This is a genomic window from Methylicorpusculum oleiharenae (assembly GCF_009828925.2).
Lineage (GTDB): Bacteria > Pseudomonadota > Gammaproteobacteria > Methylococcales > Methylomonadaceae > Methylicorpusculum > Methylicorpusculum oleiharenae.
Genome location: NZ_WUTY02000001.1, coordinates 2,882,095 through 3,112,780, shown reverse-complemented (window position 1 = coordinate 3,112,780; position 230,686 = coordinate 2,882,095). Strand labels below are relative to the sequence as shown.

The 230,686-nt window shown below is 45.8% G+C and carries 205 protein-coding genes, 1 tRNA gene and 1 other RNA gene (2 of these 207 running past the window's edge); 91 read left to right on the top strand and 116 right to left on the bottom strand.

Features of this window, described 5'->3' with window-relative positions; translation table 11 throughout:
• Both GO003_RS14050 and GO003_RS14045 read right to left on the bottom strand, forming a co-directional pair.
• A protein-coding gene (locus tag GO003_RS14050) for a hypothetical protein (RefSeq protein WP_231088995.1) crosses the window boundary here: on the bottom strand, window positions 1-297 show its start. It extends 2,883 nt beyond the left edge of the window; the window shows 297 of its 3,180 coding nt (coding positions 1-297); the start codon lies at window positions 295-297; its stop codon lies beyond the left edge, outside the window.
• Window positions 298-479: 182 nt separating this feature from the next.
• Entirely contained in the window at window positions 480-1,583 is a 1,104-nt protein-coding gene (locus GO003_RS14045) for a L,D-transpeptidase family protein (protein WP_159652786.1), read from the bottom strand.
• Between the two features lie 814 nt (window positions 1,584-2,397).
• On the opposite strand from GO003_RS14045, the gene GO003_RS14040 reads away from it, so the two are divergent.
• The 3 genes from GO003_RS14040 to ppdK all read left to right on the top strand — a co-directional run bounded on the left by GO003_RS14040 (window position 2,398) and on the right by ppdK (window position 7,433).
• A complete protein-coding gene (locus tag GO003_RS14040; RefSeq protein ID WP_231088994.1) occupies window positions 2,398-3,474 on the top strand; it encodes an alpha/beta hydrolase in 1,077 nt (358 codons plus the stop codon).
• Window positions 3,475-3,575: 101 nt separating this feature from the next.
• Window positions 3,576-4,508, top strand: coding sequence for a histone deacetylase family protein (locus GO003_RS14035; RefSeq protein ID WP_159652782.1), 933 nt, complete (start codon window positions 3,576-3,578; stop codon window positions 4,506-4,508).
• A gap of 177 nt (window positions 4,509-4,685) precedes the next feature.
• A complete protein-coding gene (gene ppdK, locus GO003_RS14030; protein WP_159652780.1) occupies window positions 4,686-7,433 on the top strand; it encodes a pyruvate, phosphate dikinase in 2,748 nt (915 codons plus the stop codon).
• A gap of 112 nt (window positions 7,434-7,545) precedes the next feature.
• Here ppdK and ureG read toward each other — a convergent pair whose 3' ends face one another.
• The 15 genes from ureG to GO003_RS13955 all read right to left on the bottom strand — a co-directional run bounded on the left by ureG (window position 7,546) and on the right by GO003_RS13955 (window position 23,022).
• Complete coding sequence (ureG, locus tag GO003_RS14025) at window positions 7,546-8,157, bottom strand: urease accessory protein UreG (protein WP_159652778.1); 612 nt, start codon at window positions 8,155-8,157, stop codon at window positions 7,546-7,548.
• A 37-nt stretch (window positions 8,158-8,194) separates the two neighbouring features.
• Entirely contained in the window at window positions 8,195-8,869 is a 675-nt protein-coding gene (locus GO003_RS14020) for an urease accessory protein UreF (RefSeq protein ID WP_159652796.1), read from the bottom strand.
• Complete coding sequence (ureE, locus tag GO003_RS14015; protein ID WP_159652776.1) at window positions 8,859-9,290, bottom strand: urease accessory protein UreE; 432 nt, start codon at window positions 9,288-9,290, stop codon at window positions 8,859-8,861. Before ureE ends, GO003_RS14020 begins: the two co-directional genes overlap by 11 nt.
• A gap of 412 nt (window positions 9,291-9,702) precedes the next feature.
• On the bottom strand, window positions 9,703-11,103 hold the full coding sequence (locus GO003_RS14010) for a KAP family P-loop NTPase fold protein (protein ID WP_159652774.1): 1,401 nt from the start codon (window positions 11,101-11,103) through the stop codon (window positions 9,703-9,705).
• A gap of 549 nt (window positions 11,104-11,652) precedes the next feature.
• Window positions 11,653-13,356 (bottom strand): urease subunit alpha, encoded by a 1,704-nt coding sequence (gene ureC, locus GO003_RS14005; protein WP_159652772.1) that lies wholly within the window; start codon window positions 13,354-13,356, stop codon window positions 11,653-11,655.
• The gene (locus GO003_RS14000; RefSeq protein ID WP_159652770.1) at window positions 13,349-13,669 is read right to left on the bottom strand and encodes an urease subunit beta; all 321 of its coding nucleotides are present in this window, start codon (window positions 13,667-13,669) and stop codon (window positions 13,349-13,351) included. Before GO003_RS14000 ends, ureC begins: the two co-directional genes overlap by 8 nt.
• Window positions 13,670-13,681: 12 nt before the next feature.
• Window positions 13,682-13,984, bottom strand: a complete 303-nt coding sequence (ureA, locus tag GO003_RS13995) for an urease subunit gamma (protein ID WP_159652768.1) — start codon at window positions 13,982-13,984, stop codon at window positions 13,682-13,684.
• Between the two features lie 106 nt (window positions 13,985-14,090).
• Window positions 14,091-14,933, bottom strand: a complete 843-nt coding sequence (locus tag GO003_RS13990) for an urease accessory protein UreD (protein ID WP_159652765.1) — start codon at window positions 14,931-14,933, stop codon at window positions 14,091-14,093.
• A complete protein-coding gene (locus GO003_RS13985; protein ID WP_159652763.1) occupies window positions 14,926-15,513 on the bottom strand; it encodes a HupE/UreJ family protein in 588 nt (195 codons plus the stop codon). Before GO003_RS13985 ends, GO003_RS13990 begins: the two co-directional genes overlap by 8 nt.
• Before the next feature lie 264 nt (window positions 15,514-15,777).
• On the bottom strand, window positions 15,778-16,560 hold the full coding sequence (locus GO003_RS13980) for an ABC transporter ATP-binding protein (RefSeq protein WP_159652794.1): 783 nt from the start codon (window positions 16,558-16,560) through the stop codon (window positions 15,778-15,780).
• Window positions 16,560-17,381, bottom strand: coding sequence for an urea ABC transporter ATP-binding protein UrtD (gene urtD / locus GO003_RS13975; protein ID WP_159652761.1), 822 nt, complete (start codon window positions 17,379-17,381; stop codon window positions 16,560-16,562). The genes GO003_RS13980 and urtD overlap by 1 nt, the downstream gene beginning before the upstream one ends.
• Window positions 17,378-18,466, bottom strand: coding sequence for an urea ABC transporter permease subunit UrtC (gene urtC / locus GO003_RS13970; RefSeq protein WP_159652759.1), 1,089 nt, complete (start codon window positions 18,464-18,466; stop codon window positions 17,378-17,380). Before urtC ends, urtD begins: the two co-directional genes overlap by 4 nt.
• On the bottom strand, window positions 18,463-20,118 hold the full coding sequence (gene urtB / locus GO003_RS13965; protein ID WP_159652757.1) for an urea ABC transporter permease subunit UrtB: 1,656 nt from the start codon (window positions 20,116-20,118) through the stop codon (window positions 18,463-18,465). The genes urtC and urtB overlap by 4 nt, the downstream gene beginning before the upstream one ends.
• A 320-nt stretch (window positions 20,119-20,438) precedes the next feature.
• Window positions 20,439-21,698, bottom strand: coding sequence for an urea ABC transporter substrate-binding protein (gene urtA / locus GO003_RS13960; protein WP_231089199.1), 1,260 nt, complete (start codon window positions 21,696-21,698; stop codon window positions 20,439-20,441).
• Window positions 21,699-21,795: 97 nt separating this feature from the next.
• Window positions 21,796-23,022, bottom strand: coding sequence for a hypothetical protein (locus tag GO003_RS13955; protein ID WP_159652753.1), 1,227 nt, complete (start codon window positions 23,020-23,022; stop codon window positions 21,796-21,798).
• A 659-nt stretch (window positions 23,023-23,681) separates the two neighbouring features.
• On the opposite strand from GO003_RS13955, the gene GO003_RS13950 reads away from it, so the two are divergent.
• On the top strand, window positions 23,682-23,840 hold the full coding sequence (locus GO003_RS13950; RefSeq protein ID WP_206444584.1) for a hypothetical protein: 159 nt from the start codon (window positions 23,682-23,684) through the stop codon (window positions 23,838-23,840).
• A gap of 329 nt (window positions 23,841-24,169) precedes the next feature.
• Here the strand turns inward: GO003_RS13950 and nifS are convergent, their stop codons facing one another.
• Genes nifS through GO003_RS13935 form a run of 3 tightly spaced genes read right to left on the bottom strand, consistent with a single transcriptional unit; the run spans window position 24,170 to window position 26,655 of the window.
• Window positions 24,170-25,378: a cysteine desulfurase NifS gene (gene nifS / locus GO003_RS13945; RefSeq protein WP_159652751.1), complete on the bottom strand. Its 1,209-nt coding sequence runs from the start codon at window positions 25,376-25,378 to the stop codon at window positions 24,170-24,172.
• On the bottom strand, window positions 25,371-26,279 hold the full coding sequence (gene nifU, locus GO003_RS13940; RefSeq protein WP_159652749.1) for a Fe-S cluster assembly protein NifU: 909 nt from the start codon (window positions 26,277-26,279) through the stop codon (window positions 25,371-25,373). Before nifU ends, nifS begins: the two co-directional genes overlap by 8 nt.
• A 19-nt stretch (window positions 26,280-26,298) precedes the next feature.
• The gene (locus GO003_RS13935) at window positions 26,299-26,655 is read right to left on the bottom strand and encodes a HesB/IscA family protein (protein ID WP_159652747.1); all 357 of its coding nucleotides are present in this window, start codon (window positions 26,653-26,655) and stop codon (window positions 26,299-26,301) included.
• A 193-nt stretch (window positions 26,656-26,848) separates the two neighbouring features.
• On the opposite strand from GO003_RS13935, the gene GO003_RS13930 reads away from it, so the two are divergent.
• Complete coding sequence (locus GO003_RS13930) at window positions 26,849-27,103, top strand: nitrogen fixation protein NifZ (RefSeq protein WP_159652745.1); 255 nt, start codon at window positions 26,849-26,851, stop codon at window positions 27,101-27,103.
• A gap of 102 nt (window positions 27,104-27,205) precedes the next feature.
• Here GO003_RS13930 and GO003_RS13925 read toward each other — a convergent pair whose 3' ends face one another.
• The 3 genes from GO003_RS13925 to GO003_RS13915 all read right to left on the bottom strand — a co-directional run bounded on the left by GO003_RS13925 (window position 27,206) and on the right by GO003_RS13915 (window position 30,011).
• Window positions 27,206-28,057 carry an SIR2 family protein gene (locus GO003_RS13925; RefSeq protein ID WP_159652743.1) on the bottom strand — a complete coding sequence of 284 codons (852 nt, stop codon included), beginning with the start codon at window positions 28,055-28,057 and terminating at the stop codon, window positions 27,206-27,208.
• Window positions 28,058-28,301: 244 nt separating this feature from the next.
• Entirely contained in the window at window positions 28,302-29,192 is an 891-nt protein-coding gene (gene draG, locus GO003_RS13920) for an ADP-ribosyl-[dinitrogen reductase] hydrolase (RefSeq protein ID WP_159652741.1), read from the bottom strand.
• Between the two features lie 12 nt (window positions 29,193-29,204).
• Window positions 29,205-30,011 carry an NAD(+)--dinitrogen-reductase ADP-D-ribosyltransferase gene (locus tag GO003_RS13915; protein ID WP_159652739.1) on the bottom strand — a complete coding sequence of 269 codons (807 nt, stop codon included), beginning with the start codon at window positions 30,009-30,011 and terminating at the stop codon, window positions 29,205-29,207.
• A gap of 1,463 nt (window positions 30,012-31,474) precedes the next feature.
• Here GO003_RS13915 and GO003_RS13910 point away from each other — a divergent pair.
• A complete protein-coding gene (locus GO003_RS13910; RefSeq protein WP_159652737.1) occupies window positions 31,475-31,657 on the top strand; it encodes a PLDc N-terminal domain-containing protein in 183 nt (60 codons plus the stop codon).
• A gap of 611 nt (window positions 31,658-32,268) precedes the next feature.
• Here GO003_RS13910 and GO003_RS13905 read toward each other — a convergent pair.
• The 6 genes from GO003_RS13905 to GO003_RS13880 all read right to left on the bottom strand — a co-directional run bounded on the left by GO003_RS13905 (window position 32,269) and on the right by GO003_RS13880 (window position 39,073).
• Window positions 32,269-33,108 carry a TOBE domain-containing protein gene (locus GO003_RS13905; protein ID WP_159652735.1) on the bottom strand — a complete coding sequence of 280 codons (840 nt, stop codon included), beginning with the start codon at window positions 33,106-33,108 and terminating at the stop codon, window positions 32,269-32,271.
• 79 nt (window positions 33,109-33,187) lie between these two features.
• Window positions 33,188-34,513, bottom strand: coding sequence for a di-heme oxidoreductase family protein (locus tag GO003_RS13900; protein WP_231088993.1), 1,326 nt, complete (start codon window positions 34,511-34,513; stop codon window positions 33,188-33,190).
• 23 nt (window positions 34,514-34,536) lie between these two features.
• The gene (locus tag GO003_RS13895) at window positions 34,537-35,826 is read right to left on the bottom strand and encodes an ABC transporter substrate-binding protein (protein WP_159652731.1); all 1,290 of its coding nucleotides are present in this window, start codon (window positions 35,824-35,826) and stop codon (window positions 34,537-34,539) included.
• A 17-nt stretch (window positions 35,827-35,843) separates the two neighbouring features.
• Entirely contained in the window at window positions 35,844-37,850 is a 2,007-nt protein-coding gene (locus GO003_RS13890; RefSeq protein WP_159652729.1) for a TonB-dependent receptor plug domain-containing protein, read from the bottom strand.
• A gap of 311 nt (window positions 37,851-38,161) precedes the next feature.
• Window positions 38,162-38,581, bottom strand: a complete 420-nt coding sequence (locus GO003_RS13885; RefSeq protein ID WP_269144395.1) for a LysR family transcriptional regulator substrate-binding protein — start codon at window positions 38,579-38,581, stop codon at window positions 38,162-38,164.
• A gap of 3 nt (window positions 38,582-38,584) precedes the next feature.
• On the bottom strand, window positions 38,585-39,073 hold the full coding sequence (locus GO003_RS13880; RefSeq protein ID WP_231088991.1) for a LysR family transcriptional regulator: 489 nt from the start codon (window positions 39,071-39,073) through the stop codon (window positions 38,585-38,587).
• An 85-nt stretch (window positions 39,074-39,158) separates the two neighbouring features.
• On the opposite strand from GO003_RS13880, the gene GO003_RS13875 reads away from it, so the two are divergent.
• The 7 genes from GO003_RS13875 to GO003_RS13845 all read left to right on the top strand — a co-directional run bounded on the left by GO003_RS13875 (window position 39,159) and on the right by GO003_RS13845 (window position 44,821).
• Entirely contained in the window at window positions 39,159-39,620 is a 462-nt protein-coding gene (locus GO003_RS13875; protein WP_206444583.1) for an ATP-binding cassette domain-containing protein, read from the top strand.
• A gap of 397 nt (window positions 39,621-40,017) precedes the next feature.
• Complete coding sequence (locus GO003_RS13870) at window positions 40,018-40,326, top strand: winged helix-turn-helix domain-containing protein (protein ID WP_231088990.1); 309 nt, start codon at window positions 40,018-40,020, stop codon at window positions 40,324-40,326.
• 120 nt (window positions 40,327-40,446) lie between these two features.
• Window positions 40,447-41,193, top strand: coding sequence for a molybdate ABC transporter substrate-binding protein (gene modA, locus GO003_RS13865; RefSeq protein WP_159652727.1), 747 nt, complete (start codon window positions 40,447-40,449; stop codon window positions 41,191-41,193).
• A 23-nt stretch (window positions 41,194-41,216) separates the two neighbouring features.
• Window positions 41,217-41,978 carry a molybdate ABC transporter substrate-binding protein gene (gene modA, locus GO003_RS13860; RefSeq protein ID WP_159652725.1) on the top strand — a complete coding sequence of 254 codons (762 nt, stop codon included), beginning with the start codon at window positions 41,217-41,219 and terminating at the stop codon, window positions 41,976-41,978.
• Complete coding sequence (gene modB / locus GO003_RS13855) at window positions 41,978-42,655, top strand: molybdate ABC transporter permease subunit (RefSeq protein ID WP_159652790.1); 678 nt, start codon at window positions 41,978-41,980, stop codon at window positions 42,653-42,655. The genes modA (GO003_RS13860) and modB overlap by 1 nt, the downstream gene beginning before the upstream one ends.
• A 4-nt stretch (window positions 42,656-42,659) precedes the next feature.
• The gene (modC, locus tag GO003_RS13850; protein ID WP_331001640.1) at window positions 42,660-43,736 is read left to right on the top strand and encodes a molybdenum ABC transporter ATP-binding protein; all 1,077 of its coding nucleotides are present in this window, start codon (window positions 42,660-42,662) and stop codon (window positions 43,734-43,736) included.
• An 884-nt stretch (window positions 43,737-44,620) separates the two neighbouring features.
• Window positions 44,621-44,821, top strand: a complete 201-nt coding sequence (locus GO003_RS13845) for a hypothetical protein (RefSeq protein ID WP_231088989.1) — start codon at window positions 44,621-44,623, stop codon at window positions 44,819-44,821.
• Here the strand turns inward: GO003_RS13845 and GO003_RS13840 are convergent.
• The 3 genes from GO003_RS13840 to GO003_RS13830 all read right to left on the bottom strand — a co-directional run bounded on the left by GO003_RS13840 (window position 44,818) and on the right by GO003_RS13830 (window position 47,435).
• A complete protein-coding gene (locus GO003_RS13840) occupies window positions 44,818-45,720 on the bottom strand; it encodes a cation diffusion facilitator family transporter (RefSeq protein ID WP_159652720.1) in 903 nt (300 codons plus the stop codon). The genes GO003_RS13845 and GO003_RS13840 overlap by 4 nt on opposite strands.
• 423 nt (window positions 45,721-46,143) lie before the next feature.
• Window positions 46,144-46,755, bottom strand: coding sequence for a DUF502 domain-containing protein (locus tag GO003_RS13835; protein ID WP_159652718.1), 612 nt, complete (start codon window positions 46,753-46,755; stop codon window positions 46,144-46,146).
• Between the two features lie 431 nt (window positions 46,756-47,186).
• Window positions 47,187-47,435, bottom strand: a complete 249-nt coding sequence (locus GO003_RS13830; protein ID WP_159652716.1) for a DUF2171 domain-containing protein — start codon at window positions 47,433-47,435, stop codon at window positions 47,187-47,189.
• A gap of 1,142 nt (window positions 47,436-48,577) precedes the next feature.
• Between GO003_RS13830 and GO003_RS13825 the strand changes: the two genes are divergently transcribed.
• The 23 genes from GO003_RS13825 (at window position 48,578) to GO003_RS26185 (ending at window position 68,171) form a co-directional block, all read left to right on the top strand.
• Complete coding sequence (locus GO003_RS13825) at window positions 48,578-49,309, top strand: 2-oxoacid:acceptor oxidoreductase family protein (RefSeq protein ID WP_159652714.1); 732 nt, start codon at window positions 48,578-48,580, stop codon at window positions 49,307-49,309.
• Window positions 49,306-50,241, top strand: a complete 936-nt coding sequence (locus GO003_RS13820) for an acyltransferase domain-containing protein (RefSeq protein ID WP_159652712.1) — start codon at window positions 49,306-49,308, stop codon at window positions 50,239-50,241. The genes GO003_RS13825 and GO003_RS13820 overlap by 4 nt, the downstream gene beginning before the upstream one ends.
• Window positions 50,238-52,196 carry a thiamine pyrophosphate-dependent enzyme gene (locus GO003_RS13815; RefSeq protein ID WP_159652710.1) on the top strand — a complete coding sequence of 653 codons (1,959 nt, stop codon included), beginning with the start codon at window positions 50,238-50,240 and terminating at the stop codon, window positions 52,194-52,196. The genes GO003_RS13820 and GO003_RS13815 overlap by 4 nt, the downstream gene beginning before the upstream one ends.
• A gap of 44 nt (window positions 52,197-52,240) precedes the next feature.
• The gene (locus tag GO003_RS13810; RefSeq protein WP_159652708.1) at window positions 52,241-52,510 is read left to right on the top strand and encodes an acyl carrier protein; all 270 of its coding nucleotides are present in this window, start codon (window positions 52,241-52,243) and stop codon (window positions 52,508-52,510) included.
• 50 nt (window positions 52,511-52,560) lie between these two features.
• The gene (locus tag GO003_RS13805) at window positions 52,561-53,769 is read left to right on the top strand and encodes a beta-ketoacyl-[acyl-carrier-protein] synthase family protein (RefSeq protein WP_159652706.1); all 1,209 of its coding nucleotides are present in this window, start codon (window positions 52,561-52,563) and stop codon (window positions 53,767-53,769) included.
• Window positions 53,770-54,516, top strand: coding sequence for a 3-oxoacyl-[acyl-carrier-protein] reductase (gene fabG, locus GO003_RS13800; protein WP_159652704.1), 747 nt, complete (start codon window positions 53,770-53,772; stop codon window positions 54,514-54,516). It begins immediately after the preceding gene.
• Window positions 54,509-55,261, top strand: a complete 753-nt coding sequence (locus GO003_RS13795) for an MBL fold metallo-hydrolase (RefSeq protein WP_159652702.1) — start codon at window positions 54,509-54,511, stop codon at window positions 55,259-55,261. The genes fabG and GO003_RS13795 overlap by 8 nt, the downstream gene beginning before the upstream one ends.
• Window positions 55,258-56,460 (top strand): beta-ketoacyl-[acyl-carrier-protein] synthase family protein, encoded by a 1,203-nt coding sequence (locus GO003_RS13790; protein WP_159652700.1) that lies wholly within the window; start codon window positions 55,258-55,260, stop codon window positions 56,458-56,460. The genes GO003_RS13795 and GO003_RS13790 overlap by 4 nt, the downstream gene beginning before the upstream one ends.
• 10 nt (window positions 56,461-56,470) lie before the next feature.
• Window positions 56,471-56,905 (top strand): hotdog family protein, encoded by a 435-nt coding sequence (locus tag GO003_RS13785; RefSeq protein WP_159652698.1) that lies wholly within the window; start codon window positions 56,471-56,473, stop codon window positions 56,903-56,905.
• Window positions 56,906-56,907: 2 nt separating this feature from the next.
• Entirely contained in the window at window positions 56,908-57,219 is a 312-nt protein-coding gene (locus GO003_RS13780; RefSeq protein ID WP_159652696.1) for a hypothetical protein, read from the top strand.
• On the top strand, window positions 57,216-58,757 hold the full coding sequence (locus tag GO003_RS13775; protein ID WP_159652694.1) for an FAD-dependent oxidoreductase: 1,542 nt from the start codon (window positions 57,216-57,218) through the stop codon (window positions 58,755-58,757). The genes GO003_RS13780 and GO003_RS13775 overlap by 4 nt, the downstream gene beginning before the upstream one ends.
• Before the next feature lie 58 nt (window positions 58,758-58,815).
• Window positions 58,816-59,397: a tetratricopeptide repeat protein gene (locus GO003_RS13770; RefSeq protein WP_159652692.1), complete on the top strand. Its 582-nt coding sequence runs from the start codon at window positions 58,816-58,818 to the stop codon at window positions 59,395-59,397.
• 14 nt (window positions 59,398-59,411) lie between these two features.
• Entirely contained in the window at window positions 59,412-60,227 is an 816-nt protein-coding gene (locus tag GO003_RS13765; RefSeq protein ID WP_159652690.1) for an SDR family NAD(P)-dependent oxidoreductase, read from the top strand.
• Complete coding sequence (locus GO003_RS13760; protein ID WP_159652688.1) at window positions 60,221-60,901, top strand: SDR family oxidoreductase; 681 nt, start codon at window positions 60,221-60,223, stop codon at window positions 60,899-60,901. The genes GO003_RS13765 and GO003_RS13760 overlap by 7 nt, the downstream gene beginning before the upstream one ends.
• Window positions 60,902-60,964: 63 nt before the next feature.
• A complete protein-coding gene (locus GO003_RS13755; protein ID WP_159652686.1) occupies window positions 60,965-61,684 on the top strand; it encodes an ABC transporter ATP-binding protein in 720 nt (239 codons plus the stop codon).
• Window positions 61,671-62,897: an ABC transporter permease gene (locus GO003_RS13750; RefSeq protein ID WP_159652684.1), complete on the top strand. Its 1,227-nt coding sequence runs from the start codon at window positions 61,671-61,673 to the stop codon at window positions 62,895-62,897. Before GO003_RS13755 ends, GO003_RS13750 begins: the two co-directional genes overlap by 14 nt.
• Window positions 62,898-62,923: 26 nt before the next feature.
• The gene (locus GO003_RS13745) at window positions 62,924-63,700 is read left to right on the top strand and encodes an outer membrane lipoprotein-sorting protein (RefSeq protein WP_159652682.1); all 777 of its coding nucleotides are present in this window, start codon (window positions 62,924-62,926) and stop codon (window positions 63,698-63,700) included.
• A gap of 26 nt (window positions 63,701-63,726) precedes the next feature.
• Window positions 63,727-64,998 (top strand): hypothetical protein, encoded by a 1,272-nt coding sequence (locus GO003_RS13740; RefSeq protein WP_159652680.1) that lies wholly within the window; start codon window positions 63,727-63,729, stop codon window positions 64,996-64,998.
• Between the two features lie 15 nt (window positions 64,999-65,013).
• Window positions 65,014-65,682, top strand: coding sequence for a hypothetical protein (locus GO003_RS13735; RefSeq protein WP_159652678.1), 669 nt, complete (start codon window positions 65,014-65,016; stop codon window positions 65,680-65,682).
• A 212-nt stretch (window positions 65,683-65,894) separates the two neighbouring features.
• Window positions 65,895-66,092 (top strand): hypothetical protein, encoded by a 198-nt coding sequence (locus GO003_RS13730; RefSeq protein ID WP_159652675.1) that lies wholly within the window; start codon window positions 65,895-65,897, stop codon window positions 66,090-66,092.
• 4 nt (window positions 66,093-66,096) lie between these two features.
• On the top strand, window positions 66,097-66,681 hold the full coding sequence (locus GO003_RS13725; RefSeq protein WP_159652673.1) for a hypothetical protein: 585 nt from the start codon (window positions 66,097-66,099) through the stop codon (window positions 66,679-66,681).
• Between the two features lie 80 nt (window positions 66,682-66,761).
• Window positions 66,762-67,721, top strand: coding sequence for an alcohol dehydrogenase catalytic domain-containing protein (locus tag GO003_RS13720; RefSeq protein WP_159652671.1), 960 nt, complete (start codon window positions 66,762-66,764; stop codon window positions 67,719-67,721).
• Between the two features lie 327 nt (window positions 67,722-68,048).
• Window positions 68,049-68,171, top strand: a complete 123-nt coding sequence (locus GO003_RS26185; RefSeq protein ID WP_269144394.1) for a hypothetical protein — start codon at window positions 68,049-68,051, stop codon at window positions 68,169-68,171.
• A gap of 421 nt (window positions 68,172-68,592) precedes the next feature.
• Here the strand turns inward: GO003_RS26185 and GO003_RS13715 are convergent, their stop codons facing one another.
• Window positions 68,593-68,955: a hypothetical protein gene (locus GO003_RS13715; protein WP_159652669.1), complete on the bottom strand. Its 363-nt coding sequence runs from the start codon at window positions 68,953-68,955 to the stop codon at window positions 68,593-68,595.
• Between the two features lie 143 nt (window positions 68,956-69,098).
• Entirely contained in the window at window positions 69,099-69,635 is a 537-nt protein-coding gene (gene cobO, locus GO003_RS13710; RefSeq protein ID WP_159652667.1) for a cob(I)yrinic acid a,c-diamide adenosyltransferase, read from the bottom strand.
• Between the two features lie 198 nt (window positions 69,636-69,833).
• Here cobO and GO003_RS13705 point away from each other — a divergent pair, with 198 nt between their 5' ends.
• Both GO003_RS13705 and GO003_RS13700 read left to right on the top strand, forming a co-directional pair.
• Complete coding sequence (locus GO003_RS13705; RefSeq protein ID WP_159652665.1) at window positions 69,834-72,113, top strand: Tex family protein; 2,280 nt, start codon at window positions 69,834-69,836, stop codon at window positions 72,111-72,113.
• A 55-nt stretch (window positions 72,114-72,168) separates the two neighbouring features.
• The gene (locus GO003_RS13700; protein WP_159652663.1) at window positions 72,169-72,720 is read left to right on the top strand and encodes an exosortase system-associated protein, TIGR04073 family; all 552 of its coding nucleotides are present in this window, start codon (window positions 72,169-72,171) and stop codon (window positions 72,718-72,720) included.
• A gap of 262 nt (window positions 72,721-72,982) precedes the next feature.
• Here GO003_RS13700 and GO003_RS13695 read toward each other — a convergent pair whose 3' ends face one another.
• Window positions 72,983-73,210, bottom strand: coding sequence for a PA3496 family putative envelope integrity protein (locus tag GO003_RS13695; protein ID WP_159652661.1), 228 nt, complete (start codon window positions 73,208-73,210; stop codon window positions 72,983-72,985).
• Window positions 73,211-73,514: 304 nt separating this feature from the next.
• On the opposite strand from GO003_RS13695, the gene GO003_RS13690 reads away from it, so the two are divergent.
• From GO003_RS13690 to gloB, 4 genes are all read left to right on the top strand, one after another.
• Window positions 73,515-73,910, top strand: a complete 396-nt coding sequence (locus GO003_RS13690; RefSeq protein WP_159652659.1) for a DUF4398 domain-containing protein — start codon at window positions 73,515-73,517, stop codon at window positions 73,908-73,910.
• 48 nt (window positions 73,911-73,958) lie between these two features.
• A complete protein-coding gene (locus tag GO003_RS13685) occupies window positions 73,959-74,819 on the top strand; it encodes an OmpA family protein (protein WP_159652657.1) in 861 nt (286 codons plus the stop codon).
• 120 nt (window positions 74,820-74,939) lie between these two features.
• On the top strand, window positions 74,940-75,623 hold the full coding sequence (gene mtgA / locus GO003_RS13680) for a monofunctional biosynthetic peptidoglycan transglycosylase (RefSeq protein ID WP_231088988.1): 684 nt from the start codon (window positions 74,940-74,942) through the stop codon (window positions 75,621-75,623).
• Between the two features lie 203 nt (window positions 75,624-75,826).
• The gene (gloB, locus tag GO003_RS13675; protein WP_159652655.1) at window positions 75,827-76,591 is read left to right on the top strand and encodes a hydroxyacylglutathione hydrolase; all 765 of its coding nucleotides are present in this window, start codon (window positions 75,827-75,829) and stop codon (window positions 76,589-76,591) included.
• 47 nt (window positions 76,592-76,638) lie between these two features.
• On the opposite strand, the gene GO003_RS13670 is transcribed toward gloB, so the two are convergent.
• Together GO003_RS13670 and GO003_RS13665 are read right to left on the bottom strand one after the other, a co-directional pair.
• Window positions 76,639-77,421, bottom strand: a complete 783-nt coding sequence (locus tag GO003_RS13670; protein WP_159652653.1) for a hypothetical protein — start codon at window positions 77,419-77,421, stop codon at window positions 76,639-76,641.
• A gap of 348 nt (window positions 77,422-77,769) precedes the next feature.
• A complete protein-coding gene (locus GO003_RS13665; protein ID WP_159652651.1) occupies window positions 77,770-79,515 on the bottom strand; it encodes an SPOR domain-containing protein in 1,746 nt (581 codons plus the stop codon).
• A gap of 177 nt (window positions 79,516-79,692) precedes the next feature.
• Between GO003_RS13665 and GO003_RS13660 the strand changes: the two genes are divergently transcribed.
• Genes GO003_RS13660 through GO003_RS13650 form a run of 3 tightly spaced genes read left to right on the top strand, consistent with a single transcriptional unit; the run spans window position 79,693 to window position 82,122 of the window.
• Complete coding sequence (locus GO003_RS13660; RefSeq protein WP_159652649.1) at window positions 79,693-80,217, top strand: glycine cleavage system protein R; 525 nt, start codon at window positions 79,693-79,695, stop codon at window positions 80,215-80,217.
• 9 nt (window positions 80,218-80,226) lie between these two features.
• On the top strand, window positions 80,227-80,700 hold the full coding sequence (locus GO003_RS13655) for a peroxiredoxin (protein WP_159652647.1): 474 nt from the start codon (window positions 80,227-80,229) through the stop codon (window positions 80,698-80,700).
• Between the two features lie 6 nt (window positions 80,701-80,706).
• On the top strand, window positions 80,707-82,122 hold the full coding sequence (locus tag GO003_RS13650; protein WP_159652645.1) for a PhoH family protein: 1,416 nt from the start codon (window positions 80,707-80,709) through the stop codon (window positions 82,120-82,122).
• A 27-nt stretch (window positions 82,123-82,149) separates the two neighbouring features.
• Here GO003_RS13650 and GO003_RS13645 read toward each other — a convergent pair whose 3' ends face one another.
• The 3 genes from GO003_RS13645 to queA form a co-directional block, all read right to left on the bottom strand.
• Window positions 82,150-83,250 (bottom strand): AI-2E family transporter, encoded by a 1,101-nt coding sequence (locus GO003_RS13645; protein ID WP_159652643.1) that lies wholly within the window; start codon window positions 83,248-83,250, stop codon window positions 82,150-82,152.
• A gap of 163 nt (window positions 83,251-83,413) precedes the next feature.
• Entirely contained in the window at window positions 83,414-86,878 is a 3,465-nt protein-coding gene (mfd, locus tag GO003_RS13640) for a transcription-repair coupling factor (protein ID WP_159652641.1), read from the bottom strand.
• A gap of 66 nt (window positions 86,879-86,944) precedes the next feature.
• Window positions 86,945-87,967 (bottom strand): tRNA preQ1(34) S-adenosylmethionine ribosyltransferase-isomerase QueA, encoded by a 1,023-nt coding sequence (gene queA / locus GO003_RS13635; protein WP_159652639.1) that lies wholly within the window; start codon window positions 87,965-87,967, stop codon window positions 86,945-86,947.
• A gap of 91 nt (window positions 87,968-88,058) precedes the next feature.
• Between queA and GO003_RS13630 the strand changes: the two genes are divergently transcribed.
• Window positions 88,059-88,145, top strand: a tRNA-Leu gene (locus GO003_RS13630).
• 225 nt (window positions 88,146-88,370) lie between these two features.
• Here GO003_RS13630 and GO003_RS13625 read toward each other — a convergent pair.
• A protein-coding gene (locus tag GO003_RS13625) for an IS5 family transposase (RefSeq protein ID WP_407942102.1) occupies window positions 88,371-89,188 on the bottom strand; the annotation gives its coding sequence in 2 pieces (ribosomal slippage) (window positions 88,371-89,089 and window positions 89,089-89,188; 819 coding nt in all).
• Window positions 89,189-89,456: 268 nt separating this feature from the next.
• Between GO003_RS13625 and GO003_RS13620 the strand changes: the two genes are divergently transcribed.
• A complete protein-coding gene (locus tag GO003_RS13620) occupies window positions 89,457-90,056 on the top strand; it encodes a LexA family protein (protein WP_159656154.1) in 600 nt (199 codons plus the stop codon).
• A 5-nt stretch (window positions 90,057-90,061) separates the two neighbouring features.
• Window positions 90,062-91,351, top strand: a complete 1,290-nt coding sequence (locus GO003_RS13615; protein ID WP_159656152.1) for a Y-family DNA polymerase — start codon at window positions 90,062-90,064, stop codon at window positions 91,349-91,351.
• Between the two features lie 7 nt (window positions 91,352-91,358).
• Here GO003_RS13615 and GO003_RS13610 read toward each other — a convergent pair whose 3' ends face one another.
• Entirely contained in the window at window positions 91,359-92,678 is a 1,320-nt protein-coding gene (locus tag GO003_RS13610; RefSeq protein ID WP_407942124.1) for an L-serine ammonia-lyase, read from the bottom strand.
• Window positions 92,679-93,235: 557 nt separating this feature from the next.
• Here GO003_RS13610 and GO003_RS13605 point away from each other — a divergent pair.
• Both GO003_RS13605 and GO003_RS13600 read left to right on the top strand, forming a co-directional pair.
• A complete protein-coding gene (locus GO003_RS13605; RefSeq protein WP_159656148.1) occupies window positions 93,236-93,997 on the top strand; it encodes a glycerophosphodiester phosphodiesterase in 762 nt (253 codons plus the stop codon).
• A gap of 445 nt (window positions 93,998-94,442) precedes the next feature.
• Complete coding sequence (locus GO003_RS13600) at window positions 94,443-95,201, top strand: retropepsin-like aspartic protease family protein (RefSeq protein ID WP_159656146.1); 759 nt, start codon at window positions 94,443-94,445, stop codon at window positions 95,199-95,201.
• A gap of 143 nt (window positions 95,202-95,344) precedes the next feature.
• Here GO003_RS13600 and GO003_RS13595 read toward each other — a convergent pair whose 3' ends face one another.
• Together GO003_RS13595 and GO003_RS13590 are read right to left on the bottom strand one after the other, a co-directional pair.
• Window positions 95,345-95,869, bottom strand: a complete 525-nt coding sequence (locus GO003_RS13595; protein ID WP_159656144.1) for a PepSY domain-containing protein — start codon at window positions 95,867-95,869, stop codon at window positions 95,345-95,347.
• 72 nt (window positions 95,870-95,941) lie between these two features.
• On the bottom strand, window positions 95,942-96,568 hold the full coding sequence (locus tag GO003_RS13590; RefSeq protein WP_159656142.1) for a LuxR C-terminal-related transcriptional regulator: 627 nt from the start codon (window positions 96,566-96,568) through the stop codon (window positions 95,942-95,944).
• 434 nt (window positions 96,569-97,002) lie between these two features.
• On the opposite strand from GO003_RS13590, the gene mutS reads away from it, so the two are divergent.
• Window positions 97,003-99,528: a DNA mismatch repair protein MutS gene (mutS, locus tag GO003_RS13585; RefSeq protein WP_159656156.1), complete on the top strand. Its 2,526-nt coding sequence runs from the start codon at window positions 97,003-97,005 to the stop codon at window positions 99,526-99,528.
• A gap of 239 nt (window positions 99,529-99,767) precedes the next feature.
• Here the strand turns inward: mutS and GO003_RS13580 are convergent, their stop codons facing one another.
• From GO003_RS13580 to rpsB, 9 genes are all read right to left on the bottom strand, one after another.
• A complete protein-coding gene (locus GO003_RS13580; protein WP_159656140.1) occupies window positions 99,768-100,487 on the bottom strand; it encodes a disulfide isomerase DsbC N-terminal domain-containing protein in 720 nt (239 codons plus the stop codon).
• A gap of 83 nt (window positions 100,488-100,570) precedes the next feature.
• Entirely contained in the window at window positions 100,571-101,926 is a 1,356-nt protein-coding gene (gene rseP, locus GO003_RS13575) for an RIP metalloprotease RseP (protein ID WP_159656138.1), read from the bottom strand.
• An 8-nt stretch (window positions 101,927-101,934) separates the two neighbouring features.
• Entirely contained in the window at window positions 101,935-103,119 is a 1,185-nt protein-coding gene (ispC, locus tag GO003_RS13570) for a 1-deoxy-D-xylulose-5-phosphate reductoisomerase (RefSeq protein ID WP_159656136.1), read from the bottom strand.
• Window positions 103,119-103,988 carry a phosphatidate cytidylyltransferase gene (locus GO003_RS13565; protein ID WP_159656134.1) on the bottom strand — a complete coding sequence of 290 codons (870 nt, stop codon included), beginning with the start codon at window positions 103,986-103,988 and terminating at the stop codon, window positions 103,119-103,121. Before GO003_RS13565 ends, ispC begins: the two co-directional genes overlap by 1 nt.
• Before the next feature lie 17 nt (window positions 103,989-104,005).
• A complete protein-coding gene (locus tag GO003_RS13560) occupies window positions 104,006-104,770 on the bottom strand; it encodes an isoprenyl transferase (RefSeq protein ID WP_159656132.1) in 765 nt (254 codons plus the stop codon).
• A 12-nt stretch (window positions 104,771-104,782) separates the two neighbouring features.
• Window positions 104,783-105,340: a ribosome recycling factor gene (frr, locus tag GO003_RS13555; protein ID WP_159656130.1), complete on the bottom strand. Its 558-nt coding sequence runs from the start codon at window positions 105,338-105,340 to the stop codon at window positions 104,783-104,785.
• 14 nt (window positions 105,341-105,354) lie between these two features.
• On the bottom strand, window positions 105,355-106,071 hold the full coding sequence (pyrH, locus tag GO003_RS13550; protein ID WP_159656128.1) for a UMP kinase: 717 nt from the start codon (window positions 106,069-106,071) through the stop codon (window positions 105,355-105,357).
• Window positions 106,072-106,133: 62 nt separating this feature from the next.
• On the bottom strand, window positions 106,134-107,015 hold the full coding sequence (gene tsf, locus GO003_RS13545; RefSeq protein WP_159656126.1) for a translation elongation factor Ts: 882 nt from the start codon (window positions 107,013-107,015) through the stop codon (window positions 106,134-106,136).
• Between the two features lie 277 nt (window positions 107,016-107,292).
• Complete coding sequence (gene rpsB / locus GO003_RS13540; RefSeq protein ID WP_159656124.1) at window positions 107,293-108,042, bottom strand: 30S ribosomal protein S2; 750 nt, start codon at window positions 108,040-108,042, stop codon at window positions 107,293-107,295.
• Window positions 108,043-108,358: 316 nt separating this feature from the next.
• Here rpsB and map point away from each other — a divergent pair, with 316 nt between their 5' ends.
• Window positions 108,359-109,123, top strand: coding sequence for a type I methionyl aminopeptidase (gene map, locus GO003_RS13535; protein ID WP_159656122.1), 765 nt, complete (start codon window positions 108,359-108,361; stop codon window positions 109,121-109,123).
• The gene (glnD, locus tag GO003_RS13530) at window positions 109,120-111,756 is read left to right on the top strand and encodes a [protein-PII] uridylyltransferase (protein ID WP_159656120.1); all 2,637 of its coding nucleotides are present in this window, start codon (window positions 109,120-109,122) and stop codon (window positions 111,754-111,756) included. The genes map and glnD overlap by 4 nt, the downstream gene beginning before the upstream one ends.
• Before the next feature lie 61 nt (window positions 111,757-111,817).
• Here glnD and GO003_RS13525 read toward each other — a convergent pair whose 3' ends face one another.
• Complete coding sequence (locus GO003_RS13525) at window positions 111,818-112,267, bottom strand: PilZ domain-containing protein (protein ID WP_159656118.1); 450 nt, start codon at window positions 112,265-112,267, stop codon at window positions 111,818-111,820.
• A gap of 402 nt (window positions 112,268-112,669) precedes the next feature.
• Here GO003_RS13525 and GO003_RS13520 point away from each other — a divergent pair, with 402 nt between their 5' ends.
• A complete protein-coding gene (locus GO003_RS13520; protein ID WP_159656116.1) occupies window positions 112,670-114,418 on the top strand; it encodes a multicopper oxidase domain-containing protein in 1,749 nt (582 codons plus the stop codon).
• Window positions 114,419-114,562: 144 nt separating this feature from the next.
• Here GO003_RS13520 and GO003_RS13515 read toward each other — a convergent pair whose 3' ends face one another.
• The 9 genes from GO003_RS13515 to GO003_RS13475 all read right to left on the bottom strand — a co-directional run bounded on the left by GO003_RS13515 (window position 114,563) and on the right by GO003_RS13475 (window position 122,571).
• Window positions 114,563-115,795, bottom strand: coding sequence for a UbiH/UbiF/VisC/COQ6 family ubiquinone biosynthesis hydroxylase (locus GO003_RS13515; protein ID WP_159656114.1), 1,233 nt, complete (start codon window positions 115,793-115,795; stop codon window positions 114,563-114,565).
• Between the two features lie 249 nt (window positions 115,796-116,044).
• On the bottom strand, window positions 116,045-117,085 hold the full coding sequence (locus tag GO003_RS13510; RefSeq protein ID WP_159656112.1) for a hypothetical protein: 1,041 nt from the start codon (window positions 117,083-117,085) through the stop codon (window positions 116,045-116,047).
• Window positions 117,082-117,816 (bottom strand): type III pantothenate kinase, encoded by a 735-nt coding sequence (locus tag GO003_RS13505; RefSeq protein WP_159656110.1) that lies wholly within the window; start codon window positions 117,814-117,816, stop codon window positions 117,082-117,084. The genes GO003_RS13510 and GO003_RS13505 overlap by 4 nt, the downstream gene beginning before the upstream one ends.
• The gene (birA, locus tag GO003_RS13500) at window positions 117,816-118,805 is read right to left on the bottom strand and encodes a bifunctional biotin--[acetyl-CoA-carboxylase] ligase/biotin operon repressor BirA (RefSeq protein WP_159656108.1); all 990 of its coding nucleotides are present in this window, start codon (window positions 118,803-118,805) and stop codon (window positions 117,816-117,818) included. Before birA ends, GO003_RS13505 begins: the two co-directional genes overlap by 1 nt.
• Window positions 118,806-118,836: 31 nt before the next feature.
• Window positions 118,837-119,427, bottom strand: a complete 591-nt coding sequence (locus GO003_RS13495; protein ID WP_159656106.1) for a PilZ domain-containing protein — start codon at window positions 119,425-119,427, stop codon at window positions 118,837-118,839.
• A 46-nt stretch (window positions 119,428-119,473) separates the two neighbouring features.
• Window positions 119,474-120,331 (bottom strand): MotB family protein, encoded by an 858-nt coding sequence (locus GO003_RS13490; RefSeq protein WP_159656104.1) that lies wholly within the window; start codon window positions 120,329-120,331, stop codon window positions 119,474-119,476.
• A gap of 10 nt (window positions 120,332-120,341) precedes the next feature.
• Window positions 120,342-121,097, bottom strand: a complete 756-nt coding sequence (locus tag GO003_RS13485; protein ID WP_159656102.1) for a MotA/TolQ/ExbB proton channel family protein — start codon at window positions 121,095-121,097, stop codon at window positions 120,342-120,344.
• Between the two features lie 480 nt (window positions 121,098-121,577).
• Window positions 121,578-121,925: a Rieske (2Fe-2S) protein gene (locus GO003_RS13480; protein WP_159656100.1), complete on the bottom strand. Its 348-nt coding sequence runs from the start codon at window positions 121,923-121,925 to the stop codon at window positions 121,578-121,580.
• 250 nt (window positions 121,926-122,175) lie between these two features.
• Window positions 122,176-122,571 (bottom strand): cupin domain-containing protein, encoded by a 396-nt coding sequence (locus GO003_RS13475; RefSeq protein WP_159656098.1) that lies wholly within the window; start codon window positions 122,569-122,571, stop codon window positions 122,176-122,178.
• A 587-nt stretch (window positions 122,572-123,158) separates the two neighbouring features.
• Here GO003_RS13475 and GO003_RS13470 point away from each other — a divergent pair.
• From GO003_RS13470 to GO003_RS13460, 3 genes are all read left to right on the top strand, one after another.
• Window positions 123,159-124,247: an MBL fold metallo-hydrolase gene (locus GO003_RS13470; protein ID WP_159656096.1), complete on the top strand. Its 1,089-nt coding sequence runs from the start codon at window positions 123,159-123,161 to the stop codon at window positions 124,245-124,247.
• A gap of 141 nt (window positions 124,248-124,388) precedes the next feature.
• Entirely contained in the window at window positions 124,389-125,642 is a 1,254-nt protein-coding gene (locus GO003_RS13465) for an NAD(P)/FAD-dependent oxidoreductase (RefSeq protein ID WP_231088987.1), read from the top strand.
• Window positions 125,643-125,980: 338 nt separating this feature from the next.
• A complete protein-coding gene (locus GO003_RS13460; protein WP_159654655.1) occupies window positions 125,981-127,705 on the top strand; it encodes a SulP family inorganic anion transporter in 1,725 nt (574 codons plus the stop codon).
• Window positions 127,706-127,790: 85 nt separating this feature from the next.
• On the opposite strand, the gene GO003_RS13455 is transcribed toward GO003_RS13460, so the two are convergent.
• The 14 genes from GO003_RS13455 to GO003_RS13390 form a co-directional block, all read right to left on the bottom strand.
• The gene (locus tag GO003_RS13455) at window positions 127,791-128,228 is read right to left on the bottom strand and encodes a type II toxin-antitoxin system RatA family toxin (RefSeq protein WP_159654657.1); all 438 of its coding nucleotides are present in this window, start codon (window positions 128,226-128,228) and stop codon (window positions 127,791-127,793) included.
• Window positions 128,229-128,238: 10 nt separating this feature from the next.
• Entirely contained in the window at window positions 128,239-128,685 is a 447-nt protein-coding gene (locus tag GO003_RS13450) for a PAS domain-containing protein (RefSeq protein WP_159654659.1), read from the bottom strand.
• Window positions 128,686-128,752: 67 nt separating this feature from the next.
• Entirely contained in the window at window positions 128,753-129,214 is a 462-nt protein-coding gene (locus GO003_RS13445; protein ID WP_159654661.1) for an SRPBCC family protein, read from the bottom strand.
• Window positions 129,215-129,364: 150 nt separating this feature from the next.
• Window positions 129,365-130,816 (bottom strand): exodeoxyribonuclease I, encoded by a 1,452-nt coding sequence (gene sbcB / locus GO003_RS13440; protein ID WP_159654663.1) that lies wholly within the window; start codon window positions 130,814-130,816, stop codon window positions 129,365-129,367.
• 13 nt (window positions 130,817-130,829) lie between these two features.
• Window positions 130,830-131,225 carry a CBS domain-containing protein gene (locus GO003_RS13435; RefSeq protein WP_159654665.1) on the bottom strand — a complete coding sequence of 132 codons (396 nt, stop codon included), beginning with the start codon at window positions 131,223-131,225 and terminating at the stop codon, window positions 130,830-130,832.
• A 223-nt stretch (window positions 131,226-131,448) separates the two neighbouring features.
• Window positions 131,449-131,643 (bottom strand): (Na+)-NQR maturation NqrM, encoded by a 195-nt coding sequence (gene nqrM, locus GO003_RS13430; RefSeq protein WP_159654667.1) that lies wholly within the window; start codon window positions 131,641-131,643, stop codon window positions 131,449-131,451.
• A gap of 338 nt (window positions 131,644-131,981) precedes the next feature.
• The gene (nqrF, locus tag GO003_RS13425; RefSeq protein ID WP_159654669.1) at window positions 131,982-133,202 is read right to left on the bottom strand and encodes an NADH:ubiquinone reductase (Na(+)-transporting) subunit F; all 1,221 of its coding nucleotides are present in this window, start codon (window positions 133,200-133,202) and stop codon (window positions 131,982-131,984) included.
• Between the two features lie 12 nt (window positions 133,203-133,214).
• A complete protein-coding gene (gene nqrE / locus GO003_RS13420; protein WP_159654671.1) occupies window positions 133,215-133,823 on the bottom strand; it encodes an NADH:ubiquinone reductase (Na(+)-transporting) subunit E in 609 nt (202 codons plus the stop codon).
• A complete protein-coding gene (locus tag GO003_RS13415) occupies window positions 133,823-134,503 on the bottom strand; it encodes an NADH:ubiquinone reductase (Na(+)-transporting) subunit D (RefSeq protein WP_159654673.1) in 681 nt (226 codons plus the stop codon). Before GO003_RS13415 ends, nqrE begins: the two co-directional genes overlap by 1 nt.
• Window positions 134,504-134,513: 10 nt before the next feature.
• Complete coding sequence (locus GO003_RS13410; RefSeq protein ID WP_159654675.1) at window positions 134,514-135,350, bottom strand: Na(+)-translocating NADH-quinone reductase subunit C; 837 nt, start codon at window positions 135,348-135,350, stop codon at window positions 134,514-134,516.
• Entirely contained in the window at window positions 135,343-136,545 is a 1,203-nt protein-coding gene (locus GO003_RS13405; RefSeq protein ID WP_159654677.1) for an NADH:ubiquinone reductase (Na(+)-transporting) subunit B, read from the bottom strand. Before GO003_RS13405 ends, GO003_RS13410 begins: the two co-directional genes overlap by 8 nt.
• 3 nt (window positions 136,546-136,548) lie before the next feature.
• On the bottom strand, window positions 136,549-137,895 hold the full coding sequence (locus GO003_RS13400) for a Na(+)-translocating NADH-quinone reductase subunit A (RefSeq protein ID WP_159654679.1): 1,347 nt from the start codon (window positions 137,893-137,895) through the stop codon (window positions 136,549-136,551).
• A 282-nt stretch (window positions 137,896-138,177) separates the two neighbouring features.
• A complete protein-coding gene (gene parC, locus GO003_RS13395) occupies window positions 138,178-140,418 on the bottom strand; it encodes a DNA topoisomerase IV subunit A (RefSeq protein WP_159654681.1) in 2,241 nt (746 codons plus the stop codon).
• Window positions 140,419-140,421: 3 nt separating this feature from the next.
• Window positions 140,422-140,946 (bottom strand): acyl-CoA thioesterase, encoded by a 525-nt coding sequence (locus GO003_RS13390; RefSeq protein ID WP_159654683.1) that lies wholly within the window; start codon window positions 140,944-140,946, stop codon window positions 140,422-140,424.
• 338 nt (window positions 140,947-141,284) lie between these two features.
• Between GO003_RS13390 and ppk1 the strand changes: the two genes are divergently transcribed.
• Window positions 141,285-143,462 carry a polyphosphate kinase 1 gene (gene ppk1 / locus GO003_RS13385; protein WP_159654685.1) on the top strand — a complete coding sequence of 726 codons (2,178 nt, stop codon included), beginning with the start codon at window positions 141,285-141,287 and terminating at the stop codon, window positions 143,460-143,462.
• Between the two features lie 65 nt (window positions 143,463-143,527).
• Window positions 143,528-145,072, top strand: a complete 1,545-nt coding sequence (locus GO003_RS13380) for a tetratricopeptide repeat-containing sulfotransferase family protein (protein ID WP_231088986.1) — start codon at window positions 143,528-143,530, stop codon at window positions 145,070-145,072.
• A 78-nt stretch (window positions 145,073-145,150) separates the two neighbouring features.
• Here the strand turns inward: GO003_RS13380 and parE are convergent, their stop codons facing one another.
• Window positions 145,151-147,040 carry a DNA topoisomerase IV subunit B gene (gene parE / locus GO003_RS13375; protein WP_159654687.1) on the bottom strand — a complete coding sequence of 630 codons (1,890 nt, stop codon included), beginning with the start codon at window positions 147,038-147,040 and terminating at the stop codon, window positions 145,151-145,153.
• Between the two features lie 83 nt (window positions 147,041-147,123).
• On the opposite strand from parE, the gene xseB reads away from it, so the two are divergent.
• The 4 genes from xseB to GO003_RS13355 all read left to right on the top strand — a co-directional run bounded on the left by xseB (window position 147,124) and on the right by GO003_RS13355 (window position 151,527).
• On the top strand, window positions 147,124-147,357 hold the full coding sequence (gene xseB, locus GO003_RS13370) for an exodeoxyribonuclease VII small subunit (protein ID WP_159654689.1): 234 nt from the start codon (window positions 147,124-147,126) through the stop codon (window positions 147,355-147,357).
• On the top strand, window positions 147,350-148,246 hold the full coding sequence (gene ispA, locus GO003_RS13365) for a (2E,6E)-farnesyl diphosphate synthase (RefSeq protein WP_159654691.1): 897 nt from the start codon (window positions 147,350-147,352) through the stop codon (window positions 148,244-148,246). The genes xseB and ispA overlap by 8 nt, the downstream gene beginning before the upstream one ends.
• 385 nt (window positions 148,247-148,631) lie before the next feature.
• On the top strand, window positions 148,632-150,494 hold the full coding sequence (gene dxs / locus GO003_RS13360) for a 1-deoxy-D-xylulose-5-phosphate synthase (protein WP_231088985.1): 1,863 nt from the start codon (window positions 148,632-148,634) through the stop codon (window positions 150,492-150,494).
• A gap of 85 nt (window positions 150,495-150,579) precedes the next feature.
• On the top strand, window positions 150,580-151,527 hold the full coding sequence (locus GO003_RS13355) for a 1-phosphofructokinase family hexose kinase (protein WP_159656754.1): 948 nt from the start codon (window positions 150,580-150,582) through the stop codon (window positions 151,525-151,527).
• Window positions 151,528-151,670: 143 nt separating this feature from the next.
• Here the strand turns inward: GO003_RS13355 and mtnC are convergent, their stop codons facing one another.
• From mtnC to GO003_RS13340, 3 genes are read right to left on the bottom strand one after another with little or no spacing between them, the layout of a single operon-like run.
• Window positions 151,671-152,378 (bottom strand): acireductone synthase, encoded by a 708-nt coding sequence (gene mtnC, locus GO003_RS13350; RefSeq protein WP_159656752.1) that lies wholly within the window; start codon window positions 152,376-152,378, stop codon window positions 151,671-151,673.
• Window positions 152,375-152,935 carry a 1,2-dihydroxy-3-keto-5-methylthiopentene dioxygenase gene (locus tag GO003_RS13345; protein WP_159656750.1) on the bottom strand — a complete coding sequence of 187 codons (561 nt, stop codon included), beginning with the start codon at window positions 152,933-152,935 and terminating at the stop codon, window positions 152,375-152,377. Before GO003_RS13345 ends, mtnC begins: the two co-directional genes overlap by 4 nt.
• Entirely contained in the window at window positions 152,932-153,552 is a 621-nt protein-coding gene (locus GO003_RS13340) for a methylthioribulose 1-phosphate dehydratase (RefSeq protein WP_159656748.1), read from the bottom strand. Before GO003_RS13340 ends, GO003_RS13345 begins: the two co-directional genes overlap by 4 nt.
• 212 nt (window positions 153,553-153,764) lie before the next feature.
• Between GO003_RS13340 and GO003_RS13335 the strand changes: the two genes are divergently transcribed.
• Window positions 153,765-157,229, top strand: a complete 3,465-nt coding sequence (locus GO003_RS13335) for a mechanosensitive ion channel domain-containing protein (RefSeq protein ID WP_159656746.1) — start codon at window positions 153,765-153,767, stop codon at window positions 157,227-157,229.
• On the top strand, window positions 157,222-157,437 hold the full coding sequence (locus GO003_RS13330) for a (2Fe-2S)-binding protein (RefSeq protein ID WP_159656744.1): 216 nt from the start codon (window positions 157,222-157,224) through the stop codon (window positions 157,435-157,437). The genes GO003_RS13335 and GO003_RS13330 overlap by 8 nt, the downstream gene beginning before the upstream one ends.
• A 367-nt stretch (window positions 157,438-157,804) precedes the next feature.
• Here the strand turns inward: GO003_RS13330 and GO003_RS13325 are convergent, their stop codons facing one another.
• Entirely contained in the window at window positions 157,805-158,230 is a 426-nt protein-coding gene (locus tag GO003_RS13325) for a hypothetical protein (protein WP_159656742.1), read from the bottom strand.
• Window positions 158,231-158,542: 312 nt separating this feature from the next.
• Between GO003_RS13325 and GO003_RS13320 the strand changes: the two genes are divergently transcribed.
• The 6 genes from GO003_RS13320 to GO003_RS13295 all read left to right on the top strand — a co-directional run bounded on the left by GO003_RS13320 (window position 158,543) and on the right by GO003_RS13295 (window position 165,941).
• Window positions 158,543-160,282, top strand: coding sequence for a GTPase domain-containing protein (locus GO003_RS13320; RefSeq protein ID WP_159656740.1), 1,740 nt, complete (start codon window positions 158,543-158,545; stop codon window positions 160,280-160,282).
• Window positions 160,263-161,846 carry a GTPase gene (locus tag GO003_RS13315; protein ID WP_159656738.1) on the top strand — a complete coding sequence of 528 codons (1,584 nt, stop codon included), beginning with the start codon at window positions 160,263-160,265 and terminating at the stop codon, window positions 161,844-161,846. The genes GO003_RS13320 and GO003_RS13315 overlap by 20 nt, the downstream gene beginning before the upstream one ends.
• Before the next feature lie 353 nt (window positions 161,847-162,199).
• Window positions 162,200-162,592, top strand: a transfer-messenger RNA (tmRNA) gene (gene ssrA, locus GO003_RS13310).
• Window positions 162,593-163,310: 718 nt separating this feature from the next.
• Window positions 163,311-163,673: an IS66 family transposase gene (locus GO003_RS13305; RefSeq protein WP_269144392.1), complete on the top strand. Its 363-nt coding sequence runs from the start codon at window positions 163,311-163,313 to the stop codon at window positions 163,671-163,673.
• Window positions 163,674-163,841: 168 nt separating this feature from the next.
• On the top strand, window positions 163,842-165,485 hold the full coding sequence (locus GO003_RS13300; protein ID WP_159656734.1) for a putative bifunctional diguanylate cyclase/phosphodiesterase: 1,644 nt from the start codon (window positions 163,842-163,844) through the stop codon (window positions 165,483-165,485).
• A gap of 12 nt (window positions 165,486-165,497) precedes the next feature.
• Window positions 165,498-165,941 carry a BLUF domain-containing protein gene (locus GO003_RS13295; RefSeq protein WP_159656732.1) on the top strand — a complete coding sequence of 148 codons (444 nt, stop codon included), beginning with the start codon at window positions 165,498-165,500 and terminating at the stop codon, window positions 165,939-165,941.
• Window positions 165,942-166,526: 585 nt separating this feature from the next.
• On the opposite strand, the gene GO003_RS13290 is transcribed toward GO003_RS13295, so the two are convergent.
• Complete coding sequence (locus tag GO003_RS13290; RefSeq protein ID WP_159656730.1) at window positions 166,527-167,000, bottom strand: YbhB/YbcL family Raf kinase inhibitor-like protein; 474 nt, start codon at window positions 166,998-167,000, stop codon at window positions 166,527-166,529.
• A gap of 230 nt (window positions 167,001-167,230) precedes the next feature.
• Between GO003_RS13290 and ppgK the strand changes: the two genes are divergently transcribed.
• A complete protein-coding gene (ppgK, locus tag GO003_RS13285) occupies window positions 167,231-167,974 on the top strand; it encodes a polyphosphate--glucose phosphotransferase (RefSeq protein ID WP_159656728.1) in 744 nt (247 codons plus the stop codon).
• Between the two features lie 1,011 nt (window positions 167,975-168,985).
• A complete protein-coding gene (locus GO003_RS13280; RefSeq protein WP_159656726.1) occupies window positions 168,986-171,865 on the top strand; it encodes an esterase/lipase family protein in 2,880 nt (959 codons plus the stop codon).
• 634 nt (window positions 171,866-172,499) lie between these two features.
• Here GO003_RS13280 and GO003_RS13275 read toward each other — a convergent pair.
• The 12 genes from GO003_RS13275 to leuC all read right to left on the bottom strand — a co-directional run bounded on the left by GO003_RS13275 (window position 172,500) and on the right by leuC (window position 180,927).
• The gene (locus GO003_RS13275) at window positions 172,500-172,946 is read right to left on the bottom strand and encodes a thiol-disulfide oxidoreductase DCC family protein (protein ID WP_231088983.1); all 447 of its coding nucleotides are present in this window, start codon (window positions 172,944-172,946) and stop codon (window positions 172,500-172,502) included.
• Entirely contained in the window at window positions 172,939-173,661 is a 723-nt protein-coding gene (locus tag GO003_RS13270) for a transposase (RefSeq protein ID WP_269144391.1), read from the bottom strand. Before GO003_RS13270 ends, GO003_RS13275 begins: the two co-directional genes overlap by 8 nt.
• The gene (locus tag GO003_RS13265; protein ID WP_231088982.1) at window positions 173,651-174,166 is read right to left on the bottom strand and encodes a helix-turn-helix domain-containing protein; all 516 of its coding nucleotides are present in this window, start codon (window positions 174,164-174,166) and stop codon (window positions 173,651-173,653) included. The genes GO003_RS13270 and GO003_RS13265 overlap by 11 nt, the downstream gene beginning before the upstream one ends.
• Before the next feature lie 64 nt (window positions 174,167-174,230).
• Window positions 174,231-174,401: a hypothetical protein gene (locus tag GO003_RS13260; protein WP_159652540.1), complete on the bottom strand. Its 171-nt coding sequence runs from the start codon at window positions 174,399-174,401 to the stop codon at window positions 174,231-174,233.
• 572 nt (window positions 174,402-174,973) lie between these two features.
• The gene (leuB, locus tag GO003_RS13255) at window positions 174,974-176,080 is read right to left on the bottom strand and encodes a 3-isopropylmalate dehydrogenase (RefSeq protein WP_159652542.1); all 1,107 of its coding nucleotides are present in this window, start codon (window positions 176,078-176,080) and stop codon (window positions 174,974-174,976) included.
• Window positions 176,081-176,121: 41 nt separating this feature from the next.
• Window positions 176,122-177,654: an alpha-isopropylmalate synthase regulatory domain-containing protein gene (locus tag GO003_RS13250; RefSeq protein WP_231088981.1), complete on the bottom strand. Its 1,533-nt coding sequence runs from the start codon at window positions 177,652-177,654 to the stop codon at window positions 176,122-176,124.
• Window positions 177,655-177,758: 104 nt separating this feature from the next.
• Window positions 177,759-177,956, bottom strand: coding sequence for a DUF2283 domain-containing protein (locus GO003_RS13245; RefSeq protein ID WP_159652546.1), 198 nt, complete (start codon window positions 177,954-177,956; stop codon window positions 177,759-177,761).
• Window positions 177,953-178,189, bottom strand: a complete 237-nt coding sequence (locus GO003_RS13240) for a hypothetical protein (protein WP_159652548.1) — start codon at window positions 178,187-178,189, stop codon at window positions 177,953-177,955. The genes GO003_RS13245 and GO003_RS13240 overlap by 4 nt, the downstream gene beginning before the upstream one ends.
• A 94-nt stretch (window positions 178,190-178,283) precedes the next feature.
• Complete coding sequence (locus tag GO003_RS13235; protein ID WP_159652550.1) at window positions 178,284-178,499, bottom strand: YgiT-type zinc finger protein; 216 nt, start codon at window positions 178,497-178,499, stop codon at window positions 178,284-178,286.
• A 1-nt stretch (window position 178,500) separates the two neighbouring features.
• Entirely contained in the window at window positions 178,501-178,674 is a 174-nt protein-coding gene (locus GO003_RS26595) for a DUF4258 domain-containing protein (protein ID WP_407942101.1), read from the bottom strand.
• Between the two features lie 228 nt (window positions 178,675-178,902).
• Window positions 178,903-179,514 (bottom strand): 3-isopropylmalate dehydratase small subunit, encoded by a 612-nt coding sequence (gene leuD / locus GO003_RS13230; RefSeq protein WP_159652552.1) that lies wholly within the window; start codon window positions 179,512-179,514, stop codon window positions 178,903-178,905.
• A 15-nt stretch (window positions 179,515-179,529) separates the two neighbouring features.
• Window positions 179,530-180,927, bottom strand: coding sequence for a 3-isopropylmalate dehydratase large subunit (leuC, locus tag GO003_RS13225; protein WP_159652554.1), 1,398 nt, complete (start codon window positions 180,925-180,927; stop codon window positions 179,530-179,532).
• A gap of 356 nt (window positions 180,928-181,283) precedes the next feature.
• Between leuC and GO003_RS13220 the strand changes: the two genes are divergently transcribed.
• Entirely contained in the window at window positions 181,284-184,889 is a 3,606-nt protein-coding gene (locus GO003_RS13220; protein ID WP_159652556.1) for a hydantoinase B/oxoprolinase family protein, read from the top strand.
• A gap of 348 nt (window positions 184,890-185,237) precedes the next feature.
• Complete coding sequence (locus GO003_RS13215; protein ID WP_159652558.1) at window positions 185,238-186,881, top strand: OFA family MFS transporter; 1,644 nt, start codon at window positions 185,238-185,240, stop codon at window positions 186,879-186,881.
• A gap of 61 nt (window positions 186,882-186,942) precedes the next feature.
• Here GO003_RS13215 and GO003_RS13210 read toward each other — a convergent pair whose 3' ends face one another.
• The 6 genes from GO003_RS13210 to dapA form a co-directional block, all read right to left on the bottom strand.
• Entirely contained in the window at window positions 186,943-187,587 is a 645-nt protein-coding gene (locus GO003_RS13210; protein ID WP_159652560.1) for a response regulator transcription factor, read from the bottom strand.
• Window positions 187,584-188,909 (bottom strand): histidine kinase, encoded by a 1,326-nt coding sequence (locus GO003_RS13205; protein ID WP_159652562.1) that lies wholly within the window; start codon window positions 188,907-188,909, stop codon window positions 187,584-187,586. The genes GO003_RS13210 and GO003_RS13205 overlap by 4 nt, the downstream gene beginning before the upstream one ends.
• A 369-nt stretch (window positions 188,910-189,278) precedes the next feature.
• Window positions 189,279-189,719, bottom strand: coding sequence for an Hsp20/alpha crystallin family protein (locus tag GO003_RS13200; protein ID WP_159652564.1), 441 nt, complete (start codon window positions 189,717-189,719; stop codon window positions 189,279-189,281).
• 200 nt (window positions 189,720-189,919) lie between these two features.
• The gene (gene purL / locus GO003_RS13195; protein ID WP_159652566.1) at window positions 189,920-193,807 is read right to left on the bottom strand and encodes a phosphoribosylformylglycinamidine synthase; all 3,888 of its coding nucleotides are present in this window, start codon (window positions 193,805-193,807) and stop codon (window positions 189,920-189,922) included.
• Window positions 193,808-193,936: 129 nt separating this feature from the next.
• Window positions 193,937-194,602 (bottom strand): outer membrane protein assembly factor BamC, encoded by a 666-nt coding sequence (bamC, locus tag GO003_RS13190; protein ID WP_159652568.1) that lies wholly within the window; start codon window positions 194,600-194,602, stop codon window positions 193,937-193,939.
• Window positions 194,603-194,605: 3 nt separating this feature from the next.
• Window positions 194,606-195,484, bottom strand: a complete 879-nt coding sequence (gene dapA, locus GO003_RS13185; RefSeq protein WP_159652570.1) for a 4-hydroxy-tetrahydrodipicolinate synthase — start codon at window positions 195,482-195,484, stop codon at window positions 194,606-194,608.
• A gap of 491 nt (window positions 195,485-195,975) precedes the next feature.
• Here dapA and GO003_RS13180 point away from each other — a divergent pair, with 491 nt between their 5' ends.
• Complete coding sequence (locus GO003_RS13180) at window positions 195,976-197,724, top strand: DEAD/DEAH box helicase (RefSeq protein ID WP_159652572.1); 1,749 nt, start codon at window positions 195,976-195,978, stop codon at window positions 197,722-197,724.
• 114 nt (window positions 197,725-197,838) lie between these two features.
• On the opposite strand, the gene GO003_RS13175 is transcribed toward GO003_RS13180, so the two are convergent.
• From GO003_RS13175 to GO003_RS13155, 5 genes are all read right to left on the bottom strand, one after another.
• Window positions 197,839-198,282 (bottom strand): hypothetical protein, encoded by a 444-nt coding sequence (locus GO003_RS13175; RefSeq protein ID WP_159652574.1) that lies wholly within the window; start codon window positions 198,280-198,282, stop codon window positions 197,839-197,841.
• 102 nt (window positions 198,283-198,384) lie between these two features.
• Window positions 198,385-198,681: a hypothetical protein gene (locus tag GO003_RS13170; protein ID WP_206444581.1), complete on the bottom strand. Its 297-nt coding sequence runs from the start codon at window positions 198,679-198,681 to the stop codon at window positions 198,385-198,387.
• 15 nt (window positions 198,682-198,696) lie between these two features.
• The gene (locus GO003_RS13165) at window positions 198,697-198,840 is read right to left on the bottom strand and encodes a hypothetical protein (RefSeq protein ID WP_206444582.1); all 144 of its coding nucleotides are present in this window, start codon (window positions 198,838-198,840) and stop codon (window positions 198,697-198,699) included.
• A gap of 102 nt (window positions 198,841-198,942) precedes the next feature.
• Window positions 198,943-199,419 (bottom strand): hypothetical protein, encoded by a 477-nt coding sequence (locus tag GO003_RS13160; RefSeq protein ID WP_159652576.1) that lies wholly within the window; start codon window positions 199,417-199,419, stop codon window positions 198,943-198,945.
• Window positions 199,420-199,781: 362 nt separating this feature from the next.
• Window positions 199,782-200,489, bottom strand: a complete 708-nt coding sequence (locus tag GO003_RS13155) for a PEP-CTERM/exosortase system-associated acyltransferase (RefSeq protein WP_159652579.1) — start codon at window positions 200,487-200,489, stop codon at window positions 199,782-199,784.
• A gap of 318 nt (window positions 200,490-200,807) precedes the next feature.
• Here GO003_RS13155 and GO003_RS13150 point away from each other — a divergent pair, with 318 nt between their 5' ends.
• From GO003_RS13150 to GO003_RS13135, 4 genes are all read left to right on the top strand, one after another.
• Entirely contained in the window at window positions 200,808-201,692 is an 885-nt protein-coding gene (locus tag GO003_RS13150) for a ThiF family adenylyltransferase (RefSeq protein ID WP_159652581.1), read from the top strand.
• 11 nt (window positions 201,693-201,703) lie between these two features.
• Window positions 201,704-202,771 (top strand): nitroreductase family protein, encoded by a 1,068-nt coding sequence (locus GO003_RS13145; RefSeq protein ID WP_159652583.1) that lies wholly within the window; start codon window positions 201,704-201,706, stop codon window positions 202,769-202,771.
• Window positions 202,772-203,141: 370 nt separating this feature from the next.
• Window positions 203,142-203,798 (top strand): DapH/DapD/GlmU-related protein, encoded by a 657-nt coding sequence (locus GO003_RS26405; RefSeq protein ID WP_159652585.1) that lies wholly within the window; start codon window positions 203,142-203,144, stop codon window positions 203,796-203,798.
• A gap of 355 nt (window positions 203,799-204,153) precedes the next feature.
• Window positions 204,154-205,167, top strand: coding sequence for an EDSAP-1 family PEP-CTERM protein (locus GO003_RS13135; RefSeq protein WP_159652587.1), 1,014 nt, complete (start codon window positions 204,154-204,156; stop codon window positions 205,165-205,167).
• A gap of 52 nt (window positions 205,168-205,219) precedes the next feature.
• On the opposite strand, the gene GO003_RS13130 is transcribed toward GO003_RS13135, so the two are convergent.
• Together GO003_RS13130 and prsT are read right to left on the bottom strand one after the other, a co-directional pair.
• Window positions 205,220-206,419 (bottom strand): glycosyltransferase, encoded by a 1,200-nt coding sequence (locus tag GO003_RS13130; RefSeq protein WP_159652589.1) that lies wholly within the window; start codon window positions 206,417-206,419, stop codon window positions 205,220-205,222.
• Window positions 206,420-206,436: 17 nt separating this feature from the next.
• Window positions 206,437-208,263, bottom strand: a complete 1,827-nt coding sequence (prsT, locus tag GO003_RS13125; RefSeq protein ID WP_159652591.1) for an XrtA/PEP-CTERM system TPR-repeat protein PrsT — start codon at window positions 208,261-208,263, stop codon at window positions 206,437-206,439.
• A gap of 110 nt (window positions 208,264-208,373) precedes the next feature.
• Between prsT and GO003_RS13120 the strand changes: the two genes are divergently transcribed.
• The 4 genes from GO003_RS13120 (at window position 208,374) to GO003_RS13105 (ending at window position 215,408) form a co-directional block, all read left to right on the top strand.
• Window positions 208,374-209,558, top strand: coding sequence for a glycosyltransferase (locus GO003_RS13120; protein WP_159652593.1), 1,185 nt, complete (start codon window positions 208,374-208,376; stop codon window positions 209,556-209,558).
• A 164-nt stretch (window positions 209,559-209,722) separates the two neighbouring features.
• Entirely contained in the window at window positions 209,723-210,745 is a 1,023-nt protein-coding gene (locus tag GO003_RS13115) for an efflux RND transporter periplasmic adaptor subunit (RefSeq protein WP_231088980.1), read from the top strand.
• Between the two features lie 5 nt (window positions 210,746-210,750).
• Window positions 210,751-213,879 (top strand): efflux RND transporter permease subunit, encoded by a 3,129-nt coding sequence (locus GO003_RS13110; protein ID WP_159652597.1) that lies wholly within the window; start codon window positions 210,751-210,753, stop codon window positions 213,877-213,879.
• A complete protein-coding gene (locus GO003_RS13105) occupies window positions 213,879-215,408 on the top strand; it encodes a metallophosphoesterase family protein (protein WP_159652599.1) in 1,530 nt (509 codons plus the stop codon). Before GO003_RS13110 ends, GO003_RS13105 begins: the two co-directional genes overlap by 1 nt.
• 133 nt (window positions 215,409-215,541) lie before the next feature.
• Here GO003_RS13105 and GO003_RS13100 read toward each other — a convergent pair whose 3' ends face one another.
• From GO003_RS13100 to rpiA, 5 genes are all read right to left on the bottom strand, one after another.
• A complete protein-coding gene (locus tag GO003_RS13100; protein WP_159652601.1) occupies window positions 215,542-216,294 on the bottom strand; it encodes a PEP-CTERM/exosortase system-associated acyltransferase in 753 nt (250 codons plus the stop codon).
• 190 nt (window positions 216,295-216,484) lie between these two features.
• Window positions 216,485-217,396: a hypothetical protein gene (locus tag GO003_RS13095; RefSeq protein ID WP_159652603.1), complete on the bottom strand. Its 912-nt coding sequence runs from the start codon at window positions 217,394-217,396 to the stop codon at window positions 216,485-216,487.
• Between the two features lie 6 nt (window positions 217,397-217,402).
• Window positions 217,403-218,431 (bottom strand): Gfo/Idh/MocA family protein, encoded by a 1,029-nt coding sequence (locus tag GO003_RS13090; protein ID WP_159652605.1) that lies wholly within the window; start codon window positions 218,429-218,431, stop codon window positions 217,403-217,405.
• 15 nt (window positions 218,432-218,446) lie between these two features.
• The gene (locus tag GO003_RS13085) at window positions 218,447-218,929 is read right to left on the bottom strand and encodes a peroxiredoxin (RefSeq protein ID WP_159652607.1); all 483 of its coding nucleotides are present in this window, start codon (window positions 218,927-218,929) and stop codon (window positions 218,447-218,449) included.
• A 142-nt stretch (window positions 218,930-219,071) separates the two neighbouring features.
• Window positions 219,072-219,764 (bottom strand): ribose-5-phosphate isomerase RpiA, encoded by a 693-nt coding sequence (gene rpiA / locus GO003_RS13080; RefSeq protein WP_159652609.1) that lies wholly within the window; start codon window positions 219,762-219,764, stop codon window positions 219,072-219,074.
• 522 nt (window positions 219,765-220,286) lie between these two features.
• Here rpiA and GO003_RS13075 point away from each other — a divergent pair.
• Together GO003_RS13075 and GO003_RS13070 are read left to right on the top strand one after the other, a co-directional pair.
• A complete protein-coding gene (locus tag GO003_RS13075; RefSeq protein ID WP_159652634.1) occupies window positions 220,287-220,661 on the top strand; it encodes a VOC family protein in 375 nt (124 codons plus the stop codon).
• A 60-nt stretch (window positions 220,662-220,721) separates the two neighbouring features.
• A complete protein-coding gene (locus tag GO003_RS13070) occupies window positions 220,722-221,237 on the top strand; it encodes an adenine phosphoribosyltransferase (protein WP_159652611.1) in 516 nt (171 codons plus the stop codon).
• Window positions 221,238-221,295: 58 nt separating this feature from the next.
• Here the strand turns inward: GO003_RS13070 and GO003_RS13065 are convergent, their stop codons facing one another.
• The 3 genes from GO003_RS13065 to hpnH form a co-directional block, all read right to left on the bottom strand.
• A complete protein-coding gene (locus GO003_RS13065) occupies window positions 221,296-222,210 on the bottom strand; it encodes an MlaA family lipoprotein (RefSeq protein WP_159652613.1) in 915 nt (304 codons plus the stop codon).
• 8 nt (window positions 222,211-222,218) lie between these two features.
• Window positions 222,219-222,860 (bottom strand): ABC transporter substrate-binding protein, encoded by a 642-nt coding sequence (locus tag GO003_RS13060; RefSeq protein WP_231088979.1) that lies wholly within the window; start codon window positions 222,858-222,860, stop codon window positions 222,219-222,221.
• A gap of 134 nt (window positions 222,861-222,994) precedes the next feature.
• A complete protein-coding gene (gene hpnH / locus GO003_RS13055) occupies window positions 222,995-224,101 on the bottom strand; it encodes an adenosyl-hopene transferase HpnH (RefSeq protein WP_159652617.1) in 1,107 nt (368 codons plus the stop codon).
• A gap of 263 nt (window positions 224,102-224,364) precedes the next feature.
• Here hpnH and GO003_RS13050 point away from each other — a divergent pair, with 263 nt between their 5' ends.
• The 5 genes in view from GO003_RS13050 to GO003_RS13030 are tightly spaced (at most 23 nt apart) and all read left to right on the top strand, a layout consistent with a single transcriptional unit that may run on beyond the window.
• Window positions 224,365-224,556 carry a hypothetical protein gene (locus tag GO003_RS13050; protein ID WP_159652619.1) on the top strand — a complete coding sequence of 64 codons (192 nt, stop codon included), beginning with the start codon at window positions 224,365-224,367 and terminating at the stop codon, window positions 224,554-224,556.
• 23 nt (window positions 224,557-224,579) lie between these two features.
• On the top strand, window positions 224,580-225,680 hold the full coding sequence (locus GO003_RS13045; RefSeq protein WP_231088978.1) for a phytoene/squalene synthase family protein: 1,101 nt from the start codon (window positions 224,580-224,582) through the stop codon (window positions 225,678-225,680).
• 9 nt (window positions 225,681-225,689) lie between these two features.
• On the top strand, window positions 225,690-227,645 hold the full coding sequence (gene shc / locus GO003_RS13040) for a squalene--hopene cyclase (RefSeq protein ID WP_159652621.1): 1,956 nt from the start codon (window positions 225,690-225,692) through the stop codon (window positions 227,643-227,645).
• On the top strand, window positions 227,642-228,358 hold the full coding sequence (locus GO003_RS13035; protein WP_159652623.1) for a phosphorylase family protein: 717 nt from the start codon (window positions 227,642-227,644) through the stop codon (window positions 228,356-228,358). The genes shc and GO003_RS13035 overlap by 4 nt, the downstream gene beginning before the upstream one ends.
• A 23-nt stretch (window positions 228,359-228,381) precedes the next feature.
• Window positions 228,382-230,686 carry the 5' portion of an MMPL family transporter gene (locus tag GO003_RS13030; protein WP_159652625.1) on the top strand. 326 nt of this gene lie beyond the right edge of the window, so 2,305 of the gene's 2,631 nt are visible here — the first part of the coding sequence; its start codon is at window positions 228,382-228,384; its stop codon lies beyond the right edge, outside the window.

The window sequence follows — 230,686 nt, the reverse complement described above, 5'->3', positions numbered from 1 at the left end:
GAAAGGTTCGTGGGTCAGGATCTGATCAGAATCAATAATCTTGAGGAAGGTCCGAAAACCTCGGGATGGCGTAAGTTGATACGCCTTGTCGGCTGGGAAAAATTCCAGGAAGGCCCCATCCTTATTACGCACCCCAAAACTGGCCACGGCCTGGCCCCGGTTGGCATAAAAAACCCAGGCAGGACGCCCCATGACTCCGGCGATGCCTGGCAAAAAACTGGCGAATGGCGGACAGTCATTGTATTGATCAATTATGAAACAATTATCGCCGCTGCAGGCATCGTTGTGCTGGATCATGGAGGAGCACCATTTGAGTTGGGTATTGAATCGGCGGTTTTAAGCGTAGAGCAAAGTCATTAACTCTTTTGGAATTTTACTACTTTCATACTGAAAAAATCGCTCGTTGGCAGATCGCCGAAATTCATAATTTGCAGACACAAAAAAGCCGCTCATCCGGCAAAAAGAAGAGCGGCTTTTGATCAGAATGAGCCGGAAGTTTTTCGTGCTACCGGCGGCCCTTGATAGTAGCCTGAAGAAGATGCTTTGGGTAAAGGTGAAGCCGGAGGCGTTTTTTGCACAGGTGCTGCTGGGGCCGCCGCTTCTTTCAATCCTATGTCTTCTTCAAACTCAGGCATTGGTGGTAATCTTTCATAGATAGCTACCGGATCGCCGTCCTGATCGGTCAGCGCTTTTTTCAAAACGTCCTTATTGAACTCGGGAGGTACTTGCCCGTTGTTCGCGTTGGCAATTACCGTCATCGCCGATTCATAGCGTTGATTATAAGTTGTTTCCCCACCCTCCAGATCGGGGTGAACTTCAATAAAAAGCCGATTGTCCAGCCAACCTGCCTTGATCTGTTGTTGCACAATTCTCACGGGCGTACCTACTGGTACCAGGTTATACAGTTGTTCGATATCCTCAGGATACATACGAACACATCCGTGCGTAATCTGCATGCCAATCCCAAAGATTTTATCGATATCGGTACCGTGAATACGGTATTCACCTGGGAGAGCAAGGTGCAAGGCGTAGGCCCCTAGAGGGTTGTGAGGCCCAGGAGGAACGACTTCAGGCAATGGATCTCCCATTGCGGCATGTTCTCTGCGGATCGATTCTGGTGGATGCCAGGAAGGGTCTTTTACTTTCTTTGCAACTTTGGTTAAACCCAACGGCGTTTTCCAGTCTTGCCTTCCGACCCCATGGGCGAAGGACATCACTTGTCGCGGCATCCCGGATTGGGCAGGAGGATAAAAATACATTCTGTATTCCGAGATATTCAGCACGATGCCTTCATGCGGAGTATCAGGTAAAACTCTCCGGTTAGGCAGACGCACAACTTCATCTTTTTTCACTAACCAGCGATCCAGATCCTGATTGAGTCTGACGATTTCCGTTTGTCCCAATGAAAAACGCCGGGCAATATCCAAAAGCGTTTCGTCGCTTTCTGCACGCGTTAAAGGAAAGCCGTCCGGATGTTCGACGACGACGGTATCACCTGGAATTTCAGGCCATGGATAGGTTGCTGCAATACTGCTATCGGCAAAACCTAAAACCAACAGGGCTAACAAAAGATGCGATTTCATTGCTATAAACTTCTCAAATACAAAAAACAAATGGGCGGTAATCTTATTGACCGTGACTTTAATGAGTTAAACAAATTGTAACTATTTATCGGCGCCTTAGTTGTTGAGTTGCGAAAAGCATGCAACCCAACCTAAACTAAATATTTTCAACAAATTAACCTTGAATCCGTCACTGATCAGCTCTTTAAACAGACTTGCTGTAACAAATTCATGTTAGCAGGTTTTATTAACATTATTACTGATGTGGACGGTTATAGTTTAACCCTACGATTCCAGTAAATAACTGAATGCTAACTGAACAAAACTATCTATAGGATAAATGGTCGAACACTTTAAAAAATAGGTCAATAAAAACTATTCAGACTTAGCTTAAATCAACATTAAGCTACGAAATATTTTAGTTAACATTTTAACAACAAAATGTAACTTTCAAACAACGAATATTACTTAAATCATTAAAACTTTTAAAATTTTTCCTGATTACGTATAAGCTTCAGCCAAAACTGAAATAATGTGATCCTATGAGTTCTAAAGGTGGCGTCGCCCCGGCATGGATTGCCGGGGTCCAAACTGCATGGATGCGAGCAGGGAATCACTCCACTCACAAAAGGATCGGTACATCCGTGTACACTGGATACCGGCAATCCATGCCGGTATGACGGCTGTTTGAAGGGCCATCCATTCCGCTGAAAGTCATACGTAATTAGGAAATTTTTTAATTGCCGATTAAATTTTGACTATCAATGATATATTTTTTTAACAGCTCATCGCGTCAGTATGACCCCACTTTATCAAGAAAGATCCTGCAACTGATATGCCCGACACCATGCATAACCGGAAAATTGAAACACCTAGAATAAGCCCCTGGTTAAAATATTTTTACGCGCGCTTTTTAAAGTTAAGGTTTGACTGCAATTTCCGCTTATTCCCGCGATGGATATTGATGGGCTTGGCACTGAATGCTTCATCAGGTTGCGCTCCGGTTAACTATACAACTCATCCAAACGTTTTACCGGCACAGCTGATCAATGACTGGTTTATAACACCCGACGGCGCCTCGCTGCCAGTCAGGCAATGGCAACCTAAAACGGGGAATGCAGATGCGATTCTCATCGCCGTTCATGGTTTTAACGATTACAGTCATTTTTTTGAAGATGCCGGTACTTATCTCAGTGCACAAGGCATAGCCTGTTATGCCTATGATCAAAGAGGTTTTGGTGCAAGCCCAAGACGCGGCCTCTGGGGTGGCGTCAGTGAATATACCCAAGATCTGGCCCTTTTTATTGATCTTATCAAGCAAAAGCACCCTCACCTGCCCGTATATTTACTGGGCGAAAGCATGGGCGGAGCAATTGTCATCGCTACGGTCACGCGAACTACTGCCAGCGTGGACGGCATAATCTTATCCGCACCGGCAGTATGGGCACGTTCAACTATGCCCTGGTATCAAACTGCCCTGCTGTCGACTTTATCTCGCACGATGCCCTGGCTGACGCTAACAGGAGAAGGCCTGGAAATCAAACCCTCAGATAATGTTGAAATGCTGAGAGCCTTAGGCCGGGATCCTTTAGTTATTAAAAAAACCCGCGTCGATGCCTTACACGGCTTAGCCGATTTAATGGATATAGCATTTTTAAGTGCACGTCATATTGATGCGCATACGCTGGTATTGTATGGACAAAAAGACGAAGTTATTCCCCAGGAACCTACTTTCAAATTTCTTAAAGCGCTGCACACACTGCACCCGCAAAATAAGACGGTTAAAATCTATCAAAACGGCTATCACATGTTGCTGAGAGATTTACAGGCGCCCACCGTTTGGCAGGATATAGCCAGCTGGATCCATTTACCCGGGTCCCTGTCTTCAACAGAAAAATGGTCTTGCTGCTGATAGGCCCGGCAAAATCGGCAAAGAATTCAACGTAGGTTGAGGTTGGCGATAGCCAACCCAACGCTGAATAATCAAGTACCTTTAACTTTTTAAGGACTTTTATGACCACACTGTATTACAGTCATCCTGACTTTTTGGCGCACGATTCAGGTCCAGGGCATCCCGAATGTGCGGACCGTATCCGGGCTATTGAAAATGCCCTGGCTGCACCCTCATTTGATGCATTAATTCGGACAGAGCCCCCGTTATTGGCTGACATCAAAGATAAAATTGCGTTAATTCACAGTCAAAAATTGATAGCCTCAGTATTTAATGCATTATCTCAACCCGGTCGAAACAACCTGGACCCTGACACCGCTGTTTCGCCGTCATCTACTAACGCCGTATTAAGAGCGGTAGGAGCTGTTTGCGACGCAATTGATAAGGTCTGCACCGATAAAGCCAACAATGCTTTTTGCGCCATCAGACCTCCCGGCCACCATGCCGAACCGGATGAAGCCATGGGCTTTTGTTTATTTAATAACATAGCCATCGCCGCTGAATACGCCCGGACTTTTTATCAGTTGGAACGCATCGCAATTGTTGATTTCGACGTACATCACGGAAACGGCACACAAACGGCCTTTTTAAAACAACCCGCCGTTCTCTATGCGTCCAGTCATCAAATGCCGCACTATCCGGGCACCGGACATCCGTCAGAAACCGGGGTAGGCAATATTGTCAATGTCCCACTGGATTCTGGCACAACGGGCGCCGTGTTCAGAGAAAAATACAAGCGTATTATTTTTCCGGCCCTGCACCATTTCAAGCCGCAGCTTTTAATGATATCCGCCGGATTCGATGCCCATAAAGACGACCCCCTGGCATCGATAGAACTGGTTGAAGACGACTATCGCTGGGTAACCCAGGAATTGATCGGCATAGCCAAACACTATGCCGGCGGTAAAATCGTGTCCGCACTGGAAGGCGGTTACAATTTGAATGCCTTGGCTGCCAGTGTCGCAATCCATGTCAAGACCCTGCTGGAAGCTTAAGATTGGCAATAGACAAACCTACAGACAACCGCAACCTGGAGTCTAGAAAACAGTATCCGTCTATTTCACGACACGCTGACACAAATAATGACTAAAACAGCACCTTGTAGCGAGAGACTTTAATTACCCATAAGACTATAATGGTTTCATTTTTATCCGCTCTTATTGGGAACTATCATGACTGCACAATACATATACGCCTTTCAAAAAGGCGACGGTAAAAACAAGGTGCTTCTGGGCGGCAAGGGTGCAAATCTTTGCGAAATGACGCAAATTGGTCTTAATGTACCCCCCGGCTTTGTAATCACTACAGATGCCTGCCTGGACTATCTGCAAAATCATCAATTACCTGAAGGGTTAATGGATGAAGTACGCACCAATATTGCTGAAATTGAAAAGCTAAGCGATAAAAAGTTTGGCGACAGCGAAAATCCATTACTGGTATCGGTCCGATCCGGGTCAGCGATTTCCATGCCCGGCATGATGGATACCATCTTGAACCTGGGACTGAACAAACAAACCTTAAACGGCTTGATCGAGCACACCGGCGACACCCGTTTTGCCTATGACGCCTATCGCCGTTTCATTCAATTATTCGGCAAGGTTGCATTAGGAATAGACGATGAAAAATTCGATCATCATTTTGCCGAAATCAAAAGACAAGCCGGCATCAAAGCCGATGTCGGCCTGGACGCTGAACATTTACGCCAGATCAGTGAATTATTTTTACAGGTTGTGCTAGAAGAAACCGGCAGACCTTTTCCTGAAGATGTTTACGAACAGCTGGAACTGTCTATCAAAGCCGTATTCAACTCCTGGATGGGTAAACGTGCTGTCGATTACCGCCGCGAGTTCCATATCACGCCTAAAATGGCCAACGGTACCGCTGTCAATGTCGTGACCATGGTGTTCGGCAACATGGGTAACGATTGCGCGACCGGCGTCGGATTTACGCGCAACCCCGGCACAGGCGTCAATGAAATGTACGGCGAGTACCTGGTAAACGCCCAAGGCGAAGACGTTGTTGCCGGCATTCGCACACCCAAGCCGGTGCAAGAATTATCTAATGAGATGCCGGAGATCTTCCGCCAGTTGGTGGATCTGCGCAACAAACTTGAATCACATTACAAAGAGGTTCAGGATTACGAATACACTATCGAACGCGGCGTTTTATATTGCCTGCAGACCCGTAACGGCAAAATGAATGCTGCGGCAATGGTCAAAACATCCGTCGATATGGTAGCGGAAGGTCTGATCAGCAAAGAAAAAGCGTTACTGCGGATCAACCCTGAGTTGCTGGAGCAATTGCTTCACCCTCAGCTGGACCCCAACAACAAAATTCCTTCGGTAGCTCAAGGCTTACCTGCTTCACCCGGCGCGGCTTGCGGCAAATGCGTATTCGATGCTGACTCGGCGGAAATTTTAGGTCGCTCAGGACAAGCCGTTATTTTGCTCAGAGAAGAAACAAAACCGGAAGACATCCACGGCTTTTTTGCTTCACAAGGCATATTGACCAGCCGTGGCGGTAAAACGTCACACGCCGCAGTAGTCGCCAGAGGCATGGGCAAGGCCTGTGTAGCGGGCGCTGAAGATATTAAAATTGATGTGCGCGCCCGTCTCGCCGTCATTGGTGACATCCATATTCGCGAAGGCGACACAATCACTATTGACGGAAGTTCCGGTCTGATTTATCTGGGACGCATTGACACCATTGAACCCAAATTCTCTGAAGACCTGAAAACCCTGTTAGCGTGGGCCGATGAATATGCTGTCATAAAAGTCCATGCTAACGTCGATACACCGGAACGTGCCCAGTTAGCAGCCAGTTACGGCGCAACCGGCATTGGCTTGTGCCGGACTGAACGGATGTTCAATGCCTCCGACCGACTGCCGCTGGTGATTGACATGATCCTCGCCAACACGAAAGAGGAACGTCAGGAAGCACTGGAAAAACTATTCCCGATTCAAAGAGATGATTTCCGGGAATTGTTCGAGGCCATGTCACCCTACCCGGTTACTGTTCGCTTGTTGGATCCGCCCATGCATGAATTTTTGCCGGGCGAACATCAACTCGAAGAGGAAATCCAGGCGCTTAACACTTATAAAACCATGATCAGGGGCCAACAAGTTACTCTTGATACACTGGGTGAAGGCAGCTTGTTACCCGCGCCGTTTAATCAACTGAATGAAGAACTCATCAATAAGGCGATTGCCAAAAAAGAATTGATGCTGAAAAAAGTCAGGGAACTGTATGAGGTAAACCCGATGCTGGGTCATCGCGGTGTTCGTCTGGGCATGTCGTATCCGGAAATTTACCAAATGCAGATCCGCTCGATTTTGGAAGCGGCCGCAATCTGCACCAAGCAACGCAAGTCCATCTTGCCGCAAATCATGGTGCCTCAGGTCATCACCGTTCAGGAATTGATTCAAGTCAAGAAATACGTAGACCAGATTCAACAGGAAGTGGAAAGCCAATACGGTATATCACTGGATTTCAAATTCGGCACAATGATAGAAACGGTCAGAGCCTGCACCCGTGCAGGGCAACTGGCTGATGTTGCCGAGTTTTTCTCGTTTGGCACCAATGACTTGACCCAGGCTACCTTTTCGTTCTCGCGGGAAGATGCTGAAAACAAATTTTTGCCACTCTACAACGAAACAGGATTACTGGAAGACAATCCTTTCGAAGTACTCGATGCAAAAGGTGTGGGTCAATTGATGCAAATGACGGCATTAGCAGGCCGTAAAACGCGTCCTGATATGAAAATCGGCATTTGTGGTGAACAAGGCGGACATCCTGAATCCATCCGTTTCTGCCATCACATCAAACTGGATTACGTTTCCTGCTCGGCACCTCGTATACCCATTGCTCGATTGGCTGCAGCACACGCCAAGCTTTTGGAAAATGAATACACTATTGGTTAATCACCGATAGCATCTATCCACTTATAACAGGGCGAGCATCGACTCGCCCTGCCTCTTTGAATCTCATAACGCTAACTTCGACAGGCCAAGTTAGAGCTCTCTCACTCTCAAATCAGCTCAACATGCCCGCTTTGATAATAAAGGCTTCCACATCGGCAAGGCCATGGCCGGTTTTCAGATTGGTAAATATGAAAGGTCGTTCGCCGCGCATTTTTTTGGCATCCCGGTCCATAACTTCGAGCGACGCTCCGACATAAGGCGCGAGATCGATTTTGTTGATCACCAGTAAATCGGAACGGGTAATGCCCGGCCCGCCTTTCCGGGGAATTTTGTCGCCTGCCGACACATCAATCACATAAAGTGTCAGATCAGCCAGCTCGGGACTGAATGTCGCACTCAGATTATCGCCGCCACTCTCGACCATAACAAAATCAAGGTTGCCCCAGCGTTCGCATAATTCTTCAACAGCAGCAAGATTCATGGAGGCGTCTTCGCGGATTGCCGTATGAGGACAACCGCCGGTTTCCACGCCCATGATCCGGTCTTCCGGCAAGGCCTGACTGCGAATTAAAAATTGCTGATCTTCACGCGTGTAAATATCGTTTGTCACGACACCGATCTCAAAGTTGTCGCGCATTTTTTTACACAACGCATCAACCAACGCCGTTTTACCGGAACCCACCGGGCCGCCTATGCCTACTCTTAATACTTGTTTGTCATTCATTTTATGTCTCTCGGTAAAACGTTGGATTTAAATAATTTCAGGAACGGAATAATCGCGAATATTGCATTTCATGACGACTACTGGCCAACGCTAACCCAAACACGCTACCGCCTATTTCGTCATCGTGGATGGTGATTGCCTGCTGCACCAACTCAGGAAGTTGAGCGGCCAATTGCATCAGTAATTTTTGACCCGACACTTGGCCTAGCGGCACCAATTTCACCGCGCACAGTACCTGGTTTTCCAGCCAGCCCCACAGATAGCCGGCAATCGCATCGGTTTTGGTAATTTGCCAACGTACTGCCGCCAAACTGAATAATGTCGCAAGCGTCGCATCAGGACGCCGCAACCAGGCTTGCGCTTCGACGATTTCCAGCTTGTCCAACAAACGGGCCAAAGCTTGGCCGGTTTGGCGATCTTCACTGCGCAACTCGGCCGTTTCCCGGCAAGCAATCAGCGCCTGGCTCCAGTGGTCGACGGCATGACGGTCATCGTGTTGCCAGGCATCGTATAAACGCGCCAAAATGGGTGCATCGACGCGGGCTAAGCCCTCAACAAGCAGACCCGTTAACCAGGCAGCCGCGTCAACATCAGTGACTACCCAACCGTCGGTCACAGCACTTTCCATCCCCTGCGAATAGCTGTACATGCCGATGGGCAAGCCCGGACTGACCAATTGCAGCAATCTTAGCAGCGCAATATCAGTGCCCATGACCATGATAAGCGCCGGCTTCAGGTTCAAAAGGGAGGGTTTGGTGTTCAACGGCCAAACCCAAGCCGACCAGCATTTGATCGAGTACATGATCGGCCAAAAAACGCAATTCATTTGGCAGGATTTGCAACGCAATATGACGGTTACCGAGGTGGTAGCAGGCTCTTGCCAACAACAAAGGATCTTCGCATTTAACGACCGACAGCTCTTCCGGAGCCGCGTCCACTCGCACTTTAAAGCCCTGACTGTTGGTCAATATCGCGCCGTGGCGCAGGGTGTGTCCGCGTGGCAAAAATACGCCGACGTGTCTTCCACCTTGAGTGACCGCAGGCTGTCTCGATTTTTGGCGGGCATCGTAGGGGAGAGTCAGGGTATCGTCGGGTTGTTCATTTGTTGTAGTGGTTTCGGTGAGTTTTAACATTGTTTCTTTGATTGTTGTGTTTGTTGGGTTGGGCGATAGCCGTAACCGAACATTAATGACTCAGACTAAATATTCGCCTTCGCTGTTATCGTGTCGCTATCGCGACGATTCTTTTAATGTCGGTTCTCGGACCGACAGCCGAGGTACTTTCTTTTGCGTCGCCAAAAGAAAGTACCCAAAGAAAAGGCGACCCGGATTCCTCCTTAATCCTGCGCTTCTCGCTTTTGACGAGGGTTTTCAGAAGGGGCTTCCCAGCCCCTCTGAAAACGAGCGGCATCCCTGCCGCTCCCCTAACGGGCTGATCCCGCCAAAAACTGAGATGCTCGGGGCGGAATAACGGGAAACCCACTCTCACTCAATCGAAAACAATTTTAGTTGAGTAATAATAAAAACCAGCCTATAACCTCTTGAGTTATTCAAGAGCATTAGCCATTTTCACAATGTTTTGATATTGCAGGATGGATTTAAAGTTGGTAATAAGACTGGAAATTAAATTAATTTTAAATTCATTAGAATCATAATCAAGAGAGTTTAAATAATTTCTAACTTCTTCATGAGATATAAATAAATTTTGAATATAAATATTAATCAATTCAGCTGCTGTATAGTAGTTTGTGTAAACTCTTATGTTGTATTTTGCGCTTCCTATTTCGTTTAAAATATCTTGATTATTTCTATCAGAAAAGAATTTTTCAAAATGGGATGGATATTTTGCATCAAGCATTATTAGAAATATAAGAAAGTCAAAATGTACATCAACAGTTTTATCAAGAAATGAACTTTCAATAGCTTTAAATCTTTCAAAGCATTGCTTGCATGTTCGTAAATCAAGACCAAAGGAATTGGAAAATAAAGAAAAAATTAAAATTTTCTCAGAATTAGTATTTTGGAGGCAAACAAGAGTTTTTGTATTTTTACCATGATGGTGAGAGCCGCCACTAGCATTAACTCTATACTGAAAATAATTGGCAATTTGTTTGTAGTCAGAAAAAAGCATGGTTATAAAACTTACACTATCCGGTTTTGGTAGTGTATAAATTTGATCAAAGAATCTTCTTAAATAAATTTCGCCATTAAATTCATGACCATATATGGCTTTAACAGAGTGACTTAGTTGAGTAGTATCAGTTGCAATTACAAAAATAACATTATCTATATCGAAAATGTGTTTAATTTTTTCTAATAGATCAATTGCAAAAATAGGCCTGCATCTATCAAGTTCGTCAATGAATATAAATAAGGGTTTCTTTAAATTCTTGGATTTAGTTAATTCATCTAAAAGTGATGAAATCGATTTTTTGAAATCCTCAATTACTGCTGTGGTTTGTTCATGGCTTTTTATGAGAGCCTCGGTCAACTCACTGGATAGATCAGTTAATGTATCTTCGGTCTCTTCCCCAATTTTAGAAAGCTCGCTTAGTCCGTTCTCGCCAATATATTTCTTAAGTATCCCTTTTACAATTGTTGGGGATAGTTTTCTTATAATATCGCCTGATTTTTTTAGGAAGTTCTTACTTGCTTGTTTGTGCTTGATATTGTCATCTAATGAAATCAAATGGCTAATTAAACAAGAAATAAGGGAAATTAAGGGTTCGTTACTGTAGTCATTTTGCCACGCATTGAAATAGACAGCAGGATGGGTTTCCTTAATATCGTCAAACCATTTTTGTAAAAAAAATGTCTTACCAGAACCCCAAGGGCCGTTGATATTTATAACTTCAGAAGTATTTTTGTTTTCAAGATAATTTGTAAGAAACAAAGCGTATTTTCTTCTTTGTAGAAAATCCCCGTCCCATTCAATCAAGTTATTCATGGCTTTAATTAATAATGTGTAAATAGACCAGTTCGTAGGATGTGCTGAACATAGTGAAGCGCATCGATCGCGAACGATGCGCCTCATGTCGTCGGCAGCATCGTACAACATATTCACGTAATCTAACTCGCAAAATCACTAACAGATTTTCAGCCTGCGACGGGGTTATTCCCATGATGCCGCCCCGAGCATCGCAGCTTTTGGCGAGAATAGCCCGTTAGGGGAGCGGCAGGGATGCCGCTCGTTTTCAGAGGGGCAAGGAAGCCCCTTCTGAAAACCCTCAGCAAAAGTAAGAAGCGCAGGATTAAGGCGGAATCCGGGTCGCCTTTTCTTTGGGTACTTTCTTTTGGCGACGCAAAAGAAAGTACCTCGGTTGTCGGTCCGAGAACCGACATTAAAACAGCCGTCACAATAGTGACACCTTCTCACAAGTCAACAACTACCCTTCAACACGAACGATGCGCCTCCTAGCGTCGGCAGCATCCTACAACTTATTCATTTTGATCTCTACCAATTCCCAGCAACGGGTTTACTCCCGTTATTCCGCAATCAAAACAAAAAATACCGTTGTGCCATGGGTAGAATATCAACAGGTTCACAAGTCAACAGCATTCCGTCAGCCCGAACGGAATAGGTTTGGGGATCGACTTCCATCACAGGTTGATAATGATTGTGGATTAAATCCTTTTTGCCGATCGTCCGGGTGCCCGATACGATCCCAATGATTTTTTTCAGCTTTAAGGCACTGGCCACATCCGCATCAACGGCAGCTTCAGGCAAGAAGATCATTGATGTAGCTGCCGCAGCATCCCCTAAAGATCCGAACATGGGGCGGTAATGAACCGGCTGCGGTGTCGGGATTGAGGCATTGGGGTCACCCATGGGCGCCGCCGCAATGAATCCGCCTTTTAAAATCAGACTGGGTTTGACACCGAAAAATGCCGGTTGCCAAAGCACCAAATCAGCCAGCTTTCCCACTTCGATTGAGCCGACTTCATGAGCAATGCCATGACTGATCGCCGGGTTGATCGTATATTTGGCGATATAACGTTTGATACGAAAATTATCATTTTTCCCGTTATCTTCCGCCAGACTGCCGCGCTGAGCTTTCATTTTATGTGCAGTCTGCCAGGTGCGAATAACCACTTCACCGACCCGGCCCATGGCTTGAGAATCGGATGAAATCATCGAAAATGCGCCCAAATCATGCAGAATATCCTCAGCAGCAATAGTTTCGCGGCGAATGCGCGACTCGGCGAATGCTACATCTTCGGGAATGCCCGGATCAAGATGGTGACAGACCATCAGCATATCCAAATGCTCATCCACGGTATTAATGGTATAAGGCCGGGTCGGATTGGTCGAAGACGGCAACACATTGCCCTGACCGCAAGCTCTAATGATATCCGGAGCATGGCCGCCACCGGCCCCTTCGGTATGATAAGTATGGATAGTCCGGCCTTTGAACGCGGCGAACGTATCCTCGACAAAACCGGATTCGTTTAAGGTGTCGGTGTGAATGGCCACCTGAACATCGAAGCGTTCAGCCACCGATAAACAGCAATCGATGGCCGCAGGCGTGGTACCCCAATCCTCATGAAGTTTCAAGCCCATCACGCCGGCTCGGATCTGTTCTTCCAGCGCGCCGGGCAAGCTGGCATTACCTTTGCCGAGCAAGCCGAAATTCATCGGCAAACCGTCAAGCGACTGCAGCATGCGGTGAATGTTCCAGGGACCCGGCGTGCAGGTTGTCGCGTTGGTGCCGGTCGCAGGCCCGGTGCCGCCGCCTATCATTGTGGTCACGCCGGACATCAGTGCTTCCTCTATTTGTTGCGGACAAATAAAATGGATATGTGCATCGATACCACCCGCCGTTAGTATCTGCCCTTCTCCGGCGATTATTTCGGTACCGGGTCCGATGATGATATCGACACCATCCTGCACATCGGGATTGCCTGCTTTGCCTATCCCCGCGATACGGCCGTTTTTGACGCCGACATCCGCTTTTATGATGCCCCAATAATCGACAATCAAGGCATTGGTAATCACCAGATCCATCGCTATCGATGAATCAACCTGACTTTGCCCCATGCCGTCTCGTATGACTTTGCCGCCGCCGAATTTGACTTCATCCCCATAAATCGTGCGGTCGTCTTCAACTTCCAAAAACAGCCCGGTATCGGCCAGACGAACTTTGTCTCCGGTAGTCGGCCCAAACATATCGGCATAGGCCTGACGGCTTATTTTACTCATGACTGTCCTCCAATATGCCCATGACTTCCTGACGAAATCCGTAGATTCTGCGCAAACCGCCAAAAGCAGTGAGTTGAACCTCACGCTCTTGACCGGGCTCAAAACGGACTGCAGTGCCGGCCGGAATATCCAGACGAAACCCCAGTGCTTTGGCTCTATCAAAAGTCAAAGCCGGATTGGTTTCGTAAAAATGATAATGCGAACCGACCTGTATTGGCCGGTCCCCGGTATTGGAGATGATTAAACGGATGGTTTTTCGTCCGGCGTTCAGTTCGATATCGCCGTCAGCTGTGATGATTTCACCGGGAATCATGGCGTAACCTATTTATTCAATGGGATTATGAACGGTAACTAATTTGGTTCCGTCCGGAAACGTGGCTTCAACCTGAACATCGGGCAGCATCTCGCAAACCCCTTCCATGACATCATCACGGTTCAGCAGCGTTCTGCCGAATTCCATCAGTTCCGCGACAGTCCGGCCATCTCGCGCACCTTCCATAATGGCGGCAGAAATAAAAGCGACCGTTTCCGGATAATTGAGTTTCAAGCCCCGCGCCTTTCGGCGTTCAGCTAATAAGGCTGCAGTAAAAATGAGCAGCTTGTCTTTTTCGCGTGGTGTTAATTGCATAGTGATACCTGTCGCTATGGCCTGGATTAATGGTGATAATTGAAGTTAGATAACGGATGAGGACTGTCAACTGATGCTCTTGAACCGGTTAGATTTAAATCATAACTCAGGTCGCCCAGATGCGTGGAGAGCACACCGGTTTTCCGGTAACGTCAGGACGAATCAATGCCCAAACCCGGTTAAAAAACAATCGTAACAAATCCGCTCGGGCGTCTATGGCTCTGCAAATCAGCATATCATCAATTCGGGTAACGCCCCGGTCAGGATCATCTCCTATTAACGCCTGCACGCCTGCCAGTGCTTGCGCTGAGGCAGGACCGGCAACCATAATACCGCAGGCAGACTGGCCGTTGAGCCCCCATCGGGCTGCAAATGCCTTTGCATCCAGGCGTGAACGTTCCAGAAAAAAAGGCTGGTGATCACGAAAAATACGCCACTGTAAATCGGCTTCACCGCTGGTAAAAGCCTCTCTGGCAGCGGGCCGGCCCAATACATTGATTTCCCAGGCAATCATTTTCGAACCGGGTTCCAGATTGATCGCAATCCCGGAAGACAGACGCGCGCCTTCATAGATAATGGTTTCCTGCGGTAGCCATTCCAGACAGGCGCCTTTGGCGACTGACAAATTAAACGACTGCCGTGCAAAATCACCCTCACTGCGGTAGAACTTTCCAGCTGCCGGTGTCGTGATCAGAGCATGGCTGCCTGCCTTAACGTCAACATCGATAGTCAGCCTGTCTCCTGCAACGACGCCGCCCGGAGGGTGCAGCACGTAAACATGGCACGCATCACCTTCAGGATAAAAAGGTCGTTGTACCGTTAAAGGGCCTTTGTATTTGCGGCCGGACAACACCGTTCTGTCCTTCGTCCGTTCAAAAACCAGTGCTAACTCGGCCTGCCAGCCAGAACCGGAAGGCTGGCTGGCTGAAACATAGCCCGAATCAAACACCCGCCACCAATAACGTGACGCCGACCACTGTGTACATCAAACCCAAACCTGTTCTGGCAAATTTCAACAAACCGGGGCTTAACAGACAGGTCAGTAATCCCAAGCCATGTAAAACGGCCGTTGCGATTAAGAAACCTGCCGCATAGCCTATTTTGTCGGCGTCAGCACTGATCTCTGCGGCATGAACATAGCCATGACTCAAAGCAAAAAGCCCTGTCAAAGCAGCCGCCCAAACCAGTTTTGTCTGCCAATTGCGCCAGACGATCACACCACAAGCCAATACTGACAGAGCAATCCAGATTTCCGGAACCATCAAAGGCATACCCGAAAAAGCAAGCAAGGCACCTGCTGCCATCACCGACAGGAAGACCAGCGGCAAAACCCATATTGAACGGCCATGCTGGGAAGTTGCCCAGAGTCCAATCGCAAACATCACCAAAAGATGATCCGCACCGGAAAATGGATGCCCGAATCCCTGTTCAAAATCATGAACCACACTCAAGCCGGTATGCGCAGATACGGATAATGGTAAAAGAAACAGCACGGCGAGCGCCGAAGTTTCAGTCAATTTCAATTTCATAGATTCACCTCGTGGATCAAAAACAGGTTAAACACAGGATGTCGCATCTGAAAGTCCGGATGATAAAAACATCCGGCACACCTGTTATGGTATATCAATTCGCTGTCAGATCATCATTTCAACAAGATAAAATCTTAACTGATGAGTCATAACCTGCTTTCAGAAAAGCAACAAAGCAAAGGTAATGCTCCGTGCAGATTATGGTTGGCGATAGCCAGCCCAACATTTGCTGAATAATTACAAAACCTTAACCAAACACACCGTTCAAACCGTCAAATACCGCTTGACCATGGTTTCATTGAGTTCTTCCATTGCGCCGGTTGCAACTGACCGACCGCGTTCCATGATGCAAAAACGGTCGGCTACTTTTCGGGCGAATGGTAGTTTTTGTTCAACCAGCAACACAGTCACCCCCAGCTCCTTGTTGATTTTTGCGATGGCCTGATGCACTTCATCCTTGGGCTTGACGTCAGCCGCAGTTAAAGGGGATGCAATCCCTTTAGATTTGTTTAAACGCATAATCACATCGCCGATTTCACTGACAATGTTAGGTTGTATGCCTTCGGTCGGTTCATCCAGAATCAACAAGCGAGGATTGAGCACCAAGGCCCGGCCAATCGCCAGTTGCTGCTGCTGACCGCCTGATAAATCGCCACCACGGCGGTTCAACATTTGTTTCAGCACCGGGAATATCTCGAAAATATGTTCAGGTATCGACTTGATGCCCAATTTACGCGCAGCACGCAGTCCAGTCTTCAGATTTTCTTCAACCGTCAACAGCGGAAAAATCTCCCGGCCCTGAGGCACGAAACCGATTCCCATTGCGGCACGGTGTTCCGCTTTTGCCGACACCAGCGGCTGGCCTTCAAACATAATCTGACCGGCTTTGACCGGCGTCAGGCCCATGATGCATTTAAGCAGTGTGGTCTTACCGACACCGTTGCGCCCCATCAAGCAGACACAGGCGCCTTGCGGCACATCCAGATTCAGATCCCATAATGTATGACTTTCGCCATAGTATTGATCTAACGAAGTAATTGTCAGCATCATTCCCCCAAATAAACCTGAATCACACGCGGATCATTTTGCACTTCATCCATCGTGCCTTCCGTCAACACAGAGCCTTCGTGCAATACCGTGACTTTATTGGCAATTGACCGGACAAATTCCATATCATGTTCTACGACCACAATCGAGCGCTCCCCTTTCAGTGACAATAACAGCTCAGCCGTTCTGTCGATTTCCTGATGCGTCATACCGGCCACCGGCTCATCAACCAGCATGACTTTAGGTTCCTGCATCAACAACATGCCGATTTCCAGCCATTGTTTCTGTCCGTGTGAAAGCGCTCCGGCCCGCTGCCGGTTAAGTTCCGACAAGCCTATCGTTTTAAGGACATGGTCAATTTTATCCAGCTCTTCCGAATTGAGGCGATAAAGCAGCGTTGACCACACTTTTTTATTGGCTTTCAGCGCTAATTCGAGATTTTCGAACACACTGAGCTGTTCAAAGACACTGGGTTTTTGAAATTTACGGCAAATGCCCGCTTCAGCAATAGACGCCTCATCCATTTTCAACAAATCGATCGTTTGCCCAAAAAAGACGGCGCCGGTATCCGGCCGGGTCTTACCGGTAATGACATCCATCAAGGTCGTCTTTCCGGCTCCGTTCGGTCCGATCAGACAACGAAGCTCACCATCATCAATATACAAGGACAGTTTGTTCAGCGCTCTGAAACCATCGAAACTGACGCTGACATCTTCCAGATACAGAATGGGACCGTGCGTAGTATCGATTTCGCCTTCATAGAAAGGGCGACCGACTTTGACGGACTCGTCATTAGCCGGTTCAAGAGTAATATCAATCATGCCTCAGCCTCCCGCCGTTTGCGCAATAACCCGGCAATGCCATCGGGTAACAATACGGTCACCAGAATAAATGCCGCCCCCAAACTGAACAGCCAGATTTCCGGCATCAACCCGGTCAACACGGTTTTGCTGAAATTCACCAATACCGCACCGATAATGGCACCGTACAATGAACCCCGACCACCCATTGCAACCCAGACAACAATCTCCAACGAATTTAACGGTGAAAACTCACTGGGGTTGATGATGCCGACCTGAGGTACATACAAAGCACCGGCAATTCCGGCCAGCATGGCAGAAAATACGAATAGCCACAGTTTGAACATTTCGACTCGATAGCCCAAAAAGCGAACCCTGGACTCCTGATCACGAATCGCTGTCACGACTCGTCCCAGCTTGGTATTGACCAGCCAGCGGCTGAACAGAAACGCGGCGATCAGAATCGATCCGGATAGAAACAACAAGGTGAGCCTGACCGCTTCCGATTGAATATTAAAACCCAAAATGTCCTTGAAATCGGTCAGTCCATTGTTGCCGCCGAAGCCCATTTCATTGCGGAAAAAAGCCAGCATCAGTGCGTAAGTCAAAGCCTGGGTGATAATGGAGAGATAAACGCCGGTGACCCGCGAGCGAAAAGCCAGCCAACCGAAGACAAAAGCCAGCAAACCCGGCACCAGCATGACCATCAGCATGGCAAACCAGAAGTGATCAAAGCCGAACCAGTACCAGGGTAATTCCTTCCAATTCAAAAACACCATAAAATCGGGCAACAGCGGATCTGCATAAACGCCCCGAGTACCGATTTGACGCATCAAATACATACCCATTGCATAACCGCCCAACGCGAAAAATGCGCCCTGCCCCAATACCAAAATACCGCAATAGCCCCAGACCAGATCCAGCGATAAACCCACCAGCGCAAAAGTCAGGTATTTGCCCAGCAATGAGACGGTATAAGCTGAAAAATGCAGCGCCGAATCGACCGGAAAAATCAAATTAAATAACGGTACGATTAGAGTCACACCGGCAATCAGCGCAAGGACCACCGCACCTGTTTTGTCATTACTGAATAACAGCGATTTCATTTGGCCTCCACTGCGCGACCATTTTGCGGGAATAATCCGCTGGGACGTTTTTGTATGAACAGAATGATAAAGACCAGCACCAAAATTTTGGCCAATACGGCCCCTGCGTAAGGCTCGAGAATTTTATTGGCAATTCCTAGCGAAAAACCGGCAACCAGTGTGCCCCATAGATTACCGACCCCACCAAACACCACGACCATAAAAGAGTCAACAATATACGCCTGACCCAGATTTGGCCCGACATTGGTAATCTGGCTCAGTGCAACGCCGGCGACACCGGCAATTCCGGAACCCAGACCAAACGTCATCGCATCGACCTTATCGGTAGGTATCCCCATTACCTTGGCCATACCCCGATTCTGCGCAACCGCACGCACTTCCAGACCCAGCCGGGTGCGTTTGAGAATCTGCAGCAACAGGACGAAAACCATCAAACAAAACACCAAAATATAAAACCGGTTCCAGGTCAGTGACAGAAAATCATTAATTTGTAATGACCCGCTCATCCACTCGGGCGTCGTAACACTGCGATTCAAAGGCGAAAATATCGAGCGTACCGTTTGTTGTAAAAATAAGCTGACGCCAAACGTTGCAAGCAGCGTCTCCAGCGGACGGCCGTATAAAAACCGGATAATCCCACGCTCAATCGCAATGCCTACCAAACCAGATATCAAAAAGGCAGCGGGAATCGCCATGACAATCGATAAACCCAAATGATCGGGCATCATTTGTTGAATGACATAGGTGGTGTAAGCACCTAGCATCATCAACTCGCCGTGTGCCATATTGATGACGCCCATAACCCCAAAAGTAATCGCCAATCCGATGGCCGCCAACACCAGCACCGCGCCGAGACTCAAGCCAAAAAACAGCGTTTCCAGGATGCTGTAGAATTGAATTCGGGCATTGATTTCAGACAAGATCAGTTTTGCCTGTTTTCTGACATCGGCATCAGTTTCCTGGTATTGACCGGAGCTGTCTTTTTCCATCAATACATTCAGGCGATTGACGACTTCCTGATTGTTAAAATTCTTCAGCGTGACTAAAGCGGTCAAACGAACGGCTTTGTCTTCGCTCTTTAAATCCTTCAACGCAAAAATCATTTGCATCGCTTCCAGAACCGTTTCATCGCGTTCTGTTGTTTCCATTTGCCTGAGTAAAGCCAGCGTATTGTCATCGGTCGCCTTGATCAAGCCATTGACCGCTGCCAGTCTTACTGAGGTATCTTCAGACTTCAATTCAAGCTGTCCAATCAATTTACGGAGTTTGACCCGAATCGTGTTGGTCAGATTTATCTTGTTCACTTCGGAACGGGGTTTATTGCCCAGATCTTCTCCAGTTATCGCATCAATAAGTTGAAAACCCTCACTGACCTCGCTGGCAATGACCAGTTGCTCATTACTGGCAACCTGATATAACTTTCCGTTGAGGAGGGCCTGCAAAACAGTCAAGGTTCTAGGATGATTCACCTCACCCAGTTGCTCCAAAGCCTGTTCTCTGTCTTGCATAGCCCCTTGTTTCAAGCGATTTAAACTATCCAGTAAGGTAACCTGAGGGTTCATTTCCTGGCTATTAGCCTGTCCCACCCATAAACAAACAAGCAGTGTCAGAGCTAACCACCCATTAAATCGTTTCGGTGAATTCGCTTTCATAATTTCTCCAAAATTTCTTACCGGCATGTGTGTGAGATAACGCCTATTGAGCTCTACTGCTAGTTCGCGTTAACTCCCTTTAAGATTGCGGTATTTCCGCCATCCCAGGCGATCAAGGTGAAGGTTGGGTTTTGCGTTAAAGCCGTAACCCAACCTTTCGAAGACATGACAGGTCAGGTTTAACCTTTTCAACTATTCAGTATTTTTGTTGGATGGGCGCAGACTCTTGATTTCCAGGAGTCTTGAAGTCATTCCTGTAAATCTTAAGTCTGCGCCCTGTAAGAGCCTTGCTGAACAGCGAATAACCTTTTAAAGATCGATCAATAATTCTGACCGGAGCATTTCTTGGTTTCAGTGTTGAAATTTCCGCAACTGATAGGCGGGGTCCAGTCGGCAATAATCGGTTTGCTTTCCGGCAGGAAATCAGACCAGGCGTCCCCTTCTACAACCTTGTTGGTCTGCCATACGGTCAAAAATTGTCCGTCTTCCTGAATTTCGCCGATCAATACCGGTTTGCTGATGTGATGATTTGGCAGCATTTTGGACATACCGCCAGTAAGGTTAGGGTATTCAACGCCGATAATGGCTTTTTGTACGGCATCAGGATCGGTGGTACCGGCTTTCTCTACCGCTTTCACCCACATGTTGAAACCGATGTAATGCGCTTCCATAGGATCATTGGTCACCCGTTTTGGATTTTTGATGTAGTCTTTCCATTGTTGGATAAACGCCGCGTTCTTGGTGGTATCAACACTCATAAAGTAGTTCCATGCCGCCAAATGACCGACCAATGGCTTGGTATCAATCCCTGACAGTTCTTCTTCTCCTACTGAAAATGCAACCACCGGAATATCTTCAGCAGAGATGCCCTGGTTTCCCAATTCTTTGTAAAAAGGAATGTTGGCATCGCCATTGATGGTTGAAACGACAGCAGTCTTTTTGCCGGCAGATCCGAATTTTTTGATATCGGCCACAATGCTTTGCCAATCCGAATGACCGAACGGCGTGTAGTTGATCATGATGTCCTTTTCATCAACGCCTTTGGCTTTCAGATACGCTTCCAGAATCTTGTTCGTGGTGCGCGGATAAACGTAATCGGTTCCAGCGAGCACCCAACGCTGGGCTTTTAGATCATTCATCAAATAATCGACAGCTGGAATCGCTTGCTGGTTAGGCGCGGCGCCAGTGTAAAACACGTTTTTCGATGACTCTTCACCTTCATACTGAACCGGATAGAACAACACACCGTTTAACTCTTCGATAACCGGCAATACCGATTTGCGAGAAACCGATGTCCAGCAGCCGAAAATGGCAGCAACCTTATCCTTGGTCAATAACTCTCTGGCTTTTTCAGCAAACAAAGGCCAGTTGGAAGCAGGGTCGACGACGACCGGCTCCAGCTTTTTACCCAGCAAACCACCCTTTTTGTTTTGTTCTTCAATCAGCATCAGCATAGTGTCTTTCAGTGTGGTCTCGCTGATGGCCATCGTGCCGGATAAGGAATGTAAAACACCGACCTTGATGGTTTCTTCAGCAACCGCTGCCCCGGCACCGGTCAATAAAGTGACCACAATGCTCATTTGAGTCAATGTGCGTAAAGATATATCAATTATCTTCATAAAAAGCTCCGATTATGAATGCAGGAAAATAAGAAATGCAGCAGAGTCAGCAACTCGCTTAAATTTGATATTGGAAATTAAGAGAAACCGCATTGACGCTATCGCCATCGGCATCAGTGGAATAATCAAGACCTTTTTCCATTCTGTCTCCATAGAGCCAACTGAGACCAACCCGGGCATTGTGACCGTCGATGACATAATTGACGCCCAACTCATACACATTTCTATCCGTGCTGTTGTTCGGCATCGTGTTGACATAACGGACGAACGGCTGAATCAGGCCGATACCGACTTTTTGCGGGAACAGATACATGGCACTTACATCGTAGGCATCACCTTCGAACATTGTGAAACCACCACCTGCATCGCGCGATGTCAGGCTATAACCGTCAGAAATCTCGTAATTTTTATACTCACCGTTCAAGGTAATAACACCACCGTTACCCAATACTTTTTCCATTAAAACGTCAACGGAAGTTGCGCGCATATTGCCGGCGTCGGACGAAGTACCCGCACCATCTTCTTGGTACTGATTCGATACTGCCAAGGTCAGAATGTCTCCGCCTTTTCCGTAATACGTGCCTGAAGTGTAATAACCCGGATTTTTTTCAACTTCCCAGAAGTTATAGGCAACCCGTTGGGCATAAAGCAGATTGTCATCCTTGTTTGCGCCGCCTCTCAAGCCCTGAAAGACCCCTAAGGCGTATTGAAAACGACCGCTAAAAAAGGCACCCCAAACGGTAGCACCGTCATCCCGGCCAAACGATCCGGCCGAAGTCCCGTTATCCCGGATAGTTGTATTGAAATCGGAAGGTTCAAAGGGTGTTCCGACACTGTAAATGTTATAAACACTGCTGTAGAAAGGACCGTTCATTTCACGGCGTTCGGCAGGAACCAGCATACGGCCTACCCAAAGGTTATACATCGGATCGATCTCAAACTTGCCGATCGCATCCAGCAATCGAACTTCGCCGCCATCGTTACAGGTTTGACATTCCGTGTTGATCTCCAGCTTGATATACTCATGGATCTGAGCGTTTAAATACAAACGCAAATTGTCCACAGTAAAATCATTAGACCATTTACTGCCGTCCGCCTTGGACTCTTGAGCAAAAAAACTGGTTCGCAAACCGGCACCCAGACTCAGCCATTTGGTATCATCAATTTTGAACGTCGCACCCGCTAGGGATACGGACGAATATCCTGCAACAGCAGCAGTTAGTAACACGGACGGCCAATAACTGCGAAAAGGTTTGTGTGCTTTATGCTCGTATAAACCACTCATGGTAAGCCCCCAAAATAATAAGCTCGGTTGTTGAATCCACATCGAAACGATGCAAACAAAGCCATAAACGCTCGGCTGATGAGGATTATTTGAGGACAGGGAAATTTACACAATGCGTCAAATAACTCATCAGTTAAATGACGTATTGGCTAAAAATGCGTTTGATTTTAAATTGGAAAGATTTAAAGAAATCTATGACCCCTGGATAAAGCACCGCATCATCCGGGAGTAAAATGGAAAGAGGCTTTCTTCGCGTTAGTGTTGAAAGGACTTCAATGCCGTCATTCCGGCATGGATTTCCGGAGCCGTTAGACCGCCTAAGCGAATCCAGGTCACAAGATGGTGAAAATTCTTACTCACGTCTACACACAGTGGTCTATGTTGGACGTCCCATCAACCACCCATTGGGTAAACGGCTTTACGAACACAGGCTTGATAGATTAAGCAGCCGATGGAAACGATTTTCATGGTTTGGGCTTCTTGATGTGACGGAGGATGGCAATCTACGCGAATCAGCTCTCAATATACCCTCGTAGATCGAAATTCGGCACCGTGGTGCCCATCAAAAGACGCCGTAAATACATCCATGCTGGCAAAGTCTTTGCCGAACAACCCGTTGCCTCCTTAGGCACTGCCGAAACTTGAAGTGCGAAAGGTATATGTCGTTAGCGGCGCTTGTTGCAACACTTGAATCATTGTTGATAGAAGCGCTTGAGCCGCCGCAAAACAGAAAACGCGGAGATGATTTTGCTATTGAATACATTCAGGGCATTGATCCTGAATTAAAAGAAAGAGAAATACAAAATACCCTTCGTTAAATAGAACAAAAAATGCGCGGTGGATCGTGATTAACTTTTAAAGCCAATGCAAAACACCGGTTATCCCTGATTTGAGTTTTACGTCATTTCGCCGGAATAGCCTGGTAAGTTTGGCTTGGTGATTAACAAGCGTATTACGTAGAAGAGATCAATGCCCGTGATTGAAGCACCTTTGAATAATCGTAACTGTTCAGCGGAGCATCAAAACAACAGTGATGCACCCTGTAGGTTGCGGTTGGCGATAGCCAACCCAACATTTCAAGGCCAGGGAGTTAATTGTTGGGTTGCGAAAAGCAGCAACCCAACCTGCACTGAAAAATCACTATAAATCAAGCATAAACCGGTTGAAAGGCCTGTTCGGGATTGGCGACCGGTCCGTTGCCGTCCCAATAAGGCGACAGTTTTCTTAATGTTGCAGCAATACCTGGCATGACTTTCAAGACTTCGTCGACTTCGCTCATCGTGTTATAACGGGAAAACGAGAACCTGATCGTTCCATGGGCCGCTGTATAAGGAATCTGCATGGCCCGCATCACATGCGAGGGTTCCAAAGAACCCGAAGTACAGGCAGAACCACTGGATGCGGCGATACCTGCTTTATTCAGCAGCATCAATATCGATTCACCTTCTATATATTCAAACGCAATATCGGTGGTGTTAGGCAAACGGTTGTCCAAATCACCGGTAATAAAGCAATGCGGAATCTGCTCAACGATGCCCTGCTCCAGGCGATCGCGCATCGCTTTAACCTGGATGTTTTCATATTCCATAAATTCCATCGCCAGTTCGCAGGCTTTTCCCAAACCGACGATAGACGCCGAGTTTTCGGTGCCCGCACGGCGTCCTCGTTCCTGATGCCCGCCGCGAAGCATTGGGCGATAACGTGTACCTCTGCGTAAATACAGCACGCCAATGCCTTTGGGGGCATGCAATTTATGCCCGGAGATCGACAACATGTCAATTTTGGTATCTTGCAGCATCATCGGTATTTTGCCCACTGCCTGCACGGCATCGGTATGAAACATCACGCCGGCTTCATGCGCCATTTCAGCCATTTCAACCACCGGAAAAATCGTTCCGGTTTCGTTGTTTGCCCACATCACTGAGACAATCGCGACCTGATCGGACAGTAATTTTTTGTAAGCTTCAAGATTGAGACGACCGCATTTATCCACCGGTAAACGATGAATCGTATAACCTTCTTTTTCCAGATGTTCACACAGATTCAAAATCGCCGGATGCTCAACCATCGTGGTGATGATCTCTTTTTTATTCGGCTGGGCTTTGATTGCCGAGAGAATGGCCGTGGAGTCTGATTCGGTTCCGCAAGAAGTGAATATAATTTCCGAATCGTGTTCAGCGCCTATCAGTTGCTGAACCTGACTGCGGGCATGTTTTATGCCTCTGGCAACGCCATCGGCAAATTTATGGATGGACGAAGGATTACCGAATTGCTCGGTAAAATACGGAATCATCACATCGACCACAGCACTGTCCACTTTGGTCGTGGCATTGTTATCCAGATAGATATCAGGCATGACTGGCCTCCTGTATCGTCACTAATTTGGGCATTTGCGAGGCAGGCACTACCTTGATGAATTCACCCAGGACTTCCATCAAACGCTGCTGAATACCGGCAATCGTCATAGCAGCCATCTGGCAACCGTTGCAGGCCCCGGTCATATTGACGTAGGCCGTGTTTTCGACCACTTCGACCAGCTCCACGTCGCCACCGTCCGCCATCAATTGCGGCCTTAATGAATCCAGCACCGCTTCAATTTTTTTGATCCGCTGCAAGTTGGTCAATGGTTTTTTCTCGGCGATAACCGGTGTCTCTATGGGCGCCGCATCCGGATTGAAACTTTCACCGCGTTCTTTCAATACCCGCTCAAGAATATTTTCTATATCTTCATGACACGCCGCGCAACCGCCGCCCGCCTTGGTGAAATTGGTAACATCCTCTACCGTTCTAAGTTTATTGGCCCAGACCATTTCTTCAATCATGACGGCATCAATCGCAAAACATTTACAGATCAATGCGCCCTCTTCATGATCGTCTTTCCATTCTTCTCCGCGATAATTGGCAACAGCGGCCTGCAATGCTTCGCGGCCCATTACCGAACAATGCATTTTTTCAGGCGGTAGGCCATCCAGTTCCTGCGCGATATCCTGATTGCTGACTTTAAGCGCATCATCCAGGGTCATGCCTTTAATGATTTCGGTCAATACCGATGAAGAAGCAATCGCTGATCCGCAACCGAATGTTTGAAATCCCGCTTCCTCGATGACTTCAGTATCTTCATTGACTTTCAGTGTCAATCTCAATGCATCGCCGCAACTGATGGAGCCCACTTCCCCGATGGCATTCGCCCCGACAACCGCACCTGCATTTTTTGGATTAAAAAAATGATCTTTAACTTTGTCTGAATAATCCCACATGGCTATTTCCTCGGTATCTTTAAGAACAGGTTTTAGTGGGTGCGCCGTTATCGGTGGTCGTAAACGACGAGCCGCACGCACAGCTTTTCACCGCGTTGGGATTGGTAAATTTGAAACCGGAGCCATCAAGACTGTCGATAAAATCGATAGACATGCCATCCAGCATGGGCAAGCTGATGGGATCGATCAAAACTTTAACTTCCCCGCAATCGATTTCGGTATCGCCTTCATTTTTTTGTGATTCCAGTTTCAGACCGTATTGCATCCCCGAACAGCCACCATCGCTGACCTCAATACGCAGTCCTGCCGAGGGTTTATCGGAACTAGTAATAAACCGGCCGACTGCCTTAATGGCGTTTTCAGTTAATGTAATCATCGTAAATCTCCAGGAAAGTTTGGCATTGATTTTGTAGTTATCCTAAGCAACGCCCATGCCAGACAGTTAAGTCACTCGTAAGTCACTGATAGTAGCCATTAAGTGCTAAATCCTAGTGATGTCAGGCGGGGCTGTTTAACAACAATCGAAACAATATGTAGCATCTGCTACAAAATCCAACCGGGAGACCAACGTGAACATAAATGACCTGGATATAGGCGATGTCGTCTACGCAGCAAAAGACATTACCGACGACGGCTCCATGCCGGAAAGCACTGAAGGCGAAACGCTGGCCCAAGCCGGTGCCAGAGGCGTTATCGTCATGAAAGGCCATATTGAAGAAACACCCGAAAGCCATGTGTTTTTGGTACGTTTTGAGGATGAAACCCTGACTTTGGGCAGGCCTATCGGCTGTTGGGAGGAAGATTTAATGAGTGAGGCGGGATAAGTTGTGAATGCCGCGTAACGCTGTAGTTGTCTTAGCTTGAGAAATTAACATTACATAGGTTGGGTTAGCTCGCGTCTAACCCAACCTGCAATGATCAAGACATCAGGCCGCTTTTTCGGCCAGGGTATATTCCAGAAAATCAGCGCAATCGGCGGCTATGATTTCAAACCCTAAGCGTTTGCAATAGCGTATTTCCTTGTCTGTGGGATTTTTGCGTAAAACCCAACCTTTGGGTTCTGCGGCGGAATAAACGATATCGCTCATCACCATCCGTTCGGAATCCCGATTCAACGGCAGGCCCATCAATAAATATTTTTTACCGATGCGGTATTCCTTTAAAAAATCAGGAATCGCAAATCCTCCCATCAGTTCGGTAATGTAATCGACATAATCGGCATCTGAGGCAATGTAATTGGAAATTGGCCGGGGCGTCCCCATCGGTTTGAATAAAACCGGCAGATTTTTATTGACGGCGGTTTGTTCGATTTCCGCATACTCACTGCCGTTATAATGAAAAATCTTGAAGCGGTATTGAGCTGCCGTGATGCGAGCCACACCCACGATCAAGGTATGCTCTGTGTCCGCATAGCTATCCTGCAATTGAGTATCCCGATTGACATCGACCACATATTGAGGGCGCCAGCTTGCAAGCCAGTCGTGCACTGAAGCTCTTCCCCACTGCCCTTCTGCATAAAGTTTATCCAGAAAACCGGTAACGTAATTACGGCCGCGTTTCAACTCGCGGTTCATCGCCGCTCTGGGAAACTCATACATCAACTTGGGCGCCATCGGCTGCCCGTCATTCATTGCCAGAATCAGACTGTTACTGTCGGCTGGAATCGGTTCACCGGTGATTTTATGCTTGGAATCATATAAAACGCCAGGCCCTAAATAGGGCACGACTTTATTCTCGTAAAGACCGTTTAAAATTTCTGCAAATACATCGCTAGTCATGGTGAGCTCCCGCTTGAATGGTTATTTATCAGCACTGAGCAATTTTTAAACCAATCCTGATAGATCAGCCTGAACAGGCTATTAAACGGGGCGTTTGAAATAAAAGGAACAGTATCTAAACATCACCTTTACGACATAACAGCAAGGAATGTGTGGTTTAGTACAAACATGACTCAAGTGCGGGACTGGGTATACAGCGCGCTTTGACACGCCAACACCCAAGTCTCAAAATACAGAATGTCAGTTATGACGGCTGAGACTCCGCAAACTTAAGAAGTTCATGGGTTTGCGAGCGAATTTGTGCTGCAACCAGGGGAGACAGTTGTGCTAGCCAGCGCGCGGGTATGCCTTGCACACCGTATCTCGCACCTGCCAGCATACCGGCCAGCGCGCCAGTCGTATCGGCATCACCGCCCTGATTGACGGTAGCAATGAGGCAGGATTCGAAGCTGTCCGAATTGAAAAAATAATGCAGAATAGTCTGTACAGTTTCGACAATATAACCCGAGGCGTTGCCCGAATAAGGGCTGTAGGCAAAGTCGCCGTGCTGATTGATCAACCATTCGGCCTCTTGATAACACGCGTCCTTATCCTGTCCATGAATCAAGCGATTGACCATGCGACCCAGCGCCAAAGTCGCCGCATCAGACAAGGGGTTGTGGTGAGTAATGTGACATTGCTGCAGGCTCCATTTCTCGAAATAATCAGGCCTGTTCAGGGTAGCCAAGACCACCGGCAGATTGCGCATACACGCGCCGTTTCCTGCTTCATCATCACGCGGTAAACCGGATAACTCGCCCGTATCCCGGTAGCGCACTATACCGCGTCTGCAAGTAATACCTATATCCGGCGGATCGCTTTCCAGCCAGCTGACAAAATTGTCCGCAGCAGCACTGAGGTTCCAAGACTGATGGTCGATAATCGCCTGCCCCAACGCCAGCGACATTTGCGTATCATCGGTCACTTCGCCGGCAGGTAAGGCCAACCAGCCGCCGCCGGTTATTTCTTTATGAATGCCGTAGCGATTTTGAATTTGTTTCGGCGATAAAAACTCTACCGTCGCGCCCAACGCGTCACCGCAGGCAAAACCCAGATAAGCGCCCAATGCTCTATCTATTAGTTCTTGTTCAGCCATTTTTTCCTCGCTTTACCGTTGCAAGTTGACCCGGTAATCACCGCCGATGACCAAGTACTCGGATTCACCTCGTAAGGCATGATGAGGTAACAGTTCATTAAAAAAAATCAGCTTAACCATAGGCACTTCAACCTTCAGAATATAGGAGCCGAATTCGCTGGCGATACTGCGACGGTCGGTAAAGGAAACAACGTTATTGAAACGTATGATTTTTTGATGCTTGTTTTCGTCTTCTATAATCCAGTCATCCAAATCATTGACGCCACGATAAAGGGTTTTGTGGGTTGTTGCCGGAATTCGGAAGCGTTCGACAACCCACTGACAAAATTCATAGAGAAGATCCAGCTGCATATAGATGCAATTATTATGATAACGGCTGTTCATCTTTTCCTCGATATAACTTAGCCAAGGTTTGCCGATGAAACTGGCTATAGGCTGTTTATGATAGGTTGGAAACAGCCCGAAGCGACTTTCTACCCAGCCTTTGAGTACAGCACCCTGCGCATTATTGGAATCCAGCCCCCAATCCTGAATCAGTCTGAGATAACTATTACGATAGCGCCGCCTGCCGGAGGCATCATCGCCCAACCGTTGCTCCGTTTCAAAACCAAATACGACACACATGTAATCCTGAAACAGCTGGCCGCAGTCATCGGGCGTAGTTTGTCCAATTAATTGCTCAAATAAACCCGAAGCCGACTCGCGAGTTCCGGCAATATGTAGTGGCTTGGGATTTTCATTAAAGAGTGTGCTGGCGATACATGCTGTTGCAACACCAATCAAGTTGGTGCTGTGACAATATTCAGAAATATTATGCATCGGGCCGATGGTTAACTGTTCGGGGAAAATGTGCGACCTATCATACACTAGCAGTGGATCTTAGGGCGAACGGGCACAGGTTGAAAATAAACCCAGCCCTATTATTTCCCATTTCCAAAAAAGGCTACGAATCCAGACCTGAACCTGTTCACTTAGTCACTATGCGTTCTGTAGTTGCTAAAGCCTGATTTAAGCCGTGCCGTGAAGCGGCGTCGGCTTGGACGAACTGTTAGACGGACTCTAGTTGCTTCAAGGTCTTGCCGCTAGGGAGATTAGCAAGACAAGAGGCCATTTTATGCGCTAAAAGGTGCGAAATTCCGACATAAAATACGAATATTCGAATACTCTAATGAATATTCAAAAAATAGGGCTTCTCGCTATGCTATTCTCGGACAGGTTCCTAGTTAGCTTCGCCTGCCCTCCCTCTTCAAACCGTGCATGCGCTATTAACGCACACGGCTTTCCGATGCTCTTCATACCAAAGCATGCGCACTTCCCCGACTCATGTTTCCCAGCTCGTCTGAGGATATCGCGCCTGCGCACTCAACCTTCGATTGCGCAACATGACCGGTTTCTTGCTTGGCTTTGGCATACAGCTTCCTCTGAAGCGTCCTGATCGTATCAGGGGTGTCTAGCAACATGGTAATCCCCCAATCCTCCGCTCTTCGGTTGCGCGAACAAAGCAGGATCCCTTCCCTCGGTCTGGTTTATGTTGTCCCAAGGCCTCAAACGGTACTATGAACCGCTACGACCTATTGCGCTTTCGTTTCCTTATACGCAATAGTCGATGGCCTCCCCACCACCGCAACGGGTCTCCAGCACTGGGCAATAAATCTTCAAGAACATGCCGACCCTGCTACCACAGGAGTCGATGAATGCCACTTCCGTTATTTCAGCATTCATCCATCGGCCTTCCCCTTCTGACCACAGGGTCGGCTCCTCCAATTCGTTTACGAGGCTACGTGTAGGTTCACTTGCGTTACGGCCTGCACTCTTGCTGTTTGGAAACTTACGACACCGTGTTACCACGGCTGCCGCTTCCTCATACTACCAAGGCGTACGGACAATTCCTTGGACGGGACTTTAACCCGCTAGATTTACTGCTGTTATTGCGAACGGTCAAGCCATGGAAGCACTCAATTGCGAGCAGAGTCGTGTGGGGAAGTAGTAGACAGCGTCCCTGCAGCCCACTACTTCTCCACACTCTCGGACCTCGCGACCCGAAACTCAACGGTTCTATAACAGGTTGAAGAGAATGATTCGCAAGACAGAGAAATCAAAAAATGCCAAAATTTGCTTGAGGGATTGGTTTGGCATTGACTACGACAGGTAATGGTGACCCCGCTCTCTGTGATGAGCAATGTACGTTACCGTACAGAACTCATCCATTTGTTAAGCGTAAAGTTTGAAGCTGATGAGGCAAATTAATTTATTCATTAAACACAAACCTGTTAGGGGGAGTTATGGGTATTGAAGTAGGCGGTTTTCTGGGTCTTGTTGTGCTTGTACTGGACATCTGGGCCATAATTAGCATTGTAAAAAGTGGTGCTTCAACTGGATCGCAAGTTTTATGGGTGATTTTGATTTTATTGCTGCCCGTTGTCGGTCTGATACTTTGGTGGTTTGCGGGACCGAAAGGGAGTTAACCGTCTTGTCGAATGAAGATAGAAGCTGTCAATGTCAACGCAGTAAGCCGCAATTCAGAAAAACAAGCCTTTATCGGTTTGTAGTTTTCGGCTCGAACATTGGGTAAATCCAGGGCAAAATGTGGATTCACTTTATGGGATGATAGGCAACAAATGAACAAGTTAGCACCCATTTAGAATGCTTGCCCAATCCAATTTATTTATTCCTTATGCGACCTATTCTTCAAAATGGGTTGGTATACGAACAAAAGAAGGGTGTTATGTTGCGGATTTTTGACGAGATGGTTTGTTGTCTCGATATGCCGATCAGGCGGGGGTATCATGGAGACGGCATGCTGAGCCATATCGTTCGGGGCCACTCAGTAGATCAGCACGAATAGGGGCACACGAATAGGGCCAAGTCGAATTAAAAATAAAACCCAGCCCTTTTATTTCCCATTTCCCAAAAAGGCTATGAATCTAGACCTGAACCTGTTGCCTTCCCATAGTCACTCCCGTACGTTGAATAAAGTCGAACGATTTTTCAGACAGCAATGAATTTACAACGGATTCCGTTCACCTGAGTCAGGCAAGCTGGCTATCCCCTATCCCCGTCATAAGAATGTTTTAGATTAATGCTGAGACAACACCGCTAAAAAAACCGCATTCGATTTGAATGCAGCTAGCACGTCGATACCCTCGTCCAGACCCAATTCATCAACACTGTCATTGGTAACTGTTGCATAGACCGAATTCCCCCCGGGCAGTTGGACCACCACTTCCGTATTGACCACGCCTTTCTGCAGTCGGGAAATCTTACCGGATAATTGATTTCGGGCACTGAGCCGATAAGGACCTAAGTCAGTAACGATCAATACTTGCGGGGCTTTGATTAAAGCAACCACCTCCATGCCTCTGGTAATAGCGAGTGATTTCATGGATTCTCGCGTAATTGCCGCGACCAGATGATCGCTGCCTTTAAGTTCTATGATGATTTCAACATTGATGCCACCCTCGTGAATATCGACGACGGTACCAAAAAACTGGTTGCGGGCACTGGCTTTCATAAACGTTCTCCTGATTAAGTAATTGAATTCGGAATTGGCTTCCATTTCGCGGTTGATGCGGTCCAGAAATTGATCATGTTCCTTTCGAAGTTTTGCTAACAGTTTCAGCAGGCTTTTCCCTGAGTCAGTCAAAACACTGCCGCCGCCATGCTTTCCACCGATTGCCGTTGCGACCAGTAAATTAGGCGATAGATTATTAGCGCGTTCCAGAATTTCCCAGGCGCCTTTATAACTAAGCCCAACCTGTTTCGCAGCGCGATTGAGAGACCCGGTCGATTCGATTGCGGCCAGCAAATTACAAAGTTTCCAGGTATATGCACCGGCGATACGCAATTCGCCTTCGACAAGCCGCTCAGTCGGTTTTTTGTCGTTGATCGACTGCTGTGGTTGTTCTGCTTCGCTCATTAGTGTGATCCAGGATCTGTTTCAGATGAGTTGCATTTTATCTGAAATGACTCAACAGTTCGGAAAGTTACGAAAAAGATCATAACGATCCCAAAAAATGGATAATGTTTTGGCGATCTGCTGAAGTCAGTCGTTCAAAGACCTTTCGGGCTAATTGAGCTTCGCCTCCGTGCCATAAAATCGCCTCCATCAGATTACGCGCCCGTCCGTCATGCAAAAAAGTGCTGTGTCCATTGATTCTCTTGACCAAGCCGATACCCCATAACGGCGGGGTTCGCCAATCGCTGGCGCTTGCATCGAAATCGGGCCGGCCATCAGCCAATTCCCCACCCATATCGTGCAGCAATAAATCGGTGTAAGGATGAAGAGTCTGCTGCGATAACGCCGGTAATTCCGGAAATTCGCCGGTTTGCAAAGAGGGCGTATGGCAGACGGCGCAACCAGTCGAAACGAACAACCGTTCTCCCCGCTGCACCTTCGAATCATCTGCAGCGCGCTTTGCCGGCACTTGTAACAAACGCAGATAGGTCAGTATTGCCTTGAGTTGACGATCGTCTAATTCAGGCTGACGGGCCGATGGCGCTTGTTGGCAGACAGTTTGGAAAAGACCGCAATTCTCAGTCGGATGCAGCGACGAAGTGATACTCATATCGCCAATAAACGCACCGGCTATTTGCTGTTTCAATGTCGCAACATTGGCTTTCAGCCCAAAGCGGCCAATCGTTTTGTGCTGTTTCTCACCATCCCAAACCCAATTCGGCCGCCCGTTAACCCCTTGTTGCCGCCCGCGCTCAGCCAATTGCAAGATTGCTGAGTCAGACACCGCTTCCAACAGGCCCAATCCGAATACCGGCGGTCCGATTCGCGGCGAATAAAGTATTTCCGGTTCTAAGGGGCCGTATTGCAAATCGGTGAATGTGTAGATCGGGCGGCGCAAATGGAACGTTTCCCCATCCGGCAACGATCTGACAATTTCCTGATAACTGACCCGAACGCGGCCTTCACCCGGGATGTCGGGAATGCCTTGTTCATTCAATTGATCGCCGTAAACAGGATGTGGGCGCGGTCCTCCGTGCTCGTTGCTGCCGGGCAGGCTCAACCTTACCAACATAGAGCGCATCATCTGATCAGGTGTCTCCGGAGGCATGCCGCGTCCGTTTTTCGGATGGCATCCGAGACAGGACAATTGGTTATAAAGCGGTCCGAGGCCGGCACTATCGATATCTAATGCAGGCGGTATGACCCAGCTTTGCCTGAATATATTTCGCCCCTGCAAGGCAAGGTCGGATAGCTCTTTGCCAACACCCGTGTAAATTTGAGCAAAGGCTTCCCTGCTTACGTCATCCGTCACCCAAGCGTTATCAGACTTTGCAGTCTGGGCGAACAGGCAAATTAACAGCGACATCAGCAGTTTTCCAGCGCACATGGTCAATGTCCCCAGGCTGCCAGCAATTGCTCGGCGCGTTGATAGTTTCGACTGATATCACTACGCCAGGTATTCTCCAGGCTTTTGGCCTGCATGTCGGCATCCGCGTCTTTTATGCGCTTTTCGAAGTTTTGTTGTACAGAGATGTCACTTGCCAAGTCGAGGCTGATCGGAGCAGCCGTCAGTAAATGCCTGACTTCAGCCAACATCTCGTCCGATCGGCCATTCTGCGTCTCCAACTCATGTAAGCGCTGCCATACCGGTTTTAATTGGTCGTGCCGCTCGGTCAGAAACAGATCAAACAATGCATTCTGCACAGCCAACCTGGGTAAGGCCGTGGATGGGTCATAAACCGGTGAATGCAACACTGCCGCTTCAAATGGATCGAATTGGCCTTCGGGTTTATCGGCGTAAACAGCCGGTCGAACCGGTAATTTGCGAATATCAGGATGAAACAATAGGCGTTGCCCTTTCGCTGATAGAATGAATTCAACGAACTGCCGGGCGGCTTGCGGCTGCCGGGTCGAGGCGGTTACTGCAATGTGCGCAGGCGAATAAGCGACCGGCTCGGGATATAGCAATTGCAACGGCGCGCCGTTTGCCCGCGCCGAGTTGGCGAAAAAGTCCAGACTGGGCGCGATACCCAGTTCGCCGGAACCGACGACATCGGTTATAAAACTCCGGTTGTGTTCGAGTAATTGTGCGTTCCCAGCCAATTCGGACAACAACGCCCAACCTCGCTCCCAACCGTATTGCTGCAATATGCTGTCGATCATCAGCGGCGCAAAGCCGAATCGGGATGGCACCGGTAAAGCGATATGGCCGCTGTAACGCGTATCGATCAAATCCTGCCAGGTTTTTGGTTCCGGCAGACGGTGATTTTTCAAATAACCGGGATTCACCACAAACCCGTATCCGGCCATTTCAGTTGCACAGTAAAAACCGTCAGGATCGATCAGCGGCATTACCCCAAGCATTTCCGGTAGTCCGTCACGGTCTAATTTCATTTTTTGCCAGGCACCTTCCTGTTTCAATTGTAAATAATTGTGCAGTGAGGCCGACCAATAGACGTCTACACCGCCTTGATTGCGCTGTTGCATATAGGGAAGTGCATCGTGAGGCATACGCCAGATGATCTTGACGTCGATGTCGGGATGGTCTCGCTCGAACGTGGTTTCAAACTGCGCGACGACTTCCTCATGATAGGCCGTCAACACTGTCAACGTTTGTTTGGCCGCCGCATCGCAGGCAGTCAAGCTTGCAATCAGAATAAATAGGCAACGAAATGTCATGATTGACCCCCTTGGTTTCAATAGCGCAAATTCAGGTTCGCGAAATAATTACGCCCCTGTTCCGGAAAACCTTCCTGATAGGCAAAGTTTTCATCGGTGACGTTGTTGACGCCGAATTCAGCACTGAAGTTGTCATGAACCGGAAAAGTCGCTTTCAGATTAGCGATGACAAATTCATCGGCAACTCTTACACCAAGCGTGTCACTGAACCGATCCGAGTTGTATTCGGCACTGGCCAACAGGCGCAAATACTTAAACGGCTCGTATTCAACGCTGGCGAACACCTTGTGTTTGATCGTGTCCAGCGGCTTGATATCGGGGTTCGTAATATTGTTGCGGTCCAGCCAAGTGTAATTGGCATGAAAGCGCCACTCGTCGTTGATGTTTACGGTAGTGTAAAGTTCGATACCGAGATTTTCCTGTTCGCCGATGTTTTGTTGCTGGAAGCAGCGTGGATTAAGCCCTTGAGCAATACAAAAACTTCTGTCTAGCGTGACTTCCTCAATGGCGCTGTCAATTTGATTGAAAAAAATGGCCGCACCATAATCGAGCATGCCAATCGCCTTACCGTCGACACCGAACTCGTAATTCAATGCTTTTTCGGATTGCAGATCGGGACTCGGCAAGGCGTTGCCAAGCCGGAACGAATAACGATCCTTTATCGTCGGAAAACGGGTTTTATGCGCCAGACTGGCATGGACGATGAAATCCTTGAACAGTTCATAAAAGGCCGCGCCCTGAGCATTGTAAGCATCCTTATTGCTAAGAGGAAATGACTGCATCTCGGTATTCGCCCAATTTTGTGCCTGCAAGCGATGTTGCCGGTCGTAACTCGCTCCGAACACGAATCGCCAGGCATCGACAGGCGTATAAACGTCTTCTATCGCATAAGAAAAATATTCATCCGCCGAGCGTTCTTCAGGGGTTTTGGGTCGGGTATTGACGTGGGTTGAAGTATCGAGATTGTCGATTTCGCGATGAACGTCCTGTTTGTAATTGAACCCTAATTTGATCTCGTGATGATTAAACCAGGTGTTGACATATTCAATCCCACTGCCGAACGTGTAGTCATTGTATTGACTATCAAAGGCAAAGGGCCGGGTTATCCGGCTGTAACTTGAGTCGTCAAATGACATCAAGCTATTTTTGAAGGTATCGTGATAAGCACGAAGTTTGATTGTATGAACATCGGCGAATTGCGTACGTGACATGAAAAAAATACTTTCCTTGTCCCAATAAGGCCAGCGCCAATACCGCGTTTGCACTGAAGAGTCGGTGCCAGCGTAAGGCGGCGTATCCTTACGACCATTTTGTTTATTAAAACCGACCGCGTATTCGTCGGTCTCGTTCGGCGTCAATGCCACTTTGACACTGCCCTTGTAATCGGTATTACCGGAATTTTCGCGGATGCCACCATCCTCGGAAGCCGTCGAATTGAAATCATCGGACAAACGCCACGATTGCCGATCCAGAAACGAAAATCCCCCTTGAATGTAGCCCCAACCCTGATTCGAACCGACGTTCAACGCCGTTTGATAAGTGTTGTCATCGAACTGCGAATCCATGCCCATGCCAAGTGTTAGATTACCTTCCAGTTCTTTGGTCGGTCGCCGACTAATCAAATTAATGCTACCGCCCAGTGTATTCGGTCCGTACATAACCGATGCGTTACCCTTGCTGACATCGATTTGGCCAATATCGAAGGTCGTAAAACGATTCAAATCGACGTTTCCGTCATAGGGAACATAGACCGGGATACCGTCCATGAACAAAGGCACCTGCCGCGAATTAAAGCCGCGAATGAAAATCAGGCGCTCGTTGCGCTGACCCAAATTCTGTATCGATACGCCAGGCAACAGATTCAATGCCGATGCGACATCGTTGCGGTTATACCGGTCGATATCCTCAGCCGTGATTGTTTCCTTATCGCTGAATTTTTCCTCCCCGGACTCGGCGGTTACTTCGATCACGCCCAATTTGAAAATATCGGAATTTGCAGTAACCGCCTGAGATAAAAACGACATTGACGCACATAAGATAAACTTTCGCATAAGCCACCCAATTAATAAAATTATTTATGTATCCATGTATATAACGATTGTCAGCATCCGGTCGACTCGTGTCCGTTTCGTTACAACCCTCAAAGGCTTTGTAGTAATTGCTACAAACAATCTGAGGCAAAAATCGCACTTTACATTATATACTTTACTACATATCGTATGGCAGCAGGATACATGCCAAATAAGAATGCGCTTTGCTTAGGGTGAAGAGTTTCTTGAGCCAGAGTATTTTCGACCATTAGCGGTACAGCGGGCCAATTGATTATGCGAATCGGTCAATAAGTACTACTTATCAAAGCGTCGAAACGCTCTTGCAGATCAAGCGTTTCAGCAATATTCCAAGCCGACTTTAGTAGTTGCGGAGTATACGTTTGTTGCGGCTTGACCAGGCCAATTTGACGATGCAGTGGTGGATGCAAAGGTATCGCAGTCAGTTCATGCCTCATTTCGATTAAACTCAAGAGGCTGTGAGGCGCGATCGTAAACAAGCCGGCACTTAGAACATGAGCATACAACGCCAGCACCGAATCGGTCTCAACAACAATGTTCGGAGACGTCCCGGCTTCGCGAAACACTGAATCGAGCAGTTGTCGGTTTTGCATGTTTGGCGTCAGAAGACATAACGGCAGCTTAGACGCTTCAAGCCAAGAAATCGAAGACTCTATGCTCCGGATCCCGGATCGGCGCGCCAGCAAGACTTAATTTTCCCGGTACAAGGGCAGCACGTTGAACCCTTGCAGACGAGGATCTTCCAGGTAAGTTAAGCCGAAATCGAGCTCAAACGCATCTAATTTACTAATGATGAGCTCTGCAGAAAGCGAATATAGCTTAAAGCCCATGCAGGGGTAGTCGCTTAGACAGGCTTCAGTTAATAAGGGGGAAACTGCCACCCCTGTCGGGATGACGCCGACACGCAAACTACCGGACAATTGTCCCGCTGAGGTCGCAGCTTCCTGCTTCAGACTTTCCCAATCTGCCGCCAGTCGCTGTGCGCGTTGCAGGATTCTTTCACCAGCCGGAGTCAGACCCATAAAGCGCTGGCCACGCAGTACCAGGGTTACGCCCAATTCTTCTTCCAAATTCTGAATAGCCGAGCTGAAAGCCGGCTGGGATATATGACAGGCTTCCGCCGCCCGACCGAAATGACCGATCCTGGCCAGCGCAATTAAATAGTTGAGTTTTTTCATACTCACATTTCCTGATACGGTTTTAAATGGCTCAATTTATGCTTTTCCATTATATACACAACAACATAACGATGGGAGCAAAGGCATGATTCAAAAAGACGTGTTTCAACAAACCAGTTTGAATCAAATAGAAAATTTGATGGTCGCGAAAATCATCGCTCACGATATTCCGAACGGTTGTACTATGGCGGAGAGCTTCGGCACTGAACTCATATTGCCGTTAAACAAAGAATTGGCAACGGGCGCCTTAACAACTATTGCCGTTTCGTCGAACGAAATTGCTCTGTCGCTTGGATTCGTGCAGGGTATTTCAATACAAAATCAGATCCGGGGCCGGATTTGCACGCTCATTTCTGGCGAAAACGGTGTATTGGTTCAAATAGACTGTGGCAACATCTGGGTGGCGGGTGTTTCATTGAAAGCATCCCGGGACATGAATCTGCGAGAAGGCATCAGTGTTTATTGCCTGGCTAAAACCGTCGCTTTCTCATACCGGCCTGAAATTGTTTTAAGTAAAGCACTTATAAGGTGTTTAACTATCGACTAGGAAATGGATTCCGATACTTCATCATATCGAAAACACATCTTTCAGCATTTCAAAGGCCATTGATAATTTAAATTTATAACGAACTTCCAACGCCTACTTCTTTATGTCGCAATCAATACCATAGTTGGTTCATTTTGTTGGAAATTCGACATTAAATAGCTACTTTTAGACCTTTTCGATATAACACTATGTACACTACGAGAATTTTTACTTATGGAAAACAGCGCCGCCAAAAAAGGCCATAACGGTTTCAGGCAATTCAAGCGAACAGTATCTTGAAGTACTGAACTAACACCTTTTTTGGCAGGCTATTCGGCATGACTACGACAAATCAATTCAGTGCGCCCACGCATTTTATAGTGGCGATACGATTGCGCTGGGACCCGGCAAAATCGATTTGCTGCGTTTGATCGATCAAACACACTCGATAGCCGCCGCTGCAAGAATGCTCAACATGCCCTACAAACGCGCCTGGCTATTGATTGATAGCCTGAACCTGGGCTTTGGCCGGCCGGTCGTCAGTACTGCCAGCGGCGGTAAAGGCGGAGGTGGAACGGTTCTGACGCCATTAGGTCAGGATTTAGTGGCCCGTTATACGGCGTTGGATGAAAGCATCAACTCTGCGTCCCATGAGGAAATCAAGGCCCTGCTGGCATTGGCAAGTCAGCATGAACCTTTGGTTTCAGGAAAAGAGGTCCACGGTTAAGCCCACTGATAATGCTCTATTTGATTTGGCGTTTATTTTGCTTGGCTTTCATCGTTATGACCTTTTTGACCTAACGATGTATGAAGTGCGACAATCCAACTGTCTTTTAGGAGCCTTGTCATGCGTATTAAGCTGTTCATGTTGCTGGTTTTATATTTTTTCTATAATACCAGCCACGCTGCCGGCGTCAATGTAGCCGTTGCTGCCAATTTCTCCGGCCCGATGCAGAAAATCGCCTCGGCTTTTGAACAAACAACCGGTCACAAAACCGTCATTGCGTTCGGCACAGTCGGCAAGTTTTATGCGCAAATCAAAAGCGGCGCACCCTTCGATTTATTGATTTCAGCGGATCAGGAAACGCCGGAACAGTTGGAAAAAGACAATCTGGCTGTTGCCGAAAGCCGTTTTACCTACGCGATCGGCAAACTGGTGCTCTGGAGCTCCCGCCCCGGTTTTGTCGATGACCACGGAGATATACTAAAGAAAGAAGCTTTCAAACATATTGCGATCGCTAATCCCAAATTAGCCGTCTACGGTGAAGCGGCTATCGAGGCGCTGAATAATCTGGGTTTGATAGAGCGGCTGCAAACGCGGTTCGTCACGGGAGATAACATCACCCAAGCTTATCAATTTGTCTCATCCGGAAATGCAGAACTGGGTTTTATCGCGTGGTCCCAAATTTATGAAGAAGGCCGTGCTATTGCCGGTTCCTATTGGCTAGTGCCTCAGGATCTTTACCCCAGGCTGCGCCAAGACGCCGTATTGCTGACCCGCGGCAAAGACAATGTTGCCGCTCAAGACTTGTTGGATTTTATTCGTAGCGAGACCGCAAAGAACATCATACGCAGTTACGGCTATGACAATTAATTCAGAGACCCGGTGAAACTTCAATGAAAGCGTTAAAATCACTATTATTGTCAGCTCTTTTACTCAATACTCCGAATGCCTTTGCCGATAAAATACTGATCGCAGCGGCATCCGATCTTAAATTTGCATTGGATGAAATTGCCGCCGCATTCAAAAAAGCCAATCCTCTCGATACGATTGAAATCGTCTATGGCTCATCGGGCAAATTTTTTACCCAGATACAGCAGAACGCCCCATACGACCTCTATTTTTCAGCCGATATCGCTTTTCCGGAAAAACTGGCAAAAGACGGTTTCGCCTCATCCGACGTCGTAACCTATGGCTATGGCCGCATTGTGCTTTGGAGCACATCCGTGGATGCCTCAAAGCTGACCTTGCAAGATCTGACCGATTCTTCTTTCAGCCGCATCGCAATCGCCAATCCTCAGCATGCGCCTTACGGAAAGCGGGCTGAAGAAGCGCTTCGATCAACCGGAACATGGCATTTGGTAGAACCGAAGCTGGTTTACGGTGAAAATATCGCTCATACAGCCCAATTCGTGCAAACCAAAAACGCGCAAGCCGGCATTATTGCCTTATCGCTGGCGCTAACGCCTGAACTAGCCCAGCAAGGCGGTTATTATTTGATTCCGGACTCGCTGCATGAACCATTAGAACAAGGCTACATCATCACGAAACGCGCCTCCGATAATTTACTGGCGAAACATTTTGTCTCTTATTTCGAAACAGCGCCGGTTCGTGCTCTGATGATCCGTTACGGTTTTACGCTGCCCAAGGAAAAATGATGGTTCTGAGCGATAACGATCTTCAAGCCATAGTTCTCACCGTCAAACTGGCCAGCCTTGTCACCGTTATTCTGTTTATCACCGGTACACCGATTGCCTGGTGGCTGGCGCGAACGCAATCTCGCTGGAAAGGAATACTGGGCGCGGTCGTGGCTCTACCCTTGGTGTTGCCGCCATCGGTATTGGGATTTTATTTATTGCTGGCCATGGGCCCGGATGGACCGCTGGGGCATTTCACCCAAGCTATAGGGATAGAGCCATTACCGTTCTCATTTGAGGGCCTGGTGTTTGCCTCGGTATTCTATTCCCTGCCCTTCATGGTGCAACCGGTACAAAACGCTTTTGAGGCCATAGGCGACCGTCCTTTGGAAGTGGCGGCAACACTTCGCGCATCACCCCTCAATGCCTTTTTCACCGTAGCGTTACCATTAGCTCTCCCCGGATTTATGACTGCCGGAATTCTAACTTTTGCGCATACGGTCGGCGAATTCGGCGTCGTTTTGATGATAGGCGGTAACATCCCCGGCACTACCCGCGTCGCTTCAGTACAAATTTACGATCATGTTGAAGCGATGGAATACAGTGAAGCTCACCGTCTGGCCGCCATTATGCTGATTTTTTCTTTTCTGGTATTACTGGCTGTTTATGCCTGGCGCCCTGGATCAAAGAGGAAATGAGCGAGTGACTCAAGATAAAATCAAAGCTAGCTTCAAAGTTAATTGGCCGGGTTTTTCGTTAGCGATAGACATGGCCATATCGAGTCGGGGCGTCACTGCATTATTTGGCCAATCGGGTTCCGGAAAAACCACGTTGCTGCGCTGCATTGCCGGTTTGGAACGCGCAGAGCAAGGTTTTTTGTCCTTCAAAGGTGAAATCTGGCAAAACGGAAGAACCTGGCTTCCTCCCCACAAACGCCCGCTGGGTTATGTCTTTCAGGAAGCCAGTCTGTTTTCTCACCTGACAGTATTGGGTAACCTCCACTATGGCAGAAAACGGATTTCTGAAGCGCAACAAACCAGTCTGGACCCCATTATCGAACTGTTCGGCATCGGTCATTTACTGGATCGCAAACCTGACCGGCTTTCCGGAGGAGAACGCCAGAGAGTGGGCATTGCTCGGGCACTGGCTGTTAATCCGCAGATACTGCTGATGGATGAACCGCTGGCAGCACTGGATCTGGCCCGTAAACTGGAAATCCTGCCTTATCTGGAACAACTTCGGGATCAATTCGATATTCCTATTATTTACGTCAGCCACTCGCCGGACGAAGTTGCCCGGCTGGCCGATTACATTGTTGCTTTGGATGGCGGCTCCATTGTTGCAGAAGGTGTTTTGACCGATCTATTAAGCCGTCTTGACTTTCCGGTCAGGCTTGGCGAGGACGCAGGGGTTGTTCTGGAAGCCAAGGTTATCGAGCGCGACGAGCGCTGGCATCTGGCCAAAGTCGGGTTTCCGGGAGGCAGCTTATGGACCCGGGATAAGGGCATCCCTGTTGGACGCAAGGTGCGTGTGCGGGTTTTAGCGCGCGATATCAGTGTCTCAAACGATGACAGAGACCGGTCCAGCATTCTGAATGTACTGCCCGGACAGGTTGATGCTATCGCCGATGACGAACATCCCGGCCTTGCGCTGGTCCGGGTAAAATTAGGTCCGACTCTTTTAATTGCCCGGGTTACCAAACGCTCGGCTTTCTCTTTGGGATTAACCCAGGGACAGCCGGTATGGCTACAAATCAAGTCAGTCGCTTTGCTGGAATAAAGAATCCTCACATCGCTATATCCGCATTGAAACTACCTTGCTGAAATTTATCCTGATCATGCATCTGGCCTTGCCATGCGGGAAACACAAGCGGCCGGACACTTACTGAAAGCGCCCTCTATCCATATCGATGAAACTTCGCTGTGAGTCGATCGGAAAAATCAGTGGATACATGTCTATTCGGCGGGCGGCATCATTATTCATGATTGCTGGTCATCGTACTTCGCCTATCAATACTGCGGGCATGGCCTGTGCGGTTTACAATAACTGCGCGAGCTGACCTTTAGGGTGGATATCCATGACTATTGTTGGGCTAAACAGATGAAACCCCTTGTCGCAGAAAACCTATAACACTGTCTCTAAAAGCGCCGACAAGAAACTGAGCGAGTCAACCTGCAAAAACGTTACCGGGCCATCCTGACACACGGCCAAAATTAATTGCCTTCCATTTACGCATGGCCAAAGTCAAACAAACGGTCTCGGTCTGCTTTCGTGCCAAAGAGCTTGCTCATGCCTACTGCCGAATATCCAGCTATCTGCAAACTATGGCTAATCGAGGCTGTAATATGCTCTTCGCGATTCAAATGGCTCTCGCAGAGAACGCCCTGACTGAAGGGCGTAAGTGGATACGTTTTATCTTTATTACCTATAGGTAGCACGCTAATTAGGGCCCCGCTGCGGTAATTTTATTGTTACAAGGTAAAACGTTAAATGCGATTATCGTTTTGGCGGTCGGTATTTTATACCCATCGTAGATCTAAATTCGGCACCGGGTTGCCCGTCAAAGGACGCCGTAAAACCGTCCATGTAGGCTCTATGCCGAACAACCCGTTGCCTACTTAGGCACTGCCGAAATTTGAAGTGCGAAAGGTATAGTCATTTGTATGATTCATAATTTTCTGCGACCACGGCTGATAGGTAAAGACAGTAAAATGTCGGATTATCTGGTACTGGTCTCCGCTTGGAGTGGATTAACCTGGTTTTCCTTAACAGGGTTTGTACTAGGCCCCATTATTGCCGCTTTATTCAATACCTGTTGGGACATCATGGGACAAGAAAGCCAGACCAGTAAACGTAAAACCTAATCAGCGTTATCAATTTCAAAGAAAATCCATTTAACACGCGCATGCGTTTGCTTTATTTGCCGTTCCATCGCATTAATTTCATTCACTGCATTGACAACGGCCATATCGGGTTGGAGCTCGGCTTTAATAGTAACCATGACATTATTGCCATGATTGATCGCCCACACATTTAGCACCTGCAGCACACAGGGCTGACTTTCCAGATAATGCTGTACGTTATCGCTGATATCCACAGCCGCCTCACCGAGCAGCAAAGAATGCACTTCTGTTCCCACCACGACGGCAACAGTAATCAATAAAACCCCAATTAAAATCGAGCCTGCTGCGTCATAGGCGGTATTACCGGTAATCATTGTCAGAACAAGCATTAGCAGCGCAATCCCAAGTCCTGCCAAGGCAGCCAGGTCTTCACCGGTAACCACCATCAATTCGCTGGACGGGGTCTCCTTAAACCATTGCCACAGGGAGCGGACGCCTTGCTCAGGTTGGATTACCGCTAGCGCCTTTTGTAAAGAAAAATATTCCAGACCCAAGGCAATCAGCAAAACGAGCAATGCAACACCTTCATTTTCTACAGTATGCGGGTGCATATATCGCAACCATCCTTCATAAATGGAAAAGACGCCACCCACGGAAAACAAGATAAAAGCCACCATCATGGACCAGATATAAGATTCTCGTCCGAACCCCATGGGATGTTTGCGGGTCGCTTCTTTTTCGGACCGTTTCATACCGATTAGCAGTAATACCTGGTTTCCTGAATCGGCAAACGAGTGAATCGCTTCGGCTAATAGGGAGCCTGAACCTGTCCAGAAAGCGGCGAAGGTTTTTGCTGCCGCAATACCCAAATTAGCAGCAAATGCATAAAAAATAGCGATTGTTGAGTTGGGAGATGACATGGATGATTTTTACTCAGTTAAGTTGGAATTTAATTTGCTTTGGACAAGTTCAAAGCAAATAGGGAATCAGCGAATTTTTAAGGTGAACACTATTTACCCGTTTAATATACTCTCATCAAACCAGTTAATTCACCCACCCGCTCGCGCACTTATCCGAATCCACTTCTATCACTTCAGCCCGAAATACGGACTGTGGTTCGTTCCAAAACCTGCCTCAGACAAGGCAATATTACTGAGTAACGGGCTGTACTTTACAACAAAAGCAATAATCTCTTCCTGGTCGTCTGCTCAACTTAATTGAGAAATTACGTCTGCATCATATGTATTGAAGCACCGCTTTGAATCAAAGAAAACTAACAAAGCTTTACGTAAAGACCGGATTCAACCTTGGCGTTTTTTTCATTTTAGTTAAATTCAAACTCTTCAACGATTATTTTTGTCATCATTAACATTACCAACAACTCCAGATGTTGCGATAAAACGCAGGGCATCCTCAACAGACATATCTATTTCTGTTACATTTTCCCGTGACATAATAACGGTGATGCCGCCACCTACCTGATAACTGAATGGCAAATAGACGGCAATCTGGTCATTGGCGATAAAAGTAGGTAAAACATTTTCAAAATCTGAAACAGTTATAAAACCTATTTGTTGAACAGTGCCGGGAGGTGCTTTAACCAGAACTACCTGTTTAAATTTTCCTTTGTTTTTGCTGGAAAAAAGAGAACTTATATCGCGTATAGTCGTATAGACGCTCTTAACCCCAGGAATTTGGATAACAAGTTCTTCCAAGTTATTAAACAGGCGGCGGAAATTTCTAGACTCCAGGAAGACGCCGAAAAAAAACACCAGAGGAAGACCCAACAAAAGCCCCAAACCGTTTATATACCAACTGTCAGGAAAGAAAAACTTGAATATATTTCCGAGTACCAATTCTGCCGTGCCGGCAAACCACAATAGCAAATAAAGCGTGACTGTAAGGGGAATAATAGCGAGTAGCCCCTTGAAAAAAATTTTACTGATCGGTTTCATATTTAACGCCCTATTATCGTAATTCATACGCTAGCTAATAATTAAAATAAAAAAGAATTATGCTTTGTATAACAAATCTGAAGTTTCCCAATAATTTCAAAAACAGACTGCCAATATGCTTGGACCGCGCGAAGTATATCGATGGGATTTTGCGTAAACAGTTGCAAATCCATTAAATAATACCCCTACAAGCCTGGATACCTATAACGACTGGGAAACTTCAGTAACAAATTTAACCCGAAAGCGATTCCGCAATACTTTCATAAAAACTAGTGTGTTTTATGTACCCTTTTGTATCCGCAATAAAAACCATAAAATCTCTGTTCAACATAATGAGCGTTGCCAATTATGTTGTCCCTGTGATTTATAAATACTCGCTTATCAACAGAGCAAATAGCCACACCGTCTTTTATCTGTTTTATGGCGCAAAGTCATTTGTCTAAGTAATTTGGCGAAATTGTCGACCACTCCGCCATCGCTTCGTCACCAGGACGATCAACTTTAACCTTGCCATCCCCGGTTGAGGTTACCCAACTTACCGGAATGTAATGGTGCTTACCGGTTTCATCTTTCTTAAGCTTGATCGTACCCGGTCCTTCCATATGGTCGACTGTCGCAAACTGACCGTCTTGGGAGCAGACAACGGGCATATCAGGCTTAATTTGGTCGGTATTAATCATGGTTTTTTCTCCGGTTGGCTCAGTCTGAAAGACTGAGCGAGTTCAATTAATAATGCGAAAGTCGTTAACACAGGCAAGGTTTGAGAACATTACCTATTTTTCGGACTTTAACTGGGTGATTCGATTTATTATTAATAATGAGCGAATCGCCATTAAATCCCTTTACCAGTTTTTTAAATATATACACAAGACTTTAATCGGTCTGTACGACTGCGGACATAGCAAATCACTCAAAAATTATAAGTCATCAATAATTTATACCGGTTTTTCGGGCACAGGTAATTAACATGACTAGAGTTCACGTCACCGTGCCAGACTTCAACTATATCGCATACAGCATGCATCCCGCTTTTCTATAAAGTCCCCGGCTTATATAGAGACTCATCATTTAATGAAAGATACGTTTTCACACTCGATGCCATCAACAGAGATCACGATTGCAGCAATATATCTGGCCTTTTGATTGCGGTTTTATTACTTCAGGACTACTGATCAGTCTATCCGCGCACTTTTCTCTTAACGAGCCTAAGGTCGGCTGGTTGATTTAAACCGAATCCTCGCCAAACCGAGCACTGTTTAAGAATGAATCACCCTCCTCCTACCTGATCGAAAAAACGTCTAATTTAGAGGCGGTGAGTTTGGCGAGGATGACGAGTGCAGGACGACTTTCGTCAAGCCTCCTCCCTATAGGGGTTAACGGCGTCCATCGCCAGACTTACCTTGCCCCAAACTAAGCAAAAATCTCAAACTGAGAATTGCTGCGAAAAGATGACCGCGAAAGGTATAAGTTCCTATTCCGAAGGGATAACACTGCCAGAATGCGGCAATCAATTTGTTCTTGTGCAATTTTTTGATTTCATTCTGGCTCACACTGTTTCCTTGGGTCGTTTATCGGAAAAAAGACGCTATTTCCTTTTTTATCAAAGCCCTCCCATCATGCAGAAAAAACTTTAAAGCTGAATCCGCGAATACTGAATAGCCCTGCATTTAAGTAAAGTCTCAAGGTATTTTTTCACCTTTTTAGTTGTACTTGTTCACTGATCATGCCTTCAGTAAATCGGTAGACTAAACCCATCTTGAAAACGGCCGGAGATTTGGACGGTTTTCTAAATTCAATCATTTTTGAACCCGACTGCATCGATATGTACTCAAATTTTGATAATTCGCTGAACATCCCCAATGGGGTCAATTTAACAACCGAACTGAAATCAAACAGTTTAAATGTAATGGTCGTAGGCTTGGGTGGACTGGGTGTTGTAAGTCTTGCCCAAAAACTACGCAACTTGATAGCTCAACGCTATCCGCATGTACACACGATAGAACAACGCGGTATTGCACAAAGGCGCTCCTCAACTTCGGCCGTGGTATCAGCGGCCAATTTTTTTGTTTCCCCTTCCTTATCCGAAACAAAAGTAAACCTGTTGATTGCTTTGGAGCCATTGGAAGCACTGCGCTTCAGTCATTTACTTAAACCCAACGGAATGTGTTTCATTTCCGACTCTCGGATCGAAACTATCTGCGGCAGTCATCCTAAATATGCTTACCCCGATACTGAGGAAATTATCAAATCAATTGAACGGTGCGGCGCTTACTGTTTAACACTACCTACCGCTGAGTGGCTGAAAACCGAAGAATTGTTACCGTTCCATGTATCCAGCGCCATGCTAGGCATGTTTTGCGCCGCGTTCAATTTTGATTATCCCAAATATAAAAAGACGATTTGCGATCAAAAAAATTTGGCGGCCTGTCAATGGGGCTTCAAGCAATTTAACAACCTGTATAAACCCCACGAATATTCAAACCCGGTCATGCGTCAATTCAGACCCGTTTCGCACTTCTCTCAACCTGAATTGAAAGTCGAGTACGCAGTATGAGCTCTCAGCATTTATCAGGAAATACCGTCTATATGTTTCCAGGCCTAGGGGCGGAGTATCCCGGTATGCTGACAGGGTTCTGCCAGCATTATCCATGGGCGGAATCCTGCATTAAGACCTGGGAAAGCTGCATTGGCTTCCCTTTATTAAATTACGAGCCGGAGAGTGCCAGGGATAAAGAATATGCACGGCAGCTGCAGATTCATTGCCTGAATCTTTTATGGTGGCGGCTTGCCAAGCCAGAAGCCGGCGGCAAAATCATCTGCTGCGGACACAGTCTCGGTTTTTATGCATCCCTGGTCGCTGCAGGTGCGCTTTCCGAAGAAGACTCTTGGTACTGGCTTAAAAGTATATTCAATGAGGCCTGGCAGGAATTTTACAACAACGCCAATCGAATAGCGGTGTTGACCACAACGGTGGCGATTGATCCGCACCGATTGGCCAAGCAGTTTAGCGTGGAAGTGATTGCTCGCAACAGCGGACAGCAGGTTGTCATCTGCGGACAACCGGAAAACATCAAAAAAATGTGTAATGCACTGGAATGGGCATCGTTGCGAAACAGTGATTTGGGGACCATTATCCCGTTTCATTCCATTGTCATGACCCGTGTTTGCGACCGGCTGCTGGAATTTGGTAATGATCACCGGAGCCACTTTTGCTTTCCCCGTTATGAATTATGGTCGCATTTGACGGGAGAGCCGTTGGAGTCGACAGAGGCCATTTACCAGACATTGCTGGAGCAACCGATGAGAGCAGTCAATTGGCATCGGCTGATTATGAATCTGAGTAATCGCTATCAACCGGAATTTATCGAAATCGGTCCCAACCGAATTCTCAACCAGTTGGTTCGCTGGACAAATCCTAAAGCCAGGGTCAGTCATATCGACCATATCCGCAAACATAATCACCCGCGCACAGGAGAACCTGCATGACCTTTTTAAGCGGCTGTGAAGCAATTGCGCGTGGTGCTTGGGAAGGCGGCGCTAGCTTCTCATGTTCCTATCCCGGGTCGCCGGTGACCGGCATCATAGACGGATTGAAACAATATCCGGAAATCAAAACCCAATGGGTGGCTAATGAAAAAGTCGGCATGGAAGTCGCTATAGGAGTGGCCCACGCAGGAATGAGGTCATTGGTCATCATGAAGCATGTAGGCTTGAATGTTGCAGCCGACCCTTTTTTTAATGTTGCCTATACCGGAGTCCGCGGCGCCCTGGTCGTGGTTGTCGGCGATGACCCGGGTGCAAAGTCCTCGCAAAATGAGCAGGATACGCGCTTGCTGGCTGTGGCCGCCAAAATTCCGGTTTTAGAGCCGTCCAGCATCGAAGAGGCTTTGATTTTTACCCGTTTGGCATTTGAAATAAGCAACAGATTCGATATTCCCGTCGTTGTCCGGGTCACAACTCAACTCTGTTACGGCACCAGCAAAGTAGTTACCGGGGCAAGAAAAACGGTAACCGCCGATCTTGATTTTGCAAAACCGATACAGAAATATCTTTTGTTGCCGAGATACGTAACCGCTCTTCATAAAGATTTGAATCAAAGGATTCGACAACTGGCATTATCGCATTGGAGTCGCTGGTTTATACATTCACTGCCAACTGATAACAGCAACGAAAAATATCCGTTCGGCATTGTCGTTGCGGGATTTCCCAGTTCATTTGTATTTGAAACGTTCCGCCATAAGGTACCTATCTTGAAAATAGGGATGAGTTTTCCGCTAAATGAAATGGAGATTAGAAATTTTGCCGAACGCTGCGAACAGATCCTCGTCGTGGAAGAATCCAGCCGCTTTATCGAGCAGCAATTGCGCGCCCTAAATCTATCCGTTGCCGACCGGCCCAATTTTGATGGCGTAGGAGAATTCCACCCAAGACAACTGCTCAGTTCGGACATTCCCGAAATGGAACACCGGCTGCAAAAATTTCTCAAGCCGACTGCAAGCCCGAACAAACTTTTCGAATTAGTGCCTCAGCTCAACTATAGGCCCGATTCGGCGCCGGATACTGTATTTGCTCTCGATGTACCGCCGAGGCCGCCGGGATTTTGCGCAGGCTGCTCGCACAGAGGTATTTTCTATGAATTAAGTAAACGCGACCTTTATGTAGTCGGCGACATAGGATGCTACACCCTGGGAGCGCTGGATCCCTATGGTGCCTTGCATACCAACCTTTGCATGGGCGCAAGTATCGGCCTGCTTCAAGGCTATCTCTCTGCCATAGGTAAGCAAGCAGCCAGATCAGCTATCGCGGTCATCGGCGATTCAACTTTTTTTCATTCCGGCATTCCTCCGTTAATGACGGCAATCGCGAGCGGTATTCCCGCGACCCTATTGATTCTCGATAACAGCGGCGCCGCCATGACAGGCCACCAGACAACCAGCATGTCCTTTAACAAAGTCGATTGGGAAGCTTTCCTGCGCGCGTTGAAAGTGCCGGAATTTGCCGTCGTCGATGCGCTGAATATGCAACAGCTTGAAAGCACTTTAGACCGGTTTTTACATTCCGACACATTATCGGTAATGGTGCTGAAAGGCGATTGCGTTCAGGGCATTACGATAAAAAAACCGACCAATTACCGCTATACGATACGCGAGGATATGTGCACACAGTGCGGAGATTGTCTGAAAGTCGATTGCCCGGCAATTTTACCGGTATGGGAAAACAATCGGATTCAACACATGGCGATTTCCAACGAATGCATAGGCTGCGGGTTGTGTTCTCAAACCTGCTCCGAACATGCCATCGTGCCAAGGACTGTCAACACCCTGTTTCCCGGCCTGACACCCCTGCTGTCCGGTCTGCCCTGGCATGCAATTATCCGCAAGGCGCACAGTATAAAGCCGTTAAAGAAATTATTGGCGCGCTTTGAACGGGAAACATTTTGAACATTGCAAGAACACTCATTTATCAACAAACCTGGAGAAATTCCATGCAACTTGAAGAAATTAAAGAAGAAATTAAAAACATATTTGCCGACAGACTGAATATGGACCTTTCCAGCGTGACCGCCGGCGACGATGACGGTTTATTTGATGACGGATGGGGTATCGATTCGATTGACGTTATCGATATTGTACTCGGCGTCGAAAAAAAGTTCGGCGTCAAATTAGGGCAGGATGAGGAAATCCAAGGCCACTTCCGCAGCTTGAATACCCTTGCCGCTTATGTAAAGTCATTGACCGAAACTGCAAAGGCATGATGGGTTGTCCGATCAACATTCCCGGTACTTGAAAGAATCAGGAGACCGCCATGAAACGAATAGTGATTACCGGTGTGGGCATTGTCAGCCCGTGCGGTAACAATGCAGAACAATTTGAAGCTTCGCTACGTCTGGGGCGCAGCGGCATTAAAGTCAATGAATGGTATGACACCGAGGGGTTTGTATCTAAAGAGATAGGCAAGATCGTCGGCTTTGAGATACCCAATGGATTGAGCGAACGTGAACGCAGGCATTGTTCGCAAGTCGACTTTTACGCCCTTTCCGCAGCACAAGAGGCTCTGGCTTCTGCTGAGCTGAAAGTTACGGCCGGGAATTGCACCACGATGGGAATTGTCTTGGGCAGCGGTGGTGCCGTGGCGGATACTGAAACCTATGTCCGCAACATGCTGCTGAAGCAAAATGCCAATCCTTCAAAATTACTGGCATCTAATCCCGATAAGGCCGGCAATACAGTGGCTGCGCACTTCGATCTGCATGGCCCCCGCAGCAGCATCATGACGGCCTGCTCTTCGGGTGCGACTGCGATCGGTTACGCGGCCGATTTTATCAAGGAAGGTTATGCCGAGATCATGCTTGCCGGCGGCGTTGAAAGCACATCGTATGTTACGTTAAGCGGTTTTAACGCTTTAGGTGCCATGTGTGCCGGAAAAAACCGTCCTTTCGATCGCAACCGTGACGGTATCGTGCTGGGTGAAGCCGGAGCAATATTGGTTCTCGAATCTTTGGAGCACGCCCTACGGCGCGGAGCTCCGATTATCGCCGAATTTGTGGCTTACGGTTTAAGTTCCGATGCGCATCATATTACCGCGCCGCACCCTGAAGGCGAGGGCATGGTAAGAGCGATGCAGCAGGCGTTGAAGTTGGGCAAAATAGGTGTTGAACAAATCTGCTATATCAATGCTCACGGTACTGGAACTCTTTTAAACGACAAATCCGAAAGCGCTGCAATAAGAAATGTGTTCGGCGCTCATGCCGATGCGTTGTGCGTCAGTACCATAAAACCTATGACCGGCCATACGCTGTCCGCTGCCGGCGCAGTGGAAGCCTTGGCCACCGTACTTAGCCTGAATGGACAATTTGTACCGCCGACGCTGAATTACCAAACCCCTGATCCCGATTGTAATCTTGACTGTGTACCCAATTTTGCCCGCAATCTGGAAATGGACTACGCCATGTCCAATTCGCTGGCTTTCGGTGGCAATAATACCTCTTTAATATTCAAACATTACCAGGACTGAATGATGAACTCTACACCACGAGTCGTGTTGGTTACCGGCGCATCCAGAGGCATAGGCAGGGCCATCGCAAAACAGTTTGGACTGGGCGGCGATAAAGTAGCCGTCAACTATTGCAATAGTGCCGACAAGTCGGAAGCACTTTGCCGGGAAATTCAGTCCGAAAACGGCGAAGCACGCGCCTACGCAGCCAATGTTGCCAATGCCGGTGAAGTTGAAGCGATGATCGATGCAATCGAAAACGAGCTGGGACCTATCGATGTATTGATCAACAATGCCGGCATTCTCAAAGACAATTATCTGGTCATGATGTCGGAAAAAGCTTGGGACGACGTGATCGATATCAACCTTAAAGGCACTTTTTTATGCTGCCGCAGCGTTGCCAAAAAAATGATGACCCGCCGCCACGGAAAAATTATCAATATGGTGTCGATCAGCGGCCTTATCGGTACACCCGGACAGGCTAATTACGCTGCATCCAAAGGTGGCGTCATCGCAATTACGCGCTCCATGGCTAAAGAACTGGGCCGTTACGGCATTACCGTCAACGCTGTGGCACCAGGATTTATCGAAACCGAAATGCTGGCGGGCATGAACCAGAAACAGCTGAACGCCCATTTGCAGGCGATACCGTTGGGCCGAGTGGGTACAACCGATGAGGTCGCAAAAATAACCTCGTTTATCGCTTCGCCAAGCAACAGCTACATGACCGGACAAGTCATTGTCATTGATGGAGGCTTAAGTGTGTGAACTTGCATCGGTTTTCCGCCTGAATAAACCATCTCGCTGGACTTTGCATGCCGGCGCCACGCTGATCATAGACGGCGATCGGCGTATTTTGGTGGATTCCGGCTATTTCGAAACGGCAGCCGAACTCGATTCCGTTTTACAAAAAACGGTCCGCCTGACTCGCGAAGACCTGACCGACGTGTATTACACCCATCTTCATTACGATCATTACCGGCCATTGATTCTGGGCAACCCTGACCTGCGGTTTCATATGCCGCAAGTTGAATTTCAATTCATCGGCGAATTAATGCAATTCCGTCGTGATGAAAAGCGTTTCAGCGCATTTCTGCAAGAGACGCATGAGCTGATCGCACCGGTATTTTTACGGCAGTTTTTAAGTTTTGCCAACGATCCCCGTTACGAGTTGGACGTAATCGCCGACAAAAACGAAATTCACTTATGCCAACCGTCGGAGCAATTGACGGCTCATGTGAAAACGGTTGACCTGTCCGGGCACTGTCCGGGCCAGTTGGGACTGGAAATTGAAACCGGACATGGCACCGGAATTGTCGCCGGTGATGCGGTCATTTGCATCAACGATTTCCTGGCCCAAGACACCCATCATCATCTGATTGTTCACAACCGTGAAAAACTGCTGTCTTCACGACAAAGAGTGGCACAAGCCGATTTTGTGATACCCGGACATGGCGACTGGTTTGATCCTAGTAACAACTCACTTGTCACTTTCCAGGAGAAAATTTTATGACTGAAGCAATTGTAGTAAGCGGCATCGGCATCATCAGCCCGTTAGGTTCAAACTGCAGCAGCGCTGTTCAGGCGTTACAGACCCGGAAAACCGGCATTGAAAAAATCCACGACTTCGAATCCGGGCAATTTCACGGCTCAGTAAAGGATTTTAACGTTGAGGACTATATCAACCCGCGTGAAGCCCGCAAAATGGATCCCATCAGTTGCTATACCATCGCGGCCGGCAATCAGGCATTGGAACAGGCCGGACTGACCATAGAGGATCGAAAAGACTGCGGTTTGCTGGTAGGTACTGGTTTTTCCGGTCTTAAAAGCGTGGTCGAGCATCAGAAAAAATTTCTGCGCGACGGCATTACAACTTTGAGTCCGTTCCATTTTCCGAACACCGTTTACAACGCCAGCGCGGGTCTTGCCGCGATAAAACTAGGTATTGCCGGACCCAATTCGACGGTTACCGGCGTCGACGTCAGCGGCGAACAAGCCATACAGTATGCGGTGATGATGCTGCACCAAGGCATGGCTGAACGGGTGCTGGTCATCGGAGTTGATGAACTGAGCACCGCGCTGATCAAAGGCTTTAGCGATATGCGATTACTGGATCAAAACGCAGATGCGCCGGCCTGTCCGTTTTCCCGCTCGCGTTCCGGTTTTAACTTGAGTGAAGGTTGCGCCGCGTTATTACTGGAAACCGAAGCATCGGCACGTTCGCGTTCGGCCAAATCGTTGGCGAAGATTGAAGGTATTGGCTTATGCGCTGCGGCATCCGACAGCTATGAATTCGACCGCTCAGGCCACTATGCCCGTACCGCGATTGAACAGGCATTACAGCGGGCAGAGCAGCCGTTGTCTGCTATTGACTGGATTTCCAGCGCAGCAAACGGCAGTAAGGCTTTGGATGCCGCAGATATGAATTTATGGCCGGCGCTGCTGGCGGATTCATCGGCCAAAATTACTGCACTTAAAGCCTTTACCGGAGAATTTGCAGGATCAGGCGTATTGCGACTGGCGTTAGGAATTGCTTCGATGCTGCAGGGATTTATCCCGGCGATGGCCCCGGACAAGGATTATGATGAAAACATTGCTCCCTATTTGAATTTTGACGTGTCTGCAGCACCAGCCCAACGCTTTTTGCATCAAGGCTCCGGCATTGGCGGCAGTCAGGTTGCGATGATCGTCAATTGTCGGCCGGCAGCTTAAGGATAACAAGATGAAAATCGACCACACCGCCATTCAAGCAATTCTGCCGCATCGTGACCCTATCCTGTTGCTGGATACCATAGAAATTACAAACCCCGGCATCAGCGGCAAAAGCATTTTGAAGTTTTCGCAGAGTCTTGCTTTATGGGACACATTGACTGCGGCTGCGCTTAAAGATGAACTGATTCTGGAAGGAGCCGCCCAGCTGTTAGGGGTGGTATTGTCCAGCAGTAATTCGCCCGACCGCAAGCCGGATGAAGGCGGCGAACGCTTGCTGCTCAGCTTCGATCAGGTCGACTTTGATGACCCGGCCGATTCAGACCTGCCTGTTACGGTTTCAGTTACTGTCGTGTCTCGCTTCGGCAGTTTGAGCGCAGGAAACTTCAAGGCAGAACAACAGCAACGCAAACTCGCTAGCGGCAAAATTGTGGTCTTGGGAGGATAACAATGAAAATCTTCAATAAAAATTACTTTATCAGTCCGGATCAACCTGTGTTGCACGGCCATTTTCCCGGCCGTCCGATATTGCCGGGCGTCATGCTGCTCAATTTCGTAAAGGATACGCTATCGCAGGAACCGGGCCGCCGCTGCCGAATTAAAAATATTGTCCGGCATAAATTTATCCGGCCGGTTTTGCCAGAGTTCAGCGTTCGTGTCGAATGCCAATTAAAACAAACGGATGTCGAGTGCCGGATTTTCGATCAGGATGGCAATCTGGTCGCGAGCGGACAGTACACCGTTGAGTTTTTGCCGTTATGAATCGCAGACAAGCATTACAAACGATGATGGCTTTAGGCGCACTGGGCCTGAGCTCTTGTGCCGGCATCAATTTTCGCGTTGATCCCGACGGTAAAATCAGCGCGGTTGATCTGCCTGCCGAATTTGATGAAATCGATCATTTCCAAATAACGCACACGCTCCGCGACGGCCGGCAATTTTCTGTCCCGGCTCCTTCGCTAAACAAGGATGTGGTCATTGTCGGAGGTGGCATTTCCGGTTTGACGACCTTGAAAAATTTAGCCGGCTACGATGCTCTGCTGGTGGAAAAAGAAAACGACATCGGTGGAAACTCAAGACGCAGAAAAGCCAACGGCATTCACTATCCGTTGGGCGCTATAGTCAACCAAGGATCGATTGCGCCGTTTACCGATTTCTTTACCGATCTTGACATCCCTTTTGAACCGCTTGAAGGGGATCATCTGTCCTATCACATAAATGGCTGCTCCGTTGCGAACCCACTGCAGGAGGGTTCGCAGCGTTTACCGGTAACAGATGAAGAGCGTATATCGTTTCGACAGCTCGGACTTGATCTGGCGGCATTGTCTGATCCAGTCAACGGCATCTTTTTTCCCCGCACTGAAAACAAACCGGGCATCAAGGAACTGGATCGTTTGACCTTCGGGCAGTATCTGGCACAGCAAAACTATACCTCCGCGGCACGGCATTTCATGAAGTTGATATTAAGCTCGCGACTGGGCGAAAACGGAGACAAGGTATCGGCCTGGGCTGCGTTGTACATTCTTTCCACACTGCGGCAGCCTGCTTTTACGCTGCCCGGCGGACACGGTGTAATTGCCGAGAAATTACACGCTCGTTGTCTTGATAAAAATGCGAATGCAATATTGACCGGCTTTACCGTGATCAATATTGAAAATAAAAGCAACGGCAAAGTCTGGGTTACCGGTGTTCATAAAGATGAATCACTGCAAACGATAGCCGCCGATTGTGTCGTCGTGGCGGCGCCAAAAATGTATGCCAAATACGCGGTGCGGGGACTGGCCGAAGGCCGACCCAAGCTCTATGACCGCTTCAATTACAATGCCTATTTAGTCGCTCAGGTCGAACTAACCCGGCCAGTCGCACAGGCTTTTGAAACAGTCAGCGCTTCTCATTTCAGCCGCTTTATCATTGCAGCGGACTGGTTAAAAAATAATCGCAGCCCGAAAGACAAAAGCCATTTGACGGTTTATGTTCCCTATCCCGGAAAGCCCGGCCGCATTTCACTCTACAGTGAAACTGCCGGCAGCCTTGCCAAGATGATTATTGGCGATCTGCACGAAATCATGCCGCAAAGTCGGGGGGCGGTCCAATCGATATATTTACATCGATGGGGCCATCCCATGGTTTCTTGTGCGCCCGGCATGGATCAACTTTGTGCCGCCGCCAAACAGCCATTCGGCCGTGTCGTCTTTGCTCACAGTGATTCGTTCGGCATTTCCGGATTGTATTCGGCCGTCTGGTCCGGCATGGAAGCCGGCATAGACGCGCAACTGATAATGGAGGAGCAGGCTGTTTAATTTTTCTTTATTCAATTACTTACTGACTGACTAAAAAGGCATCACAATGAAAACAAAAATGGCAACACTCTATCTTTTGTTATTTTCCTCAACGTCTGCATTTGCAATTGCGGTACAGGATCTACGTGGCGAAGAAGCTCAAACGGCATTGCATCAATTCGAAGCGAAAATAAAGGAAAATCCTAATGATTTCGAAGCATTAAAATCCGCCGGCATTATTTTGCATCAATTAAGCCGAACTCATGCCGACAAGCAACAGATCAGCACATCTGAAAATTACCTGAAATCAGCCAAAGCTTTACAGGAAAATGATCCGGAAACCAGCGCCTGGCTGGGAAGCGTAACAACCATGAAAGCGCTGTTTGAATCCGACCCCGGTAAAAAGACGTTTTTTGTAAAACTGGGAACGCGCCTTTTGGACAAGGCCGTGCAAACTGCTCCGGACAATACCGTGGTTCGCTTAACCCGAGCCTACAACAGCCTGGAACTGCCGGCATTTTTGATGCGCACCAAATTTGCCGTTGAGGATTTCAAGCATTATCTGAAACAGTGCGAATCACAAGGTTGCCCACAGGAATACATTGCCGATGCAAACGCCAAATTGGCGGAAGCGGAAAAAATTCTTGTTGATAATTTCTAGCCCCATTCACCGACATGGAAACGATAACTGAGCAACATCCTGCAGACAACACTGCCCCAAGGCGTGCCCTCCCACACCTGCCGCTATCGGGACGCCGGGTTTTGATTTCCGGCGCCAGCGGCAACATAGGCAGTGTATTGGCTGAACGCTTGGCAATAGAAGGCGCTTCGGTTGCGCTGCATTACCAGAACAATGCCGAAGCGGTAAACAGGCTGCTTGAGCTTGTTAACACCGCCAGCACCGGTCAGGTTCGTGCTGTTGCGGTACGTGGAAAACTGGATGATTATTACGAAGCCGAAAGGGTTTTTGCAGAAGCGGAATCAGAGCTGGGCGGAATAGACGTTCTGATCAATTGCGTTGGGATGTCACGCGATAATTCGCTGTTGATGCTGACCGAAGAGGATGTCGCCGCTGTCATTCAGGGCAATCTGGCCCCGGTTGTCTATTTATCGCAATTCATGACCCAGCAGCAGTCTATTGAACACGGGCGCATCATCAACATTACCTCGATTACCGGTTTGGTCGGCCAACCCATGCGTTCATTATATGGCGCAGCCAAAGGCGCCGTCATCGCTTATACCAAAAGTGTTGCAAGACAGATTGCGAATAAAGGCTGGACAGCCAACTGTATTGCGCCACAAGTTGTACAAGGTGGTCTGGCCAGTCACATGAAGTCGCATGCACAAACGCTCATATCCAGTGTTACGCCGATAAAAAAAACCTGCACACCGGATGATTTAACGGGGCTGGCTGCTTTTTTGGCGGCGCCGGAATCCGGCTTCGTAACAGGCACCGTCTTAAACGTTACAGGAGGTTTGATAACATGGTAGTCAATCCGCACATATTGCTCGTTGGAGAAATCGGCTATCTGGAGCCATTGTTGCTTTTGTTATCCAACGCAGGTGCCAAAATCCTGAATAGCGATGAAATCCTTCTTCAAGAGGATGGCAAAACACCGCTTTTGCCGGCAATGACGAACCTCATAGAGTGTGCATATAACTCCATGGGCCATATCGATACCTTGCTGTTTTGCGACCGGGTACGTACCGACGAAACAGAATGTCCCGATGCCGGTGAGATAGTGCGACAAACACTGGACTCCGTAAGCCGTTTACTCGTTTCGGTCCGCTGCTTGGCGCTCAAGATGATTGAAAGCGAATCACCGGGGCAGATCATCATTGTCTGCGATACCTCGGCCGTAGCAGGAAGACACAACTGTTTGATCAGTTCGACGGTAGGCGGTGCATTGATAGGTATGAGCAAAAGCTTGGCCAAGGAATTGGGCCGCTACCGTATCGCCGTCAACATCATCTGCTTGGGTGTAATGGAAGAAATTGATCCTCAAAACGAATATACCCCTGCCGAAGCCATGATGTTAAAAGTCAGCGGTTTAGGCAAAATAGGAAGCCTGAAACACCTGGCGAATAACATCATGCATTTGGCCGGCAATGAACATTGGCTGAACGGCCAGATACTGCATATTAACGATGGTTTGGTTATGTAGTCCGCCTTAAATCAGCTAACCCACATGCATTTTCGATGACAATTAATTCGACCTCAAAAAACTATGAGCTTTATACAAGTTAATAATCTAACTAAACACTACCGGCTGGGCGACAACACGGTGCATGCACTGAGAGGCGTATCTCTCAACGTTAAAAAAGGCGAACGGCTATTTTTGGGGGGACCTTCCGGCAGCGGCAAGTCAACCTTATTGCACATCATTGGCTGCCTGGATAAATATGACAACGGCAACGTCACGATCGGAGGCAAAGATATCACGTTAACCAACGACCGGGAAATGTCCGATTTCCGGGCACGTAATATCGGTTTTGTCTTTCAAAATTTTAATTTGATGCCGGTCTTGAATGTATTTGAAAACGTGCAGTATCCGCTGCTGCTGAACCGTTCCATTCCCTACGGTCAGCGCCGCAAACAAGTGCAGACGATCCTTGAGGCAGTCGGTCTCATTGCTCATGCCGGCCATTTTCCGAATGAGTTGTCGGGTGGTCAACGTCAGCGTGTTGCCATTGCCCGTGCGCTGGTGCATGAACCACAGCTGCTGATTGCAGATGAACCCACTGCAAACCTGGATTCAACCACCGGCACTGCGATTATGGAACTGATGCTTAATCTCTCACTCAGTCATGGCTCTACCGTGATTATCTGCACGCATAATCCGGAACTGCTGGCAGGTGCGGAACGCTGCATCATGCTACGTGACGGACTGGTCACAAACGATTCGACTACACAAACTAAGCGAGGGAATGTTTATGCTTGTATTTAAAATAGCTTGGCGCAATATTCTGCGTTACAAACGCCGTTCACTATTTGCAATGATGACGATACTCGTGGGCGTTGCCGGTATTGTTCTGTTCGGGGGCTTTGTTGAAGCCAACTATATCGGTTTACGCGAGTCGATTATTCGCAGCCAGTATGGCCATCTGCAAATCCATCAAAAAGGCTACGAACTCAATTACCGCAGGGAACCGAACCCATACCGCATGACGCCGGATCTGACCCGTCAGGCGCAAGCTTTATTAGAATCTATTCCGAACGTGCTGATCACATCCCGCCGACTGGAGTTTACGGGTTTGCTGGGCAACCAACAAAACAGCCGCGCAGCCATTGTTCGCGGGGTAGACCCGGACAGTGAGGCGTTGATCAACTCGGCGCTGACGATAACCGACGGAACTGATTTGGACTCGGCCAAACCGGAAGGCGTATTGTTGGGCGAAGGCTTGGCTCAAGGCATAGATGCCAAGGTAGGCGATACGCTGACGTTGCTGGGAACTACCGTGAACGGCGTGATGAATGCCGTCGACGTTGAGGTCGTCGGCATTTTTCAGAGTTTCGCCAAAGAATACGATGATGCGGCGATGATGATGGTGCTCGAAAATGCGCAAAACCTGTTGAATACTCAGTCTATCGACACCCTCGTAGTGCTGCTGGACGATACCTTGGCGCTACCGGAAGCCGTCGCGTCTATTGTTGACAAAACGCAGCAGCAACAACTGGATATTGAATGGATTGAATGGTTCAAAATGGCCAGTTTTTACCAAAAAGTCGTCGATCTCTATAGCGGTTTTTTCCTTTTTATCAATCTGGTCATTTACATTGTTGTTCTATTCGGCGTCAGCAACACCATGATCGTCACGGTGATGGAACGCACATCCGAAATAGGCACACTGCGCGCCATGGGCATGCGCAGAGGCGGAATAATCAGACAATTCTTGGCGGAGGGACTGATGCTCGCGTTGCTTGGGGCGTTGCTGGGCGTAGCATCAGGCATCGCCATCACCTGGCTGATCAACAGCCTTGAAATCATGATGCCGCCGCCGCCCGGTTCATCTAAAGGCTACCCCTTGCATCTGCAGTACGTAGAGGAAATCTGGTTCAGTACGGTGTTTGTGGTTGGCGTTATTGCCTTTTTTGCGACCTTTATTCCGGCGCTGCAAGCATCCCGAAAAGCCATTGTGGATGCCTTGCGGCACGTGTGACGTAAACACTTATTCAGGAGATTACAATGTTTTTAAGACTTCAATTATTACTTGCACTTATAGTGGCTCAACCCTTAATAACCACTCCGGTATCGGCAGAGGGAGCAAATTCCCCCAAACCGGACGCCACAGAATTACTGGCTAAAGCCGATGGATATAGAAATTTTAAAGGACAGTCCTTTACTTTCGATCTGAAGCTGAACAGCATCGAGCCGGGCAAAGACGATCAAATTTTTACTCTCAAGGTGGAAATTTTAAACCCGCATACCTCGCTGGTCATCTACAACGAACCGGTGAGTGAACGCGGCAAAGCCCTGCTTATGGCTGAAAAAAATTTATGGTTTCATTCTCCGTCAAGCCATAAACCGATACGGATCACACCGCAACAAAGATTATTGGGCGAAGCGGCTAACGGCGACGTTGCCAGCACCGATTTTTCAGGGGATTACGATCCTGAATACTTAGGCGCAGAAACTGTAGACGCTATACCTTGCCATGTGCTGGAATTAAAAGCTAAAGCTGACAGTTTGGCCACTTACGATAAATTGAAATTATGGCTGCGTGCTGACGATTTCAAACCGTATAAAGCGGATTTTTTTGCCGCCTCCGGCAAACTGCTGAAAACTGCTTACTACAAGCGTTATGAAAAACAGCCTGGCCAGGGCAACAAAGAGCAATTGACCAGCATTCAGATTATCAATCCGCTGGCCGAGGGTAAACAAACTTTGATGGAATATTCCAATTTTAAAGTGGTCGAATTGCCTGCTTCCCGCTTCAGCGCTAATGCTTTGAAACGTTTGTAGTAAAGCCTTTTTATTACGCTCAGGCAATGAAAGCTTATTCACAATTTATTCCATTGCTGCTTTTAAGCATGACCTCTCCCGCCTTATCGGCATTTCAGGTGGGAGAACTCGATGTTCGAGGGCAATCGGAGTTGTCCTGGCAATACACGCCGGGGCGATCCGATACGGTATTCAATCCCGGCGGCGGGATTGTTGACAATCCCGAAAACACCGGATTTTTGGGTCTGCGCCTGACGCCTAAATTCAATTACAGCCAGGTCACGCTGCGCGGCGATTATTGGCTGCAAAGCCAGGTGACCGGAGACGAAACAGAGGAAAAGTTTTTTATTCAAGGCAGCGCTTTTGACTGGAATGTCACTGACAGTATCGTCGTCAGCGGCGGCATCGATATTCAGCATTGGGGCCCCGGTTATATCTGGAACCCCAGCAATCCCTTTCAGGACCGGGAAATCAATTTTGAAGACAGGGCGATTGCCTACAAACGCCACGGCAACCTCTTTGCGTCCGCAGACTGGACAGGCGATAACAACTGGGCCGCCACTGCTTATTTTGTCCGTCATAAACCACGGGAAAAGCTATATGGAACTCAAGGGACATATCAAAACGCGTTTGCGCTGAAACTTAACAAGCAATTCGACAACAGCGATGCCAGTCTGACTTATGCTCGGCTGGATGATATGAATTTTATTGGCAGTTCTTATTCCATCACTGTCGGCAGCCAGCTTGAGCTGCATGGAGAATTCAGTCTACGAGATAAGCGCCGTACCGTTTTGCCCCAGCGTATCACGGTAAACAGTCGAGACAGTTTTTTTATATTTCAAGAGGACTCACAGACGGAGTGGCGTCCGCAATTTCTAATCGGCAGCCAGTACACTACCGACAGTCAAATCAATTTAATCTTTGAATACTTTTACAACGGCGAAGCTTATAGCGAAGACGAATATGAAAGCCTAGTACAAGACGCGGACCAGTCCGCCGCACTGCTCAACAGCCAGTTCGCAGCCCCGGCTGCTGGCTTTCTGGGCGGATCAAACAGCTTGCTGGGCTCGATGAAGCGGCATTATTTATTCGCCCGTGTCGCTGACAGTCGTTTAATCGGCGACGTGGAAGCCAAAGCATTTGTGCGCTACGGCATTCAGGATTCCAGCGTCATAGCGGGCGGCTTGTTATCTTATCCTATTACAGACGGACTTGACTTGATGCTGGGCGGGCAATATTACGGCGACATTTCAGGCTCTGAGACCGCCGATATTCCGTTCCGGTTTGTACTTTATTCAGGCTTAACTCTACTTTTTTAATCCAGGAGAATCTTCATGCGCTTTACACCTTGGACGGCACTATTCGGCATCACTTTGTTAACCGGCTGCAGCCAGGAATTTCCTCAAGAACCTTGGTCCAAGAGTGACATGGAATATCTCCAATCATTAGAAGGCGAACAAGATTTCGATAGCCGTTTGGAAATCGCCAGGCAGAATTTTACCCATAATTATATTGACGAAGCCAATGCCTTATTATCAGAACTGGTCACGGAAAATCCGGACGATATGGAAACAAAAGCCTGGTATGCTGCCAACAACTGCAAAATTGCGGGTCGGAAAGGGCCTTGGCTGATGGGTTTAGACAAACTGTCCGGTGTTTGGGCATGCTTAACCGATATTCAAAGAGCCTCGGAAACAGCGCCTGACAATTTTACAGTGCAACTGATTCAAATAAATACCTATGCCGAAGTGGATATGTTCGGTTCTCGTGACAAAGCCACTGGATCATTGGAAAAATTGCTTGCAAAAATAGAAAAGCAATCGGATTTATATGCACCGTCGGCTCAGGTGGCTGCCTATGAAACAGCTGTCAGGCTGGAAGCGCTTAAGAGCACCGATCCTCAGCAATCACGCATTTATTTAAAAAGAATCATCCAACTTAATGCCGACCCTCAAAGCGTGGACCGGGCAAATAAAACACTCGCCAAACTGTCGAAAAAATGAAAATCGGCAATTGTCCACTTGACCGTGGCTTGACTGAGCTCCATTGCCTCCGATAAACACCTCACTATTGGGCTATCCGGTGCAATTTTACAAGTCAATCAAGCGAAACTGACAACCGTCACTGTCGCAGCTCCCCGAAAAAAATCACCTATCAAAAAAACCGGGTCTTAAATTTGATAAAATCTTAGTCTTTCAATGAGCTGCAATACTTCATGAAAAACATTGAGGCTTTTTTACTCCTGATCTTTTTCGCTGGCTCTAAGGATTCAAATCTGGACATTGTAGTAGTGTCGATCATCAATTGGGCGAAGGATGCCGACGGAAAGCAACAATTAGTTGCTGCCATGTGGGGGTGTCTAGCTGCGATAGCTCGTGGTCATAAGATGCAATTTAGGGGTATCACTCGCTAATAAAATGACAGGCACAAAACAAAGCAAGCCCAAAACGCCAACCCTTAACTATTCGATTGAAGCGCGTGCTTACGCTATTGTGGGCGTGGCCGCCCATGATTTTTGGGTTTTACGCGATGAAAGGAACACGGTGTTAGGTCAATTGCATGGGCTGGCAACGAATCTTAAAAACGAAATTCTGCCTATCGGAAGGTTTGGCGATCAATTGAAGTTCTATCACTTTGGACCACGGGCTATCTTATTCGGCTTAAATCCGGATGATGATTTGAATTTCATCAAGGCTCATCAAAAAGCCATGTCGGTTTTTGCAGGAAACGCTGATGATGTTTTAAGCCGATGGGATAATGCAGTCAGGGCTATTCCTTATCTGAATAGCCTTGACGTAGCGTATACGCCTTTTGGAATAGTGGGTTTAGTCTCGGTCAACAGCAACACTGCTTTTACGCTATTAGGCCGACTCATGGACCTGGCCGTGCAGCCCTTTCCGGGCTACTGGCAGCCGGGATGGCGAAACGTCAATAAAATTCTGACCGCTGCGGAACTGGCGTCGATGCGATATCATCCGCGAGATGCCATGCCTGTTGTCTAATGCGCACTGTTGACGTATAAGCCATTTAACTATCGACCGCTTATTGTGGCAAGCCACCCCGTTTCATTGAGAATATCGCTATGCAAGCACTTGTATTAAACAACGGTTTATCGTACCGGCAGGATGTCCCCAAGCCTGTAGCCGGTGTCAATGAAGCATTAATCAGCCTGAAACTCGCCGGTATTTGTGCCACTGATCTGGAGTTGGTAAAAGGATATGCCGGTTTCTCCGGCATCATCGGTCATGAATTTGTGGGGGTTGTGGACGCGGTGAATCACCCCGAACATCGCCACTGGCTTAACCGCCGCGTGGTGGGTTCGATCAATATCGGCTGTCAACACTGTTATAATTGTCTGCACGAGGGGCCTGAGCATTGCCAACGTCGAACTGTGTTGGGCATCCGCGGCAAAGACGGTGTTTTCGCCGACTACTTTACGCTACCGGTCAGTCAACTTTATATCGTGCCTGATGAGGTTTCGGATCAAGCGGCTGTGTTTACCGAGCCCTTGGCCGCCGCCCTTAGGGTGGTAAAGCAACTGGAACCTTTGACCGTTACGACAGTGGCAGTAGTCGGTCCGGGACGATTGGGCCTGCTGATTGCCAAGGTGTTAGCTTTGGCGGGTTATGATATTGAAGTACTGGGGCGTTCGGAAGCGTCCCTGGCATTACCGAGACAGTGGCAGCTCAAGACGGCCTTAATCGAGGAGGTGGCGGATCATCAGTTTGCTTGTGTGATCGATGCCAGCGGCCAGGCCAGCGGTTTCAGGCAATCGTTGCGAATCCTCAAGCCGCGAGGCACCTTGGTCCTTAAGAGTACGTTTTCGTCAACAGAACCCCTCGACTTAAGCAAAATAGTGATTTATGAATTAACTGTTCTCGGTTCTCGCTGCGGGCCTTTTGCCGACGCTTTGGCCCTGCTCCAACAGCAAACTGTCCCGGTTGAAACACTGATTGACGGGTATTATCATTTAAATGAAGGCTTAACCGCGTTAACTCATGCCGCCCAAGCCGGCGTTAGAAAAATACTGTTGCAGGGCTAACCCCTTGATCCGCTGGGTCAGTCCCTCTGGGTGACCAATAACTCAACAGAAAACCCGCGCAGTCGCCATGAAAGCCGGGCTACTGACTCGAAATTTCGTTTAAATAATCAATTGCCCCAGTGTGTCGGCTACGCGGATCGTCGCCCGGGTGCCGGAATTGAACGCGACATAATCGGCTTCAATGCCATCGGAAAAGATCACACCATTTTCCGGCATGTGCGATTCTAAGGTCAGTGGCGTCTCGGGCGTTACTGCCCCAAACACCTGACTGGTGCCCGTGGTTCGGCTTGGAAACGGTTCGCGAACGGTGAACTGAAGACGCTGTTCATGCCAGGCAAAACTGCCGCTCAGGAAGTGAGACGGGGTGCCGCAAACACCTTGGGCCCCGGCCTGCAGGGATTGAAACCAGCCGGTCGAACCAAAGCCAGTGGAGATGATGACACCCGATGACGATTGGCTTTCCTGCTGTCCGTTCCAGGTTAACGTATAGCGGGCGGACGAAGGTCAACAAAATCAGAGCCTAATAGAACGCCGCAAGCATTCAGCATGTCATATGACAAACTCCCTTTCCAATTTAATAGCTTTTCCTACTTCAGTGTTAATGGCCAATTAAACTGAGGTATCGATAAGCGATCGGGATTCGGGTCGGTGAGGAGGGCGATTAAGGTTCGACAGATCACGCACATGACCAGGACGGCCAACAGTTCTAGTTTTATGCCGTTTTCGCTGAGGCTGTGAAAAGTTTCGATGAGGAGATGCATTTTTTCATGGCGATATTAATCTTCGATACACCAGCGACGTACAAGCCATAGGCCGTCTATAAACAAATATAGAAAACCTATGGCTATGGGCAATAGCAAAAAGGACGGCTTTATTTAACCTGTTTTTTTATGACAACCTTGTCATCAATAATTAATTCGGAAATTCCTCCGAGAGTCAAATGCAGCGTGCAGGAGGCGTTTTTGAATTTTTCGGTTTCACCTTTATACATTAGAGTGATGAAAGTGGATTTATCGGATTTTGTCTCGGAAGGAAAATAGACCTGCTCTCCGGTCTCTTTCAATACCGCAGCCGGACATTTCTGGCCAGCCATAGTCTGCATCGAGCTGTACGAAAGCATCATCGATGATGCTTCCATTTCTTCCGGGGTCTTCTCCTTACTGGTGCCCACAATCAGAAAACCAATAATGATGACCCCCAAGACGGCTCCGATTATTTTTTGTGTTTCAGACATAAAATGTCCTCATAAAGTTTGATTAAGAATGAAGTTAAAACATAACTTTCTTTGCCAAGTTCAAACCTGGCAGAAAATTCTATGTTATTACGGTTGACTCAGCAATGCCGCCAGACAATAAACCTATAAATTATCCGGATTAATCAAAATTCAACACCCTGCTCCGCTTTAATCCCTTTAGAAAAAGCATGCTTGACCGGCATCATTTCAGTAACGGTATCGGCAATGTCTATGACTTCAGGGGGTGCATTACGCCCAGTTAACACCAGATGCAGCCATTTGGGTTTATCGTTGGCGATAAAATCGGCAATTTCCTGTCCGGAAATCCAGTTATAACCGCAGCAATAATTGATCTCATCCAGCAAAACAAAATCAAACTCTTCGGAAAGAATTTTCTGCTTACTGAATTCCCAAATCTCCCGGCTGGTTTTAATATCCTGCTCGGGATTTTTGGTATCCCAGGTAAACCCATCCCCAAGCGCATGCCACTCGATATTATCAAACCGCTCGGCCGCTCTCTGTTCGCCGGTTTGCCATTGGCCTTTGATAAACTGAATGACACAGACTTTCATGCCCCATCCTGCTGCACGAAACACCATGCCTAATGCGCTTGAGGATTTACCCTTGCCTTCACCGGTATTGACCAGAACAATGCCATGTCGTCTTTCTTTTACTTTCATAAATTCTCCTTGAATAATACGGTGTATTGTAATCTCCGAAAGCGTCATCGATTAAATCATTTCATACCCTTTCAATTGGTGAAGATCACGAATTTTTTGTTTTGATTCCAGCAGTGTTACCCCTCAATAAAGAAATGTTTTTTAGATACCCTGCTCTTGTTAAAATGGCACTCTTCAAAAACACATTTATTGAGATCCATGGACGTCATAAAACGCATCGCAGAAGAATTAGCTGTTTCTTTCCATCAGGTTAATGCCGCCGTTTCACTGTTGGATGAGGGCTCCACTGTCCCTTTCATCGCCAGGTATCGTAAAGAAGCAACGGGAGGACTGGATGATACCCAATTAAGAAATCTGGAAGAGCGGCTTATTTATCTGCGTGAGTTAAATGATCGTCGAGCCACCATTCTGGACAGTATTGGCATCCAAGGCAAACTCACTCCCGATTTGGAACAAGCCCTCCTGAATGCGGACACTAAAACACTTTTGGAAGATTTATACTTACCGTTCAAACCCAAAAGGCGCACAAAAGCGCAAATTGCCCGCGAAGCGGGACTGGAACCTCTTGCAGACGCGCTTCTGGAAAATCGCAACCTGATCCCCGATGAAGCGGCGCTCGATTATCTCAATACCGAGATGGGTATCAACGACAGTGCTAACGCATTGGAAGGTGCGAGACAAATAATCATGGAACGCATTTCAGAAGACGCCGCGTTGCTGTCAGAACTCAGGGAACGTGTCTGGCAAAAAGGCGTCATGCATGCCACGCTCGTTCCTAATAAAGAGCAGGAAGCTGCAAAATTCAAAGACTATTTCGATTACCAGGAAGCCATCGACAAAATCCCCTCTCATCGTGCACTCGCTCTTTTCCGGGGACGCAATGAAGATTTGCTAAATCTCTCGCTCAAACCGGGCACCGATGAAAAAGAAGAGCATCAACGCTGTGAACAATGGGTTGCAAGACATCTGAATATCACGGACATCAGTAAACCTGCCGAGGCCTGGCTGGCCGAAACCGCGCGTTATGCCTGGAAAATCAAGCTTTACACGCGGATTGATCTGGACTTGAAACTCAGACTAAGGGAAGCCGCCGAACTAGAGGCAATACGCGTATTTGCCAACAACTTGCGTGATTTATTACTGGCTGCGCCGGCCGGCCCAAAAGCAACGATGGGATTGGACCCCGGCATACGAACCGGGGTAAAAGTCGCGATTGTCGACCCTACCGGTAAAGTCCTGGCAACTGATACCATTTACCCCCACCAGCCAAAGAATCAATGGGATGAATCGATAGCCAAGCTGGCGCGACACATCAAATACTATCAAGTCGATCTGGTCAGCATCGGTAACGGCACGGCATCTCGCGAAACAGACCAACTGGTTGCTGATGTGATGAAGCGGCATCCCGAGCTTACATTCAGCAAATTAACAGTATCAGAAGCAGGCGCATCCGTTTATTCGGCATCTGAACTGGCCGCTAAAGAATTCCCCGATCTGGACGTATCGCTCAGAGGAGCCGTGTCAATCGCCAGACGTCTTCAAGATCCTCTGGCTGAACTGGTTAAAATTGATCCCAAGTCGATTGGTGTGGGCCAGTATCAGCATGACGTCAATCAGGCGCAATTGGCTAGAATGCTGGATACTGTTGTTGAGGACTGCGTCAATGCGGTAGGCGTTGATGTCAACACGGCCTCGGTCGCTTTGTTGAAACAGGTCTCTGGTTTATCTGCCGGAGTCAGTGAAAATATCGTCGCTTTTCGCGATCAAAATGGGCCTTTCAAAAATCGCGCACAACTTAAAAAAGTACCTCGTTTGGGAGAAAAGGCTTTTGAACAGGCGGCTGGATTTTTGCGCATCATGAATGGCACCAATCCTCTGGATGCATCTGCCGTCCATCCGGAGGCTTATCCGGTTGTTGAAGCGATTATCGGAAAAACCGGAAAATCCATCCGTGATCTGCTGGGCCAAAGCAGTTTTTTAAGAACGCTGGAACCCGCAAATTTTACCAATGAAAAATTCGGCCTGCCTACCGTTACCGATATTATTAAAGAGCTTGAAAAGCCGGGCCGTGACCCGCGCCCTGAATTCAAGAGCGTCAAATATAAAGAAGGCGTTGAAAAAATTACCGATTTAAAACCGGGCATGATCCTGGAAGGTGTTGTCACCAATGTCGCCAATTTCGGAGCGTTTGTCGACATCGGCGTCCACCAGGACGGCCTGGTCCACATATCCCATCTGGCCGATGAATTTGTCAAAGACCCGCGTACCGTTGTAAAAACAGGTGATATGGTATCGGTCAAAGTACTGGAAGTTGATGTCAGCAGGCAAAGAATCGCTTTGACGATGAGAAAAGATTCACTAATAGAAGCGGTTAAGTCAACGCCTCAACCTCAACACAATCACAAAGCCAAACAGTCATCCGAAAAACCGCTTCAGGGCACCATGGCTAATGCTTTTGCCAAGGCGCTGAAAAAATAAAACGTCGATGCTCTGCTATACTCTCCCTAAATTAATCTGACCGGCAGGATTTGACATGACAAAATATCGACGCGTTATTGTGGGACTCTCAACCCTTGGGTTCTGCTCTTTATTAAATTCCTCAGTACTCGCTGATACGTCTTTCCGCCCGGGCGGCAGCTATGGTGAAAAAATCGGTCATAAAGCACTCTCTGGCTTTACCAATATAGTGTCCAGCCCCCTTGAAATTCCGAAAAACGTTATTAACACGACCAATCAAAGCAATATTTTCTATGGCTTGGTCGGTGGAACATTCAAGGGAATTGTAAACATGGGAGGCCGAATCGGCGTAGGAGTTGCCGACTTAATTACATTTCCACTCCCAACCCAGCCTATTGCTCAACCGGTTTATATCTGGGACGATTTCGACGCGGATACCACCTACGGTGAAACTTATAGACTGGACGAGTCAGAACAGGTGAGAAAATCCAAACCTGCCGCAATTGCCGAAAAGGTTTATGCACCGGCGCCTGTGCCATCACCACCGGTTCAATATAACGAACCTTACCTGAATAATGATAATACTCAAAAACTGGATGTGATTTTCCAAGACAAGATGATGAAATAACCGTTTTTATTGACTTTTAATACCGCTAAAAAGCAAGCTTTGTAAAAAATATTAGTGGTTAAAGTGCTGATGTATTGATCTAACACGCACTGTAACTGATTTTAAATCGTGATCTTTTGGAATTTAAGTCTAGAGTGGGCGGGGTGTATCAAAACAAACTGTCAAACCTGCGTCCATGCCGGTATGACAATTAAGAGGAATAAAGTCTGTTAGCTTGATATGCTAATCACTTATAAATCAAATAGGTTCAGGTAAAACAGCTTTAAAAGTCCAAGTCGAAATCCTCAATATCGCCAAATTCCTCTTTAAGTCTCCGTTTCTCCCAATACAATTCAATTTTTCTGCGCGCGTCCACTTTGTCATAATTTGATCCTGCTTTTGCCTGGATTGAGTCCTCTGATTCGTCTGATTCGTCGACCGCGATAACAACAGCATCTTCGTCGTCATAATCCATATCTTCGGACAATACATCTGACGTAGAACCGGCCATAATTTTGCCTCCGTAATTAAAAAATGCTTTTTATCGCGATAATTTTACAAAGTAAAGCGTTTTTTATTGATCAACGCTTAATTTCTCTGGATCGAAAACACTTCTTCTTCTGGATTCAACTGCCCGTTATCTCTTAGTTTATTCTGAGACTATAGCCCATGATCTTGACCCTGGAGATAGCAAATGATGCTGTAACCTGTAATTGATTCAAATTAACTTGAAAATTTGCTCATAAACAGCGATTATCAAGACCGTGTTTTAATGACCCAGAACCATCATCCAACCTATGCGGAGGAAATTTTTAATGCTCATCCGTCGAATTTTTCGGCCTACCCTGCTTAATCGCTTCTTTCTTTTTCCCGTTTATTCACTGGTTGTCTCTTGCACAGGCACACCACCCCCTTACGAAGAAATTACCCGCAGTTCTTATGTGATAGAAGAAGCCCAGGAAGATGGGGCCCAAATCCATGCCCCTCTGGAGTTGAGACAAGCTCATCAAACCCTTGAAAAAGCACAACAGGCACTAAAAGATGAGCGTTATGAAGAAGCCAGAAATTTAGCATCCGTCGCAGAGATTGAAGCGGAATTAGCCAAATCCAAGACAGAGGCCATTAAAAACAAGCAAGCGGCCGAAGATATTCAGGAGAGCATCCTGGTATTAAAACAAGAGTCTCTGCGATATCAATCTATTAAACAATAATCAGCCCAAACCCCTTATTTTATTTTTTAACGTTTTATGAAACCGATCATGAAGACCGCGAAGCTGACTTTTGTTTGTTCTTTGATTTTTTTACTCTCTGCCTGTGTCACTCAGCCTCATCCGGACATAGTTAAAGCAGAAATTCTGGTAAGAAGCGTACAGAACGACCCCATCATTGCTGAAAAAGCCCCTGTCGCATTAAGAGAGGCAGAGGAATCTCTCACTGCTTTAAAAGCGCTTGAGAGTGAAGGCGGCGATGATGCTGCGCTTCAGAGTCTGGCTTACAAAACCCAGCTTAGAACTCAAATTGCTCAACACAAAGCCGACAGTGCGGTTGCCAAAGAGATTATTACAAAAGCCCAATTGGAACGAAAACAGATTCAACTTGAAGCGAGGACACTGGAAGCTGATTTAAGAGCCCGGCAAGCTCAAGAAGCACAGAAAAAAGCCGAACAGGCCTTGAGAGAATCTGAAGAAGCCAGACAAAAAGCCGAAGATCTGGCCAGACAGTTAACTGAGTTGCAAGCACAGGCAACCGACAGAGGTATGGTGCTTACCTTGGGTGATGTGTTATTCGATTACAACAAAGCGGACATAAACGAGGGCGGACTGCGTATTCTCACCAAATTGGTTGAGTTTCTTGAAAAATATCCGGAACGCAATGTGCTTATTGAAGGTCATACGGACAGTACCGGCTCTGATATTTATAATCAGACTTTATCGGAAAAAAGAGCCGAAGCGGTTAAAGTTGCTTTAAATCACCAAGGCATTCACCCAAGCAGAATCAATGCCGTGGGTTACGGCAAAACCTACCCGATAGCATCCAACGACACTGAATTGGGAAAACAACAAAATCGCCGGGTAGAGATCATTCTTTCAGATGAACACGGTGTCATCAAAAGCCGATAAACTCGCTGGATTTTTCATACTGCAGCCGGATTTAATCCATTTTTGACTTAGTATTCCATTCGCCTCCATTAATTTGAGGTGGCTTCTTTTCAGCTTAAGGTCTAAGGTCAGTAATCAATCTTGTCAAAAATTCTACTAGCTATCAGACGCTTCGTAATTGCTGCTAGCCTCCTATTTCTTGTTTTATCATTGGCCGCAATCGGTACACTGAAATATTTGCCACCTCCGACAACTGCCTTTATGCTCGTTCGTCATTTAGAGGAATTTGAACAAGGCAAGAACTTTCGCCCTATCAAATATCAATGGATAAACCGGTCAGCTATTTCAAACCATGCCCGACAAGCGGTTATTGCTTCCGAAGATCAGCGCTTTTATTCGCATCGTGGATTTGATACCGAAGCGATTTCTCAAGCACTGACTCACTATCAAAAAGGCGGAAAACTCCGGGGCGCCAGTACAATCAGCCAACAAGTGGCGAAAAACCTGTTTTTAACGCCCGCTCGCAATATGGGAAGGAAAGCCCTGGAGTTTTGGTTTACTGCCCTGATTGAGCTTGTATGGGACAAGCAGCGCATTCTTGAGGTGTATCTCAATATCGCGGAGTTTGGTGATCATGTTTTTGGCATCGGCGCAGCCAGCCGTTATTATTTTGGAGTGCCTGCAGATCAGCTGACTGCGAAACATGCAGCATTACTTGCCGCAATTTTGCCTAATCCGAGGCGCTACAGCCCGGTCAATCCCAGCCCTTATTTGATCAAACGCCAAGCCTGGATTCTCAAACAAATGCATAATCTTAGGCATTGATAGCAGCAATTTTCAGTTTGATGATTAAGAGGGAGAGGCGTAAGCTTTTCAGGGATATCGGCAGCAGGAATGCTGCCGTCAAGCCCCTATAGATGGGTCTAAGGCGCACCTCGCAAGGCTTACGCCAACCCTTAATGCCACATAAAAGTTCAAACTGGAAATTGCTACATTAAGAGTGTCTTTACTTATTCAAGGTTTAATTTATGTTGGATATCATACAAATACCCGTTCTGAACGATAACTATATTTATCTTTTGCATGATCCTGCATCCAAAGAAACTGCGGTGGTAGATCCTGCAATCGCCTCTCCGGTACTGGAACGACTGGATGCGCAAGGCTGGACACTTAACTGTATTTTTAATACCCATCATCATCAGGATCATGTAGGTGGAAATCTTGAACTGAAAGCTCAAACCGGTTGCCGGATTATCGGCGCCTATCAGGACAGGCGGCGCATTCCGGGAATCGATGAAACGGTGATTGAGGGTGACTGGGTAAAGTTGGGAGACGTCCGACTGCAGGTAATGGAGACGCCCGGTCATACCTCCGGCCATATTGTTTATCATGCGATTGAGGACGGGCTTTTGTTTTGCGGTGATACTTTGTTTGCCATGGGTTGCGGCAGACTTTTCGAGGGAACGGCCGAACAAATGTGGAACTCGTTAAAGTCATTGAGAGACTTGCCGGATGAAACAAAAGTGTATTGTGCGCACGAATATACACTTAATAATGGTCGTTTTGCTTTGACTGTAGAACCTGGCAATCCTGACTTGATTCAAAGAGTGCTCAACGTAGAAGCAATGCGCAAAGTAAACACACCAACCCTACCGTCAACAATTGGGTTAGAAAAAAAAACCAATCCTTTTTTTAGAGCGGACAAGCCTTCGTTGCAAACTGCTTTCGATAGAGAGGGTGAATCTTCGTTAAGCGTTTTTACCCGGCTGAGAGCGATGAAAGATAAGTTCTGACTTTAGCCGGGAAACTGGCCATCACCAGTGAACAGAGCGGACAACCGTCAAAGACGGATAACGATGAAGCGAAAAATACGCCAGGCCACACTCAAAAAGAACATGACACCTAAAACACCAAGGATATTTGTTAGTGTGAGCAATTTTGGCAAGTCGTATAAAAAAGCAAAAAAGCCTGGGACCTCTGTTGTATGAGAAAGCCCGGCTGATTGAAGATTTTCTCTAAAAAACTCATCTCGCTTTAACGCCTCGTCAAATCGAGTGCTCTCGCGGCCAAACGAATAGTCACTTCCAAGGTAACCCATAGTCTGATACAGCTTATAGGTCAGTAAATCATCAAGATCATTCAGTGCTGATTTTAATGTATTCATTTTTTTAATTGTCACTTCGGTAATATCGCCCAACTGTCCCAAGTCAAGTTCATATAAACCGGTTAAAGACCATTCAGTAGCTGGCAATAAATGAGTCAATTCACTGAAATAATTTGGCGAAGTCGCGGAAGGCTTTTTGCTGGTTAAAGCTTTTCCCCAGAAAGATGCAAAGTTTTGACTTACTTGTGGATCGGGTTTATTCGTTTGATTTGCTGGAACAGTTTTCTTTTTATCCGGTTTATCAGAATTATTTGTAGACTCTGTAATCAAAGCCGCTGACTCCGAATTAATAAAAACCTGATCAGATGCATCGGTTGATAGGCTATTTTCTTTAGACAATACTGAATAGATCGGATCTTCCAGTAAATCCGGCTCGACGCTCTTTTGCATGTCAACATGCGAGGCATAGAGATCAAATGAGCTTAATAGAAAAGTGATTGTTATTATTGTTAATTTCACTGAAACAGCTAAGGATTGATTTCAGGGCAACTTTCCCAGTTAGAAAAATATAATATCCAAAATAGTAAGGGCATCTTAATTTAAACTTAAGATAAACCCTAATTTATATTTGACCCTCTGGCTATTTTAATGCTGGCTGCAGGTAGTTAAGATAAAAGTAAAGGATAACTGTTCGCCCACTTGGAATAGAGGGTGTAGGTGATTGATTGAAAAGGCTTCTGCAACAGGGATGTTGCAGAGAGCACCACGAATGGTTTCATGCGTCCTTTGAAATCAAGCACCTACATCCAAAAAAAATGGGATGGGTGAGCAGATACAGTAAAGGCTTACTTTTGCGAATCTAATTCCTTATTCCCGGCCCACCCACACAGAATCCAAATTTAAAGCTTTTTTCAATCGAGCCGCATAAACCTGCGCTTCACTTTTTTCCGCGAAGCCGGGCACAGCAAGTCTATACCACATTTCACCTTGCTTCTCTACAGGCACGACTCGAACAGGTATCCCTTGACGCGTGAATTCAGCCGCTTTTCTTTCCGCGTACCAATCCTGACGAAATGCGACTAAATTTACCGCCCATACTCGTGAACTGGCAACATTAGCTTTCCTGACGACCGGTTTCGGGGCGGGTTTCTTTACTGCCTGCCGAACCGCTTTTTTAGGGCTTTGTTGATCCGCTGGCTTTGCTTGCGGTTTGTTTGCCTCTGGAGGTTTTTCAGCAGGTAATGGACCCGCCTCATTGGTTTTTAACGCTTCATTTTCTTTAATTTGCACTGTTGACTCAGGCGCCGCTGTTTCGATAACACTGACTTTCTCATTTGAATCACCCGGTGTTTTACCTGCCGGTTCAGACGCATTTCCAGTCGTTATAACCGGGACAGGTTCTGCTGGTTTTTGGGCATCAGCTACCAACTGAGCGACCGGCACTTCGGGCGGTGTTTTAGCCGAAGTCAAATTCGCAACCTGTTCTGATAATTGCTCAACGGTTGCCTTTAACTCATCCATTTCTTTTTGGCCGGTTTTGACAACAAGTGCACTCATGTCATCTTCCAACGTTGATATCGATTCAGTGGCCGCGGTTAAATCGGATTGTGAACTGACAACCATAAAGGTTGATACCGACCCCAAAATCAAACCGAGCACGCCTACACCTAAGGCTGAATAACTGATCGTTGGCAGTTTTACAATTTTTTCATCTACGTGTGATTTTAAGGTTTTCTGAGCTTTTTTGAGTTGTTCGATATCTTCCGAATTATCGGTAACGGCCGGTTCAGGCAGAACTGCCTGCTTATGCTTGATAGCTTCTAGCTCACTGAATAACTGACTGATCTGAGCACTTACCGCAGCATTGAATACAGATTCATCATCTTTACTGTCAGCAGTTTCAGAAAATTCATCGACGGAGTCATCTGCAAAAGCTGCTGGAACCGTTTCTTCCGGACTGGCAAACTCATCATCCGCAAACTCATCAATTTCAAGATCGAAATCATCTAACTCGGACTCAGCACTTGCGATTACGCCTTGTGTTTCATCCTCAAAAATATCAGGTTCCTGTCCTTCTTCGTCATCATCTCCGATATCAAAGCTGGCTAAAGTAAAATCTTCATCAAGAGCATTCATTGACGACTCATCGATTTCAATGGGTTCTACAGCCACTTTAGCCTCAGGAAGTTCAAGCAAATTATCCGATAGAACATCATCAAATTCATCAATTTCAGCCATTATCGAAGCCTCTTCAAAAGAGTCATCAAGCGCATAGGAAATCAGACCATTTAATTGATCATCATCCGATTCAGTTACGGCATTTTCCAAGCGATTGACCTCACTGTCTTCAAGCTCCAGATCATCGTCATCAAATAATGCATCTAAATCTTCGTCAATTTCCAGCTCATCATTGGCCTCATTGGTCGCCAGGGAATTTTCCATCAATAACTTGTCTATTGCGTCCTCGTCATCCATGAGTTCGCCAACTTCGTCGAATGATGAAGCCGCATCATCCAGCATTGAATCCAGATCTTCAGCAAAACTGGGGGGCTTGCCTGCCGTTCTTTTTGGGGTTGAAGAAGCATTCGGTTTGACTTCTTTTGAATCGGCCATAGGTTTTCTCTTAAACTTTTCTTTAAAAACAATAGGGGAATTATAGTAATTTCTCAGACTAATGTTGAAATTAAAGGACTTAAAGACATCGATCCCATTGAGTATAAAACACCACTAATTTTCTGAAACGGTTCTATTTAGTGGTACACTTTGCCCAAAAACCATGGAAAAGAGACTATGCAATTAGCCCTCACCGTCTTAGGAAAAAGCCGTACCGCTTACATCGAACAACTGCTTATGGCCATCAACCAGTGCAAGTGTGCCGTCCTTGAGATCAGAGCCACTGATCTGTCAGGAATGACCGCCGGGTATCTGCTGGTAGAAGGCAACTGGAATCATATTGCCAAACTCGAAAATGTTTTCGAGAATCTCGAGAAACAATTAAAAATCCAAATCTATAAATCACGGCAAGACAAGAAAGGTGAAAATCCAGCCGGTTTACCCTACATGATTGAAGCCATGACAATTGATCAAAGCGACATCATGCTCAGTCTAATTGTTTTCTTATCAACGCATAACATCAATATTATCGAAATTAAAAGCAGCCGGTATCTGGATTCATATACACAAATGCCTCTTCTGTCGACCAAATTAATTGTCACCATTCCCTCCGATCAACGATTACTGCAATTGCGGGAAGAATTTTTAGATTTTTGCGATAACCTAAACCTTGACGCTATTCTTGAGCCCATTAAACGTTAGGAGTTTGATATGACAATTGCAATACCAGGTGAACTCGTTCCTCCCTTTGAAGGCGCGGCAACCGGAAACACTACAATTAAATCAACGGACCTGTTGGGAAAATATGTTGTGCTCTATTTTTACCCTAAAGACAACACGCCAGGTTGCACGCTGGAAGGCCAGGCATTTCGTGATCACATCAGCGATTTTGATAAGCTGAACACGGTTATTTTAGGCGTATCTCGCGACAGCGTTAAAATGCATGAAGGTTTTAAGTACAAACAGGCGTTTCCATTTGAATTGATTTCGGATCCCGACGAAACGCTGTGCAGCGTATTCGATGTCATAAAGATGAAATCCATGTATGGCAAACAGGTAAGAGGCATAGAACGCAGCACGTTCCTTTTGGATAAGGAAGGCCGGTTGGTCAGGGAATGGCGTAAGGTCAAAGTTAAAGGCCATGTAGAAGAAGTCTTGGACGCCATTACTCAACTGAAGGCATAAACATACATGAACCTGCCGTTAGACCCCAAAAAGAAACTGTTCGTATTGGATACCAATGTTTTAATGCATGACCCAACGGCTATTTTCCGTTTTCAGGAACATAACCTGTTCATTCCCATGATTGTTCTGGAAGAACTCGATCATGGCAAGAAAGGTCTGTCTGAAGTTGCGCGAAACGTTCGGCAGGTTAGCCGTTTTCTTGATGAATTGATCCAGGGCGCTACCTTTCAGACCCTATCCGAGGGCCTGCCTCTATCACGCATCGAACATACACCGGACAATGAGAACAAGACAGCAGGACGGCTGTTTTTTCAAACCAGTCAATTGTCGTCGATGTTACCTGAGTCAATGCCGGGGCATCTGGCTGACAATTCGATTTTGGCAATTGTTCTGGCGCTCAGCAAACAGCACCCGGATATCAGAGTATGCCTGGTCTCCAAGGACATTAACCTGAGGATTAAAGCGGCCACCCTGGCGCTTCATGCTGAAGATTATCATAATGACCAAACCCTGGATGACATTAATCTGTTATACAGCGGCTCTTCAGCGCTGGATGACGATTTCTGGGAAAAACACGGCAGTCAAATGGAATCCTGGCAGCAATTGGGTAGGACTTTTTATAAGCTTCAAGGTCCCCTAGTCGTCGGATGGTATCCCAATCAATACCTTTTCATAGAAAACGAGTCCAATTTTGAAGCCATTGTTCGCTCCTGCGATGGCAAAACAGCAGTTCTGGAACTAGCCAGGGATTTTCGAAACTCTCATAACAATGTTTGGGGAATCACGGCTAAAAATAGAGAGCAGAATTTTGCCCTCAATGTACTGCTTGATCCGGAAATCGACTTTGTCACGCTGTTAGGAACAGCGGGCACAGGAAAGACCTTGCTGGCACTGGCGGCGGGCTTGACACTGACGCTGGAAAACAAAATCTACAACGAGATTATCATGACTCGCGAGACCATGCCGGTAGGGGAAGATATCGGTTTTCTTCCGGGTACGGAAGAGGAAAAAATGGCTCCCTGGATGGGCGCATTAATGGATAATCTGGAATTGCTTGGGAGTCAGTCAGGACAAACCGACTGGCAACAGGGCGTGAGCAATAACCTGATCATGAATAGAATTAAAATCAGGTCGCTTAATTTCATGCGTGGCCGCACCTTTCTCAATCGATACCTGATTATTGACGAGGCTCAAAACCTGACATCCAAGCAAATGAAGACGCTGATAACGCGGGCCGGACCGGGAACAAAAATAATCTGTATCGGTAACTTGAGCCAGATTGACACACCTTATTTAACAGCAACGACATCAGGCCTGACCTACATTGTTGATCGCTTTAAGACATGGCCCCATGGCGCGCACATCACTTTAAAACAGGGCGAAAGATCGCGATTGGCTGACTATGCCTCCGAAATTCTATAAACCCAATAAATGATTATCACCCTTCAATTACACTTGAATGGTGTCATTGGCATCGCTAATGCGAGGCCAGGCCGTTAGCACCGCTTTAACAACGGTAGCTAGCGGAATCGCAAAAAACACCCCCCAAACCCCCCATAAGCCACCAAAAAACAAAATCGCTACAATAATGGCAATGGGATGAAGATTGACCGCTTCCGAAAACAACAAAGGCACTAATACGACACCATCCAAAGCCTGTATGACACTGTAGGCAATGACAATATACATAAAATTGTCACTGATCATACCCCATTGGAAATAGGCTATTCCAAGCACAGGGAATGTCACCAAAGTAGCGCCGACGTAGGGAATAACGACCGATAGCCCCATCAATACGGATAATAAAATAGAGTAATTCAAACCCATTGCCGAAAAAGTCACGTAACTGATAGACATCAGTATGATCACCTCGGCAAATTTACCTCGAACATAATTTCCGATTTGCATATCCACTTCACGCCAGACGCTTTGTGTTAACACTCTGTCTCTAGGCAAAAACTGAACAAACCACGCCAACAAAACCCGTTTATCTTTTAAAAAAAAGAACACCATCATCGGCACTAAAAACAGATAAATCATCGCAGTGACCAATCCAACCACTGAAGCGGCGGAGAACGATATGGCACCTTGTCCGTAAGTTAAAATTTCTCTTTGCACTGTGTACATAAAATCCTGGATTCTTTCCAGGGAAATGAATTGAGGATACATTTCAGGAAGCCGCAGAATTTCAAATTGGACAAGCTTGACAATCTCAGGAATGTGATGAACCAATTCTATCGCCTGTCCGGAAAGCATGGGCATCAGAATAAAAATAAAGAACCCAAGCAAAGCTAAAAAACATGAAAAAACCAGATAGACAGCAGGTAATCTTGGCATTTTGTTTTTTATCAGTTTTTCTACCAACCCATCCAGCAAATAAGCCAGAACAACGGAGGCAAACACAGGCATCAGCAAATCAGATAAGGTTAATATAAGCCCTAAGCTGATCAGTATAATGAGTAACAGGGCAACCGCCTGAGAATTTGGTAAAACCCGTTTGATGTAATTTTTGATGAGGCGAAAATCGGGAGAATCTGATTGTGTTATCATTTTTTATAATAATTATTATTTTCCGTACATTCTACCTGAATAGAGCTTGCAAACCGAAGTTTTGAAGGCCTAACAAGATCAAATCAAAGTTTCAGCCGCATCTAAAATAGTCCATTTCAATTGCCAGCTTATTTTAACCGACTCCAGGACTGATCAGATCTGCCTAGCCGTCTAGCGGGGTAAGCTGGCTAAGCAATTCGGTGATAAATGCCAATTTTTCAGTGACCTCGGCAAACGGCTTGATAAACCGCAGTTTGTCGGCACCGTCGAATTTATAAATCTGCGCTTGGGTTTGTATGAGCCGGATGAGTTGATCGGTATTAACTTTCGGTTCTGATGAGAACACAAAGCGGCCGCCGGCAGCATTAGCCTCAATTTTTTTAATGCCGAGTTCGCTTGCCTGCTGTTTCAGTTCCGCAACGCTGAATAACGTTTTAACCGGTTCAGGCAAGAGTCCGAACCGATCGATCATTTCAACTTGCAATTCGCGCAGATCCTCATCAGATTCAGCATTGGCGATACGTTTGTAAAGTACCAGACGGGAATGAATATCCGGAAGATAATCTTCCGGAATCAAAGCCGGGGCTTGTAAGTCAACTTCGGGACCGATATCCAGCGGCGCATCGAGTTCCGGTTGTTTACCGGATTTCATGGCGTTAACGGCACGCTCCAGCAATTCAGTGTAAAGGGTAAAGCCGATTTCCTGGATTTGACCGCTTTGTTCATCACCCAGTAACTCTCCCGCGCCTCGAATTTCCAAGTCATGAGAAGACAGCATGAAACCTGCACCTAAATCTCCGGAGGCTTCCAGAGCTTCCAGCCGTTTTATTGCATCTTTACTGATTGCGGCTTTGGGCGGCACAATAAAATAGGCATAGGCGCGGTGATGCGAGCGCCCTACCCGGCCACGCAACTGATGCAACTGGGCGAGGCCCAGTTTGTCGGCTCGATTGATTACAATGGTGTTGGCGCTGGGGATATCGATACCGCTTTCTATAATCGTGGAACACAGCAGCAGGTTAAAACGCTGATGGTAAAAATCCAGCATGATTTTTTCCAGTTCGCGCTCCGGCATTTGACCATGCGCAATTTCAATGCGCGCTTCGGGTAACAATGATTCCAGTTCACGGGCCATTTTCTCCATGGTCTTGACATCATTGTGCAGAAAAAATACCTGGCCGCCACGCTTGATCTCGCGTTGACAAGCTTCTTTAATCTGCGAGTCTATCCATTCGCTGATGAATGTTTTAATCGCATGCCGGTTGGGCGGCGGACTGGCTATGATAGAAATATCCCGCAGGCCCGACATGGCCATATTCAAAGTCCTGGGAATGGGTGTGGCCGTCATAGTCAAGATGTCCAGCTCATTGCGCAGTTTCTTGAAATACTCTTTCTGGCGCACACCGAAGCGGTGCTCCTCATCAATAACCACCAGACCCAAGGCTTTGTATCTGATGTCTTTGGACAGTAATTTATGAGTCCCGATAATAATATCGACTTTGCCTTCCTCCAGATCGCTGATGATGACTTGCTGCTGCTTGGGCGATACGAAACGCGACATGACTTCAATACGTACCGGCCAGTCGGCAAACCGATCGCGAAAATTTTGATAATGCTGTTGTGCCAGCAAGGTCGTCGGCACCAGAACAGACACCTGTTTGCCGCCCTGAACGGCAATAAATGCAGCACGCATCGATACCTCGGTCTTACCGAAGCCGACGTCGCCGCAAATCACCCGATCCATAGGCCTTGAACTGAGCATGTCATCCAAAATTGCTTCAATGGCGGTTTGCTGATCCGGTGTTTCTTCGAACGGAAATGCGTCCGCAAAAGCCTGATAATCAGCTTCATCAATCGCAAATGCATGGCCTTTTTTGAGCGCACGCTTGGCAACGATATCCAGCAATTCGGCGGCCACGTCGCGAATCCGCTCCATGGCTTTCTTCTTGGCTTTACCCCATTGATCGCCCCCTAATCTGTGCAGAGGGGCATTCTCAGGACTGACCCCGGTATAACGGCCAATGACATTCAATGACGACACCGGCACATAGAGTTTGTCGTTGCCGGCATACTCCAGCATCAAAAACTCCTGGGTCACACCGCCCAGTTCCAGCGTCTGCAGACCCAGATAACGGCCTACTCCGTGTTCCTGATGCACGACCGGGTCACCGATAGTCAACTCAGTGAGATTATTGACGATGTTTTCCAGCTCACGAGCCGCCGACTTTTTCCTGCGCCGACGCTGTTCGACCTTCTCGCCGGTCAGTTGGCTTTGCGTGATAATGGCAAGTGCCGGATTATCCAGCCAGAGCCCATGGTCCATAGGCGCAACCAACAAACAAGGCGATTGTTCGGACTTGAGAAAGGCGTCCCAACTCTCTACCGGCTTGACACGGATACCGTTTTTAGCCAGTTTGTCCTGAACCCCCTCCCTGTGTCCTGCCGTTTCGGCGACAAACAGCACTTTGCCAGGGAATGCATCCATGAAGCTGCGTAATGCCTGGGCCGGTTCTTTTTGCTTGGCATCGATCGTAAGATCAGGCAATAGCCTGCATTTAAAGTCGACCGCACTTTCGCTTGCCTGCAGCGTTTGTCTTAACGTAATCCGCGTAAAGCCACCACTACGATCCAGCAACTCTTCGGCGGATAGAAACAGCAAGTCGGGCGATAACAAAGGCCTTTCAACATCGTATTTACGTTGCTGATAACGCTCTTGCGCTTCCGCATAAAAACCCTGGGCATGGGTCTCGAAGGCATCATTGGCAACCAGAACCGTGGACTTGGGCAGGTAATCAAACAGTGTGGCAGTCGCTTCCACAAAAAGCGGCAGATAGTATTCAATCCCCCCGGGGGTTATGCCTTTGCTGACATCCAGATACAAGGTGTTTTTGGGCGAACTTTCGGGAAAATGAATACGGAACGATTGCCTGAAATGCTTGATCGCCTCATCGGTAAAGGGAAACTCTCTAGCCGGAAACAAATGAATCGCCTCGACCTTACCTACCGAAAGCTGCGTTTCCGGATCAAAGGTTCTGATTGACTCGATATCCTCATCAAATAACTCGATGCGATAAGGAACTTTGCTGCCCATCGGAAATAAATCGACAATCGAGCCCCTGACCGCAAATTCGCCATGCTGATAAACCTGCGAAACACATTGGTAACCAACGCTTTCCAGCTTGATCCGATTCAATTCAAGGTTAAACAGATCACCCAATTTGATAGAAAAACTGTTGGCCAGCACATGTTCGCGAGGCGCCAAACGGTGCATCAGCGTTGCCACCGACACAACCAACGCGCCATGCGAAACCTGAGGTAACAAAGCCAGGGTTTTCAGGCGTTCAGAAACGATATCGGGTAACGGAGAAAAAACGTCGTACGGCAAGGTTTCCCAATCGGGAAAATGCAGAATCGGCAGCTGATTTTGCAGAAAAAACGCCAGCTCATGCTCAAGGCGCAAAGCCGTTTGATTATCCGGAGTCGCAATCAAAAACAGGCGGTTTTCACGTTTGATCGCGGTAGCCAGCGCCAGCGAATCGCCGCATCCGTTTAATCCTGTCCAGATCAAGGGTAGCGTGGGAGATTTAGGAAGTTGAGCGGAATGAAATAAATCGGGATTTTCGGGCATATCCGGGCGCGCTTGAAACGGTTATTCAAAAAGGCGGTAGTATAACCTTAAACCCTTCGCAGCGGGTCAGTGCGTCAGCAACATCGCATCACCGTAACTGAAAAACCGGTATTGCTGCTCAATTGCATGCTGATAGGCTTTCATGATGTTTTCGTATCCGGAAAAGGCAGAAACCAACATTAACAGGGTAGATTCCGGCAGGTGAAAATTGGTCAACAGGGCATCCACCGATTTAAACTGATAGCCAGGCGTTATAAAGAGTTCGGTATCACCAAAACCCGCCGACAAACAGCCCGATTGTGACGCCGATTCCAAAGCCCGCACTGCCGTAGTTCCTATCGCAATGACACGCCCTCCCCTGGCACGAGCCTGTTCAACCGCCTTAACAGTTTCTTCGCGTACGGCGAAATATTCTTTATGCATGATATGCTGCGATAGGTCTTCAACGCGCACAGGCTGAAAAGTACCGCTACCCACATGTAAGGTCACAAACGCCGAATGAACCCCTTTCGCGCTCAGTGCTTCAAGTACCTCTTCAGAAAAATGCAAACCCGCAGTGGGCGCAGCAACAGCACCTTCCTCCTGCGCAAAGACGGTTTGATAACGGGTAATGTCGGTTTGATCGTCGGCTCTATCGATATAAGGCGGCAACGGAATATGGCCGATTTGCGTCAGCATCTCCAGCAGACTTTTATCGCCTTGAAATGACAAATGAAACAGATCGTTATCACGACCTAGAACCCGGCAAAAATAGCCTTGCTCCAGGATAATTAACGAATCAGGCTTGGGAGCTTTACTCGCTCTGATATGAGTTAATGCCTGATCGCTGCCCAGAATCCGTTCAATCAGAATTTCAACTTTGCCGCCCGTTGCTTTTTGACCAAACAACCGGGCAGGAATCACTTTGGTGTTATTAAATACCAATAGATCATCAGGATTGACCAAATCAATAAAATCGGAAAAATGCTTGTCACTGATTTGGGACTGCGCAGAATCAAGACATAATAGCCGGCTCGCGCTGCGTTCAGGTAGAGGTCTCTGGGCTATCAGATGTTCCGGTAACAGGTAGTAATAATCGCTTTTTTTCATGGCGTGCGATGTTACCAGTTTATTAAACAGAAAAATACATCAAATATACGCTTGCAATGCACCCGGTCTTTGATTATATTATGCTCTCTTTGCCGGGGTGGCGGAACTGGTAGACGCGCCGGATTCAAAATCCGGTGATGGCAACATCGTGCCGGTTCGATTCCGGCCCTCGGTACCAAAGATAAAACAAGGACTTAGGCTTTTTTGGCCCAGTCCTTTTTTTATGCCTGAAAGTTTTATCCCCTTTATAAAAAAGCCCCTCAACAACCACTGAATTTCATCCAAAAAACGGAACGGTATTGTCCGGCTCTTTTCATCATGAACGAGATTTAAGCTTTAGTCCGAATCATTTCCGTTAGAAAGTTCAACACTCCTTCAGACTCATTTAACATTAGTACGTGTCTCAAAAGTTGGCAGGAGAGCCTTTGGTTAGTCTATTGAGCATCAAATTGATCATGGCAATATGGACAAATGCTCGACTGGATTCAATACTGACTTCATAATCCTTACTCAACCGGCGGTAGCGATAAAGCCATGCAAAGGTTCGCTCCACGACCCAGCGACGTGGCAACAATTCAAAGCCTTTTGCCTTATCGGATCGAAGAACAACGGCCCAGGCAATACGAAAACGCTCCGCTATCCACGCGCTAAATTCTTGGCCACGGTAGCCACCGTCGACCCAAATGCGCCGCAGTTTTTTACAGCTGCCCGTCAGTGACGCCAGGATTAATTTCGCCCCTTCTCGTTCCGGCACATTCGCAGTGGTCACGACGACCACCAGCAACAGACCCAAGGTATCCACCAGAATATGGCGTTTACGACCTTGGATGCATTTGGCCGCATCGTACCCTTTGATAACGGCCAAGGCAGTGGTTTTAACGCTTTGGCTATCAATACTGCCCGCCGTAGGATGTTTATGACGCCCGGCTTTTCGCCTGACCTGAGCCCTCAGCGTGTCGTGAATACGTTCCCATGTTCCGTCTTTAATCCAGCGCCGGTAATATCCGTATACCGTTTGATAGGGCGGAAAGTCATTGAGAGGCAGGAGTCGCCAGGCGCAACCGCTACGAGCCATATACAAAATAGCATTAACAATTTTGCGTAAATTCACTTGTCTAGGCGCCCACCTGGCAAGGCGGCCGAAAATAAATCTTGGATCAACTTCCATTTTCTATCGTTTAAATCGGTTGGGTAGCGTTTAATCTGTCTCTTCTTAGCCACGGCAAAAAATTAGATTTTTGCAGATTTAGGCAGCATTGGCGACTTTTAAAACACGTACTTAGAAGAGGCTCTGGAAAGGGCTTATGAGAAAGATGACCAGCAATGGGCGCAGCAACTGCAAAGACTGCTGTTACTTTTTGAGGTTAAGCTGCCTGACTTTACGCGGTAATAGGCTCCAGATATCCGGCGCACTATAAAATACGCTGAAAAGTTAAAATCAGTGCTAATATGTCACTTTGAAAAGTGTACATTATTATAGTAGCTCATTATGACTCTTCCCACTCACAAAGATACACGCGGCGGGGCCAGATCCGGCGCAGGTCGTAAAAAAGGCTCGTCGGTTTACGGTGAAACGACACAAGCAATCCGGGTACCGGAAAGCATGATTCCGGAATTGAAAAATCTGCTGCAACAGCGTCAACAGCAAAGTCAGCAAACCCGGGTTTCATTCGAAACTTTCCAGCCTGACAGAGACGCACCCAAGACAGCCTTACCTTTATTCAGTGGCAAAGTGGCGGCGGGTTTTCCCTCTCCGGCCGACGATTATATTGAAAAAACGCTGGATCTGAATGAGTTGCTGGTACAAAGACCGGCGGCGACTTTTTTCGTGCGTGCGGAAGGCGAATCAATGCTCGGTGCGGGCATTCATCCCAACGACATTCTGGTCGTAGACCGATCGCTGGAACCCGTCACCGGTAAAATCATTATTTGCGCACTAAACGGCGAATTGACGGTAAAACGTTTAAAAAGTGAGCGTGACGTCATCGTGCTGGGTGCCGAGAATCCGGCTTATCCCGATATTGTCGTTCAGGACGGAATGGATATGGTCATCTGGGGCGTGGTCACCAACGTGATTCATTCGGTCTAACGGTTATGCCAGCTCAGCCACGTATCGCTTTAGTGGATTGCAATAATTTCTATGTCAGTTGCGAACGCGTATTCAGACCCGACTTGTCCATCAAACCGGTTGCCGTACTGAGCAACAACGACGGCTGCATTGTCGCCAGGAGCCCTGAAGTCAAGGCGCTTGGCATAAAAATGGGCACTCCTGTCTATCAGATCAGCCGCTTGATAAAACAACACCACATCACGCTGTTTTCATCCAATTACACGCTGTACGCCGATATGTCCGCACGCGTCATGACGCTGCTGGAAAACTTCTCGCCAACGCTGGAAGTCTACTCTATCGATGAATCGTTCCTGGATTTGACAGGCATTTGCGATAAGGATCCTCTCGCATACGGTCAGAACATCCGGCGCACCATTGCTCAAAATACCGGCATCCCGGTCTGTGTCGGTATGGGACCGACCAAAACATTGGCGAAACTTGCCAATTATGCGGCTAAAAAATGGCCGAAAACCGCAGGTGTCGTCGATCTCGCCGACGCTGAGCGCAGGGCAAAACTGATGCGTCAGGTGCCGGTCAAGGAAATCTGGGGTATAGGCGCGCGTCTGGCCCAACGCTTGAATACACTGAACATACTAACTGCCTGGGATTTGGCTAACCAACCGGTTGACCGGATTCAAGCACAATTTAATATTGTCCTGGCACGCACGGTGATGGAACTGAACGGTATCGCTTGCTTGATGATGGATGAGGTTGTTGCGGACAAACAGCAAATTGTCTGCTCGCGCAGTTTTAAAAGACGTCTGACCGAAGAAGATGAACTGGCCGAAGCATTGGCCGAATTCTGCAGCCGCGCCGCAGAAAAACTCAGAAATCAGCACTCTGTAACAGGAGCAATCAGCGTGTTTATCCGCACCAACCCGCATAACGCCCAGGAGCCCTATTACCAGCGTTCGGCCAGCATGATTCTGCCGCAAGCGACACAAGACACCCGGCTCCTTGTCCGTGCCGCCAAACAGCTATTGAAATCACTCTTCAAGACCGGTTACCGCTATCAAAAATGCGGCGTACAATTGTCGGACATCCGTCCTGCAACCCAGCCTGGGCAGGACGATTTATTTTTATATGACGATCAAAACCACACGAACAATGCTGCCGTCCTGATGGATACTGTCGATCAGATCAACCGACGCTTTCATAAAGCCATCACCGTTGCTGCGACGGGCCTAGGGCAGCGCTGGCAAGTCAGTATCAACAACAAATCCAGCCGGTACACCACCGAATGGAGCGAGTTGGCCAAAGTCAAATGCTGTTAGGTGACGGTTAGCATTCAATCAAATTAACCGCCAAACCGCCGCGTGAAGTTTCCTTGTATTTCGTCTTCATATCCGCACCGGTCTCGCGCATCGTTTTGATCACTTTGTCCAGCGATACAAAATGCGTGCCGTCGCCCCGTAAAGCAATGCGTGCGGCATTAATCGCTTTGACCGAACCCATGGCGTTGCGCTCGATACAGGGCACTTGAACCAAGCCGCCGACCGGATCGCAGGTCAAACCCAGATTATGTTCCATGCCTATCTCGGCGGCATTTTCAACCTGTTCGGGCGTTCCGCCCAATACTTCGGCCAACGCGCCGGCAGCCATTGAGCAGGCGACACCGACCTCGCCCTGACAACCGACTTCGGCACCGGAAATCGACGCATTTTCCTTATATAAAATACCGATGGCGGCAGCGGTTAATAAAAACCGGATAACGCCTTCTTCATTAGCCCCTTCGCAGAATTTCCAGTAATAATGCAACACAGAGGGAATGATGCCCGCTGCACCATTGGTCGGCGCGGTCACAACCCGACCGCCCGCGGCATTTTCTTCGCTGACCGCCAAGGCAAAAAGGTTAACCCAGTCCAGCGTTCCGACAGGAACTCCCGGCGTCTGATGAGGAATCTGATGTGTCATCTGTTGATAGAGGTGCGCCGCCCGGCGTTTGACTTTCATGCCTCCGGGCAAAACACCTTCGGCATGCATACCTCGCTCGACACAGGCTTGCATGACCTGCCAGATGGCCAGCAAATGGCTTCTGATTTCTTTCTCACTCAACCATGCTTTTTCATTTTCCCACATCAGCTGACTGATGGATTTTTTATGCCGGGCACACAGTTTAAGCAGCGCGTCGGCAGATTTAAACGGATAAGGCAGGCAGGTATCATCATCGACTAAGCGGTCACTGGCGGCATTTTCACCGGTGACGACGAATCCGCCGCCAACCGAATAATAATCCTTTTGCAAAAGTTCGTTGCCTCCAGCATCGATTGCCGTAAAGCGCATACCGTTGGAATGGAAAGGCAGCAGTTTTCGATGAAAAACCAGTTGTGCTTTTTCGTTGAACGTAATTGACCGGCGCTTGAGTAAATTAAGACGGCAGGTATGCCGGATCTCTTCCAGTCTGCCGGGAATAATCGATGGATCGATCAAATCCGGGGACTCTCCTTCCAGCCCCATCATGACGGCCTTGTCGGTACCGTGGCCTTTACCGGTCGCTCCCAATGACCCATAAAGCGCAATATGGATAGTCTCAACCTGCTCGATAAGGCCGGACTCTTCTAGTTTTCGCGCAAACTGCAACGCCGCCCGCATTGGCCCCACCGTATGAGAACTGGAGGGGCCAATTCCGATTTTAAACATATCAAATACGCTGATTGCCATGACTAGCCTTAAGTGTGATGCAACAAAACTTGAAATTAAACAATAGACCAACTTCTTTAGCCTGTGTTTTTCAGAAACCTGGATAAATCAAGCAAAATTTAAACCAGCCAGAGTGTGTCCACTGATTCCAGTCTGGTAATGACGATCAGAGCAAGCAATTTCAGTCGCGCGCATTTACCTTTGCCCTCTGTTTAGTGATCAGAAAAAATCACCAATGTTCATTTTTAGTTCACAGGGTAAGTACTCTCTTGCATTAAATTGCAGGCGTAGGTGAGCAGGCATCCCAATTGAACACTCACACAGAGGCCTAATCCTATAGAATGCATTATCATGGTGCGTTAATTTTGACCATCGCCGACATTTGGCCGGAATCCGGTCATTTTACTGGTCTATTGAAAAAACGAGATTCTGTGAGAGCCGCTAAACAGGCACACTGATTATGAAGGCGCATTTTTAAAACTCAGTCAGGAAACATCGGGTAGCTCAAGTATTTACTAATGAACACGCTTTTTAATTGCAAAATATTCGCCCATCGCGGCGCCAACCGACAAGCACCAGAAAACACAGTGGCCGCGTTTGATCGAGCGCTGAACCATGCCATCGACGGGATAGAAACTGACGTTCAGTTAAGCCGGGACGCCATTCCCGTTCTGTACCATGACCAATTTCTGGATAAACTCGGCCTGCCCGGCAAGCCCATCGACGATTTTGATTTCAAGCAACTTCAGGCAATGCGTTTTACCCAAACTCCGGATTATGAGGGATTGATCAGTCTGGAGGCTTTTATCCGCAAATACAGGGGGCGTTGCACTCTGAATCTTGAAGTCAAACACCAGGAAGGAGAGTCGGTCAGTAGGCAACAGCAAAAAATGCAGCTAACGCTGGACATCATCGGTGAGTCGCAAGCCGACGATGTCTTTGTATCGTCATTCAATCTGCAAAGTCTGGAAATTGCTTATCAATATTCGAGGAAAACACCTCTTTTTTACATTTTGGAAGCCCCTCATACGGACCATGATGTTGACCTTGCATTAAGTAGACAGCTTTTTCTAACCGGTTTTTGTCTACCGATTACCGGCATCACCTCGTCGCTGGTCGAACACTTACAGGCACTTGGCAAAACGGTCGTGACCTATACCTGCAACAGCGAGGCGGAAATTCAGAGGGCATTGGATCTCAACGTGGCGATGATGATCACCGACGATCCTCAACTTGCCTTGAAACTAAGATCATCAAGACACGCGATGCGTACGGGCTAAATACATAGACGCAATCTATGGTTATTTGATCAAAACCTTGCTGATAAAAATACTTTCCTTGCCTTTCTCAAGAAAATAATTGAAACCGTATTTATCCACAAAATCTGTGGATAACCCTGTCTTTAAACTGTTTCAACACCTCTCAAACCCTTGTAAACACTGAAGCTGAATTAATCTGATCATAATCTTACCGTTTTTTAAATAATGCTATTCACAGAACAAAATTGTTTCTGAAGCTAGACTTGTTGTCATCGTCCAAGGCACTTGCGAGAAGTAGTTCAACTGCTATTTTCTTAAACACTGCATAGCCCACGAAAAGCGCGAAAGACACAAAATACAATCTGTTGCAAAAAACTTTTCAATCAACCACCTGCACCCAATAACATTGAAGGGGTGAGCAGATACTGAAAATTATTTAATTGGTTATTGATTTTTCGGAGTACTAATGGGATTACAGGACCGCGATTATTACAAATCAAGAGACAAGAAAGTCTACTCGACAAACACATCCGGAAAAATAAGCTCATCACTTAAATTCCTCTTATCCCCCTTTTTGACGCTTGCCATTCTCTGGTATGGCGCTGATCGTCTTCTGGACAAAGTAAAAAACGTAAAAACCATTCAACCGGTTTCTGTGATAACACGTCATAAATCTCCTGATTTAATTCCAGGAGGCCTTATTTTGAAGACGGATCGACAAGGACATTTCAGAGGAACCGTGCTGATAAACAATGTCGCCATGCCCTTTTTGATCGACACCGGAGCGACTACCACCTCGATTCCTGCCAACATGGCAAAAATAGCCGGACTGCCTTTAGGAGGCCTGGTTCCTACTCATACAGCGGGCGGACAGGTTCTTGATCATCAAACTCGAATAGATACCCTGAAAATGGGTAACGCGGAAATAAGCAATCTTGATGCTCATATTAATCAGCATCTGACCGAGGTATTGATTGGCATGAATACATTGAAGTATTTTCATATCACTCAAAATGGAAATACGCTGACCTTGGTTGCCTATAACAGAACAGAAGAAATTGCTGAAATTGAAAGCGAATTAGCCTCGGCTTTGCCGGAAAATACTGACTTACCGGCTCTACCTCAAGAAGCCATAGCAGTTGAGAAGAAAGTCAAACCGACTTGGAAAAAAACAGTGATTTGTGATGAACAAAATCATTGTAAAACGACTTACAGTGATCATTGATCCTTTGACTGCCCAGCGTTTGGAATTTGAAACCTGAAGAAAAAGCGATTATTCAACCCATCTTAACTGTTCTGTTACCGGCGCTCTCAAGGAGAAAAAGTACCGTTAACAGGAACTTACCATTGCTTTAATTAATAAACCGCTCATCTTTTTTCATCGGACTCTTCACCGATTTCCCATTCTTCAATGGAGACTTCAATAATTTTTCCAGTTGCGGCATCGACTTCCACTTTAGTTTCCACGCCCTTATCGTTGACTATGTCGAATTCGAATGAGGCGCTCCCATCCTTTTCAATTTCATATTCGACTTCTTCAATTTTGCCCGGATAAGCTTTTAAAGCTACCGCTGCAGCATCTTCTTCAGTAATTTTAGCTTTTTGATTGAATGCCTGGCTTTTTGGATCAGCAACCTCACTTTCAGTTTCTGTTATTTTGCCGGTTGAGGCATCGCACATAAATTCCCATTCAAACCCGTTAGCGTCTTTAACTTCAACTTCGTAAAAGGGTTTACCGGACACATTCAGCTTTTCCAGTTTTAACACGGTTCCGATTTTGTCTTTCTTTACCGCTGCCAGACACTCTTCCAGAGCCTGATCACCTGCCGCCGAGACAGGCATTGCAGCGTTAAAACTCAGCAACATGGCAACACTGATTAGTTGTTTTTTCATTTTGGACTCCAGGCGATTTAGAATGAGGTATCAGGAATTATTCCCGATTTTCGGGAATTCTAACCGTGACACTTAAATCAGTCCATTGTTTTTAGCGATAAGCTTGAATTGCTCATTATGTTGTACATTTAATTTGCGCCGAATAGCCGTTTGACAATTAAATACAGTTTTTAAAGAAATAGTCAGTTGATTAGCGATGTAGGTTATCGGGAAATCCTCGGCAATCAGGCAAAACACATCAAATTCCCTGGAACTTAGCGTATCAAAGGGTTCCAAAATCTTCTTGATATGCCGCATGGCCAATTTCTGAGCCACGTCGTTATCGATATAAATAGCTCCCTGGTGTACCGCCTGAAAAATATCAGCCACTTCTTGCTGTTCATGTTTGCCTGTCAAAATTCCGCGTGCACCGGCCTGAAGATAATTGACGGCATTTTGAATATTTTCCTGCAAATTGAAAATGATAAATTTACTCGTTTCCGTTTTTTGCTGCGTCTGCAAAAGTTCGAGAATAGATTCGGAGGGCATTAATCCATCAAGCCCCACCAAATTAAACGCTGAAAAATCAGCTCCACAGGTAAAGTCAGGAGTAAGCCGGTAGCGTTGAATCTCAAAATCATGACGTTGTAAACCGTCATACCCTTCAAACGGATCATGCCCATACGACAGCAATAACAGATTTAAGCAAGAACTACTCATGGTTTTATCATTAGCTGGCCAGAAAAGACCCTACCCTAAATTGAGCAGGATTTCGTTATCATTTTACGTCTTGTCAAAGACCGCCCAACCGGCAATCCCATCATGTTAAAATAAAGCCCTTATTGAGGATGGAGTCACTTTAATCCTTCAACTCGTGTTATGCATCTTTTATACTCCGCGCGGTCATGTTTGCGGCTTTTATGGCAAGGCTATTTTGTTCGAGAGCAAGGCGCGGAAACAGGCGCATAGCAAGAAGCTATGTAACTGTTTTCGCAACGCCGCTATCGGACAAAAGAGCGCGTCAGAAAACCGAAAATCTGGTCGCGCGAAGTATATTACACCGGCTTTACAACTTTTTCTTGCCCATGACCCTCGACAACATCGATTCAGAAATCACGCCATCAATCACACCGACGCCGTCTCATACACCGATGATGCAGCAATATCTGCGCATCAAAGCGGAACATCCGGATACCTTGCTTTTTTATCGTATGGGCGATTTTTACGAGCTGTTTTTTGAAGATGCGGCAAAAGCAGCACAATTACTTGATATCACGCTCACCAGCCGCGGTCACTCCGGCGGCACGCCTATTCCCATGGCCGGCATTCCGTATCATGCCGCAGAAGGTTACATTGCCAGATTATTGAAACAATCCGAATCGGTCGCCATCTGCGAACAAATCGGTGACCCGGCAACCTCCAAAGGCCCAGTTGACCGGAAAGTCATACGCATTATGACACCCGGCACGGTAACCGATGAAGCTTTGCTGGAAGATCGAAAAGACAATCTGTTAGTCGGTACCCATGTTGACGGACAGAAATTCGGCATTGCCAGCCTTGATTTGACCAGCGGCCGTTTTATCTTGCAGCAAATAGATACGCAGGATGCCTTTTTAAGTGAAATTGAACGCCTCAACCCGGCAGAACTGCTGATTTCAGAAGATTTCCGGCTGCCCGATGCGCTAAAACAGCGGCGCGGCATCTGTAAGAAAGCGCCCTGGCATTTTGAAATTAACAGTGCGCGCCAGCACGTACTGAAACAATTCAATACCCACGATCTGAAAGGATTTGGCTGCGAGAACATGCCGGTGGCTGTCGCCGCCGCCGGTTGTTTGTTGCTTTATGTCAAAGAAACACAACAAACGGCTCTGCCGCATATTCAAGGCATTCAGGTTGAACATAACAGCGACAGCATCATTCTGGACGCGGCCAGCCGCCGTAACCTGGAACTGGATTATCACCCGTCGGGCCAGCTTCAATATACCTTGTTCGGTGTGCTGGATAAAACCGTTACAGCCATGGGTAGCCGCTGCCTGCGCCGATGGATTCATCGGCCTTTGAGACAGCAGGAACGTTTGAAAGCGCGGTATAACAGCATTGAGTACTTGATGACAGACCGTTGTTATCAGACCCTTCAGCGCCTACTCAAACAAACTGGCGATATCGAACGCATCAGCTCAAGGATTGCGCTTAAATCGGCGCGGCCCCGAGATTTGCTGGTACTGCGTGATACGCTGACCGTTTTGCCCGATTTGCATTCAGCGCTATCGCAAATAGAAGACGCCGAACTAGCAAGACTGCAAAACCAGTTAGGCGAACATCCGCAATTACTGGATTTACTCCGAAAAGCAGTGGTTGATAATCCACCCGTACTGATAAGAGACGGGGGAGTCATTGCCCCCGGTTATCATATTGAACTGGACGAACTGCGTAACTTGAGCCAGCATGCGGATCAATACCTGCTCGATATGGAAGCACGCGAAAAAGCTGCAACTGGCATCAACACCCTCAAAGTCAACTACAATCGCGTCCACGGTTACTACATCGAAGTGCCGCGTTCTCAAGCGGATAATGTCCCTGCCTACTACACGCGAAAACAGACGCTGAAAGGCGTTGAACGCTATATCACCGCCGAATTGAAAAGTTTTGAGGATAAAGTGCTCAGTGCCAAGGAAAAATCCTTGTCGTTTGAAAAAGCCTTGTATGAGCAGTTATTGAATATCATCGCTGAATCGTTACTGGCGCTGCAACAGTGCGCAAATGGGTTGGCTGAGCTGGATGTACTGGTCAATTTTGCTGAACGCGCCGATACGTTGAATCTCATCAAGCCTTTACTGACGCAAAAAACAGGCATACAGATAGACAGCGGCCGCCATTTGGTAGTCGAACAAGTCTCCGCCGTTCCATTTGTCGCCAATGACCTTAACCTGGGCAGTCAACGCAAAATGCTGGTCATTACCGGCCCCAATATGGGCGGTAAATCGACTTATATGAGGCAAACCGCATTGATCGTTTTGATGGCGCATATCGGCTGTTTTGTCCCGGCCAAATCCTTTAGCTGCGGCCCCATCGATAAAGTATTTACCCGTATCGGCGCATCGGATGATCTGGCCAGCGGTCGCTCGACTTTTATGGTGGAGATGTCGGAAACCGCCAATATTTTGCATAACGCCACTGATAAAAGCCTGATCCTGATGGATGAGATTGGCCGGGGCACCAGCACGTTTGACGGCCTATCGTTAGCCTGGGCCTGCGCCGACTATTTAGCCAAAATCACTAAAGCGTTTACGCTGTTTGCCACGCATTATTTTGAACTGACGGCTTTGGCAGAAGAACAAAAAACCATTCACAACGTACACCTTGAAGCAATGGAGCATGGCGATAAGATTATTTTTCTGCATGCGGTTAAAGAGGGCCCCGCAAGTCAAAGCTACGGATTACAGGTCGCTTCGCTAGCTGGTGTCCCGGCTGTTGTCATCGATAAAGCCAAACAAAAATTACATCATCTGGAAAATACCGCTTATCTGGAACAACAAGCCGGAGCAGGCAACCAGCAACTCGACTTATTTACCGGCAAGGAATATCACCCGGCCGTTTCTTTACTGTCAGAACTGGATCCTGATCAACTGAGTCCACGTCAAGCATTGGAATTGCTTTACCGGCTTAAGGGGATGATTTAAGGAAAATTGCAACCGGCTTAACCAAGCTTGGATGAACCGGTATTTTTTTTAACAGTTATCCGGAAACCATTTTTGAAACCTGTTTCCGGATGCTATGCATATATGACCATCGTAGATCGAAATTCGGCACCGGGGTGCCCGTCAAAGGAAGCCGTAAACCATCCCTGTAGACCTATGCCGAACAACCCGTTGCCTCCTAGGCACTGCCAAAAATGAAGTGCGAAAGGTATAATTTGGATCTACTGGCCTTTTTCTTCGCGCAATACTTCAACCAGTTGTTTTGCCGGGAGATAGCCGGGATACACACTGCCGTTTTCAGTCACAATCATCGGCGTGCCGCGTGCTTCAAATTCAACACCTAACTGCATGTGAGCATCCACCGGATGTGTGCAGTCTTTAGCTTCGATGTTTTCGCCTTTTTTCGCTTTGGTCAAAGCCGCATTTCTGTCACTGGCACACCAGACCGATACTGCTTTTTTGTAAGAATCGGTATCTTTGCCTGAACGGGGAAAGAAAAGATATTGAATGGTTATGCCTTCTGCCATGTATTGATCAATTTCGGAATGCAGCTTCCGACAATAGCCGCAGTCAATATCGGTAAATATAAAGACCTTGTACTTACTTTCCTTGGGTTTAAAGACGATCATTTGATCTTCACCCAATTTTGCCAATGCATTTTTCCGCGTTTGAGACATTTTGACTTCCGTCAAATCGGTTCTTGCCGCCACATCGACTAAACGCCCTTGTAACAGATATTTACCATCTTCTGACATGTAAAAGATATTTGCGCCAACCACGACTTCGTACAAACCTTTAATTTCAGAAGGCTGGATAGACTCGGGATTAATTGAAGGCATTGATTTTTTCAATGACTCTTTGATCGCGTTTTCATCGGCGCTCACCATAGAAGCGCTTAATACGGCACCGGTTAGCATTAGGGTTCTGATAAGTTGCTGCATGACTCTTCCAGGTAAGTTAATTTCGGTAATGGACTACTAGAAAAAGTTATCGTTCATAACTTTTTGCGCTGTTACAAAGCAATTTACTGAAACAAGCGTTCCAAGTCCAAAAACATGGCCAAGGCCATGAGGGACAGGAGTAACAGAATGCCCGCTTGTTGAAATACAAGCTGGACTTTTTCGCTGACTGGACTGCCTTTTACGGCTTCAATAGCAAAAAAAAGTAAGTGCCCGCCGTCCAGGACAGGAATAGGCAAGAGATTAAGTACCGCCAAACTGATACTGATTTTTGCCAGAAATGACAAAAACTCAACCAAACCTCTCTCGGCAGAAATACCGGCAAACTGGGCAATACTGATAGGTCCGCTCAGATTTTTGACCGATGCGTTGCCGATCAACATATGCCCCATCATCTTTAATGTAACCTTTGAAAAAAAGGTAGTTCTCGATACGGCGGTCTGCATTGCAGGCCAGGGTGATAATGAATGTGTGACCTGTAAAGAGGCAATCAGATCTTCGGGTATCAATGCAGCGGCGCCAATTTTACCAACTGCCACGCCATTTTCTTCAACTTTCTCAGGCGTAATAGTCAATTTGAGCTCAACGCCTTCACGTTCGAGCGTCAGCTCAATCGGCGTATCGGGGCGTTCCTTGACATAGTCAACCCATTGCATCCAGTTTTCAATTGAAACTTCATCCGCTATCAGTAAGACATCACCGCTCTTCAAGCCGGCTTTTTCTGCAGGTTTACCCTCAAGCACCTTGCCGAAAACAGCTTTAATGGGCGGCATCCAGGGTACCAATCCCAGTTTTTCATACAGCTGTTCAGGATTTTTCTGTAATACCTCGGGTATTTGCAACACCTTGGTCTGGCGCTCGTCGTCAGCGCTTTTTACTTCAATACTGAGTCCGTCAGAGGCCGGTTGGGCGGCTGATGAAAATATCATTTCCATCACTTCACTCCAGGTTTTTACCGTTTCTCCGCTTACGGCAACAATCTCATCTTTCTCAACAAAACCGGCTTGTGCCGCCAGCGTTTCAGGCATTATTTGGCCAACAATCGGACGTAACCCGGTTTCGCCCATCATCAGCACAAACCAAAACAGCGCTATGGCAAGGATGAAATTAAACACCGGACCTGCGGCAACAATCGCGGAACGGGCGAGAATGGATTGACGGTTAAAAGCAAAAGGCAAGTCTGAAGTTGCAACTTCCCCCTCTCTTTCGTCTACCATTTTCACATAACCACCCAGAGGGATAGCCGAAATGACATATTCGGTAGAATCGGGTGTCTTTCTGTAAGACCACAACACTTTACCGAACCCGACTGAAAACCTCAGTACTTTGACGCCAGCTTTACGTGCTACCCAGAAATGGCCGAATTCATGAAAGGAAACAAGAATACCGATGGCAAGGATAAAATAGAATAAGGTATGCATCAACGCGTTCAGTTAGCCAACGACAACAGATTTTGCCTGGCTACATCCCGGGCCTGACTGTCTATAGACAGCACTTTTTCCAGCGTATCCCCTTCGCTCACCTCAAATGACTGCATGGTTTTCTCGATGACGACAGGAATATCGGTAAACCGGATCTGTTCGTTTAAAAATGCCTCTACCGCAATTTCATTAGCGGCATTCAATACTGCAGGCATGACGCCTCCGGCATTGATAGCTTCAATGGCTAATCTCAAGCACGGAAAGCGATCAAGATCCGGCGCTTCAAAATCCATATGTTTGACATCGAAGATATTAAGAGGCGCCGCGCCTGAATCGAATCGCTCCGGCCAGGCCATGGCATGGGCAATAGGAATCCGCATATCGGGATTACCCATTTGTGCCAGGACAGTCCCATCGACATAATCGACCATGGAGTGAATGACGCTTTGGGGATGGATCACAACTTGTATTTGTTCTGGCTTCATGTTGAACAACAAGCAGGCTTCGATTAACTCTAGCCCCTTATTCATCATGGTCGCCGAATCCACCGATATTTTCCGGCCCATATCCCAGTTTGGATGAGCAACCGCTTGTTCAGGAGTAACGTACTTGAGTTTGTCCAGAGGCATCGTTCTAAAAGGGCCGCCTGATGCCGTCAACAGAATGCGGCGGACGCTTTTAGCGGAATGGCCTGAAACATAATGGGCCGGCATACATTGAAAAATAGCATTATGTTCGCTATCAATGGGTAGCAGGTGCGCGCCGCAATCTCTCACCGCATGCATGAACAGGTCTCCGGACATCACCAGGGCTTCTTTGTTGGCCAGTAAAACCGTTTTTCCTGCTTTGGCTGCCGCCAGACTGGGTAAAAGACCCGCAGCCCCGACAATGGCCGCCATTACGGAATCAACCTGATCCAGTGTTGCAACGGTTTCCAATGCATCGGCACCTGACAGAACCTTGATGCCATCAATAGCTGAAGTTGAAATACGCTCTGCAAACAATTTGGCATTGTTTTCGTCGACGACCACAACATACTCGGGCGTGTGCACCAGACATTGTTCGTACAACGTATCGATATTGTTGTTAGCAGTGAGTGCGATGACTTTGTATAAATCCTTATGCCTTGCCGCAACATCCAATGTGCTGACACCAATTGATCCAGTAGCTCCGAGAACACAGATGCCTTTCATCAGATTTGACCTCCCATCAGGTAAATCCCGGCATAGAAAAAGGGTGCCGCAGCAATAATGCTGTCGATTCTGTCCAGAATGCCACCGTGTCCAGGCAATAATGAACCACTGTCTTTAAATCCGCCCTGGCGTTTTACGACACTGATGAACAGGTCGCCATAAATAGAAATAAGTACCGTCAGAACTGACAGCAATATGAAATCAGATAGCACAATCAGGTGAAACTCAAAAATCAAACTCACCACAATAGCGCTGACTACAGCACTAACTAATGCGCCGTAAAAGCCCGCCAACGTTTTACCCGGACTGATTACAGGGGCTAATTTTCTATCACCGTATTTTTTACCGGTAAAATAAGCCGCTATATCAGCCAGCCAAATCAGAACTAAAAAGTACATGGCCATATCCGCGCCATAGAATGCTTTCAAACGATAGAAAAACATCCAGGCAGAGAGCAGAATAAACCAGCCGATCAGCCCTTTATAGGACAGTTTTACCTTAAGATTTAAAAAGGCCTCCGGCGTATTTCTGATAAGAACCATGACCAACAGCCAAAACAGCACAGGAAGCACCACTAACCACTCAATAATCCCGGATTGGGTTCTTATTTCCGGAAAATTGGTTAATTGGGCCGCAAACTCCAAAATGTAGGTCCAGAAATAGATGCCCAGCATCGGTAAAATCAGGCCGACTTGAAACAATATCCGGCCTGTCCAGCAATTAATGCCTACCAGTGCAGTCCATTCCCAGCCTGCCAGCAGTACGATCAGCCCAACCAATAAAACAAAGTAAGGCACCGGCATTAAGTAAACAGCAAGAACCACCAAGGGTATAAGTATGAGAGCCGTCAGGATGCGTTGTTTTAACATTTTTATAGTAATTGTTGTTATAAGGTAATTGTTTTATTAAGCACTTGTTCACCGGTATGGCCAAATCGGCGTTGACGCGTTTTAAAACTTTTAATGGCCTCTTCCAAGGCGTTCTGATTAAAGTCCGGCCAAAGCGTAGGCGTAAAATAAAGTTCGGTGTAAGCCAGTTGCCACAAAAGAAAATTGCTGACCCGCTGCTCTCCACCGGTTCTGATAAACAAATCCGGTTCAGGAAGGTCTGCTGTGGATAAATGCTGATCGATACACTGTTCGTCAACATTCTGGATTAACAGTTCGCCTTCACTGACTTTGCCCGCTATCTTCTGAAAAGCCTGAGACAAATCCCATCGTCCACCGTAATTGGCAGCGACGACCAAGGTCAAACCCGTATTATTTTGAGTTTGAATTTCACCTTCAGTGATCTTTGACCGTAATTGCTCTGAAAATGCCGCTCTATCGCCGATAAAACGAACACGCACGTTATTTTTATCGAGCTTGTTAATTTCTTTTTGTAATGTCGAAATAAACAAACTCATCAGCATCGACACCTCTTCAACCGGCCTCCGCCAATTTTCACTACTGAACGCGAACAAGGTCAGCACCTCAATGTTGTGCCGGGCACAATAATCGACGATGGCCCTGACCGCCTTGACACCGGCTTTGTGCCCCATGGCGCGCGGCATCATTCGTTTTTGCGCCCAGCGGCCGTTACCATCCATAATAATGGCGATATGGCGAGGATTTGACTCTGACGGTAGGGATGTCGATGCATCAGCAGACATATATTTATCCTTTTAGATAGACAATAAATCCGCTTCTTTAACTTCCAGATGTTTCTCAATATCTTTGATGTATTGATCGGTCAGTTTTTGGATTTTCTCTTCTGCCGCTCTGGCGTCGTCTTCTGAAATCTTTTTATCTTTTAACGCTTCTTTAATTAAAGAATTTGCATCACGGCGAATATTGCGTATGGCAACGCGTCCATTTTCAGCTTCATGCCTAACCACTTTCACCAAATCGCGACGGCGCTCTTCAGTCAAAGCCGGTAAAGGTAAACGAATGACCGACCCATTCGTTGAAGGATTCAAACCCAGATCCGAAGTCATGATGGCTTTTTCAATCGCTTGCACCATGTTTCGTTCCCAGGGAGTCACTGCCAATGTCCGTGCATCTTCTATCGCTATGTTGGCGACCTGAGACAATGGCGTGGGCACGCCATAATAAGAAACACTGACCTGATCCAATAAACTGGGGTGTGCACGTCCTGTTCTTATTTTTGCGAAATCATGGAGCAATGCTTCCACGCTTTTACCCATCCTTTTCGCTGCATCCTGTTGAATATCACTTATCATTCTAAAATCCTCTTTCAACGTTCAATTAGAGAACCAATGTCTTCGCCCTGCATCAGCCTCATCACGGCACCTTGTTCGAATATATTCATAACCCGCATAGGCAAATTGTTGTCACGGCATAAAACCAAGGCTGTCGTATCCATTACATTCAGTCGCTGATCCAATGCATCATCGTATGTCAGTCTTGAATAGAATTGGGCATCTTTGACTTTTTCGGGATCTGCAGAATAAACGCCTTTTACTTTGGTCGCCTTAATCATCAGTTGCGCATTGATTTCAATGGCCCTGAGACTGGCTGCCGAGTCGGTCGTAAAAAAGGGATTACCGGTTCCGGCAGCAAAAATAACCACGCGGCCTTTTTCCAAATGCCTGACAGCTCTGCGGCGAATATAGTCCTCGCAAACCTGATTAATCTTTAGCGCCGACATTACGCGCACTTGTAAACCTAAAAATTCCAGCGCATCCTGCATAGCCAAGGCATTGATCACCGTGGCCAGCATTCCCATCTGATCACCGGTAACCCGATCCAAGCCTTCAGATGCTTTTTGGGCGCCTCGTAAAATGTTACCGCCGCCAATAACCAAACCGACTTCTATACCTGCTTCACATAGCTCCTTTATTTCGGTGGCCAATCGTTTGACAATTTCTGCATCGATGCTGCCTCCCTTCTCGCTCATCAATGCTTCACCGCTTAATTTTAATAAAATTCTTTGGCAGATAAGTTTTGTCATAGTCACATAGGGTGATTAGTCATTTAAGTAAATCCCCGCAGTCACGCGGGGATTGAATTGAATTAAGCGCCTCTAACTTGAGCCATTACTTCTTCAGCAAAATTCTCTTCTTTTTTCTCGATACCTTCGCCGACTTCAAAACGGGTAAAACGAATGACGCTATTGCCTTTAGATTTCAGCAACTGGCCTACCGTAGTTTTGTCGTCTTTTACAAAAGGTTGGCCTAACAGGGTAATCTCGGCCAAAAATTTGCTAATCCGGCCACTGATCATCTTTTCGATAATCTCGGCAGGTTTGCCACTTTCCAGTGCTTGCGCCGAGAAAATGTCTTTTTCTTTATTGATCTCGTCCTGAGAAACCTGGTCATCCGATACACAAACCGGTTTGCAGGCAGCAACGTGCATGGCAATGTCTTTACCCAAGGCATCATCGGCTTTGGCCAATTCTACCAATACGCCAATTTTGCTTCCATGCAGATAGCATGAAGCACCGCCCTCAGATAATTTGTAAGTTTCAAAGCGTCTAATGGTAATATTTTCACCTAATTTGGCGATTAACTCACGACGCACTTCATCCACTGTTTTGCCGGATTCCAGCTTCATTTCCTGAAGTTGTTCAGGCGTTTCAACGTCTGAAGTCAACAATGCAGTTGCGATGTTGTTCAGGAAACCGATGAAATCTTCACCCTTGGCAACAAAATCGGTTTCGCAGTTAAGATCGACGATCGCTGCGGTTTTGCCGTCACTTGCGATTTTAGCTCCGATCAGTCCTTCAGCCGCTATACGACCGGATTTTTTATCGGCTTTGGCTAAGCCGGCTTTACGCATGTTTTCGATTGCGAGCTCCAGATCTCCATTTGCTTCAACCAATGCTTTTTTGCATTCCATCATCCCTGAACCGGTTCTTTCCCGCAGTTCTTTAACCATGCCTGCACTAATACTCATTATTACTCTTCCTCAAATTTCTTAACTGTAAAAACGCCTCCCATGAGGAGGCGTTCATGATGCTGTGTTAAACGTCAAATCAGGAATTACACATTAAAGATCATGACTTTTATAATTTCCACAACAGCCTGGTATTTCTGACCATCGCCAGCGTTTCGCAAACAATTGCATAGCTCGTTAAACGCCTTGAACAGTTATGAAAAAACTGACTGGGATGCGTAAGTTATTAATTTTCAAGTTTCTTGAACTTTGTGTGCAATTCGCTTTAAATCAAACTTTATTCAGCTGAAGCGGATTCTGATTCTTCTACAAAATCATCTGCTTGCGCTGAAAGATCTAAAATTGCTGTTTTTGCTTCCAGAACTGCATCAGCGACACTTTGGCAATACAGTTTTACTGCACGGATAGAGTCATCATTTCCAGGAATGACATAATCGATGTCATCGGGTGAATTGTTTGAATCGACAATACCGACCACTGGAATGCCCAGTTTTTTGGCTTCACTGATGGCATTTTTTTCATAGCCGACATCCATGATGAACAACACATCCGGAATGCCTTTCATGTCTTTGATTCCACCCAAGCTGCGATCCAGTTTTTCCATTTCGCGCTCCATACCCAAAGCTTCCTTTTTGCTGAATTTGTGGTAGAGCGAACCATCCGCTTTCATTGCTTCCAGCTCTTTCAGACGGTTGATTGATTTTTTTATCGTTTTGAAGTTGGTGAGCATGCCCCCCAACCAACGATGATTAACATAAGGCATTCCACAACGCTTTGCCTCTTCGGCTACTGCTTTACGCGCTGCTTTTTTTGTTCCTACAAACAGAATGGTACCCTTGTTTGCAGACATTTGACCCAGGTAATTCATTGCGTCGTTAAACAGAGGAAGCGTTTTTTCCAAATTGATGATATGGATCTTGTTACGAGCCCCAAAAAGATAGTTAGCCATCTTGGGGTTCCAGTAACGAGTTTGGTGTCCAAAATGAACACCCGCTTCTAACATTTGACGCATTGACACTGCTGCCATTGATTTTTCTCCTGATTGATTGATCGAAACCTGCGTTTCGAGTTGGGTTACGCCTCCACTTACCCCTCTTGGAAACCTGTTTTGTACTTATTACAAAAACAAGCACCCTACCAAGCGTGACGATAAGTGTGAGTATTGGTTAAAAAATGAACTTGCCTTTATACCATAAATTATTTCGTGCAACAATTCGATTTCTGCTAAACTCGCCTATCTCCGGAGCGTTACAAACTATAAACCTCTCAGCTGACTCCATGTAGAATGCCGGTTTGCTGAACAAATCCTTATTAATTGTCTGTCATTTTCTGTCAATCCATTCATGTCGATCTCAATAAAAACTCCCAGTGAAATTGAAAAAATGCGTGTCGCAGGCAGACTGGCCGCGGAGGTTCTGGAAATGATTGAACCTTATGTATTACCTGGTGTAACAACGAATGAACTGGATCGAATCTGTCATGATTATATCGTCGAACAGCAAATGGCCATCCCTGCCCCGCTCAATTACAGGGGCTTTCCAAAATCGATTTGCACTTCCATCAATCACGTTGTTTGTCACGGCATCCCATCAGATAAAAAATTAAAAGAAGGCGACATCGTCAATGTTGATATCACTGTGATCAAAGACGATTACCACGGGGATACCAGCAAAATGTTCTGCGTAGGCAAAGTGAGTCAGCACGCCAAGCGCTTGATATCGATTACGCAGCAAGCGCTTTATATCGGGACAGAACAAGTCAAACCGGGCGCTACATTAGGTGATATTGGTCATGCCATTCAAAAATTTGCCGAATCGAATCACTATTCGGTCGTACGCGAATTTTGTGGTCATGGCATAGGCAAAAATTTTCATGAAGAACCCCAGGTGCTTCATTACGGAAAACAGGGGGAAGGCATAACGCTTGAACCCGGCATGATTTTTACGATAGAACCCATGCTCAATCAGGGCAAACGTAACGTTAAAGTCCTGTCAGACGGCTGGACAGCTGTCACAAAAGACCGCAGCCTTTCCGCTCAATGGGAGCATACCATTCTGGTAACCGATCGAGGACATGAGGTGCTGACCCTTCGCAAGGAGGAACAGTGACATTAACTGACATAACGCCTGAGCTATTTAATCAGCCGGATTGTATTGCTCAGTTTAAACAGATTATAAAGAATAAGAACGCCACGCTTAAACAGGACTTCGCTCCCCAAAATCCTGTTGCGCACTTGCTGTTTGAAAAAGCCGATTTTGTTGATCATTTACTCGTCTGCGCCTGGGTACATTACCTGAGGACTGCGGCAAAAGACTTGAGTTTGATCGCTGTTGGCGGCTATGGCCGCAAGGAATTATTCCCCTACTCCGATATCGATATCGTCATTCTCCTTCCTCCTGACTCGGCGCCAGACATTCAGGACAGACTGACCAATTTTTGTAATTTTCTGTGGGACATTGGCCTGAAGCCAGGCTTGAGTGTGCGTACTGTAAATGAATGCATACAGGCAGCGAAAGACGACCAGACAGTCATGACCAGCCTCCTGGAAACCCGGCTTATTTCCGGTAGCCAAAGGCTTTACGAAAAAGTACTGGAACCCATTAAAAAGAAAGAAATATGGCCTTCGGCAGAATTCTTTCCCGCCAAATTGCTTGAACAGGAACAGCGCTACTTCAAATTCCATGATACCGCTTACAACCTAGAGCCCAACATTAAAGAAGGTCCAGGCGGATTGCGTGACATGCAAATTATTGCCTGGGTATTCAAACGACATTACAACTCAACCACGCTTAAAGAACTGATCAAATACGATTTTTTACCCGAATCGGAATACGATGAACTGATCAGTTTACGCAGCACACTCTGGAGCATTCGATACGCGCTGCAGTTACTGACCGGGCGCGATGAAAACCGCTTGTTGTTTGATTTCCAGCATGACTTGTCGATACAGTTCGGCTTTATTGATGCCAACATCAATCATGGCGTGGAACAGTTCATGCAATACTACTACAAGACCGTTGTTGGCCTGGAACGTCTCAATGAAATGTTGCTGCAACTGTTTAACGAACGATTCCTCTGCACAGAAACGACTTACCAGCATATCAACACCCGCGACTCTAAACTGATTGTGATCAACGGTTATCTGGAGGCGGAGAACGAGCAGCTATTCGAGAAAAATCCGCTTGCACTGCTTGAGATTTTCCTGATCCTGCAACAGAACGTTTCCTTGAAAGGGATCAGAGCCAAGACAATCAGGCTTATTCGTAAAAGCCTGCATTTGATCGATGACACGTTCCGGAAAGACAAAAACGCCAATCATTTGTTCATAGAAATATTGCGCCAGCCTCAGGGTATCACCCATGAGCTTCGCCGCATGAACCGCTACGGGGTTTTGGCCGCCTACCTGCCCAGTTTTGCCCATATCGTCGCACGCATGCAGTATGACTTGTTTCATGTCTATACCGTTGATGAACACACCTTGTTTGTGATCAGAAATTTACGCCGATTTTCTCTGGATAAACATATCAACGAGCTCCCCTTTTGTAATGACGTTTATTTGATGATCGGCAAACCGGAATTGCTTTACATAGCAGCATTATTCCACGACATTGCCAAAGGCATGGGCGGCGACCATTCGACCATAGGTGAAGATATAGCAAGAGAATTCTGCATACAGCATGACTTGTCAAAACACGATATTAAATTGGTAACCTGGCTGGTCAGAAATCATCTGATCATGTCTATGACGGCCCAACGCAAAGACATCAGCGACCCTGAAATCATTCATGAGTTCGCTCAGTGTGTAGGCAGTATTGAATATTTGAATTATCTCTATTTACTGACTGTCGCGGATATCCGGGCCACCAATCCAGAGCTTTGGAATTCATGGAAAGACGCCTTGCTGAAAGAGCTTTATAACGCAACCTATAGCGCATTACACCGGGGTCTCAAAGTTCCGATCAATATTCATGACCGGCTTGAAGAAACGAAAAATGAAGCCCTTGAAGAATTGATCAAGCTGGGTTTAACTCGAGAACATGTTTTGGCGTCATGGAAACATGCGAGTGATGACTATTTTTTGCGTTATTCGGTTGATGAGATTACCTGGCATACGATAGCTATCTCATCCTGCGATGAAAAAGACTTGCCGCTAGTCCTGCTTCGCCCTCAAACACAGCGAGGCAGCGCTGAAGTATTCGTCTATACCCATAATGAAAACCATATTTTCTCAATCAGCACAGAAACGCTGGATCAGCTGGGCTTGACTATTTTAGATGCACGTATTGTAACGACTCATGACCAGTATGTGCTTAACAGCTTTCAGATCTTGGAACAAACCGGCGAACCAATTATCGACTTGTACAGAGAAATTCATATTTGCTCTTCATTACGCAAGAACCTGAAAGAGCACACGATCACCAAACAAAAAAACATACGGCGCCAATCCAGACAGGCCAGACATTTCCCAATACCGACCACGGTATTTTTTCACGAGGACCCGCTGCACAAATGCACCATCCTCGAATTGATTACGACCGATCACGCGGGACTCCTGTCAACTATCGGGCAGATTTTCAATCGTAATGACATACGGTTACACGACGCCAAAATTACCACTATCGGCAGCCGTGCTGAAGATATGTTTTATATCACTGACGACCAAACCAAACCGATCAGAAACATGAAGAAGTTGGCGAAGCTGGAAAACGACATTATTAACAGCTTGCGATCGATCAGTTAAAACACGATGAAAGACGAGACCCTCTGTTGCCCGTCCATTAGTGCAGAGGGCATGCCTGTTTTTATGCAGTATCGCTGAGAACCTGCCTTCTTACGGCAGCTTTGACTGGAGGAATGGATTCTACCGGCACATCGTTAACTAACCGGGAATCCAGAAAACCGAGCAACTTATCGAAACCGCTTGCCTCAATATTAAAGTAACGGACACCGATTTCACAATCGTCGCGCGCGATTCTTCGCGAATAAATAACATGGCAACGCGCACTGACACCTTCAGAACCATTGTTATCGGCTGATGCCGGCAAAATCAGCCGGACATCCAACTCCATAGGCCTTTTGTTATGAATAAAGCATCCGCCCGGAGTAATCAGATTGCGTTGATTTGTACTGCATTTGAATGAGAAACCCTCATTGCTCATATCAAAAGCAACTACTTTAAAGCGAATACCTTCCACATTGGTAATAAAGACTGGCAAATGGATTGAAACGTGGGGGTATATTTTTTTTTCCATAGTAATCTCTAAATCGTAACCTTGCTGGTATAACCACTTTAGACTAAAAAAATAATTTTACCAGCAGAAATATGGGTTTAAAGAATAAATATGAAGCTATAGATTAACAGCAGTGCGCGCCATTGCCGACAATAACCTTCCAAAAAAATCAATTGAGGAAATTAAAAAACACTCCGGGTGTTTTATCCACTAAGCAGACTGAAGATACAGCCTTCAAATAAACTCTGTAGCCAGATATTATTGACCATTACAATTTGCCTCCTTGACTTTGCTGATACACTACGAAAAAATTGCCGGTTGAAATTAAGTTAATGTAAGCATATAACGATAATCTATTAAACTTTCACTAGGGCCTACTGTCGTAAGTACGACGCTGAAAGAGCATACATCCGAGGTTAATCTATGAGTAAACGTTATTTATCCAGTCTCTGCGGAGGCTTGGCGCTCGTTATTCCATTAGGAGTAAACGCCGCAACCGATCTGCCACCTTCAGCAAAAGTTGAAATGGGTCCCCAGGAAGAGATTTGCTCAAATTTTATATCTCCTGAATGGCGTAAAGAACAAACAGTCGACGGCATTAAAATCCAGGCTTCCAATGTCTGTACTCCGGATAATCCTGCTGATATTGCCGCTTTTGTAAAAGGTACCAACAACATTTCCATGGATACACTCATGGAAACTCAATTGGCCGCCGACGCGATAACCAAATCAAACGACGAAGATGGCGATGGCGATCCGGATCACATCATAATTAAATTGGAAATTGTCGAACTGAACGGTCATTCTCCGGACATGACCGACCCCACAACAACCTTTGATATTGCCCCCGGCGTCCAACCTACTTTTTGGGTATTTGCCCCAAAAACCAGAGACATGTCAACGCTGAGTCTATATGAACCGCAAGCAAATCCGTTATTAAGAGTACCGTCTCCAACCATTAGAGTTGAACAGGGCGACACTGTCTGGATAGTTGTTGAAAACACCCATTATCTGCCGCATTCGCTTCATCTTCACGGCATTGACCACCCCTTTATGGATCATGGCGGCGGCGGTAACGACGGCGTCGGTCAAACCAGCGAAATGGATATCATGCCAGGTGAAAGCAAGACCTACGTAATTAAACCCCGCCAACCGGGCACGATGTACTATCACTGCCACGTACAACCTCATGTCCATATTCCCATGGGTTTACAAGGCATCTTTGTCGTTGAAGAAAACCGGCCAAACAACTGGGTTCAAACTTTCAACGTAGGCGCAGGACAAGTCCGCAGTCCTTCCGTGGCAGTACTTGAAAAATATCAACGGGAATATGATTTACATTACGAAACCGCCGACAAGGAATTGCATTCGGATATAGCCAGATCAGCCAATGATCCGCGAATCATATCCAAACGTTTAAACATGGAATATGACATCACGGACGCAACTGATGATTACTTCATGCTGAATGGCCGTTCTTTCCCCTATACTTTGCGAGAGTCTCTCATCGAAATGGGCGTGGGTGAAAAAGTAAAATTAAGAATCATGAATGGCGGAACCGAAACCCTGGCAATGCACATCCATGGCCACAAACCGACAGCGACTCATTATGACGGGGTAGACAATGGCCCGGGCTCTTATATAACCCGAGACGTCCACGGCATCACTCCGGCTCAAAGACTCGATCTTGAACTGGATGGGACGGATGACGGACTGCACAGCTTCGGCGAGGGCATTTGGATGTTCCATGACCATGTGGAAAAGGCGTTTACCACGGATGGCGTAGGTGAAGGCGGAGATATCAGCCTGGTTGTCTACAAAGGCTACCTTGATGAAAAAGGCATACCAAAGGCGCATGGCATGAGTCTGGCGCCTTATTTCACCAAAGAGTTCTGGAAAAGAACATACCCCATGTGGCAAGACTACGATTCATGGAAAAGCCTAGGCTTACCTGATATGAACGCAGATTATAAACCTGGAAAAGTGGCGGTCATGACTGAGGTAGTCGGGCCGGGTGGACAACAAATTGCCTCACAAACTGGAAATGAGCCTTCCTTTATAGGCCGTTTACTATCCGGTTTTGTTCTAGGTATCCTGGCTTATTTGCTGTTTGTCTACAGAGAGTTAATATTCAAATTTGTAGGTGGACTGATAGGTAAAACACAATCGTAATTACATCTTTCAACACAGGTCTGGCATAGGAATGTGCCAGACCTTTCACAATATCTCATTAAGCTGAGCTTATTTCTACTCAGCGAACTCAAACGACTCAGACGATCGGTTTATACCGGCCGTCTTCACCAATAGACGCAATAATTAAAGAATCGGCTCACCTCTGGCCAGCTTAGGAAGATCCCCTTCCAACCCCATTGCATGTCGCATGACTTTGTTTTTTGCCGGTTTGATGCGGCCAGCCAAACCCAAGCCAAAATTCCTGATAATTTTTAACGGCAATATTTTATTGCTGAAAATCTGATAAAAAGCATCCATCACCGTCATCATGCGCAGATTTTCCAGCTTACGTAATTTTTCATAACGTTTCAGTACCCGGATGTCGCCGATAAACTCTCCACTTCGATAAGCATCCAACACCACTTCGCCTAAAGCGGCCGCATCCAGCAACCCGATGTTGACACCTTGCCCGGCCAAAGGGTTGATCATATGCGCTGCGTCACCCACCAAAGCGATACCTTGTTTGACATAATCTTGCGCATGCTGCCTTTTTAACGGGAAGCTGGCCGTGCCGAGAATAGCTTTCAATTCACCCAGACATTCCGGGAAAGCCTCTTTCAACTCGACCATCAATTGTGCATGAGGAAGCGATTTCAATCGCTGAATCTCATCAACCGAGTTGTACCAAACCAATGAAGCAAAAGGACCATTCAACGGAAGAAAGGCCTGAGGACCGGAAGGTAGAAAACGCTGCCAGGTAATGTCTTGCTGCGGATAATGTGTTTCCACATAAATGACCATAGCATGCTGCTTGTAGTCCCAACTGGTAACTCCCAGACCGACTTTTTGACGGATTCTGGATTGACCCCCATCAGCAGCCACGACGAGCTTTGCCGTTAATTCACGGCCATCGTCAAGGACAATGGTTGAACATTCCACCGAAGCTAAAGGATCGTATTCAATGTTTTTTATGGCTGCCGGACAGATGAGCGTCACATTGGAAAAATCCTTTAAACGCTCCAGTAACGCCAACTGGGTAATTCTATTTTCAACGATGAAACCCAGCTCTGAATAACCGATGTCATCGCTGCAAAACTCAGTATCGCCCGCAGTCTCCCAAACCCTCATACGCCGGAATGGGCAATACCGCCTGGAAATTACGCCCTGCCATGCGCCTAAGGTCTCCAGAATGCGTTTTGACGCAATACTGAGCGCGGAAACCCTGAGATCGTGGGGCTGGTCCTGGCCAAATGACTGAGGCTCCATTTGCTCAATTACCGCAACCGAAAGCGAACTACCGCCCAAGGCACAGGCCACTGCAGCACCCACCATCCCGCCACCCACAACAATTACATCAAAATTTAATTTCGTCGTCATTTCGTAAAAGAATCCAATTGAAGGTCAAATGACATTTTACAGCGTAACAGAAAATGAGTAGATGATTTATAACTAACGACTTTCAATCTTCAGGGTTTTTATACCCTTTCAGTAACAGCCATGAAATAATTGAATAAAAGGTCGCAGAGAATATTACTTCTTTCATACTGCCGATCTCCACGCCAAACACACCCTCTCCTTCTGTAAATTAGACGTTTTTTCGATCAGATTAGGAGTGTTATAGCCCCTTCAGGGACTTTTGACAGCACATTGATTAGAAACGGATATTTGTATCTCAGGATGATTACCGGACCATTTCGCCTTGCTGGCAATGAGATTTTCTTCTAATTCCGGAGCAATATTAATTTGGGCAAATATCCGCTTTTTAGGCTTGTATCGGGGCTTGATCAACGCCTCAATTTCTTTAGTTTTCAAGGTTTGTTGATGCGATAACGCTCTGTTTTCACTACTGAAAAAACCCAAAGAAATCTCTCCCCGATTTGCCCCGGAACGATGGATCAACAGATCACTGACCCCTTTAAGTTTAAGTTCATCAAAATTCATCAGAGACTGGTCATAAGTTTCTGCTGCCGGAAAATAAACCAGATAACCATCCGCTTCATCAACATTGCGGGTGACTTGTTTTATCTGTTTAGCGTCAATGCCTGTCAACTTTCTCCAGGTCTGAAAAGAACCCTGGTTGCTGAAAGGCCCGGCTTCGTAGCACATAGTAGCCTGTTGATAGGCTGAAACATCAACCGCGGGGGGGTTCTTGGTTTCTGTGCCATTCACAGAGGAAGATTGAACAGACGGGGATACCGCAATTTCGTGCTGACTGCTTGGCAACTTACTGTCTTTTGGCGAAACTTTAGCTAATTCTTTAGAACCATCAACGGGGGTAACCGATTTCTGTTCAGATTGGACTGGCTGTGAAGGACTGGCTTGACTCACATCCGACTTTACGACCTTTTCTTTATCAGCTGACGTTAACTGGCTTGATGTCTTGTCTGCTGGCTGCTCAACAATTTTACTTTTATCAGGGGCATCAGCATCTTTAGACAGAAAAACAAACGCTTTTTGTTCCTCAATCTGCATCCATTGTTCTGTTAACTTGACGTCAATAGTATCCCTGTGGGGTTTAATCTCACTGACCAGTAATATAGGTTCAAGCCCTGATTTTATTTCTGCCTCCTGCTGAGTTTGCCCGGCATAGTGCTGCGGCTGCTGAAACTGCCACGCAAATAGAACAATATTGGCCAATAAAAAAATAAAGGTTAGGATTTTCATCATACTGTTTTCAAAAAAATTCCCAGTCCTTTAAGAACCAAATCAGGCACCAAATTGCTTTGATAACCAAGATAAGCGGCCAGCTTTGTCGCATCGCCGCCGGTCAACAGGATATGAGGCCTTGTTGTTTGCCTCGAAACAATCTGTTCGATCAATCCAGCCGCCGCTAACAATGTACCGCTATAAATTCCAGGCAAAGTCCCATCAGATAAACCGACGGGGTAATCCTGGTCATCATAAGGCAATGCGGAGGTGCCTGCATACAGAGACATTCGCATCATCGTCAAACCGGGACAGATGACTCCGCCAAGATGTATCCCTTGTTCATTCATTAAATCAATTGTTAATGCCGTGCCGCAATCGGCAATGCAGACTGCTTGTCGTGTCATTTGCCTGGCGGCTAATAAGCCAAGCCATCGGTCAACCCCCAGCTGAGCCGGATTTTTATAGCCATTGCTGACACCCGGACCGTTTGCTGAAGACTCAGCTTCGTAAATGGCAATTGAAGGCCAAAGTTTTTTGGCGATGTGTTTCACCGATTGATTAACCTGCTCTGCACTGACACATGAGACAGCCATTTGCTCAGGCGCATTGCCGATCGATCCCCATTCGGATTCCAGCGATTTTTCGAAATCGGCCTGACCATGAACCAACAATTTAGGCGCAATCACATCGCTATCGTTCATGATGGCCCATTTAATTCGGGTATTGCCTATATCAACCAGAATATCCATTAACTCTTGCAGCTAAAACTGATCTCACCCGATGCAAAGGATTTAATTTTCCCGTCCTCGCCCCGTAATCTAAACAAGCCATTGTCATCTATGCCTTCGGCAATCCCCGTTAACGCCTCATTACCGATAAAAACTGTTACATTTTGATCCTTCAGGCAATCATAACTTCGCCATTCATCAAGGTAAACCTGAATTCCGTTAACACTGAACTGATTTAAAACCGGCAACAGATGATCAAGCAATAATGAGGTGAGATGATTTCTTGAAACAGGAGTTTGACTGACTTTTTCCAGGTCGGTCCATACCTGATCAATTTTTTGAGCCTGCTGTTGAGGAATATAGAGATTCAGCCCGATTCCTGTCACGACACTGATAGGTCCGTTTGATTCGCCGGATACCTCAACCAGAATGCCGCCCAACTTATGACCCTGCCAGTAGATATCGTTAGGCCATTTCAGGCCTATGCCTTCAATATTTGCCGCTTTCAATGCCCGGACTATTGCGATACCGGCAGCCAAGCTCAATCCTGAAATAGCGGAGGGACCTTCCTGAAAACGCCAGAGCACGGAAAGATAGATATTACAACCAAAGGGGGACACCCAGTTGCGCCCCCGCCTGCCCCTGCCTGCACTCTGATACTCGGCGAGACAAACCGAACCTGACGGGCTGTCCAATTTTGCTTGTTCAATGAGATAGGTATTGGTCGAAGCTAGCTGGTCGTGAACGGTTAAGGTCGAGACTAAAGAATTTACCTCACCTGAAAGCTTTGCCAAAATAGCCGTGGCATCCAGCAACTCAAGCGGTCTGGTTAATCGATAGCCTTTACCTTTAACAGAGATCAACTCAAGACCGACCTCACTCAAACTGCTTAATTGCTTCCAAATCGCAGTCCGGCTGACGCCTAATTCAACTGACAAACTGGAACCCGAATGAAATTCACCATCGGCAAGAAGCTGTAATATCTTTTTTTGCATTTCAGACAAAAACATTATGATCTACTTTCAAATCCGGTGAAGAAGCTCAAACTTTTGGCACTTCCTTACTTTCTCTGATCTGTTGCATTTGCCGTTTGACGATGTGCTTGATCAGGAGTTCTCTATCCTGATCTTTCATGTTGATATAGTCGACCCCGGCCACATAAGGGAATCCCGAAGAAGAATCAGTTTTCGGCTTGCAGTAAACAACTTTGGCGTAAGTTACAATAACCGCCATACAGGAAACCAGCAGCATTTTAATTTCAAGATAATCATCAACATTTAACTTTTCACTGCAGTCAAAAGCCAACCCTGATGCGCTCAGGTTAACATTGATGGTATCTTTTTCCTTAAAATCAGACCCCTGCAGCATCAACGCCTGGGCAATCAATTCGATTTTACTGTCGATGATTTTCAGATAGTCAGCCACTTCAGGAGAATTTCTTTCCAACCGGGACATCATGAATCTGGATTCTTGAGACATCATTTCCAAAGCCGCAGCCAAAGAGCAGTTTCCTAGCACGTTATCGCTGATATGACTGGTTCGATTGACCATTTTTTCATCAATCGGTTTGTAATAAAGATTCACTTCATCGTCAATGCGGAAAAAACGTCTTCTCTCTTCTTCATGAGTCATGGTCAGTATCCTAGGTTTATAAATTGCATGGCTTAATCTCTTTTGATTATTCCGCTGGAGGGAATTGCTCCCTAGATAAAGAAGGATCATCCTGCATGACGACAATTTCAACCCTTCTGTTCTTGGCTCGATCTTCCTGCGTTTTGTTTGGCACCAATGGCTTGGTATCGGCATAACCTTCAATCACAAAACGCGTAGGATCGGTTCCTGACTGTTCAAAAAGAAAATGTGAAACAGTCACAGCCCGGGAAGCCGATAGCTCCCAGTTGGAACGATAAGTTTGCGTGGAAATGGGAATATCATCTGAGTGTCCGGCCACATGGACTTTTCCGGGCGAGTCATTAACGGCTGCAGAAATCTTTTTCATAACCGGTTCAAATCCCGCTTTTAACACCGCCGTCCCTGAAGGAAAAGACCCTCTCTCTTCGATACGGATAATAATATTGAGATTGACCGCATCAACTGAAACCAAACCTTGTTTTATTTCATCTTTCAATGATTCTTTGATTTTTTTAGCTTGCTCTTGCACTTCTTCCAATTTTTTTTGCAGTAGTTTTTGTTCTATTTCTTCTATGTTGTTTTCATCAATATCTTCAGCCAGCGTGGTTGAGCGCTGCTGCGTTGTTTGCTTAACCTCTTCCAGTGGAGTCGGTTCGGTCGGAGCTGGAGAAAAATGCTGCGCAATGATGCTGGTTCCCATCGGGACATCGTAAGCAGGCACATCTTTTTGCACCCCGAAAGCATCTTGCATTTCATCGGACATTTTTTTAAATTTTTTTGCATCCATTGTTGCCATCGACAACAGCAGAATAAAAAAACACATTAATAGCGACATCAAATCGGCAAAAGTAGCTAGCCATACAGGCGCACCTACCGGAGGACATTTAGGACATTCATCAGCCATATATCACCTGTTAATCTTGGGCTTTACGCTTTTTATCAGAAATATAGGAATTCAATAATACTTCCAAAACCTTGGGATTCATACCTTCCTGTATCCCTGAGATCGTTTCCATAATCAACTCCCTGTTGGTTTTTTCATAAAGTAATACTTTTGACAATTTATCGACCATGGGCAATGCAAAACAGTTTGCCACCATCGCGCCGTAAAGCGTTGTCAGCAAAGCCACTGCCATAGCAGGACCAATAGCCGAAGGATCCGACATATTCGCAAGCATTTGCACCAATCCCACCAAAGTCCCGATCATGCCCATTGCAGGTGCTAAATCGCCCACACCCTTCCACATGTCCTGGCCGACTTCATTTCTTGATACCATTTGACTGATTTCCTGCTCCAGCATTCGCCTAACAAAAGCGGGGTCGTGTCCATCGACGCAGAGACCGATTCCTTTCTTTAGAAATTCATTGGTAATAGTTTCACCTTCCAAAGCCAATAAACCATTTTTTCGGGCAATGTCGGATAAACGAACGCCTTCTTCAATCAATAAATTAGGGTCGTCTCTTTTATTTAAAAACGCTTTGGCGACTACTCCAAAAGATCGAAAAAAATCCGTTAAAGGAATTCGCATCAAAGATACGCCAAATGTTCCCCCGAATACTATTAGAATGGAAGGAACATCGACAAACATCATGACATCCCCACCCACCAGAATTGCTGATACTATGATCGCGATCCCGATGATAAAACCTAATAAGGACGCTATATCCATTCTTAACCCCTCATAATTGATGGACAGTAAACTTGATAAAAAGGAATTTTAAAGGAAGAAAGCACTAAACTTACCTGATGAATATCCAGGAAAGGCTTTACACCAAAACTCCGAATAGCTTGAGTGAAGCAAAATTTTTCGGCACCACATAATAATTTATTACTGCCGTCGAAATGCTCTTCACTTCTAAGTGGGCCCGGAGTCGCTGCTAAACCTGCAAAAACGTAAATAAGTATAGTTCAAATATGGAGGGCTTAATTTCTTTAGACGGTTCGACATCCAAACCTGAACCAGACCATGGATAGTTGAAAACGGATTTATCAGGTATCGCACAACCTGAGACATTGATGATGTAGCCAGCATTGTCTTTACAAAATTAATTCAAATCCTCTGTGTCATAACCGAGGATTAACGGATTGATATCACTATTGTCACTTGCCTTCTCCACCCCAGAAGATGACTCATTCCCCCCCAAGCAGACTAATTTTCGGAATAATAAACGGTACCGTCAATTACAGTGACCGGAATCGGCTCCAAATGCTGTCTGACACAAGGCCCAAAAATACATTCGCCATCATCGGGTTTGAATAATGCACCATGCACTGAGCACATCAAATGAGTCAAATCCACATTGAAGAATTCATCCGGCTTCCAGTTCAATTCAACCCCCCAGTGTGGGCATGAGTTCTTATAGGCTCTAAAACCCTGCTCAGTAACAACCAAAAAGCCTGCCACGACTTCATCTTTAACATTTAATGTAAAAGATAACGACTGTCGTTTCTGTAAATCTGCCAATTCACAAATGGCATAATCAGGCTTAACTTTCATAGTTGAAGGTACCGGAAAAGCAGTTCAACTGCAGCCTACCGGTGATTTTCTCTGTTGGATTTTGACTTAAAAACAGTAACTTATGATCATAAAAACAAAAGGAATGTGATGCACCGGGTAGGTTGGGTTAAATCGGAGAGCCTAACCCAACAATCGAAGCATTCAGCTTTCGAAAGACTATTCGTTGGGTTACGGCTATCGCCCAATTCAAACTACGTGGAATAATTACAAAAAATATTCCTACAATTGATTATTTTACCGGTGCCAGCTCAAAAATAATCAGTTCGGCAGGACCATTTCCGACATTTTCCACCGACATGAGGCTGCCGGTTTCCCAAAAGGTATCACCTGCCGAATAAACGCCAACATGGTCACCCTCAATAACTTTTAATTTACCTTTGACTACATAGCGTGGACCCGGACCTTCATGCACATGCTCAGGCGTTTTAAATGCCGGAGGAAAAGTCACCTTGATGGTTTTGGCATTAACCTGATTAGACGGCAATTCAACTTTATGCGCTGAAAGTACTTTTCTTTGAAATTGGGGTTTTTCCTTTGCATCGACCGGGTTTAACACCACTATAACTAAAGCCGCAGAGAGGCCAATCAAGCGGGTTACAAGGTTAAAGCTACGTTGTTTATTCATGAATAAATCTCCAGGTTAAAGCTGATTTATGCTAAGCCATCGCATCGCCAAACAATGAGACACACGACTGGCTGGATTTGTTTCTATCAAAATCTGTCAGATCAGAATAACTGAAATTACGTTCAATTTTAACTTTTTTACTTTGAATCCATTCATTGAACACCGATAACTCATAGATATAACTCTATTTCTGGAATGCCTCCGGCAGTTTGATGTTTCATTTGAAACACTATTGTTTCAAATGAAACATCACTAAATCAATTGGATGGGCTTTAGCAGCCTAAGTTCTCATTTCCATGACTACCCTTAAAAAAATAGAAGGCGTAACATTGACTCTTGCAAAAATTAAGTTAAAAAATACGATCTTAAAAAAATTATCGTGAAATAAATCACCGTGCAAAATTCGTGATGTTTCAGTGAAACACCACGGACTCGATTGATTTTACATATCACATGATCATAATAATAATTTGCCATTGAATTTCATCTACTTACGTATACTTAAACTTATGGCATTACTATTGCTTTATTATTCTAAGAGCAGTTTAGAGCTTTGAAATTAGAAGAATAACTACAGGAGACACATCATGCTTTTTAAACAATTATTCGACCCCGAAACCTGGACTTACACTTACTTAATCGCTGATACCGACGCCAAGGAAGCCGTGATCATTGATCCGGTCAACACACGCATTGATGAATACCTCGCATTACTGGAAGAACATGGCTTAAAGTTGAAATATACGCTAGAAACGCATGTGCATGCCGACCACATCACTGCAAGCGGCTTGCTCCGTCAAAAGCTCGGAGCTGAAACCGCTGTCAGCCAACTATGCGGCGCAGAAACAGCCGATATTCAAATCCAGGATGGCGATATTTTTGAATTCGGAAAAAATGAAAAAATCAAAGTCATTGCGACCCCTGGACACACCAAAGGCAGTATTTCATTTTTATGGCGTGACCGCGTGTTCACCGGCGATTCCTTATTCATAGGCGGATGCGGGCGCACCGATTTTCAAGGAGGAGACGCAGGCGCTTTGTATGACTGCATCACTCAACGCTTATATACCTTACCCGACGACACGCTGGTGTATCCTGGTCATGATTACCAAGGACGCTGGGTCAGCAACATCATGCAGGAACGCACTACCAACCCTCGATTGGCCGGAAAATCGCGCGAGGAATTCATTGAGATAATGAACAATCTCAACTTACCCAAACCACGGCTTATTGATGAAGCGGTTCCCGCTAATCGGTACTGCGGATTGGAAGAAAATGAAAGGCAAGACGCCATTTCGCAAAGAGAAGCTACACGTCCGCTCAGAAATGAATCATCGACTCAGGAAATGGTGGATTCCGCCAAACAGCAGATTACTGAAATCAATGTTGAAAAATCCAAACAGTTGATTGCCGAAGGTAATGTCGTCATTATAGACACGCGCGAAGAAAGTGAATATGCCGCCGGCCATCTGGATAATGCTTTACCGATACCGCGTGGACTACTGGAATTTAAAATTGGTAGCCAGCCTGATCTTGCTGATAAGTCAAAACCAGTTTTGGTCTATTGTCGCAGCGGAAACCGTTCGGCACTTGCCGCACTAACGCTACAAAACCTGGGATATAAAAACGTATTATCAATGGCCGGAGGTTATGAAGCCTGGCAAAAAAGCGCCTAGGACTCTAATCTCTGTCGACGGCGATAAAAGCCGGATATACCGACAGCCCCCAACGGGCCAAAGGCAATCCGGCTTACAAAACTATAAGGCTTACAGAGATAAAGCCAAGTCATAACTCACCACAAAAGTTTGGAGGAATTCATGTCAACTCAACACCACACTGTCTTGATCGTAGGCGGAGGCGCTGCCGGCGTTTCTGTCGCAAACAACATGCGAAGGCAAAACAGTTCAATCGATATCGCTTTGATTGAGCCTTCCGAAATTCATTATTATCAACCGGGATTTACCATAATCGGCGGCGGCGCTTATACCATGGCCAAAACCTCGCGCAAAGAGGCCGATCTGATTCACCCTAGCGTTACCTGGATTAAAGATTATGCCGAGACATTTCAACCGGATGCCAATACAGTCACTTTACGTTCCGGCACTTCCCTCAGTTATGACTATCTGGTTGTCTGTCCCGGACTTCAGTTGGATTGGCAAAAAATAGAAGGACTCAAGGAAACACTGAATCACAATGGCGTGTGCAGTAACTATTCGGCTGAAACAGTAGAATATACTTGGGAGTGCATCCGAAATCTGCAATCCGGCACGGCTTTGTTTACCCAACCTGCCATGCCCATCAAATGTGCCGGAGCCCCCCAAAAAATCATGTATCTGGCTTCCGATCGTTTTCGCAAAAAAGGCATCCTCGATAAAATATCTGTTGAGTTCTTCAATGCAGGACCGGCGATGTTCGGCATTCCATTTTTTGCAAAAGCTTTGGATAAAGTCGTTGCAGACTACGGTATTAAAACGAATTTTCAGCATAATCTGGTCGCTATTGACGGACCTGCGAAAACCGCTTTCTTTGAAAAATCCGATGCAGACGGCAATAAGACGCGTGTATCCAAACAATTCGACATGATCCATGTCACCCCCCCCCAAAGTGCTCCTGATTTTATTAAAAACAGCCCTCTGGCTAATCCTGCAGGATGGGTGGATCTGCATGAAAAAACCCTGCAACACAATCGATACAGCAATATCTTCGGTCTAGGCGACGCGGGATCGACACCTAACGCAAAAACTGCGGCTGCCATTCGCAAACAAGTTCCCGTTGTCGTTGACAACATACTGAATTTGATCAGCGGTAAAGCCTTATCCGATAAATATGACGGTTACGGCTCTTGCCCTTTAACAACCTCGCTTAGCACTGTCATGCTCGCTGAATTTTCTTATGGCGGTAAAGTGACGCCTTCTTTTCCCATTCTAGACCCAAGACAAAACCGCTTTATCTGGTGGTGGGGTAAAACGACCGGTTTCCCATGGATGTACTGGCACTTGATGCTCAAAGGTTATCGCATTGACATTCCTCACAAAGACACTTATGTGAAACAATTTTTAGACGATAATTAATACTATTTCGGACGAAATCATGCTTGTTTTAACTCAATATAAATAAGAGGTTCATCCCGTCTAGCCCGATCAACTCTGATTGAAAAGACTTAGATACGGCTCATTTTCCGTCTTTTTACCCAAAGATAGTTTACTAATGCAGGTGGAAATTCATTTACTCAGTGGGGATAAGTTTCCACCTGCACAGGATAACCCCTCAATTAACAGTTTATTTCAACAGCATTACCGGTTAAGTAGGCGCTGAGTACCCTCCTACTCCGGAATACGCAGAAAATGTAAAGTTGCCGTGATTCCTCGGTCCCGATTTCAGTAACAGAAACTTTTATAACATTATTTCCATGTCATACCCTGTATCAACAGAACCTCGTTTTTACCGGTTCATCCCTATTCTGAGTTGGCTTAGAACGTATACCCGCAAAGACTTTGGGGATGACTTGTTCGCTGGAATAATCACTGCTATTTTGCTGGTACCTCAAGGTATAGCCTATGCGTTACTGGCTGGTCTGCCGCCGCAACTAGGGCTTTACGCCAGTGTTCTGCCGCCGATTTGTTATGCCATTCTTGGAACCAGCCGGACACTGTCGGTCGGCCCGGTTTCAATAGCTGCAATCATGATTGCCAACGCACTCAATTCTCCCGAGATAAAACTACTTGGAAACAGTGAAGAAAACGCGTTAGTTCTGTCAGCCATGGTCGGTGTCATATTGTTATTCATGTCCATCCTTCGCATGGGGAATCTGGTTAACTTTATCAGTCACCCAGTACTGACCGGCTTTACCAGCGGGGCTTCGATTTTGATCATTTTCAGCCAATTGCCTCCGCTGCTAGGATTGAAAGCGGTTGAATGTGGTATCGATGTTCAATGCTTCAGCAGCCTGTTTAACACGCCCAATACGATAACCATCATTATTGGCTTGACTGCGTTGACCATGCTCATTTCGTTTGGAAAACCTTTAACAGTATTGTTAAAAAAAGTGCGGGTACCCACCCAAATGATCATTGCGATCAGTAAATGCGGACCGCTTTTAACCATCATGCTTGCCACATTTATTATCACTAAATGGCATTTATTCGAACAGCACGTTGCCGTCGTGGGCGCTGTTCCATCCGGTTTTCCATCGCTGGGCCTGGGCTTTCTGTCGGTTGAACACTGGCGCCCTCTTTTGCCTTACGCTGCTTTTATTGCGCTGATTGCCTATGTCGAAAGTGTGGCTATTGCCAAAGTAACGGCTAATCTGCGTAATGAAAAAATTTCTGCAAATCAAGAGTTGATCGCACTGGGAGCAGCTAATCTAGTTACTTCACTTTCTGGAGGAATGGCAGTTGCCGGTGGCTTCAGTCGGACAATGGTGAATTATTCTGCCGGCGCAAGAACACAAATGGCGACATTAATTGCGGCGGGTCTTTTGGGTTTGGCTGTTGTTTATTTCAGCCCATTGTTTCATAACATACCCAAAACCGCTTTGGCCGCGATTATTCTGGTTGCAATTGTGCCCTTGGTAAAAATCAAGTCTATTATTCACACATGGCGCTATGACAGGGGTGACGGCATTGCCGAACTGGTTACGCTGATTGGCGTGTTAACGCTGGGTATAGAGGAAGGTATAACTTTAGGTATTATTCTCACGGTGGTTAGCCATTTACGAAAAACCAGCCATCCGCATATCGCTATTGTAGGCCGCATTCCTGATACTGAGCATTATCGGAATGTCAAACGGCACCAGGTTGAAACTTGGAATCACCTTCTGCTGCTGCGGGTAGATGAAAGCATCACATTTGCCAATGTTAATTTTATCGACGAATTCATTACTACTGAGTTACGTAAACAACCCGCCACTAAACAGGTTGTACTGATATTTACTTCAGTCAACGATATCGATGCAACAGCGCTCGAAGCCTTGGAAAATCTGAACCACGTCCTTCAAAATTCAAATATTATATTGAATCTTGCGGAGGCCAAAGGGCCTGTAATTGACAAGCTTGAAAAAACCGATTTCTTCAAACAGATTAAACCGGGAAAATTGTTTTTTAGAACGGAAGATGCTGTAAAGGAACTGGCTTGAATTAACGCGGATTGACTCGATATAGTTTTACGAAATAGCACATCTAAAAAGAACCGGAGGTGAGTTTTAACTCGGTCTTGTTTGACTAAAGATGATCATAACGAACCTTAGCCTGTTTTTTAAACGCCTCAATCATTGATTCACAAACCTGTGTAAATATTTGACTAAACGCAACAGCTAATAGTTTATTGGTAAATTCAAAATTAAATTCTACAGAAACCAGACAGCCATCAGATGCTAAAGGATGGAACTTCCAGAGTCCCGTCAAAGATTTAAAAGGACCGCTAACAAGATGCATACTTATCTGTTGCCCTTTTTCCATGCGGTTAAGCGTCGTAAAAGAAAATCCGACTCGACCTTTTGCAATTGCTATGGTTGCAATCAGTTTATTGTCTGACTTTTCATGGACTTCAGATCGACTGCATAAAGGAATAAAACTGGCATAAGCGCTGACATCATTAACAAGGTCGTACATCTGATCAGGCGAATATTTCAGTGTGACTTGCCGGCTAAAACGTGTCATGACGCATTAATCAAAAAGCCGCTAAGGATTTGTTTAATTTATCAATTTCCATTTTCGCAAGCTTTTGCTCGGTAACATCGTATTGAACACCCAAGAAGTAAATCAGCCGGCCTTCACCGTCAAATAAGGGTTTGATCGATAAGCGATTATAAAAAAGCTCGCCATTTTTACGAAAATTCTTCAACGTAACCTCAATGGGTGCTCTATTTTTTACTGCTTCTTTAATTTCAACAATTTCAGGTTGATCACGAAGAACGCCCTGAAGAAACCGGCAGTTTCTACCGATGATTTCCTCTTTTTTATATCCTGTGATTTTTTCAAAAACCTGATTGGCAAATACAATCGGGTTATCCTCGATGTCAGGGTCTGACAAAGTAACACCGTTGATACAACCATCCAAAATCTGAGTCAGAATTTGAGGAATTATGCCATCTTGTTTTTCTACTTGAAATTGCATCAATTTTCCTCCGTTTCTTAGTACAAACGCACTGGAGAGACCATGTTTTTGGCTGCAGCGCCAGCTGTCAATCGGCTTCCAGCAACGTTTTTAAATTTCTTACTGTTCTTTTGGCGCCATCCTGAACGGCAATACCAATAAGTTTTTCAAATGGCAGCATAAACAACTCGAGTTTAAGCAGCTCAAATGTAAAAATCAGCTCAGTCGATGTCTGAAGAGCCAATAAATCATAGCTGCATCGATAAGCATTAGAAACACCTTCAAATACCAGTTGCCGTTCCGGTTTAAACACGGTGACTTTAAATGTGGACTCACTTCTTTGACCTTGATCGACCCGGACTTGCCGCACAAAGCTGTTCAACTGTAGTGGCGGATCGCTTAAAAGCTCACATTCGCGCACCTCCGGGGACCACCTGGGGTAATTCTCAAAAAAATCAATACCGATAAACTTGAAAACATGGTTAATAGGTTTGTTGACAACAATGCTTGCTGTTCCAGTTGCGGCATGATTTGAACCTAATCCAAACATAAGTACCTCGCCTTACTAAAAAGTAATATCAGTAGAATCATCAGAAGGTGCTATTCAGTTATTTTCTTAAAAAGAAGCATCTTTGCAAGATTACCACGCCCTGTAAAGTTGCCAATCCGGCCATAACGATGGTTTGTCCTCGCAAATTATCTATTCGGCTGAATGCCTTAAAGCATCCCACTTTTTTAATCCATAACGTGTTAAATCTTCACTTGTTCGCTGATCTAAAAGCCCATCCCCCGACAATTTCAAAATTTTTTCAAAATAAGCATCAAATCCAATTCGATGACTGTCTTTTGGTTGAACCAGCTTTTGATAACAGAATTTTCGCCAACAATCCATCTCTGCAATGCTCAGCGTATCCGGGTAGTTTCTAGCTCTAAACCTGAACAACATTTCCTTTAATCGACTGTCTTTAAACGGAAAATGGGTAGAGCCCAGATCTTTGGGCTGTAAGCTATGAATTTTCTGCATCAACTGCTTATCATTAGGGCTATAAAACCCCCCGCTGTAGATCATCAGATCCGGATCGGTGGGAACGTTATCATTCGCATATTTTGCAAAAACCTGATTTAACTTACCGATCAAACTTTTAGACGATATGATGCGTTCCGCATTTTTTAGGCAGACACCTAGATCAATAGATAAGCGAGTTGCATCGCTGGGTCTTAGTGCCTTGATAGGGGCTAAAACAGGGCATTTGTTTAAGTGGATGGTCTTAAGCGGGATTCGTGCAACACCGGAAGCAAGCTGATCGTTTGCTACAAAAATTCGCTGCTTTATTTCTTCAGGAGTGAGTTCCAACAACGGTTCCGGGTCAACGGATAGATCATAAACCAGAATACCATTGGGATTTGCAGGGTGTTCACAGATCGGCAAAATAACCGCTGCACATTTTTTAGCTGCGGCATAGCGACCTGAGATATGTAATAACAGCTCGTTTGAACCGAGTTTGATTAAATTCGATGCGGCTTTTTTGGATCGGTTCTCAAAAAGAAACTGATACAATTTTGGTTGAGCCTGCCGGATCAATTTTGCCAAAGCAATCGTAGCGTAAACATCTGACAGCGCATCATGAGCGGCTTGATGCTGAATCCCGTTGGCCTGAGCCAGGACTTCTAATCGAAAGACCGGAGAACCAGCGTCATCAAGCGGCCACTCAATTCCTTCCGGCCGCAGTGCGTAGCATGATCGAACCACATCTATCAAATCCCAGCGGGAATTACCATTTTGCCATTCGCGCTGATAAGGATCATACAAATTCCGGTAAAGCGTATTTCTGGTAACCTCGTCATCAAACCGGATACTGTTGTAGCCTAATACACATGTGTTTGAAACAAGTAATCTTTCCAGTATCCGTGCAATAAATTCCGCCTCGTTAACACCATTTTCTAGGGCTATTTGGGGTGTTATCCCTGTAATTGCACAGGATTCAGGATCCGGAAGGTAATCATCTGAAGGCTTACAATAAATGACGAGCGGATCATCTACCGTATTAAAATCATAATCAGTTCTAACACCAGCAAACTGAACGGGCCGGTCCCATTGTGGGTCTATCCCAAAAGTTTCGTAGTCGTGCCAATATAAAGTAGGACCAGCCATTAAAGGGCTTGAATTATTTAATTGAAATCAGGGCTTTTAATACATCAGTTCTGCTGACAACACCTACTAATTCGCCTTGCTTATAAACTGGAAAACTTCTTAAAGGTGTTTCCCTGAATTTTTGGGCTAAATCCAAAACACTTGAATCTGCATCCACAGTAATCAGTTCCCGTGTCATAAATTCGCCCACTTTTCCTGATTGACCTTGGTTGTAGGCTGTTTCTAGGACTACCTTCATGCAATCCTTTTCAGAAAACATACCAACAAGCTTACCTTGATCATTTAATACAGGAGCACAGGTTATTTTATGGTCTAACAATTTGGTTATCGCCTCGATTACATCTGTGTCTTCTTTGACTGTGAACAAATGTTTAGCCATGTAATCGGATACGGTTATTTTTGCAAGCATAACAAACTCCTTCTATTTATAGTTCTATTTACACCAAAGTCATTCTGGTCAAAAATTTAACACTCAATTTTTAATTTTGAAAAAAAGCTTTTCTAGCCTACAGTCATTGAATCAGTTCTTCTTCGATAAATAACTGTTCTTCATAGCTGAGGCGGGTATAAAGCGAATAAGCATTCAATTTACGATCTCACTGAAAACTCAGCTCAACTCTATTGTTTACATCTTATGAATTTGAACTGTTTAATGCCACTTCAGCATCAAGCTGTTTTCTCTTATCACACTTTTCAACACAGACGCAATCGCCTTTGTTCGCGCCGCCACAAGAGCCTTTAATCGCTTTACGGCCAAATATTACACCTATAGCCATAAGACCAATAACAATTAACATGAAGGCAAAAGTCACTAAGAAATAAGTCATTGTTTTATCCTGTCAGGTATTAAATAAAAGTGCTTGTAATTATTCACTGTAGGTTTGGGTTAGGCGACAGCTGAAACCTAATAGATAGACTACATTGAATAGTTAAAAATTGTTTTCGTTAAGATGCACGTATTAAATTTAAATAAAAATAAACCATTGAAACAAGCGTCCTAACACAGCATGAGACCTAAAGTTATTAGCAATGATTCAATCTACTTATTATAAAAATTCTGAGTCAAAAAAAGCGGAATCAGTTTAAGGTTCTGATTCCGCTTTATCATAATTGATGTACTTAATAAATCTTTGCCTGCTGAATCAGCTTTGCAAAGTATTCCTTTTTAGCCACCAAAGTCATCAAGCATGATGTTTTCAGGCTCAACACCGTTTTCCAATAGCATGTTGATTACTGAAGAGTTCATGATAGGCGGTCCACACATGTAGTATTCACAATCTTCAGGCGCTGGATGCTTTTTGATGAAGTTTTCAAACAGCACATTGTGAATGAAGCCTTTGTAGCCTTCCCAGTTATCATCGGGCAATGGATCTGAAAGCGCAACATGCCATTCGAAATTTTCATTTTCTTTATCAAGCATGTCGAAATCTTCAACGTAGAACATTTCTCTTCGGCTACGCGCACCATACCAAAATGTCATTTTCCGTTTGGATTTCAATCTACGCAATTGATCGAAAATATGAGATCGCATTGGCGCCATACCGGCTCCACCACCAACAAAAACCATCTCCTTATCAGTGTCTTTGGCATAAAATTCACCATACGGTCCTGAAATAATACATTTGTCTCCTGGTTTGAGATTAAAAATGTAAGAAGACATGATGCCTGGCGGGACAGTATCAGGAGCACCCGGAGGTGGCGTCGCAATACGCACGTTAAGCATGATTTCCTTTTCTTCAGGGTAACTGGCCATTGAATAGGCCCGAAGTGCCGGTTCTTTTACACTAGAAACATAACGCCATAGATTGTATTTATCCCAATCCTCACGGTATTGATCCTGAACATCAAAGTTTTTGTATTCGGCGATATGTGGCGGACATTCAATTTGAATATAGCCGCCCGCTCGGTAGTTGATCGCTTCGCCTTCCGGTAATTCCAAAACCAGCTCTTTAATGAAAGTTGCAACGTTATTGTTGGATTTAACGGTACATTCCCATTTTTTGACACCAAATACACTGTCTTCCACTTCAATTTTCATGTTGTGTTTGACAGTAACCTGGCAGGCTAATCTTTCACCTTCAGCAGCTTCCCGTTTGGTAATATGCGAGCGCTCGGTAGGAAGAATTTCTCCGCCGCCTTCAAATACCTTAACTTTACACTGAGCGCAGGTACCACCTCCGCCACAAGCGGACGACACAAATAATTTGTTCTCTGCCAAGGCGCTCAGTAATTTTGAACCTATGGGTACGTGAATTTTTTTCTCATCATTAATGAGAATTTCAACATCCCCTTCGGCTACCAGTTTACTTTTTGCGCCAAGGATAACAAACACCAGCGCTATCACGATTCCCGTGAAAATAATAATCCCTAATGCAATTTCCAGCATTACGATACCTTCTTAAAGTTGGATTCCAGAAAAAGCCATGAAGCCAAGCGACATCAGACCCGCAGTAATAAAGGTGATACCAAGACCTTGCAGTCCTCTTGGTATATCGCTGTATTTCAGTTTTTCACGGGTACCTGCCATAACCGTAATAGCAAGCGCCCAACCAAAACCGCTACCAATACCGTAAGTAACACTTTCTCCAAAGTTATAGTCACGTTCAATCATGAATAAACTGCCTGCCAAAATAGCGCAATTCACCGTGATCAAAGGCAAGAAAATGCCCAGCGCATGATAGAGAGCCGGAAAAAACTTATCTAAAATCATTTCCAGAATCTGTACCAGCGCAGCAATCATGCCTATACAGCTTAACAGCGCCAAAAAGCTCAAATCAACGCCGGTAATACCTAACCACGACAACGCGTCTTCTTTCAAGAGGCTATGATAGACAAAGTTATTGGCAGGGACAGTAATGGTCTGAACGATCATTACTGCTGTTCCTAAGCCGATAGCTGTGGACACTTTTTTGGATACTGCAATAAAAGTACACATACCCAAGAAAAATGATAATGCCAGGTTTTCTATGAATACGGCTTTGATAAATAGGCTTATATAAGCTTCCATTAGTGATGCCCTCCCTCACCGTGCGCTATAGACAGTATTGCAAAATCCGGCTTTTCAGATTGTTCAGGTTTGTACTGACGAATTGCCCAGATGATCAGACCGATGATAAAAAAAGCGCTAGGCGGCAATAACATCAGGCCATTAGGGTCATACCAGCCACCATCTTTAGTTAACTTCAATATTTCAATTCCGAGTAATTTTCCTGATCCCAATAATTCTCTGAAAAAAGCGACAATTACCAGAATCAGACTGTAGCCCAGACCATTACCTATGCCATCAAAGAAACTCTCCAACGGAGGGTTTTTCATCGCATAAGCTTCAGCTCTTCCCATTACAATACAGTTGGTAATGATCAAGCCAACAAATACTGACAATTGTTTACTCACATCGTAAGCAAATGCTTTCAGGATTTGATCGACGACGATAACCAATGAAGCAATAATCGTCATTTGTACGATAATTCGAATACTGCCAGGAATATGGTTTCGGATCGCACTTATAGCTGCACTTGAACAGGCTGTGACCGATGTTAAAGCAACAGCCATAATCAATGACGTTGACATCTGAGAGGTGACCGCCAATGCTGAACAAATTCCAAGTACTTGAAGCGTAATTGGGTTATCGTTAATCAGCGGGCTTGTTAATACTTTCTTTGTTTCAGTTGTTAATATAGCACTCATAATATTCGCCCTACCCTTTAGCTTTTACTTTATCAAGGTACAACGCGAAGCCTTCTTTGCTCATCCAATATTTGATGAGATTTGAAACGCCTCTACTCGTTAATGTAGCACCTGCCAATCCATCCACCTGATATTCCGATCCAGGCTTTGCGTTATCAACTACACCTTTAACCAACGCCAAGGCGGGTTCATTGGCTTCGTTATAGACTTTCTTTCCCTTCCATAAGGCGCGCCAGTTAGGGTTAACTACTTCCCCGCCTAATCCCGGTGTTTCAGCCTGATCGTAAAAGTTGATACTTTGCACTGTCTGACCGTCTGCTTCCAAAGCAAGGAAGCCATAAAGGGTTGACCACAAACCATAACCATTGACAGGCAAGATAATGGACTGAATGTCATCACCTTTCTTTACCAGATAAACTTTGGCAATTTTGGCTTTAAAACGAATACTTGCAATATCGTCCTTAGTCGGTATAGCGACACTCAACGCAGGATCCTTTGCCGCTTTGCGCTGATCATAGTTAGCTACATCCATGTTTTCGACATAATCGCCCGTTTCCAGATCAACCAGCTTTGCTTCGATCTGCTCATCAAAAGCCTGATTGATATCAACACCTTCTTCCAGCAAACCGGCTACATCCAGAATGTTTTTCTTCATATCCAGCATTTTATTGTCAATTTGCAACGGTCTTAATGCGACAGTCGCCAACGACACTAAAATAGCACATACAAAACAGACTGATAAAGCAACAGCCAGCGTTTTTTCAAGACTATCATTGTTTAAAGCCAGCACTTTATCGGCATAAGCTCTAAATCGTTCGTACTGAGTTATTTTGTTTTCGTTAGGCATGGCGCTTTACCCTTCTTCTGATGTTTGCCTGAATGACGAAGTAATCGATGAGAGGAGCAAACATGTTGGAAAATAGTATTGCTAACATGATTCCTTCAGGAAAAGCAGGATTAACAACTCTGATTAAAACAGTCATCACCCCAATTAAGCCGCCAAACAGCCATCGACCGGTATCCGTCATAGCCGCACTGACCGGGTCAGTAGCCATATAAACCATACCAAAAGCAAAACCGCCGACAACCAAATGCCAATACCATGGCATAGCAAACATCGGATTGGTTTCACTGCCAATAAAGTTAAATACTGACGACATCAGAACCATGCCGATAAAGACACCGGCCATAATTCGGTAAGAAGCCACACGGGTGTACAGTAAAAATGCTGCACCTATAAAAATGGCTACAGTAGAGGTTTCACCTAAACAGCCAGGAATAAATCCGAAGAATGATTGAAACCATCCGAAACCGGCCTCATGTACTGCATCGAGACCTCCTGTTGCAGCCAAACCAAGAGGAGTTGCTTTGGTAAAACCATCGACGGCCACCCAAACGGAATCGCCTGAAATGGAAGCCGGGTAAGCAAAGTAAAGAAATGCGCGTCCTGTCAGCGCAGGGTTCAGGAAGTTTTTTCCCGTTCCGCCAAACACTTCCTTTCCTATGACGATACCGAACGATATACCCAGTGCCACCTGCCATAATGGCATGTCAGGTGGCATGATCAGAGTATAAAGCATGGACGAGACCAAAAAGCCTTCGTTGACTTCATGCCCGCGTACCGTTGCAAATAAAACTTCCCACACACCGCCCACTGCCAAAGTCACGATGTATATAGGTAGAAAATACAAAGCGCCGTGGACAAAACAGGATATCGGGTTCATTGGACTGTATCCGAAAATCATCATCGGAATACTGCGCCAATTGTCGACTTTCTCTAAGCCCATGGCTTCGATTGCCAAATTTGCCTGATAGCCGGTATTGTAAAAGGCCATCATGATGCAGAAAAAAGTCGCAATCACTACGAAAGTCATGGTTCTTTTCAGATCGATACCATCACGTACATGAGTTGAGCCGCGTGTTACATCAGCCGGTGTGTAGATAAAAGTATCGACCATCTCGTAAAGGCCATAATACTTTTCCAACTTTCCGCCTTTTGTAAAATGCGGCTCTATGCTATCTAATAAATCTCTAGCCGACATTAATTACCCTTCCTTCTCGATTTTAGTTAAATTTTCTCTTAACACGGGACCGAAGTCGTGTTTGCCCGGATCTGCAAATGTTATGAGGGAAAGATCTTCTTCATTAAGCTCCAAACAGCCCAATAATTGAGCTTGGTCGGAATCACCCACCACTAATGATTTCAGTAAAGGCGTAGGTAAAATATCCATCGGCATCAAGGTTTCATAAACGCCAACAGGAACGATCGCCCGATTACTGCCGTTTTTATCTGTCGTCAGAGGAAATTTACGGCCCAGCTTACGATCTTTACTGGACGTATAAACATTTAGTGCAGAATATTTATCTTTGCCCGGAACGATCCAGCCAAACAACTCTCGCTGACGCCCTTCTTTCAAAGCTGAAACCTGATTGCTGTAATAACCTAAATAATCAGCCCAGTCAGCGCCTTTGTGGCCATACAAAACAGAGCCTGATATGACCCGGTTATCCAAATCTTCCAATTCACCGGCAACCAATTCACTGAGATTCGCTCCTATTCTTGTCTTAAGCAATCTCGGTCTTTTGACGGTAGGTCCGGCCAAGGACACGACTTTTTCTACATTCAAATGCCCGGTAATAAACAACGAACCAATAGCCATTACGGCCTGATAATCCAGATACCAGACAAATTTTTGTATGTTAACCGGATCAATCAAGTGGATATGGGTACCTGGTAGACCGGCCGGGTGTGGGCCTGAAAACTCAGCGACCTGCACCGATCCCGACACAGGAATATCGGCACCTTTTGCTTTACAAACAAAAGTCTTACCTTCTGTTAATTTAGAGATGACTTTTAAGCCGTTCGTGAAATCATTGGCTCTAGGCTGAATGACTATGGAAGGGTCAGCAGCCAAGGGACGCGTGTCTATCGCAGTGACAAAAATTGAATGCGGCGTACTGTCAATCACTGGAATTTTGTCATACGGACGGGCACGCAAAGAAGCCCACAAGCCGGAAAGAATCAAGTTTTCTTTGACTTGATCCACAGTAAGACTGTCTAAATCAGACTCCGGATACTTATTGAACGTTACTTCTTCGTTACCTTTAAGTTCTATAACGACCGACTGCAAAACTCTTTTGGCTCCGCGATTAACAGCCTTAATTACCCCTGCACCCGGAGCCGTGTAATTAACACCCGGATTTTTTTTGTCCGAAAAGATGATTTGACCTAACTTAACCTGATCGCCCTCACTCACCATCATGGTAGGCTTCATCCCCACAAAATCGGCACCCAGAACCGCAACGGAACTGACCTGATTACCATCCTCAATTTTCTGTTCGGGTCCTCCGGTAATAGGAAGATCCAAACCTTTTTTAATAGTAAATTGCATAGTGAATAAGCCTACTCTCCAAACAAGTTGCGGCGTAAAATCCTCAATGTTTATACAAATAATACACGAGGCACAATAAGACGAAATACAAGGCATTAGATCATAATTCGATTAATTCCTCAATATCGGTCGGTCATCGATCCCAACATTTCCTTTAAAAAACAATCATTTCCAATTAAGAAATAAACTATCAATCAAATTTTGCATACTTTGTGTTTCCACGGCAGCATCCCCCTCACCGACCAAGCTTAGCGCATAAAAACTTAAACACAGAAAATCAAGTTATGACTCGCTTTCAACCAGCAATTGATCCACCCGCTGGAAACCTCTAGGCAAAACATACCCTCTGTTAGCCCGAGCCCCCGAGTAATGATCAATATCCATTGCTTTTAAAGTGACATGGCGCTTACCTGAAACCACCCGAATGGATGCCATGGTGGGAATAACCACCATAGAGACAACATGATCCTTACCTGAAACAAAGTCTGCCGGAGGAATATGTATCAGTTTATTGCCTTTTCCTTTGGCCAATGCGGGCAGTTCACTGACCGGAAAAATCAACAAACGGCCTTGCAAGGTCGCAACAGCCAATAAATCTGATTCTTTCATGATAGGTGACGGCTGAAGCACTTTTGCCTTTTCGGACATCATAATCACAGCTTTACCGGCTCTATTTTTACCTGCCAAATCTTTAACCTGGATTTTAAATCCGTAACCCGTGTCGCAACCGAAAACATACCAATCTTCCGCATTGCCGGTGATAAGGTGGGTAAATATGGCGCCGGAAGGTGGATTAAAGCGCCCCGTCAGAGGCTCTCCCTGACTGCGGGCTGAGGGAAGGTCATGCGTTGACGTACTGTAAATTCTTCCTGTGGAATCGAGCACAAAAACCGGCTGTGTCGTCCTGGTTTTAACCGCCTGAAGAAACCCGTCACCGGCCCTGTAACTAAGCGTTTCAACATCGAAATCATGCCCTTTTGCCGCGCGTATCCAACCTTTCTGCGAAAGAATCACTGTAACAGGCTCGTTAGGAATCAGAGCCGCGGTATCCAAAGGTTTTGCTACATTTCTTGCCACAATAGGTGAGCGTCGTGCATCCCCATATTTTTCAGTATCCGCCTCAAGTTCTTTCTTGATTAACCGATTAAGCAAGGCAGAAGAACCTAACGTTTTTTCCAGGGCTTGCCGTTCTTTTTCAAGATCAGCCTGCTCACCCCGAATTTTCATTTCTTCCAATTTGGCCAAATGTCTTAATTTCAGCTCCAATATAGCTTCAGCCTGCAAATCAGTGAGCCCGAAACGCTCCATCAACACCGGCTTTGGTTTGTCTTCGTTACGTATGATGGCAATGACTTCATCAATATTCAGGTAAGCAATTAATAAACCATCAAGAATATGCAACCGCGCCAGAACTTTATCAAGGCGATATTGTAATCGGCGCCTGACAGTCTCTGTCCGGAAAACCAGCCATTCCGACAAAATCTTCCGCAAATTTTTAACCTGCGGCTTGCCGTCCAGACCGATCATGTTCATATTGACCCGGTAGTTTTTTTCCAGGTCGGTCGTAGCAAACAAATGCGACATCAAGGCATCGACATCAATTCGTTTTAATTTTGGAATGACAACAAGCCGGGTTGGATTTTCATGATCAGACTCATCTCTCAAATCATCTATCATGGGTAGTTTCTTTGCATTCATTTGCGCAGCAATCTGTTCCATCAGTTTAGAGCCGGATACTTGATAAGGCAGCGCCGTTATAACGATATTATTCTCTTCTACTTCATATTTCGCCCGCATTTTGATTGAGCCGTTACCCATTGCATACATCGCCTGAATTTCTTCATGAGGTGTGATTATTTCTGCTTCGGTGGGGTAATCAGGCCCTTTGACATGGGCAAGCAAATCCTCAAGCGAAGTTTCAGGCGCCTCTAACAATAAGATGCAAGCTGCGGCAATCTCTCTCAAATTATGCGGGGGAATATCGGTAGCCATGCCAACAGCAATCCCTGTTGTGCCATTCAACAGCACATTAGGCAATCGGGCAGGCAAAACAACCGGCTCTTTAAGCGAGCCATCAAAATTATCTACCCAGTTGACCGTCCCTTGGCCCAATTCACTCAATAAAGATTGAGCATAGGCCGTTAACCGGGATTCGGTATAGCGCATCGCTGCAAACGACTTGGGATCATCGGGCGAACCCCAGTTACCCTGCCCATCGATGAGCGGATACCGGTAGGAAAAGTTCTGAGCCATCAAGACCATGGCTTCATAGCAGGCAGAATCGCCGTGGGGATGAAATTTACCCAACACATCACCGACAGTACGCGCTGATTTTTTGTATTTTGCCGCGGCATTAAGGCCCAGTTCCGACATGGCGTAAACGATACGCCGCTGAACCGGTTTCAATCCATCACCGATATTAGGCAGTGCCCTGTCCAAAATAACATACATGGAATAATCCAGATACGCCTTCTCAGTAAATTCCTTTAAGGGGAGCTGTTCAAAATTTTCCTGAATACCCATGAATTAAAGTGAGTCCTTTGGTAAATCGACGTGGAGTGATTGGGTTTTTTCCATTACTTCGCGGCGCAGTTGTTTACGCATTTTTGCCGCCTCGAACAATTTAACTTCCAAATCGGACTCTAAAATCAGCTGAGGCACTTCAACCGGGCGTCCTTCTTCATCAACCGCCACCATGGTAAAGTGCGAAGAATTGGTATGCCGCTTGACATTGGTTCGGAGATTTTCCGCTACAACCTTGATTCCGATTTCCATGGATGAGCGCCCGACATAATTCACATGCGCGAATAAAGTCAGCAATTCACCGACATGAATTTTCTCTTTAAAGAACACCTGGTCCAATGACGCGGTCACAACATAATTCTTGCTGTAACGAGCCGCACAGGCATAGGCCACCTGATCGAGTAACTTAAGCAATGATCCGCCATGCACAACACCGGAAAAGTTCGCCATATCAGGCGTCATGAGCACACTCATGGTCAGCGTTTTTTCTTGTTTTTCGGACGCCGAATCCGGAAGAATTGAAATCATAGCTATGATAGTGAGATGAAAACGCGATTATAGCCTCACCCTTATAAAGGGGTAAACCAAATGCATGTTCCCAGCAATTTCGAGATTGAACTTTCAATGTGGCTTTGAGGGTAGGCGTAAGCCTTGCGAGGAACGACACAGGCCCATCCGAGGGAGCTTGACGGCATATTCCTATTTTTATACATGAACTTAACGTGCCAATATGCTGTTCGAAATACTGTAATAAATGCCAGACATAATTCTTCAGGACATTCAAACTTGAAAGTTAACGTGACACGTGTTTGTCAGATTGTTTTAAAATATAACAACCCGTCAGCTAAACACAGAGATAGAGCCCCATGAACCTTGTCACGGATAACACAAGCGATCAATCACACCCTTCTGATAAAACGCCTCTCATCGATTTAAATGCCCCCGAATGGTATCTCAACAGAGAGCTGACCTGGCTGGAATTCAATAAACGGGTACTTCATGAGGCAGAAGACCCTCGAACACCGCTGTTGGAACGCGTCAAATTCATCGCCATCGTAAGCTCCAATTTAGACGAATTTTTTATGAAGCGGATTGGCGGACTTAAACAGCAAGTCGGCGCCGGTCTCAGTGAATTAAGTGTTGATGGCCGCACACCGCAGCAGCAAATAATTGAATGTTACGAGGTAGTTCGAGAACTGGAGACTAAAAAACAAGGTCTTTACAACCAAATCCTAAATGATCTGCTCAAGGAAGGCATTACCATAGAAGAATATAAAAACCTGTCCGAAGACGATCAGCAGGCGATGCGCAAGTTTTACATCACCAATATTTTCCCACTGGTAACACCCCAGGCAATTGATCCGGCTCATCCATTCCCCTTCATATCCAACCTGTCGCTTAACTTACTGGCAGGCGTCTACGCCGTCGAACTTGAAGACATGACACTGGTGCGCATCAAAGTACCTGTCGGCATTAAAATACCGCGTTTTATTCAGGTCAATGCTGACCGGCATTTGTTTGTTGCATTGGGCGATTTAATTGCCAACAACCTGGACTTACTCTTTCCCGGCATGAAAATCGCGTTCTGCGAACTCTTTCGTGTGACTCGAAACGCGGTGACTGAAAAAGATGAAGAGCAGGCCGATGATTTATTACAAATGATCGAGTCAGAACTGCGTGAACGAAAATTTGCACCGGTAGTCCGCCTGGAAATTGCCGCAACAATGGGAACACTGCAAAGCGGCATGCTCGCCGCCGAACTGGGTCTTAATGAAAAACAGGATGTATTCGTTGTAGATGGACGTATGGGACTGTCAGACCTGTTTCAGATTGCCGGGATTCCAAGACCCGATCTGCAAGACCCGCCACATCATCCTTGCGACCATGCAAAACTGATCAATGCCACGAATATTTTCCATGCGATTCGCGAACAAGGCACCATTTTACTGCATCATCCGTACGAATCTTTTGTGACTACCGTGGAACGGTTCGTCAAAGAAGCCAGCCGAGACCCCAATGTTCAAGCGATAAAAATGACGCTCTATCGCACATCGGCAGGGACAAAAATTGTGCAATACCTGATGGATGCAGCCTTAAACGGCAAGCAGGTAACCGTCGTTATTGAACTCAAGGCCCGCTTTGATGAGCAAGCCAACATTCGCTGGGCGCATCGCATGGAACAAGTCGGCATTCATGTCACCTATGGCGTCGTTGGGCTCAAAACCCACAGCAAAGTCATTTATGTCGTCCGGCAGGATTACAACGGGTTACGCCGCTATGCGCATATCGGCACCGGAAATTATCATGCAGGCACCGCACGGCTATACACAGATCTCGGCATTTTGACCTGTGATAAAAACATTGGTGAGGAATTGACTGAATTATTTAACTTCTTAACGACCGGACTGGTTGTCAAGCGTAACTATCAACATTTACTGCCAGCACCCAAGGTGCTCAAATCGAGTCTTCTCGCAAAAATAGAACGGGAAATCAAAAAACATTCTGATAAAAAGCCCGGCCTTATTCAATTTAAAATGAATGCACTGGAGGACGTGGATATTACTGCTGCACTTTACCGGGCCTCGCAAGCAGGCGTTAAAATTGATTTGATTGTCAGGGATACCTGCCGGTTACGCCCCAACATTTCGGGCATGTCGGAAACCGTTCAGGTACTGAGCGTAGTCGGACGATTCCTCGAACACTCGCGCATTTTTTATTTCCAAAACGGCGGCGATGAAGAATATTTTATCGGCTCAGCTGACTGTATGAAACGAAACCTCGAAAGCCGGGTTGAAGTTGTCGCGCCGGTCAACAAACCGGAATTACAGGCACAATTACGCCAAATTCTGAACGTTCAACTCAGCAATCAACGCAGCGTGTGGGAAATGCAATCGGATGGAACCTATGTGCAGCGGCAACCTACCGATAATGAAAGTGAACCCGGCGTCCAAATAAGACTGATCGAACTGACCAATAAACGCCTGAAAGAAGCGCAACCGGGTAAAAAGCAAAAAAAATTAAAACCGTTTAATCCTCATGCCTGAAATCAAAATAAAAGCATGTTTCGTTTATCCAAACTTTTCTATAAACCTAATTTTAACGCCATAAAATGACTTCCTTTCTGCAGCGCGGTGCAGCAGCCGTTCAAACTCAAAATATGCCCGAAGCGTTAGTCTGGTTCGAAAAAGCAGTGGCCGAAAATGCTAAAGATGCTCAAGCCCATGCTTGTCTAGGTCAGACTTTATGCTGGCTGGGCCGACGCGACGAAGGCGTGAGGCAATTACATAAAGCCGGCCAAATCCTGCTTAAAAATGTTCGTAAAACCCGGGATATCAGTCAGGCACTAGGCCTCATCGAACAACTGCAGTTTTGGAACGATTACCAGGGGGCATTGGAACTGGGACGGCAGGCGGTGCAAATCAACAATTCCGATGTCCGGGGATTTCAATTACTGGCACTCAGTTATTCGCGTCTTAATCAAAAAGCACTCGCATTAAGCGCCGGAAAACAAGCCCTTAAACTAGCACCCAACAACGCGATGCTCACTATTTTGGTAGCCACGCTGGAAATGGCAGAAGGATTAAACCAGCCTGCAAAACTGCGTCTGGCAAAAGTGCTGCAGCATCCTCTTTCAATCGAAGAAAAATTTCGTACCCATAAAGAATTGGCCCGCTTGCTCGATAAAATGGGGGAATATGACCTGGTATTTAGCCATCTGACTGCAGCAGGTGAATTGTCAGGCCAATTGCCGGAGCTACAAAAGCAGGATCCCATGCGGGTTCCCAACATGATTGAAACGAATATAAAGGGATTTGATCAGGCATTGCTTAACCGCTGGCCGCCAGCTTCACTTAATCAGGATAATCAAGATAATCGGGCTCCCATTTTTTTAATCGGTTTTATGCGTTCAGGCACCACGCTTACCCAGGAGGTTCTGGGAGGACACCCCGATATTTTCGTTGCCGATGAAACCGACCTGATTTATTCAGTTTCCCAAGAACTTGAGCGCATGGTTCCCTACGCCAAGTCGCAGCCGGAAAGACTTCGCACACTTGATCTAGTGGGCGTAAAGCATTTACGGCAATTTTATTGGGACAGGGCGAATAAGCTATCGGGAGACAAATTAAGCCATCAAAGATTTCTGGATAAAACCACGATGAACACGCTGGACCTGGGACTGATCAATTGCCTGTTTCCCGATGCCAAAGTTATTTTCGTGATCCGAGACCCAAGGGATGTCTGCTTAAGCTGTTTTATGCAAACCATGACGCCGGCACCTTCTACTGTGCAATTGCTGACGTGGGAAGGCACGGCACATTTTTATGCGCAGGTAATGAAGTGGTGGCAGCACATCAAAGCCTTTATGCCCGCCCCTTATCTTGAATTTTGTTACGAGGATGCGGTCACTGATTTTGAAACTACATTTAAAACAGTATTCGAATTTCTTGAGCTAGACTGGGACCCTTCGGTAATCGATTTCCACCGCCGGGCGATAGGCAAACAGATTAACAGCCCCAGCTTCAGTCAGGTTTCGCAACCGCTCTATACTTCATCGGTTGCCCGCTGGCAGCCCTATGAAAAAGAATTTGAAGCCGTTGCCGAACAGCTTCAGCCTTATATTGATGCGTTTGGCTACGGAAACCGGACACTGTAAAAATTAAGTATCTAGTGAAACCTACCCACTCAATTCAAAGCGGGCGAGTAGTTACAAAATCAGTTCAATTTTGCCGAATCAAAGATCGGCCAGATTGCCTTTGGTTTCCAGCCACAACTTTCTGTCCGGAGCGCGTTTTTTCGCGAGTAGTAAATCCAGTTGGGCCCGGGTCTCATCGCCCTCCTCAACCGTCAGCTGAACCAGTCTGCGCGTATCCGGATTCATCGTTGTTTCGCGCAATTGACTTGGGTTCATTTCGCCCAAACCTTTAAAGCGTTGTACGTTGATTTGACCTTTCAGTTTTTCAGCTTTGATACGATCAAAAACGCCCTGCCGCTCAGACTCATCCAGGGCATAAAAGACTCTTTTGCCTATATCAATACGGTACAGAGGCGGCATTGCAACAAACACATGCCCGGCGTTTACCAATGCGCTGAAGTGCTGATAAAACAGGGCGCAAATCAATGTCGCAATATGATTTCCGTCAGAATCGGCGTCTGCCAAAATACAAATTTTGCCATAACGCAAATTCTGCAAATCATCAGACCCCGGATCCATACCTATTGCAACAGCGATATCATGAACTTCCTGAGACGCCATGACCTGATTATTCTCAACTTCCCATGTATTTAAAATCTTGCCCCGCAACGGCAAAATGGCCTGAAACTCCTTGTCTCTGGCTTGCTTGGCAGAGCCGCCGGCCGAATCACCCTCCACTAAAAACAATTCGGACCGGGTAATATCCTGTCCCGAACAATCCGCTAATTTCCCTGGTAACGCAGGTCCTGCGGAAATCCTTTTACGGATGATCTTTTTACTGGCTTTTAAACGCTTTTGAGCATTATTGATGATCACTTCAGCGATTTTTTCGCCTTCCGTAGGGTGCTGATTCAACCAAAGACTGAAGCCGTCTTTAGCCACACCGGAAACAAAGGCAACGCATTCTCGTGAACTCAAACGCTCTTTGGTTTGCCCGGAAAACTGGGGATCTTCCAGCTTGACCGACAAAATGAAATGGCAATTTTCCCAGACATCTTCGGGCGCCAATTTAACACCACGCGGCAACAGATTACGGATATCGCAAAATTCACGCATCGCTTCGGTCAGACCGGCTCTCAATCCATTAACATGCGTGCCGCCCTGAGCGGTAGGCACCAGATTGACATAACTTTCATTCAACGATTCAGTGAGACTCTCAGCCGTCCAGACGATTCCCCATTCCACCGCCTCATGATCGGCGCTCATTTTGCCCATAAACGGCGGATCAGGGCAGAATTCGACATTGCCGATGCTGTCCAGTAAATATTCCTTCAACCCGTCCTGAAAACACCACTCCCAGCATTCTTCTGTCGCTTCGGACTTCAAGGTAATGGCCAACCCCGGACAAAGCACAGCTTTTGCGCGAAGGACATGTTTTAGACGATTGACAGAAACCTTATTGGAATCAAAATATTTAGCATTTGGCCAAAACTTGACTGAGGTACCCGTGGCGTTCTTGGACACGGTTCCGGTTTCAACCAGATTGCTTTGCTTTTCCCCATCGGCAAAAGCCATGTGATACAGCTTACCGTTACGCTTGACTTCAATGTCCAGCCGGGCAGAAAGCGCATTCACGACAGACACGCCCACGCCATGCAAACCACCGGAAAACTGATAATTTTTATTGGAGAACTTACCGCCCGCATGAAGCTGAGTCAAAATGACTTCAACACCGGGAATACCCTGTTCGGGATGAATATCTACCGGCATGCCGCGGCCGTTGTCGCTGACCAGGATACCTCCATCCGTAGCCAAAACCACCTCGATACTATTGGCAAAACCGGCAATGGCTTCGTCTACACTGTTATCGACCACTTCCTGGACCAAATGATTCGGTCTTGTGGTATCCGTATACATACCGGGACGCTTACGAACCGGCTCCAAACCGCTAAGAACCTCAATCGCGGCGGCATTATAATCATTACCCATACTTCCTAATCACTCGCTGTCCAAATTCATATATAATGCGTTGTTTAATTAGAACATCGTATCATCAATTCATTTTTATCTACATGCCGAAAAAAAAATCCGCAAGCCTCTTCGAAGAATCCTTAGCCGAACTGGAAAAACTGGTCGAACAAATGGAGAAAGGTGATCTGCCTTTGGAAGAGGCTTTACAATCGTTCGAACGCGGCGTCAACCTGACCCGTACCTGCCAAAAAGCCTTACAGGAAGCCGAACAAAAAGTTCAGATTTTATTAGAAAAAAACGGCAAGCAAACCCTGGAGCCCTTTACCGATGAGTAATGCACTGAAAGAATACCTTATTTTTTGTCAAAATCGCGTAGAGCGTGCCCTGGAAAACCGTTTACCCAGTGAAAACGTCTTGCCCAAAAAATTACATGAAGCCATGCGCTATTGTGTTCTCGACGGCGGCAAACGGATGCGGCCTATGTTGACTTACTGTACCGGTAAAACCCTGGGTCTGGCACCTGAGGGTCTGGACGGCGCAGCTTGTGCAGTCGAATTGATTCATGTGTATTCGTTAATCCACGACGATCTGCCCGCCATGGATGATGATGACTTAAGACGAGGCAAAGCGACCTGCCACATAGCATTTGATGAAGCCACCGCCATTCTGACCGGGGATGCGCTGCAGGCGCTGGCCTTTAAATTGCTGGCCGATGATCCTACCTTGAAAACCGATGCGGAAGGCCGGCTCAAAATGATTCAATGCCTGGCAAAAGCCAGCGGTTCACAAGGCATGGTGGGGGGGCAAGCAATCGATCTTGAATCGGTAGGCAAAAAGTTGACCGTACCCGAATTGGAAAATATGCACATCCACAAAACCGGCGCACTGATTCGCGCGAGCGTCAACATGGCAACGCTTGCGAAACAAGGTCTGGACTCTAAAACAGCCGATAGCCTGGATCATTATGCCAAATGTATCGGGTTGTCATTTCAGGTAAAAGACGACATTCTGGACGAAGAAAGCGATACAGCCACACTTGGCAAAACCCAGGGTAAAGATAAAGACAACGATAAACCCACTTATCCGGCTTTGTTGGGTATGGCTGGCGCCAAACAAAAAGCCCAGGAATTACACCAGCTGGCGATTGACAGTTTGAGCGTGTTCGGCAGCGAAGCCGATTTATTGCGCGACCTGTCGTTGTATATTATCCAAAGGGATCATTAAACCCAAAAATGCGGTTTTAGCTATGCTGTTCGTGCCTGACGAGTCATTCAGACAGAACGGCCAAACACCCGCAGCATAGCTTGCCATTGCCGCCCAAAACTCTGCCCTCCCCTTCGATAGCTTCAGCACGACGAGGAGTTTATTCCACTTTATAAATCTTTCCGGGTTAATTCCGACTTGAATACTCGGTTATTAATCTGCATAATCGTTTGCTTTATTCTCATTGGGCACCTGGCAAGCCAGTGAGCAAAGGGGTTCGACCGCCCTGCATGACCTGAGCAATCAAGCAGGGTTAGCCACTGTTATTTGGCTTATGACACTGGACCCAATAAACAATTAAAACGCTTTATCAAGATTCGGCGCACACACAAGAATGGATTAATTCATGAAAATCACTGGTAACTATCCGATACTGGACACCATTAAATCCCCTGCGGATGTTCGGCTCCTACCCAAAAGCAAACTCAAACCACTAGCCGCCGAACTGCGTGAATTTCTGACGCACACGGTGAGTATCTCGGGCGGCCATTTCTCGGCGGGTCTGGGCACAGTGGAGCTAACGGTGGCGCTGCATTATGTGTTTGATACGCCGTCCGACCAGCTGGTCTGGGATGTGGGACATCAGGCTTATCCGCATAAAATCCTGACCGGCCGGAAAGACCGCATGACGACGATCCGAACCCGGGACGGCATTTGTGCGTTTCCCAATCGTGCCGAAAGTGAGTACGATGCGTTCGGGGTCGGCCATTCCAGCACGTCGATCAGCGCGGCGTTGGGCATGGCGATTGCTTCCCGCCTGAAGGGCGAAAACAAGCAGATGGTGGCGATTATCGGCGACGGCAGTATTACCGGCGGCATGGCTTTTGAGGCGATGAATCATGCGGGATCGCTGGATGCCAATCTGCTGGTCATTTTGAATGATAATGACATGTCGATTTCGCCCAATGTCGGCGCGATGAACAATTATCTGACCAAGATTTTATCGAGCAAGTTGTATTCGTCGATGCGCGAGGAAAGTAAAAAAGTCTTGAGCAGCATGCCCAGCGTCTGGGAACTGGCGCGCAAGACCGAGGAGCATATGAAAGGCATGATTGTGCCGGGTACCTTGTTCGAGGAATTGGGCTTTAATTATATCGGTCCTATCGATGGTCATGATCTGGATATGCTGGTGTCGACGCTGGACAATCTGAAACGGATTTCCGGCCCACGCTTTTTGCATATCGTAACCAAGAAAGGCAAAGGCTATCCGCCGGCTGAAAAAGACCCGCTCGCTTACCATGGCGTTCCGGCTTTCGATCCGGCCAAAGACTGCCTGCCCAAATCGGCGCCTTCCCCGCATCCCACCTATACCCAGGTATTCGGCACCTGGTTGTGTGATATGGCGGCCCAAGACTCACGCCTGCTGGGCATTACGCCGGCGATGCGCGAAGGTTCAGGCCTGGTTGAGTTTTCCCAACGCTTTCCGGAGCGTTATTTTGATGTGGCGATTGCCGAGCAACATGCGGTGACGCTGGCGGCCGGTCAAGCCTGCCAAGGTGCCAAACCGGTGGTGGCGATCTATTCGACGTTTTTACAACGGGCTTATGATCAATTGATTCATGACGTGGTGCTGCAAAATCTGGATGTGTTGTTTGCCCTGGACCGCGCCGGTCTGGTCGGACCCGACGGCCCGACCCATGCGGGCAGTTTCGATTACAGCTACATGCGCTGTTTGCCCAATATGCTGATCATGGCGCCGGCCGATGAAAACGAATGCCGGCAAATGCTGACCACCGGATTTCTGCACCCCGGCCCTGCGTCGGTGCGCTATCCTCGCGGCAAAGGCCCGGGTGTGGCGATTGAGCCAGCATTGACCGGCCTGCCTATCGGCAAAGCACAAATTCGCCATGAAGGCGGCCGTATTGCGGTACTGGCCTTCGGCAGCATGGTGGCTCCGGCTGAAGAAGCCGGCAAGCAGCTCGGTGCGACCGTGGTCAATATGCGCTTTGTCAAACCCATGGATGAAAGCCTGATACTGGAACTGGCCAAAAGTCATGATGTGTTGGTCACGGTTGAAGAAAACGTCATTGCCGGTGGCGCAGGCAGCGGCGTGAATGACTTTTTACAGGCGCAGAGAATCCTGATGCCGGTCTTGAATATCGGTCTGCCCGATGCGTTCATCGAACAAGGCACCCGCGAAGAGCTGCTGGCGTTATGCGGTCTGGACACCGCCGGTATAAAGGCGGCTATCGAGCAGTTTTGTGCGTGACAGGAACAGGTAGACCTTGCCTTAAAAGCCAGGGATGGCTTTGCCGACTGCATCTTACTGATTAAAATCGTATGAGCTTTCCTTGATGGCCCAAATTTTCACCATCACAGCCAATACGGCAATCGACCACGTCATTGAAGTCGAACATCTGGGTCAATCCGACAATCTGCAAGCACGATCCAGTGTCGAATTTGCTGCGGGAAAAGGCGTCAATGTTGCCAAAACACTTGAATCGCTAGGTTGCCCGATCACCGCTCTGGGTTTTGTTGGACAGGATTCGCTTAATCTGTTCAAGCAACTTGAATCACAGTATCTTAAGACCGGCTTTATTGAGGTTTCCGGTAGAACACGGACGAATCTGACGCTCATTGATACCGCAAACCAAAAAGAGCTGCATATCCGCACCCCCGGTTATTGCGTCACTCCTGAGGATCAAGAAAAACTGATTCAACAAATCAAAAGCCTCATCCGCAAAGACGATATTGTCATATTATCAGGAAGCCTGCCGCCTGGAACTTCCGATTATTTTTACCGGCAGTTAATTGAAATATGCCATCTCCAATCGGCTATTACTTTGCTGGACACTAGCGGAGCCGCTTTACAAAACGGCATAGTCGCTCGGCCATATTTAATCAAACCCAACCGACATGAGTTGGCAAAACTGGTCAATCGACCCCTGATGACGGAAACCGACTATCTATCAGCAGCAAGATCAGTCATTGACCAAGGTGTTCATTGGGTAGTTGTTTCCAGAGGTTCAAAAGGAATCATTGCCATCAGCCGGACAACGGCTACCTTCATCCGCCTCCATCCATCGCCAAGCACCCCACTATGCAGCGTTGGCTGTGGCGATACGCTACTGGCAGGAATCGCTTATGCCATGTTAAATCAGTATGATCCATTAGAAACCTTCCGCTATGGCGTAGCCTGTGCAACGGCTAACCTGACTAATTTAGAACCAGGACGCATTGACAAAGAAGCCGTGCCGCATCATCTGAACCGGCTGACTATGGATCAACTGAAGCTATCGTAATTATTACTATAAGCCCGGAAAGAATGGGGTTCACCCCGGCACGGTTGCCGGGATCCAGAAGCCATGGATGGCGTTGGACTTTCATATCGACGGGACCTGGATTCGCTTACGCGGCCTAACGGGATCCAGGCGTGAACTCTGATTCAAATCAAATTGGCTGAAGGTTCAAAGTAATCAGGAAGTTTTATTTCAAAAAAGTCTCTCGCAATGAGATGATCTGAATCGGGGTCCGCATCCCCGTCCCTGATTAACCATGTTGTCTTGTATCCGGCGGCTTTAGCGGCATCGAGCTCCTCTTTAATATCCGATAAAAACAGAATATCGATAGCCGGTAACCCGATTTGATCGGCTATGGCCAGGTAAGAATCCCGCTCCTTTTTACCGCCAATTTGTGTATCAAAATAACCTGAAAATAAAGCTGTCAAATCACCGTATTCGGTGTGACCAAACAACAGCTTTTGAGCATAAACGGAACCTGAAGAATAAACATACAGAGAAATACCTAGTTCTTTCCATGCCGTAAGACATTGATGAGCATCTTCATAAAGATGGCCTTTAAAATCGCCAGTTTGATAGCCGTGTTCCCATATCAAACCTTGTAGCGATTTAAGCGGAGTTATCTTCTGATCAAGATCTATCCAGCTAATAAATTGATCAATAAGCCCGTCAATATCAGTTTTTTTGCCTAGCAGTTGCTCTGCATCGGTCAATATTTTTTTAACGTCCGGCTGAGCGGCATGGCCTCTGACAAAATCAGCCACGTGTTGCCGGGAATACGGAAACAATACCTCTTTAACAAAAGACAGAGATGAAGTGGTGCCTTCGATATCAGTCACTATGGCTTTAATCATGACAATTCGGCTGCAAACTGGTCCAAAGTGGGGAACTGAGCGGCGATAGGATCTCCCGTAAATTGAGCCACCCAGCCTTCCTGCGTGGTAAACAGACGGATACATTTAAAGTCGGGCAACTCTCCCATATCAAACCAATGCCGAGTGCCTGCCGGTACGCTGATCAAATCGCCTTGTTCGCAGAGCATGGCATATACTTTATCGTCTACATGCAAACAGAAAAGCCCACGGCCTTTTATAAAAAACCGTACTTCAAAATCTTCATGCACATGTTCTGAAAGGAATTTAGTGCGCAGGCCTTCCTTGTCAGGATGACCGGCGTTCATACTGATTAAATCTACTGATTGAAAGCCGTATTCTTTTTTTAATTGCTCTATAGACTGCTTGTAGGCACTAAAAACAGTGTCCTGATCGGCAGTATCGGCCAATGGAAATGCGGCATTCCATCGTTCGAATCGAACGCCCAGCGAAGCCAGCTGTTGCTGAATATCGTCAAAGTCAAAATAAGTTGTTTTTTGTTGGGGCTGTTCTTCTTGGTAAACAGATAATGCGCTCATGGCAGTTGAACTCCGTACAGTTTAATTTCACATTCAAATAAAAATTCCAGTGCTTCGACATGCAGTAATGCCTCAGCGATATCCTTACCCCAGGTGTAAAACCCATGACCGGCAATGATGTAGGCATGAATCGGATCGTTTTGATCCATATAGCTTTCAACTTCGGCGGACAAACGTGCGATATTTTGATCATTCGCAAAAACAGGCACAACCGTTTGGGTTTCATGGGTGTCGATACCGGCCAGGGCTTTCAGTAATTCGTAATTTTTCAATACCAGCGCCGATTTGAATAACCGAGATATCAGCATCGAACTTTGGGAATGAGGATGCAAAACGCACCGAACTTGCTCAAAGCGCTTATAAATTGACGTATGCAACAGCGTTTCGGCAGAGGGTTTCTTGCCGTCCAACGATTGCCCCATGCTGTCTATCAACATGATATCGTCTTCTACCAGCCGCCCTTTGTGGCGGCCGGAAACAGTAATAGCTATATTTCCATCGGAAAGCCTCGCCGAAAAATTTCCACTGGTAGCAGGTACCCAGCCTTTACTGTCGATAAAACGGCCCGCTTCAATCAACTGTTGCGCCTTTGCCAGAAATTCGTTGTTGTGTATCATCGTCTATAAAAAATGCTCATAGTCACTATGGCTTCTATTCTACCGCAGAATCAGAAATACTTGTTTTACAGATCAACCCTGTAACCAATCATGTTATAACCTGAATGACAAACTGCTTTTTGATAAATACATCGGCCAAGCTGCACGATCAGTAAATCGGCAGCCAAGAACATTTCCGTTCATTTTATCCTGACTTCCACTTTCTTTATTTAATGATAAAAAACCGCCTTACATCCTTCAGTCTCCTGCTATTTCTTATCACGATTCTTATTGCGCTGGATGTCTCAGCTATTGAAACTGTGGTGCTCGATGACATTTCGGCACTTGACGAACAGACATTGGAATTAAAAATCGAAGCCTTAAATGCCAATCAGGATCTTGATGAAAGCACGAAAGCCAGGGTAATCAAGCATTACCGTTCGATTAAAGACAACAGGCTTAATAATCAACGATTTAACGAATTGACGGACGCCTACCAAAAAGACATGAAAGAGGCGCCGCATAAAATAAAAGCATTATCAGAGGAAATTACTCATCTTCAAAGCAAGCTGAATGAACCTATAAAAAATGATTTTTACACTATCCCTCAAGAAGAACTGGAACAACGCTTACTGATCGAAAAAGGAAAAATCAGCGATTTAGAGGAGCAAATAAAAATAATTGAAGGCCGTCTGGTTACTGAAAATAACCGCTCCAATTTGATACGGCTTGAAACGGTCAAAGCAAGACAGGACATCGAGGAATTATCAAAACGCCTGACATCACCTGCAAGAGCAGGAGATTCAATCCTTGAATCGGAGGCGCTGAAACACTATTTAAATTCCAGCATCACCTCCCGAACGGCTGAAATTAAACTCCTGGAATTGGAGGCGATCAGCCAGCCGGTAAGAATTGAGGTGCTCAATACCGAATTACGTTTACTGGACCTTAAGAAAAACCTACAAATACCCGTTGTCGGTGCGATTGAAGCCTTGATAGCTGAGCGGAGGCAGGAAAAAGCCAGAGAGATTCAAGAAGCGCTTGATCAGGCAGAACAGGAAATCGCCGGCAAACACCCTGTTATCCAGACGATAACGCGTGAAAACATCCAATTCAGTCGGGATCTGCAGGCAGTCAATCAAAAAATAGAACACTATATCGAGCTCAAAACGAAAATTGAAACGAAGACCAGCGAACTTGATTCCGATTTCAAAAGCGCCGAGCGTAAAATCAGCCTCGCCGGATTAAGTCCCGCACTGGGCAAAATCCTGAGAGAACAACGCAGAAACCTCCCCTCAGCGGATAAATTTACTGTTCGATCCGATACGATACAAGAAGAAACCGCCTTAACCAGTCTTAATTTATTCAAAGTAGAAGACAAATTAAAATCACATACGGATATCAATATTGTATTAAGCGAGTTAATGGACCAACTCGTTGCGCCGTCATTACCCGGTAATGAAAGAATGATGATTCAGGCCGAGTTGAGAGTGCTGTTGAACAATCAAACGGAAATACTCAATCGCCTGACCTCTGCCTATACGTCTTATCTGCGCTCCTTGAGTGATTTCGATTTTGCCCGTCAGCAATTGTTCGGCCAGTCTGAAAAATTTGCCAATTTTCTTGATAAACGCCTTTTGTGGGTGCCCAGCTCCAACCCCATTGGACTTAACTTTATTGCGGGGCTTTATCAAGCCTCAATTTGGCTATTGTCGCCTCATCAATGGTTCGGATTAATCAAGGATTTAGGTTATAGCGTCAGGGAAAATCTGTTTTTTGCCATTCTGGCTCTGATGAGCATAGTGGTTCTTCGCATGCTTAAAGCTTGGGCCAAAACCGAATTGGCGGCCACGACAGAAAAAATTGAAAAAATCTATACGGACGGTTTTAACCTTACGATTAAAGCCTTAGTCTGTACGCTTATTCTGGCCAGCCAAATGCCCTTGCTGTTTTTTTATGCAGGCCTTTTTCTTATGCTGCCCGGAAATGTCTCCGAGTTTAGTAACGCAATAGGCACAGGACTTAGCGCAGCAGCTATCCCTTATTTATTAATACAGTTTTTTTACAAGCTTTTTCGTCCTCAGGGCATTGCTCATAAACATTTTTTGTGGCGTGAACAAACTGTAAAACAGGTCAGTAAAGAATTACGCTGGGTTCGCTATATAGCTGTACCCTGTTTTTTTCTGATTGCAGTTGGAACGCCTTTACCCTACTCAAGCATCAGCGATCACTTAGGGCGTTTGGCGCATATTATTGTTATGTTCTCACTCGCTCTGTTTTTAGGCCGCTTGCTGAAACCTAATAACGGTTTATTGACCCATTTAATCCTGGAAAATAAAAATGGCTGGCTGACTCGATTACGTTTTTTTTGGTATCCCGGCATCGTAGTCACACCTTTGATTATCGCCGGTTTTGCTATCGCAGGTTATTACCTGAGCGCGCTGGAATTACAACACAAACTGATTGTCACCCTCAGGCTGATCATGGCAAATCTGCTGATTCACGAACTGGTCGTGCGGTGGTTAACCTTGGCCAATCGTCAATTGGCATTAAAAAATGCCCGGCAAAAACGCAAAACAGCCGCCGCACAAATTTCGAAACCCGCCGGCGGGTCCAGCGACGATCCTATTATTCCCATTGACGAACAATTGCTCGATATTCCCAAAATCAACGCCCAAACCAAAACTTTGCTCAGCGTCTTTATCGGTTTCAGTTTGATCGTCGGCATATGGATGATCTGGCGCGATATTCTGCCTGCATTTTCATTCATGGATAACATTGTCTTATGGCAGCACCTGCAAATCATCGATAGTCAGGAAACTATTCAACCGGTTACCTTGACGAACCTGCTATTGGCCGGACTTTATATGTTTGTCGTTATCGTTGCCGTTAAAAACTTTTCAGGGCTGATGGAATTAATGATTTTCAGGCAGATATCGGCCGAAGCGGGAACGCGATATGCTGTCAACCAGCTTGCCCAATACGGCCTGATGGCTATCGGCTTTATCATCATCGCCAATGAATTGGGAGGCAGCTGGTCTCAGGTCCAATGGCTGGTTGCTGCGCTCAGTTTGGGCTTGGGTTTTGGTTTGCAGGAAATATTCGCCAACCTGGTTTCAGGGATTATTATCCTGTTTGAACGTCCGATCCGTGTCGGGGACACTGTAACCATAGGCGATATCAGCGGCAAAGTCAGCCGCATTCAAATGCGGGCAACAACTTTGACTGACTGGGATCAAAAAGAACTTATCGTGCCCAATAAAACATTTATCACCGGACAAATGATCAACTGGACGCTCACCGACCAGATTACCCGTGTGGTTATTCCTGTAGGAATTGCTTATGGGACAGATATAGAACTGGCCCATAAAGTAATGATAGAAACTGTCAAATCGACGCCACGAGTGTTGGTCGAACCCGAACCCAATGTTTTGATGGTTGGATTTGGAGCCAGTTCATTAGACTTTTCGATACGGATCTACGTCAGCGACTTATCCGGGCGATTGGCTGCTACTCATGATTTACACATGCGGCTCATTAAGGCTTTCAAAGTACATAACATTGAAATCCCTTTTCCCCCCCAACGCGATATCCATATAAAAACAACCCCACCCGGCGCATTTAATAGTCCGGCTATTGAACAAAACCTGCCCTCTCCTGCTGACGCTTCTATCAAAAACGGCATTCAACATGAATGAAATCAATACTGATAAAAAAAGAGACATTATTTGTCACTGCACTGGCACGACTGAAGAAAAAATCAAGGAACTTATAGAGAGCTGCGTCGATAGCCTCGACAAGCTATCAAGAAATACAGGCGCCTGCTCAGGTTGCGGGGCCTGTGAAACTTCTATAACTGATCTGTTAGCGGCTGCCGGCGTTGAGCTAATGACATCAACAAGATGATGTTTGCCGGATTTGTAGTCTTGAAAAACGGGGAAAGTTGTAAATATTAAGCCTAGGTTGCATGCTTTTCGCAACCCAGCAATTATCATCATGACCTTGACTGTTGGGTTGGCTATCGTCAACCGCAACCTACGTTGCATTCCTTGCTCATCATGTCGGGTAACGCACATGACCTTGTTTTATTGAAACTCTGGATAAGCCGGTTTGAATTATGGGGCTTGGTTCAATGGTCCCTCGTAGGTTGGGTTGCGCGCATTTCGCAACCCAACAATTAACGCCATGACCATGAAAATTGGGGGGCTATCGCTAACCTCAACCTAGCTGCATCATCTTTGTTTTCTTGCTCGGCTGAGTAGTCACGAAAATTTTACAATTTGTATAATACGTCGTTGGCTTTATCACGGTCTCTAGGATCTGCTTTGATAGTTCTGTCCTGATTCATCCGCTCCTGGCCAAACTTGCTGATCATGTCTTCCCAGGAAGAATATTGTTCATATTCCTTGAAACCCTGGCTTTTACGCTGATCGTATATTTCTTTACCTAACAAAATAATTTCATCAGGATTTTTTCCATCCACGGCATCCAGGAAGGCTGACTCGTCTTTATTAGCATCCCTGATTGTCCAAAATGATACTTCAAATTGAATCCGTTTCTCCTGTGGTAAACGCTCTTTCATCATTTTCACCGATCGAAAAGCGGTGCTACTGTTTCGACCATTGATTTCACTACCGCTACCGCAACCAAAAAGGGATAAAGCGCTAGCAAGCATCAATAAGATAGAAAATTTCCTCATAAAGTTAACCTCAATTCGTTGTCTGGTGATCTGCTATTGTTATTATGTCCGTAATCAGGCAATCACTGATTCATTCAGCTCTTGCCGCAGTGTTCTCTGCACTGTTTGCATCAATGACCGGGCGTTATCGATGCTTAATGTCTACAGTAAATTATTTACCATAGCGGCACGCTGAAAATTCGAAACCTGAGTTTCAGCGTGACTTGGAAAATACTGACTTCCGCAGCATTTTCTAAATACATGATTTGTTTAACGCGAACCGAATTAAACACAGTAAAATGTTCGTCGATTATAAACCTAAGCCACTTCTATATGCTGGAATTTATTAAATTACTCAAGCAGCGCTACCAACAAGTCTCAGCGCACGATAAAAGTGACAATGAGAAAACATTCTATCAGCAAAAAATCGATCAGCTAGTTCTCGCTGAAGCTTTTATTCGTAAAACAAATTTCATCAATTCACCCTCAGCATTTCCAGCCAATATTGCCGTAATTGGCCCAACCCAAGCCGGAAAAAGCACACTGGTTAATTTGTTGCTGGGCGACAACTGCGCCGGTGTCAGCCCTCTGGCCGGTTATACCGTTCATGCCCAAGGTTTTTACCATCAGTTAGCTTCGCACGATTGCACGCATTTACAGCACTATTTTGGTCATTATGAACAAGTATTGCCTTCTCAGCTTTCCAAAGATCGTTACGACTGCTATTCATTGAGCGAGTCTCAAGGCGAATCCAAACTACTGTCGCCCTGCATTATTTGGGATACGCCGGATTTTGACTCGATTGATGCCTCCGGTTATAGCGAGAGCTTACTGCGCACCATCGCGCTTGCGGATGTGCTCGTCCTGGTCGTCAGCAAGGAAAAATACGCCGATCAGTCCGTCTGGACCATGATGCGTGAACTGGAAGCGTTTGATCAGCCGACACTTATTGTTGTCAATAAATTACCTGAAGGGTCCGAAGCGGTCATTACCGCCTCACTCAAACAAAAATGGCTAAGCGCCAGAACCGACGCTGTGCCCGATATCATTCCACTGTTATATCAGCCTCAGGGAAGGACGCTGCAATGGCCTGCTCACGCCCAATCAGCCGTTAAGGAAGCTATCCGTCTCGCCACTCGCCGTAAACCCGCAGAACTGGCCAAACAGTTTATTAAAGTCCATTGGCAGGACTGGCTGGAACCGGTCATTGCAGAACATGAAGCTTATCAGCAATGGGCTAGCCTGGTTGATGAACTGACTGAACAAGCACTCCATCACTATCAGCGTGATTATCTTAATCATCCGCATCATTACGAGACTTTTCAACACGCCTTAGCCTCTTTATTGACCCTGCTTGAAATTCCGGGACTGGACAAGGCGATTTTCAAAACACGCCAGATATTGACCTGGCCCATAAAAAAATTGGGCCGATTGACGCAGCGCCGCCCTCCACTCACCAGCAGCAGTCACGAAGTCATGCTGTTGAATCAGCTGGCTGAACATATTCTGATTCAATTGGCCGAGCAATTATTCGATAAAGCAGGGCAAAATGAAACCCGCCTGTGGTGGAAAAGTGCCAACGGACTGTTAAGACAACACCGCAAGGCCATGCTTGCCCAATTCAGCCAAGCGGTGGACCATTATCATATAAATTTTCAAGTGGAAGTGGACACCGCCGCTCAACGGCTTTACACGAAATTAAAAGAACAACCGTTTGTGCTCAATAGTCTTAGAGCTACGCGCGCAACCACTGATGCGGCCGCCATAGCATTATCTCTGCAATTCGGCGGTATTGGCCTGCATGATTTACTGATTGCCCCGGCAATGTTTTCGGTCACCTCTTTATTAGCTGAAAGCGCGATCGGCAGTTATGTCAATAAAGTGCAGGCAGAATTAAAAATCAAGCAATTGCACACGGTTAAACACACCTTGTTTTTCGACTACCTTCAAAAACAATTGTACGCGCTGCCTGAGCAGATCAATCTGGATGTGCATTTCAACATCACCCCACATCAACTCGAAATGGCCGAACAACAACTAAGAGAAAAACCGCATGGATTACGATTACTCTGAATTGATTCAACACACGAAAAGCTGGATCAGCCTGGTGACCGATGAAGGCTGGATTGACGCTAGCTGTGCCAAAACGCTGAATGATCTGGAAGCGGCAAACCCCGAAAACCTGCTCTCGCATCCGCAGTTTCGGCCACTTATCGTTGCTTTTATGGGCGGCACAGGCGTTGGAAAAAGCACACTGCTCAACCGTCTGGCCAATCAGGCTATTGCCAAAACAGGACTGGAAAGACCCACATCCAAAGAAGTCACGGTTTACTGTCACAAAGATGTTCAACTCCAAAAACTGCCCGACTCGCTGCCCTTGGATAAAATCCGTATCGCAACGCATGATGAATCCGGTAAAAAAGCGGTGGTATGGATAGACATGCCGGATTTCGACAGTGTCGAAGCGCATAACAAGGAAATCGTCATGGGCTGGTTACCCCATATTGACTTGCTGATTTATGTGGTCAGTCCGGAACGCTACCGCGACAATAAAGCCTGGCGTCTTCTGCAGAGTGAAGGCGCCCGGCATGCCTGGGTCTTCGTAATGAATCAATGGGACCGGGCAGACAGCATCCAGCTGAACGCGTTCAAGCAACAATTGGGCAGCGCGGGATTTACCGATCCCCTGGTCTTTAAAACGGCTTGCGGCATTGAAATGCCCGATGATTTTCCAACACTGCAAGCCACGATTGAGACAATGGCGACCGAACGCACCATACAACAACTTCAGCAACGGGGCATTCGCGTCAGAAAAGAAGCAATGCATGAATTGTTGTCCGGCTGCATCGGCCAATTAGGAACTGAACAGGCTTTTTCAACCTTAACGGAGCATTGGCAAACCGTGTGGAAAAAAACCGCACAAACGCTAACGACAGGCATGGAGTGGCCTATCGTGCAAATGGCCAGGCATTATGCAGAAAAAGCTCAAATGCCAGGACCCAAAGGGCTGTCGCTGTGGGATGATTGGGCACAAACACTTTACGAAGATGGGCTGGATGAGCTTCTGATTCAGGCCTACTCACAAAATCTGGCGACTGCGCCACTCAAACAACAGCTTTTGCCTCTGCGGACTCGAGCGCCAAAGATTCTCCATGAGCAGGTTGAATTATCGCTGCGGCAAGCACTAGCCAAACCGGGCCACGCCATGCAAAGATTTTTTTTAAAGTTTCTGCGAATAGCTGAATTTATTCTGCCGCTGACAGCCATGGGCTTAGTCGGCTACGAAGTCTTACACGGGTATTACAACAGCCATATCACACATACCCACTATCTGGGAACCGAATTTGCCATCCACAGCGTACTGGTAATCGCAATCACTTGGCTGGTGCCATTTTACCTGCACAAAAAACTATTACCCTCGGAAGAAAAAACCGCCCTCAACGGGTTGAGAAAAGGCGTATCGCTGGCCTTCAACCTGCTTGAAGCCGAGGTAATTCAAACCCTGGAACAAACCGATAAGCAGCGCCGACAACGGATTACCGATGGCAAAAAATTAATGACGCATTGCAAACAAGCAAACTCAGACTCAAAAGCTATCGGCAATAATGACCCGCTAGCCCGGATGCTGGTGGAATAGACTCTTTTTGATAGCCCGTTTTATTGGGTGTAGGTGCTTGATTTCAAAGGACGCATGAAACCATCCTTGGTGCTCTCTGCAACATCCCTGTTGCAGAAGCCTTTTCAATCAATCACCTACATCCTCTATTCCAAGGGGGCGAGTAGTTACGTTTTTTTACACAAAAACTTGAAATTGACTTTGGCACCCCAATATCAAGCCATGTAAAGGTTGGAAATAAATAAAGTTGAACTAAAAGCCAGCTTGTTAAACTAACCGATAGCGACTTTATCTTAATGAATCGGTCGATGGGTAAACCAAAATTTAAAGTTTGCTTATTGATCATTTGTTCTGATAGTATCGCAAAACACTAAGGGGGCGACATGGCTTCGACGTGGGTAGCGAAACCTTAAGTGCATGCCGAGCACAGTACAGCTCGTAAAACCTACTGAAAAAAAGTATTCGCAAATGACGAAAACTACTCAATGGCTTTAGCTGCCTAAAAACAGCTACCATTCCTTTGACTGTGTGTGCTTATGCGCGCAGAGTTCTTGAAGCTCTTCGGAGTCGAGGGGACGCTCAGAGGTCATATTACATAAGATCGTGCTGACGCTAGTCCGGAGCTGATGCCCTAAAACTTACGGAATCGCTGACAGTTTTCTTGGCCTGACGGGTAGCTGGCGGTTAAATCAAAAGTTCAGGATAAGCATGTAGATCTTGTGGCGGAGTACTTGCGGACGCGGGTTCAATCCCCGCCGCCTCCACCAAATTTTAAAGCTCAACTGGTTTCAGTTGGGCTTTTTTATTGCTTGTTACTACGGGCTCGAAGAGCTTCATTCGGGTTCCTGCGCACTTAAGTGACGACCATTTCACAGCTACACATGGCATTTTTCAGAATTTCTTTTTATACAAGTTAATTTTCCCATTAGAGTAAGTTTTTGAGATGCTTGGTTGTCTTACCGCTTAATTAATGAATCAAACAATAATCCATAAAATTACCTGGTTAATTGAACTCGATTGGTTTCAATTGAATCCCTGATTGTGGAGATGGCACTCTATATCCAATATCGAGCTAATTAAAAGTAAGCCGGTTAATGACATATAGGTGGCGAACATTTTTATCGTAATGGATTAAATCTGACCCGTTGAATTGATCTGCCGATTCTCCAAAAATCTGACAAATGGATTAATAAGTCCATTTTTCCTTTGATGTTCTTCAGGAGACAAAGAGATTAATGTAGATTTTATAGTTCATACGGCGGACAGTGTCCTCTCATTTAATGAGGAGTTCGTTAAGGCTACCAACAAAATTATGAAACTATCAGGCAAGGCCGGTTGGACATCCCTGTTTGGAAAGTTTCTGTCAAAAGCATTTATTTAATTGCGGGTCAGAATTGCTGCTTCATTGCAGAAAGTCTAATGCAAATATAATAGATAGATGCGGCCTTGCTCAAAGTTACCGAAGCTTGTTGAAAGTCCCAGAACATGAATGCCCCGCTCTCGATCCACCGGAAATCGCCCGGTCGGTGTGGACGATCTAAGCGCAGCAAATCGCAAAACCTGATGAAACGGCGCATCCATTATAAATCCGAAACCTTGCGTTTCATGACCGATCCCAATGTTCCCTTTACCAATAATCTGGGTGAGGAGGACATTCGTATGACCAAAACTCACCAGAAAATATCCCGCTTCATTGGCTCGCAAATTGCCGCCGATACCTTCTGTCGGGTGCGCAATCATCTAGACCTGCCGAAAAAACAACGTCTCGGCAAATCAGGCTTTGAATCTGCTGTTGGATGGCAAACTACCGGAATTTATTGCGTAATTCTTGTCAGGCTCGATGAATGATGAATAGTTACTTACATTCAACTCATAATGCAATCATAAATAACAAGATTTGAAAAAGGCTAGCTGCTATAGTTTCGTAAATAGTTAGAGAAAATTAATTCTTAATTATTATTACCATGAACGAATTATCCCTGATTTTAGATCGCAGTTATTCTTGATAACCTTTATATGCCAAATGAGTTTGCACAAATTATAGGAAATTCCGCACAGTTATCATCGCTTGGATTCGCTGTTATTAAAAAGGACGGAGTTCTCGCGTGCGCAAATCCTTCATTTTGTGAGATGTTTTCTATTACATCTCCCGAAGCTGCGGCCGGATGTGTTCTGGCTGAACACGTTTCGTCGCGTTTCCATTCAATTAACTCTGATTTGTCCAAAGCATTTGCCTGCCCTTCTCCGGGCATTATTGAATTGCGCTTTGAACGCGGCTCAGAGCCACTGACAATGCACATTGCCGCCGGCAATGATTTGCGGATGCTGGCAGTCAATCGAGTGCCAAAACCACTGGTAGATAAAATTTCACCAAATAACCTTGCGCACCAAGATCCTCTAACGGGCCTTGGCAACCGGATGATGTTAAACGATGAGATAGCAAACTGGCAACCCAGTGGTCCCGAGTCTTTATCACTGGCAGTGATCATGATTGACCTCGACCGCTTCAAGAAAATCAACGATACGCTGGGGCACGGTGCTGGCGATACTTTGTTAAAGCTGGTCGCCAAGCGCATACTATCCGCCACACGCGACAATGATACTGTGGTTCGGATGGGGGGTGATGAATTCGTGGTGCTACATACGATAGGCTTCCAGCCCATCGGCGCAATATCGGTCGCAAAGCGTATTGTCGAACTCATGAGTCGTCCCTTCCTAATAGAGGGTCAACAGGCCAATATAGGCGCAAGCGTCGGCATAGCCGCACTTAATCACGGCACCGATAACGTTGCCGAGTTACTAAAGCACGCCGATCTCGCTCTGTATGAAGCCAAAGCAGCCGGTCGTGGCATCGTCAAATTTTTTGAACCCGCACTCGCACAACGGGCAATGGACCGGCGCAATCTCGAGATCGATTTGAGTCGAGCCTTGGGACTGAAAGAATTTATTTTAATGTATCAACCCCAAGTCAATATGGCAGACGGCACTTTGCAGGGCTTTGAGGCGCTGATTCGCTGGCATAATCCAAAACGCGGCCTCGTGTCACCGGCAGATTTCATTCCATTAGCCGAACAAACGGGTGAAATCAATGCTATTGGTGAGTGGACTTTGCGCACGGCTTGTAAGGAGGCGATGAGTTGGGACGGCAATTTCTCAGTAGCAGTCAATGTATCGCCGATTCAGTTCGAAAACGAGGGTATCGTCGACATTGTTAGAAATGCTCTTGTAACCACTGGGCTAGCGCCTGAGCGGCTTGAACTCGAAATCACCGAAGGCGTCATGATGAAGGACTATGAGACTGCGCAGAAGCACCTTTGGGCTATCAAGAATATGGGGGTGGGTATTGCAATGGACGACTTTGGCACCGGCTATTCTTCACTCAGCTATCTAAACAGCTTCCCCTTCTCCAAAATCAAAATAGATCAATCCTTTGTGCGCGGAGAAAGCTCTCCAAAATCACGTGCACTGGTTCAGGCGATCATTAGCCTAGGTGCAAGCCTTAAAATGACCACCATTGCCGAAGGTGTGGAGACCAAAGAGCAGTTTGATGAGTTGGCTGCGGGGGGGTGTCTGTCTGCACAGGGTTATCTTATTAGCCGTCCCATTGCCACTAAGGCGATTGCCGAGTTTATCTCGGTTCTAAAAAACAAACCAAGTTAAAGGGTGAAAATAATGAATGCACCACTTTTTCGACTGGTATATATCAGCCGTAACGAAATTTCAGGCGACGAAGCAACCGTTCGTCGCGAAATTGACCAAATTCTGGCAAGTGCCCGAGTAAAAAATCCAATTGAGAACATCACGGGCGCACTCATGTTCAACGCTGGGTGCTTCGCTCAGGTTCTGGAAGGCTCGCATGATGAAATACAGAATACTTTCGAGCGTATTCAGTGTGATCCAAGACATTCACATGTCGTCATACTTGCATTCGAGCCAGCGTCGGAACGCAGTTTTTCTAACTGGTCCATGGCTTACCTTGGCACGAATTCTAATGCATCGGCCAAATTCGGAGACATCACCAATAAATCGGGTTTTGATCCCGCCCTATTGGAGGGTGATCACATATTTGATTTGCTTAAAGAGCACTTGATCGAGGCCGAATCGACCTCTCATTGATCGAACCCTGCAAGTTCAAGCTATGCGAGAGTTATAAAATTCTTGTCACATCTCTTTGTACCCCTGTGCCAATATGCCGCAATTACCAGTTTAAACTTTTTATGTAGCTTTAAAGGTAGGAGAGAATCATGAACAAATCGAAATCAGGGACAATGAAATCACCATAATTAACTGCGCCGGAGGGCCCTTTGGAAAGCTTTGCTAAGGCTTGCCCTTTAAATTTTTCAATATAACGGGTCTGCATTTTTTATAAACTTTAGAGGCGACAACTATCCTGACACGGTGGGTTTAACGATCGACTGCATGGATAATTGAGTTAGAGCAATGCAGGAACAATTGCCGAGAGAATATCAGGCTTTGATGGCTTAAAGGACCTTATCCACCGTGACTGCCTTACGTAAGTTCACTTTTGTTTAGGTGACCGATGGCTCCAGCTTCCTTCGAGGATTCAACAAACAAGCGCAATTTATTGCTGAGTCATTGAACCTAAAATGCAGAATTTAGCTTTAAACAACAGGCACTCGCTAAAGAGTCAAGTTAACTCGAAAATCTGCACCCAGCTTGATATACACACCCTATTCCTCATTATTGTTTCTGGTAAGTCCCAATCAGTTCGGCTTGTTCAAGAACGCGCCCTTTCATTGCGGCTTCAAGTTCTGCTTTAGAAGGCTGTTTGAGGTCGGGTAATACCAAATCCAGTGCATATATTTTGTGAAAATAACGATGCCTGCCAATCGGCGGACAGGGGCCTCCGTATCCTGTGCGCTTCCAATCATTTTGACCTTGCAGCGTCCCTGCCGGTAAACTCCCGGGTGCAACTGCCTTCGCCAATCCGGCCGCCGCTGGTGGAATATTATAGAGAATCCAATGCACCCAGGGCATTTTCGGCTTAGCCGGATCGGGCGCATCGGGATCATCAACGATTAATACCAAACTTTTGGCTTCTACCGGAATTCCGGACCACTCTATTGCGGGTGAGCTGTCTTCGCCTTGATAGGTAAAGCGTTTGGGAATTTCGCCTTGATGAGCAAAATCCGGGGAACTGAGCGACATCGTCATAGGTTGTACTCCTTCAGCCTGAATAGCTGATGCAAAAATTAAAGTAAAGACAGGAAAAATTAGACCGCAAAAGTAACGCCTAATGCTTGGCTTCATCACTTACTCCTCGATTTGAATAGCGGCAACTTTGCAGACGCTGCAAGAGCTTCAATCAGCCGTATTTAAAGGTTGTATTCGCTGGGGCTTCGCCTAAAATGCACAAGCAATATAACTAATTTTAAGGATGTAGCATGCATATTCTCGGTGTAGATATAGGTGGTTCAGGTATTAAAGGTGCCATTGTTGACACCATAACGGGCACACTGATAACAGAGCGGCACAGGATTAAAACACCAAAACCCGCTACGCCGGAAGCAATTGCAGAAGTGCTTGCGCAACTTGTCACTCATTTTAACTGGAACGGACCTGTAGGCTGCGGTTTCCCTGCAGCCATTCAACACGGCGTCGCTAAAACCGCCTCCAATATATCGAAATCATTTATAGGCTGCAATATCGATAAATTGTTTACAGAAACCACTCACTGCACGTGTTATGCCGTAAATGATGCCGATGCAGCCGGTATGGCAGAAATTTATTTTGGCGAAGGCGCCGATCAATCGGGTGTTGTTATGCTCATTACGATCGGCACAGGACTGGGTACTGCACTTTTTACTGATGGAAAGTTAATGCCCAACACTGAATTAGGCCATTTGTTTCTGGAAAATGGCGCATCAGCAGAGCATTACGCCTCGGATGCTGTTCGAAAAAGTGAAGATCTGAGCTGGAAATCGTGGGGTAACCGTTTTAACACGTATCTGACCCTCATGGAAAAGCTGTTTTGGCCTGATCTCATCATACTTGGCGGAGGCGCCAGTAAAAAGTTTGACAAGTTTAATGCACAATTAACCGTACAAACACCGGTGAAACCCGCCGCCTTTTTAAACCAGGCAGGCATTGTCGGCGCTGCATTATATGCAAAATCGAAGACAATCTGAGCTCCCTTGAAGCAGCCAACAGCATGCAACAAAATTCAAATATCCCGCAAATTTAGGGGATTGGCAAAATTTTTGTAAATAACCTCAATTCCGTAAAATTGATACACAAGATTGTTTGTTTGTTCGATCGTTCAGTGCGGCAATCTGCAGCCATTGGTTAGTATCAATCACTAAAGTCTGGAAATGTGTTTGGACGATGCACTCCATTCAAGTTGGAAGAGTTTGAAAATCCTTCGACATGGTTCACTTACTGACAGGCTCATTCTGCCTACAGTCGATTTTACCGGTTCTGAGTCCTTCCTCTAAAGCAGCGCTATCCAGAATTGACCACCCAGTTCATGAGCGTGTAAGCAAAGAAGCCAATTACTAAGTGGTGTTTTGCTTGAAAAAAAGCGAACATGGTTTTCCCGGTTTATAGAGGTTAATTTGCGTTAATTGTTGAAATAACTCCAATGCTGTCATTAGGTTAATTCTTGCCAAGGGGACGCCAACTAACAATGCATTGTGATTGTTAGGTCCCTATAGGCAATGTCAATAAGAATTTTGGGGATATTAAAACGACACCAACTAACAAGCCCGAAATCAGGAAAAACTCGCCTTTTACCAGAAATACAATTTCAATCTGATTGAACTGACCGAAAAAGACAAGCTAATTCTGGACGATATTTTACCATGGTCATTGTTAAAGCTTGGTGTCCAGGCGTATTGATTAGATAATGTGAGTTGACTCTTGACTAATAGTCTCCTTGATGCAGCGAAATCGAGGTTGAGTTATTCAAATCATCAAAACAATATCAGACAACGGAAGTATATTAGCCTTCGAAACTCCGATTGCATCAAGCCTATTTAGTAACGTAAAGTGTCGGTATGTTTACAAACCGCACTGGTCGAATTCGTAATTGATGCGGTGCGCGATTTTTTCCGCATTTTACTCGCTGAGCAAATCAGTTTTTTTGTAGTAAGAATTCAAGATATTTAATATCCAATCAGTTTCAATTTATTGGTAAAAAAATGGATGGCAAGTGGATAAAGGAACCAAAGGTTTCTACATCAGTAGTATTTGTACATGGAATTATGTCAAGCGGTGATAAATGTTGGCAGAATAAAAATGGTATTTACTGGCCCGAGATATTATGCAATGAAGAGGATTTATCTGAACTTGGAATTTATGTTTATAGCTACCAAACAAGCTTTACAAGCGGACAATATAATATTGGAAACGTAGTGGACGATCTTAAAGAACGTTTACTTAATCTAGACAATGTAATCGGTAGTAGTAGTAATATAATATTCGTATGCCACAGCATGGGAGGAATCATCGTTCGTAAGTTTATTGTTGAACGCGCGCATGATTTAATCGATAGACGAATTAATATAGGCCTATTCATGGTCGCATCTCCTACATTAGGCTCAAAATATGCGAATTGGTTGGAGCCTATAATAAAGATAGCTGGCCACGAACAAGCGAAAGCCCTTAAATTATCGCAAAATAATCAGTGGCTTAATGATTTAGATAAGACTTTTCTAAACCTAAAGGAATCTAATCGATTAGAAATTCATGGAAAAGAATTAATCGAAGATAAATTTATCACACTAAAAAAACTTCACTTTTTTAAGCAAGTGGTTGAACCATTTTCTGGGGCAAGATATTTCGCAGAACCTATTAAAATCCCAAATTCCGATCACTCGTCAATAGCAAAGCCGGACAGCGCTCGGTCCCTCCAACACCGTCTACTGTGTACTTTTATAAAAGACTCAATTAATTTAAAAAAAACTGCACAACAGGTACCTGTTGAAAATCTAGAGGAGATTAATTTCGTGGAACGATATTTAAGGAAAAGGCTTGAAGAATCGCTATCATCATTTTCATCACAACCAAAAGTGTGGGTTGATCCAGTCTTATCAAGGTCTGCAGAAACAAGTTTAGAAAAAGAAACAAACAGTCAAATATATGCGCTCGATTTAATAAAAAATCCAACCTCTACAATAATAAAAGCGCCGCCTCAGTTTGGACTAACATGTTTAGCGCATTATCTAATATTGTCAGCCTGGAACGACGATTCTAAGAGTTTATGGCTATATTTAGATGCTACTAAATTAAAGCCTCATAAATCTGCAATAGAAAAGGCAACAGAGGCAGAATTAGACGTGCTAGGAAAACATATTCAAGATATCAAATGTGTAGTTCTTGATGCTTATACTGGAGAGGATGAAAATTCAATAAATATTCTACAGAAAGTTATCAGTTATTTTTCAAGTATACCCATTATAGTAATGAATACTATCAACGATACGAACCTTTTGAATAATTGTAACGGCCTAAAACTAGATCAAAATTTTAATGTTCTATATCTATGGTCGCTTTCCAGATCAACCATAAGAAGAATCGTCACTGATTACAATAATGAAAAGTCAATAGGAGTGGTTGATACTATCGTAAGCAGAGTTATTTCTGATTTTACTGTTTTAAATATTCCAAGAACGCCATTAAACTGTTTAACTCTACTTAAAGTACTAGAGATAGATTTTCAAGAAAATCCTGTCAACCGAGCTGAAGTAATCCAACGGGTGCTTTTTTTATTATTCAATGTTGATGAGATTCCAGATTACAAATCAAGACCTGATTTAAAGGATTGCGAGCATGTTCTTGGTTATTTTTGTGAAACCCTGTTAAAGGAAAACAAATTTTTCTTCTCTAGAGATTTTTTTATAAAGGAACTGACAGGTTATTGTCAACAAATATATATAGACCTAGATATTGATTCTGTTTTTGACGTTTTATTCGTTAATAACATAGTAATAAGACACAACAGTGATTTTAAATTTAAATATGCTTATTGGGTTTATTATTTCTTGGCTCAACGAATGTCGCATAGCAGAGAGTTTGCTGATTATATTCTTGAAAACATGCGATATACAAAATTTCCTGAGGTAATCGAGTTTTATACGGGGATAGATCGACAAAAAGAAGATGCACTTAGAATACTAATAAAGGATATTAGATGTGCGAGTGATAAGGTAAGAGATAGATGTGGTCTTCCAACTGATTTTAACCCATTTAGATTATGTAAGTGGCAAGCCTCACCAAAAATGCTCGAAAAAATGCATGATGAGATTGCTAATGGCGTACAAGAGTCTAACTTACCTGAATCCATAAAAGATAGCTATGCGGATCAGAACTATGATAGGGCTCGACCATATAACCAAGATATTATGAATATATTAGATAGATATTCATATTTGATAATGATACAAGCTATGAAAGCAGGCTCTAGGGCACTTCGCAATAGCGACTATGTTGACCCTGATGTAAAGAAACAGTTATTACAAGAGATAATGAAGTGTTGGGAAGAAATTTCAAAGGTATTAATAGTATTGACCCCATTTCTTGCTGAAGAAGGTTATGCATCTTTTCAAGGACAGGGCTTTACTCTTCGAGGTAACTTTGGCGATTCATTACAAGTGAGGCTACAGAACATTTTATTTGCAATTCCATTCAATATCGTTAATTTTAATAGAGATGATTTATTTTCACAAAGAATGGGGCCTCTTTTAATTAGCCAACTTAACTCTGATAAAGATGAACTTAAAAAACATATATTGAGTCTTCTATTGATTCACCAGCGACCTAGAAACTGGAGGAAGGAAATTGAGAAATATATAATTTCAATAGAAAAAGACTCCTTTTACCTTTTTGATACATATAATAGCTTGCGGACTCAATATAAATATAGCTTCGCCAATGATCAAACACTAACTGATATTGAATATTTAATTAAGCTATCAGCAGCAAAGCATGCTTCAGGGCGAACTAGGCCGGGCGAAAAACAATTAAGAAAGGTTAATCCTAAAGTGATCCCCGCTAGAATTAAGGACCGTAGGTCCGATTAATGAAACGTAATCTGACAAATGTACAAAGTATTCATTACTCCGAATTTGCTTTCTGCTTTTCAACTACAATGCAGTTTAGCTAGCAGGATATAGCGACCCATATACATGAATTCTCGTTATATCAACAACAAACGCGTCCAAACAAGCCATCACCAGTCGATAATCGGGCATACTTTAATCTCGAATGCTGTTGTCTGGCACCGCTGTTACCTTATCCACCAAAGACCAATTTATCACCCACAAGGAGAATAGTGAAGTATTGCATTGGGTATTGGCATGGGGCTGGAGTTACTTTAAAATTCGCACGCAAATTGGCGTTTCTGATAAGTTTGCTTAATCTGCTATCTCCTGATAGCACTATACCTATATATCAACTAAAACAACTTAACTGATTATAAAAATGTTTTAGCTATATATTTAGACACCTCATTCCGGCAGGGCTTACCGAAACAGACTTCATGGACAGCTCAAGGCTTACCATCCATGGCACTGGATGCGCGCTTCCGGACGGGCATGACGAACTAATGGGTTTATCTGAAACTGCTTGCTAATCAGCAAAATTTTTAAATCGCCGATTTTAAGGCAATGAGGACAAACTGCTGATTGAACATGCCTTTAATTTTCAGCAGATTCCTTACTTCAATTTTCCTGACCCGCTATCACACAGACCGTCCCGGCAAGAATCGGCACCGAATATTCGGCCCAGACGCAACCTGTTCCGGGCAAATAAAAGATAGATCCAATCAAACAGCGGCCTGAGTATCGGCCAACGCACAGGGGCCATAAGCCATCCTAATCCCACAGCCCGGTAGGCGGCATAAAATACTTCCATGCCTTTAATCATGCGCCCATCAGGGTACTGGCCATGAATTTCCGCCATCAAATCATCGAAAGACTTCCCGAAATTTTCAGGCTTGAAACCGTCATCATTGATATCCTGAAAACCAAGCTTGCCCTGCTTGTTTTTCCATTGCAGCCAAGCCACTTCCTTACGGCAGATAGGGCAATGTCCATCGTAAAATAGAATGAATTCGTAGGCACTAGTACCCAACTTCGGAAATACATTCGATAATCTAAACAAGCAGAGGTTTGCCAATATAAGTCCATCGAAACGGTTTTGCTAAAGTCACATTAAAAAACTCAATGAATGACAGAATGCGTGCATTTAAAACTTCCTTTGATGGAAAACTCCCACGTTTTAGTAACCGACGGCTCAGGATACCGAACCAGATTTCTATCTGATTAAGCCATGAACAATGTTTGGGCGTATACACAAAACGGATACGATGATCAGAGCATTGTAAAAAGTCTGCGCGGGAAGCCCTATTCTCTAAAATACCGGATTTGCCTTTCTCGCCTAATGCGTCTTTTATGCCGCAGAGCTCCGCCACGCATGCCACCAACGAGGCCGACTTATGGGTATTGAGCTGGTCGGCGACAAACACCCATTTTGCATCGGGATCGGTTGCTACCGTTGCCCGGATGTGAGCCACAAAGTCGTCTTCTGTCCGGGTGTCGCCAAGAGTGGGACAGATGACTTTACCGGTAGCCACTTCAAAATTAGCTATCAGGGTTTGTGTGCCATGCCGCGCGTATTCAAACTCATGCAACTCCAGTTTCCCTTTGGACATCGCATGGTCGGGATGTATCCGTTCCAGTGCCTGAATGCCCGTCTTTTCATCAACACTAATCACATGCACGCCCGACTCATGAAGCTCCTGTGCTGGGTGATAAAGTTTACACACCGCTCTCACGTCTTGCCGAAAGTCCGCTTCATTATCGACCTTATGATTCAACCAATATTTGATCCGATGGGGTTTTAAATTCCCCTGATTTTAAAAAACGCCCGACACTGCTGGCTGATATGTTGTCGACAATACCCCGATTGATCACTGTTCGCGCGAGCTCTGGTTGCGTCCAGTAACTGAGATGTTCCGGGGGCGTTTCACAGGCAACCGCCAACAATTGGCAAATCTGTTCTGCCGTGAATGTACCGGGGCTACCTGGGCGCGGTCTGTCCGCCAGCACTTGACCGACCGCTTCTCGTAACTGCTTGGGTTTATTCTTAAATTTTTCCAATTCAGCGGTGTTATCAACCCAGCGTTTTCGCCAAAAACCAACCGTCTCTTCGCATAACCCCAAGTCTTGGCTGATGGTTTTGTTATAGCTCCCTGTGCTTGCCAACAACACTATCTCAGCTCGTTGCACCAAGCTATGGGGAGCTTCGCGACTCCGAGCGATTGTTTGTAAAATGTCTTGTAACTCAATATTCAGTTTCAGTGGGGATAAAGGCCGTGCCATTTGCTCTAATATTATCAATTTAAAACAATATATTATCTAACATATTTCAAGTTGTTTATACTAGTCATGTCGGCAGCATATTGATACTTTTGTTCAATAAGCGCTCAGTTGATGGAACGTTATTTTGTGATTGCTGATCACTATCTTTCATTTTTTTCTTTGCCATTTGCTCACGGAAATAAGCATCATAATTCCAGTCTGGACGAGCGGGCGGCGGGGTATTTTGAGGGGTCATAGTAGTCCTTGGGTTGTTTTACAGGTGTGTCCCATTCGCCCCGGTCAGGTAGTTTTTTAGCTTATTCGACAGCATTGGAATGGGTTAAAGTATTTGTAATTATTCAATATAAGGTTCGGTTAGGCGATAGACGTAACCCAACAGATGACTTAAATAATTACAAGTAAATCAATCATCGAGAAGTTTTAACTGTTCGGCTTAAATTGATGGTTTGATTTTTCAAAAAGAAGTTATCACTAGAATTTACAGAATCAAGTCAACTGACTGTTTATCGGCATAACCGTTCAATATTAATTTGTAAAAGCGCTTTCCTGCCATTTTCAAATTCTAAAGGGGTAACGGACATCCATCAATGGATTGTACGCTTGCATTGTCACATTGACTAACAGAATAGCTGAGTTGGTCAAACTTCGCAGAAAATAAGGGTAAATCTTAAAAAAATTGCAAGCCAAGCTGATGACCAGAGCCTACTTAATGATCAGTCAAGTACGTTGCAGACCGTCCACACTTCGGCAACGCTGCCTTGAGCATGGACCCGTCGCCTGCAACCATTTCCATTTGAAATAAGAAGATTAAACCTTTGGCATTTGACGCAGCTTTTCAACCACTTTGTCGCCAAATTGATCGGTGCTGATCATCGTTACACCGCTTCCCGGTTTCGACAAATCGGCCGTGGAATAACCATCACCAAAGACACCCTGCATCGCTGCCCAAACATTTTTGGCTTCAGCTTCCATACCGAAACTGTTTTCCAGCATCATCGCCACCGAACCAATCATCGAATAGGGATTGGCAATGTTTTTCCCGGCAATGTCGGGAGCCGAACCGTGCGATGGCTCGTAGTAGGCTTTTTCAGGACCGATACAGGCCGAAGGCATCAGGCCCAAAGAACCCAAAATACCACCGCCCTGGTCGCTGAGAATATCACCAAACATGTTTTCCATCACCATCACATCGAACTGAGTGGGTTTTAAACACAATGCCGTTGCAGCCGCGTCGACCAGATAATTGACTACTTCGACATCGGGATATTCCTTGGCCACCTCTTCCATCACTTCGTTCCACAACACGCTGGACATCAGCACGTTGCTTTTATGGATATTATGCAGCAGCTTACGGCGCTTTCTGGCCAGCTTAAAAGCTTCGTGCATGATGAGGCGGATTTGCTCTTCATCATATTCCAGGGTTTCCCGGACATAACGCAAGCCTTTGTCATTAACGCCGCGCTCTTTCTGTCCGAAATAAAGACCCCCGACCAGTTCGCGGACCATTATAAGATCGATGCCTTCACCGATGATTTCAGGTTTCAACGGTGAAAAATGCGCCAGCGATTTTGGCAACGAAACCGGACGGAAGTTGGCATAAGTGTTGTAACGGCGACGCATCGGCAGCAATGCGCCCCGTTCCGGTTGCTTGTCGACCGGAATTTTTTTAGCTTCTTCATGACTCAAGCCGATAGGACCTTTCAGTATTGCATCCGCCTGATCGCAAATATCGATAGTCGCTTGCGGGAATGCATCCCCGGTTTCGAAATAGGCACAAGCGCCAAATGAGGCGGGCATGAGCTCAAACGTCACATCATTGCGTTCCTCAATAACTTTGAGAACTTTGATGGCTTCTTGGGTAATCTCGGGGCCGATTCCGTCGCCGGCCAATACTGCAATTTTATAATGCTTCATTTTTCTGCTTGCTTGTAAGTAAATAGTGAGGGGTAACGTGGTTATTTTACTTTAATTCGCTCTAATGGCACTGTTGACATTTCGTGCAACTGGATGTTGATGAGCTTGATAGCCGCCAAAATCGCCGCATAAACCTGATTGACATGAACACCCCGCGTTTTGCGCAATTCGTTGCCACAATCCCAGGTAATGACACATTCGGTCAGCGCGTCGGCGTGCCCGCCTTTGGGAATTCGGATTTCATAATCGTTCAGGACAGGCAGCTTATAGCCGTATTTATCGAGTACTTTGCTGATGCCGTCGATAAAGGCATCGAAACCTCCGCTGCCTGCTCCGGTTGCCTGATGCTTTTCACCTTTAACATCGACGCGCATGCTGACGGTGGATTGCAGCTTCAAACCGCTGTTGATGGAGCAGTCCAGCAATTTGATGTGTTGATAATTCTTGCTTTCAAGAACGTCGGCAATGATAAACGGCAGGTCATCTGTGGTTATAGTTTGCTTGGAATCGCCAAGACTGACAATGCGCGCCAGGACTTTTTTCTGGTCATCTTCAGACAAGTCCAATTCCAGCTGTTCCAGGTTTTTTTTCAACGAGGCCTTGCCGCTCATTTTGCCCAGTGCATAACTGCGGGTGCGAGAAAAGCGTTCCGGTCCCAGCCTCGTTTTGTATAAGCCCCCTTTTTGATCGCCATCGGCATGAATGCCTGCAGTCTGGGTAAAGACATCGGCACCGACAACCGGCGCATTGGCGGCAATGCGCTTGCCGGAAAAATTTTCCACCATGTTGCTGATGCGCACCAAATGACTTTCATCAATAGACAGCTGCATGTTCATTTTATCGCGCAAGACCACAGCCACTTCAGCCAGAGAAGCATTGCCTGCCCGCTCACCCAGGCAGTTGATGGTACAGTGAACAGCGCTGACACCCGCCTGAACAGCGGCCATGACATTGGCGGTGGCCAAGCCGTAATCGTTATGCGGATGAAAATCGAACTGCAGTTCCGGATAGCGATTGCACATATCGCCGAGGCTTGAAAGCACTTCGTCCGGCGACATCACGCCCAAGGTATCCGGCAGCATGAAATGACTCACGTGACTGGACTTGAGCCTGTCCATCATGCCATAGACATAATCGGGGCTATCTTTGTAGCCGTTCGACCAGTCTTCCAGGTAAATATTGATTTTTAACCCTTGTTCGTGAGCATAGGCTATGGTTTGCAAGACATCGGCGCTGTGCTGATCCAGCGTTTTGCCGAGTTGTTCGCGGCAGTGTTTCTCGCTGCCTTTGGCCAGCAGGTTAATTACTTTGCCGCCGGTAGATTTTATCCAATCCACGCTGCGGGTATGATCGACAAAGCCCAGCACTTCGACACGATCGGCAAAGCCTTCCTGCTCTGCCCATTGGTTGATATGGGTAACGGCTTCCTTTTCACCTTCTGAAACCCGTGCGGAAGCCACTTCGATACGGTCGACGCGTAAAAACTGCAACAACGCCTTGGCGATGCTGACTTTTTCCATAGGCGTAAACGCGACACCCTGGGTTTGCTCGCCGTCGCGCAAAGTGGTATCCATTAGCTGGATGTGTCTTGAATTTATTGGCATGATTTTGGATTATTTTCTGTGCGTCGTCTAAATTACCTAAGAATTCAGGCAATCAACGAGAAACCTTTCCGGCTTTAAGCCGCTATTTGCTCATAAGAGAATGCCGGAATATCAGCACGTTCTTTAGCATGTTCTATTGTGATGCCGCACACTCTGCCTTTGGCATCAAGATCAATATAAGTATCTTCATCGTAATCTTTTGTTTCGACCACATCCACGGTACGAAACTCGATATATAACGTATCTGTATCTTGGAAATATTTTATTTTCATAGCGTAAATGACCTGTCAAAAAATGCGTTGTGAATAGTCTCGCCATCAGAAAGCAGTATAACTCTCAAATACCTACCATTCGCTTCTTCAATAGCTGCCCAACGGCGAATTCTTCCATCTTGTTGAACAATCTCTTTAATTGGGTGCTCAATGACTCGTTGAATCCATTCAATTTCAATAGCCGATCTATCTGGCCGCAGGCGCATTACTTCAAAGTACTGAGTAAATTTCATCAATCGACATTTAAATTGTTAATCAGTGTTGTAGGCTCAGAGCGTTCGCCGAACCCAACGCGCTTGCGTATATAAGCTTGGTTTGAATTTTTTGTTACGCTATTTTTCGTGTTATGGCTAATGTTTCAGAATCAATGTTTTGTAAAGCTTTTTGAATATGATTCACTTCGTTTTCTTCAAAAAGCGCTTCCCCACATTGCGTGCAAACCCAAGCGGGAACGGCTTCCCAGGAAATATGATAGCCATTACGGTCCGCACTGAAGGGCGAGTGACCTTGGATCATTTTACCTTTGCAATGAAAGCATTCCATTTTATTTCCTCACTTTAAAATCCGCTGACCATTGATCTGCGGCAGGTAAATAAGCGGTGATAATCGCCAAATATTCGACTTTCGGCGAACAAACTACATGAATAACACGCTGATCTTTAGTATGAAAAACCAAACAACTCTCGCCTCTTAGATCTTCCTGTTTCTGTTTTATCAAAATCTACTCTGCCTTTTTCGTCTGCATATTTTAGGAAGGTAATTAAGATTTTGATTTCCTGAAATTTCGAGATTTTGTCGTCCATAGTTTTTCTTTGAAATGCGTTGCTAGGTATTACCGAGATGGGTTGAGTCTTAGAAAAACCCAGCGCTACTTGAATTATGCTGGGTTTCACAGCCTACAGGCCAGCTTTTGACAACCCAGCACCCCAACCACAGCCAAGGCGTTTCAAGCCCAAAGCCAAGGAAAATCCCGCTTATGCTGGACTTCATACTGATCGATCTTATCCACATGCTTTAAGGTCAAACCGATATCGTCCAGTCCGCTGAGCAGATTGCCTTTGCGAAACGGATCGATCTCAAAGCTAAAGCCGTTACCGCCGGGTGTGGTCACTTGCTGGTTTTCAAGATCGACAACAAATTTTACGCCCTCGTTGGCGGCAATTTCGGCCATCAATTTGTCCAACTGAGCCTTATCGGTTTTGATTGCCAGAATGCCGTTTTTAAAACAGTTGTTATAAAAAATATCGGCATAGCTGGTGGATATAATGGTATTGAAACCATAATCGGCAATCGCCCAAGGCGCATGTTCGCGGGATGAACCGCAGCCGAAGTTATCGCCAGCTACCAGAATCTTGGCGCCCTTGAAAGCAGGTTTGTTCAACTCGAATTCGGGATTATCGCTGCCGTCGTCGTTAAAACGCCAGTCGTGAAACAGATGCTGACCAAAACCGCTGCGTTCGACTTTTTTCAAGAACTGCTTGGGGATGATCTGGTCGGTATCGACGTTACTGCGGTTCATCAAGGCAGCAATACTTTCATGTTTTTTGTACGGTTCCATAATTCTTTCCGGTCTTTAAAGTTTGCGAATATCAACAAAATGGCCTGCAGCCGCGGCAGCCGCTGCCATTGCCGGCGACACCAGATGCGTGCGTCCGCCTTTACCCTGACGGCCTTCAAAATTTCGGTTTGAAGTCGACGCGCTGCGCTGGCCTTTGGTCAGTTCGTCGCCATTCATCGCCAGACACATGGAACACCCCGGATCACGCCATTCCCAACCGGCATCGATAAAAATTTTATCCAGCCCCTCTTCTTCTGCCTGTTTTTTGACATGATAAGAACCGGGTACGGCAATCGCGGTGACACCTTGGGCAACTTTAGTGCCTTTGGCCACATCAGCAGCTATCCGGAAATCTTCAATGCGGCCATTGGTACAAGAACCGATAAAAACCAGATCGACAGGGATGTCGGTTATTTTGGTATTTGGTGTCAAGCCCATATAAGCCAGGGCGCTTTCACAGGCTTTACGTTTGCTTTCATCACTAAAGCTTTCAGGATCCGGCACAACGCTATCAACCCCGGTCACTTGCTCGGGCGATGTGCCCCAGGACACTTGCGGCGCAATATCGGCAGCATCAAGGATCACAGTGGCATCGAAAACCGCGCCCTCGTCGCTAGGTAGCGTTTTCCAGTAAGCCAGCGCCTGCTCCCAATAATCACCGGACGGAGCAAACTCGCGTCCTTTGATATAGTCATAGGTTTTTTCATCGGGAGAAACCAGGCCAGCTCTGGCTCCGGCTTCAATCGCCATATTGCACAGCGTCATACGACCTTCCATCGACAGCGCTCTGATTGCCGGACCGGTATATTCAATGACGTAACCGGTGCCGCCTGCTGTGCCGATTTTACCGGTAATCGCCAGCGCAATATCCTTAGCTGAAGCGTATTTTGACAACTCGCCATTGACCACAATCTGCATGGTTTTGGATTTTTTCTGCGGCAGCGTTTGAGTGGCCATGACATGCTCGACCTCTGACGTGCCGATGCCGAAAGCCAGTGCGCCGAAAGCGCCATGGGTCGCCGTATGGCTGTCACCGCATACAACGACCATGCCAGGGTGAACAAAACCATGTTCCGGTACAACTACATGAATGACACCGTTATTCGGATTTTTCATGTCGTACAAGTTCAGGCCGTTTTCCTTGCAATTTTCAGCCATCGTTTCGATCTGCTTTTTAGCAATGGGATCGGCAATGGGCAGATCGCGATTTTTGGTCGGTACGCAATGGTCCATCGTAGCAAGAATACTGTGCGGGTTTCGCACCTTCCGATTAGTCAGACGAAGGCCTTCAAAGGCCTGGGGACTGGTCACTTCATGCATTAGATGCCGGTCAACATAGAGCAAAGGTGCCTGTCCAGCCGCATCAACGACAAGATGGCTGTCCCAGATTTTTTCATACATGGTCTTTTTCATAGCGTATTCCAAAGCTTGCATAGCGGCTCAAGATCGAGCGTATGGCGTGTTAGGGGTATTCAAAATGCACAGTAAAACGGTGCGTAACGGATTATTGTCTCCTAAAAGAGATCCTGTTTGCAATTTGGAGTCTCTTCCAACACAGAATAAGTATGATTTGTAGGATGTGCTGAGGTACGAAGCGCATCAATCGCGAACGATGCTGATGCGCTTCACGCTGTTCAGCACATCCTATTCATCTTTGATGTTGTGTTTGATACGGCCTCATTATCTCCAGGTTCAGACCTTAGCAAGATATACTATCGGCCCGTTTTGGCATTACTCTTCGTTAATTTTTTCTAATAGGTTTTTAAGGTATGACAGGCTGGCAATTCTGGATCGATCGGGGCGGAACTTTTACCGACATTGTCGCTTGTAATCCCGAAGGACAATTGATCACACGAAAGCTGTTATCGCAAAACCCGCAACATTATTCAGATGCAGCCTTGCAAGGTATGCGCGACATTTTGCAGTTACCCGCTGACGCGCCTCTTGCCGGGCTGATCGATAGCGTAAAAATGGGCACCACGGTAGGCACTAATGCTCTGTTGGAACGCAAGGGTGAAGCCGTGGCTCTGTTTGTCAATCGCGGCTTCAAAGATTGTTTGCGCATCGGTTATCAAAACCGGCCGGACATCTTTGCTTTGAATATTCGTCGGCCCGGCATGCTTTATCAAACGGTCCTCGAAGTCACAGCGCGCGTCAGTGCTCAAGGAGAAGTGCTGCAAGCGCTGGATACTGAAGAGGCACGGCTGCAATTGCAAGCGGTTTATAATCAGGGGATCAGGGCCGTTGCGATTGTACTGATGCATGCCTGGCGCTATCCGCAGCACGAGCTCGCGCTAGGCGAAATCGCCAGAGAGGTGGGTTTTACTCAGATTTCGCTGTCGCATCAGGTCAGTCCTTTACCTAAAATCGTCGGACGTGGCGATACCACGGTAGTCGATGCTTACTTGTCTCCCCTTTTGCACCGTTATGTCGCTCAGGTTGCTAACGGTTTGGGCGATAACGGTAAAGCCCCCCGACTGTTATTCATGCAATCCAACGGCGGCCTGATTGAAGCTACGGTCTTTCAAGGCAAGGATAGCATCCTTTCGGGCCCTGCCGGTGGCATCATCGGCGCAATAGCTGTAGCCAAAAGAGCCGGACTCAAAAAAATCATTGCCTTTGACATGGGCGGCACTTCTACCGATGTTGCCCATTATGCGGGAGAGCTCGAACGAACGTTTGAAACGGAAGTCGCCGGAGTTCGGATCCGCACGCCGATGATGCAGATTCATACCGTCGCGGCAGGCGGCGGGTCTATTTTGTATTTTGATGGCTTGCGTTATCGCGTCGGACCTGAGTCGGCCGGAGCGGATCCGGGGCCTGCCTGCTACCGGCGAGGAGGCCCTCTAACAGTCACCGATGCCAATCTGATGCTGGGCAAACTGCCCTGTTTTCCGGCTGTTTTCGGACCGGAAGGCACTCTGCCGCCCGATATCGAATGTGTTAAGCACCAGTTTGCCGAATTAGCCGGACGCATCCATGCCGCAACAGGCGACATGCGAAGTCCTGAACAAGTGGCCGAAGGGTTCTTGGCCATTGCCATAGAGAACATGGCCGATGCCATCAAAAAAATCTCGGTGCAAAAAGGCTACAACCTGACGGAATACAACTTGTGCTGTTATGGTGCAGCCGGCGCTCAGCATGCCTGCAAGATTGCGGACCGGCTTGGCATGCAGACCGTGCTGCTGCATCCCCTGGCTGGCGTATTGTCGGCTTACGGCATGGGACTGGCTGATTTTCGCGTGCTGAAAGAGCTCGCATTGGAACAAGCCTGGGACACGGTCAGTTTCGAAAGTCTCAAAAATCATCTGGCCAAACTGGAACAACAAGGCCGCTCGGTCTTGCATCGGCAAGGTCTACAAGACCATCAGATCAGCGCGCAATGGCGACTGGCCCTGCGTTTTCAAGGTAGCGATACGTCGCTCACTGTTAATTTTGATGATCCGCAAACACTCATCAGTAATTTTGAATCCAAATACCGCCGTCAATTTGGATTTTATTACACCCACCGGCCTGTATTGATCGCCACGCTTGAAGTCGAGTGCATTGCAAGCGATTCCAATCCGCTTGATATAAAAGTATTCAGCAGTCAAAACCGAGACGGACAAGCTGAAATGATCAACCGAATGTTCAGCGAGAACCGGTGGCACGATACACCGGTTTATTGCCGTGACCGTTTGCGGATTGGATCAGCCATAGCAGGCCCTGCAATCGTTATCGAGCCTACCTCGACGAGTGTGATTGAACCGGGCTGGCAAGGCGTGTTGCATGCCAACGGCGATTTAGTGCTAAGCCGCAAACAATCGCAACGTAATCGGGTGCTGGACACCCGTGCTGATCCGGTATTACTGGAGATTTTCAACAAGCGCTTTATGTCGGTAGCTGAGCAAATGGGCTTTGTGCTGCAAAACACCGCTCACTCGGTCAACATCAAGGAACGTCTGGATTTTTCCTGCGCGGTGTTCGATGCCGCAGGAGAACTGATCGCCAATGCTCCGCATATTCCCGTGCATTTGGGTTCGATGGGCGAAAGCGTCAAAGCCTTGATGCAAAAACTGGCAGGGCAATTCTTGCCCGGTGATGCTTATTTACTTAATTCACCCTACGCCAGAGGCACGCATTTACCCGATATTACGGTAGTAACGCCGGTATTTAGCGAAGATAGCCGACAGTTGCTGTTTTTTGTCGCATCGCGCGGCCATCATGCCGACGTTGGCGGTATCTCACCCGGTTCGATGCCTGCCAATAGCCGCTCTATCGGTGATGAAGGCGTTATCAGCGATGGCCTTAAGCTACTTGACCAAGGGCACTTTCAGGAAACAGCAATTCGCGCATGGCTGAACAGCAATCCGAACCCGGCCCGAAATCCCGATCAGAATATTGCCGACTTGCAGGCACAAATTGCCGCCAATCAAAAAGGCGCCCAGGAATTGTCGGCAATGGTCGCGTCCTATTCGCTGCCGGTTGTTTCAGCCTATATGCAATATGTGCAAGACCACGCTGAAGCCTGTGTCCGTGCTGTGCTGGCCCGGCTTGATGAGGGTCGTTTCGAATACGCATTAGATCAGGGCGAAAAAATCGCCGTACACATCAGTTTCGACCGCACTCACCGGTCGGCCCACATCGACTTCACCGGTACGTCTTTGCAAATGAGCGGTAATTTCAATGCACCGGCTGCGGTTTGTAAAGCGGCGGTGCTCTATGTCTTTAGAACCTTGGTACAAGACGACATTCCGCTCAATGCAGGCTGTCTGAAGCCGCTCAAGATCAGCATTCCTGAAGGCTGCCTGCTCAATCCGCATTACCCGGCTGCTGTTGTTGCCGGAAACGTTGAAACTTCGCAATACATTGTCGATGCCCTTTATGGCGCATTAGGCGTGCTGGCTGGCTCACAAGGCACAATGAACAACGTCACTTTCGGCAATGAACGCTACCAGTATTACGAGACTATCTGCGGCGGAGCGGGTGCAGGCGAGGGTTTTAACGGCGCCGATGCCGTCCATACCCATATGACCAACTCACGCATCACCGATCCGGAAATACTGGAATGGCGATTTCCGGTGTTGTTGAAAGAATTCTCGATTCGTGCCGGTAGCGGAGGGTATGGCCGTTATCGAGGAGGCGACGGCGTTATCAGGCGTATCGAATTTCTCGAAGCGATGACAACAGGCATACTGTCCAATCATCGCATAATACCGCCATTTGGTTTACAGGGCGGCTCGCCCGGAAAACCCGCCGTGAATCGTGTTATCCGAAATGAGGGAACCGAAGAGCAGCTGGCAGGCTGCGCGGAAATTCTCGTTAATCCGGGCGATGAGATAATCATCGAAACACCGGGCGGCGGCGGTTTTGGTTCAGTTAACAGTAATGGCTAAGGATAGGAGCACAAATAACTTCCCGAAATGGGGAAGATTTTTTAATAAACCCCTTTTTCAAAGCACTGTTCGCATTAGTCGTTGAAAGTACATCTTTGCCGTCATTCGGGCGTGGATTGCCGTAATCCAGGTCACAAGGATGTGAAAGTCCAACGCCATCCATGGCTTCTGTACCCGGCAATCCGTGAGGGGCGACAACCACTTTTAACGCAAACACAGGCATTTTCAAAGGGGACCTTTTTTGGTAGCACCTAAAGTGAACACAAAATGCAGACATTGGTTTAAGCTATGCCCGCTTGAAAAGAAGCCATTATTCATCAAATAGACCTGAATCAACCAATCATTATCATGACCCAGAATACTTCGCCGGGCTTCTTAGCCAAGGAACATACCATTGCCGGACCGGGCTTTAATCGCTGGCTGGTGCCGCCCGCTGCATTGGCAATTCATTTATGTATAGGCATGGCGTATGGATTTTCTGTATTTTGGCTGCCGCTATCACGGGCAATAGGCATTAAAGAAAGCATTGAATGCGGACCGGAAGTCGGCTTTTTCCAGGAGCTATTTGTTACCCAATGCGATTGGAGCATTGCCACATTAGGCTGGATGTATACCCTGTTTTTCGTTCTGTTGGGTTCTTCTGCCGCCATTTGGGGCGGCTGGCTGGAATCTGTCGGCCCCCGCAAAGCCGGTGTCGTCAGCGCTTTGTGCTGGTGCGGCGGCATGCTGCTTTCCGCTTTAGGCATTTACCTGCATCAATTCTGGATCATGCTGTTGGGTTCGGGCGTGATTGGCGGTGTCGGTTTGGGATTGGGTTATATCTCACCGGTATCGACGCTGATTAAATGGTTTCCTGACCGGCGCGGCATGGCAACCGGGATGGCTATCATGGGATTCGGCGGGGGCGCGATGATTGGCTCCCCTTTGGCAACGGCTTTAATGAAGTTCTTTGCGACCGAAACCGATGTCGGCGTCATGCAGACCCTGATCGCCATGGCAGGCATTTATTTTATCTTCATGATGGCAGGCGCATTAAGTTACCGGATTCCCGCTACCGGATGGCAACCAGCAGGATGGACGCCGCCAGTTCCGGAGCAAAACAAAAGCATGGTGACGCACGGTCATGTGCATGTGAAAAATGTTTTCAAGATCAAGCAATTCTGGCTGGTGTGGGCAGTGTTATGCATGAATGTAAGCGCCGGTATCGGCGTCATCGGTATGTCATCGCCGATGTTGCAGGAAGTATTCGGCGGTCAGCTGATAGGCATTGACAAGCCTTTTACCGGGCTGGATAAAACCCAGCTGGCTTCGATTGCCGGTTTAGCCGCCGGTTTTACCGCATTATTGAGCCTCTTTAACATAGGCGGGCGATTTGTCTGGGCCAGTTTGTCGGATTGGCTGGGAAGAAAACTGACCTTCATTGTATTTTTCGTACTGGGCGGGCTTTTGTACGTTAGTATTCCGGAACTGGCAATAACCGGAAATAAAGCCTTATTTGTCGCCGCGTTTTGTCTGATTTTAAGCATGTATGGCGGAGGATTTGCAACCGTTCCGGCCTATCTTGCCGACTTGTTCGGCACACAAATGGTGGGTGCCATTCACGGCCGATTGCTGACGGCATGGTCAACGGCTGGAATTCTCGGCCCGGTAGTCGTCAACTACATGCGTGAATATCAATTAAGTCTGGGCCTGCCACGCGAGCAGGTATACAACCAGACCATGCTTATTCTCGCCGGACTCTTGGTGATAGGCCTGATCTGTAATTTGCTTATACGGCCTATTGATGACAAGTGGTTTATGACGAATGCCGAACTGGAAGAAGAAAAGCGCCTGGAATATAAAAAAATACACGCCCATGATGCTGATGAAATGGTTTATACCAACACCCGCAGTCATCCATTAACAGTGTGGCTTGCCTGGCTGGCAGTTGGCATTCCTCTGAGTTGGGGCATAGTCAACACCTTGATCACTGCCGGTAAGTTTTTTTCCTGATGAGCGGATGTCAGGCACGGTGAGTCATTAAGTGCGTGCTTCAGCCAAATGCCCTGTCGATTTATTTTTTCACCACACCCAGCGCCATCGCGATGTGAGCCAGCTCGGCCACGGTGGATACTTTCAATTTATTTTTGATTTGTGTGCCGTAATTGGCGGCAGTTTTATAGCCCAGACAGAGCTCGTCGGCGACTTTATGCATCGTCAGGCCTTTAGCCAGCAGGCAAAACACATCAAACTCTCTGGCTGACAGGGATTCAATCAAGGCACGGTAATCGCTGGGATTTCCCGCGCCAGTTGTGTTTTTTAACAAGCCTTCCTCAATGTATTCTCCGCCTTCAGAAATTTTCTGTATCGCCTCGACCAGAATAGCCGGTGCGGAATTCTTGGTTATATAGCCTTTGGCTCCGGCCATCATGGCCCTGTTCACATAAACCTGTTCATCATGAACACTGAATACCAAAATTTTGGCATGATTATCTCGGTTGCAGATACGCCGGATGCTTTCCAATCCACCAATACCGGGCATGGATAAATCCAGCACCACCACATCGGGCTTGTTGTCCAGATACAGCTGGCAAGCTTGTTCCCCCCGTTCCGCCTCGGCGATGACCTGAATATTCGGTACGGAGGACAGCAGCAAGCGGAATCCGGCACGGACTACGGCGTGATCATCCACTAGTATGACTTTAATTGCTTCACTCATCTTAACGGTACACTGGCGGTTACGGATAATCCTTTTGAACTGTCGGTGCGAATTAAAAACTCGCCTCCCAAACTCTTGATGCGCTCTCTCATACCCAACATACCGAATCCGGACTTAAGCGAATCGGGGGCACAGCCCTTTCCATTGTCGGTAATATCCAAAAATAACACAGGGCCATGTTGAGGCTCATGTCCCAGAGCCAATTTAATAATGGCCTGACTGGCATCGGCATGGCGCACGACGTTGGTCAAACACTCCTGGATGACCCGGAAAATCTGAATCGTCATTTTATGATCGAGGTTATCGACTTCATCAGGACATTCCAGGGTTAATTTCAGTTCGGGGTTTCTGACCGCCCATTGATTCAACAAGTCCTCCAGCGTCGCTTTAAGTCCTAATTCCTTGAGACTGATAGGATGAAGACTGCGCATCATGGATCGGACAACGGTAATCAGATGATCACAAATCGAAATAATGGTATCGGCGATTTGATCGGTTTCGGCTTTTTTATTTTTGGCTGTTACCGCCATGACTTTAATGGCGGTTAATGATTGCCCCAGTTCATCATGCAACTCCTGGGAAAGATTCTGGCGTTCTTCTTCCTGAATCTCCAATGAGTGCTGGGTTAAAGCGCTGTTCTCCTTATTAGCGGCATCCAGAACTTCGGTCATATGATTGATAGCGCCGGCAATACTGTCGTATTCGTTGATGGAGAACTCGGGTAATTTCTGATCGTAATGGCCGGTTTCAATGCTTTTTAAACCCTCTACGATAACCCCGATAGATTTCAGGGCTTTATTGAATGCCAAATTTACCGCAAGGCAAGTCATCAATGTCATGACGACCAATGACACAAAAAAGGCGAGGCTTTCCTCCCATACTTCGGAAATTTCATCCAGCGGATTAGCTTTGATCAGCAACGTAATCGATTGTCCATCCAGTGTCGTCAACTGTTTCTCAACTTCCGGATACTGGCTGGACACCAGCTTGATAAACCAGCGAGGTGGCATTTCCTTATCGTTCCGGCGCTCTTGTACGGAATTAAAATTGACGATTTCACCGCTTGGCTTTTTAAGCTGAATCGTCAAATGCCGCGTTTGTCTCATCGCCACAAATCCCGGCAGCCATTCGTTGACATCAAAATTGCTACGTTTGTTTTGAGAAAAACTGAGCTGGACCAGTTGCAAGGTCAGGTTCAATGAGGAATCAATTTCGCGATCTACAGCCCCCCGGGCATGCCAGATAGCTACAGCACCACCTATCAACAAGATTAAAATGCTGGTCAGGACTATTCGAACATTGATTTGAAAACGTAAGCTCATCGCGCTGGGCATCGTGTTTAAACAAGCATTATCGGGTTACTTGTCACAACAACCTATAGGAAAAATTCTTTTTTTATTTTTGCGCGGATTCATCCACAACCGACAAAACGAATGCATTTAAGTTAATCGTATTTTGTAGGAGCGGGCCATGTCCGCGAAATGATTAGAGGGCCTTTCAATCGCAGGCATGGCCCGCTCCTCCGGATACCGCCTATCGCTTCATTTCGATAGCATTAACTTAACGGAATTGTTGGCAGCCCCTCTCTCGATGGACGAAAAAAAGGCAAGTGAAATGTCTTGAGCTTTATTTATTTGATGAATAAAACCAGTCCTCCGTAAAGACCGGAGGACTGGAAAAGCCGGATTGAGTTATTCCTCGGCGGATACGCTAATTTTCTTGGGTTGGACGGCTTCTTTTTTCGGTATTGTAATTTCCAGGACACCGAGCTTTGATCTTGCCGATATGGCATCGGCATTGGCTGTGTCTGGCAAACTGAAACGACGGTAAAACGAGCCGTAAGTTCGTTCTACACGTTTATATCCTTCAGTTTCGCTTTTGGCTTCCGTTTTTTTCTCGCCTTTTACGGTCAAAATGCCGTCTTCCATACTCACATCGATTTCCTCGGGTTTGACTCCGGGAATATCCGCATACAAGATAAATTTATCCGCTTCTTCTTTTATATCGACTGCAGGCGCCCATTCTGCCGTTGACGTGGAGCCGCCATCAACCGCACTTTTTTCATGCGCTCGCTCCAGTTCTTTTTGCAATTGATTCAATAAACTCCAGGGTTCATATCGGGTGATAGCCATAACAACCTCCACACTGATCAATAAATTATTGGTTTAAAAGTTAAGACAGGGTCAAAAATAATCTGCCTGACTGTTACTGCCGATTATCCAATGTATCTTGATGTGATCCGATTTTTCACCCTGATATTTCAACCAGCAGTTCAGTCGGCTTTCCATTTCCAACTTGAGTCACAACAAATATAAGGTCTTTCCTTTTCTTTTCAACCCACCCAGACACGGGCATTTCTAAATAATCGCATCCAGGGTCCATACTCACCCCAATCACCGGGATGCCAGGAATTCTGCATCGTTCTGAAACAACGCTCAGGGTGCGGCATCATGATCGTGAAACGGCCGTCTCGCGTGGTCAAACCGGTAATGCCAAAAGGAGAACCATTGGGATTTGCCGGAAACTCCGTCGTCAATTCTCCTTCATTGTCCACATAGCACAAAGAAACAGCCCCGGCTTCCAGAGCAACAGCAGGATCAATGTTAAATTCGGCGCGCCCTTCTCCATGAGCAATAACAACCGGCATTCGGGAACCGGCCATACCGGCAAACAAAATGGACGGTGATTCCTGCACTTCAACCAGAGCAACCCGGGCTTCGAACTGTTCGGAATCATTACGCATGAAACGCGGCCAATGCTCGGCCCCCGGAATAATTTTCTGCAGACCCGACATCATTTGACAGCCATTGCACACTCCCAAGCCAAAAGTGTCTTGCCTTTGGAAAAAGGCCGAAAACGCTTCCCTGGCCCGAGTATTGAATAAAATGGACTTGGCCCAGCCGCCGCCCGCACCCAGCACATCACCGTAAGAGAATCCGCCACAAGCGGCCAAGCCGGTAAAATCCTTGAGGCTGACCCGGCCATGAATAATGTCGCTCATGTGCACGTCTATCGCAGTGAAACCTGCCCTGTCAAAAGCCGCCGCCATTTCGACGTGACCGTTTACTCCTTGCTCACGCAAGATGGCGACTTTGGGTCTTGCTGCGTTGATAAACGGCGCGCATACGTTTTCATTTGCATCAAAAGTGAGCACGGCATTCAAGCCCGGATCCCAATCATCTCTAATGCGTTCGAATTGCTGTACAGCACAATCAGGATTATCGCGTAAAGACTGCATCCGGTAACTGACCTCGGACCAGGTAGTTTGTAATTCGGCTCGCGTGGCTGAAAATACGGTTTGCACACCGTCGAAGATAACCAAAGTCTGCGAAGTCGCAATCTCCCCAATTTTATGACTACAGGCACCCAGTCCGGCTTCGCTCAATTGAGCCAGAACTGTTTCGCAGTCCTGCTTGCGCACCTGCACAACTGCGCCTAATTCCTCATTAAACAAGGCCGCTAAAACATCCGGTCCCAAGGCGCTGATATTCAGATTAACGCCTAACCGGCCGGCAAACATCATTTCAGCAACCGCGGCAAGCAATCCGCCGTCAGAACGGTCGTGATAAGCCAACAAGCGGTCTTGTTGATTCAATTGTTGAATCACATAAAAAAATGCTTTAAATAATCCGGCATCGTCCAGATCCGGCGTTTCATCTCCCATTTGCCGGTAAACCTGCGCTAATATGGATCCGCCGAGCCGGTTTTTGCCTTGACCCAAATCAATCAATATCAGCTCACTGTCTTCATCGCGCAATTGCGGCGTCAGCGTCTTTGTCACATCCAAAACCGGCGCGAACGCAGAAACGATTAACGAAACCGGTGCCGTCATAACTTTTTCACGGCCCGCTTCCTTCCAAACCGTTTTCATCGACAATGAGTCCTTACCCACAGGAATAGCCAGACCTAAAGCCGGGCATAAGTCCTTGCCTATGGCTTTGACCGTATCAAATAAGGCGGCATCTTCGCCTGGTGCGCCGGCCGCCGCCATCCAGTTGGCCGAAAGTTTAATGTGCTTTAATGAATCAACCCGCGCAGCAGCCAGATTGGTTAACGCTTCACCTATTGCCATGCGGCCTGAGGCCGGGGCATTGATAACGGCCAGCGGCGTTCGCTCACCCATGGCCATGGCTTCACCGGTAACCGCATAAAAGCCGGACGCAGTTACCGCAATATCGGCAACCGGCACTTGCCAGGGACCTACCATTTGATCACGCGCTACGAGGCCGGTTACAGAACGGTCGCCGATATGAATCAGGAAACTTTTATCGGCTACCGCAGGAAACGACAGGACTCGGCGCACCGCATCTTCAATAAGAACGGCTTCAAAGTCGAGTGAGCTGTGATGGACCTTCAGATGACTGACGTCTCTGTGCATTTTTGGGGGCTTGCCGAATAAGATCGACATAGGCAAATCCACGGGCTTATCACCCAATAATGCATCGCTTAGCTCCAAATGCTCCGCTTCAGTCGCCTCGCCGATCACGGCAAAAAGACAATGCTCCCGCTCGCAGAACGATTTGAACAGTTCCAGAGACTCCGGCCTGATCGCGACAACATAGCGCTCCTGGGCTTCGTTACACCAGATTTGCATCGGCGACATGCCCTTATCGGCATTCAGCACGTCGCGCAGTTCAAATCGGCCGCCACGGTCACAATCATGAATGATTTCCGGAACCGCATTCGATAAGCCGCCCGCGCCGATATCATGAATGGACACAATCGGCGACTCATCACCCAGAGAATTACAATGATTGATGACTTCCTGACAGCGCCGTTCCATCTCAGGGTTTTCACGTTGCACTGAAGCAAAATCCAACGCTTCCGAGCTTTCCCCCGAGGTTTGCGAGGAAGCAGCACCTCCGCCCAAACCAATCAGCATGGCAGGTCCGCCCAATATAATGATTAACGAACCGGGCGGAATCACATTTTTATTGACCAGCATAGGACGGATATTGCCCATGCCGCCGGCAATCATAATCGGCTTGTGGTAACCGTTGAGAGAGGCGCCGTTACTGTCAGGAACGACTTGTTCGAAACTGCGGAAATAACCGGCCAGATTGGGCCTGCCGAATTCATTGTTAAATGCAGCTCCGCCGATGGGGCCTTCGAGCATGATCTCCAAAGCCGAAGCAATCCGGCCCGGCTTGCCGTTGTCCGTTTCCCAGGGCTGATTAAAACCTGGTATTTTTAAATGCGAAACGCTGAATCCGGTCAAACCGGCTTTGGTTGCCGATCCCCTACCCGTTGCCCCTTCATCGCGAATTTCTCCGCCCGAGCCTGTAGCTGCGCCTGGATGCGGAGAGATTGCGGTTGGGTGATTGTGCGTTTCCACCTTCATCAGCAGATGGGCTTCTTCTTCGACATAAGCGTATTCACCGGTCATCGCATTGCGGATGAAAACTTGCGCCTTGGACCCTTCGACTACGGAAGCGTTATCGTGGTACGCGGATAAAATGCCGTAAGGACTTTGCTCCGCCGTATGACGGATCATGCCGAACAAACTTTCCGCTTGCTCAACCCCGTCAATTGTCCAGCGGGCATTGAAGATTTTATGACGGCAATGTTCAGAATTGGCTTGAGCGAACATCATCAATTCAACATCGGATGGGTTACGGCCTAATTTTTGAAAACTATCGGTCAAATAATCGATTTCATCATTGGAAAGCGCCAAACCCAATTCGCTGTTGGCTGAAACCAAAGCAGCCCGCCCCGATTCCATCACGGCAACCCGTTGTAAAGGTTGCGGCTCATGGTGTGCGAATAAATCCTCTTCTCCTATCAGATTGCTGGGTTTAACTACTTGCGTCATTCGATCATGCAGGGCGGCCCCAATCTTTGAAAGAGACAGCTCACTGAGCGAAGACTGGCTTTTTAACTGGTATTCGATACCGCGTTCAATCCGATTGATCTCAGTTAATCCGCAGCGCTGTGCAATTTCGGTAGCTTTACTGGACCAGGGAGAAATGGAGCCTGGCCGGGGGAAAACAGTCAATTGAAAATCAGGGCTGTCTTCAGCCTTATCGGCCAAACTAGCGCCGTAACTTAACAGCCTGTTTAAAATGGCGGATTGACTTTCGCCTAATGGCTGAGTCAGTTCGACAAAATGAACATAATGGGCTGAAACGGCCAGAATTGAAGCATCAATTGATTGCAGCTCGGTCAACAATTTTGTGACGCGAAAACCGGAAAGTGCGGAGGTGCCAGGAATTAATAGCATAGTAATAGGTATTGGGAATTTAAAATTCGGTGGGGGACAATCACTGTTTTAGACAGGCATGAGCTGATCCATAACGGGATACGGCCGTTTAGAAACCGGGTAAGCTAACGCTAAACCCGGCCTACGGCACTAATCATCATTAAGGTCCTGCTCGATTGCTTTTTGCAAAAGTGTCAAAAGCGCCAAACCTTTTCCTTCGGATAAAGGTTTTTCTTTCTCATCCAAAATAAAAATCTCTGTGAAGCCTTCATATTCGATCAGTTTAACGCGGTATTCAAGCTCAGTGCCGCCCCCGCTGGCGCCAAACATAAACAGCATCTCATCCCAAAAGGAATCATCCGTCACTTTAAGTTCGTCAGGATCGAATTGAACGATATAGATGCCATTTGCCCGATCGCGGGAGACGATTTCAACCGACTTCCGGCTCAGTGCCTTACCAACCACCCGCCAGGTCCTGGACATGTTTTCACTCAAGCGCAACCGGTTTCCATCGGTGCCCCCAACGCGTTCTACCGTGGCCGTTTCACTCGCTTCCTCAGTATCTCCGGGCTCGGCAGACTCAGCCTGGACAGCGGCTGTGGTTGTGGTTGTGGTAACCGGTTGAGTTACAGCGGCAGATGGAGATTTTCTGATCGTGTTATGTACGAGATCATCCGGAACGATTAAATCCGGTATTTCAGCTTTAAACTGATAATCTTTTTCCTTATCAGGAAACCAGCTCTTAATCCGGCTGCAACCGGCTCCAGTGCCCAGAATAATGGCGAGTAAAACAAACTTTACAAAAAACCTGTACATAGGCTACTCGATAACCTCAGCCTGACACATGGCGGCTCGAACCGTTTCGTAACACTCTTCGGTCAACCAGGTCAACGGCAAACGGATGCCTTTTTTAATCAGTCCCAGTTCCGCCAAGGCCCATTTAACCGGAATCGGATTGGATTGAATGAACAGGTGTTTATGCAAACCCGTTAATTTGGCATCGATAGCCAAGGCAGTTTCACGATCCCCGTCCATTGCCGCATTGATCATTTCATGAACCAGTCGAGGTGCCACATTGCCTGTGACGGTTATGGTGCCGTTACCGCCCAACAAGCAAAATTCGCAGCTGGTTGCATCATCGCCTGAATACAGCGCGAAATCATCACCGCATAAATTTCTGATCTGTGTATAGCGCTCAAGTTTGCCGGTTGCCTCTTTGACGCCCACGATATTTTTGATTACCGACAGGCGCGCGATGGTCTCAGGTAACATATCGACGGCAGTCCGACCTGGCACATTGTAAAGAATTTGCGGAATATCGACGGCTTCGGCAATCGCTTTATGATGCAGATACAATCCTTCCTGCGTTGGCTTGTTGTAATAAGGAGTTACCAGCAAACAGGCATCGGCACCTGCAGCTTTGGCACGGCGCGTCAATTCCAGCGCCTCAGAAGTTGAATTGGCCCCGGTTCCGGCAATGATAGGTATGCGCCCCGCCGCGTAACCGACGATCGCAGCAATTACCTCACAATGCTCTTCCTCATCAAGCGTTGCAGACTCACCTGTTGTACCTACTGCAACAATAGAATCCGTTCCTTGCTCAATGTGAAACTCAACCAATTTTTTCAGGCTGACCTGGTCTATGCTGCCACTCTCATCCATGGGTGTAACCAACGCAACGATACTACCTTGAATCATGCAAATCTCTCGATGATATTAAAACAAAAAAATGGTCAGGCATTATAACAAGCAAACTATTAAAACTCAGCTCGATCGTGAACTTATTGTAACTATTCAGCGAGTCGGGCAGTTCCTTCTCCCCTACTGTGAAAGTCAGGATGGCAGAGTAGTAAGGTGGATAGCGACAGCGCATCCACCTTCAACAGCATTGTTTGCATTAAGAGTTGCCGTCGTTCAGGCAGGGACGCCTTACACGAACAGTGCTTTATTATTTAAAGGGTTTACCATCGTTTACGCATACCCCACACATAATTCATGCAGCCCAAGCATAATGGCTGTCCGTTTATTAAATTATAGGTAAACTTCATTTTCTCAATAAAACCAATCTTCTACAAAACAAAACAGACTTGCTAATCTGATTCTACATGCAGCAAAACGGGTATTACGGTATAATCTTTCCCCATAAAACCCTCGCGCAGTTGCGCCAATCCAATTTTACAGGTAAATGCATGACCAATGATGATTCAACTTTCCCCACTTTCCGTGAATTAGCACTGATTGAACCTCTGCTAAAAGCACTGGATGATGTTGGCTATGAATCTCCCTCCCCTATTCAAGCACAAATCATCCCCTATGTACTCGAAGGTCGAGACGTGGTGGGACAAGCACAAACAGGAACAGGCAAGACAGCAGCCTTCGCACTGCCGCTGCTGTCAAAAATCGATTTAAAGAAAACCGAACCCCAGGTTTTGGTATTGGCGCCTACACGAGAGCTGGCTATACAGGTTGCTGAAGCGTTTCAACGCTATGCAACCTATTTAAAAGGCTTTCATGTACTGCCTATTTACGGCGGCCAGGATTACACCACGCAACTGAAACAGCTGAAACGCGGACCACACGTCATCGTTGGCACGCCGGGCCGGGTCATGGATCACATGCGCAAAGGCACTCTAAAACTGGATGCTCTAACCTGTCTGGTTCTTGATGAAGCCGATGAAATGCTGCGTATGGGCTTTATTGATGATGTTGAATGGGTACTGGAACAAACGCCTAAAAAGCGTCAAATCGCTTTATTTTCGGCAACCATGCCTGCGGTTATCCGCAAAATCGCTCAAACCCATCTTAACAATCCCGAAGAAATTACAGTAAAAGTTCGCACCTCTACTGCAGAAACCATTCGCCAGCGTTATTGGCTGGTCAGCGGTATTCATAAGCTGGACGCCCTGACGCGCATTCTTGAATCCGAGACATTTGACGGCATCATCATTTTCGTTCGCACCAAAACTGCGACGATCGAACTTGCCGAAAAACTGGAAGCCCGCGGTTACTCGGCTTCTGCGATCAACGGCGATATGTCCCAGGCTTTAAGAGAACGAACCATCGCCCACATTAAAAACGGTCAGCTTGATATCCTGGTTGCTACCGATGTCGCTGCACGCGGATTGGATGTGGAACGTATCAGCCACGTTATCAACTACGACATTCCTTATGACACCGAAGCCTATATCCATCGCATAGGCCGCACAGGCCGCGCAGGCCGCACTGGTGACGCCATTTTATTTGTTTCGCCCCGCGAAAGACGCTTGCTCAGCAACATAGAAAAAGCGACCCGACAAAAAGTGGAAGAAATGGGATTGCCTTCAACAGAAGTCATCAACAATAAAAGAATCAGCCGGTTCAAACAACGCATTACTGACACGCTGGCGGCTGAAGAATTGAGTTTCTTTACTCAATTGATGGAACAATACCAAACGGAACATAATGTTTCCGCCATCCAAATCGCTTCAGCATTGGCTAAAATTGTCCAAGGCGACACACCTTTACTGATCAAAAATCCGCCAAAAAGCACAAGAGAACCCAGCGAAAGCCGCCCTTCAAAATTTGACAACAGCGACAGACCTGCGCGTGACCGTAGCGACCGCAAACCGAGACGCAGCGGGGAAAGTGATGTAGAAATGGAAACCTATCGAATAGAAGTCGGCCGTACCCATGGCGTTAAACCCGGCAATATCGTCGGCGCAATCGCTAACGAAACAGGCTTGGACGGCGATCATATTGCGCGCATTAAAATTGAAGAGAATTACAGTACTGTTGAGCTGCCGGCCGGCATGCCCAAAGACTTGTTTAATGACTTAAAGAAAGTACGCGTCGCAGGACTGCCTCTTAATATTTCCAGAATGGGCGAGTTAGTCAGTAAAGACAAAAGCAAAAAAAGAATGAGCTCGACGTCCAAAAAGAGCAAACGTCCGCAAGAGTGATATTAAAAAACGATTGAAGCTTGGAATCTATTGGATGACATTTGAAACTACGAACAAATGTCATTCCTGGAACTAAAAATAATCAAAAGTCCAAAGGGTACGCAGGAATAGACCTCAAGTCAGTTTAACGATAGCGATAGCGGCTGAAACGGTCAAACCTAGCGACCAGAACACGAACCTGTCCATACGCTGGGTAATTATGGTCAGGTGTTTTTCAATTTGTTCAAAATGCTTATCAGCTTGCTCAAAGCGCTTATCCACCTGCTCAAAACGTTTATCCACTTGCTCAAAGCGTTTATCGACCTGCTCAAAACGCTTTTCCAATTGTTCAAAGCGCTTATCCATGTCAACACGCATTTCTTCAAATCGTTTATTGCTATTTTCAAAACCTTGCAACATCAGTTCTCGCTGGTGCTTGAGTTCTTCTTCGACGCGCACGATACGTTCTTGAATATCCAACTCGTAACGGACATTAGCATTAACCACTTCCGGACGAGACGCCAGCGTCTTATCGATCAGTTGTTGAATTTGTATCAGATCTTCTTGGCCCAGTGCCATTTTGAAACCTCTTGAAATAACTACATAGGCATACTAGCGATATCAACCTGGATTGACAATAGCTTCTTACTGGAACTGAACTAAACACCCAACAACTGCGTATCAAGTCAGTTTAACGATAGCGATAACGGCTGAAACGGTCAAACCCAACGACCAGAACATAAACCTGTCCATACGCTGGGTAATTATCGTCAGGTGTTTTTCAATTTGCTCAAAGCGTTTATCGACCTGCTCAAAACGCTTATCTACTTGTTCAAAGCGTTTATCCACCTGTTCAAAGCGCTTATTCATGTCAGCACGCATTTCTTCAAAACGCTTGTTCACATCAGAGCGCGCCTCATCAAAATGCCTGTTAACTTCTTCAAAACGTTTATTGCTATTTTCAAATCCTTGCAACATCAGCTGTCGCTGATGCTAAAGTTCTTCTTCGACGCGCACGATACGTTCTCGAATATCCAACTCATAACGGACATTGGCATTAACCACTTCCGGGCGCGCAGCCAGAGTTTTGTCGATCAGCTGTTGAATTTGTATCAGGTCTTCTTGGCCCAGTGCCATTTTGAAACCTCTTGAAATAACTACATCGGCATACTAGCCAGATCAACCTGGATTGACAATAGCTTCTTACTGGAAATGAACTAAACACCCAACAACTGCGTATCAAGTCAGTTTAACGATAGCGATAACGGCTGAAACGGTCAAACCCAACGACCAGAACATGAACCTGTCCATACGCTGTGTAATTATCGTCAGGTGTTTTTCAATTTGCTCAAAGCGTTTATCGACCTGCTCAAAACGTTTATCCACTTGCTCAAAGCGCTTATCTAATTGTTCAAAACGTTTATCCACTTGCTCAAAGCGCTTATTCATATCAGCACGCATCTCTTCAAAACGCTTGTTCACATCAGAGCGCGCCTCATCAAAATGCCTGTTAACTTCTTCAAAACGTTTATTGCTATTTTCAAATCCTTGCAACATCAGCTGTCGCTGATGCTTAAGTTCTTCTTCGACGCGCACGATACGTTCCCGAATATCCAACTCATAACGCACGTTGGCGTTAACCGCTTCCGGACGAGACGCCAGAGTTTTTTCGATCAGTTGTTGAATTTGTATCAGATCTTCTTGGCCGAGTGCCATTTTGAAATCCCATGAAATAACTACATAGGCATACTAGCGAGATCAACCAGGATTGACAATAGCTATCAGGTTGTTTTCGGGGAAACTATTCTATTTTGACTCTTACCTTAAATCACTCACACCCAATACAGGAAGGGCCTCACCTTATTTGTGGAGGGATTCGATGCGACCAATAATCAGCCACGCTTCTTTTTCAGGTTAATAAAAGGTGCTTGGTTCACCTTAAGTCCGCCGGTCAAGTAGCTCATAGTTTAATAATCATGTCCTAAACTTAGCCGAAGTGCTTACCTCGAACGTTTTTTACAACCAACTGTTTTTTGCCCCCACACGCTTTTCGGTATAAACGCTTTATACCGAAAAACTTAGGCAGCCAAGGCTACACTATCTAGCTCAGAATAAAGTTTATAACCGGCAGCATAGTCATTGCTCCATAATGGATTAGCTAACACCTCATCCAGATTTATTGAAAATGGAAATCTATCTCCGTTGAGGCGACAGCAATCGCCTATCAACTTAAATTTAAAATTTTCCCTGTTGACTATCTTGGCCAAAGCCATTGTAGTCAGGAAATACCACGTCTTAATCTGCCTTTTTTTACAATAAATTGAAGCCGCACGGTACAACCCCCAAATGAGACTATTTTGCAACCGCCTCTGGTTAAACAGGTAAGAAACGGCCTTTGAATCCTGTTCAGCAAGACCAGTTGGAGGAATACCATCGGTACAACGCCGTCGAACCTCTTTTAATACACAAAGCCTTGATAATTCAACTGACCGAGCAAGCTCATCCCGATTGGCCTGTTTATGAATTTTGCAATGTTCTAAAATGGGAAGGCGCCCGTTTTGATGAAATATCAACCTCATAGCCCCTACCCAAGCACCCGATTGACGATGCCTTAATATAAAATGTACTGCATTGGAATCCCATTTGTCTTTTTCATAGGGCTCTGGACAGTTTTGCTTATCTTCAAACCCCATCTCCTCACAGTAAACTTGATATCTAATATTAAAATGGATTTTTCTGGCATGCTCAGTGTCAGCCAGAAAAACCTCAAAAAATTCATCAAACATAACGATCAGACTCCTATGAAATTGCTAATAATCAAATTCAGTTCTAAAACAAATCGACCGAAACTCCGCTAGACCCGAGCTGAACTAAAAAAGCATCAAGTGTCAGGTTCTTTTACAACTAGACTTATACTAATCAAATAAAATTAAGAAGATCTTAACGGTGCCTGAATAGAAATAATCACAAGCATCCAGGTATTATCTTAATATTCAGATTAAGACACTCATATTTCAACTATCAGCAAGATAGGACAAACATCCTTGATTAATCCTGCGCCTTGTTTATCCTTAAATGAACTATTATAAAAAAGGACTCCAGCCATGACGAATAATTTTAGTTACGCACAGGCTTTTTCAAGAACCATTGGGTGGGTTACGGAAAACGAGCTTGATATTCTTTGCAACAAAAAAATAGCCATTGCCGGGTTAGGTGGCGTAGGCGGCAGCCACTTAATTACATTAACCCGGCTGGGCATTGGAAAATTTAATATATCCGATATGGACCGTTTCGAACTCGCCAATTTTAACCGGCAAGCAGGCGCCTCTATGAGCCATATTGGTCAAGCAAAAACAGTAGTCATGGCCCAGCTTGCACTGGACATAAATCCTGAACTAGAAATCAACCTATTTTCAGACGGTGTCAGCCTGGATAATTTAGAAGAATTCCTAACCGATGTCGATCTTTATGTGGATGGACTTGATTTTTTTGCGATGACTATTCGTCGCGCCGTATTCGCCGCTTGTGCAAAAAAGGGTATTCCGGCAATCACGGCAGCTCCATTAGGAATGGGCTGCGCGTTATTAAATTTCCTGCCAGGAAAAATGACCTTCGAAGACTATTTTCAATTGGAGGGATACCCTGAAGATGAACAACTACTCAGATTTTTGCTGGGACTTTCGCCAGCCATGTTGCAAATGCCTTATTTAGTGGATGCCAGCCGGGTCGACCTTAACAATCACAAAGGCCCTTCTACACCGATTGCCTGTGAACTATGCGCCGGATTGGCTGGGAGCCATGCTCTGAAAATCTTATTGAATCGTGGCAATATTCCTTCTGCTCCCCACGGCATACACTTTGATGCATATCGGAATAAATTGGTACATACTTGGCGACCAGGCGGCAACAATAACCTATTACAGCGCCTCGGCCTCAAAATCGCCAAACACCAACTGTCAAAAAAACTGACACCGCCCTTAAATCCATAGGAGCCAATACCATGGCACTGAATACACCTATAGAACGCATTCTTGATTTGGCCCGCTGGGCCCCTAGCGGCGACAACACTCAGCCTTGGCGCTTTGAAATTGTCGATGGCAGGCACTTTAAAATACATACGCATGACACCAGAGACTGGTGTGTTTATGATCTCGATGGTCACGCAAGTCAGCTAGCCATTGGCGCTCTTTTAGAAAATATTGCCATCGCCGCATCGGGCGAAGGAATGACGGCTGAGTTTGCCTACCACCATGAATCGCCGGAAGCCAACCTTTTGATTGAAGTTGTACTAAATGAAACGCCTGATCTATCATCCCACGACTTACTTCCGTTTATAACCGAGCGCACTACTCAACGGCGGGCTTTTTCATGCCAAAAATTAACTGAAGACCAAAAAAAGCATTTGGAACAGGCTGTAGGCTCTAATTACAGGGTCATCTGGCTTGAGGGTAAGAAAAAAAGACAAATGGCAGGCTTATTATTTCGTAGCGCACAAATTCACTTATCAATCCCCGAAGGCTACGAAGTTCATAAACGGATTATCGAATGGGACGCTCAATTCAGCGAAGATCGCATCCCCGATCAGGCAGTAGGACTGGATCCTTTAGCGCTTAAGCTGATGAAATGGGCTATTAAAAGCTGGCAACGCGTTGATTTTTTAAACCGTTTTATGGCAGGCACCCTGCTCCCCAGAATCGAACTCAGCTTAATTCCAGGCCTTTTCTGCGCCGCGCATTTTGTGATTGCTTCTAAAGAACCGCTGCAAACCGAAAACGACTATCTGGACGGAGGCCGTGCTTTGCAACGCTTCTGGTTAGAAGCAACACGCCTGAAATTACAATTTCAACCGGAGATGGCGCCCGTTATTTTTTCTCGTTATGCCAGTGTGGCTAAAATTTTTACAGTGGATAAAAACGGGATACGAATAGCAAAAAAAATAAATGGTGAGATGAATAAGCTGGTCAGCCAAGTTAACGGCCCGTGCCGCGTTTTTATGGGCCGACTTGGATACGGAAACCTGCCAAAAGCAAGATCTACCCGGTTAGCAACAAGCAAATTGATCGAATAGCAGCATTTCCATTTTACACTTGATGGATTGCGGGCCTTGCCAAGTTGCCCATAGCCACACTGCCCCAACAAATTGGCTTTGCCTACATACAGGTCAATTCCGTTATATTGTAGGAGCGGGCCATGCCCGCGATTGAACCGCATTCATGGCTCGCTCCTACAATACTGCCTATCGATTCATTGCGATGATCTTACCTTAACGGCATTGGGCTACAGGTAGTCCTGTATCCCTCAGAATAAGCAGCCAGCCTGACAATATCTTAATAAAACAGCCTTTTTAGCTGGTTGTTAAATGTAATTTTAAAATTTAATGCGCTTTGGATTTTACCCATTTTCTTTAAAATCAAGCATCTAAATATCAGGAATTATCTATGAGAAAAATATCAGCTCCACAAATTGCCAGTTTTTTGGTGCTATTGACCATTATCGTCACACTTAGCGTCCTAACCACCTCAATTTTGCTTCAGTTTTTGAGTCCTGGAGACTACCGCAGCATTGTCTCAATAGGCATATTTATATTACATTTTTACTTATATGCTTTCGTGATTTATCGATTATTCCTAAAATTCCTTCCCCTTCATGAAGGAGAATTGAAACCGGGCACAAAAGAGGAATTTTCCGCACAGGTTAATATTCTTTTTTATCTTTTATTATTTAACAGTTTGATCCGTACCCATTTTATACCCGTACCGCTGCTTCGCCTGGTTTATCTGGCACTAGGCACAAAACTAGGCCAAAACACCTACAGCGCTGGTACGCTGCTTGATCCCCCCTTAACTGAATTTGGCGATAATTGCATCATAGGTCACGATGCTGTGGTTTTTTGCCATGCGATTGAAGGCGAATATTTTGCGCTTTCAAAAGTAAAAGTCGGCAACAACGTAACAATTGGTGCTAAAGCCGTCATTATGGCGGGGGTAACTATTGAAAATGGCGCAATAATATCAGCGGGAGCGGTTGTAACCAAAGATTGCCATATTAGAACTAATGAAATATGGGGCGGAATTCCGGCAAAAAAGATTAAATGACAGACTCTTGTTACTTTCATTGTCAGATTACTTTACAAAAACTATTTTACTATTTTGATTCGGCTACGATTAATTCCATTAAAAGAAGGGTACTTACTAAAACTTTACCCTGTTAACAATCTCGCAGGTAGTTATCCGTATCTTTTGACTTACCTTTTCTCAGTTTATTTGTCAGATTCCTTTACACTTTCTCGAAACAAAACCTCATGACATTTTTTAAGTAATTGATATTTATATTAATGTTAGCATTGGCATAGTATCTGCCTCTTTATTAAGCAAACCAGTACAAATACAGGTTTAAGTATCGGCACAACAGTTTTAAACTTTACACTATGAAAGCTTTTAGGAGAAAACAATGAAATTAACAAAATCGATGATACCTTTGGCAGTGATGTCTGCGTTAGGCTTAGGCTTCGCTAATCAAGCATCTGCGAGCGTATACGGTGTATCAACATTAGAAATAAACAATTTGAGCATAGTTGTATCACCAGCGGCTGGTGCAACTATACGAAACTTTAATTACAATTTAACAAATACCGCCTTCTTAAATGGGGTTGGTGGGGCAACCAATGCAACTTGTAGCGGCACTCCCGGTCTAGGCGGCACCACAAATAATTGTGGTGGAGCAATTGCTCTTGATGCACCAGTCTATAATGCTCCAGGAAGCGCACCCATAGCTGCAAATAACAGCTTTGGTCTACAGGGCCCCGGCGCAAACCAATATTCCCGTGCAGATTCGGTAATTTACGACTCACAATTAACCCTTGACCCAATTACTCATCAGCAACAAATTGCTGAATCAGAACTTCAAACGGGTTTATCAGCGTCAGCCACCTCTTTGATACAGTCCGTTACAGGTTTCACCTTTTCATTTACCTTAGCTGCGCCTGGTAGCCTTACCCTGTCATTTGATGCGTCGGCTTATTTGGAAGCTAGCAGCAATGATCCTGATGGATCCAATCAAGCGGCTCAAGCTAACATAGCTTTGATTGGTTCACTAGCAAGAGATAGTGGCGGTTATTTTTGGCAATGGACTCCGGATGGCCAAGTCAATACTAACTGTTTAGCTGGCGGAGTTGGCGCAAGCTGTACTGAAACAGCAGACGCTGACACGATCGGCAATAACTCTGTTGGCGTAAGTACTGACCCAGCCTCGGACATCTTTACCACTGGTGGTTTTGGTTCATACTCTGTAACGTTTAACGGTTTAACAGCCGGTGATCATACTTTTACTTTAAGGTCTGAAACCAGCACAAACTTATCAAGAACACCTGCCGTTCCTGAACCTGAAATTATGTTGCTACTGGGTATCGCCTTAACAGGCTTCTCCTTGAACATGCGTAGAAACAGAAAATCAATAGCGGCTTAAGCTAATAAGTAGTTGCTTAAATTGAGGGTGGGGCTTTAAAGTCCCACCCCTTTTATGATTTATTAAAATCTTCAATCAGCGCTGCAGCTGTTTTTGCGCCCTGCCACTGTTGCAGAATTTCCGCAAAGTGAATGGTCCGATTCCGAATTTCAGAAGAATAAAGCACTTCAGCCAATGCTTGCTTAAGCACCAATATCCCTTTTTTTCTTACCCTATCCAAGGTCAAAGCTCGTCCCAAGCCCAACTGTTCAATTCTTTTAGCACCGATATACTGCTCAGCATGCGTTGCTACAGCTACGACGGGCAACCCAAATGCCAATGCCTGATACAAAGTTCCATTCCCGCCGTGACAACAGACTAGGTCGCATTTAGTAAGAACCTTATCGGTATTGACATATTCTTCTAAAAAGAAATGAGGTGGGAGATCTTGATTCCATTGTTTGGGTAATTTACCGCAAGCTACAATGATCTGAACCCCCAGGGATGTTAATTCGCCCAACTCTTCAACGAGACCTTCGAGACTTTCACTGCCTAATGATACATAAATCGTTTTTCGATTCTTTTCCAGCTTATCCAGACAGGCCGGCGCAGGAAAATCATTATGCCACGTAATAGGACCGACATAACGCGTATGGTTAGCTAAATGAGAAACAGGGTTGAATTCAGGTATATCGGCAAATAAGGACAGATCACCTTCTTCATGCTGATTGCCAAAATAAGGTTTCAAACCCATTTTTTTTCTTACTTTGTTTAGGTCGTTCATGACAAATCGATCATAAAAATAACATTCTATTTTTGTTTCAATCGGATCAAGAAATCCCAATAAACCCATGTAATCGCCTGGGCTAAAAAAGGGCAATTTTCGAAATGAGCTCATATGCACATTTAAAACAGACACGGTTTTTATCCCGCAATAATCGGCTGAAGTTCTCGCGGTAGGCCGATTATCGATTAAAACAAGGTCAGGTTTAACGCGCTTAAGAAAATCAATCTCTGCCTTTATAAAGCTTTCAAGCTCCGTAAAGCGATAGAGTTCGTTAAGCTTTTGTGATCGTACTGCTTTGATGATTTGCTCGATTGAAATATAGGGAAGCACTTCGATTTCAAATCCAGCATCCCGGGCAATTTGAAGAAATTTGCCGTAGCCCGCAAAAACAATCTCATGCTCATGCATCTTGAGAATTTTGGCTATTTCCAATAGTCTTGAAACATGAGCCAGCGCATGAGCATTAGCAACTGCTACTATTTTCATATTAGCCAACTCCCAGACTAATTTTTATTAGCTAATTCTTGTAGCTTATTGACCCTTTCTTTCATTTCCGGACTTAACTCGAATGTAGCAAGCTTGTTCAAAACTGACGCGGCTTCGCTCTGCTTATTTTGCATCACTAAAGCTTCACTCAAATGATAAAGTAATTCGATATTTTCAGGCGCTTTGTCCACAGCATCCTGAAGCGCTTGAGTACCTTTTTCAATCTGACCATCTTTAATCAACAACATTCCTAAAGTATCAAGAACTTGTGGGTTTGTTTTTTCAATGCTTACTGCTTTTTCTGCATAGCTTATCGCTTGATCCAAATCACTTTCGGCTTCAAGCCAAGCCAGATTATTGTATGCCGCAGTTATACTGGGATCCATACTGATCAGTTTTAAGTAAGCATTTTTGGCCTCTGGCTTGTTTAGCAAGCCCATATAACCGTCAGCCAGAGTGAGTTGAACAGAAATATCATCCGGATGCTGGGCGAGCCAATTTTTCATTATGGAAATACTCTCATCAAAACGCTTTTGTGACCATAGGCTGTTAACCCACCAAAGTGTCACTTCTGAATTTTGATTAATTTTAGCCAGCTGTTCAAAATACGTTGCAGCCTCGACAAATTCATTTTGATGCATTGATAACCAACCCGAAATACTTAAAACTTCTTGGCGATTACCAAACTCCTTTTGCAAAGAGTCACGCGCTCTATTAGCGTCGTCAATTTTTCCACTATAAAATAAGGTTTTTATTTCTCCGATGCGAGCAGGCAAATAGCTTGGATCTTTGATTGTCGTATTATGAATTTGTTTTGCTGCTTCGTTAAGATTACCTGTTTTGGCAAAGAAATCCGCTAGCGCATAATTTGCTGGTGCCGACATCGGCATTTTCTTCACTATATCTTCAAAGATTTGCTTAGCCTTTTCGGTTTCTCCCAAATTCAAATAAGCTTTGCCTCGCATTTCAAGAATCTCGGGATCCGATTTGTTTTGGGTCAAATTCAATACATCCTGATACTTTTCTGATTTGAGATAATATTTGGCTAAAGCAATAACGGGGCTAATTGCCTCGGAATTACTGGCTGCAGCTTGATTAAGTAAGGCAATGGCTTTTTCGGTATTGCCTTGTGTAAATTCAATTCTTGCATAGCGTTCCAATGCCTGTAAGTGTTTAGGATCGAGATCTATAATTCTCTGAAGATATGATTTGGCGCCATTGTAGTTTTTTTCCGCTTCCGCCAATATTGCTAAATTAAACAATGCATTTTTTTCATTGGGCAAAAGCCTGATGGCTTCTTGGAAAGCTGATGTCGCCTTTTCTACGTCGCCTTTAGCAGCGTAAATCATGCCTTCAGCGGTATAACCCAACCCATAGTCCGCCTGCCTCTTGGTTTGCTGAATCTCTTTAGCAACATCTAACGCTTTCTGGTAGTCTTTATTTTCAAGATAAGCAAGAGATATTAGTACTCCAGTAAGTATTAATTCCGGATCCAGTTTCCTGGCCTCTTCAAGATCCTTAAGACCCTGTTTGGATTCACCTTTCTTAAGCTTCTCATAACCTTGTTTCGTTAATAGCAGGGCCTTTTCGTTACGCCCGTTAAGCAATTGATTTAAACCGTTAATTCCTAAATACCCCTCAGAAGCTTTGCTAGGTTCGGACTCATTAATTGGCTTTGTTAGATAGAAATCATCGCTGGTCTTTCCATCATCTTTAAACACGGCAGCATCAGCCAAATTTAGACAAGCTTGCATGCCAAGAGCAAAAATCAAGCTCCTATATAAAAATTTTGGATTTTTCATATTTCCGATAGTTTTTCTTTCATGTATGGTAAGCATTGACATATTATTTTTCCTCTCATTAAAAACAGTTAAAAATATTAGATCCGTGCAACTAAAAAATATTAAACTGAATATGGATTTTTGATTTTAGTTACAAAACTTTCAGGAAAGTGATGAGAAACAACAAAAAACGCGTAATTTTCTTTGCTGAAACGGTGACCCTAGCTCATTTAACCAGATGCTTGATAATTGCTAAAGCGCTGCATGAAACAGGCAAATACATTGTAGCATTAGCCGCTGACAAACGGTTTGACGACATAATCGATCACAGCTTTCTCATTCGATTCCCTTTAAATACGATTTCCTGTGCTGAATTCACTTTTCAGTTGCAAAAGGGCCTTCCTGTTTACAATACTAAAACGCTAATACGTTATGTTAAGGATGATCTAACCGTCATAGAACAATTTCGACCTGACTTTATTTTTGGAGATTTTCGTCTGTCATTAGGAATTTCCAGTCGATTGAAAAAAATTCCATATGCCAATATTACGAATGCCTATTGGAGTCCTTATGCAAAAATGGAATATCCTATCCCTGAAATTTTTCTAATAAATATTTTCGGAGTCCCGTTTGCTCAAAAAATATTTAATGCTACAAAAAACTTAATTTTTTACATTCATTCTCTCTCGTTTAACAACGCTTGTAAAAAATTTGGTGTAAAACCATTAACAAATGATATGCGAGACATTTATACCTATGGTGATTTTACGATTTATGCAGATATAGAGTCATTGCTCCCAATGAAAACTTTACCAGAAAATCATTTCTTCATAGGTCCGATTTCATGGTCCGCCAATTTACCAACGCCCGAATGGTGGCCTACACTACCAAATGATAAACCAATAGTTTTTGTTACTTTAGGTAGCTCAGGTGATAATTCATTGTTGCCAATGATCATAAAAACTCTAAGTCAAATGCCAGTAACAGTAATTTGTGCCACCCTTAAAAAAACGACCATTGACAAAGACTATCCGAATGTATTTTTAGCAGAATTTCTCCCAGCAGAGATGGTGGTTAAAAAATCTGATATTGTTATATGTAACGGTGGTAGCCCAATGATTTATCAAAGCTTAGTAGAAAATAAAGCAATTATCGGCATTCCAAGCAATTTAGATCAGTATTTAATGATGAGTCTAATAAAAGAGGCTAATAGAGGGTATTTAATAAGAGCAGGCCAGGCAAATCCACTCTTAATTAGGGAAGCAGTAAATAAAGCCATCGAAAATACTCCTTCATCTCACTATGAAAAACCAGCATTGGCTCTAAACAAAATAATGGCACTAATTGACTTAAATTAATCAAATCCTTTCTAAAATCTTCTAAGCTTTGCTTCAGAGTTGACACGTATTTCTTTCAAAGACAGAAAGCGGGCAACTATTTTTTATTTAGTAATGCTAGATTCCAAACATGAATGCTTTAAAAGCATTTAATTTCTTTTTTCTCCATAAATCTAGGCATTAATATGTTGCTGAGAAGAAAACTTTTAAGAAGTGGATGCGTGAGTAAGGTGAAAATCATATTGTTAATTTTATTTCAATTAGTTAACGCCCCAGTTTTTGCTGAAGTGAGAGAAAAATGGGTTTCTGCAGAACCCGCCACCCGGGAAGTTGCAATCACAGGTTTTACCAGAGCCCACGCTACCATTCCGGTTGCTACAGAAGTTGCTGGCAAAATTAAAGATATTTTTGCTGATGTAGGAAATCCCATTCCAGCTCAAGGGAAACTTGCTTGCTTGGATGAGATTTTTGTTCGACTCGATATTCAGGCCGCCGATAACGAAATCGCCCAACATAGTAATGATGTCACTTATTTCCAAAGAGAGGTTTCTCGCCATGAAAAATTGGTGGCTAAACAAACCATTGCAATCAATGTGCTTGACAATCTTAACCGCGATTTAACAAATTCGCAGCGCGCCATGCAAACTGCCAATATCCGAAAACAGCGCCTTAGTGAACTAAAAAGGCGTCATTGTATAGAAGCACACGCCGGTTGGCTGGTAATCGACCGATTAATAGAGCCCGGACAGTGGGTACAGGAAGGAGAAGTTATCGCACACATTGGTGATTATTCAAAACTGGTTATCCCATTGATGCTTTCAGAACGTGAATTGGCCACCTTGACTAATCAAGATAAAATTGAAGTGCTGTTAACAGAATACAATATCCATGTTCCGGCTAAAATTGAACGTATTTCGCCCGCATTCGATGAAAGTTCGCGGAAAATTCCGGTCGAACTTTCTATCAAAGATGACGTACCCATACATCGAGGCGGCATAAGAGCAGAGTTAATTCTGAAAATGCCCACTGATGAACAAACATTTTCTGTTCCACAGAAAGCATTAGAAGAACGATTTGAGGAGTATTGGCTGCAGCGTAAAGATGGAAAATCACTTAAAGTGAAAGTAGTTCTAAAACAACCAGATGGAAATGTCAAAATCAATTCCCCAGACATTAAAGCGGGCGATCTGTTTAAAATTATCCGCTGATAACTATGCAATCTCTCATCCGATTCACCTTAGAACAAAAAATATTTTTTAATCTAGCTTTTATCCTGCTGGTTATAGCGGGTTTTTTCGCAATGTCAGCAATGCCAACCGAGCGATTCCCTGACATTAATATGGCAATCGTTAATATCACGACCGACTATCCAGGCGCTTCCGCTACTGATGTGGAAACCCTGGTTACGCGAAAACTTGAAGAAGCTCTTGAGAATATTGAAAATATTGAGTGGTTATCCTCCTCATCACACCCTGAACGCTCTTATATTCGAATTAAATTAATTGACGACAGTGATTATCAAAAACTATACAACGAAATACGATTTGAAGTTTTAAACGCTAAATCAGATCTTCCTTCCGAGATTGACCCACCTAAAATAGAAAATATTACGATGGGTGATCTGTTGCCTGTATTGATTGTAAATCTCGTCGGTCAGCATGATAATCGCGCGCTCTCTTTAATGGCTGAGCAAATCAGAGCTCCTCTGCAAAGAATACAAGGTGTAAAAAAAGTTGTCGTTTCTGGAGAGTTTACGCGCGAGTTCCATATTTACCTGGATCCGGAAAAACTCCGTACTTTGGGGGTGAGTTTTGACGAAATTACCCATTCATTAGAAGACGCTAATTTATCAGTAGCGGCAGGCAGTTTCTTAGCTCATGGAAACGATTATCAAATTAAAGTTGATGAAAAGCTTTATGACAGAGATCAGGTTGTTAATACGATTATTCGCCGTGACGGAGAAGGTAGCTTTATCCGGTTAAGAGATTTAATAACGCGCGCAGATTTTGATTATCGCAAGCCCTACATAATTTCTTCTGTGAACGGAAAGAATGCTGTCTCCTTAAATGTCATTAAAACCCCTGAAGGCAACGCTCTGGCAATCAAAGAAAATGTGCTAAAGGTATTAGATCAATTTAAGCCGCTAATCGATCGCGAACAATTAGAAATTTCTCTAACCCAGGATTCTTCGATAAAAATTAATGATGGATTATCGACTTTAGGATGGAATTTAGCCGTCGGGATGCTACTGGTTTCGGTAATTACCTGGTACTTTGTCGGCATAAGGAATGCCGGACTCATAACAATCGGTATCCCTTTCTCATTTTTAATCACCATACTGGTCATGTACATGACCAACTACAGTTTTAACGAAATCACCTTATTTGCCTTCGTTTTAGTTTCCGGCATCATTGTAGATGATGCTATTGTGGTAACCGATAATATTTACCGACATATTCAGGAAGGTCGGCAACCCTATCAGGCGATCATAGAAGGCACAGCGGAAGTTGCTATCCCTGTAATCTCATCAACGATTACAACAATTGCCGCTTTTTTACCCATGTTAATCATGACGGGTACAACAGGAGAATTCTTTGCACAAATTCCAGCTGCAGTAAGTTTTGCCCTGCTAGCCTCTTTGTTTGAGTGCCTATTTATACTTCCCAGTCATTATCTGGATTTCGGCCCGCAAAAAGCTAAGGAATTAACACAAAGACTCGAGGAGGATAACTTCATCATGGGTTTTTTTCGTGACTTAACTCAAAAGGTACTTAATTGGACATTAAAGTTTAGAGCCTTAACAGTTTTTATTGTGACTTTGCTTTTCTTAGCGTCTATCGCAACCATGTATGTTTCGATGACCGGAATTTTACCTTTGATCAAAACCCAGTTTTTCCCCGACGATTATGCTATTTACTTTGTCGATATAAAGGGTCCGCCCAATACATCTATGAACAAGATTGATGAAATCACCAGAGAAGTCTCTAGAACGATCATGGAAGATGGCCCAGAAAAAGCAAAATCAGCCACAGGAATGGCCGGTGTTTTTATGAATGAAGATTACGAACTCATATTCGGAAATAATTACGGTGTTGTTTTGGTCACTCTACCGGCTAAACAAGATCAGGATATCTCTGATCCGATGGTACATTTAGATCAGATTAGAACAAAGCTTAAAAAGCAATTTGAAAAAAATGATGTCGCATTATTCGTCCACCCCATGAGAGAAGGACCACCTTCCGGAAAAGCCATCAATATCAAAGTAATGGGTAGCAACTTAAATGCTGTTTCCGGGCTTGCTGAAAATTTGCGGCAATTTTTAAAAACCAATGTTGAAATTGCCCCTTATTTAGTGGAGCTTGAGGATGATAGAGGTTCCCCAAAGAAAGTATACCGCTTCGATATTCGTCATGAGCGAGTCAAAGAGTATTCGCTCAGCAGCAGTGAAGTAACGCGAATGGCGGGAAGTGTTTTAGATGGTCGATATATCGGTAAGTTTCGAGCAAATGATGAGGAAATCGACCTTAAACTACTCATCGATCAAAAAACAATAGAGCATCCTCAACAGGTGTTATCAATTCCTTTCCTGGAAAATGCTATCAGTCCGATTTTGTTAAGTGATGTGACTGAATTGCGCTCTTACGAAGAACCCAGCGAACTAAATCGATATCGCGGACAACGCGCTATCAGTATAAAAGCTGATTTAAAAACGGGTTCCCCGGTTTCATCCTCCAGCGTTATCAGTACGGTCGCTCGCTATTATGACACGATTAGAAACGACTATCCTGGCGCCACACTTCTATTTAGCGGAGAATATGAAAACACTCAACGCTCCTATGAATCACTGATCTTCGCATTTTTTATTGCCGTCATGATCATTTATATGGTGCTTGCCGCTCAATTTCAATCCTATCTGCAACCTGCCATTATCCTATCCAGCATTATATTTGCTTTTATTGGGATTGTTTTGGGTAAGTTTCTAACTCAATCCATATTTACTGTAAACAGCTTTATTGCCGTCATTGGTGTTGTGGGAGTAGTTGTCAATGACGCCTTGGTGCTAATAGATTTTATCAACAAAAACTATCGCTCCGGCTTATCAAGAAGAGAATCCATTGATAATGCCATTAAAGTTCGTATCCGCCCCATCATCCTGACAACAGTAACCACTGTATTAGGCTTACTTCCTATGGCACTCGGGATACCCAATTATTCTGTTGTTTGGGGTACGATGGCTTCGACTTTTGTAACGGGCTTGGGGACGGCAACATTGTTAACTTTATTTGTTGTTCCAGTGCTTTGGGATTTGATTCAAGCAAGACAAGAAAGAATCCAACAATAATGAACTCACTATCAACTCTGGATTTTGTTAATTGGCTTGTGCAAATAAGCGATCGAAAAATTAATATCGCTTCATTTGACCAAAATACTAATTGCCGCGCAATGGCCGAACTTTTAGTGAAAAAGATCAGAGGCGGCATTGATTCTAACGTTGAAAATCTGGGACTTATTAATAAAAGTGCAAGTTTGAATGGGGAAGCATCTTTTAACGATACTATTTATCATCGCCTTAGAGAATTCATCGGTCAAAAACAATGGGTAGGCATCATTATTCCTTCAGGAATAAATCATGAAATAGACGAAATTTTGTGCGATCCCAATTTACTTCATTATCTATTAGAGTCCGATATGTCAGATAAGGGCTTGATTATTCAGTTAGATGAATCTCCTAAAGCAACTTCTACACTTTTCAATATTCATCCAATAGTAATAACTGCGCTTAATGAAGCGATAAACTGGCCGGGAATTTTACTGGTAGTGCCCGGCGATGATTCCGTGTTTTTACCTTTAAGTTCGCTTAATAGTGTGGAAATTGATATTGAGGCCCGCTTGATGTGGTTATTGTCAACCCTAAACAATGGGTCGAACATAGAACTGGGAAAACTCAGAATAAGCTATCGAAACAAATTTCCTGAAGTCTTTGAACATGAAAAGTCAACGATCAATATTCTTCATTTAAGCGGACTCCACATCGGGAGTAAAAGAGCAAAATTTAGAATGCCGCGGATTCAACAATTTATAAGATTATTGATTGAGAAGATAGGTGAAACAACTAAAACCGTGCCTGTAATCACAGGCAATCTTATGGACACTCCTAGCGAACAGAATATAAATGCTGTTCGCTCATTTTGGTCATTTCTTACCGATTTGGGTATCGAAGAACCACTATTGGTGTTAGGTGACAACGATGTTAGAAAAGATGGTAACGTTAACGAAAACTACTTGACAGCTATCGGCTTCCCTTTAACGAAAATTATATGGCATGACGAGCAGAGACTAGGAATAATTTGCATCAACACCGTACTACAGGGCAATTTGCTAAATGGCTCAGTCAGTCACCAGCAACTGGCGGAGATTGAACATGAATTGTCACGCAAAAACAATTCAAGTGACTTTAAATTAATAGCCATTCTACATCATCATCCTGTTGCTCATGAGATGATTAATGTCAATACTGATAAGCTTTACAAACAACTTGAACAATCAGATTTTGGAACAACTATCGCATTAGAAAATGCCGATCTGTTGACTGATTTTTTTAAACGTAATTCAGTAGCTGCTATTTTACATGGCCACAGCCGTATTCCATTATTCAGCCTAATGGAACAAAACATACCGGTTGTAGGTTGCGGTGATTCCATTGGCTTTATTTCTGATAATGACCGCAGTGTCTATTTTTCAGTCAACATTGTCACATTCAATATCCTGGCTCGAAGAATAGCCTGTCGCTTTTTGATTTACAGAAAGCCGGAGGGAGGTTTAAACAAAGCTAAATGGCATGAAATAGTCTATTTGACCAAAATGGAATAACGCAAAGAGGAAGAGGTGCTGACTTGATTGTAGTGTTTTTCACTTATTGCAAACCACATAATCCTCTCATCGCACAACTCAACGCATTAATCTCAGCAGAAAAATAGTTTTGAGGAGAATTAAAAGAGTGCTATTAAACAGAAGCCTTGATTTGTTTATATATCCATTGATATAGAGACTTTAAGTCGGCATTCATGTGATCTAACGCAGATTGAGTCTTTATAAAATAGGGCGCTCTTATTCCATGATAATCAATATCTTGCCCCACCTTTTCAAAAACAATACCGGATCTTTTTAGTAACCGTGGCAAGAAAGGCTCCATCATGGCAAAAACATTCGTTTTTCCAGTTAGTTCTGTTAACGCGGTAGCCGCCAAAAAACCGGACACGGCGATTAGAGAAAATGTTCGCTCTTCAACTTGGGATATATCCAGTGAATCGGGCCCACCGAACCGGGTTAAAGATTCACCCGTCCGTCGTCTGAAAGCACTATCCACTGCCAGTCTGGATATTTCGCAAATGGTGGTTCTATCCAAGTGATAACTGTCTATCAATGATCGATTTAGGCTTTGACCGCAGAATTTTTCAAAGGGTAGCAATCCTTCACCGTTCGAACCGGTTGCTGGAACTAATCTGACGCAACCGGCGGGCATTTCCAGTCTTTTATGAATGATGACGCAATGATAGGAACTATCGTCAAACTCATCCTTTTCTTGTTCATTCGGGCAATTTTCTTTTTCTTCATAGCCGAACTCTTCACAATAAACTCTGTATCTAATGTGAAACGCTTTGGTCTTTTCTTCGGCCTTGCATGCAAGATTAACTGAAAAATAACTTTCAAAACTTTCAATTAAGGAAGCTACATTATCGGGTGGCTTACTTGCCATAATCTCTCATCTCCAAATTCATATTCGAGTTGCCTCTGCCTGTGCATTCAATTTTTAAATATAAATTCTCTTAAACGCATTGTAGATGAGAAGAGATTTAGCGCAATTAGCAGAACCGTTTTTGATGGTTTGTGCTCATTTCGTAAAGTTGGAACAAATAGACCCGTCAAGAATTAAAATATAAGAATATTTATTTTTTAGAAAAAAAACGACTTTTCAAAATGATTTTCAGCGGCGTCAAAGCGATAATTGCCCTGAACAGCACCTGATTATTGTCTATAAGCCCATAACATTCATAGGCATAGGAGGTCCCATCAATCGCTTTAACCAATATGTGCAAGCAAGTGTTACTTTTCAATAAAGTCAGGCATTGACGATGGATAGAGATTTTATGCGAAGAATACACCATTGGATCTTTTTTGAAATCGTGTTTGTCAAGCCAGGCTTGTTCAAGTAATGCACAAGAAATGAAACTGCATGGAAAAATTTCTGGAAAAATAGTTTTTTCTTCCAAGTCATCAAAAAACAATAATTGATCCACCAGAGAACCACACAAAAAGTTTTTCCCGTTACTGACATTGATAAATTTACGTTTCAAAAAGAAACCATGTTCAGGCAATACAGAGCGATCTGGATAGGATTTTAGATTTCCCCAAGTCGAAAAGTCGGCATCAGGCAGGAATAACGCAAATTGAGACTCTTTTTTATAGCCTGTCAAAGCCAATATGCCGTTGGCTTTGACAGCAACTCGATTACTGAGTACCAGTCCGCCATTATCTTTTTTAAATTGCGATTTCTTTATATCGATTTCTACTGTATCACCAGGCTTAACCGCATTTGCAAAGTTAAACTGGTAGTTACTGAACTGAAGTTGTTGATCTTGAATCAACACATCTTCGTTATTACTATTACGATACTGCTTAATGTGAGCCTCGAGTAACGATTCAAGCTGAAACCCCAATACTATTGGCCCCTCAAACGGATTATTTTCAATTAGCTGCCATTTAACCGGTTCATGGAACAAATTAAAATCATCGGTTGCATTTCGGGCAACATCAATATGAATCTGGTTAAAAATAAAAGTGATGTTATTGCTAGTCATCACAGGTCAGACAATTGAAACATCACTCACCCAAACCAACCGCCCTTCCTCCGCCGATTTGATAGCTGCCTGGATAACCCGGCAATTGCTTTTGGCATCACTCAATGAGAGCAACGGCGGCTTGCCATCTAGTATACGCTGGCTGACGCCTTCTATCTCTAGCCGAAAATGATTATGAGCGGGGAGCCGTTCTTCGGTTTGCAACCCTGATTCTGTCCAGTATGAAATAACCGGTGCATCGCCCGGTAATTGCCAGACATTGTGGCATTTGATGCCGCCTAAGGTGCCGATGATTTCGTATTCGGCGCGTCTGGCGCGTTCAAAACTGAAATCAAAATGAGCATAACGCCCTTCGCCATAATCAATCACGCCGTTCATTGCGGTGTCGGCTCCGCTTTGCACATAGTTAGCGAGAGCTGTTACGGCCACTGGATCATTTTCAAACCACATTCTGGCAGTATGAATGGCATAACAACCTATATCCCACATGGCGCCGCCGCCTTGATTGACATCCAGCGCCAATCTGTACATTCGCGCCGGTTTCATCATAAAAGAGAAACAGGTACGTACCGTTTTGACTTCACCTATCAACCCGGAATTGATTATTTCTCTAACCCGCGCATGCTGGGGGTGAAAACGGTACATAAAGCCTTCTGTGACAGATACATTATGCTTTTTTGCAGCTGCTTCAATGGCATCAATATCGGCCACTTTTAAAGCCATCGGCTTTTCACATAAGACGTGCTTTCCCGCTTCTAACGCTTTTACTACCCATTCGGCGTGCTCATGATTGGCAAGCGGTAGATAGACGGCTTGAACCTGATCATTGGCAAGCAAGGCGTCCAATTGATCGTAGCATGTCACATTGCTTTGACCGGGAGCGTAATTTGCAAGGGTTTCGGCTGCAGCTCCGGGACGCCTGCTGGCAATCGCTACCAAGCGGCCATTAGCCGCTTCAACAATAGCCGGTAACAGACGCTCATTAACCCGCGCCGCACCTAATATTCCCCAATTTAACTTGATATTCTCATTCATGATTGGCGGTTCCCTTTACTCATCTGCGCTTGTATCTTTGTTTTTTATAATATCCAATATGGCTTGCGCGTGACCTTCATGCGCGACGTTATACATTGCCTCGACAATAACACCCTTCTTATCGATGATAAAGGTGGAGCGAACGATCTTCCATTTTTTTACCCCTTCTTTTTCAACTTCTTGCCAGACACCGTATTTTTCGCAGATCTCGCCAGACTCATCCGCCAATAACTCAACGTTGAGATCGTATTTTTTGATGAATGCGCGATGACTTTCACAAGAGTCTTTACTGACGCCGATCACAACGGTATCGAGCAGCGCAAAATCGGCAGCCATTGCTGTAAAGTCATTGGCTTCAATTGTACAACCTGGGGTATCGTCTTTAGGGTAGAAGTAAAGCACCACATTTTTTAATGACGCGTAGTCGTCCAGTGACACCAGTTTATTATCTTGTTGCAAGGATCTGAAATAAGGTGCTGGTTGATTTTTTTCTAACATGTTTATCTCCTCAAGGATTGATACGATGTTTTTTGGAACAAGCATAAAGTCAATTTTGTCAATAAACCCCCCTCTCCCTCTGGGAAATGGATGGGGTGGGGGGGGTCAAAAGCTTAAGTTATTTTGTGCATTTTCCTTACTGTTATCTTCGACTCTCCGCCTCGCTCAGGACACTCACTTTTCCCTCTTCTACGATTAATAAGTCACTGGCCAACTTGTAAAAAACGCCATGCTCAACAACTCCGGGAATAGCGTTAAGCCTGTCATTCAGCTCTTTGGTTCCTGGTGAGCCTTTAAAACGAGTATCCAGAACCAAACTGCCGTGCGAGGTAATGACGAGTCCGTCTTTTGACGCCGTCTGCCGCAGTTCGCTGTCGCCGCCTATTTGCCTTAAGCTCTCTTTTACCATCTGCCAGGCAAAAGGGATAACTTCAATCGGGACAGGAAATTTCTCGCCAATGGTTTCGACCTGCTTGCTTTGATCAACCAGAACCAAAAAGCGCTTGCACGCCTTTGCCAACAATTTCTCTTTGACTAAATCATAACCTCTGCCTTTTAACAAGGTTAAATCAGGAGTGACTTCATCCGCACCGTCCACATACAAATCGAGATGACTCAACTGATCCAGACTCACTAACTCCAAACCGTATTCCTGCGCTTTGATCAAACTCACCGTGGAACTGGAAACAACTTTTATTGACCATTGTTTTTCTTTGACGCAAAGGGCCAAGGCTTCAATAAAATAATTGGCTGTAGAGCCGGTACCCAAGCCAACAACCATACCGTCTTTAACATACTCGATGGCAGCTTGTGCTACTTTTTGTTTATCGTTCATATTACCTGCCTCAGTAAAAGCGGTTTAGTGATTGGTTTGAATAGCAGTATCTACTCGCCGCGTCCCATTTTATAGTGTGTAGGTGCTTGATTTCAAAGGATGCATAAATATGTCCCTGTTGCAGAAGCCTTTTCAATCAACCCCTACACCCTCTATTCCAAGCGGCCGAGTAGTTACGAATAGCATGTTGAAAGGCCCATCTGGCCTTCGACAAGCTTAGGGCGAACAGATTTACTTTATTACCCGGCAAAACTGAGTACTGAGGTCCTCAACGTTAACTTGCAAACAATAATTCCTTGTCCTACGCATTAGCAAGTCCGGTTATATTCAGTGATTACAAAAAAACCAATATTACAGTGGCACGATTAAAATATGCTAATAGTTTTAAACGGTGAGGCTTATCCTATTGAATCATTGGCACTTAAATATTTTGTGTTGGGCTCAGTCTGCTTTTATAAACAATTCAGCCTACCTGCAAGTTAAGGTATACTCAAAACTTGTTTAACACATGCTATAACGATGATGGAAAAAAATAATATCAGCTTGCACCATGTCAGTCTGGTGGTCTCAAATACTGAAAAAGCACTGCAGTTTTATTCCGAGGTATTGGGATTAAAATCAGTTGCGCGCCCTGATCTTGGCTTTCCCGGCGCATGGTTTCAATTGGGTCCTCAGCAAATTCACATTTTAGAGCTGCCCAATCCTGATCCGGCAACCGGCCGGCCGGAGCATGGTGGACGCGATCGGCATGTGGCATTTAATGTCGACGACCTGGATCTGGTCAAAGCCGAATTGGATCAAAAAAATATTATTTATACCTTAAGCAAATCGGGGCGCAGGGCTTTGTTCTTTAGAGATCTTGACGGCAATGCTTTGGAAATTATCGAGCGAAGCTAAGTTATCGCTAAACATTAATCCTCACAACAAACATCCAATCTACCCGTTTATCGATCACCCATGGAAAAACTAATCACTAAAATTAGAGATATTCCGGACTTTCCAAAACCCGGCATTATTTTCAAAGACATAACCCCCCTGGTTAAAGATCCGGCGAGCTTAAGATTGACTGTGCATTTGCTGATGCAGCCTTTTTTGGAACGACCGATTACTGCGGTGGCAGGCATGGAAGCCAGAGGCTTTATTTTCGGGTCGCTGGTGGCCTGGGAATTGGGCGTTAGTTTTATCCCATTGAGAAAGCCGGGCAAATTGCCTTACGATGTTCAAAGCGTTTCTTACGATTTGGAATATGGATCCGCTTCTCTGGAAGCACATATCGATGCTTTCGAACCAAACGACAGGGTTTTGCTTATTGATGATTTGCTGGCAACAGGCGGAACGGCGAAAGCCAGCTGCGAATTGGTTGAAAAACTGGGTGCCACCGTCGAAGCGTGCGCTTTTGTAGTAGAACTGGATTTTCTTAACGGAAGAGAAAAACTAAAAGACTACGAAGTCTTTTCTTTACTGCATTTTTAGGCATCTTGGCTGAGGGAAAGTCGGTACTTATTTACACTTTCCCTAGCCCTGCAACTGATTATTTTGTTTCTGCTGTGTTGCCTTGTGAAAGAACAGAATCACTGGAACCGCTGATGACGGGTGTCAGTTCTTTTGGTTTGGGCTCGACAGAAGACGGTTTTTCCTTTTCCCCATTGAGCTTGGCTTCGTCACCGGAAAGACCCTCATCCAGAAAATCATCGTCTTCACCCAGCAAATCATCATCAGCAACCCCGGAAGCGCCATCAGTCGCCATGAACTTGCGCCATTGCAAAAAAGATTCACGGGTAAACACATAGGAATCAAGCGAGGCTTCATCGACAAATTTTATAGCCCCATCCGCATTGGCGCGGGAGTTTATGACCGATAGCAGCTGAACCGGATAGCCGACATAAGTTGCAGGATTAGCCGCTGCGTCGAATACGGCGCCGGGAATACCCCGAGTAGTTGATGGCCCCATCAATGGCAATACCAGATAGGCACCCTCAGGCACACCCCACACCGCTAAAGTTTGTTCAAAATCCTCTTCGTTTTGCTCCAAACCTGCGTCCTTTGCAACATCTAACAATCCGCCGACTCCTAACGTAGAATTAAGCAGAAACCGGCCTGTATCCTGAGCGCCTTGCTCAAACTTAGCCTGCAATAAATCGTTGATAACGGTATTGATGCCTTTCAGATTATCGAAAAAATTAGTAATGCCTGTTTGCACTATCCCAGGGGTTATATATTTGTAGCCATCAGATACAGGCGCAGCAACATATTTATCGACCTGACTATTAAAGTCGTAAATGGTACGGTTGAAATCCTCGTAAGGATCAATTTGAGCAGACGAATCCGCCTGATTTTCTGTTGGAGTGGAGGCGCAACCATGAATCAAAAGACCTACCCCAACAAAAATCAATGCAGCAAATTGGTTAACTACTCGCTGATTTATGCCGTGCCCAAACTTTTTCATCAGAAAACCTATTGCTTAGAATAATTATCGATTTTTTCGTTTATCTTGGTTATTAGCGGGTCAAAACCTTCTCTCTTGAGGATACTGGTGTACTCGGACCGTTTTAAAGCCAAATCACTTACGCCGTTAGCGATGATGTTGATTATCTTCCAGCTATTTCCCTTTTTTTTCAACATATAATCGAATTTGACGTTTTTGTCATTCGGAATAATTAATGTTGTGTGGATGATCACTCCGCCTCGGGCAGTTTGCTCTTCAGAATCAAATACAAACGATTCCCCATCAAAATCTTTAAAATTATGGGCATAAGAAGAAATACTTAACTTACTGAATACGTCAACTAATTGCGTCTGCTGTTCAGCTGTTAAATTTTCCCACTCACGCCCCACCACAATACGGGCTATTTTGGTCAGATCATGACTCAACTTGACCGGTTCCGCCAATTTATTGAATCGGCCTTCATAACCTAACTCTTTGCCTTGTTTCATTGTCTCTATCAGAGCGAGCTGAAAAGTTTCGACAATGACTCGTGCACTTTCAGCTTCGGATGCCAAAACCGACCAGGACTGAAAGCTCAATATACCTATTAATAGTGCAGAAGATATTCGCTTATAAAATTGTTGCATTGAAATCTCCATTTGTGATTGCATGCAGATACATGCTTTGAACCATTGTAATTGATTCAGCGTGACTGGTTTACTCGCTTCCCTGCTAATATGTCGGGCTTGAAAAAACTACAAAGTCGAATCAGGCAGAGGCAGTGTTTTGACCCTGCCGATTCAGCTTAAACTTCTGTTCTGACGGGAATCCCTGCAATATTGGGCAATGATCTGTCACCATCATCATAAACCGGGGCTTTTTCAGGAGCCATTTCACCCTCTGTTTTAGGCCCTCTAACAGAAGTCAACAGGGCTTTTATAGGGTGTTTCAGCATGTCTTCAACAGCCGTGGCTTCGTAGCCGCAATGCGCCATACAATTGGCACATTTAGGATTATTGACTGTACCGTATTTTTCCCAAGGTGTTTCTTCAAGAAGGTCTTTGAAACTATCGGCATAGCCTTCGTCAGAAAGTAAATAGCAAGGCTTCTGCCAGCCAAATACGTTTCGCGTTGGGTTACCCCATGGCGTACAGTCATAGCTCTGGTTGCCCGCCAAAAAATCCAGATACAGCGAAGAATGATTCAATTTCCATTTACGGTTTTTGCCAATCTTGAATATACCGCGAAACAGTTCTTTAACATCCTTACCTTTAATAAATACATCCTGTCTGGGAGCCCTTTCATAGCTGAAACCGGGAGCAATAGTAATGCCTTCAACCCCTAGCTCCATTGCATAATCAAGGAACTCGGCCACTTCAGGCGCATTCTCTCCCTGAAATAATGTACAGTTAACAGTGACTCTGAATCCTTTATCAAGCGCTAGCTTGATGGCTTCAACGGCTCTTTCAAAGACTCCATCCTGACATACAGAAGCATCATGCCTTTCCTGATTGCCGTCCAAATGAACGGAAAAAGTAAGATAAGGTGACGGCGTATAATCACCAATGCGCTTTTTGAGAAGTAACGCGTTAGTGCAAAGATAGACAAATTTCTTTCTTGCAACGATGCCTTCAACAATTTTCGGCATATCTTTGTGAAGCAAAGGCTCTCCACCGGGAATTGAAACCATCGGTGCCCCGCACTCGTCCACTGCTTGCAAACACTCTTCGACCGTCAGGCGCTTGTCGAGAATATCATCCGGATAATCAATTTTTCCGCAGCCGGAGCATGCAAGGTTGCATCGAAAAAGTGGCTCCAACATAAGAACCAAAGGATATTTTTTTACTCCTTTAATTTTTTGCTTTAATAAATAACTGCCTACTGCCAATTGTTGACGTAAAGGAACACCCACGAGAACACCCTCCATAATACGGTAAAAAATAAATCCGGATAACCTTAATAACATTCGTAAAAGTTACCCCAAAAAAAGCGATCACACTCCAGAATGTTGTAAAACAACAACACCCTATCCTTTGAATCCAGATGTAGTAAAAATCGATTAGGAAACTGTCAAAATTCGTTTTAAAAACAGCCTAACCTTGTATTACGGGAGCTTAACCATTACCCACTAGAATACTATCTTTTTTGGAAAGACTCCAGTTTTAGCACAAATTTATGCGGGATAAACAACAAAAAATCGTATTTGTTGCCATTTCACCAAAATACAACGCTTTGTTAAGAGCTACCCCACGTTTACCAGAGCATAAGCGCTTAACCGCGCGAAAATACTCACTCTTGGCTAGAAAACAACATTACTTTGCAAAATACCAACAAAAAGTCTATCATTGTTTTAAAGAAGCGTTTTAACCCGGACCAAACACAGATTAGAAATGAGCGAAAACTCTCCATCTTCAGATACCAAAATTATGCTTGATCATCTATCCGATGATGATTTTCAAGCCTATTTGCTGCAAGATGTGTCTCGTACATTTGCATTGACAATTCCTGAATTGCCTTCCGGTTTAAAGGATGCCGTGGCCAATGCTTATCTTCTGTGCCGTATAGTCGATACGATTGAAGATGAAGTTTCACTTTCACCCACTCAAAAAGAATACTTTTGCTCCGAATTTATTACTGTCACAAAATCAGGCCGGCAAGCGGAAGCATTTGCACAAGAATTAGGTCCGTTATTATCCAGCCAGACCATTCCCGCCGAACACCTCCTTATTGAACAAATTCCCCGCGTGATAGCCATCACCCACAGTTTCAGTCCGCATCAGATTGATGCGCTGGCAAGCTGCGTTGAAACCATGGCTAAAGGGATGCCGGTTTTTCAGGCGCAAAACCTAAAAATGGGATTAAGCACCTTGGCGGACATGGACTCTTATTGTTACTACGTCGCCGGATGCGTTGGTGAAATGTTGGCCAAGCTGTTTTGTCACTACTCGCCGGAAATCGCAACCCATGAAAAAGAACTACTAAAACTGTCCGTGTCGTTTGGGCAAGGACTGCAAATGACCAATATTTTGAAAGATATCTGGGATGATGCGTCCCGCGAAGTCTGCTGGCTGCCTCAGGATATTTTTACCGAGACGGGTTATCAGCTGTCGGATTTAACTGCTGCAACGAATGACAAAAATTTCCAGCTCGGTTTGGAACGATTGATCAGTATTGCCCAAAGCCACTTGCAAAACGCGCTAAATTTCACATTATTGATTCCTAGCCATGAAACAGGCATACGTAACTTTTGCTTGCTGGCGTTAGGCATGGCAGTGCTCACCTTGAGAAAAATCAAGCAACACCTGTATTTCACTGACTCCAGTCAAGTCAAAATTACCCGGAACAGCGTCAAGGCGACAATTTTCACTACGCGCCTTGCTGTTCGCAGCAACACATTTTTATCGCTGTTATTTAACGTTTCAAGCCGGCCGCTGAAAACGCCCGGCTGGACTTATTCTCCACAATCCCTGAAAGCTAAGTCAGCACTTTAAGGAAATATTATGTTTACCGACGCACATACAGAGATTAATACCTATGATCTGCCCAGCACCGCTACGGCCATTATCGGCCGTCCTAATGACCTTAATAGAGCCATAAGTAAGGCGGAAAGCTTTTTATTGAACCTGCAACAACCCGATGGTCATTGGGTCTTCGAATTGGAAGCGGACTGCACGATTCCATCAGAATTCATCCTGTTTATGAATTATCTGGGTGAAATAGATGAGCCTCTGCAAGCCAAGGTTGCCAATTACTTAAGATCACGACAGTCCGAAGACGGCAGCTATCCCCTGTTTACCGGGGGTCCTGGCGATATCAGCTGCAGCGTCAAAACCTATTACGCTTTAAAACTGGCCGGCGACTCGCCTGAAGCTCCGCATATGATCAAGCTGAAAAACTATATTCTCAGCCAAGGCGGAGCCGCGAGAGCCAATGTTTTTACCCGGATTGCCTTGGCCATGTTCGAGCAAATTCCCTGGCGCGGTGTACCTTACATACCGGTTGAAATCATGTTACTGCCCAAATGGTTTCCCTTCCATTTAGACAAGGTCTCATACTGGTCCAGAACAGTCATGGTTCCTTTGTTCATTCTTTGCACATTAAAAGCGACAGCCCAGAACCCAAAGAAAATCGATGTTTTGGAACTGTTCGTTGTCCATCCCGACCTGGAAAAACATTATTTCCCGGAAAGAACATTATTGAACAAGATTTTTCTAGGGCTCGATAAATTAGGCCGGATAACCAATCCGTTAATACCCAAACGTGTGCGGGACAAGGCGATAGCCAAAGCAAAAGATTGGTTTATTGAACGATTGAATGGCGAAGATGGCTTAGGCGCGATATATCCAGCCATGGCTGCCGCTTATGAGGCCATGCTTTTGCTTGGCATGCCAAAAGAACATGAATTGCTTGTCACTGCGAGAAAAGCCATCGATAAACTGATGGTTATCAAAGAAGATTATGCCTACTGTCAGCCCTGTTTATCGCCGGTATGGGATACGGGCCTGGTGGCACTCGCTTTGCAAGAAACCGACAAGGTCAAAAACAAAGAAACCTTGACACGCGCCTATGACTGGCTAAAAAGCAAACAGCTTAAAGACGAGCCCGGCGACTGGCGGATCACCCAACCCAACCTGGAAGGCGGCGGCTGGGCTTTTCAATATGCCAACCCGCATTACCCCGATGTTGACGATACCGGTCTAGTGGGTTTTGCAATGGCGGACTCCAATCTTCCGGGACTAGATGAATCCATTCATAGAGCGACTCGCTGGATTGTAGGCATGCAGTCTAAAAATGGTGGTTATGGGGCTTTTGATGTCGACAATAATTACGAATATCTGAACGAAATTCCGTTTGCCGATCACGGTGCTTTACTGGATCCTCCGACGGTTGATGTCAGCGCACGTTGCGCCATGTTAATGGCCAAAGTGTGCAAAGACCATGACGAATACCTCCCGGCCCTGGAGCGCACCATCAATTACATCCGAAGCGAACAGGAAGCCGACGGTTCCTGGTTTGGACGTTGGGGCACCAATTACATTTACGGCACCTGGTCAGTATTGATAGGTCTTGAACAAACCCGGGTAGATAAATCAGACCCAATGTATACCCGCGCAGCACAATGGTTAAAAAGTGTTCAGCGGGAAGATGGCGGTTGGGGTGAAGACAACTTCAGTTACCACGATGATCAACTCAGAGGTCAATATCGATTCAGCACGGCGTTTCAAACTGCCTGGGCCGTGATGGGTCTGATTGCTGCAGGTGAAGCTAAAAGCCAGGCTGTTAAAAACGGCGTTGATTTTCTGTTGAGAACTCAACTGACTGACGGTAGCTGGAATGACAAATGCTATACAGCACCTGGTTTCCCCAGAGTTTTCTATCTGAAATACCACGGTTACGACAAGTTCTTCCCGCTTTGGGCGCTTGCCAAGTACCGCAATGCGGTCGGCCATTCGTGATCACGGGGATTGTCGTTGCCCTACCTGAAGAACTCAGCACTCTGACCAGCCAAAAACTGGTCAAAGGGTGCTGTCATTCATTGAATGAAACGACACTCCTCTGCCTGTCCGGCACCGGCCCCGAAAACGCGGCCAGAACTGCAAATTTATTAATAAGTAACGGAGCAACGTGTTTAGTGAGTTGGGGATGTGCTGCGGCATTAGATGAATGCAGTAAACCGGGCGATCTCATCCTCCCTGACTGCCTAGTATCGGAGAACTCGCCGCCTATCTTCCTGAACTCACCCTGGCTTGAAGAGTCCAGAGCTGTCTTACAAACGGTTAATCCGGATTGTGATCTAACCGGTACGTTAGCGGAAAGCGCCCATATCGTTTCAGCCGCGCTGGAAAAAAAAAGGATAGCCGAACACACAAAGGCAAAAGCGCTGGACATGGAAAGCTACGCCATAGCCCAAGTTGCAAAACTGCATGAATTGCCCTGCCTGGTCGTTCGAGCCATCGCCGACCCCGCTTCGATGGACCTTCCCAAGGCCATCTGCTTTGCTATTGATAAGCAAGGTGAAGTCGTATTGACACGGCTATTATCCTATTTGATCACTCACCCTAATGAAATTCCAAGCCTGATAAGACTGGGAAAGGATTTCAGCTCAGCTCGAAAAACCTTACAATTAGCGGCCAAAAAATTAAACACGTTCACGCTTTGCGCGAACTAAACCTCCAGGCCTATTTACTTGCTATGTCAAAGTCCAAACACTCTTTTTTAGTTGGCTCACTCATCAAACTGCTCTTATGGTGGGAAAAAAAGGTCTTACAGTTTCCTTGGGTATTATTAATAGTAACGACGCTGCTTAGCGCAGGAAGTCTGTTCTACACGGCCAAAAATCTCGGTTTTTATACGAACACGGCCGATATGTTGTCACCTGATTTGCCTTTTCAGGTGAATCGTAAGCGAGTAGAAAATGCTTTTCCAAAAGATGCATCAACTCTTTTACTGATAGTTGACGGAGAAACGCCGGAGCAAACATCCCAGGTTGCTGAAAAACTGGCAGTGCAACTTAAGCAACTGGGCAATCTTTTTGAGTCTGTCTATATCCCAACCGACAATCCATTTTTTCGCCAGCAAGCGCTTTTGTTTCTGGACATTGACGAACTGGAAGAACTGACCCAAAAGCTGACTGACGCTCAACCTTTTATTGGCCATCTGTCTGAAAATTACAACCTGAAAGGTTTGTTTGAGATTATCCGTCTCGCTCTGGAGGAGAAAAAAGAAACACTGCCCATGGATTTGGTGCCTTTACTCTCCGGAATTGAACACATCTTATACCAGAGAATTGAACAGAAACCTCAATACTTATCCTGGCAGAATTTACTGGCCGGCAACAAGCTCAATACTGAATCCAAGCGCACTTTGGTTATCGCAAAACCTAGAATGAATTTCTCCGAAATTTTGCCTGCCGATAGTGCGCTCACTTCAGCACATGAAATTTCGTTGAAGCTGATGGCCGAATACCCCGCAGTCACCATTCGCATGACCGGCGAAACAGCTTTAGAACATGAAGAACTGGAAAGCGTTACTGACGGCGCCATTTTTTCTGGCATTGCCTCTTTAATGCTGGTATGCACCGTGCTTTGGCTTGGCTTTCGTTCTTTCAAATTATTGTTCGCAACCTTCATTGCACTGATCATGGGACTCGCCCTGACCGCAGGCTTTGCTACAGTGTCGGTAGGACATCTGAATATTATTTCGGTGGCGTTTGCCGTTCTCTATATTGGCCTGGGAGTAGATTACGCCACCCATATCAGCCTGCGTTACCGGGAATGCAGAGCCGAAGGCATGACCAACGAACTGGCCATCAGCGACAGTATCAACAACATCGGTTTTTCATTATTCATATGCGCATTGACCACCGCCTTAGGATTCCTTGCTTTTATCCCTACCGATTATGCCGGCGTATCTGAATTAGGCATTATTGCAAGCGGCGGCATGTTTATAGGCCTGGCATTATCGCTCAGCATCGTGCCCGCTCTATTTAAAGTAATGCCGATAAAAAATGTAAAGCCATTCAGCTCATCTCAGTTACACCCCAATCTGGCCCTTTTTCCGTTCAAGTATGCCAAACCGATTCGCATAGTAACGCTGCTGACGGCTATAGCCTCCTGTTTTATTCTGACGGACCTTGAATTCGACTCAAACCCAATCAATTTAAGAAACCCTGACAGCGAGTCAGTAAAAGCCATTAGAGAATTACTTAAATCAAAAACGGATTCCCCTTTTGCTTTAATCGGACTCACCAACAGCCTTGACGAGGCGCTGGTACTAGCCGGCAAACTTGAAAAACTGCCCTCAGTCCATGAAACCATTACCTTAAAAAGTTTTGTGGCCGAGGATCAGGATGACAAACTGGCAATGCTTGAAGAACTGGATATGATCCTGGGTACACAGCTTAAACAATTTGATAATCCGCTATCACCGAATAACCAAAAAGCAGTTTTACTGGATTTTTCCGAGACCTTGAGAAAAGCCATCAATGCTGCAAATAGCACTGCGCCGTTGGCAGCCATGCAATCATTGCAGGACACCATCAAAAAATTTACAAGCTTTGCTGATAAACAAACCCATCCTGATCTTGAATACTCGGCATTAGAGGAAAACCTGCTGGGACTTCTGCCCTATACCATGCAGCGTTTGAGCTCAAGCCTGACCGCTACTGATTATGGATTGGAAGATTTACCGGATTACATCAGAGAACACTGGATCAGCGACGATGGACTCTACAAAATTCTGATCACCCCGGCTAAAGACCAAAACATTAGCAGCAACCTAAAAGAATTTGTCCGCGAGGTACAAACGGTAGATGACACAATCTCCGGTTTGCCTGTCGCAGATCAAGCCTCAGGCAGTGCGGTGGCTGAATCGTTTATTGAGGCGTTTGGCGGCGCGCTTGCCGCCATCATATTGCTTATTTTGATCATTTCAAAAAGTATCAAGGAAACTATTTTAATCGTTAGCCCTCTGATACTTGCCGCTTTGTACACGGGAG

What these genes read in the sequence shown, in the direction of transcription:
- GO003_RS14045 (WP_159652786.1), bottom strand. Translation starts at nt 1,583, where the DNA reads ATGAAATCGCATCTTTTGTTAGCCCTGTTGGTTTTAGGTTTTGCCGAT.
- GO003_RS14040 (WP_231088994.1), top strand. Translation starts at nt 2,398, where the DNA reads ATGCCCGACACCATGCATAACCGGAAAATTGAAACACCTAGAATAAGC.
- GO003_RS14035 (WP_159652782.1), top strand. Translation starts at nt 3,576, where the DNA reads ATGACCACACTGTATTACAGTCATCCTGACTTTTTGGCGCACGATTCA.
- ppdK (WP_159652780.1), top strand. Translation starts at nt 4,686, where the DNA reads ATGACTGCACAATACATATACGCCTTTCAAAAAGGCGACGGTAAAAAC.
- ureG (WP_159652778.1), bottom strand. Translation starts at nt 8,157, where the DNA reads ATGAATGACAAACAAGTATTAAGAGTAGGCATAGGCGGCCCGGTGGGT.
- GO003_RS14020 (WP_159652796.1), bottom strand. Translation starts at nt 8,869, where the DNA reads ATGGGCACTGATATTGCGCTGCTAAGATTGCTGCAATTGGTCAGTCCG.
- ureE (WP_159652776.1), bottom strand. Translation starts at nt 9,290, where the DNA reads ATGTTAAAACTCACCGAAACCACTACAACAAATGAACAACCCGACGAT.
- GO003_RS14010 (WP_159652774.1), bottom strand. Translation starts at nt 11,103, where the DNA reads ATGAATAACTTGATTGAATGGGACGGGGATTTTCTACAAAGAAGAAAA.
- ureC (WP_159652772.1), bottom strand. Translation starts at nt 13,356, where the DNA reads ATGAGTAAAATAAGCCGTCAGGCCTATGCCGATATGTTTGGGCCGACT.
- GO003_RS14000 (WP_159652770.1), bottom strand. Translation starts at nt 13,669, where the DNA reads ATGATTCCCGGTGAAATCATCACAGCTGACGGCGATATCGAACTGAAC.
- ureA (WP_159652768.1), bottom strand. Translation starts at nt 13,984, where the DNA reads ATGCAATTAACACCACGCGAAAAAGACAAGCTGCTCATTTTTACTGCA.
- GO003_RS13985 (WP_159652763.1), bottom strand. Translation starts at nt 15,513, where the DNA reads ATGAAATTGAAATTGACTGAAACTTCGGCGCTCGCCGTGCTGTTTCTT.
- GO003_RS13980 (WP_159652794.1), bottom strand. Translation starts at nt 16,560, where the DNA reads ATGCTGACAATTACTTCGTTAGATCAATACTATGGCGAAAGTCATACA.
- urtD (WP_159652761.1), bottom strand. Translation starts at nt 17,381, where the DNA reads ATGATTGATATTACTCTTGAACCGGCTAATGACGAGTCCGTCAAAGTC.
- urtC (WP_159652759.1), bottom strand. Translation starts at nt 18,466, where the DNA reads ATGAAATCGCTGTTATTCAGTAATGACAAAACAGGTGCGGTGGTCCTT.
- urtB (WP_159652757.1), bottom strand. Translation starts at nt 20,118, where the DNA reads ATGAAAGCGAATTCACCGAAACGATTTAATGGGTGGTTAGCTCTGACA.
- urtA (WP_231089199.1), bottom strand. Translation starts at nt 21,698, where the DNA reads ATGAGCATTGTGGTCACTTTATTGACCGGTGCCGGGGCAGCGGTTGCT.
- GO003_RS13955 (WP_159652753.1), bottom strand. Translation starts at nt 23,022, where the DNA reads ATGAGTGGTTTATACGAGCATAAAGCACACAAACCTTTTCGCAGTTAT.
- GO003_RS13950 (WP_206444584.1), top strand. Translation starts at nt 23,682, where the DNA reads ATGTCGTTAGCGGCGCTTGTTGCAACACTTGAATCATTGTTGATAGAA.
- nifS (WP_159652751.1), bottom strand. Translation starts at nt 25,378, where the DNA reads ATGCCTGATATCTATCTGGATAACAATGCCACGACCAAAGTGGACAGT.
- nifU (WP_159652749.1), bottom strand. Translation starts at nt 26,279, where the DNA reads ATGTGGGATTATTCAGACAAAGTTAAAGATCATTTTTTTAATCCAAAA.
- GO003_RS13935 (WP_159652747.1), bottom strand. Translation starts at nt 26,655, where the DNA reads ATGATTACATTAACTGAAAACGCCATTAAGGCAGTCGGCCGGTTTATT.
- GO003_RS13925 (WP_159652743.1), bottom strand. Translation starts at nt 28,057, where the DNA reads ATGACTAGCGATGTATTTGCAGAAATTTTAAACGGTCTTTACGAGAAT.
- draG (WP_159652741.1), bottom strand. Translation starts at nt 29,192, where the DNA reads ATGGCTGAACAAGAACTAATAGATAGAGCATTGGGCGCTTATCTGGGT.
- GO003_RS13915 (WP_159652739.1), bottom strand. Translation starts at nt 30,011, where the DNA reads ATGCATAATATTTCTGAATATTGTCACAGCACCAACTTGATTGGTGTT.
- GO003_RS13910 (WP_159652737.1), top strand. Translation starts at nt 31,475, where the DNA reads ATGGGTATTGAAGTAGGCGGTTTTCTGGGTCTTGTTGTGCTTGTACTG.
- GO003_RS13905 (WP_159652735.1), bottom strand. Translation starts at nt 33,108, where the DNA reads ATGAGCGAAGCAGAACAACCACAGCAGTCGATCAACGACAAAAAACCG.
- GO003_RS13900 (WP_231088993.1), bottom strand. Translation starts at nt 34,513, where the DNA reads ATGTCGCTGTTAATTTGCCTGTTCGCCCAGACTGCAAAGTCTGATAAC.
- GO003_RS13895 (WP_159652731.1), bottom strand. Translation starts at nt 35,826, where the DNA reads ATGACATTTCGTTGCCTATTTATTCTGATTGCAAGCTTGACTGCCTGC.
- GO003_RS13890 (WP_159652729.1), bottom strand. Translation starts at nt 37,850, where the DNA reads ATGTCGTTTTTATCTCAGGCGGTTACTGCAAATTCCGATATTTTCAAA.
- GO003_RS13880 (WP_231088991.1), bottom strand. Translation starts at nt 39,073, where the DNA reads ATGAAAAAACTCAACTATTTAATTGCGCTGGCCAGGATCGGTCATTTC.
- GO003_RS13875 (WP_206444583.1), top strand. Translation starts at nt 39,159, where the DNA reads ATGATTCAAAAAGACGTGTTTCAACAAACCAGTTTGAATCAAATAGAA.
- modA (WP_159652727.1), top strand. Translation starts at nt 40,447, where the DNA reads ATGCGTATTAAGCTGTTCATGTTGCTGGTTTTATATTTTTTCTATAAT.
- modA (WP_159652725.1), top strand. Translation starts at nt 41,217, where the DNA reads ATGAAAGCGTTAAAATCACTATTATTGTCAGCTCTTTTACTCAATACT.
- modB (WP_159652790.1), top strand. Translation starts at nt 41,978, where the DNA reads ATGGTTCTGAGCGATAACGATCTTCAAGCCATAGTTCTCACCGTCAAA.
- GO003_RS13845 (WP_231088989.1), top strand. Translation starts at nt 44,621, where the DNA reads ATGATTCATAATTTTCTGCGACCACGGCTGATAGGTAAAGACAGTAAA.
- GO003_RS13840 (WP_159652720.1), bottom strand. Translation starts at nt 45,720, where the DNA reads ATGTCATCTCCCAACTCAACAATCGCTATTTTTTATGCATTTGCTGCT.
- GO003_RS13835 (WP_159652718.1), bottom strand. Translation starts at nt 46,755, where the DNA reads ATGAAACCGATCAGTAAAATTTTTTTCAAGGGGCTACTCGCTATTATT.
- GO003_RS13830 (WP_159652716.1), bottom strand. Translation starts at nt 47,435, where the DNA reads ATGATTAATACCGACCAAATTAAGCCTGATATGCCCGTTGTCTGCTCC.
- GO003_RS13825 (WP_159652714.1), top strand. Translation starts at nt 48,578, where the DNA reads ATGTACTCAAATTTTGATAATTCGCTGAACATCCCCAATGGGGTCAAT.
- GO003_RS13820 (WP_159652712.1), top strand. Translation starts at nt 49,306, where the DNA reads ATGAGCTCTCAGCATTTATCAGGAAATACCGTCTATATGTTTCCAGGC.
- GO003_RS13815 (WP_159652710.1), top strand. Translation starts at nt 50,238, where the DNA reads ATGACCTTTTTAAGCGGCTGTGAAGCAATTGCGCGTGGTGCTTGGGAA.
- GO003_RS13810 (WP_159652708.1), top strand. Translation starts at nt 52,241, where the DNA reads ATGCAACTTGAAGAAATTAAAGAAGAAATTAAAAACATATTTGCCGAC.
- GO003_RS13805 (WP_159652706.1), top strand. Translation starts at nt 52,561, where the DNA reads ATGAAACGAATAGTGATTACCGGTGTGGGCATTGTCAGCCCGTGCGGT.
- fabG (WP_159652704.1), top strand. Translation starts at nt 53,770, where the DNA reads ATGATGAACTCTACACCACGAGTCGTGTTGGTTACCGGCGCATCCAGA.
- GO003_RS13790 (WP_159652700.1), top strand. Translation starts at nt 55,258, where the DNA reads ATGACTGAAGCAATTGTAGTAAGCGGCATCGGCATCATCAGCCCGTTA.
- GO003_RS13785 (WP_159652698.1), top strand. Translation starts at nt 56,471, where the DNA reads ATGAAAATCGACCACACCGCCATTCAAGCAATTCTGCCGCATCGTGAC.
- GO003_RS13780 (WP_159652696.1), top strand. Translation starts at nt 56,908, where the DNA reads ATGAAAATCTTCAATAAAAATTACTTTATCAGTCCGGATCAACCTGTG.
- GO003_RS13775 (WP_159652694.1), top strand. Translation starts at nt 57,216, where the DNA reads ATGAATCGCAGACAAGCATTACAAACGATGATGGCTTTAGGCGCACTG.
- GO003_RS13770 (WP_159652692.1), top strand. Translation starts at nt 58,816, where the DNA reads ATGGCAACACTCTATCTTTTGTTATTTTCCTCAACGTCTGCATTTGCA.
- GO003_RS13765 (WP_159652690.1), top strand. Translation starts at nt 59,412, where the DNA reads ATGGAAACGATAACTGAGCAACATCCTGCAGACAACACTGCCCCAAGG.
- GO003_RS13760 (WP_159652688.1), top strand. Translation starts at nt 60,221, where the DNA reads ATGGTAGTCAATCCGCACATATTGCTCGTTGGAGAAATCGGCTATCTG.
- GO003_RS13755 (WP_159652686.1), top strand. Translation starts at nt 60,965, where the DNA reads ATGAGCTTTATACAAGTTAATAATCTAACTAAACACTACCGGCTGGGC.
- GO003_RS13750 (WP_159652684.1), top strand. Translation starts at nt 61,671, where the DNA reads ATGCTTGTATTTAAAATAGCTTGGCGCAATATTCTGCGTTACAAACGC.
- GO003_RS13745 (WP_159652682.1), top strand. Translation starts at nt 62,924, where the DNA reads ATGTTTTTAAGACTTCAATTATTACTTGCACTTATAGTGGCTCAACCC.
- GO003_RS13740 (WP_159652680.1), top strand. Translation starts at nt 63,727, where the DNA reads ATGAAAGCTTATTCACAATTTATTCCATTGCTGCTTTTAAGCATGACC.
- GO003_RS13735 (WP_159652678.1), top strand. Translation starts at nt 65,014, where the DNA reads ATGCGCTTTACACCTTGGACGGCACTATTCGGCATCACTTTGTTAACC.
- GO003_RS13730 (WP_159652675.1), top strand. Translation starts at nt 65,895, where the DNA reads ATGAAAAACATTGAGGCTTTTTTACTCCTGATCTTTTTCGCTGGCTCT.
- GO003_RS13725 (WP_159652673.1), top strand. Translation starts at nt 66,097, where the DNA reads ATGACAGGCACAAAACAAAGCAAGCCCAAAACGCCAACCCTTAACTAT.
- GO003_RS13720 (WP_159652671.1), top strand. Translation starts at nt 66,762, where the DNA reads ATGCAAGCACTTGTATTAAACAACGGTTTATCGTACCGGCAGGATGTC.
- GO003_RS26185 (WP_269144394.1), top strand. Translation starts at nt 68,049, where the DNA reads ATGCCAGGCAAAACTGCCGCTCAGGAAGTGAGACGGGGTGCCGCAAAC.
- GO003_RS13715 (WP_159652669.1), bottom strand. Translation starts at nt 68,955, where the DNA reads ATGTCTGAAACACAAAAAATAATCGGAGCCGTCTTGGGGGTCATCATT.
- cobO (WP_159652667.1), bottom strand. Translation starts at nt 69,635, where the DNA reads ATGAAAGTAAAAGAAAGACGACATGGCATTGTTCTGGTCAATACCGGT.
- GO003_RS13705 (WP_159652665.1), top strand. Translation starts at nt 69,834, where the DNA reads ATGGACGTCATAAAACGCATCGCAGAAGAATTAGCTGTTTCTTTCCAT.
- GO003_RS13700 (WP_159652663.1), top strand. Translation starts at nt 72,169, where the DNA reads ATGACAAAATATCGACGCGTTATTGTGGGACTCTCAACCCTTGGGTTC.
- GO003_RS13695 (WP_159652661.1), bottom strand. Translation starts at nt 73,210, where the DNA reads ATGGCCGGTTCTACGTCAGATGTATTGTCCGAAGATATGGATTATGAC.
- GO003_RS13690 (WP_159652659.1), top strand. Translation starts at nt 73,515, where the DNA reads ATGCTCATCCGTCGAATTTTTCGGCCTACCCTGCTTAATCGCTTCTTT.
- GO003_RS13685 (WP_159652657.1), top strand. Translation starts at nt 73,959, where the DNA reads ATGAAGACCGCGAAGCTGACTTTTGTTTGTTCTTTGATTTTTTTACTC.
- gloB (WP_159652655.1), top strand. Translation starts at nt 75,827, where the DNA reads ATGTTGGATATCATACAAATACCCGTTCTGAACGATAACTATATTTAT.
- GO003_RS13665 (WP_159652651.1), bottom strand. Translation starts at nt 79,515, where the DNA reads ATGGCCGATTCAAAAGAAGTCAAACCGAATGCTTCTTCAACCCCAAAA.
- GO003_RS13660 (WP_159652649.1), top strand. Translation starts at nt 79,693, where the DNA reads ATGCAATTAGCCCTCACCGTCTTAGGAAAAAGCCGTACCGCTTACATC.
- GO003_RS13655 (WP_159652647.1), top strand. Translation starts at nt 80,227, where the DNA reads ATGACAATTGCAATACCAGGTGAACTCGTTCCTCCCTTTGAAGGCGCG.
- GO003_RS13650 (WP_159652645.1), top strand. Translation starts at nt 80,707, where the DNA reads ATGAACCTGCCGTTAGACCCCAAAAAGAAACTGTTCGTATTGGATACC.
- GO003_RS13645 (WP_159652643.1), bottom strand. Translation starts at nt 83,250, where the DNA reads ATGATAACACAATCAGATTCTCCCGATTTTCGCCTCATCAAAAATTAC.
- mfd (WP_159652641.1), bottom strand. Translation starts at nt 86,878, where the DNA reads ATGCCCGAAAATCCCGATTTATTTCATTCCGCTCAACTTCCTAAATCT.
- queA (WP_159652639.1), bottom strand. Translation starts at nt 87,967, where the DNA reads ATGAAAAAAAGCGATTATTACTACCTGTTACCGGAACATCTGATAGCC.
- GO003_RS13620 (WP_159656154.1), top strand. Translation starts at nt 89,457, where the DNA reads ATGACTCTTCCCACTCACAAAGATACACGCGGCGGGGCCAGATCCGGC.
- GO003_RS13615 (WP_159656152.1), top strand. Translation starts at nt 90,062, where the DNA reads ATGCCAGCTCAGCCACGTATCGCTTTAGTGGATTGCAATAATTTCTAT.
- GO003_RS13605 (WP_159656148.1), top strand. Translation starts at nt 93,236, where the DNA reads ATGAACACGCTTTTTAATTGCAAAATATTCGCCCATCGCGGCGCCAAC.
- GO003_RS13600 (WP_159656146.1), top strand. Translation starts at nt 94,443, where the DNA reads ATGGGATTACAGGACCGCGATTATTACAAATCAAGAGACAAGAAAGTC.
- GO003_RS13595 (WP_159656144.1), bottom strand. Translation starts at nt 95,869, where the DNA reads ATGAAAAAACAACTAATCAGTGTTGCCATGTTGCTGAGTTTTAACGCT.
- GO003_RS13590 (WP_159656142.1), bottom strand. Translation starts at nt 96,568, where the DNA reads ATGAGTAGTTCTTGCTTAAATCTGTTATTGCTGTCGTATGGGCATGAT.
- mutS (WP_159656156.1), top strand. Translation starts at nt 97,003, where the DNA reads ATGCAGCAATATCTGCGCATCAAAGCGGAACATCCGGATACCTTGCTT.
- GO003_RS13580 (WP_159656140.1), bottom strand. Translation starts at nt 100,487, where the DNA reads ATGCAGCAACTTATCAGAACCCTAATGCTAACCGGTGCCGTATTAAGC.
- rseP (WP_159656138.1), bottom strand. Translation starts at nt 101,926, where the DNA reads ATGCATACCTTATTCTATTTTATCCTTGCCATCGGTATTCTTGTTTCC.
- ispC (WP_159656136.1), bottom strand. Translation starts at nt 103,119, where the DNA reads ATGAAAGGCATCTGTGTTCTCGGAGCTACTGGATCAATTGGTGTCAGC.
- GO003_RS13565 (WP_159656134.1), bottom strand. Translation starts at nt 103,988, where the DNA reads ATGTTAAAACAACGCATCCTGACGGCTCTCATACTTATACCCTTGGTG.
- GO003_RS13560 (WP_159656132.1), bottom strand. Translation starts at nt 104,770, where the DNA reads ATGTCTGCTGATGCATCGACATCCCTACCGTCAGAGTCAAATCCTCGC.
- frr (WP_159656130.1), bottom strand. Translation starts at nt 105,340, where the DNA reads ATGATAAGTGATATTCAACAGGATGCAGCGAAAAGGATGGGTAAAAGC.
- pyrH (WP_159656128.1), bottom strand. Translation starts at nt 106,071, where the DNA reads ATGACAAAACTTATCTGCCAAAGAATTTTATTAAAATTAAGCGGTGAA.
- tsf (WP_159656126.1), bottom strand. Translation starts at nt 107,015, where the DNA reads ATGAGTATTAGTGCAGGCATGGTTAAAGAACTGCGGGAAAGAACCGGT.
- rpsB (WP_159656124.1), bottom strand. Translation starts at nt 108,042, where the DNA reads ATGGCAGCAGTGTCAATGCGTCAAATGTTAGAAGCGGGTGTTCATTTT.
- map (WP_159656122.1), top strand. Translation starts at nt 108,359, where the DNA reads ATGTCGATCTCAATAAAAACTCCCAGTGAAATTGAAAAAATGCGTGTC.
- GO003_RS13525 (WP_159656118.1), bottom strand. Translation starts at nt 112,267, where the DNA reads ATGGAAAAAAAAATATACCCCCACGTTTCAATCCATTTGCCAGTCTTT.
- GO003_RS13520 (WP_159656116.1), top strand. Translation starts at nt 112,670, where the DNA reads ATGAGTAAACGTTATTTATCCAGTCTCTGCGGAGGCTTGGCGCTCGTT.
- GO003_RS13515 (WP_159656114.1), bottom strand. Translation starts at nt 115,795, where the DNA reads ATGACGACGAAATTAAATTTTGATGTAATTGTTGTGGGTGGCGGGATG.
- GO003_RS13510 (WP_159656112.1), bottom strand. Translation starts at nt 117,085, where the DNA reads ATGATGAAAATCCTAACCTTTATTTTTTTATTGGCCAATATTGTTCTA.
- GO003_RS13505 (WP_159656110.1), bottom strand. Translation starts at nt 117,816, where the DNA reads ATGGATATTCTGGTTGATATAGGCAATACCCGAATTAAATGGGCCATC.
- birA (WP_159656108.1), bottom strand. Translation starts at nt 118,805, where the DNA reads ATGTTTTTGTCTGAAATGCAAAAAAAGATATTACAGCTTCTTGCCGAT.
- GO003_RS13495 (WP_159656106.1), bottom strand. Translation starts at nt 119,427, where the DNA reads ATGACTCATGAAGAAGAGAGAAGACGTTTTTTCCGCATTGACGATGAA.
- GO003_RS13490 (WP_159656104.1), bottom strand. Translation starts at nt 120,331, where the DNA reads ATGGCTGATGAATGTCCTAAATGTCCTCCGGTAGGTGCGCCTGTATGG.
- GO003_RS13485 (WP_159656102.1), bottom strand. Translation starts at nt 121,097, where the DNA reads ATGGATATAGCGTCCTTATTAGGTTTTATCATCGGGATCGCGATCATA.
- GO003_RS13480 (WP_159656100.1), bottom strand. Translation starts at nt 121,925, where the DNA reads ATGAAAGTTAAGCCTGATTATGCCATTTGTGAATTGGCAGATTTACAG.
- GO003_RS13475 (WP_159656098.1), bottom strand. Translation starts at nt 122,571, where the DNA reads ATGAATAAACAACGTAGCTTTAACCTTGTAACCCGCTTGATTGGCCTC.
- GO003_RS13470 (WP_159656096.1), top strand. Translation starts at nt 123,159, where the DNA reads ATGCTTTTTAAACAATTATTCGACCCCGAAACCTGGACTTACACTTAC.
- GO003_RS13465 (WP_231088987.1), top strand. Translation starts at nt 124,389, where the DNA reads ATGTCAACTCAACACCACACTGTCTTGATCGTAGGCGGAGGCGCTGCC.
- GO003_RS13460 (WP_159654655.1), top strand. Translation starts at nt 125,981, where the DNA reads ATGTCATACCCTGTATCAACAGAACCTCGTTTTTACCGGTTCATCCCT.
- GO003_RS13455 (WP_159654657.1), bottom strand. Translation starts at nt 128,228, where the DNA reads ATGACACGTTTTAGCCGGCAAGTCACACTGAAATATTCGCCTGATCAG.
- GO003_RS13450 (WP_159654659.1), bottom strand. Translation starts at nt 128,685, where the DNA reads ATGCAATTTCAAGTAGAAAAACAAGATGGCATAATTCCTCAAATTCTG.
- GO003_RS13445 (WP_159654661.1), bottom strand. Translation starts at nt 129,214, where the DNA reads ATGTTTGGATTAGGTTCAAATCATGCCGCAACTGGAACAGCAAGCATT.
- sbcB (WP_159654663.1), bottom strand. Translation starts at nt 130,816, where the DNA reads ATGGCTGGTCCTACTTTATATTGGCACGACTACGAAACTTTTGGGATA.
- GO003_RS13435 (WP_159654665.1), bottom strand. Translation starts at nt 131,225, where the DNA reads ATGCTTGCAAAAATAACCGTATCCGATTACATGGCTAAACATTTGTTC.
- nqrM (WP_159654667.1), bottom strand. Translation starts at nt 131,643, where the DNA reads ATGACTTATTTCTTAGTGACTTTTGCCTTCATGTTAATTGTTATTGGT.
- nqrF (WP_159654669.1), bottom strand. Translation starts at nt 133,202, where the DNA reads ATGCTGGAAATTGCATTAGGGATTATTATTTTCACGGGAATCGTGATA.
- nqrE (WP_159654671.1), bottom strand. Translation starts at nt 133,823, where the DNA reads ATGGAAGCTTATATAAGCCTATTTATCAAAGCCGTATTCATAGAAAAC.
- GO003_RS13415 (WP_159654673.1), bottom strand. Translation starts at nt 134,503, where the DNA reads ATGAGTGCTATATTAACAACTGAAACAAAGAAAGTATTAACAAGCCCG.
- GO003_RS13410 (WP_159654675.1), bottom strand. Translation starts at nt 135,350, where the DNA reads ATGCCTAACGAAAACAAAATAACTCAGTACGAACGATTTAGAGCTTAT.
- GO003_RS13405 (WP_159654677.1), bottom strand. Translation starts at nt 136,545, where the DNA reads ATGTCGGCTAGAGATTTATTAGATAGCATAGAGCCGCATTTTACAAAA.
- GO003_RS13400 (WP_159654679.1), bottom strand. Translation starts at nt 137,895, where the DNA reads ATGCAATTTACTATTAAAAAAGGTTTGGATCTTCCTATTACCGGAGGA.
- parC (WP_159654681.1), bottom strand. Translation starts at nt 140,418, where the DNA reads ATGGGTATTCAGGAAAATTTTGAACAGCTCCCCTTAAAGGAATTTACT.
- GO003_RS13390 (WP_159654683.1), bottom strand. Translation starts at nt 140,946, where the DNA reads ATGATTTCAATTCTTCCGGATTCGGCGTCCGAAAAACAAGAAAAAACG.
- ppk1 (WP_159654685.1), top strand. Translation starts at nt 141,285, where the DNA reads ATGAACCTTGTCACGGATAACACAAGCGATCAATCACACCCTTCTGAT.
- GO003_RS13380 (WP_231088986.1), top strand. Translation starts at nt 143,528, where the DNA reads ATGACTTCCTTTCTGCAGCGCGGTGCAGCAGCCGTTCAAACTCAAAAT.
- parE (WP_159654687.1), bottom strand. Translation starts at nt 147,040, where the DNA reads ATGGGTAATGATTATAATGCCGCCGCGATTGAGGTTCTTAGCGGTTTG.
- xseB (WP_159654689.1), top strand. Translation starts at nt 147,124, where the DNA reads ATGCCGAAAAAAAAATCCGCAAGCCTCTTCGAAGAATCCTTAGCCGAA.
- ispA (WP_159654691.1), top strand. Translation starts at nt 147,350, where the DNA reads ATGAGTAATGCACTGAAAGAATACCTTATTTTTTGTCAAAATCGCGTA.
- dxs (WP_231088985.1), top strand. Translation starts at nt 148,632, where the DNA reads ATGAAAATCACTGGTAACTATCCGATACTGGACACCATTAAATCCCCT.
- GO003_RS13355 (WP_159656754.1), top strand. Translation starts at nt 150,580, where the DNA reads ATGGCCCAAATTTTCACCATCACAGCCAATACGGCAATCGACCACGTC.
- mtnC (WP_159656752.1), bottom strand. Translation starts at nt 152,378, where the DNA reads ATGATTAAAGCCATAGTGACTGATATCGAAGGCACCACTTCATCTCTG.
- GO003_RS13345 (WP_159656750.1), bottom strand. Translation starts at nt 152,935, where the DNA reads ATGAGCGCATTATCTGTTTACCAAGAAGAACAGCCCCAACAAAAAACA.
- GO003_RS13340 (WP_159656748.1), bottom strand. Translation starts at nt 153,552, where the DNA reads ATGATACACAACAACGAATTTCTGGCAAAGGCGCAACAGTTGATTGAA.
- GO003_RS13335 (WP_159656746.1), top strand. Translation starts at nt 153,765, where the DNA reads ATGATAAAAAACCGCCTTACATCCTTCAGTCTCCTGCTATTTCTTATC.
- GO003_RS13330 (WP_159656744.1), top strand. Translation starts at nt 157,222, where the DNA reads ATGAATGAAATCAATACTGATAAAAAAAGAGACATTATTTGTCACTGC.
- GO003_RS13325 (WP_159656742.1), bottom strand. Translation starts at nt 158,230, where the DNA reads ATGAGGAAATTTTCTATCTTATTGATGCTTGCTAGCGCTTTATCCCTT.
- GO003_RS13320 (WP_159656740.1), top strand. Translation starts at nt 158,543, where the DNA reads ATGCTGGAATTTATTAAATTACTCAAGCAGCGCTACCAACAAGTCTCA.
- GO003_RS13315 (WP_159656738.1), top strand. Translation starts at nt 160,263, where the DNA reads ATGGATTACGATTACTCTGAATTGATTCAACACACGAAAAGCTGGATC.
- GO003_RS13305 (WP_269144392.1), top strand. Translation starts at nt 163,311, where the DNA reads ATGAATGCCCCGCTCTCGATCCACCGGAAATCGCCCGGTCGGTGTGGA.
- GO003_RS13300 (WP_159656734.1), top strand. Translation starts at nt 163,842, where the DNA reads ATGCCAAATGAGTTTGCACAAATTATAGGAAATTCCGCACAGTTATCA.
- GO003_RS13295 (WP_159656732.1), top strand. Translation starts at nt 165,498, where the DNA reads ATGAATGCACCACTTTTTCGACTGGTATATATCAGCCGTAACGAAATT.
- GO003_RS13290 (WP_159656730.1), bottom strand. Translation starts at nt 167,000, where the DNA reads ATGACGATGTCGCTCAGTTCCCCGGATTTTGCTCATCAAGGCGAAATT.
- ppgK (WP_159656728.1), top strand. Translation starts at nt 167,231, where the DNA reads ATGCATATTCTCGGTGTAGATATAGGTGGTTCAGGTATTAAAGGTGCC.
- GO003_RS13280 (WP_159656726.1), top strand. Translation starts at nt 168,986, where the DNA reads ATGGATGGCAAGTGGATAAAGGAACCAAAGGTTTCTACATCAGTAGTA.
- GO003_RS13265 (WP_231088982.1), bottom strand. Translation starts at nt 174,166, where the DNA reads ATGGCACGGCCTTTATCCCCACTGAAACTGAATATTGAGTTACAAGAC.
- GO003_RS13260 (WP_159652540.1), bottom strand. Translation starts at nt 174,401, where the DNA reads ATGACCCCTCAAAATACCCCGCCGCCCGCTCGTCCAGACTGGAATTAT.
- leuB (WP_159652542.1), bottom strand. Translation starts at nt 176,080, where the DNA reads ATGAAGCATTATAAAATTGCAGTATTGGCCGGCGACGGAATCGGCCCC.
- GO003_RS13250 (WP_231088981.1), bottom strand. Translation starts at nt 177,654, where the DNA reads ATGGATACCACTTTGCGCGACGGCGAGCAAACCCAGGGTGTCGCGTTT.
- GO003_RS13245 (WP_159652546.1), bottom strand. Translation starts at nt 177,956, where the DNA reads ATGAAAATAAAATATTTCCAAGATACAGATACGTTATATATCGAGTTT.
- GO003_RS13240 (WP_159652548.1), bottom strand. Translation starts at nt 178,189, where the DNA reads ATGAAATTTACTCAGTACTTTGAAGTAATGCGCCTGCGGCCAGATAGA.
- GO003_RS13235 (WP_159652550.1), bottom strand. Translation starts at nt 178,499, where the DNA reads ATGGAATGCTTTCATTGCAAAGGTAAAATGATCCAAGGTCACTCGCCC.
- leuD (WP_159652552.1), bottom strand. Translation starts at nt 179,514, where the DNA reads ATGGAACCGTACAAAAAACATGAAAGTATTGCTGCCTTGATGAACCGC.
- leuC (WP_159652554.1), bottom strand. Translation starts at nt 180,927, where the DNA reads ATGAAAAAGACCATGTATGAAAAAATCTGGGACAGCCATCTTGTCGTT.
- GO003_RS13220 (WP_159652556.1), top strand. Translation starts at nt 181,284, where the DNA reads ATGACAGGCTGGCAATTCTGGATCGATCGGGGCGGAACTTTTACCGAC.
- GO003_RS13215 (WP_159652558.1), top strand. Translation starts at nt 185,238, where the DNA reads ATGACCCAGAATACTTCGCCGGGCTTCTTAGCCAAGGAACATACCATT.
- GO003_RS13210 (WP_159652560.1), bottom strand. Translation starts at nt 187,587, where the DNA reads ATGAGTGAAGCAATTAAAGTCATACTAGTGGATGATCACGCCGTAGTC.
- GO003_RS13205 (WP_159652562.1), bottom strand. Translation starts at nt 188,909, where the DNA reads ATGAGCTTACGTTTTCAAATCAATGTTCGAATAGTCCTGACCAGCATT.
- GO003_RS13200 (WP_159652564.1), bottom strand. Translation starts at nt 189,719, where the DNA reads ATGGCTATCACCCGATATGAACCCTGGAGTTTATTGAATCAATTGCAA.
- purL (WP_159652566.1), bottom strand. Translation starts at nt 193,807, where the DNA reads ATGCTATTAATTCCTGGCACCTCCGCACTTTCCGGTTTTCGCGTCACA.
- bamC (WP_159652568.1), bottom strand. Translation starts at nt 194,602, where the DNA reads ATGTACAGGTTTTTTGTAAAGTTTGTTTTACTCGCCATTATTCTGGGC.
- dapA (WP_159652570.1), bottom strand. Translation starts at nt 195,484, where the DNA reads ATGATTCAAGGTAGTATCGTTGCGTTGGTTACACCCATGGATGAGAGT.
- GO003_RS13180 (WP_159652572.1), top strand. Translation starts at nt 195,976, where the DNA reads ATGACCAATGATGATTCAACTTTCCCCACTTTCCGTGAATTAGCACTG.
- GO003_RS13175 (WP_159652574.1), bottom strand. Translation starts at nt 198,282, where the DNA reads ATGGCACTGGGCCAAGAAGATCTGATACAAATTCAACAACTGATCGAT.
- GO003_RS13170 (WP_206444581.1), bottom strand. Translation starts at nt 198,681, where the DNA reads ATGTTGCAAGGATTTGAAAATAGCAATAAACGTTTTGAAGAAGTTAAC.
- GO003_RS13165 (WP_206444582.1), bottom strand. Translation starts at nt 198,840, where the DNA reads ATGGCACTGGGCCAAGAAGACCTGATACAAATTCAACAGCTGATCGAC.
- GO003_RS13160 (WP_159652576.1), bottom strand. Translation starts at nt 199,419, where the DNA reads ATGGCACTCGGCCAAGAAGATCTGATACAAATTCAACAACTGATCGAA.
- GO003_RS13155 (WP_159652579.1), bottom strand. Translation starts at nt 200,489, where the DNA reads ATGTTTGATGAATTTTTTGAGGTTTTTCTGGCTGACACTGAGCATGCC.
- GO003_RS13150 (WP_159652581.1), top strand. Translation starts at nt 200,808, where the DNA reads ATGACGAATAATTTTAGTTACGCACAGGCTTTTTCAAGAACCATTGGG.
- GO003_RS13145 (WP_159652583.1), top strand. Translation starts at nt 201,704, where the DNA reads ATGGCACTGAATACACCTATAGAACGCATTCTTGATTTGGCCCGCTGG.
- GO003_RS26405 (WP_159652585.1), top strand. Translation starts at nt 203,142, where the DNA reads ATGAGAAAAATATCAGCTCCACAAATTGCCAGTTTTTTGGTGCTATTG.
- GO003_RS13135 (WP_159652587.1), top strand. Translation starts at nt 204,154, where the DNA reads ATGAAATTAACAAAATCGATGATACCTTTGGCAGTGATGTCTGCGTTA.
- GO003_RS13130 (WP_159652589.1), bottom strand. Translation starts at nt 206,419, where the DNA reads ATGAAAATAGTAGCAGTTGCTAATGCTCATGCGCTGGCTCATGTTTCA.
- prsT (WP_159652591.1), bottom strand. Translation starts at nt 208,263, where the DNA reads ATGTCAATGCTTACCATACATGAAAGAAAAACTATCGGAAATATGAAA.
- GO003_RS13120 (WP_159652593.1), top strand. Translation starts at nt 208,374, where the DNA reads ATGAGAAACAACAAAAAACGCGTAATTTTCTTTGCTGAAACGGTGACC.
- GO003_RS13115 (WP_231088980.1), top strand. Translation starts at nt 209,723, where the DNA reads ATGTTGCTGAGAAGAAAACTTTTAAGAAGTGGATGCGTGAGTAAGGTG.
- GO003_RS13110 (WP_159652597.1), top strand. Translation starts at nt 210,751, where the DNA reads ATGCAATCTCTCATCCGATTCACCTTAGAACAAAAAATATTTTTTAAT.
- GO003_RS13105 (WP_159652599.1), top strand. Translation starts at nt 213,879, where the DNA reads ATGAACTCACTATCAACTCTGGATTTTGTTAATTGGCTTGTGCAAATA.
- GO003_RS13100 (WP_159652601.1), bottom strand. Translation starts at nt 216,294, where the DNA reads ATGGCAAGTAAGCCACCCGATAATGTAGCTTCCTTAATTGAAAGTTTT.
- GO003_RS13095 (WP_159652603.1), bottom strand. Translation starts at nt 217,396, where the DNA reads ATGACTAGCAATAACATCACTTTTATTTTTAACCAGATTCATATTGAT.
- GO003_RS13090 (WP_159652605.1), bottom strand. Translation starts at nt 218,431, where the DNA reads ATGAATGAGAATATCAAGTTAAATTGGGGAATATTAGGTGCGGCGCGG.
- GO003_RS13085 (WP_159652607.1), bottom strand. Translation starts at nt 218,929, where the DNA reads ATGTTAGAAAAAAATCAACCAGCACCTTATTTCAGATCCTTGCAACAA.
- rpiA (WP_159652609.1), bottom strand. Translation starts at nt 219,764, where the DNA reads ATGAACGATAAACAAAAAGTAGCACAAGCTGCCATCGAGTATGTTAAA.
- GO003_RS13075 (WP_159652634.1), top strand. Translation starts at nt 220,287, where the DNA reads ATGGAAAAAAATAATATCAGCTTGCACCATGTCAGTCTGGTGGTCTCA.
- GO003_RS13070 (WP_159652611.1), top strand. Translation starts at nt 220,722, where the DNA reads ATGGAAAAACTAATCACTAAAATTAGAGATATTCCGGACTTTCCAAAA.
- GO003_RS13065 (WP_159652613.1), bottom strand. Translation starts at nt 222,210, where the DNA reads ATGAAAAAGTTTGGGCACGGCATAAATCAGCGAGTAGTTAACCAATTT.
- GO003_RS13060 (WP_231088979.1), bottom strand. Translation starts at nt 222,860, where the DNA reads ATGCAATCACAAATGGAGATTTCAATGCAACAATTTTATAAGCGAATA.
- GO003_RS13050 (WP_159652619.1), top strand. Translation starts at nt 224,365, where the DNA reads ATGCGGGATAAACAACAAAAAATCGTATTTGTTGCCATTTCACCAAAA.
- GO003_RS13045 (WP_231088978.1), top strand. Translation starts at nt 224,580, where the DNA reads ATGAGCGAAAACTCTCCATCTTCAGATACCAAAATTATGCTTGATCAT.
- shc (WP_159652621.1), top strand. Translation starts at nt 225,690, where the DNA reads ATGTTTACCGACGCACATACAGAGATTAATACCTATGATCTGCCCAGC.